Annotated in this window: 215 protein-coding genes (1 of these 215 running past the window's edge); 91 read left to right on the top strand and 124 right to left on the bottom strand. The window is 64.0% G+C overall.

Annotated features, from left to right (window positions below):
- The 5 genes in view from PQR08_RS04835 to rhaM are tightly spaced (at most 31 nt apart) and all read right to left on the bottom strand, a layout consistent with a single transcriptional unit that may run on beyond the window.
- Positions 1–909 carry the 5' portion of an ABC transporter permease gene (locus tag PQR08_RS04835; protein WP_250484553.1) on the bottom strand. 96 nt of this gene lie to the left of the window's left edge, so 909 of the gene's 1005 nt are visible here — the first part of the coding sequence; it begins with the start codon at positions 907–909; the stop codon falls past the left edge of the window.
- Positions 902–1942, bottom strand: a complete 1041-nt coding sequence (locus tag PQR08_RS04830) for an ABC transporter permease (RefSeq protein WP_187606634.1) — start codon at positions 1940–1942, stop codon at positions 902–904. Before PQR08_RS04830 ends, PQR08_RS04835 begins: the two co-directional genes overlap by 8 nt.
- A complete protein-coding gene (locus PQR08_RS04825) occupies positions 1942–3456 on the bottom strand; it encodes a sugar ABC transporter ATP-binding protein (protein WP_250484552.1) in 1515 nt (504 codons plus the stop codon). Before PQR08_RS04825 ends, PQR08_RS04830 begins: the two co-directional genes overlap by 1 nt.
- 11 nt (positions 3457–3467) lie before the next feature.
- Positions 3468–4352 (bottom strand): amidohydrolase family protein, encoded by an 885-nt coding sequence (locus tag PQR08_RS04820; RefSeq protein WP_250484551.1) that lies wholly within the window; start codon positions 4350–4352, stop codon positions 3468–3470.
- Positions 4353–4383: 31 nt separating this feature from the next.
- Positions 4384–4698 (bottom strand): L-rhamnose mutarotase, encoded by a 315-nt coding sequence (rhaM, locus tag PQR08_RS04815; protein ID WP_035507529.1) that lies wholly within the window; start codon positions 4696–4698, stop codon positions 4384–4386.
- A 163-nt stretch (positions 4699–4861) separates the two neighbouring features.
- Here rhaM and PQR08_RS04810 point away from each other — a divergent pair, with 163 nt between their 5' ends.
- Positions 4862–5818: a LysR family transcriptional regulator gene (locus tag PQR08_RS04810; RefSeq protein ID WP_222946567.1), complete on the top strand. Its 957-nt coding sequence runs from the start codon at positions 4862–4864 to the stop codon at positions 5816–5818.
- Here the strand turns inward: PQR08_RS04810 and lra1 are convergent.
- Genes lra1 through PQR08_RS04790 form a run of 4 tightly spaced genes read right to left on the bottom strand, consistent with a single transcriptional unit; the run spans position 5812 to position 9922 of the window.
- Positions 5812–6594: an L-rhamnose 1-dehydrogenase Lra1 gene (gene lra1, locus PQR08_RS04805; protein ID WP_250484550.1), complete on the bottom strand. Its 783-nt coding sequence runs from the start codon at positions 6592–6594 to the stop codon at positions 5812–5814. The two genes, PQR08_RS04810 and lra1, sit on opposite strands and share 7 nt — an antisense overlap.
- Positions 6595–6606: 12 nt before the next feature.
- The gene (rhmD, locus tag PQR08_RS04800; protein WP_187606432.1) at positions 6607–7785 is read right to left on the bottom strand and encodes an L-rhamnonate dehydratase; all 1179 of its coding nucleotides are present in this window, start codon (positions 7783–7785) and stop codon (positions 6607–6609) included.
- A 30-nt stretch (positions 7786–7815) separates the two neighbouring features.
- Positions 7816–9138, bottom strand: coding sequence for an MFS transporter (locus PQR08_RS04795; protein WP_250484549.1), 1323 nt, complete (start codon positions 9136–9138; stop codon positions 7816–7818).
- 22 nt (positions 9139–9160) lie between these two features.
- Positions 9161–9922 (bottom strand): SDR family oxidoreductase, encoded by a 762-nt coding sequence (locus PQR08_RS04790; RefSeq protein WP_250484548.1) that lies wholly within the window; start codon positions 9920–9922, stop codon positions 9161–9163.
- A 192-nt stretch (positions 9923–10114) separates the two neighbouring features.
- On the opposite strand from PQR08_RS04790, the gene PQR08_RS04785 reads away from it, so the two are divergent.
- The 3 genes from PQR08_RS04785 (at position 10115) to PQR08_RS04775 (ending at position 11741) form a co-directional block, all read left to right on the top strand.
- Positions 10115–10294 carry a hypothetical protein gene (locus PQR08_RS04785; RefSeq protein ID WP_250484547.1) on the top strand — a complete coding sequence of 60 codons (180 nt, stop codon included), beginning with the start codon at positions 10115–10117 and terminating at the stop codon, positions 10292–10294.
- A gap of 132 nt (positions 10295–10426) precedes the next feature.
- On the top strand, positions 10427–10696 hold the full coding sequence (locus PQR08_RS04780; protein ID WP_187606435.1) for a hypothetical protein: 270 nt from the start codon (positions 10427–10429) through the stop codon (positions 10694–10696).
- A gap of 190 nt (positions 10697–10886) precedes the next feature.
- Positions 10887–11741 carry a helix-turn-helix domain-containing protein gene (locus PQR08_RS04775; RefSeq protein WP_035507549.1) on the top strand — a complete coding sequence of 285 codons (855 nt, stop codon included), beginning with the start codon at positions 10887–10889 and terminating at the stop codon, positions 11739–11741.
- Between the two features lie 25 nt (positions 11742–11766).
- On the opposite strand, the gene PQR08_RS04770 is transcribed toward PQR08_RS04775, so the two are convergent.
- The 3 genes from PQR08_RS04770 to PQR08_RS04760 form a co-directional block, all read right to left on the bottom strand.
- Complete coding sequence (locus tag PQR08_RS04770; RefSeq protein WP_250484546.1) at positions 11767–13605, bottom strand: ATP-binding response regulator; 1839 nt, start codon at positions 13603–13605, stop codon at positions 11767–11769.
- 3 nt (positions 13606–13608) lie between these two features.
- Positions 13609–15246, bottom strand: coding sequence for an ATP-binding domain-containing protein (locus PQR08_RS04765; protein ID WP_250484545.1), 1638 nt, complete (start codon positions 15244–15246; stop codon positions 13609–13611).
- Between the two features lie 78 nt (positions 15247–15324).
- Positions 15325–15996, bottom strand: a complete 672-nt coding sequence (locus PQR08_RS04760; RefSeq protein WP_250484544.1) for a glutathione S-transferase family protein — start codon at positions 15994–15996, stop codon at positions 15325–15327.
- Positions 15997–16145: 149 nt separating this feature from the next.
- On the opposite strand from PQR08_RS04760, the gene PQR08_RS04755 reads away from it, so the two are divergent.
- A complete protein-coding gene (locus tag PQR08_RS04755; RefSeq protein WP_187606439.1) occupies positions 16146–16316 on the top strand; it encodes a hypothetical protein in 171 nt (56 codons plus the stop codon).
- Positions 16317–16360: 44 nt separating this feature from the next.
- Here the strand turns inward: PQR08_RS04755 and PQR08_RS04750 are convergent, their stop codons facing one another.
- The 6 genes from PQR08_RS04750 to PQR08_RS04725 form a co-directional block, all read right to left on the bottom strand.
- A complete protein-coding gene (locus PQR08_RS04750; RefSeq protein WP_238216800.1) occupies positions 16361–16771 on the bottom strand; it encodes a response regulator in 411 nt (136 codons plus the stop codon).
- A 340-nt stretch (positions 16772–17111) separates the two neighbouring features.
- Positions 17112–17939 carry an AraC family transcriptional regulator gene (locus PQR08_RS04745; RefSeq protein WP_408161071.1) on the bottom strand — a complete coding sequence of 276 codons (828 nt, stop codon included), beginning with the start codon at positions 17937–17939 and terminating at the stop codon, positions 17112–17114.
- A gap of 85 nt (positions 17940–18024) precedes the next feature.
- A complete protein-coding gene (locus PQR08_RS04740) occupies positions 18025–19296 on the bottom strand; it encodes an FAD-dependent oxidoreductase (RefSeq protein ID WP_408161070.1) in 1272 nt (423 codons plus the stop codon).
- The gene (locus tag PQR08_RS04735) at positions 19293–19541 is read right to left on the bottom strand and encodes a (2Fe-2S)-binding protein (protein ID WP_250484542.1); all 249 of its coding nucleotides are present in this window, start codon (positions 19539–19541) and stop codon (positions 19293–19295) included. The genes PQR08_RS04740 and PQR08_RS04735 overlap by 4 nt, the downstream gene beginning before the upstream one ends.
- Positions 19534–20673, bottom strand: coding sequence for an NAD(P)/FAD-dependent oxidoreductase (locus PQR08_RS04730; RefSeq protein ID WP_250484541.1), 1140 nt, complete (start codon positions 20671–20673; stop codon positions 19534–19536). The genes PQR08_RS04735 and PQR08_RS04730 overlap by 8 nt, the downstream gene beginning before the upstream one ends.
- Positions 20670–21614, bottom strand: coding sequence for a 4-hydroxyproline epimerase (locus tag PQR08_RS04725; protein WP_250484638.1), 945 nt, complete (start codon positions 21612–21614; stop codon positions 20670–20672). The genes PQR08_RS04730 and PQR08_RS04725 overlap by 4 nt, the downstream gene beginning before the upstream one ends.
- Before the next feature lie 215 nt (positions 21615–21829).
- On the opposite strand from PQR08_RS04725, the gene PQR08_RS04720 reads away from it, so the two are divergent.
- Positions 21830–22735, top strand: a complete 906-nt coding sequence (locus PQR08_RS04720) for a dihydrodipicolinate synthase family protein (RefSeq protein WP_250484540.1) — start codon at positions 21830–21832, stop codon at positions 22733–22735.
- A gap of 63 nt (positions 22736–22798) precedes the next feature.
- On the opposite strand, the gene PQR08_RS04715 is transcribed toward PQR08_RS04720, so the two are convergent.
- Positions 22799–23542, bottom strand: coding sequence for a response regulator transcription factor (locus PQR08_RS04715; RefSeq protein WP_187606444.1), 744 nt, complete (start codon positions 23540–23542; stop codon positions 22799–22801).
- Positions 23543–24033: 491 nt separating this feature from the next.
- Between PQR08_RS04715 and PQR08_RS04710 the strand changes: the two genes are divergently transcribed.
- The 3 genes from PQR08_RS04710 to PQR08_RS04700 all read left to right on the top strand — a co-directional run bounded on the left by PQR08_RS04710 (position 24034) and on the right by PQR08_RS04700 (position 27169).
- Positions 24034–25326 (top strand): MFS transporter, encoded by a 1293-nt coding sequence (locus tag PQR08_RS04710; protein ID WP_250484539.1) that lies wholly within the window; start codon positions 24034–24036, stop codon positions 25324–25326.
- Between the two features lie 122 nt (positions 25327–25448).
- Entirely contained in the window at positions 25449–26912 is a 1464-nt protein-coding gene (locus PQR08_RS04705; protein ID WP_250484538.1) for an MFS transporter, read from the top strand.
- 89 nt (positions 26913–27001) lie between these two features.
- Entirely contained in the window at positions 27002–27169 is a 168-nt protein-coding gene (locus PQR08_RS04700) for a hypothetical protein (protein WP_156903131.1), read from the top strand.
- A gap of 93 nt (positions 27170–27262) precedes the next feature.
- Here the strand turns inward: PQR08_RS04700 and PQR08_RS04695 are convergent, their stop codons facing one another.
- Together PQR08_RS04695 and PQR08_RS04690 are read right to left on the bottom strand one after the other, a co-directional pair.
- Positions 27263–27535, bottom strand: coding sequence for a hypothetical protein (locus PQR08_RS04695; protein WP_035509859.1), 273 nt, complete (start codon positions 27533–27535; stop codon positions 27263–27265).
- 130 nt (positions 27536–27665) lie between these two features.
- A complete protein-coding gene (locus PQR08_RS04690; RefSeq protein ID WP_250484537.1) occupies positions 27666–28484 on the bottom strand; it encodes a helix-turn-helix transcriptional regulator in 819 nt (272 codons plus the stop codon).
- A 261-nt stretch (positions 28485–28745) separates the two neighbouring features.
- On the opposite strand from PQR08_RS04690, the gene motA reads away from it, so the two are divergent.
- The 3 genes from motA (at position 28746) to PQR08_RS04675 (ending at position 31566) form a co-directional block, all read left to right on the top strand.
- On the top strand, positions 28746–29618 hold the full coding sequence (motA, locus tag PQR08_RS04685; RefSeq protein WP_187606448.1) for a flagellar motor stator protein MotA: 873 nt from the start codon (positions 28746–28748) through the stop codon (positions 29616–29618).
- An 18-nt stretch (positions 29619–29636) separates the two neighbouring features.
- Entirely contained in the window at positions 29637–30617 is a 981-nt protein-coding gene (motB, locus tag PQR08_RS04680; protein WP_187606449.1) for a flagellar motor protein MotB, read from the top strand.
- Positions 30618–30798: 181 nt separating this feature from the next.
- The gene (locus tag PQR08_RS04675) at positions 30799–31566 is read left to right on the top strand and encodes a hypothetical protein (protein WP_250484536.1); all 768 of its coding nucleotides are present in this window, start codon (positions 30799–30801) and stop codon (positions 31564–31566) included.
- Positions 31567–31616: 50 nt separating this feature from the next.
- Here the strand turns inward: PQR08_RS04675 and PQR08_RS04670 are convergent, their stop codons facing one another.
- Positions 31617–32948, bottom strand: coding sequence for an Nramp family divalent metal transporter (locus PQR08_RS04670; protein ID WP_238216784.1), 1332 nt, complete (start codon positions 32946–32948; stop codon positions 31617–31619).
- A gap of 264 nt (positions 32949–33212) precedes the next feature.
- On the opposite strand from PQR08_RS04670, the gene PQR08_RS04665 reads away from it, so the two are divergent.
- The 6 genes from PQR08_RS04665 to PQR08_RS04640 all read left to right on the top strand — a co-directional run bounded on the left by PQR08_RS04665 (position 33213) and on the right by PQR08_RS04640 (position 42049).
- On the top strand, positions 33213–33497 hold the full coding sequence (locus PQR08_RS04665; RefSeq protein WP_238291977.1) for a DUF4148 domain-containing protein: 285 nt from the start codon (positions 33213–33215) through the stop codon (positions 33495–33497).
- A 358-nt stretch (positions 33498–33855) separates the two neighbouring features.
- Positions 33856–37041 carry an efflux RND transporter permease subunit gene (locus PQR08_RS04660; protein ID WP_250484535.1) on the top strand — a complete coding sequence of 1062 codons (3186 nt, stop codon included), beginning with the start codon at positions 33856–33858 and terminating at the stop codon, positions 37039–37041.
- A 21-nt stretch (positions 37042–37062) separates the two neighbouring features.
- Entirely contained in the window at positions 37063–38304 is a 1242-nt protein-coding gene (locus PQR08_RS04655) for an efflux RND transporter periplasmic adaptor subunit (protein ID WP_250484534.1), read from the top strand.
- On the top strand, positions 38301–39767 hold the full coding sequence (locus PQR08_RS04650) for an efflux transporter outer membrane subunit (RefSeq protein ID WP_250484533.1): 1467 nt from the start codon (positions 38301–38303) through the stop codon (positions 39765–39767). Before PQR08_RS04655 ends, PQR08_RS04650 begins: the two co-directional genes overlap by 4 nt.
- A gap of 96 nt (positions 39768–39863) precedes the next feature.
- On the top strand, positions 39864–40577 hold the full coding sequence (locus PQR08_RS04645) for a heavy metal response regulator transcription factor (RefSeq protein ID WP_035509834.1): 714 nt from the start codon (positions 39864–39866) through the stop codon (positions 40575–40577).
- Entirely contained in the window at positions 40574–42049 is a 1476-nt protein-coding gene (locus PQR08_RS04640) for a heavy metal sensor histidine kinase (protein WP_250484532.1), read from the top strand. The genes PQR08_RS04645 and PQR08_RS04640 overlap by 4 nt, the downstream gene beginning before the upstream one ends.
- A 10-nt stretch (positions 42050–42059) precedes the next feature.
- On the opposite strand, the gene PQR08_RS04635 is transcribed toward PQR08_RS04640, so the two are convergent.
- The 10 genes from PQR08_RS04635 to PQR08_RS04590 all read right to left on the bottom strand — a co-directional run bounded on the left by PQR08_RS04635 (position 42060) and on the right by PQR08_RS04590 (position 54299).
- Positions 42060–42686 (bottom strand): hypothetical protein, encoded by a 627-nt coding sequence (locus tag PQR08_RS04635; RefSeq protein ID WP_250484531.1) that lies wholly within the window; start codon positions 42684–42686, stop codon positions 42060–42062.
- A gap of 143 nt (positions 42687–42829) precedes the next feature.
- On the bottom strand, positions 42830–43801 hold the full coding sequence (locus PQR08_RS04630; protein WP_187606457.1) for a hypothetical protein: 972 nt from the start codon (positions 43799–43801) through the stop codon (positions 42830–42832).
- 143 nt (positions 43802–43944) lie between these two features.
- On the bottom strand, positions 43945–44292 hold the full coding sequence (locus tag PQR08_RS04625; RefSeq protein ID WP_035509871.1) for a hypothetical protein: 348 nt from the start codon (positions 44290–44292) through the stop codon (positions 43945–43947).
- Between the two features lie 123 nt (positions 44293–44415).
- The gene (locus tag PQR08_RS04620; RefSeq protein ID WP_035509828.1) at positions 44416–44766 is read right to left on the bottom strand and encodes a hypothetical protein; all 351 of its coding nucleotides are present in this window, start codon (positions 44764–44766) and stop codon (positions 44416–44418) included.
- A 190-nt stretch (positions 44767–44956) separates the two neighbouring features.
- Entirely contained in the window at positions 44957–45118 is a 162-nt protein-coding gene (locus PQR08_RS04615; RefSeq protein ID WP_187606458.1) for a hypothetical protein, read from the bottom strand.
- A gap of 292 nt (positions 45119–45410) precedes the next feature.
- Positions 45411–48140: a nitrate reductase gene (locus PQR08_RS04610; protein ID WP_250484530.1), complete on the bottom strand. Its 2730-nt coding sequence runs from the start codon at positions 48138–48140 to the stop codon at positions 45411–45413.
- 659 nt (positions 48141–48799) lie between these two features.
- Positions 48800–50062 carry an NAD(P)/FAD-dependent oxidoreductase gene (locus PQR08_RS04605; protein ID WP_250484529.1) on the bottom strand — a complete coding sequence of 421 codons (1263 nt, stop codon included), beginning with the start codon at positions 50060–50062 and terminating at the stop codon, positions 48800–48802.
- Positions 50059–50403, bottom strand: a complete 345-nt coding sequence (gene nirD / locus PQR08_RS04600) for a nitrite reductase small subunit NirD (RefSeq protein WP_035509869.1) — start codon at positions 50401–50403, stop codon at positions 50059–50061. Before nirD ends, PQR08_RS04605 begins: the two co-directional genes overlap by 4 nt.
- A gap of 17 nt (positions 50404–50420) precedes the next feature.
- Positions 50421–52961 carry a nitrite reductase large subunit NirB gene (gene nirB, locus PQR08_RS04595; protein WP_250484528.1) on the bottom strand — a complete coding sequence of 847 codons (2541 nt, stop codon included), beginning with the start codon at positions 52959–52961 and terminating at the stop codon, positions 50421–50423.
- A 12-nt stretch (positions 52962–52973) separates the two neighbouring features.
- On the bottom strand, positions 52974–54299 hold the full coding sequence (locus PQR08_RS04590; RefSeq protein ID WP_187606462.1) for an MFS transporter: 1326 nt from the start codon (positions 54297–54299) through the stop codon (positions 52974–52976).
- A 602-nt stretch (positions 54300–54901) separates the two neighbouring features.
- On the opposite strand from PQR08_RS04590, the gene cobA reads away from it, so the two are divergent.
- From cobA to PQR08_RS04555, 7 genes are all read left to right on the top strand, one after another.
- Complete coding sequence (gene cobA / locus PQR08_RS04585; RefSeq protein WP_250484527.1) at positions 54902–55669, top strand: uroporphyrinogen-III C-methyltransferase; 768 nt, start codon at positions 54902–54904, stop codon at positions 55667–55669.
- Between the two features lie 93 nt (positions 55670–55762).
- Complete coding sequence (locus PQR08_RS04580; protein WP_035509819.1) at positions 55763–56335, top strand: ANTAR domain-containing response regulator; 573 nt, start codon at positions 55763–55765, stop codon at positions 56333–56335.
- Positions 56336–56348: 13 nt separating this feature from the next.
- Positions 56349–57479, top strand: coding sequence for a CmpA/NrtA family ABC transporter substrate-binding protein (locus tag PQR08_RS04575; protein WP_250484526.1), 1131 nt, complete (start codon positions 56349–56351; stop codon positions 57477–57479).
- A gap of 730 nt (positions 57480–58209) precedes the next feature.
- Positions 58210–58695, top strand: a complete 486-nt coding sequence (locus PQR08_RS04570; protein WP_250484525.1) for an adenosine-specific kinase — start codon at positions 58210–58212, stop codon at positions 58693–58695.
- A 303-nt stretch (positions 58696–58998) separates the two neighbouring features.
- Positions 58999–59574, top strand: a complete 576-nt coding sequence (locus tag PQR08_RS04565) for a DUF2760 domain-containing protein (protein WP_238292005.1) — start codon at positions 58999–59001, stop codon at positions 59572–59574.
- The gene (locus PQR08_RS04560; protein ID WP_250484524.1) at positions 59571–61457 is read left to right on the top strand and encodes an Hsp70 family protein; all 1887 of its coding nucleotides are present in this window, start codon (positions 59571–59573) and stop codon (positions 61455–61457) included. Before PQR08_RS04565 ends, PQR08_RS04560 begins: the two co-directional genes overlap by 4 nt.
- Positions 61458–64244 carry an Hsp70 family protein gene (locus PQR08_RS04555; RefSeq protein WP_250484523.1) on the top strand — a complete coding sequence of 929 codons (2787 nt, stop codon included), beginning with the start codon at positions 61458–61460 and terminating at the stop codon, positions 64242–64244.
- A 177-nt stretch (positions 64245–64421) separates the two neighbouring features.
- On the opposite strand, the gene PQR08_RS04550 is transcribed toward PQR08_RS04555, so the two are convergent.
- Positions 64422–64568, bottom strand: coding sequence for a hypothetical protein (locus PQR08_RS04550; RefSeq protein ID WP_187606469.1), 147 nt, complete (start codon positions 64566–64568; stop codon positions 64422–64424).
- A 259-nt stretch (positions 64569–64827) separates the two neighbouring features.
- Between PQR08_RS04550 and PQR08_RS04545 the strand changes: the two genes are divergently transcribed.
- Positions 64828–66837, top strand: a complete 2010-nt coding sequence (locus tag PQR08_RS04545) for a hybrid sensor histidine kinase/response regulator (protein ID WP_250484522.1) — start codon at positions 64828–64830, stop codon at positions 66835–66837.
- A 636-nt stretch (positions 66838–67473) separates the two neighbouring features.
- On the opposite strand, the gene PQR08_RS04540 is transcribed toward PQR08_RS04545, so the two are convergent.
- A complete protein-coding gene (locus PQR08_RS04540; protein ID WP_250484521.1) occupies positions 67474–68148 on the bottom strand; it encodes an alpha/beta hydrolase in 675 nt (224 codons plus the stop codon).
- Between the two features lie 18 nt (positions 68149–68166).
- Positions 68167–68556 (bottom strand): MAPEG family protein, encoded by a 390-nt coding sequence (locus PQR08_RS04535; RefSeq protein ID WP_035501595.1) that lies wholly within the window; start codon positions 68554–68556, stop codon positions 68167–68169.
- Between the two features lie 104 nt (positions 68557–68660).
- Between PQR08_RS04535 and PQR08_RS04530 the strand changes: the two genes are divergently transcribed.
- Positions 68661–69056, top strand: coding sequence for a PPC domain-containing DNA-binding protein (locus PQR08_RS04530; RefSeq protein ID WP_238217056.1), 396 nt, complete (start codon positions 68661–68663; stop codon positions 69054–69056).
- On the opposite strand, the gene PQR08_RS04525 is transcribed toward PQR08_RS04530, so the two are convergent.
- The 3 genes from PQR08_RS04525 to PQR08_RS04515 form a co-directional block, all read right to left on the bottom strand.
- Entirely contained in the window at positions 69040–69891 is an 852-nt protein-coding gene (locus PQR08_RS04525; protein WP_250484520.1) for a metallophosphoesterase family protein, read from the bottom strand. The genes PQR08_RS04530 and PQR08_RS04525 overlap by 17 nt on opposite strands.
- Entirely contained in the window at positions 69888–70874 is a 987-nt protein-coding gene (locus PQR08_RS04520; RefSeq protein WP_238292491.1) for a diacylglycerol/lipid kinase family protein, read from the bottom strand. The genes PQR08_RS04525 and PQR08_RS04520 overlap by 4 nt, the downstream gene beginning before the upstream one ends.
- A gap of 111 nt (positions 70875–70985) precedes the next feature.
- Positions 70986–71426 (bottom strand): CBS domain-containing protein, encoded by a 441-nt coding sequence (locus PQR08_RS04515; RefSeq protein WP_035501590.1) that lies wholly within the window; start codon positions 71424–71426, stop codon positions 70986–70988.
- Positions 71427–71695: 269 nt separating this feature from the next.
- Between PQR08_RS04515 and PQR08_RS04510 the strand changes: the two genes are divergently transcribed.
- Positions 71696–72655 (top strand): chemotaxis protein, encoded by a 960-nt coding sequence (locus tag PQR08_RS04510; RefSeq protein WP_187606476.1) that lies wholly within the window; start codon positions 71696–71698, stop codon positions 72653–72655.
- A 109-nt stretch (positions 72656–72764) separates the two neighbouring features.
- On the opposite strand, the gene PQR08_RS04505 is transcribed toward PQR08_RS04510, so the two are convergent.
- From PQR08_RS04505 to PQR08_RS04495, 3 genes are all read right to left on the bottom strand, one after another.
- Complete coding sequence (locus PQR08_RS04505; RefSeq protein ID WP_187606477.1) at positions 72765–73043, bottom strand: hypothetical protein; 279 nt, start codon at positions 73041–73043, stop codon at positions 72765–72767.
- A gap of 296 nt (positions 73044–73339) precedes the next feature.
- On the bottom strand, positions 73340–73771 hold the full coding sequence (locus PQR08_RS04500) for a response regulator (protein WP_238217062.1): 432 nt from the start codon (positions 73769–73771) through the stop codon (positions 73340–73342).
- A 62-nt stretch (positions 73772–73833) separates the two neighbouring features.
- A complete protein-coding gene (locus PQR08_RS04495) occupies positions 73834–74181 on the bottom strand; it encodes a hypothetical protein (protein WP_238217063.1) in 348 nt (115 codons plus the stop codon).
- 290 nt (positions 74182–74471) lie between these two features.
- Here PQR08_RS04495 and PQR08_RS04490 point away from each other — a divergent pair, with 290 nt between their 5' ends.
- Entirely contained in the window at positions 74472–75494 is a 1023-nt protein-coding gene (locus PQR08_RS04490; protein ID WP_250484519.1) for a transporter, read from the top strand.
- Positions 75495–75567: 73 nt separating this feature from the next.
- A complete protein-coding gene (locus PQR08_RS04485; protein WP_035501622.1) occupies positions 75568–75747 on the top strand; it encodes a CsbD family protein in 180 nt (59 codons plus the stop codon).
- A 24-nt stretch (positions 75748–75771) separates the two neighbouring features.
- Here PQR08_RS04485 and PQR08_RS04480 read toward each other — a convergent pair whose 3' ends face one another.
- Positions 75772–76239: a nuclear transport factor 2 family protein gene (locus PQR08_RS04480; protein WP_238292494.1), complete on the bottom strand. Its 468-nt coding sequence runs from the start codon at positions 76237–76239 to the stop codon at positions 75772–75774.
- Between the two features lie 97 nt (positions 76240–76336).
- On the opposite strand from PQR08_RS04480, the gene PQR08_RS04475 reads away from it, so the two are divergent.
- Positions 76337–76921 carry a TetR/AcrR family transcriptional regulator gene (locus PQR08_RS04475; protein WP_250484518.1) on the top strand — a complete coding sequence of 195 codons (585 nt, stop codon included), beginning with the start codon at positions 76337–76339 and terminating at the stop codon, positions 76919–76921.
- A gap of 8 nt (positions 76922–76929) precedes the next feature.
- Here the strand turns inward: PQR08_RS04475 and pdxR are convergent, their stop codons facing one another.
- Entirely contained in the window at positions 76930–78447 is a 1518-nt protein-coding gene (gene pdxR, locus PQR08_RS04470) for a MocR-like pyridoxine biosynthesis transcription factor PdxR (protein ID WP_250484517.1), read from the bottom strand.
- 181 nt (positions 78448–78628) lie between these two features.
- Here pdxR and PQR08_RS04465 point away from each other — a divergent pair, with 181 nt between their 5' ends.
- The 5 genes from PQR08_RS04465 (at position 78629) to PQR08_RS04445 (ending at position 83793) form a co-directional block, all read left to right on the top strand.
- Positions 78629–79726, top strand: a complete 1098-nt coding sequence (locus PQR08_RS04465; RefSeq protein WP_250484516.1) for an ABC transporter ATP-binding protein — start codon at positions 78629–78631, stop codon at positions 79724–79726.
- A gap of 72 nt (positions 79727–79798) precedes the next feature.
- Complete coding sequence (locus PQR08_RS04460) at positions 79799–80833, top strand: ABC transporter substrate-binding protein (protein ID WP_035501580.1); 1035 nt, start codon at positions 79799–79801, stop codon at positions 80831–80833.
- Between the two features lie 66 nt (positions 80834–80899).
- The gene (locus tag PQR08_RS04455) at positions 80900–82171 is read left to right on the top strand and encodes an ABC transporter permease (protein ID WP_250484515.1); all 1272 of its coding nucleotides are present in this window, start codon (positions 80900–80902) and stop codon (positions 82169–82171) included.
- A 6-nt stretch (positions 82172–82177) separates the two neighbouring features.
- Positions 82178–83014, top strand: coding sequence for an ABC transporter permease (locus tag PQR08_RS04450; RefSeq protein ID WP_035501577.1), 837 nt, complete (start codon positions 82178–82180; stop codon positions 83012–83014).
- Positions 83015–83325: 311 nt separating this feature from the next.
- The gene (locus PQR08_RS04445) at positions 83326–83793 is read left to right on the top strand and encodes a DUF3331 domain-containing protein (RefSeq protein WP_238217078.1); all 468 of its coding nucleotides are present in this window, start codon (positions 83326–83328) and stop codon (positions 83791–83793) included.
- Positions 83794–83853: 60 nt separating this feature from the next.
- On the opposite strand, the gene PQR08_RS04440 is transcribed toward PQR08_RS04445, so the two are convergent.
- Complete coding sequence (locus PQR08_RS04440) at positions 83854–84468, bottom strand: NAD(P)-dependent oxidoreductase (protein WP_250484514.1); 615 nt, start codon at positions 84466–84468, stop codon at positions 83854–83856.
- Positions 84469–84908: 440 nt separating this feature from the next.
- Here PQR08_RS04440 and PQR08_RS04435 point away from each other — a divergent pair, with 440 nt between their 5' ends.
- On the top strand, positions 84909–85106 hold the full coding sequence (locus tag PQR08_RS04435) for a hypothetical protein (RefSeq protein WP_035501573.1): 198 nt from the start codon (positions 84909–84911) through the stop codon (positions 85104–85106).
- Between the two features lie 4 nt (positions 85107–85110).
- Here the strand turns inward: PQR08_RS04435 and PQR08_RS04430 are convergent, their stop codons facing one another.
- Entirely contained in the window at positions 85111–85479 is a 369-nt protein-coding gene (locus tag PQR08_RS04430; RefSeq protein ID WP_250484513.1) for a hypothetical protein, read from the bottom strand.
- A 169-nt stretch (positions 85480–85648) separates the two neighbouring features.
- Here PQR08_RS04430 and bcsD point away from each other — a divergent pair, with 169 nt between their 5' ends.
- The 10 genes from bcsD to PQR08_RS04380 all read left to right on the top strand — a co-directional run bounded on the left by bcsD (position 85649) and on the right by PQR08_RS04380 (position 102716).
- Complete coding sequence (gene bcsD, locus PQR08_RS04425; protein ID WP_187606487.1) at positions 85649–86104, top strand: cellulose biosynthesis protein BcsD; 456 nt, start codon at positions 85649–85651, stop codon at positions 86102–86104.
- 122 nt (positions 86105–86226) lie between these two features.
- Entirely contained in the window at positions 86227–87003 is a 777-nt protein-coding gene (gene bcsP / locus PQR08_RS04420) for a cellulose biosynthesis protein BcsP (RefSeq protein WP_250484512.1), read from the top strand.
- On the top strand, positions 87000–87788 hold the full coding sequence (gene bcsQ / locus PQR08_RS04415) for a cellulose biosynthesis protein BcsQ (protein ID WP_035501571.1): 789 nt from the start codon (positions 87000–87002) through the stop codon (positions 87786–87788). The genes bcsP and bcsQ overlap by 4 nt, the downstream gene beginning before the upstream one ends.
- Positions 87785–90001 (top strand): UDP-forming cellulose synthase catalytic subunit, encoded by a 2217-nt coding sequence (bcsA, locus tag PQR08_RS04410; RefSeq protein ID WP_187606489.1) that lies wholly within the window; start codon positions 87785–87787, stop codon positions 89999–90001. The genes bcsQ and bcsA overlap by 4 nt, the downstream gene beginning before the upstream one ends.
- Complete coding sequence (gene bcsB / locus PQR08_RS04405) at positions 90001–92496, top strand: cellulose biosynthesis cyclic di-GMP-binding regulatory protein BcsB (protein WP_284509027.1); 2496 nt, start codon at positions 90001–90003, stop codon at positions 92494–92496. Before bcsA ends, bcsB begins: the two co-directional genes overlap by 1 nt.
- A gap of 1 nt (position 92497) precedes the next feature.
- On the top strand, positions 92498–93640 hold the full coding sequence (gene bcsZ / locus PQR08_RS04400; RefSeq protein ID WP_238217088.1) for a cellulose synthase complex periplasmic endoglucanase BcsZ: 1143 nt from the start codon (positions 92498–92500) through the stop codon (positions 93638–93640).
- Complete coding sequence (locus PQR08_RS04395; RefSeq protein ID WP_408161065.1) at positions 93634–98232, top strand: cellulose synthase subunit BcsC-related outer membrane protein; 4599 nt, start codon at positions 93634–93636, stop codon at positions 98230–98232. The genes bcsZ and PQR08_RS04395 overlap by 7 nt, the downstream gene beginning before the upstream one ends.
- A 78-nt stretch (positions 98233–98310) precedes the next feature.
- Positions 98311–99267 (top strand): LysR family transcriptional regulator, encoded by a 957-nt coding sequence (locus PQR08_RS04390; protein ID WP_250484509.1) that lies wholly within the window; start codon positions 98311–98313, stop codon positions 99265–99267.
- 457 nt (positions 99268–99724) lie between these two features.
- On the top strand, positions 99725–101977 hold the full coding sequence (locus tag PQR08_RS04385) for a TonB-dependent receptor (protein ID WP_250484637.1): 2253 nt from the start codon (positions 99725–99727) through the stop codon (positions 101975–101977).
- 55 nt (positions 101978–102032) lie between these two features.
- Positions 102033–102716, top strand: a complete 684-nt coding sequence (locus PQR08_RS04380) for a Fe2+-dependent dioxygenase (RefSeq protein ID WP_187606495.1) — start codon at positions 102033–102035, stop codon at positions 102714–102716.
- A gap of 1 nt (position 102717) precedes the next feature.
- Here PQR08_RS04380 and PQR08_RS04375 read toward each other — a convergent pair whose 3' ends face one another.
- Positions 102718–103677 carry a LysR family transcriptional regulator gene (locus PQR08_RS04375; RefSeq protein WP_187606496.1) on the bottom strand — a complete coding sequence of 320 codons (960 nt, stop codon included), beginning with the start codon at positions 103675–103677 and terminating at the stop codon, positions 102718–102720.
- A 160-nt stretch (positions 103678–103837) separates the two neighbouring features.
- Here PQR08_RS04375 and PQR08_RS04370 point away from each other — a divergent pair, with 160 nt between their 5' ends.
- From PQR08_RS04370 to PQR08_RS04360, 3 genes are all read left to right on the top strand, one after another.
- Positions 103838–105952 carry an FUSC family protein gene (locus PQR08_RS04370; RefSeq protein ID WP_408161064.1) on the top strand — a complete coding sequence of 705 codons (2115 nt, stop codon included), beginning with the start codon at positions 103838–103840 and terminating at the stop codon, positions 105950–105952.
- A gap of 220 nt (positions 105953–106172) precedes the next feature.
- Positions 106173–107669 carry a succinyl-CoA:acetate CoA-transferase ScpC gene (gene scpC, locus PQR08_RS04365; RefSeq protein ID WP_408161063.1) on the top strand — a complete coding sequence of 499 codons (1497 nt, stop codon included), beginning with the start codon at positions 106173–106175 and terminating at the stop codon, positions 107667–107669.
- A gap of 123 nt (positions 107670–107792) precedes the next feature.
- Positions 107793–108149: a host attachment protein gene (locus PQR08_RS04360; protein WP_250484506.1), complete on the top strand. Its 357-nt coding sequence runs from the start codon at positions 107793–107795 to the stop codon at positions 108147–108149.
- 51 nt (positions 108150–108200) lie between these two features.
- Here the strand turns inward: PQR08_RS04360 and PQR08_RS04355 are convergent, their stop codons facing one another.
- Entirely contained in the window at positions 108201–109589 is a 1389-nt protein-coding gene (locus PQR08_RS04355) for an FAD-binding oxidoreductase (RefSeq protein ID WP_250484505.1), read from the bottom strand.
- Positions 109590–110058: 469 nt separating this feature from the next.
- On the opposite strand from PQR08_RS04355, the gene PQR08_RS04350 reads away from it, so the two are divergent.
- A complete protein-coding gene (locus tag PQR08_RS04350; RefSeq protein ID WP_187606501.1) occupies positions 110059–110295 on the top strand; it encodes a hypothetical protein in 237 nt (78 codons plus the stop codon).
- 96 nt (positions 110296–110391) lie between these two features.
- On the opposite strand, the gene PQR08_RS04345 is transcribed toward PQR08_RS04350, so the two are convergent.
- On the bottom strand, positions 110392–115257 hold the full coding sequence (locus PQR08_RS04345) for an NAD-glutamate dehydrogenase (protein ID WP_250484504.1): 4866 nt from the start codon (positions 115255–115257) through the stop codon (positions 110392–110394).
- Between the two features lie 225 nt (positions 115258–115482).
- Here PQR08_RS04345 and PQR08_RS04340 point away from each other — a divergent pair, with 225 nt between their 5' ends.
- Entirely contained in the window at positions 115483–115908 is a 426-nt protein-coding gene (locus tag PQR08_RS04340) for a cupin domain-containing protein (protein ID WP_035501554.1), read from the top strand.
- Here PQR08_RS04340 and PQR08_RS04335 read toward each other — a convergent pair.
- Together PQR08_RS04335 and PQR08_RS04330 are read right to left on the bottom strand one after the other, a co-directional pair.
- The gene (locus PQR08_RS04335; protein WP_035501552.1) at positions 115905–116399 is read right to left on the bottom strand and encodes an LEA/WHy family protein; all 495 of its coding nucleotides are present in this window, start codon (positions 116397–116399) and stop codon (positions 115905–115907) included. The genes PQR08_RS04340 and PQR08_RS04335 overlap by 4 nt on opposite strands.
- A 27-nt stretch (positions 116400–116426) precedes the next feature.
- Entirely contained in the window at positions 116427–116942 is a 516-nt protein-coding gene (locus tag PQR08_RS04330; protein ID WP_238217110.1) for a metal-dependent hydrolase, read from the bottom strand.
- A gap of 258 nt (positions 116943–117200) precedes the next feature.
- On the opposite strand from PQR08_RS04330, the gene PQR08_RS04325 reads away from it, so the two are divergent.
- The gene (locus tag PQR08_RS04325; RefSeq protein ID WP_187606504.1) at positions 117201–117707 is read left to right on the top strand and encodes a M48 metallopeptidase family protein; all 507 of its coding nucleotides are present in this window, start codon (positions 117201–117203) and stop codon (positions 117705–117707) included.
- Positions 117708–117723: 16 nt separating this feature from the next.
- Here PQR08_RS04325 and PQR08_RS04320 read toward each other — a convergent pair whose 3' ends face one another.
- The 5 genes from PQR08_RS04320 to nthA are packed head-to-tail and all read right to left on the bottom strand — an operon-like array spanning position 117724 to position 120948.
- On the bottom strand, positions 117724–118425 hold the full coding sequence (locus PQR08_RS04320) for a 4'-phosphopantetheinyl transferase family protein (RefSeq protein WP_250484503.1): 702 nt from the start codon (positions 118423–118425) through the stop codon (positions 117724–117726).
- Entirely contained in the window at positions 118422–118808 is a 387-nt protein-coding gene (locus PQR08_RS04315; RefSeq protein ID WP_238217114.1) for a tautomerase family protein, read from the bottom strand. Before PQR08_RS04315 ends, PQR08_RS04320 begins: the two co-directional genes overlap by 4 nt.
- Positions 118809–118830: 22 nt before the next feature.
- Positions 118831–119628 carry a nitrile hydratase accessory protein gene (locus PQR08_RS04310; RefSeq protein WP_250484502.1) on the bottom strand — a complete coding sequence of 266 codons (798 nt, stop codon included), beginning with the start codon at positions 119626–119628 and terminating at the stop codon, positions 118831–118833.
- Position 119629: 1 nt separating this feature from the next.
- Positions 119630–120304 carry a nitrile hydratase subunit beta gene (nthB, locus tag PQR08_RS04305; protein WP_250484501.1) on the bottom strand — a complete coding sequence of 225 codons (675 nt, stop codon included), beginning with the start codon at positions 120302–120304 and terminating at the stop codon, positions 119630–119632.
- Positions 120301–120948, bottom strand: coding sequence for a nitrile hydratase subunit alpha (gene nthA, locus PQR08_RS04300; protein ID WP_250484500.1), 648 nt, complete (start codon positions 120946–120948; stop codon positions 120301–120303). The genes nthB and nthA overlap by 4 nt, the downstream gene beginning before the upstream one ends.
- Before the next feature lie 123 nt (positions 120949–121071).
- Here nthA and PQR08_RS04295 point away from each other — a divergent pair, with 123 nt between their 5' ends.
- The gene (locus tag PQR08_RS04295; RefSeq protein WP_035501542.1) at positions 121072–121266 is read left to right on the top strand and encodes a DUF1059 domain-containing protein; all 195 of its coding nucleotides are present in this window, start codon (positions 121072–121074) and stop codon (positions 121264–121266) included.
- 17 nt (positions 121267–121283) lie between these two features.
- On the opposite strand, the gene PQR08_RS04290 is transcribed toward PQR08_RS04295, so the two are convergent.
- The 5 genes from PQR08_RS04290 to PQR08_RS04270 all read right to left on the bottom strand — a co-directional run bounded on the left by PQR08_RS04290 (position 121284) and on the right by PQR08_RS04270 (position 125192).
- Positions 121284–122114, bottom strand: coding sequence for a GNAT family N-acetyltransferase (locus tag PQR08_RS04290; protein ID WP_408161079.1), 831 nt, complete (start codon positions 122112–122114; stop codon positions 121284–121286).
- 199 nt (positions 122115–122313) lie between these two features.
- The gene (locus PQR08_RS04285; protein WP_035501540.1) at positions 122314–122553 is read right to left on the bottom strand and encodes a hypothetical protein; all 240 of its coding nucleotides are present in this window, start codon (positions 122551–122553) and stop codon (positions 122314–122316) included.
- Between the two features lie 290 nt (positions 122554–122843).
- The gene (locus PQR08_RS04280) at positions 122844–123350 is read right to left on the bottom strand and encodes a cupin domain-containing protein (RefSeq protein WP_250484498.1); all 507 of its coding nucleotides are present in this window, start codon (positions 123348–123350) and stop codon (positions 122844–122846) included.
- Positions 123351–123369: 19 nt separating this feature from the next.
- Positions 123370–124164: an alpha/beta fold hydrolase gene (locus tag PQR08_RS04275; protein ID WP_250484497.1), complete on the bottom strand. Its 795-nt coding sequence runs from the start codon at positions 124162–124164 to the stop codon at positions 123370–123372.
- Positions 124161–125192 (bottom strand): M14 family zinc carboxypeptidase, encoded by a 1032-nt coding sequence (locus PQR08_RS04270; protein ID WP_250484496.1) that lies wholly within the window; start codon positions 125190–125192, stop codon positions 124161–124163. The genes PQR08_RS04275 and PQR08_RS04270 overlap by 4 nt, the downstream gene beginning before the upstream one ends.
- A gap of 238 nt (positions 125193–125430) precedes the next feature.
- Between PQR08_RS04270 and PQR08_RS04265 the strand changes: the two genes are divergently transcribed.
- On the top strand, positions 125431–125682 hold the full coding sequence (locus PQR08_RS04265) for a DUF4148 domain-containing protein (RefSeq protein WP_187606511.1): 252 nt from the start codon (positions 125431–125433) through the stop codon (positions 125680–125682).
- Between the two features lie 11 nt (positions 125683–125693).
- Here the strand turns inward: PQR08_RS04265 and PQR08_RS04260 are convergent, their stop codons facing one another.
- Both PQR08_RS04260 and PQR08_RS04255 read right to left on the bottom strand, forming a co-directional pair.
- Complete coding sequence (locus tag PQR08_RS04260; RefSeq protein ID WP_250484495.1) at positions 125694–126875, bottom strand: acyl-CoA dehydrogenase family protein; 1182 nt, start codon at positions 126873–126875, stop codon at positions 125694–125696.
- A gap of 82 nt (positions 126876–126957) precedes the next feature.
- Positions 126958–127338, bottom strand: a complete 381-nt coding sequence (locus tag PQR08_RS04255) for a nucleotide pyrophosphohydrolase (RefSeq protein ID WP_238217131.1) — start codon at positions 127336–127338, stop codon at positions 126958–126960.
- 289 nt (positions 127339–127627) lie between these two features.
- On the opposite strand from PQR08_RS04255, the gene PQR08_RS04250 reads away from it, so the two are divergent.
- A complete protein-coding gene (locus PQR08_RS04250) occupies positions 127628–128833 on the top strand; it encodes an NAD(P)/FAD-dependent oxidoreductase (protein ID WP_250484494.1) in 1206 nt (401 codons plus the stop codon).
- Between the two features lie 7 nt (positions 128834–128840).
- Here PQR08_RS04250 and PQR08_RS04245 read toward each other — a convergent pair whose 3' ends face one another.
- Positions 128841–129824, bottom strand: a complete 984-nt coding sequence (locus PQR08_RS04245) for a 2-dehydropantoate 2-reductase (RefSeq protein WP_250484493.1) — start codon at positions 129822–129824, stop codon at positions 128841–128843.
- 70 nt (positions 129825–129894) lie between these two features.
- Positions 129895–130083 carry a DUF2970 domain-containing protein gene (locus PQR08_RS04240; RefSeq protein ID WP_061116125.1) on the bottom strand — a complete coding sequence of 63 codons (189 nt, stop codon included), beginning with the start codon at positions 130081–130083 and terminating at the stop codon, positions 129895–129897.
- 213 nt (positions 130084–130296) lie between these two features.
- On the opposite strand from PQR08_RS04240, the gene PQR08_RS04235 reads away from it, so the two are divergent.
- The 9 genes from PQR08_RS04235 (at position 130297) to PQR08_RS04195 (ending at position 136769) form a co-directional block, all read left to right on the top strand.
- Positions 130297–132054, top strand: a complete 1758-nt coding sequence (locus tag PQR08_RS04235) for a nitrite/sulfite reductase (protein WP_250484492.1) — start codon at positions 130297–130299, stop codon at positions 132052–132054.
- The gene (locus PQR08_RS04230) at positions 132051–132428 is read left to right on the top strand and encodes a DUF934 domain-containing protein (RefSeq protein ID WP_250484491.1); all 378 of its coding nucleotides are present in this window, start codon (positions 132051–132053) and stop codon (positions 132426–132428) included. Before PQR08_RS04235 ends, PQR08_RS04230 begins: the two co-directional genes overlap by 4 nt.
- Before the next feature lie 204 nt (positions 132429–132632).
- Positions 132633–133067 (top strand): Hsp20/alpha crystallin family protein, encoded by a 435-nt coding sequence (locus tag PQR08_RS04225; RefSeq protein WP_238217142.1) that lies wholly within the window; start codon positions 132633–132635, stop codon positions 133065–133067.
- Positions 133068–133080: 13 nt separating this feature from the next.
- Complete coding sequence (locus tag PQR08_RS04220) at positions 133081–133485, top strand: Hsp20/alpha crystallin family protein (protein ID WP_238217144.1); 405 nt, start codon at positions 133081–133083, stop codon at positions 133483–133485.
- 148 nt (positions 133486–133633) lie between these two features.
- Complete coding sequence (locus PQR08_RS04215; RefSeq protein ID WP_035501518.1) at positions 133634–134413, top strand: ABC transporter substrate-binding protein; 780 nt, start codon at positions 133634–133636, stop codon at positions 134411–134413.
- 5 nt (positions 134414–134418) lie between these two features.
- Complete coding sequence (locus PQR08_RS04210; RefSeq protein WP_250484490.1) at positions 134419–135207, top strand: class I SAM-dependent methyltransferase; 789 nt, start codon at positions 134419–134421, stop codon at positions 135205–135207.
- 75 nt (positions 135208–135282) lie between these two features.
- Positions 135283–135921, top strand: coding sequence for an H-NS histone family protein (locus PQR08_RS04205; protein WP_250484489.1), 639 nt, complete (start codon positions 135283–135285; stop codon positions 135919–135921).
- 132 nt (positions 135922–136053) lie between these two features.
- Positions 136054–136341: a hypothetical protein gene (locus PQR08_RS04200; RefSeq protein WP_238217149.1), complete on the top strand. Its 288-nt coding sequence runs from the start codon at positions 136054–136056 to the stop codon at positions 136339–136341.
- Between the two features lie 167 nt (positions 136342–136508).
- Positions 136509–136769 carry a hypothetical protein gene (locus tag PQR08_RS04195; RefSeq protein ID WP_238217151.1) on the top strand — a complete coding sequence of 87 codons (261 nt, stop codon included), beginning with the start codon at positions 136509–136511 and terminating at the stop codon, positions 136767–136769.
- A 46-nt stretch (positions 136770–136815) separates the two neighbouring features.
- Here the strand turns inward: PQR08_RS04195 and PQR08_RS04190 are convergent, their stop codons facing one another.
- On the bottom strand, positions 136816–138231 hold the full coding sequence (locus tag PQR08_RS04190; protein WP_238217152.1) for an aminotransferase-like domain-containing protein: 1416 nt from the start codon (positions 138229–138231) through the stop codon (positions 136816–136818).
- A 155-nt stretch (positions 138232–138386) separates the two neighbouring features.
- Here PQR08_RS04190 and aptA point away from each other — a divergent pair, with 155 nt between their 5' ends.
- On the top strand, positions 138387–139715 hold the full coding sequence (gene aptA, locus PQR08_RS04185; protein WP_238217155.1) for an omega-aminotransferase AptA: 1329 nt from the start codon (positions 138387–138389) through the stop codon (positions 139713–139715).
- A gap of 58 nt (positions 139716–139773) precedes the next feature.
- On the opposite strand, the gene PQR08_RS04180 is transcribed toward aptA, so the two are convergent.
- From PQR08_RS04180 to PQR08_RS04160, 5 genes are all read right to left on the bottom strand, one after another.
- Complete coding sequence (locus tag PQR08_RS04180; protein WP_187606524.1) at positions 139774–140223, bottom strand: PaaI family thioesterase; 450 nt, start codon at positions 140221–140223, stop codon at positions 139774–139776.
- Complete coding sequence (locus PQR08_RS04175; protein ID WP_250484488.1) at positions 140220–141683, bottom strand: efflux transporter outer membrane subunit; 1464 nt, start codon at positions 141681–141683, stop codon at positions 140220–140222. The genes PQR08_RS04180 and PQR08_RS04175 overlap by 4 nt, the downstream gene beginning before the upstream one ends.
- A 16-nt stretch (positions 141684–141699) precedes the next feature.
- Complete coding sequence (locus PQR08_RS04170; RefSeq protein ID WP_187606526.1) at positions 141700–143274, bottom strand: DHA2 family efflux MFS transporter permease subunit; 1575 nt, start codon at positions 143272–143274, stop codon at positions 141700–141702.
- 11 nt (positions 143275–143285) lie between these two features.
- Positions 143286–144377 carry an HlyD family secretion protein gene (locus PQR08_RS04165; protein ID WP_238217161.1) on the bottom strand — a complete coding sequence of 364 codons (1092 nt, stop codon included), beginning with the start codon at positions 144375–144377 and terminating at the stop codon, positions 143286–143288.
- A gap of 157 nt (positions 144378–144534) precedes the next feature.
- Entirely contained in the window at positions 144535–145473 is a 939-nt protein-coding gene (locus PQR08_RS04160) for a LysR family transcriptional regulator (protein WP_250484487.1), read from the bottom strand.
- 176 nt (positions 145474–145649) lie between these two features.
- On the opposite strand from PQR08_RS04160, the gene PQR08_RS04155 reads away from it, so the two are divergent.
- A complete protein-coding gene (locus tag PQR08_RS04155; protein ID WP_238217165.1) occupies positions 145650–146186 on the top strand; it encodes a carboxymuconolactone decarboxylase family protein in 537 nt (178 codons plus the stop codon).
- Positions 146187–146876: 690 nt separating this feature from the next.
- On the opposite strand, the gene PQR08_RS04150 is transcribed toward PQR08_RS04155, so the two are convergent.
- From PQR08_RS04150 to PQR08_RS04140, 3 genes are all read right to left on the bottom strand, one after another.
- Positions 146877–147641, bottom strand: coding sequence for a slipin family protein (locus tag PQR08_RS04150; RefSeq protein ID WP_187605086.1), 765 nt, complete (start codon positions 147639–147641; stop codon positions 146877–146879).
- Positions 147642–147666: 25 nt separating this feature from the next.
- A complete protein-coding gene (locus PQR08_RS04145; protein ID WP_408161061.1) occupies positions 147667–149073 on the bottom strand; it encodes an NfeD family protein in 1407 nt (468 codons plus the stop codon).
- Positions 149074–149149: 76 nt separating this feature from the next.
- Positions 149150–149650, bottom strand: a complete 501-nt coding sequence (locus tag PQR08_RS04140) for a BON domain-containing protein (protein WP_250484484.1) — start codon at positions 149648–149650, stop codon at positions 149150–149152.
- 109 nt (positions 149651–149759) lie between these two features.
- On the opposite strand from PQR08_RS04140, the gene PQR08_RS04135 reads away from it, so the two are divergent.
- The 3 genes from PQR08_RS04135 to PQR08_RS04125 all read left to right on the top strand — a co-directional run bounded on the left by PQR08_RS04135 (position 149760) and on the right by PQR08_RS04125 (position 151929).
- A complete protein-coding gene (locus PQR08_RS04135; RefSeq protein ID WP_187605087.1) occupies positions 149760–150179 on the top strand; it encodes a secondary thiamine-phosphate synthase enzyme YjbQ in 420 nt (139 codons plus the stop codon).
- A 39-nt stretch (positions 150180–150218) separates the two neighbouring features.
- On the top strand, positions 150219–151502 hold the full coding sequence (locus PQR08_RS04130) for an aspartate carbamoyltransferase (protein ID WP_187605088.1): 1284 nt from the start codon (positions 150219–150221) through the stop codon (positions 151500–151502).
- 94 nt (positions 151503–151596) lie between these two features.
- Entirely contained in the window at positions 151597–151929 is a 333-nt protein-coding gene (locus PQR08_RS04125) for a hypothetical protein (RefSeq protein WP_187605089.1), read from the top strand.
- A gap of 4 nt (positions 151930–151933) precedes the next feature.
- On the opposite strand, the gene PQR08_RS04120 is transcribed toward PQR08_RS04125, so the two are convergent.
- From PQR08_RS04120 to PQR08_RS04085, 8 genes are all read right to left on the bottom strand, one after another.
- On the bottom strand, positions 151934–152116 hold the full coding sequence (locus tag PQR08_RS04120; protein ID WP_187605639.1) for a hypothetical protein: 183 nt from the start codon (positions 152114–152116) through the stop codon (positions 151934–151936).
- Complete coding sequence (locus PQR08_RS04115; protein ID WP_035501495.1) at positions 152100–152378, bottom strand: BrnT family toxin; 279 nt, start codon at positions 152376–152378, stop codon at positions 152100–152102. The genes PQR08_RS04120 and PQR08_RS04115 overlap by 17 nt, the downstream gene beginning before the upstream one ends.
- 111 nt (positions 152379–152489) lie before the next feature.
- Complete coding sequence (locus PQR08_RS04110) at positions 152490–153254, bottom strand: CDP-diacylglycerol diphosphatase (RefSeq protein ID WP_250484483.1); 765 nt, start codon at positions 153252–153254, stop codon at positions 152490–152492.
- 126 nt (positions 153255–153380) lie between these two features.
- A complete protein-coding gene (hydA, locus tag PQR08_RS04105) occupies positions 153381–154844 on the bottom strand; it encodes a dihydropyrimidinase (RefSeq protein WP_187605092.1) in 1464 nt (487 codons plus the stop codon).
- Positions 154845–155561: 717 nt separating this feature from the next.
- Positions 155562–157049, bottom strand: a complete 1488-nt coding sequence (locus tag PQR08_RS04100) for an NCS1 family nucleobase:cation symporter-1 (RefSeq protein WP_250484482.1) — start codon at positions 157047–157049, stop codon at positions 155562–155564.
- A 66-nt stretch (positions 157050–157115) separates the two neighbouring features.
- A complete protein-coding gene (gene preA, locus PQR08_RS04095; protein WP_238217441.1) occupies positions 157116–158402 on the bottom strand; it encodes an NAD-dependent dihydropyrimidine dehydrogenase subunit PreA in 1287 nt (428 codons plus the stop codon).
- A 23-nt stretch (positions 158403–158425) separates the two neighbouring features.
- A complete protein-coding gene (locus PQR08_RS04090; RefSeq protein WP_250484481.1) occupies positions 158426–159760 on the bottom strand; it encodes an NAD(P)-dependent oxidoreductase in 1335 nt (444 codons plus the stop codon).
- Positions 159761–159849: 89 nt separating this feature from the next.
- Positions 159850–161130 carry a Zn-dependent hydrolase gene (locus tag PQR08_RS04085; protein WP_035501489.1) on the bottom strand — a complete coding sequence of 427 codons (1281 nt, stop codon included), beginning with the start codon at positions 161128–161130 and terminating at the stop codon, positions 159850–159852.
- 376 nt (positions 161131–161506) lie between these two features.
- Here PQR08_RS04085 and PQR08_RS04080 point away from each other — a divergent pair, with 376 nt between their 5' ends.
- Entirely contained in the window at positions 161507–162214 is a 708-nt protein-coding gene (locus tag PQR08_RS04080) for a TetR/AcrR family transcriptional regulator (protein WP_250484480.1), read from the top strand.
- A gap of 192 nt (positions 162215–162406) precedes the next feature.
- On the opposite strand, the gene PQR08_RS04075 is transcribed toward PQR08_RS04080, so the two are convergent.
- The 17 genes from PQR08_RS04075 to PQR08_RS03995 form a co-directional block, all read right to left on the bottom strand.
- Positions 162407–162715 (bottom strand): DUF4148 domain-containing protein, encoded by a 309-nt coding sequence (locus PQR08_RS04075; RefSeq protein WP_250484485.1) that lies wholly within the window; start codon positions 162713–162715, stop codon positions 162407–162409.
- Between the two features lie 325 nt (positions 162716–163040).
- On the bottom strand, positions 163041–163844 hold the full coding sequence (gene hutG / locus PQR08_RS04070; RefSeq protein ID WP_250484479.1) for an N-formylglutamate deformylase: 804 nt from the start codon (positions 163842–163844) through the stop codon (positions 163041–163043).
- A gap of 8 nt (positions 163845–163852) precedes the next feature.
- The gene (locus tag PQR08_RS04065) at positions 163853–165232 is read right to left on the bottom strand and encodes a formimidoylglutamate deiminase (protein WP_250484478.1); all 1380 of its coding nucleotides are present in this window, start codon (positions 165230–165232) and stop codon (positions 163853–163855) included.
- A 36-nt stretch (positions 165233–165268) separates the two neighbouring features.
- Complete coding sequence (locus tag PQR08_RS04060; protein ID WP_250484477.1) at positions 165269–165838, bottom strand: HutD/Ves family protein; 570 nt, start codon at positions 165836–165838, stop codon at positions 165269–165271.
- Between the two features lie 5 nt (positions 165839–165843).
- Entirely contained in the window at positions 165844–166539 is a 696-nt protein-coding gene (gene hutC, locus PQR08_RS04055; protein ID WP_035501480.1) for a histidine utilization transcriptional repressor HutC, read from the bottom strand.
- Positions 166536–168065, bottom strand: a complete 1530-nt coding sequence (gene hutH / locus PQR08_RS04050) for a histidine ammonia-lyase (RefSeq protein ID WP_250484476.1) — start codon at positions 168063–168065, stop codon at positions 166536–166538. Before hutH ends, hutC begins: the two co-directional genes overlap by 4 nt.
- Positions 168066–168187: 122 nt before the next feature.
- A complete protein-coding gene (locus PQR08_RS04045) occupies positions 168188–168667 on the bottom strand; it encodes a GNAT family N-acetyltransferase (RefSeq protein WP_187605102.1) in 480 nt (159 codons plus the stop codon).
- A 168-nt stretch (positions 168668–168835) separates the two neighbouring features.
- Positions 168836–169213: a fluoride efflux transporter CrcB gene (gene crcB / locus PQR08_RS04040; RefSeq protein WP_035501472.1), complete on the bottom strand. Its 378-nt coding sequence runs from the start codon at positions 169211–169213 to the stop codon at positions 168836–168838.
- Between the two features lie 33 nt (positions 169214–169246).
- Entirely contained in the window at positions 169247–169465 is a 219-nt protein-coding gene (locus PQR08_RS04035; protein WP_250484475.1) for a hypothetical protein, read from the bottom strand.
- An 89-nt stretch (positions 169466–169554) separates the two neighbouring features.
- Entirely contained in the window at positions 169555–170379 is an 825-nt protein-coding gene (locus PQR08_RS04030) for a M55 family metallopeptidase (RefSeq protein WP_250484474.1), read from the bottom strand.
- On the bottom strand, positions 170376–171395 hold the full coding sequence (locus PQR08_RS04025) for a DmpA family aminopeptidase (protein ID WP_408161059.1): 1020 nt from the start codon (positions 171393–171395) through the stop codon (positions 170376–170378). Before PQR08_RS04025 ends, PQR08_RS04030 begins: the two co-directional genes overlap by 4 nt.
- On the bottom strand, positions 171392–172279 hold the full coding sequence (gsiD, locus tag PQR08_RS04020; RefSeq protein ID WP_250484472.1) for a glutathione ABC transporter permease GsiD: 888 nt from the start codon (positions 172277–172279) through the stop codon (positions 171392–171394). The genes PQR08_RS04025 and gsiD overlap by 4 nt, the downstream gene beginning before the upstream one ends.
- A 7-nt stretch (positions 172280–172286) precedes the next feature.
- Positions 172287–173207, bottom strand: a complete 921-nt coding sequence (gsiC, locus tag PQR08_RS04015; protein WP_238217417.1) for a glutathione ABC transporter permease GsiC — start codon at positions 173205–173207, stop codon at positions 172287–172289.
- 47 nt (positions 173208–173254) lie between these two features.
- Positions 173255–174802: a glutathione ABC transporter substrate-binding protein GsiB gene (gene gsiB, locus PQR08_RS04010; protein WP_187605108.1), complete on the bottom strand. Its 1548-nt coding sequence runs from the start codon at positions 174800–174802 to the stop codon at positions 173255–173257.
- A gap of 25 nt (positions 174803–174827) precedes the next feature.
- Positions 174828–176732 carry a dipeptide ABC transporter ATP-binding protein gene (locus PQR08_RS04005; RefSeq protein WP_250484471.1) on the bottom strand — a complete coding sequence of 635 codons (1905 nt, stop codon included), beginning with the start codon at positions 176730–176732 and terminating at the stop codon, positions 174828–174830.
- Complete coding sequence (locus tag PQR08_RS04000; RefSeq protein ID WP_187605110.1) at positions 176729–177694, bottom strand: isoaspartyl peptidase/L-asparaginase family protein; 966 nt, start codon at positions 177692–177694, stop codon at positions 176729–176731. The genes PQR08_RS04005 and PQR08_RS04000 overlap by 4 nt, the downstream gene beginning before the upstream one ends.
- Positions 177691–178665, bottom strand: a complete 975-nt coding sequence (locus PQR08_RS03995) for a MurR/RpiR family transcriptional regulator (RefSeq protein WP_250484470.1) — start codon at positions 178663–178665, stop codon at positions 177691–177693. Before PQR08_RS03995 ends, PQR08_RS04000 begins: the two co-directional genes overlap by 4 nt.
- Positions 178666–178884: 219 nt before the next feature.
- On the opposite strand from PQR08_RS03995, the gene PQR08_RS03990 reads away from it, so the two are divergent.
- Positions 178885–180150: a mechanosensitive ion channel family protein gene (locus tag PQR08_RS03990; RefSeq protein ID WP_035501458.1), complete on the top strand. Its 1266-nt coding sequence runs from the start codon at positions 178885–178887 to the stop codon at positions 180148–180150.
- A gap of 186 nt (positions 180151–180336) precedes the next feature.
- Positions 180337–181329 carry a LysR family transcriptional regulator gene (locus PQR08_RS03985; RefSeq protein ID WP_250484469.1) on the top strand — a complete coding sequence of 331 codons (993 nt, stop codon included), beginning with the start codon at positions 180337–180339 and terminating at the stop codon, positions 181327–181329.
- A 13-nt stretch (positions 181330–181342) separates the two neighbouring features.
- Here the strand turns inward: PQR08_RS03985 and PQR08_RS03980 are convergent, their stop codons facing one another.
- Positions 181343–181639 carry a YciI-like protein gene (locus PQR08_RS03980; RefSeq protein WP_250484468.1) on the bottom strand — a complete coding sequence of 99 codons (297 nt, stop codon included), beginning with the start codon at positions 181637–181639 and terminating at the stop codon, positions 181343–181345.
- A gap of 147 nt (positions 181640–181786) precedes the next feature.
- On the opposite strand from PQR08_RS03980, the gene PQR08_RS03975 reads away from it, so the two are divergent.
- Complete coding sequence (locus PQR08_RS03975; protein WP_187605115.1) at positions 181787–182023, top strand: hypothetical protein; 237 nt, start codon at positions 181787–181789, stop codon at positions 182021–182023.
- Between the two features lie 139 nt (positions 182024–182162).
- On the top strand, positions 182163–183980 hold the full coding sequence (locus PQR08_RS03970; RefSeq protein ID WP_250484467.1) for an OmpA family protein: 1818 nt from the start codon (positions 182163–182165) through the stop codon (positions 183978–183980).
- A gap of 99 nt (positions 183981–184079) precedes the next feature.
- On the opposite strand, the gene PQR08_RS03965 is transcribed toward PQR08_RS03970, so the two are convergent.
- A complete protein-coding gene (locus PQR08_RS03965) occupies positions 184080–184568 on the bottom strand; it encodes a hypothetical protein (RefSeq protein WP_187605117.1) in 489 nt (162 codons plus the stop codon).
- Between the two features lie 205 nt (positions 184569–184773).
- Between PQR08_RS03965 and PQR08_RS03960 the strand changes: the two genes are divergently transcribed.
- Positions 184774–185025: a GlsB/YeaQ/YmgE family stress response membrane protein gene (locus tag PQR08_RS03960; RefSeq protein WP_035501449.1), complete on the top strand. Its 252-nt coding sequence runs from the start codon at positions 184774–184776 to the stop codon at positions 185023–185025.
- A 65-nt stretch (positions 185026–185090) separates the two neighbouring features.
- On the opposite strand, the gene hutI is transcribed toward PQR08_RS03960, so the two are convergent.
- The 3 genes from hutI to PQR08_RS03945 form a co-directional block, all read right to left on the bottom strand.
- The gene (hutI, locus tag PQR08_RS03955) at positions 185091–186311 is read right to left on the bottom strand and encodes an imidazolonepropionase (RefSeq protein ID WP_250484466.1); all 1221 of its coding nucleotides are present in this window, start codon (positions 186309–186311) and stop codon (positions 185091–185093) included.
- Entirely contained in the window at positions 186311–187984 is a 1674-nt protein-coding gene (gene hutU, locus PQR08_RS03950) for a urocanate hydratase (protein ID WP_250484465.1), read from the bottom strand. The genes hutI and hutU overlap by 1 nt, the downstream gene beginning before the upstream one ends.
- Before the next feature lie 156 nt (positions 187985–188140).
- Positions 188141–188605 (bottom strand): Lrp/AsnC family transcriptional regulator, encoded by a 465-nt coding sequence (locus tag PQR08_RS03945; protein ID WP_250484464.1) that lies wholly within the window; start codon positions 188603–188605, stop codon positions 188141–188143.
- Between the two features lie 128 nt (positions 188606–188733).
- Here PQR08_RS03945 and PQR08_RS03940 point away from each other — a divergent pair, with 128 nt between their 5' ends.
- A complete protein-coding gene (locus PQR08_RS03940; protein ID WP_250484463.1) occupies positions 188734–189360 on the top strand; it encodes a LysE family translocator in 627 nt (208 codons plus the stop codon).
- Between the two features lie 2 nt (positions 189361–189362).
- Here the strand turns inward: PQR08_RS03940 and PQR08_RS03935 are convergent, their stop codons facing one another.
- Entirely contained in the window at positions 189363–190586 is a 1224-nt protein-coding gene (locus PQR08_RS03935) for an ROK family transcriptional regulator (RefSeq protein ID WP_408161057.1), read from the bottom strand.
- A 211-nt stretch (positions 190587–190797) separates the two neighbouring features.
- On the opposite strand from PQR08_RS03935, the gene PQR08_RS03930 reads away from it, so the two are divergent.
- On the top strand, positions 190798–191007 hold the full coding sequence (locus tag PQR08_RS03930; protein WP_035501443.1) for a hypothetical protein: 210 nt from the start codon (positions 190798–190800) through the stop codon (positions 191005–191007).
- 12 nt (positions 191008–191019) lie between these two features.
- On the opposite strand, the gene PQR08_RS03925 is transcribed toward PQR08_RS03930, so the two are convergent.
- From PQR08_RS03925 to PQR08_RS03915, 3 genes are all read right to left on the bottom strand, one after another.
- Positions 191020–193989, bottom strand: a complete 2970-nt coding sequence (locus tag PQR08_RS03925) for a putative bifunctional diguanylate cyclase/phosphodiesterase (protein ID WP_284509021.1) — start codon at positions 193987–193989, stop codon at positions 191020–191022.
- Between the two features lie 156 nt (positions 193990–194145).
- Positions 194146–194922, bottom strand: coding sequence for a hypothetical protein (locus PQR08_RS03920; protein ID WP_035501440.1), 777 nt, complete (start codon positions 194920–194922; stop codon positions 194146–194148).
- A gap of 550 nt (positions 194923–195472) precedes the next feature.
- The gene (locus PQR08_RS03915) at positions 195473–195895 is read right to left on the bottom strand and encodes a hypothetical protein (RefSeq protein WP_035501438.1); all 423 of its coding nucleotides are present in this window, start codon (positions 195893–195895) and stop codon (positions 195473–195475) included.
- 299 nt (positions 195896–196194) lie between these two features.
- On the opposite strand from PQR08_RS03915, the gene PQR08_RS03910 reads away from it, so the two are divergent.
- Positions 196195–197415 carry an EAL domain-containing protein gene (locus tag PQR08_RS03910; RefSeq protein WP_250484461.1) on the top strand — a complete coding sequence of 407 codons (1221 nt, stop codon included), beginning with the start codon at positions 196195–196197 and terminating at the stop codon, positions 197413–197415.
- A gap of 3 nt (positions 197416–197418) precedes the next feature.
- Here PQR08_RS03910 and pip read toward each other — a convergent pair whose 3' ends face one another.
- A complete protein-coding gene (pip, locus tag PQR08_RS03905; RefSeq protein ID WP_250484460.1) occupies positions 197419–198408 on the bottom strand; it encodes a prolyl aminopeptidase in 990 nt (329 codons plus the stop codon).
- Between the two features lie 159 nt (positions 198409–198567).
- Between pip and PQR08_RS03900 the strand changes: the two genes are divergently transcribed.
- Positions 198568–199281: a lysophospholipid acyltransferase family protein gene (locus PQR08_RS03900; protein ID WP_250484459.1), complete on the top strand. Its 714-nt coding sequence runs from the start codon at positions 198568–198570 to the stop codon at positions 199279–199281.
- 7 nt (positions 199282–199288) lie between these two features.
- Here the strand turns inward: PQR08_RS03900 and PQR08_RS03895 are convergent, their stop codons facing one another.
- Positions 199289–199657, bottom strand: a complete 369-nt coding sequence (locus tag PQR08_RS03895) for a response regulator (RefSeq protein ID WP_238217385.1) — start codon at positions 199655–199657, stop codon at positions 199289–199291.
- A gap of 201 nt (positions 199658–199858) precedes the next feature.
- Positions 199859–200797 (bottom strand): pca operon transcription factor PcaQ, encoded by a 939-nt coding sequence (pcaQ, locus tag PQR08_RS03890; protein WP_035501433.1) that lies wholly within the window; start codon positions 200795–200797, stop codon positions 199859–199861.
- Between the two features lie 113 nt (positions 200798–200910).
- Between pcaQ and pcaH the strand changes: the two genes are divergently transcribed.
- The 3 genes from pcaH (at position 200911) to PQR08_RS03875 (ending at position 202622) form a co-directional block, all read left to right on the top strand.
- A complete protein-coding gene (gene pcaH / locus PQR08_RS03885; RefSeq protein WP_187605129.1) occupies positions 200911–201612 on the top strand; it encodes a protocatechuate 3,4-dioxygenase subunit beta in 702 nt (233 codons plus the stop codon).
- 6 nt (positions 201613–201618) lie between these two features.
- Positions 201619–202227 (top strand): protocatechuate 3,4-dioxygenase subunit alpha, encoded by a 609-nt coding sequence (gene pcaG, locus PQR08_RS03880; protein ID WP_238217381.1) that lies wholly within the window; start codon positions 201619–201621, stop codon positions 202225–202227.
- Between the two features lie 89 nt (positions 202228–202316).
- On the top strand, positions 202317–202622 hold the full coding sequence (locus PQR08_RS03875) for a DUF2288 domain-containing protein (protein ID WP_250484457.1): 306 nt from the start codon (positions 202317–202319) through the stop codon (positions 202620–202622).
- A 19-nt stretch (positions 202623–202641) separates the two neighbouring features.
- Here PQR08_RS03875 and PQR08_RS03870 read toward each other — a convergent pair whose 3' ends face one another.
- The gene (locus PQR08_RS03870) at positions 202642–203730 is read right to left on the bottom strand and encodes an AI-2E family transporter (RefSeq protein WP_238292674.1); all 1089 of its coding nucleotides are present in this window, start codon (positions 203728–203730) and stop codon (positions 202642–202644) included.
- Positions 203731–203908: 178 nt separating this feature from the next.
- Between PQR08_RS03870 and PQR08_RS03865 the strand changes: the two genes are divergently transcribed.
- On the top strand, positions 203909–204436 hold the full coding sequence (locus PQR08_RS03865; RefSeq protein WP_250484456.1) for an OmpA family protein: 528 nt from the start codon (positions 203909–203911) through the stop codon (positions 204434–204436).
- On the opposite strand, the gene PQR08_RS03860 is transcribed toward PQR08_RS03865, so the two are convergent.
- From PQR08_RS03860 to PQR08_RS03850, 3 genes are read right to left on the bottom strand one after another with little or no spacing between them, the layout of a single operon-like run.
- A complete protein-coding gene (locus PQR08_RS03860) occupies positions 204426–206429 on the bottom strand; it encodes an acetyl/propionyl/methylcrotonyl-CoA carboxylase subunit alpha (protein ID WP_250484455.1) in 2004 nt (667 codons plus the stop codon). The genes PQR08_RS03865 and PQR08_RS03860 overlap by 11 nt on opposite strands.
- Before the next feature lie 4 nt (positions 206430–206433).
- A complete protein-coding gene (locus tag PQR08_RS03855; RefSeq protein WP_250484454.1) occupies positions 206434–208041 on the bottom strand; it encodes a carboxyl transferase domain-containing protein in 1608 nt (535 codons plus the stop codon).
- Positions 208042–208051: 10 nt separating this feature from the next.
- The gene (locus PQR08_RS03850) at positions 208052–209233 is read right to left on the bottom strand and encodes an isovaleryl-CoA dehydrogenase (protein ID WP_035501604.1); all 1182 of its coding nucleotides are present in this window, start codon (positions 209231–209233) and stop codon (positions 208052–208054) included.
- Positions 209234–209393: 160 nt separating this feature from the next.
- On the opposite strand from PQR08_RS03850, the gene PQR08_RS03845 reads away from it, so the two are divergent.
- Positions 209394–210125 carry a TetR/AcrR family transcriptional regulator gene (locus PQR08_RS03845; RefSeq protein ID WP_187605136.1) on the top strand — a complete coding sequence of 244 codons (732 nt, stop codon included), beginning with the start codon at positions 209394–209396 and terminating at the stop codon, positions 210123–210125.
- Here PQR08_RS03845 and PQR08_RS03840 read toward each other — a convergent pair.
- Together PQR08_RS03840 and PQR08_RS03835 are read right to left on the bottom strand one after the other, a co-directional pair.
- Positions 210115–211011 (bottom strand): aminomethyltransferase, encoded by an 897-nt coding sequence (locus PQR08_RS03840; protein WP_035501424.1) that lies wholly within the window; start codon positions 211009–211011, stop codon positions 210115–210117. The genes PQR08_RS03845 and PQR08_RS03840 overlap by 11 nt on opposite strands.
- Before the next feature lie 121 nt (positions 211012–211132).
- Positions 211133–211798, bottom strand: coding sequence for a TetR/AcrR family transcriptional regulator (locus tag PQR08_RS03835; protein ID WP_250484453.1), 666 nt, complete (start codon positions 211796–211798; stop codon positions 211133–211135).
- A 124-nt stretch (positions 211799–211922) separates the two neighbouring features.
- On the opposite strand from PQR08_RS03835, the gene PQR08_RS03830 reads away from it, so the two are divergent.
- The 3 genes from PQR08_RS03830 to PQR08_RS03820 all read left to right on the top strand — a co-directional run bounded on the left by PQR08_RS03830 (position 211923) and on the right by PQR08_RS03820 (position 215748).
- On the top strand, positions 211923–213449 hold the full coding sequence (locus PQR08_RS03830; RefSeq protein ID WP_250484452.1) for an MDR family MFS transporter: 1527 nt from the start codon (positions 211923–211925) through the stop codon (positions 213447–213449).
- A gap of 193 nt (positions 213450–213642) precedes the next feature.
- Complete coding sequence (locus PQR08_RS03825) at positions 213643–214437, top strand: ABC transporter substrate-binding protein (RefSeq protein ID WP_238217365.1); 795 nt, start codon at positions 213643–213645, stop codon at positions 214435–214437.
- A gap of 195 nt (positions 214438–214632) precedes the next feature.
- A complete protein-coding gene (locus PQR08_RS03820) occupies positions 214633–215748 on the top strand; it encodes a succinylglutamate desuccinylase/aspartoacylase family protein (RefSeq protein ID WP_238292693.1) in 1116 nt (371 codons plus the stop codon).
- Between the two features lie 9 nt (positions 215749–215757).
- Here PQR08_RS03820 and PQR08_RS03815 read toward each other — a convergent pair whose 3' ends face one another.
- Complete coding sequence (locus PQR08_RS03815) at positions 215758–216126, bottom strand: nuclear transport factor 2 family protein (RefSeq protein WP_250484451.1); 369 nt, start codon at positions 216124–216126, stop codon at positions 215758–215760.
- Between the two features lie 212 nt (positions 216127–216338).
- Here PQR08_RS03815 and PQR08_RS03810 point away from each other — a divergent pair, with 212 nt between their 5' ends.
- Positions 216339–217535: a porin gene (locus PQR08_RS03810; protein ID WP_187605143.1), complete on the top strand. Its 1197-nt coding sequence runs from the start codon at positions 216339–216341 to the stop codon at positions 217533–217535.
- A gap of 82 nt (positions 217536–217617) precedes the next feature.
- Here PQR08_RS03810 and PQR08_RS03805 read toward each other — a convergent pair whose 3' ends face one another.
- Both PQR08_RS03805 and PQR08_RS03800 read right to left on the bottom strand, forming a co-directional pair.
- Positions 217618–218679, bottom strand: coding sequence for an alkene reductase (locus tag PQR08_RS03805; protein WP_250484450.1), 1062 nt, complete (start codon positions 218677–218679; stop codon positions 217618–217620).
- A gap of 54 nt (positions 218680–218733) precedes the next feature.
- Positions 218734–219027: an ArsR/SmtB family transcription factor gene (locus PQR08_RS03800; protein ID WP_035501416.1), complete on the bottom strand. Its 294-nt coding sequence runs from the start codon at positions 219025–219027 to the stop codon at positions 218734–218736.
- A gap of 217 nt (positions 219028–219244) precedes the next feature.
- On the opposite strand from PQR08_RS03800, the gene PQR08_RS03795 reads away from it, so the two are divergent.
- Both PQR08_RS03795 and PQR08_RS03790 read left to right on the top strand, forming a co-directional pair.
- Positions 219245–219649, top strand: coding sequence for a DUF6232 family protein (locus PQR08_RS03795; RefSeq protein WP_187605145.1), 405 nt, complete (start codon positions 219245–219247; stop codon positions 219647–219649).
- Between the two features lie 110 nt (positions 219650–219759).
- The gene (locus tag PQR08_RS03790; protein WP_250484449.1) at positions 219760–220080 is read left to right on the top strand and encodes a hypothetical protein; all 321 of its coding nucleotides are present in this window, start codon (positions 219760–219762) and stop codon (positions 220078–220080) included.
- Positions 220081–220089: 9 nt separating this feature from the next.
- On the opposite strand, the gene PQR08_RS03785 is transcribed toward PQR08_RS03790, so the two are convergent.
- From PQR08_RS03785 to phnS, 5 genes are all read right to left on the bottom strand, one after another.
- Positions 220090–222543, bottom strand: a complete 2454-nt coding sequence (locus PQR08_RS03785; RefSeq protein WP_035501602.1) for a glycogen/starch/alpha-glucan phosphorylase — start codon at positions 222541–222543, stop codon at positions 220090–220092.
- 253 nt (positions 222544–222796) lie between these two features.
- Positions 222797–223609 carry a 2-aminoethylphosphonate ABC transport system, membrane component PhnV gene (gene phnV, locus PQR08_RS03780; protein ID WP_250484448.1) on the bottom strand — a complete coding sequence of 271 codons (813 nt, stop codon included), beginning with the start codon at positions 223607–223609 and terminating at the stop codon, positions 222797–222799.
- 1 nt (position 223610) lies between these two features.
- The gene (gene phnU, locus PQR08_RS03775; protein WP_238217354.1) at positions 223611–224540 is read right to left on the bottom strand and encodes a 2-aminoethylphosphonate ABC transporter permease subunit; all 930 of its coding nucleotides are present in this window, start codon (positions 224538–224540) and stop codon (positions 223611–223613) included.
- On the bottom strand, positions 224518–225579 hold the full coding sequence (gene phnT / locus PQR08_RS03770; RefSeq protein ID WP_250484447.1) for a 2-aminoethylphosphonate ABC transport system ATP-binding subunit PhnT: 1062 nt from the start codon (positions 225577–225579) through the stop codon (positions 224518–224520). The genes phnU and phnT overlap by 23 nt, the downstream gene beginning before the upstream one ends.
- Before the next feature lies 1 nt (position 225580).
- Positions 225581–226654 carry a 2-aminoethylphosphonate ABC transporter substrate-binding protein gene (phnS, locus tag PQR08_RS03765; protein ID WP_238292709.1) on the bottom strand — a complete coding sequence of 358 codons (1074 nt, stop codon included), beginning with the start codon at positions 226652–226654 and terminating at the stop codon, positions 225581–225583.
- Positions 226655–226793: the final 139 nt, after the last annotated feature.

Raw genomic sequence — 226793 nt, 5'->3', positions numbered from 1 at the left:
CACGATCGTGAGCGTTTCGCTCGATACATCCGCGAGCGTCAGCGCATTGCGCAACACGCCGATGATCACGAGCGACAGCAGCACGCCGATCATCGAGCCGCGTCCGCCGAAGATGCTCACGCCACCGAACAGCACCGCCGCGATCACGGAAAGCTCGAAGCCCTCGCCGTTGTCGCCGCGCGCGCTCGTAAAACGCAACGTATAGACGATGCCCGCGAGCGCCGCCATCGCGCCCGACATCATGGAGAGTTTCAGCTTCGTCTTCGCGACGTCGATGCCCGAGAACTGCGCGGCCGTCGGATTCGCGCCGATCGCAAAGAGGCTGCGGCCGAAGGGCGTCGCCTGCAACATGACCGTGAAGACGATCGCGCCTGCAATCACCAGAATGAACGGCATCGGCAGGAAGGTGTCGCCGACCGTATCGATACCGAAAGCCGTATACGACGCGGGAAAATCCGCGATTGCCTGATCGCCGAGCAGCACGTAGGCGAGACCGCGAAACAATGCGAGCGTGCCGATCGTCACGGCGAGCGACGGCAGCCCGAAGCGCACGATCACGAGGCCATTGAGCAGGCCCGCGAGCGTGCCGAACAGAAGCACGAGGACGATGACGAGCGGCATCGGCAAGCCCATGTGCCACAGCACGCCCATCAGCGCGCTGGATGCGCCGAGCACGGACGCCACCGACAGATCGATCTCCGCCGCAACGATGATGAGCGTCATCGGCAGCGCGATCAGCGCGATCTCGGTGAAGTCGGCGAGCATGTTCGAGACATTCGCCGCCGACAAGAAGAGCGGCGACAGCACGCGCCCCCCGACCAGCGACACGACGAGCACGATCGCGAGCATCGCTTCCCATTGCAGATGGCGGCGCCTGGTCGTGGAGAGAGCGGAATCGGGTTTAGCCATGATCGCGTTTCCTCATCATGCGGCGCGCGACCGAGCGCGCGAGCAACGTATCGAGCGCGATCGCCGCAACGATCAGCGCGCCTTGAATCGCCTGCTGCCAGAACGGCGACACGCGCAACACCACGAGCGCGATATTGATGACGCCGAGCACGAGCGCGCCGAGCGTCGCGCCCGCGATCGTCCCGACGCCGCCCGTGATCGCGACGCTGCCTACCACGGCCGCCGCGACCACCTGCAGCTCGATGCCCTTCGCCGTGCTGGCATCGACGGTGCCGAAGCGCGCGAGCCATAGCACGCCCGCAAGCCCCGCGATCGCGCCCGACAGCAGGAAGCCGATCATCACGCGCCGGTCCACGCGTATGCCCGCAAGCCGCGCGGCCTCGGGATTCGAGCCGATCGCATAGTGCTCGCGTCCGCCGCGATACTGCTTCAGATACACCGACAACACGATCAGCACGGCCAGCGCGATCAGCACCAGATTCGGCACGCCGAGAAGCGCGCCTGTCGCGATGGTCGCGAACGCATCGGGCAGGCTCGTCGCGTTGATCTGACCGCCGTGGACCCATGCGTAATCCGCGCCGCGCACGATATACAGCGTGGACAGCGTCGCGACGAGCGAAGGCACGCGTCCGAACGTGACCAGCGCGCCGTTGACCGCGCCGATCGCAAGCCCGATACCGATGCCCGCGAACATCGCGACGATCACCGGCATGTGCGGGAACATCACGAAGAGACTGCCGACCGCATATGCCGATACGCCGACCACCGACGCCACCGACAGATCGATATGCCGCATCAGCATCACGATCGTCATGCCTGCCGTCAGCAGGCCGATGATCGACACGTTGAGCAGCACGTCGCGCAGATTCTGCAGATTGAGAAAGTCGGGCTTGACCGCGGCCGTCGCGCCGATCAACACGAGCAGCACGATGAAAAGCGTCAATTCGCGGCTCTTCGCGATCGAGACCGCGAGGCTCGTGCGTTTGGTTTCGGATGGCGGCATCGCGGGTAGCGTGGGAGAGTGTCGTGTCATCATGCTGCGCGTCCCAGTGAGTTCGGCGTTGCGCCCAAAGCCGCGCTCATCACGCGTTCTTCGTTCGCATCGGCGCGAGCGATATCCGCGCTGATGCGGCCTTCGTGCATCACGAGCACGCGATCGGCCATGCCGAGCACTTCGGGCAGCTCGCTCGATATCATCAGCACGGCCATGCCCTCCTTCACGAGTTCCGCAAGCGTGCGATACACCTCCGCCTTCGCGCCCACGTCGATGCCGCGCGTCGGCTCGTCGATGATGAGCACCTTCGGATTCGTTGCGAGCCATTTGCCGAGCACGACCTTCTGCTGATTGCCGCCCGATAGCGTACCGACCGGCGCTTCGAGATCGCTCGCCTTGAGCCGAAGCCGCTTGCCCCAGTCCGACGCGAGCATCGATTCGCTTTTCGCGGTGATGAGTCCGTGGCGCACAAGGCGCCCGAGCACGGTCAACGACGCGTTGCGCGCGATGCTCAGTTCCAGCGCGAGCCCTTGCGCGCGACGATCCTCCGGCACGAGCGCGAGTCCCGCGCGCACGGCCGCCGCCGGATGTCCCAGCGCGAGCTTTTTGCCCGCGATCTTCACTTCGCCGCCATCGACCGGATCGATGCCGAAGATCGCGCGCGCGACCTCGCTGCGCCCCGCGCCGACGAGCCCCGCCAGCGCGACGATCTCGCCCGCGCGCACATCGAAGGACACGTTCTTGAACACGCCTTCGCGCGTGAGATTGCGCACCGAAAGACGCACGTCGCCGGGCACGACATCGGCTTTCGGATAGAACGTGTCGAGATCGCGGCCGACCATTCTGCTCACGATCGCATCGATGTTCATGTCCTGCGTGAGCGCGTCGTAGACCTTCATGCCGTCGCGCATGATCGTCATGCGTTGCGTCAGTGCGAACACTTCATCGAGACGATGCGTGATGAAGAGAATCGCCACGTCGCGCTCGCGCAATGCGCGCACGATCGCGAAGAGCCGCTCCACTTCGGGCAGCGAAAGCGCGGCGGTCGGCTCGTCCATGATGAGCACGTTCGCATCGAGCGACAAAGCCTTCGCGATCTCGACGACCTGCTGATCCGCGATCGACAGCCCGCGCACGAGCCGTTGCGCCCGCAGACTCACGCCGAGCGACGACAGCAGCGCATCGACTTCGCGATGCATCTCGTCGTAGCGAATCCGGCCGAAACGGTCACGCGGCTGTCGGCCCATATAGATGTTCTCGGCGATCGACAGGTCCGCGAAAAGCGTCGGCTCCTGATAGATCACGGCGATGCCCGCATCGCGCGCTTCGGCGGGATTGGCGAAGCGGCGCGCGACGCCTTCGACGAGCAGTTCGCCCGCATCGGGCTGATACACGCCCGCGAGCAGTTTCACCAGCGTCGATTTGCCCGCGCCGTTTTCGCCGAGCAGCGCGTGCACTTCGCCGGGGAAGAGTTGCAGGCTGCCATCGCCGAGCGCGCGCACGCGGCCGAACGATTTGCTTGCATGTCTCAATTCGAGACGTGGCGTCGTCATGTCGTTACCTCTCAGATGCGATAGATGCGTTCTGCGTTGCGCACGAAAAGCGCTTGTTTCTCGCTCTCGCTCGCATCGCCGACAATGTGCGCATACGCGTTCCACAACGCCGTGTACGTGCCGAACAGCCGATCCACCGGAAAGTTCGATGCGAACATCGCGCGGGCGATACCGAACGTGTCGATGGTTTCGTGCACATAAGGACGCAGGCTCTCGATGGTCCAGTCATGATCGAACATCGCGAAGCCGCTCACCTTCACGGCGACGTTCGGGCACGCAGCCAGCATGCGCATGCCTTCGCGCCACGCGCGATAGCCGTGCGTCGAGTTGCGGTCCACGAACATGCCCGCGTGATTGACGATGAATTGCGTGTCCGCATGCTCGCGAGCGAGTTGCGCGGCCTCTTCCATCTGCGATGGATAAAGCTGCAGATCGAACGACATGTCGAAGCGCTTGAGCAACGCGAAATGCTTGCGCCATTGCGGCTCGCGCATGTAATGACGCCCGACATAGTCGTACAGCTTGTTGTCATGCACGTTGAGAATCTGGCGGATGCCGCGCGTATTGGCGAACGCCGCATGTGCTTCGAGCACCTGTTCGGCGTTGTCCGCCGACAAGTCCGCGCCCGCGACGATGCCGTCCGGCATGCCGTCCTTATCCGCTATCGATTGCAGCCAGCGCGTTTCCTCGACGGGATCGGCGGGATCGTGATTCGCATCGACGTGCACGAGCTTCAACACGTCGATGTCCTGTGCATCGTTCAGCAGATCCGCGAGCAGATAGTCATGCTTCAAGTCGCGCGCGTCGCCGACGAACGATGTCTGCGGATTCGCGAGCCAGGGGTAATGATGCGTCTTGAGGTCCCACAGATGAATGTGCGGATCGACGACCTGCATGATGGCGTTCCTCGCGAAAGAGGCGAACGTTTCAGGGAAGATGAAAGACAGGCACGAGCGGCGTCACGACAGGCGAGTTATCCGCGTGTGTCTCCATCAACTCGGCCATGAAGTCCCACCACTTGCGCATGACGGGGAGCGCCGGCAACGAGTCTGTCGTATGCGTATCCGTGCGCTGATGGATGGCGAAGAGATGCCCGGTCGATTCGTCGAGAAAGATCCGGTATTCGCGGATGCCCGCGTCGCGCAACGCATCGGCCAGTTCCGGCCAGATCTCGCGATGGCGCTTTTCGTATTCCTCGCGCATGCCCGGCTTCAGGGTCATGCGAAATGCCACTGTCTCCATGGCGGCCCACCTTCTTTTGATTGGTGAATCCCTGTGTTCGGGACTCGTTGTGCTGCGACTATAATTCGCCGACCGATAACACGACAATCCGATTGCAGGATTGGCCGATCGCAAAAACGTATCGCTGCGCCGTATCATCGCGCGGTTCAAAGCGGACTGTCGAATGATTCAGAACGTGTCCCAAACTGTGTCGCCGAATGCGCTCGTCAATCGGCTGAAATTCAAGCACCTCGCGCTTCTGGTCGCGCTCGACGACGCGCGCAATCTGCATCAGGCCGCCGAGGCCATCAACGTGGCGCAGCCGAGCGCAAGCCGCATGCTCGCGGATATCGAGGAAGCATTTGGATTTCTGCTCTTCGAGCGTAATGCGCGCGGCATGCAGCCGACGTCGCTCGGCACGGCCGCGCTCGCGTACGCGCGCCGCTCGCTCGCGGACCTGACGCGCTTCGCCGACGATCTCGACGCCAAGCGCCGCGGCGGCCACGGTCAACTGACGGTCGGCGCGATCATGGGCGCCGCGCCCGACGTGCTCGCGATGGCCGTCACCGAACTGAAATCCGAGCGACCGCTTTTGAACGTGCGCATCCTCGGCGAGACGAGCGATCAGGTCGTGCAATTGCTGCATCGCCGCGAAGTGGATCTCGCGCTCGGCCGCTTGACGACGCCGCTGCAGCACAACGATTTCGACTTCGAGCCGCTCGCACGCGAGGCGATGCGGCTCGTCGTGCGCGCGGGGCATCCGCTTGCCGGAAAGACCGAACTCACGCTGGCCACGCTCGTCGGCTGGCCGTGGATTTTGCAGCCGATCACGAGTCCCGCGCGCGGCCTCTTCGAAGACGAACTCGCCCGCGCCGGGCTGACGACGCCCGCCGATATCGTCGAATGCGCGTCGATCTTCGCGACGCTGCAACTGCTGCAAAACAGCGAAGCCGTCGCGATGCTGCCGGAGTCCGTCGTGCGCGATTATCTGCGGGCGCAATTGCTTATCGAGCTGCCGATCGAGATCGGCAAGAGCCTGTCGGGTTTCGGGCTGCTGCGCCGCAAGTTCGAGACGCTGAGCGAGCCCGCCGAATACTTCATCGCGTTGTTGCGCAAGTACTCGGCGGGTTCGTCTCACTGAAGATTGACGAAGAGACCGCCATCGACGAGCAAAGATGCGCCCGTCACATAGCGCGCGCGGTCCGACGCGAGAAAGACGACGCACTGCGCGACATCGTCGGGTTCGCCCAGTCGCCCGAGCGGAATGCGCTTTTCCATATATGCGCGCTTGTCCTTGTCCGAGAGATCGTCGGCGTTCAGGTCCGTCGCGATGGTGCCGGGCATCACCGAGTTGCAGCGGATGCCATACGGCCCCAGCGCGATCGCGCAGGATTGCATCAGCGAGTGGACGCCCGCCTTCGTCGGCGTGTAGTGCGTTTGCATGCCGCCGCCGACGAGCGCGCTGATCGAACTCGTCGCAACGATCGCACCGCCCGTGCCCTGCGTCTTCATCTGGTTCGCGGCCGCCTGGGTCACGTAGAACGCGCCGTTCAGGTTCACTGCGACGGTCGTCTCATAGACGGAGGCAGGCATGTCGAGAAACGCATGAAACGGGCAGATGCCCGCGTTGCTCGACAGCACATCGACGTGGCCGAACGCATCGACCGTGCGCCGGATCAGCTCGATGCCCGTGTCGCGCTCGGCCACATTGCCTTCGACGGCGATCGCGCGCCGCCCGAGCGCCTCGATCTCACCGACGATCGATTCCACCGCCGATGCCTTGCCATAGGACCTGTCGTTGTCGCCCCAGTAGTTGATCGCGACATCGGCGCCTTCGCGCGCGCTCGCGAGCGCGATCGCACGGCCGATGCCGCGCGAACCGCCCGTCACCACGACGACTTTGTTCTCTAGCAACATGCGATGCCTCGTTCAGTGTGTATAGGGTCTTTCGAGCTTGCATTCAGGATTGAGCCGCACGCCGAAGCCCGGCGTCTCCGGCACCTTCATGCGGCCATTCACCGGCACGGGCTCGTCGAGCAGCAAGGGCGTGAACATCGGTACGACCTGATCGGCTTTGGGGGCCATCATCAGAAACTCGGCGAACGGCGAGTTGTGACGCGTCACGACGAAGTGATAGCTGTACACCGACGAACCGTGCGGCACGACGAGCACGTTGTGCGCATCCGCGAGCGCCGAAATCTTGATGAGCTCGGTGATGCCGCCGCACCAGCCGACATCCGGCTGCACGAGATCCGCGCAACCCATTTCGAACAGCATGCGAAAGCCCCAGCGCGTCGCTTCGTGCTCGCCGGTCGTGACCATCATGCCGGCCGGCACGGAACGGCGCAGTTCGGCATAGCCCCAGTAGTCGTCGGGCGGCAGCGCTTCCTCGATCCATTTCAGGCCATGCTCGCGCGCCGCGTTCGCGAGGCGCTTCGCGTAGTTGAGGTCGAGGCTCATCCAGCAATCGAACATCAGCCAGAAATCGTCGCCGACTTTCGCGCGCATGTCCGCGAGCTTCGCGATGTTCTTGTGCAGCCCTTCTTCGCCTTCGGCCGGGCCGTGCTGCAAGGGCATCTTGCCGCCGATGAAGCCCATCTCCTTCGCGAGATCGGGGCGCGCGCCCGTCGCGTAGAACTGGAGTTCGTCACGCACCGGACCGCCGAGCAAATGAAACACCGGCTCGCGGCGCACCTTCGCGAGCAGATCCCACAGCGCGAGATCGACGCCCGAAATCGCGTTGAGCACGATGCCCTTGCGCCCGTAGTAGAGCGTCGCGTTGTACATCTGATCCCACATCTTTTCGATGTCGGTCACGCGCTGCCCTTCGAGAAAGCGCGCCAGATGTTTCTCGACGATAAACGCGCCGATTTCGCCGCCCGTCGTCACCGCGAAGCCGACGGTGCCGTCGCTCGCCTCGATCTCGACGACGAGCGAGCCCAGCACGTTCAGCCCGAACGACTGTCGGCTCTTGCGGTATTCGGGATAGCGGGCCATCGGCGTGGCGATGTGATCGTCGATCCAGTGATCGGCGCCCTGGTCGTGATAATCGGCGCCGCCGCCGCGAACGGTGAAGGCGCGCACCTGGGCGATCGTGGGCATGGACATGATGTGGCTCCGTACGTGTGGTTTCGTTGTTCAGGACGCGTTCGCGGCGTCGGGTATGGGTGCGTGTTCGCTGCGCCCGGGCACGCGCACCAGTGCGACGATGACGAGCGCCGCGAGCACGCTCGCGCCCGCCAGCACCATGAGTCCGGCGCTCGTCGAATGGAACGCGGCTTCGGCGGCGGTGCGGGCCATCGGTGCGAAGAAACCGCCGAGGCCGCCGAGCGAATTGATGAGCGCGATGCCGGCCGCGGCGCCCGCGCCTGTCAGATAGCGCGTCGGAAAGGTCCAGAAGAGCGGCTGTGCGGCGATGAAGCCGCTCGCCGCGCAGCACAGCGCGATGATCGACACGACGGGCGACGCCGCCACACCCGACACGGCGATCGCGATGCCCGACATCGCGAGCAGCGCCACCGCGCACGGCCGATGCCTTCCGGTGCGATCGGCGTAGCGCGGCACGATCCACGTGACGATCACGGCGGCGATCCACGGAAGCGCCGTCACGAGCCCGACGCGAAAGCCCACTTTGGTGCCAAGCAGCGCCGACACCTGTTGCGGCAGATAAAAGACGACGCCATAGACCGCGGCCTGAATCAGGAAATAGACGCAACACAGCACGAGCACGCGCGGATCGACGAGCGACGCGAGCACGCTTCGCGGACCGTGCGACGACGCGGCGCGCGCATCTTCGTCGAGGCGGCCGACGAGCAGCGCGCGTTGGTCCGGCGTGAGCCATCGGGCTTTCGCGGGGTCGTCGTCGAGATACCAGAATGCCCATACGCCGACGATCGACGCAAGCAGCCCTTCGACCAGAAAGAGCCATTGCCAGCCCTTGAAACCGAACGCGCCGTGCAGATCGAGCAGCAAGCCGGAAAGCGGCGCGCCGAAGATGAACGCGAGCGGCGCGCCGAAGTAGAACACGCCGAGCGCGCGCGCCCGCGACGATTGCGGAAACCAGCGCGTCAGGTAATAGACGATGCCCGGAAAGAAGCCCGCCTCCGCCACGCCGAGCAGAAAGCGCAAGGTATAGAACGCAGTGGCGCTATGCGCGAAGGCCATCGCCGCCGAGACGAGACCCCACGTCACCATGATGCGGCACATCCACAGCTTCGCGCCGACGCGATGCAGCAGCAGATTGCTCGGCACCTCGAAGATCGCATAGCCGATGAAGAACACGCCCGCGCCGAACGCGAACGCGGCATTCGTCAAGCCGGTGTCCTGCTGCAGCGCCTTTTGCGCGAAGCCGATATTCGCGCGATCCAGAAACGCGAGCACGTACATGAGCAGCAGAAACGGCAGCAGCCTCTTCATCACGCGGGACGTGACGGCGCCTTCCGCTATGGCGGAGTGATTCATCGAGATTCTCCCGAAGCCGCAATCAGTACGTCGCGCGTCCGCCGGACAGATCGAACACCGCGCCGGTGCTGAACGCGCAGTCCTCGGACGAAAGCCACAGGATCAGCGACGCGGCTTCCTCCGGCATCAGGAAGCGGTTCATCGGGATTTTGGAGAGCATGTAGTCGATGTGCTGCTGCGACATCGAATCGAAGATTTCGGTCTTGGCGGCGGCGGGCGTCACGGCGTTCACGAGGATGTTCTTGCCCGCGAGTTCCTTGCCGAGCGATTTCGTGAGGCCGATCAGCCCGGCCTTCGACGCGCTGTAGTGCGAGGCGTTCGGGTTGCCTTCCTTGCCCGCGATCGACGCAATATTGACGATGCGCCCGTAGCCCGCCTTCAGCATGTAAGGCACGACGGCGCGGCACGTCAGATATGGGCCGATCAGATTGACGTCGATCACGCGACGCCACACGTCGGGCGCGAGTTCCCAGGTCGTGCCGTTGCCACCGGTGATGCCCGCGTTGTTCACGAGCACGTCGATCCTGCCGTGGGCGGCGAAGGTCTTTTTCGCGGCGGCATCGACGGACGATTCGTCGGTCAGTTCGACGACCGCGTCGCTGATCTTGCGCTCCTTGTACTTCGCCGAGAGTTCCGCGCTCGTGCGCGCGAGGCGCTCGCCGTCGACATCCCAGAGCGACACATCGGCGCCCGATTCCAGCGCGCGTTCCGCCACCGCGAGGCCGATGCCCCGCGCCCCGCCGGTGATGATCACGACGCGGCTGGCCAGGTCGATACGGTTCATGGGTTTGTCTCCTTTCGTTGTTGGTCGCTTTGGATTGTCATGCCGTGAGAGGCACTATAGTCCCGCGCTAATAGCGCAACAATTCGAAAGGGCGATCGTTCGATAGCAAAAGCGGATCGCGCTGCTTGCCTAGCGCGGCGGCTCGTCCGATGCGTGTTCTCGATCTGTTTCGTCCGACTCGACCGAAGAAAGTTGATCACGTTGCGTGGCGCGCGAGCCTTCGGCACGCTTTTTCGCGATCAGAGCCAGTACAAAAAGCGCCGCAACGCCTACTGGGAAAATCAAGAGAGCAGCAACGAACACAACAACCTCCGATTTAAAGAGGCGTCGAGTTTATCGTCGGTAATGACATCAATTGTCGCCAAAATCTGAAATATTCCATTCAACATTCGTGAACTTGCTTGATGGATCCCGGCGATCGACAATGCCGGACGCGCTCCGGGAACGCACGTTGCTATCGCAACCGGACCGTCAATTTTCGACGCTTAATCAACCTAAAAAAGCATGTTCACTTCGAAAGCCTGCACTACAACCTGCGTACTCGACGGCATCCCCGTCACCCTGACTTTCTTTCCCGACACCACCCTCCTTCGTATCACCGACGCCAACGGCCATTGCATGCGCGAAACCCGCTGGCCCGCGCCGTGGCGCACCTTGCTCGCGACATTGCGCGAATTCAGCGGACGCGACGCCCGCAACCAGCTCTCGACGCTGCTCGATTCGATTCCGGTGGCATCGAAGCCGAAACGCGACCGCGCGTCGGCGCTGGCGTGAAGTGCGCGCCAGCGAACGGCAACGGCGGGCATTTATCCAATAACACCAGTATGTTGCACGCGGTCCGCCAAGGTATTTTGAGTGCGCGGACCCGCGCCATTTACAATGTCGGACCGACTGCGAACGGGCCATGAGGCCCACGCCGAACCCCACCCCTCGCAGGCCCACTTTCACGCATCCGACTGGCTGTATGGTCACTGAAACGTCTTCTTCGGAATCCCTCGCCGTCGCGGAGCGCGTGCGCGAGTTGATGGCCCGTCATGGCATCGGGAAGCGGCAGCAAACCGCCGAGTTGTGCCGCATTCTCGACCTGAGCTTTTCGCAGGGCCATCGCAAGCTGCGTGGCAACAGTCCGTGGACGCTCGCGCAGATTCGCCGCGTCGCCGATGCCTTCGACGAGCCCGCGCTCAAGCTTTTCGATTCGATCAATACGCGCCCCGACGAAACCGAAGGCACCGCGCACGACGCCGTGTTCAAGCTCGGTTCGGTGGAAATTCCCTGCATGGCGTGGGTCGGCAACGCGCTGGACGCGGGCAGCCGTCCGGATTTCATCGCGCAAAAGATCAACAATCGCTGGGTCGTCACGAAGCATGAAGGCGTGCTGCTGCATGAAGCGTGCGACGTCCACAAGATCGAAATCCAGCCGCGCCGGCCCGACACCGACAAGCCGATCATCGCCGTCGTGGACGACGACCACGCTTCCGCGGACAACCTGCACGACTATCTGGAGGCCACCGGTTTCACGGCGATGGCCTTCTACGGCCTCGACGCATTCCTCGAAGCGCTGCAGACACAGGTGTTCGATGCGGTCGTGATGGACTGGCTGTTCGGCGTGCATACGTCGGCGGACGCGATTCGCGCGGTGCGCGCGTCGGACAATCCGGACGCGCCGGTCTTCGTGCTCACGGGCGAACTGACCACCGGCAAGGCGAGCGAATCGGAGATCAGCCAGGTTATCCGCGACTACGACGTCACGTGTTTCGAGAAGCCCGCGCGGCTCGGCATTCTCGTCGCCGATCTTTCCAAGCGGCTCATGCGCAGTTGAGGGCCAGGCTCACAGGCTCACAGGCTCACGCAACGCGCCGGCGCACCGTCACCGCGCGGTGAACGGCGCCCTTCAGCACCTCGTAGCGCACCGGCTTCAGCAGATAATCGAAGAACAGCACCGCCGCGCTCGGGTCCACCAGTTCGGGCGCGTATGCACTCACCGCGATGATCGGCACGCTTGCCCCCGGCGCACTGCGCGCACGATATTCGTTCGCGAACGAGTAGCCGTCCTTGCCGGGCATGTGCAGGTCCGCGAGGATCACGTCGGCGTCGTTGGCGCGCAGCCATGCGAGCGCGCTGTCGACGTCGGGCAAGGCGACCGCGTAATAGCCCAGATGCGTGAGCATCTCGATCAGCGAATCGCGGATCGACTCGTGGTCGTCGATCACGAGCACGCGCGATTTGCGCAACTCGGGCGCGTCGGCTTCCGGCTCGCCTCCGGGCAACCGCTCCGCCGAGACCGCCGGCACGCTCACGCGAAACGCAGCGCCCTGTCCGACTTCGCTCGACACCTCGATCTTCCCGCCGAGCAGATCGACGAGCCCGCGCACGACCGCGAGGCCCATTCCCGCGCCGTCGAAACGCCGCGTGCTCGATGAATCGAGCTGCGTGAACTCCTGAAAAATGAGCGGCAACTGCTCGCGGGAAATGCCCGGGCCCGTATCGATCACGGAAATGTCGAGGCGCTCTTCGGTGCGCGCGAAATGCACGTCGATGGAACCGGATTCGGTGTACTTGATCGCGTTGGTCACGAGATTCGTCACGATCTGCCGCACGCGATGCGGATCGGATTCGATCGGTTCGCGCTCGCCGGCATAGTCGCCGCGCAATTCCAGCCCCTTCGCGGTCGCGGCGGGCGTGTTCGCATCGACGATCGAATCGAGCAACTCTTCCGGATCGAAGACCGACATACGCAGTTCGAGCTTGCCCGCGCCGAGACGCGCGTAGTCGGTCAGATCGCGCATCTGCGCTTCGAGATGACGCGCCCCCGATTCCAGGCGCTGCATGATCTTGCGGTCGGCATCGCCGCGTGCATTGAGCCCGAGCAATTCGACCGACGAGACGATCGCGTGCAGCGGCGTGCGCAGTTCATGGCTGATCATGCCGAGGAAGGTGTCTTTCGCGACGCCCGCCTCGCGCGCCGCGCGCGTCGCCTGATGCTCGGCCGTGAGCGCCGCGCGCTGTTGTTCGATGAGGCGCGTGCGCCGATAGCCGTTCAGCAGCAGCAACACCGTCGCCGCCGCCGAGAGCAGACCGAGCAGGATGCCGCCGTAGATCAGATAGCGGCGCTTCGCGTCAAAGTCGCGCACGATCGCCTCGCGCTCGGCCACATCCATGAGCCGTCGTCCGCTCGCCAGTTCCGCGACGGCCGGCGCGTTCTGACGCAGCACGCCGATCACGCGCAGCGTGTGCTGGTGCTCGGCCTGAAGCCCTTCGACGTCCGCCTGGATGGAATCGAGCGCGGTCTGCAATTGCCGCTGGATTTCGCGCTGACGGTTCAGCAGCGCTTCGTGTCCGTCCGACAGTCCCGTCGATTCCGACACTTGTTTGAGCCGCGCGCGCAACAGCCGATAGCTCGCGCGCACGCCGTCCGCGTCTTCATCGATGCCGTTGCGGTAGAGCAATACCTGATTCTCAAAACGCTCATAGGCGAGCTGGAACTGCGCGGCGTCCCAGTACACGTCGTAGGGCACGACGAGTCTGTGCGTCTCGCGCGCGATCAAGCCGGAATACAGCATGTAGCCGACCGCGCCGATCGGCGGCGCGACCGCGAGCGCGATCAGCGCCGCATACCAGAGACGGCGAAACCACGGGCGCGCGGCGGGCGCGCGCACGGACGTTTCGGTACCGATGACGGCCATGCGCTACTGCAACGCGTCGATGGCCCGGGCCGCGCGTTCGGATGCGACCACGATCAGCTTCATCGTCGCCCGTGTCGCGCCGACGAAGATCTTGCGCGCGGCCTGCTCGTCGAGCGCTTCGAAATCGACTTCCGTCAGGATCACGCACGGCGCGGATTGCCCCTTGAAGCGATAGATCGATTCGAGCAGCACGTCGCCCTCGCGATACTCCGGGTTGCCGAACAGATCGTACGTGCCGGTGAAAGCGCGCAGCCGGTGCGGCCCGAGTTGATCGACGGCGGTGAGCGCCGAACCCTCGCGGCCCCGAAACGACAGCACCGCGATGTCCTGCTTGCGAAAGCCGAGCGAGAGCGCATGTGTGATCGCGCGCTTGGTCGCCTCGATGATTTCCTCGGGATGGCCATCCTCGTAGGTCGAGACGCTCACATCCGAGCCGTCGAAGGGGCTGCCCGCATCGAGCCGCACATCCGGCCCGACGATCTTGCGGATAAAGCCGAGCAGATCGCGCGGGCTGCGATAGTTCGTGGTCTCGCGCAGGATGGTCCAGCCCGGCAGCGGCACCGGCTCGCGCAGATAAAGGTTCTGCATCGGATCTTCGAGCCACCACCACGCGCCGTCCGGATTGAGCAAGCGTTCGAGCGCCTCGACCCACGCCGCCTGAAAGTCCTGGCCTTCATCGACGATCAGCACGTCCGTCTTCCACTGCTCCGGCACGGGCACGGCGGCGAAGCGCTCTTCGAGCGTCGCGAAGACGTTCGGCTGACTGAAATCGGGCGGGCTGCCGGCATCGCGCGCGACCGCCGCGCTCAACTGATGGTAGTTCGCGATCTTCGCCTCTTTCGGTGCGATCGCGCGGATATGATCGGCGAGCGGCCGGTTGAAGCATACGTAGAGCACGCTCTTGCCTTGCGCGAGCGCGTCGCGCATCACGCGCACGGCGAGCTGCGTCTTGCCCGCGCCGGCAGTCGCGATTACGCGCAGCCGGAACGGTGTGAATTCGAGCCGGCGCGCCCACGTCGCGAGGCCGCCCGAGAGCCGCGTGACGAGCGTGTTCGCCGCGCCGACGAGCGCGTTGGTGTCGGGCGTGAGCGAGAGTTCATCGGCGAGAAAGTGATGGATGCGCGCCGCCGATTCGAAGCGAGGTTCGTCGGGCGGGAGAATGTCCAGCACGACGCGCGCGAGCTGCGACTTGCGACTCGCATCGACGATCCGCGCGGGCGCGACGCCCGCGATCGCCGCGTTTTTCACGGTGTAGTCGGGGCAAAACAGCAGTTCCTCGATCCGGTACGTGCCCGCGCCGAACGCCGCGGTGAAGCGCCGGTGCAGGTTCTCCAGCGTGCGCGCGAGCTGAATGGCAACGTTGCGTTCCTTCTGCAGATAGACCTTCACGAGGCCCTGACCGGTTTCGCGCAGAAAGCCCGCCTTCTGCTCGATCATCAGCACGCGACCCGACGGCGCGACGACGACGAAATCCGCCTCGCCGAACACCGAAAAGCCTTCGTTGACGCGCGTCCAGTGGACGCCGTGATAGACCGTGTAGTCGTCGGGCAGCTTTTCTAGCAGCGCGAGCGTTTCGAGTTCGCGCGCCGCCGCGCCGGTCGCTTCGAGATTCTTCCAGTCGTCGGGAACGATTCGGGCCATGCGTCGCCTTTGGGCTGAGTGATTGCGTGCGACTCATTGTACGCAACGCGTCCGCCGTGCCGGCAGTCGGCCGAATGGCTAACCGGCGTAGTCGTATCGGCCGCCCCGTTCCAGCGCGTGCTGGTATGCCGGCCGCGCGTGGATACGCTCGAGAAACGCGCGGATATGCGGCATCGACTTCGCGCCGGCGCGCGCGCTCGCGGTTTCGAGCGGGAAGCTCATCTGCACGTCGGCGGCGGTGAACGTCTCGCCCACGAACCACGGCGACTTCGCGAGCTCGGCATCGATATAGCCGAAGTGCAGCCGCAATTGCGGATCGATGAAACTGCTTTGCATCGTCTGCGCGATGCGCCGCGCGATCGGCTTCGCGAAGAACGGCATCTTCGCGCTCTCCAGCCGCCGCGCGACGAGCTTGAGCAGGAGCGGCGGCATCGCCGAGCCTTCCGCGTAATGCATCCAGTAGTTGTACCGCAGGCGTTCCGGCGACGTTCCGGGCGGCGGCGAGAAGCGGCCTTCGCCATAACGGTCGACAAGATATTCGATGATCGCGCCCGATTCGGCGAGCGTCAGACCGTCGTCGGTGACGACCGGCGATTTGCCGAGCGGATGCACCGCGCGCAATTCGGGCGGCGCGAGCATCGTGCGCGGGTCGCGCTGATAGCGCTTCAGTTCGTATTCGACGCCGAGTTCTTCCAGCATCCACAGCACGCGCTGCGAGCGGGAATTATTGAGGTGGTGAACGGTCAGCATGCTCTCGCTCTTGTTCATGTTCGACGATGCCGCCCGCGGTACGCCCCTTGCATCCAGTGAACTTATGCGCGCCCGGGCGTCGAAAGGATAAGGCCCTTTCATGAAGGCCACGCAACGATTTCTAGCACACAACGAAAAAGGAGAAGTCGATGACGCTGATCATCTATCTTGCAGGCTGGCTGATTCTGATCGGAGGCGTATCGTGGGCGCTCGTCGCGATGCACGTCTCGCAGCATACGATCATGATCGTCGCCGTCATCATGCTGGGCATCGCCGTCATCACCGGCGCGACGCGAGCGCGCAACCGCGACCGGTCGTAAAAATCGGGGCCGCCGTTCAGCGGCGGCCCTGATCCGTCATCACATCACATCACCACGCGCGCCCCGACCGCGTCCTGGATCAACGCGACGAGTTCGTCCGGATGCACGGGCTTCGTCATGAAATGCTGAAAGCCTTCGCCGATGCTGCGTAATCGATACTCTTCGCCGCCGTGTCCCGTCAGCGCGATCGCCACGGAAGGCGGCAGGTTGCCGCGTATTTCGTGATCCCGCAAACGTTGTATGAGATAAAAACCGTCCATCTCGGGTAAATCGAGATCGCAGATCACCGCATCGGGAAGATGCTCGATCGCGGCTTGCGCGCCGTCTTCGGCGTCGGCTACCGCGATCACGTCCGCACCTTCTTCTTCCAGCAACATCTGCAGTGATGCCCTGCTCTCCGGATCATCCTCGATGAGGACGATCCGCATATGCCCCAGTCTTGCCACTTCGTTCATGATGTTCTTTTCTGCTGCCCAAAAAACGGAATTCTCGCGACGGGTCTCCACCTCGCCGCCGCGCGCGCTGTTGCGCGCATTGATTGACACGAAAACGCGGCGGGAATTCCGAACGCACCGTTATTTGTGTCGCGTGTGCGCCGGTGCGGAACGCCTCGCGGTTTTGCGCTGCGCCGATGCGAAGATTTGCCCGGTCGCCGCGAGCGTATCCGAGCAAAATCCGGACCGACCTGCATTCGATGGCGCGAAAGCCGCATCACGCGGTTCATTCGGCCGATGCACGCCGCCGCCCGAACGCACGACCGTGTAATTTCGGCGCGAAGCGTGCCCTGATTTCCCGTCAGACGTTTGCCTCGCGGCCGGAATCGGGGCGCGAGGCGCTCGACGGGCCCGCCTGCAACAGCGCGCGATACTCGCTCGGCGTGATGCCGACCGTCGCCTTGAACTGGCGCGTGAAAGCGCTGTGATCGGTGTAGCCGCACAGTGCGGCGACATCCGTGACCTTTTCGTTCGAGACGAGCAACGCGGTGGCCGCGTCGAGGCGAGTTTTCAGCAATACCTGACGCGGCGTCAGATGGAAGACCTTGTGAAAATACCGCTCCAGTTGCGCGATCGACATGTTCGCCATCTGCGCGAGTTGCCGCATGTTGAGCGGCTGCACGTAGTTTTCCTGGATGTGCTGCACGACCGCCGCAAGCCGGCTGTAGGCGGGATGCGTGCCTTCGGCGGCCTGCAAGTCGCGCGAGATCCCCGCGAGTCCGACGATCGTCCCCTGCGTGTCATGCAGCGGCTGCTTGCAGGTCATGCACCAGCCGGGCTCGCGTCCCGGATACAGATGCAGTTCGAGCTGGTCGATCAGCTGATGTCCCTGCGCGATGATCGCCTGATCCTGCGCCGTGTAGATGCGCCCGAAGCGCCGCGGGAACACGTCCTCCGCGGTCTTGCCGAGCAGCGCCGATTTGTCGTCCTTGTGGCCGCAGCGACGCGCGAGCGTGCGGTTGACCATCGCGTAGCGCGCCTCGCGATCTTTCACGAAGAACACGATGTCGGGCATCGCGTCGAACACCGGCGCGAGCAGCGCGAAATGCGCGAGCATGTCGGAGAGCGTCGACGCCGGAGGTTGCGCGATCGGCGCTGCGTTCATCGTGAGGCCTGTCGTGCTCGTCATGCGTGGGAAGGTCGGTTGCGTGCGGATCAGTCAGGCAACCGATTATAGGAGCGCGCACGCGCGGACGAAATTCGCGCTGCCCCCACTATGAAACGGGCGTTTCGGTGCTTTCGCGCGCGGCGATCAGCGTGTCGATGCGCACCGGCGTGAACGGCGGGCGCGCCGCCGTGCGCGGCCATCCGAAATAGATCGCTGCCGCCTCGCCGCAGATGCGGCCCTGACACGGTCCCATGCCGCAACGGGTCTGCAATTTCGCGTCGCGCCAGTTCGCGTGCGCGGCGACATCGGCGATCGACACGTCTTCGCAGCGACACAACACGGTATCCGGCGACGGCAGCGCGCGCGCATCGGGGCCGAGCTCGAACGCGTGCGCCACGCGCCAGGCGAATGCGCGCCAGCGATCGCGCTCGCGCACGAGACGCGCATCGGCGGCGGTGCCGAGCGCCGCATGCGCCGCGATCGCCCCTTCGACGCTCGCCAGTTCCATCCCGCCGATGCCCGTGCACTCGCCCGCCGCGAAGACGTGTTCCTGCGACGTGCGCTGCGAATCGTCGACGTGAATCGCGCCGTCGCGTTCGTCGATCGAGCAGCCGAGTGCGAGCGCCAGCGTCACGTTCGGCACGAGGCCGTATCCGCACGCGACGCGATCCGCTTCGAGCGTTGCTTCGCGCCCGCGCGCGCGGATCGTGACCGCCTCCACGCGCGCGTTTCCGTGCGCTCTCACGACGACGCTGCCCGTCCGATAGCACGCGATCCCGAGCCTGACAGCCTGAGCCAGCTTTCCAGTCGTCAGCGACAGCGACGCGACGAACCGCCCGACGCGCGCCAACGACGCCTGTTCGACCACCGCGACGACATGCGCACCGTGACGGCGCGCCGTATCGGCGGCGGCGAGCAGAAGCGGCCCGCTGCCCGCGACGACGATGCGCTCGCCGCGCACCGGCATCCCGCCCTTGACGAGCGCCTGCAAACCGCCCGCGCCCGTCACGCCGGGCAAGGTCCAGCCGTCGAAGGGCAGCAGCCGCTCGCGCGCGCCGGTTGCGAGGATGAGCTTCGAATACGCGAGCGTGAGCGGCGCGCCGTCGCGTTCGAGCAGGAGCCGATTGTGTTCCGGCGCGGCGGCGACTTTCGTCCCGTTCATGACGATGAGATTCGCATGCGCGCGCGTTTCATCGAGCCACTGATGAAGCTGCGCGGAGGGCGCGAGCGTCGGTCCTTGCCGCCAGATCTGACCGCCGGGGCGCGGATTGTCGTCGATGAGCGCGACACGCGCGCCCGCCCGCGCCGCAATCTGCGCCGCCTTCAGACCCGCCGGCCCCGCGCCGACGACCGCGATATCGACATGCTCGACGTTCATCGCATCGTCTCGATGGAAAGGCCGTCGCGACACAGCGTCTGACAGCCGAGCACATGCGCGCGGCCGTCGACCGTCACGCGGCATTCGTGACACACGCCCATTCCGCACAGCGCGGCGCGCGGCTCGCTGGTGACGGAGCGCCGCGTGCCGCCGACGCCGCGCATCGCGATGGCCGCCGCGACGGTCGTGAAAGCGGGCACGGCGAGCGGCTCGCCGTCGATGATGACGCGCACGCGCTCAGCCATCGGCGTGCTCCCGTGCGAATCGTTGCGGCGAGAAAGCGTGCGTGTCGGGTATGTCGAACGGAACCGGCTCGCCGAGCATCTGCGCGGCGATGAGCTTCGCGGTGCCGAGCGACGTCGTCACGCCGAGCCCTTCGTGACCCGCCGCGAGCCACAGCCGGTCGCCCGGAAAACGCGCGGGGCCGATCAGCGGCAGACCGTCGGGCGTGGCGGCGCGAAAGCCCGTCCATGCGCGGATCGCGTTCAGCGCGCCGATGCCCGGCAGATAGCGCGTCGCGCGGGCGAGCATCGCGGCGAGCACGTCGGTCTCGACAGCCGGATCGAGCGTTCCGAACTGGCGCGACGAGCCGATCAGCACCTGCCCGGTCGGACGCGGCTGCGCATTGAACGCGACCGACGTGCCGCGCGCGTGATGCGCGCTCTTGATGTAGCCGAGTTCCAGCACCTGATGGTGGATCGTGCCGGGATAGCGATCGGTGATGAGCAGATGCCCTTTCTTCGCTTCGAGCGGCACGTCGGCGATCAAGTCCGGCGCTGCGAGCCCATTGGCGATGACCACATGAGCGGCCGTGCGCCGATCGCCGTTCGCGAGCGTGACGCTGGCGTGCGTATCGTCGGCGTCGACGGCGCGAACCGCGCAGCCGGTCGATACACGGATGCGCGTCGAGCGCGTCAGAAGCCATTGCGCAGCGGCGGGCGCGTACACGATGGCGTCGTCGTCGATCAGGAGTCCGCCTTGCATCGCGTGGCTTATCGATGGCTCCGATTCGCGCAGCGCGGCGCGATCGAGCATATGAGCACGCACGCCGGCCGTCGCGAATGCATCGCGCATCGTGCGGGCGGCGTCGAGCTCTTCGTCGTCTTCGGCGATCCAGAGCGTGCCGCAACGCGAAAACGCGTCGCGTTCGCGCAGTTGAGGGCCAAGCGCGAGCCACAGTTCGCGCGAAGCATGTGCCAGTGCGAACTCGGCGGGCGAATCGTTCATCACGACGATGTGGCCCATGCCCGCCGCCGTCGCCCCGCCACCGATGCCGCGCGCTTCCAGCACCTCGACCGCGAGGCCGCGCAGCGCGAGTTCCGCCGCGCACGCCGCCCCAACGATTCCACCACCGACGACGATCACATCAGCTTTCATGCGATGCCGAGCATGAACGGATCGCGCTCGTCGAAAACGAGACGCCCTTCCCCCATGATGTGCGCGTAGCCGGTGATCGTGGGGACGAGCGTGTCGCCGTCGATCGCATAGCTGCCTTCGAACACGCTGCCGATGATGCTTTCCTGACGCCAGATCTCGCCCGGCGCGAGCGCGTCGTCCGCCGCGAGGCACGCGAGCTTGGCGCTGGTGCCGGTGCCGCACGGCGAGCGATCGTAGGCGCTGCCCGGACACAACACGAAATTGCGGCTGTCCACGCCCGCGACGGGCGAATCCGCGAACAGCTCGATATGGTCGATGTACGCGCCATCGGCGCCGGTGATGCCCTGCGCATGCAACGCATCGCGGATCGCCTCGGTGAACGCGGTCAGCCCGGCGATGCGCGCGGGCACGAGTTCGCACCCGTGCTCCGCAACGAGAAAGAACCAGTTGCCGCCCCACGCGACATCGCCTGAGAGCAGCCCGTGGCCGGGCACGTCGACCGTCACCGCGCGCCGATGCCGGTACGCCGGCACGTTGCGCACGCTGACGCTGCCGTTCGCGTTGAGCGTGGCATCGACGGGACCGACGGGCGTATCGATCCGGTGCCGTCCGACCGCGATTTTTCCCGCGTGCGCGAGCGACGCGACGAGACCGATCGTGCCGTGTCCGCACATGCCGAGATAGCCGACGTTGTTGAAGAAGATGACGCCCGCCGCGGCCGCCGGATCGTCGGGCTCGCACAGGAGCGCGCCGACCATCACGTCCGAGCCACGCGGTTCGGTGACGATGGCGCGGCGCCAGTCGTCGAAGCGCGTGCGAAACGTGTCGAGCCGTTGCGCGAGGGTGCCGTGGCCCAGATCCGGGCCGCCCGCGATCACGAGGCGCGTCGGTTCGCCGCCCGTATGCGAGTCGATGATGTCGATGGTTTTCATGCCGCCTATCCTAGAAACGCGCGCGATGGGCGTCTTGAAGCGGCTGGATCGTTTTGATGACGATATCGGCATAACGCGGGATCGGCTCGGCAAGCCCGCCGCACGGCGCTTTCACGGCCAAACGGCTATGCCGAAATCGGCACGCGGCGCGCGCGAAACACGCAAGACGCCCGATTTTTCGGTGCTTACACTGCGTACCGTTCAATCACTTTCGGAGCGCTGCCGTGACGCATATCTGGGAAGGCGTGATGCCCGCCGTGACCACCAAGTTCAACGCCGATTTCAGCATAGACCGCGCGTGGACCGCGAAGAATATCGACGCGCAGATCGAAGCCGGCGTGGATGGCATCATCGTGTGCGGATCGCTCGGCGAAGCATCGACGTTGTCGCTCGACGAAAAGCTCGACGTGCTCGACATCGCCGTGGATGCCTCGCGCGGCCGTGTGCCGGTGCTATTGACGATTGCGGAGAACAGCACGCTCGACGGCTGCCGCCAGGCCGAGCGCGCCGCGCGCCACGGCGCGGCCGGTTACATGGTGCTGCCGGGTTTGCGCTATCTGTCGGACCGGCGCGAGACGCTCAACCATTTCCGCATGGTCGCCGACGCGAGCCCGCTGCCGCTGATGGTCTACAACAATCCGCTCGCGTATGGCGTCGATGTCACGCCGAAAATGTTCGCCGAGCTCGCCGAGGACAAGAAATTCGCGGCGATCAAGGAATCGAGCGGCGACGTGCGCCGCATCACCGATCTCATCAACGAAACGGGCGATCGCTACGCCCTCTTTTGCGGCGTCGATAATCTGGCGATGGAAGCGATTCTGATGGGCGCGCACGGCTGGGTGGCGGGTCTCGTCTGCGCGTTCCCGCGCGAAACCGTGGCGATCTACAAGCTCATTCGCGCCGGACGTGTCGAGGAAGCGCGCGCGATCTATCGCTGGTTTGCGCCGCTGCTCGCGCTCGATGTGTCGCACAAGCTCGTGCAGAATATCAAGCTGGCCGAGGCGATCGTCGGATTGGGCACGGAGCCGGTGCGTCCGCCGCGTCTGCCGCTCGCGGGCGAGGAGCGCAAGGAAGTCGAGGCGTTGATTCGTCGCAGCATTGAGACGCGCCCGGCGCTGCCGGCGGTTTAATTAAGGCGAAACGCAAAAAAAATGCCGTCATCGCGACGGCATTTTTCTTTGTGGATCGCGGCTTCAGGCCGCGATTTGCGCAGGCGCGGGATCGGCGAGGTCATCGCCCGAATCTTCGCCTTCGTCATAGAGATGCAGCAGGCGATAGCCGCTCTTGTACACGGGCTGCAAGCGGAAGTTGTTCACCGGCTCGATTTCGAGCGCAAGGCGCAGACGCGAAACGTGGCTGTCGATCGTGCGCGTGGTTTCGCGGAATTCGCGTCCCCAGACCATCGCGAAAATATGATCGCGCGACAGCACCCGGCCGATGTTCGAGAAGAAAAGCTGCGCGAGTCGGAATTGCGTGCCGCTCAGTTGCACCGGTTTGCCGCGCACGGTCACGATTTGCTGGCGGGCGTCGAAACGGTATGGGTCGACTTCGAGACACGCACTTGACGTCGCCGGATACGCGCGGCGCAGCAGCGCCTCGACGCGCGCGCCGAACTCGCCCGGGCGAATGGGATACACGATGTAATCGTCCGCGCCCGCGGTCAGTGCGCAGACCACGTTGTGCTCGGCGCCGTCGGGCGTCGCGAACATGACCGGCACGCGTTCGCCGAAGCTCGAGCGCACGGATTTGAGCAGGTCGAGGCCGCACAGGCCCGTGGAATTCCAGTCGAGAATCAACAGATCGACGGTCGAGCGGGACAGCGCTTTCGATAGCACGAGGCCGTCGCCGAACGTCACGCAAGTGTGACCGAGTCGTTTGACGACATCGCTGATGAGATTTCGATAACTTGGGTCGGTTTGCAAAACGGCGACGCGCATGAGGTCTTACCTGATGAGTCCAAGGGACATTGGGGCGGGTGCCTTACTGCGGGCCACCGCCGGATGTCTCGTCGCGGGATGAGACGAGGCTGATCACGCTGCGCATTCTGGCCAGCGAGACGCCCCTTTCCCATCGGACTCATCTGAATTGTCAATGCATGTGACTGCGCATCCCTCCGGCCGCAATGCGTCTCATGCGCACAACCATCTCGAAAATAGAACGACTTTTCTCTTTTGCGCCAGTTTTCATCCTGTAACATCCCGCTTCTGGCTCAAAAGTTCCCGCTTCCGCCGTTTTATCGAGACGTCGCGTAGCAAGTTGCGCCGCGACTCTCCGTCGCATCGCGCAGCGCGGATGACGGGCGTCGGCTCTCGAATCCGCGCCCGCCTTCGCTTCGCGTCGACCCGGCGCGTGTCGTCACTCCCGCAGGGCAAGGCCTCGTCCTACCGCGCATCACGCGTGGCTTTTCCACTCACGGGTTCTTTTTTCGATGCAGGCAACACCTCTGTCCGACGCCCCCCGCGCGGCCGGCCGTGCGCTCACGCGCGGCGACTACAAGACGCTCACGCTCGCCGCGCTCGGCGGCGCGCTCGAGTTCTACGACTTCATCATCTTCGTGTTCTTCGCGCCGGTCATCGGCCAACTGTTCTTTCCGCCGACGATTCCTGACTGGCTGCGTCAATTGCAGACTTTCGGCATCTTCGCGGCCGGTTACCTCGCGCGTCCGCTCGGTGGAATCGTCATGGCGCACTTCGGCGATCTGCTTGGCCGCAAGCGCATGTTCACGCTCTCCGTGCTGCTGATGTCCGTGCCGACGCTCCTCATGGGCCTGTTGCCCACCTACGCGTCGATCGGCCTGATGGCGCCCGTGCTGCTGCTTCTGTTTCGCGTGATGCAGGGCGCGGCGGTCGGCGGCGAGGTGCCGGGCGCGTGGGTGTTCGTCTCGGAGCACGTGCCGGGCCGTCATGTCGGCTATGCGTGCGGCACGCTCACGGCCGGTCTGACGGCGGGCATCCTGCTCGGCTCGCTCATCGCCACGGCGATCAACAAGTCGTTCGCGCCCGCCGAAGTCGCCGATTTCGCATGGCGTCTGCCGTTCCTGCTCGGCGGTCTGTTCGGTCTGTGCTCGGTCTTCCTGCGCCGCTGGCTGCACGAAACGCCGGTGTTCGCCGAGTTGCAAAAGCGCAAGTCGCTCGCGGCGGAGATCCCGCTCAAGGCGGTGCTGCGCGACCACGGCCGCGCGGTGATCGTTTCGATGCTGCTCACGTGGATGCTGTCGGCGGCGATCGTCGTCGTGATTCTGATGACGCCGACCTTGCTCCAGAAGCAGTTCCACATCGCGCCGGCGACGGTGCTCGTCGCGAACTGCGCGGCGACGCTGTGCCTCACGATCGGCTGCGTGCTCGCGGGCGCGATCGCGGGCCGCATCGGCGCGGGCAAGACCATCTTCATCGGCGGCGTGGCGCTTGCCGTTTCGTACTGGCTGATGTTCCAGCAGGTCGCGCTCGATGCCTCCGTGCTGCTGCCGTGGTACGCGCTCGCGGGCTTTTTCGTCGGCGTGATCGGCGCGATTCCGTTCGTGATGGTGAAGGCGTTCCCGCCCGCCATCCGCTTCTCTGGCATCTCGTTTTCGTACAACGTCGCGTACGCGGTGTTCGGCGGACTCACGCCGATCGTCGTCTCGCTGATGATGAAATCGAGCCCGATGGCGCCCGCGGTCTATGTCGGCGCACTGTGCGCGGTCGGCGCGCTGACGACGTTCTTCATCAGGGAAGCACGCTGATTCAGCGTTGACGTCGTTGGGAAAATGGCGCGCCGCTCACCCGGCGCGCCATTTTTCATTCGACTTCCACGTTTCAGGCCATGCTGAAACATCGAACGCGCGACGCGCTTACGATTAAAGGCATGAACTCGAACCTTTCCTCATCCGAAACGCATTTGTCCGCCCGACAGATGCTCGTGGTCACGGCGACGAGCGTCGGCTTCGTCGTCTCTCAGCTCGATGTCTCGATCGTGAATGTCGCGCTCGCGAGCATCGGTCACGACCTGCAAGCGAGTGTCGCGAGCCTGCAATGGACCGTCGACAGTTACGCGCTCGCCTTCGCCGCGCTCATGCTCTCGGCGGGCTCGCTCGGCGATCGCTTCGGCGCGCGGCGCATGTTCCTCGGCGGCCTCGCGCTCTTCGCGCTGGCGTCGCTCGCGTGCGCCTTTTCGCGCGATGTGACCCAACTGATCGCCGCGCGCGCCCTGCAAGGCATCGGTGCGGCGGGCATGCTGCCGAATTCGCTCGCGCTCCTGAACGCGTCATGCGGCCACGACCGCCGCCTGCGCGCGCGTGCGGTCGGACTTTGGACCGCGGCGGGCGCGGTGTCGATCGCGGCGGGGCCGATCGTCGGCGGCGTGCTGATCGCGGCGTTCGGCTGGCGCAGCATCTTCTGGGTCAATCTGCCGATCTGCGCGGCAGGCATTGCGGCGACGCTCGTGTGGGTCGAGAAAACGCGCGCGAAAGACCACGAACATGCGGACGGCATCGACCTGCCCGGCCAGGCGCTCGCGATCGTCGCGCTCGCGGCGCTGGTCGGCGCGGTGATCGAGCTGCGTCCGCTCGGACCGGCGCATCCGCTCGTGATCGGCGGACTCGTGCTCGCGCTGGCGGCGGGCGGCGCGTTCATCGCGATCGAACGAAAAAGCCGCGCGCCGATGCTGCCGCTCTCGCTCTTCGCCGAGCGCACGTTCAGCGCGGCCGTCGTCTTCGGTATCGGCGTGAATCTCACCTATTATGGAATGGTCTTCGTTTTGAGCCTGTATTTGCAGCGTGTGCTCGGTCATACGCCCTTGCAGACCGGTCTCGCGTTCCTGCCGCTGACGGGCGGCTTCCTGATCTCGAACCTCGCGAGCGGCCCCGTCGTGGCGCGCTTCGGCTCGCGTGGCCCGATGATCGCCGGCGCGCTGCTCGATGCAGCGGGCTTGGCGGCGCTCGCCTTCGTCGATGCGACGACGCCCACGGCCGCCCTACTCGTGCCGTTCCTGCTGATTCCCTCCGGCATGGGCCTCGCGGTTCCGGCGATGACGACCGCGCTGCTCGGCACCGTCGGCCAGCAGCGCGCGGGCACGGCGTCGGCGGTGCTCAATACCGCGCGGCAGGCGGCGGGCGCGATCGGCGTCGCGGCATTCGGCGCGCTCGCGGCGCACGGCGACGGCGCGCCGAACGCGGAACATATCGTCGATGCGGTGCGCTGGTCGGCGGCGATTTCCGTCGCGCTTTTGCTGGCCGCCGCGCTGATCGCGCGCCACGTGCGCAATCCGGCGAGCGCGAAGACGGAAGCCACGAAACGCGCGTGCGGCGCGCTTTCCGACGAAGCCGAATGAAGACGGGCGGCAGCGGGAACGCACGTTGCAGTGTCAGGGCAAAGCACGCTGGAAGATCCATCCATTGACGGAAGATTCAGGAGATCACCATGTCGACGATGCCTCGCTCCCCCGAAGAGCCTCTCGAACCGGACCCGGACAAGCTGCTCGATCCGGACGCCCCGCCGAACCCCGACGATCCGGACATGCCCGACGGCCCGGATTCCGCCACGCCGATGGTGCCCGCCGATCCGAAGAACGGCGAGCCGCGCATGTGACCGGCTGAACGACTGGCGAGTTAATAAAGCAATGCCCGCGCGGCCGCATGCGCCGCGCGGGCATTCTTCCTGATGGACCGGCCTGAAACGCTGCTACAGGCTCGTCGTCTGCACGGTGCCGGTTTCCAGCGCGCGCTCGATCAACGCTTCCTGCTGCGCCTTGCGCACGGCATCGGCGACGAGCGTATCGGGCGCTTCGACTTCCGCCTTGATCGCACCGATGATGCCGTCCGCCTCGACGATCACGAGCGACTCCGCCGAATCCGCGCGGCTGATGATGACCCGCGCCGGTCCGCCACCTTCTGCAATGCTCGCGCAGAACTGCATGTTTTGCCCGCCGATTACCTGCTCGAATGTTTGAATCATCGCTGCCTTCCGCGTTGGTTGGACAAAAGCTGACACAGGCTGCGCACCGTCAGCACGCGGCCTGCCTTCTCATTGATTCGCACATGCGCACCAGGTTCAATTCTGTAAGCATGCGGGCGGCGACGCAAGCTCAACGTCTTGCATCGTCGAGTTGGCGCAGGACGGCGGCCGTGGCGTCGTCGGCGGGAAAGAATGCCTCGATCGCGAGTTCGGACAACGTGATATCGACCGGTGTGCCGAAGACCGTCGTCGTGCTGAAGAACGACAGCACGCCGTATTGCGTGCGCATGCGCAGCGGCACGACGACCGGATCGGTGTCCGCTCGCGTCGCATGCCCGGCATGGGCGGGCGCGGGATACGCTTCGAGTTCCGCGAAGAGCGCGGCGAGCGTCGCGTCGCCCGAGACGTCGATTTGCCGGCGCAGACGCGCGAGCAGATGCGCGCGCCACTCGTGCCAGTTGTCGATGACATCGGCGAGACCTTGCGGATGCATCGACAGGCGCAGCACGTTCACCGGCGGCGCGAGCAGTTCTTCATCCGCCGATGCGACGAGCGGCGCGAACGCCGCGTTGGCCGCGACCATCGTCCAGTGACGATCGACGGCGAGCGCGGGATAAGGCTCGTGCCCCTTCAACACGAGATCGACAGCGCGGCGCGCGGCGGCGAGTTGCGGATCGGCGAGCGCGCGCTCGCGATACAGCGGCGCATAACCAGCCGCGACGAGCAGCGTATTGCGCTCGCGCAGCGGCACGTCGAGTTGCTCGGCGAGGCGCAAGAGCATCTCGCGGCTCGGTAGCGAGCGTCCCGATTCGACGAAGCTCAGATGACGCGTGGAGACGTCCGCGACGCCGGCGAGATCGAGCTGGCTCAGGCGTCGCCGCTGACGCCATTCGCGCAACAGCGTGCCGACGCTCGATTGCATGGCGGAGTGTGCAAGGGTCGAGTTCATGCGACCGATGTTAGACGAGCCCGTGCGCACGATCCATTACCCGCGACGTAATCGCCTCGAACGGCATGAGACTGTATCGCGAACGAACGTAAGATTTACTCCGCAAACATTTGCGCAGAAAAAGTTGCGCGCGTCACCCTAAATGTCCGGTGATTAAAAGCCGATAAGCCCCACAACAAGCGAAACAATGCGTCGCGAGCCGTGCGCGCCTCAATCCCGAGCACGCACGGCTCGCGGCGCCCGGACATTTGCGGAGAAAACATGTTTGTCATCATCGGATGGGTCCTGGTTATCGGCTCGGTGATCGGAAGCTTCATCGGCGTCGGCGGCCACCTCGCCGCCCTCGTGCAACCGTTCGAGCTGCTGTGTATTTTCGGCGCGGCGATCGGCGCGTTCGTCGTATCGAATCCGACGGCCACGCTCAAGAAAACGCTGCAATCCATCCCGAAGGCCTTCAAGGGCGGCGGCTACTCGAAAGAGAAGTATCTCGCGCTGATCGCGCTGCTCTACGAACTGCTTCAGAAGGCGCGCAAGGAAGGGATGATGGCGCTCGAAGCCGATGTCGACGCGCCCGAGTCCAGCCCGGTCTTTCAGAAGTACGAGCACGTGATGGCCGATCATCATCTGCTCGATTTCATCGTCGACTATCTGCGCATGATGTCGGCGGGCAACGTCAACGCGCTCGAAATGCAGGATCTGATGGACGAGGAACTCGAGACGCATCACACCGAAAGCGCGGTCGCGGCCAATGCGATCCAGAAGATGGCGGACGGCCTGCCCGCGTTCGGTATCGTGGCGGCCGTGATGGGCGTCGTGCACACGATGGGCTCGGTGGGCGCAGCGCCCGCGGTGCTCGGCGAGATGATCGCGGGTGCGCTCGTCGGCACCTTCCTCGGCATTCTGCTGGCGTATGGCTTCATCGGCCCGCTCGCGGATCTGCTCAACGCCAAGGGCGCGGCCGAAGCAAAACCGTTCCAGTGCGTGAAGTCCGTGCTCCTCGCATCGATGAACGGCTATGCGCCGACGGTCGCCGTCGAGTTCGGCCGCAAGGTGCTCTTCACCGCCGACCGTCCGAGCTTCAAGGAACTCGATGACGCGGTGCGCGCAACCAAGATGCCGAAGTCGGCCTCCTAACTTCACGGCATAGACATCATGGCTGAGAAACCATCACGCGATCCGCTGCAATCGGTGCTCGCGCCTACCGTCGTCGTGAAGCGCAAGAAGAAGGCGCACGGCCACGGTCATCATGGCGGCGCGTGGAAGATCGCCTACGCCGACTTCGTCACCGCGATGATGGCGTTCTTTCTGCTGATGTGGCTGCTCGGCTCGACCTCGAAGTACGACAAGGAAGGCATCGAGCAGTACTTCAATACGCCGCTCTCCGCGCTCTTTGGCAACGATGGCGGCGCGTCGGCGCATACGAGCGTCATCACGGGCGGCGGCAAGGATTTGTCGAGCACGCGTCCGGGTGAAGGCAAGAAGAGTCAGGCGCAGCCCGTGCCGCAATCGATCGCGCGCGCGGCCGTCGCGATGGAAGACTTGCAGAAGCTGCAGCAGCTCAAGCAGAAGCTGATGGCGCTCATCGAGCAGATGCCCGCGTTGCGCGCGTTCAAGGATCAGATTCGCATCGCGATCACGAGCGAAGGATTGCGCATCGAGATCGTCGATTCGCTCAAGCGGCCGATGTTCGCCTCCGGCAGCTCGAAGATCGAAGGTTATGTAACGACGATCCTGACCAACATCGGCGCATCGCTGAACGATGTCGATAACCGCGTATCGATCGCGGGTCATACGGATGCGGTGGCCTATTCGGGCAGTCAGGCGGGCTATTCGAACTGGGAACTCTCGAGTGAGCGCGCCAATGCGGCAAGACGCGCGCTCGTCGCGGGCGGCATGAAGGAAAGCAAGGTGCTGCAGGTGCGCGGGCTGGCCGACGTGCTGCCGCTCAACAAGGATGTCGTCGATGAGCCTACGAATCGGCGGATCAGTATTCTCGTGCTGAACAAGGCGGCCGAGCAGGCGTTCTTCCGCGATGGCGGACGGACCACGGTGGATGAGACGCGGCCTGTCGATGCGGCGATTCCATCGGCAGTGGCGGCCAAATCGAATGCGCCGGTCGCGGTGGTGAAGTAGGGATTCGCCGGATCGGGTCAAAGCGCCATGCCTGCAAAGGCATGGCGCTTTTCTTTGCACTCGATATTCAGCAGCGTGGTCCGCGCATCTAAAGTTTTTCGCCGATGTTCCGTTAACCCCTTGTCGGTGCGCCGTAAAGAGAGCCGCAGTCCGTGCCTACTACAAAGACCCACAATACGCTATGAAACTCTTATCGAAGCTGATGCTGCTCGCCCTGCCCATACTCGCCGCCTGCGGAGGCGGGGGCGACGATCAGACCTGCAAGACCGACCTCGGCACGCTGACGAAGTCCTGCGTCCCCAATCCGTCCCACGCGTTGCCGGAAGGCATCTGGTACGGCTCGGTGAATTCGTCGCAGTCGGTTGCGGCACAGACCATCGTCCTCGAAACCGGCCAGTACTTCAGTATCTATACGCAGAACGGTTCGTTTGTCTGGCTGATCGAAGGCATCATGACGGCAACGGATGGCGCGTTCACCGATCCGGCGACTGTCGGCTTTCACACGCTTGGCGCGATTCGCGCCGGCACGCTGTCCGGCAACTTCACCGCGAAGAGCGCGCTCACGGCGACGACGAGCCTCTTCGTCAGCCCGGATACGACCGCCACGAGCTTCAACGGCAACTACAACGCGACATACGACACGCCGATCGCCATCGGCGACGTCGCGCGCGCGTGGACCAGCGGCGCGGGCGTCACGCCGGTCTCGACGATCACGGTCGCCGCCGACGGCACGGCCAAGGGCACACAGAATGCCTGCACGTTCACGGGCAGCTTCAAACCGCGCCCGACCGGCAAGCATCTGCTCGACGGCACGCTGAATTTCACGGGCTCGTTATGTGCTCTCAGCAACGTGTCGGTGTCCGTCGAAGCGACTGTCGTGAACGGGCAGCTCACGATCGTCGGCGTGACGCCGCAACGAGACCAGGCGTTCTATCTGTCGGCCCAGTAAAGGTGGGTGGCGCGCCATGTACGTGACCGGTGCATGGCGCTCATATTCGATCAGCCGATCCACTCCGTCGCCGTCTGCACGACGAGCCATATGTTCGCCGCGCTGATCACGACGAACAGCAGCCACGCGAAGAACTTCATGTGCGGCTTGTTCGCGAATGTCCCCATCAGGCTTCGATCGCTCGTCATCCTAATCAATGGATAAAGCGCGAACGGCAACTGCAAGCTCAGCACGACCTGACTCGCGACGAGCAGCTTCCCGACTGCGCCGTTCCCCATCACATACACGCCGATCAATGCCGGCACGAGCGCCAGCGCCCGCGTGATGAACCTTCGCTGATAGCAGGGAATCTTCAGGTTCAGGAACCCTTCCATGATCACCTGCCCCGCGATGGTTCCGGTGAACGTGGAGCTTTGTCCCGACGCGAATAGCGTCACCGCAAAAAGAACTGCGGCAAGCCCGGTGCCGACGATCGGTGCAAGCAGCTTGTACGCATCCTCGATTTCGGTGACTTGCGTATGCCCCGTCGCATGGAACGCCGATGCCGCGAGAATCAGGATCGCCGCATTGATGAGCAGCGCAAGAACCAGCGACACGATGGTGTCGAGCCGCGAGAAACGGATCGCCGACGCGAGGCTCTTCGCATCGCGATTCACGACACGCGTCTGCACGATCGACGAATGCAGATACAGGTTATGCGGCATCACGGTCGCGCCGAGAATGCCTATCGCGAGATAGAGCGGTTCGCGCTCGCTCAACGCGTGAATCGAAGGCACGAGCCCCGCGGCGATGGAAGGCCAATGCGGCTTGACGAGCACGAGTTCGACGACATAACCCACGCCGATCGTCGCAATCAGCCCGAGCATGATCGCTTCGAGATCGCGAAAGTTCTTGCCCTTCAATCCGAGCACGATGAGCGTATCGAATGCGGTGAGCACCACGCCCCATATCAGCGAAACACCGAACAGCAAGTGAAACGCGAGCGCTCCGCCCAGCACTTCCGCGAGATCGCACGCGATGATCGACAACTCCGCCAGCATCCATTGCACATTCGCGACGGGTTTTGCATAGCGCTCGCGCGATAGCTGCGCGAGATCCTTTCCCGTGACGATGCCGAGCCTCATGGAAAGGCATTGCAGCACCATCGCCGCGAGACTCGACAGCACGACCACGAAGAGCAGGTTATAGCCATAACGCGATCCGGCTTCGATGTCCGTCGCCCAGTTGCCGGGGTCCATATACCCGATGGAAATGAGCAAGCCCGGTCCCGCGAATTGCAAAAGCTTTTTCCAGAGCGGCGCGCCCGGTGAAACAGCCACCGAGCCCTTGACTTCCGATGGACAAAACGGCGCGGTGGCTGTGGTCGGCAGATTGAAAGGCAATTTATCGGTTCCTGATTTTAAGTGGCTTACAAACCGCTCTCGCGGGCGAGTCTATCATCGGCCACACGCGATTTCAGACAGCCCTTCGATGCTTCTTCCTCGTGTTCAGCGCGCGCTCCAATCTGACGATAACGCCATCTGATCGCCAGCATGTCGTCACGGTGCTACACATAGAATCCAGTGGTGGCTGTGGTAAGCGTGCCGACGCTGCAAATCGCACACCCGCACGCCGCGTTCATCCTTCACGCACATGAGGAGTACGCCATGAAACTGGTCACACGCATCGCCATGATCGCGCTCGCCGTCGCACCGCTGACCGCGCTCGCACAACAGTCCGACGGCCTGACGCGCGCACAGGTCAGACAGGACCTGCAACGCGTCGAGCAAGCCGGCTATAACCCGTCCGAGCGCGACGCCTTCTATCCCGCCGACATCCAGGCAGCGGAAGCGAAGGTCAGCACGCAAAGCGCATATGGCGCTTCAACGGATGGCAGCTCGTCTTCCGGACGCACGATGTCGACGACACCGCTCGGCCAGACGCCGCAATAGGCAAGCAGACATTCTCATCGAAGAGACACGCGCGGCTCCCATCGACCGCGAATGATCCCGCGCCGTCTCGCTGCACGCCAACACTGAGCGTTACCCGCGCATCAGCCGCGCTATTCCCCAAAGCTCTTCCCAAGCAATTCAAAAGAATGCACGCATTCCTACCGCGCGCTTTCGCAAGCTTGCTTTCAAATCGCCTTATCTGACAGTCGCGCCATATTCACGTCATATTGTCGTTGGCACCCGGCCACTACCATAGCGACACGGATGGCGAACCGCACGCCTCGTTCCGTCATTGCGTCTCGCGCGCCGCACTCGCCTCTTTCGCAGCGCCCTTCCCCAGCATCTTCCGAACGACTCAATGTGGATAGTCAACGTTGCGCTTAAGCGGCCCTACACGTTCATCGTGATGGCCATCATGATTCTGCTGGCGACGCCCTTCGTCCTTTTGACGACGCCGGTGGACGTGCTTCCGGAAATCGATATTCCCGTCGTCAGCATCATCTGGAACTACACGGGCCTGTCCTCGCAGGACATTGCCAATCGCATCACGTCGGTCAACGAACGCAGTCTCACGACGACCGTGAACAACATCGAGCACATCGAGTCGCAATCGCTGCCGGGCATCGCGATCATCAAGCTCTTTTTGCAGCCGACGGCGAACATCCAGACCGCGATCGCGCAGACCGTCGCCGTCGAGCAAGCGCAACTGAAGCAGATGCCGCCGGGCGCGACGCCGCCGCTCGTCATCAGCTATTCGGCGTCGAGCATTCCGGTGATCCAGCTGGGCCTTTCCAGCCCGAAGCAGTCCGAGCAGGACCTGAACGACACCGCGCTCAACTTCCTGCGCCCGCAACTCGTGACGATTCCCGGCGCGGCCGTGCCTTATCCCTATGGCGGCAAGACGCGCCTCATCTCCGTCGATCTCGACACGCGCGCGCTGCTCGCCAAGGGCCTCACGCCGACCGATGTCGTGCAGGCCGTCAATGCGCAGAACCTGATCCTGCCGACCGGCACCGCGAAGATCGGCCCGCGCGAATACACGATCAACATGAACGGTTCGCCCGCGACCGTCGCGGGTCTGAACGATATTCCCGTGCGCACCATCAACGGCGCGACGACTTATCTGCGCGAAGTCGCGCACGTGCGCGACGGCTTCTCGCCGCAGACCAATATCGTGCGGCAGGACGGGCATCGCGGCGTGCTGATATCGGTGCTGAAGAACGGCAACGCGTCGACGCTTTCCATCGTCAACACGCTGCAGGACCTCTTGCCGCAAGCGCGCGCGTCGCTGCCGCCCGATCTGAAGATCAGCGCGCTCTTCGATCAGTCCGTGTTCGTGAAGGCCGCCGTGCAGGGCGTGGTGCGCGAGGCGCTGATCGCAGCCGCCCTCACCGCCGCGATGATCCTGCTCTTTCTCGGCAACTGGCGCAGCACGTGCATCATCGCGATCTCGATTCCGCTCTCGATACTCTCGTCATTGATCGTGCTGCATGCGCTCGGGCAGACCATCAACATCATGACGCTGGGCGGCCTCGCGCTCGCAGTCGGCATTCTCGTCGACGATGCGACGGTGACGATCGAAAACATCGAACGGCATCTGCATCTGGGCACGAATCTGCATGACGCGATTCTTGAAGGCGCGGGTGAAATCGCGGTGCCCGCGCTCGTTTCCACGCTATGCATCTGCATCGTGTTCGTGCCGATGTTCTTTCTCACCGGCGTCGCCAAGTTCCTGTTCGTGCCGCTCGCGGAAGCCGTCGTGTTCGCGATGATCGCGTCGTACATTCTCTCGCGCACGCTCGTTCCGACGCTCGCGATGCTTCTGATGGGGCACGCCCACGCGCCCGATGCGAAAGCGAAGCCGAATGTCTTCATGCGTTTGCATCGTCGCTTCGATCGCGGCTTCGAGCGCATGCGCGGCGCGTATATCGTCATTTTGTCGACGCTGCTCGTGAAAAGGCGCCTGTTCGCCACGCTCTTTCTCGGCTTCTGTCTGCTCTCGACGGCGCTCGTGTTCGTGCTCGGCGAGGATTTCTTTCCGAGCGTCGATGCGGGCGATATCCGCATGCACATGCGCGCGCCGACCGGCACGCGCATCGAGGAAACCGCGCGTCTCGCGGATGAAGTCGAAAAGGTCGTGCGCCAGATCGTGCCGCAGGACGAACTCGCCACCATACTCGATAACCTCGGCCTGCCTTATAGCGGCATCAATCTCTCGTACAGCAACGCGGGAACGATCGGCACGCTCGACGGCGAAATCCAGGTCGCGCTCAATCCCGATCATGCGCCGACGCAAAAATACATCGACGAATTGCGTGCGCTGCTGCCGCGCCGCTTTCCTGGCGTCGAGTTCTTCTTTCAGCCCGCGGACATCGTCACGCAGATCCTCAACTTCGGCCTGCCCGCCGCCATCGACGTGCAGATTCAAGGGCAGAACGCGCAGGCGAATTTCGAAGTCGCGAGCAAGCTGATGAAGCAGGTCCGCATGATTCCCGGCAATGTCGATACGCACATCCAGCAGAAGCTCGATGAACCCGCGATCAACCTGCAGATGGATCGCACGCGCCTGCAGCAACTGAATCTCTCCGCGAGCAACGTCGCGCAGAACGTGCTCGTTTCGCTGTCGGGCAGTTCGCAAACCGCGCCGGGCTTCTGGTTCAATGCGCGCAATGGCGTCGAGTACAACCTCGCGGTGCAGACGCCGCAGTATCAGATCTCGTCGATCGACGAGCTGCTGCGCACGCCGGTGTCCGCATCGATCAACGGCCCGACGCAACTGCTCGGCAATCTCGTGCGCATCGCGCCCGAGAATCAGTTCGCGGTGGTCACGCACTACAACATCCGGCCCGTGATCGATCTCTTCGTGAGCGTCGAAGGGCGCGATCTCGGCGGCGTCGCGCGGCAGGTGAATCATCTCGTCGATGAAGCGCGCAAGACGCTTCCGCGCGGCAGCCAGATCGTCGTGCGCGGCCAGGTCGAAACGATGCGCACGTCGTTCTTCGGACTCGGTCTCGGCGTCGCGATGGCGATCGTGCTCGTGTATCTGCTGATCGTCGTGAACTTCCAGTCGTGGGTCGATCCGCTCATCATCGTAAGTGCGTTGCCCGCTGCGCTCGCCGGCATCATCTGGATGCTCTTTCTCACCGGCACGCACTTAAGCGTGCCCGCGCTCACCGGCGCGATCATGACGATGGGCGTCGCGACCGCGAACAGCATTCTGATGGTGTCGTTCGCGCGTCAGCGCCTGAACGCCGGCATGCCGCCGCTCACCGCCGCGCTCGAAGCGGGCGCGAGCCGCATACGCCCCGTCTTGATGACCGCGTTCGCGATGATCATCGGCATGATTCCGATGGCGCTCGGTCTCGGCGAAGGCGCGGAGCAGAACGCCCCGCTCGGCCGCGCCGTGATCGGCGGCCTGCTCTTCGCAACGGTTTCCACGCTCTTTTTCGTGCCGCTCGTCTTTGCGGGCATCCATGCGCGTCTCGCGCGCCGCGCCGCGCGCAAGGGCCCGGCGCAGCATGAAAACGGCAGCGGCCAACACTGACATCACAGCATCCCGACGAACATGACCGAAAAGAACCACGCATCGCTTGCGATTCCCGCTCGCGACCCGAACGAAGGGCCCGCGCTGCCGCCGCGCCAGGTCGAATGGAAGCGCGCGAAGATCGCGCTCGTCATCGTGCTCGCGTTGCTCGCGATCGGCGCTGCGCGCACCGTCGTCACCGACGTGCTGCATAGCCGCTCGATCGCCTCGCGCACGCAACAGAACGCGCAGCAGTATGTGAACGTCGTGTTGCCGACGCAAACCGATGGCGGCGGTGAAACGACCTTGCCGGGCACGCTGCGCGGCTTCGTCGAATCGCCGATCTATGCACGCGCAACGGGTTATCTGTTGCACTGGTATGTGGATATCGGCGCACGCGTGAAGCAAGGCCAGGTGCTCGCCGATCTCGATACGCCCGAGATCGATCAGGAACTCGCGCAGGCGGTCGCGCAACGCGATCAGACGGCATCGAGCCTCGGTCTCGCCAAGAGCTCGCTCGAACGCTGGCAGCGATTGCGTCAGCGCGATGCGGTGTCGCAACAGGAACTCGACGAACGGCAAAGCACCTACAACCAGGATGTCGCGAACCTCGCCGCAGCGGACGCCAACGTGAAGCGCCTGCGTCAGCTCGAATCGTTCAAGCGCATCGTCGCGCCGTTCGCGGGCGTCGTCACGCAGCGCAATGTCGATGTGGGCGATCTCATCGATGCGGGCAGCGGCACGAGCCGCGCGCTCTTCGCGCTCGCGCAGTCCGATCCGTTGCGCGTGTTCGTGCAATTGCCGCAGGCGTATGCGCAGAATGTTTCGCTCGAACAGGACGTGACGGTCTCGCAGGCGGAGCTGCCCGGCCAGCAGTTTCACGGCAAGATCACGCACATCTCCGGCGCGATCGACGTACCCACGCGCTCATTGCAGGTCGAAGTGACATTGCCGAATCCCGATGGCCGTCTGCGTCCCGGCGCGTACGTGCAGGTCGCGGTGCCCGCGACCGCGCATGCGCGCCTGCTGGTGCCGGGCAACGCGCTGCTGTTTCGTTCGGAAGGCCCGCGTCTCGCGGTCGTCGATGCCGACGGCCACGTGCGTCTGCACAAGATCGTGATCGCGCAGGATCTCGGGCAATCGCTCGAAATCGAGAGCGGCATCGACGCGACGGACAAGGTCATCATCAACCCGAGCGATTCGGTCGCGGATGGCGATCATGTCGTGATCGCGCCGCAGCAGAAGCAACAGCAGCCTGCTTCGGGTAACAAGGCCACATCATGAAAGCCGCGCTTTGCATCACGCTCGTTTCGATGCTCGCCGCGTGCACGGTCGGGCCTGACTATCGCCGGCCCGTGGCCGAAACGCCGCCAACATGGAAGACGGATTCGTACTGGCGCGTGGGCGAGCCTTCGCATGCGCCGCTCGCGCTCGGCTGGTGGCAGACATTCGACGACGACACGCTGACCGGCCTCGAAACGCAGGCGCTCGCGCAAAACCAGACGCTCGCCGCCGCGAGCGCGCACTACGCTCAGGCACGCGCGACGCTTGCGCAGACGTCCTCGCTCGCGCTGCCTGAAATCGATCTCGGCGCGAACGCGTCGCGCTCGCGCATTTCGCGCAACCGGCCTGTCAACAACTACGCGACGCCGAACAGCTCGACCGTGCAGAACGATCTGAAGCTCGCGCCGACCGTCGATTACGACGTCGATCTCTTCGGCCGCATTCGACGCGAGGTGGAAGGCGCGCGTGCGTCGGCGGACCAGTCGCGCGACGATCTCGCGAACGCGCGACTCGTGCTGACCACCGATCTCGCGAGCGACTACTTCTCGATGCGCGAGCTCGACGCCGAAATCGACGTGCTCAATCGCTCCGTCGATCTTCAGAACAAAGCGCTCGACTACGTGAAGGCGCAACACGATCTGGGCGCGGTATCCGGCCTCGACGTCTTGCAGCAACAGGCGCTGCTCGACCAGACGCGCGTGCAGGCGCAACTGCTTCTGAATACACGCGCGCAATTCGAGCACGCGATCGCCGCGCTCGTCGGCACGCCCGCGCCGGAGTTCTCGATTGCGCCCGCGCTGAACGAGCGCCCGCTTCCGCCGATTCCACTCGGCGTGCCGAGCGACGTGTTGCAGCGCAGGCCCGATGTCGCCTCCGCTGAGCGCGCGATGGCCGCCGCCAATGCGCAGATCGGTGTCGCGAAGGCGGCGTTCTTTCCGAGCCTCACGTTGAACGGCACGGTCGGCTGGGAGAGCACCGCGTTCTCGAGCCTCTTCTCCGCGCCGAGTCTTTTGTGGACCATCGGGACGATGGCAAGCCAGGTCGTCTTCGATGGCGGACGGCGCTCGGCCGCCGTCGACTTCGCGAATCAGGGCTATGTCGCGGCCGTCGCGAATTATCGGCAGACCGTGCTCGGCGCGTTTCAGCAAGTGCAGGACGGCATCGTCGGATTGTCGGTGCTCGACGGCGCGGCGAACCAGTCGCACGCGGCGGTCGAAGATGCGCGGCGCTTGCTGTCGCTTGCGAACGATCGCTATTCGGGCGGCCTCGTCGCCTATCTCGATGTGATCACCGCGCAACAGCAATTACTCGCGAGCGAGCGTCAGGACGTGCAGATTCACGGGCAGCAGCGCACCGTATCGGTGGCGCTCGTGAAGGCGCTGGGCGGCGGATGGAACGTGAATGACGCGGCGCACGATGGCGAAGAAATGGCGAATGCAGCCGACAAACCGCCCGCGCGCTGACCTCGATCGAAACGTAAGCAAGATGCCCGCGAGACTCGTATAGTAGGCATTTGAACAATACGGTAAATACACACTGAACGCGCACAGGTGCCAGGCATGAAAGTCCTGATAGTCGAAGACGAACACAAAGTGGTGGATTACCTGCGCTCGGGGCTGACCGAGCAAGGCTGGGTCGTCGACATCGCGATGGACGGCGAGGAAGGCACGCATCTCGCCATCGAATACGACTACGACGTAATCGTGCTCGACGTGATGCTGCCAAGACGCGACGGCTTCTCGGTACTGAAGGCGCTGCGCCTGCAAAAATCCACGCCGGTCATCATGCTCACCGCACGCGATCACATCAACGATCGTGTGCGCGGGCTGCGCGAAGGCGCGGACGACTATCTCACGAAGCCGTTCTCGTTTCTCGAACTCGTCGAGCGTCTGCATGCGCTCGCGCGCCGCACGCGCGCGCAGGAATCGACGCTCATTTCCGTCGGCGATCTGTATGTCGATCTGATCGGCCGCCGCGCGACACGCGATGGCGTACGGCTCGATCTCACCGCGAAGGAGTTCCAGTTGCTCTCCGTGCTCGCGCGCCGTCACGGCGACATTCTCTCGAAGACCGCGATCACCGAGCTCGTCTGGGAAGTCGATTTCGAAAGCCACACGAACGTCGTCGAAACGGCGATCAAGCGGCTGCGCGCGAAACTCGACGGACCGTTCCGCACGAAACTGCTGCATACCGTGCGCGGCATGGGCTACGTGCTCGAAGTGCGCGAAGCCCGCGACACGCGCGATGCAAGGGAAGACGCGAGACCATCATGAACATGCAGTGGGCATCCTCTTCGGACGAACCGCGCACGCAGCGCTCCATCTCGCGGCGCCTCGCCGTGATGTTCGCGCTCGTCGCCCTGTTCGTGTTTTCGCTCGTCGGCTCCGGGCTCTTTCTGGTGCTGCGCGTGCAACTGGAGCAGCATCTGCGCGACTCGCTCGACAATCGCGCAGAAGTCGCGCGGCTCATCGTCACGCATGTATCGAACCCGGACAAATGGAAGATCGCGAAGGAGAAGCTCGCCGACATCACACCGCGCGACGGTTCCACGCTCTTCGCCGTCTCCAGCAACGATCCGCGCTTCGAATACGGCTCGCCGCCCGCGGGCCACATCACCAAACGCGTGATGGGCGGCTATGTGCGCTTTCGTCCCGAAGGCCGCGCCTACGACATGCTGATGACCACGCTGACGATTCCGCCGAACGCGGACCGTCCGCCCTTGCAACTCTTCGTCGCGATCGATTGCTCGCCGAACGTCCATACGATGCGCGCATTCGGTCTCGCGCTGGCCGCGTTCATGGCGCTATCGACCGTCGCGGTGCTGCTGCTGAGTTATTCGGTCGCGCGTCTCGGCCTCGCACCGCTCGCGCGTCTCACACGCGATGCATCCAAGCTGAGCCCGAACAATCGCTCGCAGCGCCTGAACACGCGCGCGCTGCCGATGGAACTGGACGATCTCGCAAAGTCCTTCAACGGCGCGCTGGAACGGCTCGATCACGCATACGGCCGGCTCGAATCCTTCAACGCCGATGTCGCCCACGAGCTGCGCACGCCGGTCACGATCCTCATCGGTCAGACCGAAGTGGCGTTGACGCGCGACCGCTCGATCGATGAATTGCGGCATACGCTGCAATCGAATCTCGAAGAGTTCGAGCGCGTGCGCGCGATCATCAACGACATGCTGTTTCTGGCCCGCGCCGATCAGGGCGAGCGCGCGACCGGACTCGTCGAAGTGTCGCTCGCGGCGGAGGTCAACCGGACGCTCGAGTTTCTGGAAATTCCGCTGGAAGAAGCGCAGGTTCGCGCGGTCGCAAGCGGCGATGCACGCGCGTTCGTCAACACGTCGCTGTTCGGACGCGCGCTGTCCAATCTCGTGATGAACGCGATCCAGCATTGCGCGCCGGGCGCGACCATTTCCGTGTCGATCATGCGCGAGCATGGGCGCATCCGTATCGCGGTGGCCAATCCGGGCGAGCTGATCCAGCCGCACGTGAAGGAGCATCTCTTCGACCGCTTCTATCGCGCGGAGAGCTCACGTACGAACAGCCGCGAGAATCACGGCCTCGGGCTCGCCATCGTGAAGGCAGTGGCGGAGATGCATCGCGGCACGGTGTCGGCGACGAGCGAGCACGGCATCAACACGTTCTCGTTTTCGGTCGCGCGTTTCGGCAATGAACCCCGGACCGCGGAGGAAGTAGCCTTGCCCGTGCCGCCGGTCGTCGAAACGAAGTCCGCGACGACATGAAGCGTATGCGTCACTGACAGAAGTATTCGTCCGATGCAGCGACCGGCGCGTCGGCCGTCGCTGGCTTGAAATGGCTGTACTTGCGATACGTCTTGCCGTTCACCGTCACGGACTCGGCAGCTTCGGTCTCGCCCGAAGACGACGCGATCGCACTGCTATGCGCTTCGACGTTGCCGTTGCCCCAACTGCTCGCGCGCGCATACGATCCGCCCTTCGACGTATCGGTCTTGCCTTGTTCCGACATCGCGTTCGTGACGGGATTGCCGAAGCTCTTCGTATCGACCGATGATTTCGGCGGCGTATAACCCCACTTCGACGTGAGCGTGCTCATGTCGATTTCCTGCGGCTTCCAGCCGACGATTTTCGCGCCGTTCGTGAGCGGCGACAATTCCACCGCGACGATCTGCGTGCCGCGCCGCGCGACGAGCAGGCACTTGCCGCCCGAACTCTGCAAGGGCACGTAGCCGCTCGAAGGCAGGAGCGCGAGCGCCTGCGCACCGGGCATCGGCTGCACGCCTGCCGGGTTCGCGGCCCAGATCACGCCGGCGCTGGCATCGGCGTGCGCGCTCGACGGCATCATCGACACAGCCGCACTCGCCGCGAGCGCGATGGCCGCCATTTTCTTGTGACTCTTCATCGCATGCCTCAGCGGGAAAACGAGGGTTGACTCTCCGGGACCAGTCTTTCAGAGCCAACCCTTCAAAGGGAGAGACGGCCTGGCTACCCAGGCGCGTCTCTACAGTTCCACGGCACCACTTTGCCATCGAACCTGCTGCTTCCTCACTTCACCAGCGAGACTTCGATCTTCTCGCCGATGGGCGTGCTCGCGACTTCGACGCCGTTCGCACCATCGGAATGATCGTACACGCGCGCTGCGACCGGCGTCGGCTGCGCGACCTGCTTCGCGGGCGCCGGCTGAGCCTGCTTCGCGGCGTCCTGCGACTTGAGGTTGACTTCCGGATTGTTGGCGGCGGTCACCGGCAGGCCGAGGCGCTCGCGGATCAGCGGATCGCGATACTTTTCGTCGTCCGACAGCACTGCGTCAGCGCCCGACTTCGCGAGCGGCGTGGTCGTGCCCGGGCACAGATGGCCGGTCGCTTCGACTGCGCGGCGGTTCGCGTCGCTCTGGCACAGGAGTGCGAGCGCGACATCGGTCAGACCCATTGCGCGGAATTCGCGTGCATCGAGACGGCGTACGCAAGCCTGATCGACGAGCGTCGTGCCGCCGGTCGCGCCGAAGCCCGTGATCGACAGGCCGAAGCTCGCCGAGCCCATGCAGGTGTCGGAGAGCGTCGTCGTGAGCGCGGGGGCGGCGATCGACGGCGTCGTGCGCACCGAGTACGAGCTCTGGTTGTAGTCGACCGTCGTGCGCGTGTCGAAGGCGCTCGAACCGGGGCCCGTGGCTGCCTTGTTGGTCGCGTCGGTGCCGCTCGCATCCGTGCCCGAGTTCGTGAGCTGCGGCATCGACAGCGAGATATTGACGTTCGACGAACCGCCCTGTGCCGACGAACGCCCGCCGCTCGCCGTCGCGACGCCGAGACCGCCCACCGACGACGAATTGGAACTGGTGTTGGCCGTCGAGTTCGCCGACGTGCCGATGTTGTTCAGGCTCGAACCGCCGCCCTGGCCGATGCCCGTGGACGTCGAACCCGACACCGAGCCCGACGAGGAATTGGCCGTGGTATCGGCGTGGGCCAGTTGTGCGGCGCAAAACAGAACCGCGCATGCCAATTGCAAAGTGGTCTTGTTCATTAGGTGCTCCGGAAGAAAGGGGACCTCACAGCGCATGACGGTCCCGGACGACTTAGAGTTTTTTTATAGGGTTCGGCAAAGGCGGAGTTCCGCGAGCACGCGCTCGTCATGACGCCGCCTCTGCCTTGGGCTCTGAGGCCGGCTTAACGCCAGCCGCCGCCCAGCTTGCTCCATGCATTGGCCGCTGCGTCCGCGCCCGAGGTGCCGCCCGCTTGTGCGTTGCCGTGACCGAAGCCGCCCGCGTTCGACGTGTTGGTGTGGCTCGTCGTGGCGTTGGTGGCGTTGCCCGTCACGCCGAAAGCGTTGCCGGCGATCGATTGCGCGTTGCCGTTAGCCGTGCCGTAGTTGCTGGCGGTGAAATGGCCGAAACCCGAGACCGAAGCGGAGGTCGAGCCGCCCGAGGTCGAGGACGAGCTGGAGTTCGTGGTCGTGGCCATCGCGGCGACGGAGACGAACGAGAGCAGTGCAGCAGCGATCAGAGTGCGTTTCATGATTGGCATTCCTTATCGAATAAATAAGATTGGATTTCGTTATTTGTTGTTTGAACTACGGGCACGTCGGTTGCGGATCAGCGAACCCCGTTGCGGCGAAGTCCGCCCTCCGTCGCCGCGTGCTTAACGCCAGCCGCCGCCCAGCTTGCTCCAGGCGTTCGCAGCAGCGTCGGCGCCCGAGGTGCCCGTTGCCGTCGAGCCACCGAAGCCCTTGCCGCCAGCCGACGACGTGTTGATGTGGCCGGTCGTCGCGTTGGTCGCGTTGCCCGTCACGCCGAAGCCTTGACCAGCGAGTGCCGATGCATTGCCGTTGGCGATGCCGGCGTTCGTTGCGGTGAACGAACCGTAGCCGAACACGGCTGCTGCGGTGTTGCCGCCCGACGTCGAGCTCGAGCTGGAGTTCGTGCCCGTTGCGAAAGCAGCGGCGGAAACGAGGGAGAGGACGGCTGCTGCTGCGATCAGTTTGCGTTGCATGTTGAAGTCTCCAAGTGTAGGCGCACGGTCAATTCCAGCTACATCGACGCCGGTATGTAGCGGGCACAGCGAGTAATTCATTTAGTTAGTATTCCTATTTCAAACGCCTGCCTGAATTTCACTTCGGCGAACCAGCGTGAAAATCAGCGAGCGTTTGAAATGGGACGCGCCAGGGGCGCGGGCTAACCGGTCAGGAGCAGTGCGATGCGCGAACGTCGCGGACTTCCATCAGCGGAAGTCGTCGTTCGTGCAACAGGTCGATGTGTGCTTGTGACGGGCTTCTGGCTTCCGTCGAGCGGATCGTGGCGCGTTGGTCTTCCGCCTGGTCGATTTGATTTGCGTTCTTCTTCATCGCAATCCCCGTATCACTTCTTATGTTTTCTCAGGCTTTGGTCTTTCAATTGCCTGCGTTTGATGTGACTTTACGGAAGATGAAGCGGGCGCTGCGTGGGGCAACCAACATTACATTTCACGTCGTAACAATTCGTGAGAAATTTGGTGGTCCACCCCTCATTCGAGCCGGGTGACACCCGCAAACGCCCTGTTTCCGGGGGTTTTCAAGGGTTCACCCGTATAGTGGGAAGGCTTTAAAACGAAACAAACGGGCGAATTGCGCCCGCGCTTGTAAGGTAGACGCGCAAAGGTCAGACCGTACTCAGGCGCGCCATCTCCGTCTCGACGATGAGCTTCTTCAGTTCCGGCACGCAGGACCCGCAGTTGCCGCCCGCCTTTACGCACGACGTAATCTCCGCGGCGGTTTTCAGTCCCTTGTCCCGGATCGCATTGCAGATCGTATTGCGTCCGACGCCGAAGCAAGAGCACACGGTCGGTCCGGTGTCCTCGCCCTTGCCGATCGGCTGGCCGAGCAGAAGACTCGCGCGGTCCTCGTCGTCGAGCCGGTCCTTTTCGAAGAGCGTTGCGAGCCATGCGCGAGCGGGCAGATCGGGCCGCTCGGAGATGAACACGCAACTCTCGATGCGCTCATCCACCACATGCGCCGCGCGATACACGCCTGCGCTCTTGTCCTCGTATTCGATCCAGTCCGCGTGCCGATCGTCGATATGAAAGAGCGCACGCGCCCAGTCGTGATGATCGCCATGCGACGTATCGAAGCGATTGCGTCCCGCCATCTCGTAGCGCATGTGATGTGCGCCGTGCACACGCGTCCAGTGCGTGACCATGTCGAGATCGGGCGCGGCGCGCGACAGCGAAAAGCCGTGCCACGTGACGTGAAATTTCTCGATCGCGACTGGCGTGTGCTTGAACTCGGGCTCGCCCGAAACGGGATCGACGACGGGATTGACCACCGCACCGACGCGCGCATCCGAAGCGACCTGATCGTTCCAGTGAATCGGCACGAACACGCTGCCGCGCGGCATGCCGCCGCCGTGTTGCACGCGCGCGATCATGGAACCCCAGCGGCTCGACACGCGCGCCAGTTCGCCTTCGCGCACGCCGCATGCGAGCGCGTCTTGCGGATGCATGTCGATGAACGATTCGCTGATGTGTCCCGCGAGCTTCGCGGAGCGGCCGGTGCGTGTCATCGTGTGCCATTGATCGCGCACGCGGCCGGTGTTGAGCACGAGCGGATAGTCTTCGTCGGGCGCATTGACGGGATCGCGCGGCGCTGTCGGGACGAAGCGCGCGCGGCCGTCCGCGTAACTGAAGCGGCCCGTTTCGAAGAGCCTCGCAATGCTTCCTTCCTGCACGGAACGCAGCGGCCATTGCGTAGGCTGCAACGCATCGTATTGCGCGCGATCGAGGCCAGTGAGACCGCCGATGTCGAACGCGCGGTGCACGCCCGTCGACGCATCGTTGCGATACGCCGAGAGCCTCGCGTGCTCGTCGAAGATCTCATGCGGACCCGCGAAACCGAAGTCTTCGAAGCCCATGCGCGTTGCGACGTCGCAGATGATGCGCCAGTCCGCGCGCGCCTTGCCCGGCGCAGGAATGAACGCGCGTTGACGCGAGATGCGCCGCTCCGAGTTCGTCACGGTGCCGTCCTTCTCGCCCCAGCCGAGCGCGGGCAGCAGCACATCGGCGAATGCGTTGGTATCGGTCTTTTCGATGATGTCCGAGCTCACCACGAGCTCGCACTTTTCGAGCGCTCGCTTCACGCGATCGCCGTCGGGCAGGCTCACGACCGGATTGGTGCCCATCACCCACACCGCTTTCACGCGGCCGGATTCGATTGCATCGAACAGTTCGACGGCCTTCAATCCCGCGCGCTCTGCAATTGCGGGCGAATTCCAGAACGTCTGCACGATCTCGCCGTGCAGCGGATCGCCGAACTCGAGATGCGCGGCGAGCGTATTCGCGAGGCCGCCGACTTCGCGGCCGCCCATCGCGTTGGGCTGGCCGGTGAAGGAAAACGGCCCCATCCCCGGCCTGCCGATACGCCCCGTCGCCAGATGACAGTTGATGATGCCGTTGACCTTGTCGGTGCCCGCGCTCGACTGGTTCACGCCCTGCGAATAGACGGTCACGACGCGTTCCGTGCGTGCGAACAGGCGGTAGAACGCCATCAGGTCGTGCTGATCGAGCTTGCAGTCCTTCGCGGTTTGCGCGAGATCGGCGGGCCCTGCAGCGGCGAGCGCGGCATCGAAACCGCGAGTATGCGCATCGACGAAAGCGGCATCGGTCGCGCCATGTTCCGCGAGGAATGCGAGCAGACCGTTGAAGAGCCGAACGTCGCTGCCGGGCTTGAGCGGCAGATGCAGATCGGCCATTTCGCAGGTCGCGGTATAGCGTGGATCGACCACGACGATCTTCATTTCCGGCCGCTTCTCCTTCATCTTCACGATGCGCTGAAAGAGAATCGGATGACACCATGCCGTGTTCGAGCCGACCAGCACGACGAGATCGGCGAGTTCGAGGTCTTCGTAGTTCATGGGCACGAGGTCTTCGCCGAATGCGCGCTTGTGTCCCGCTACCGACGACGACATGCACAGCCGCGAATTCGTATCGATGTTCGCGCTGCCGATGTAGCCCTTCATCAGCTTGTTGGCGACGTAGTAGTCCTCGGTGAGCAACTGACCCGATACATAGAACGCGATCGCATCCGGACCATGCTCGGCGATGATGCGCGCGAAGCCGCTCGCGACTGTGGCGAGGGCATCGTTCCATGAGACGTCGGAGAGTGATCCGGTGTGTCTGTCGCGCAGTTTCGGTGTGAGCAGGCGGCCTTCGAGTCCCACAGTCTCGCCGAGGGCCGAGCCTTTCACGCACAGGCGGCCGAAGTTCGACGGATGCGATTCATCGCCTGCAATCGTTACTTCGGTCGCGTTCTTCGGCGACGCGTTCACGCCGCAGCCTACGCCGCAGTATGGACACGTCGTTTTGACAGACGCGGATTCTATCGGGATGATGGTCATGTTCTGCGTCTCTCTTGGTTGGCTATCCGGGGTTTTTTTGCCGGATCCCGTGTTCGTGTCGGTCTATTAGCACTGCCCCTATGCGGGGCGGCAGTCACTTTCTTTGCTGCTGCAAAGAAAGTAACCAAAGAAACAGCTATCCCCAGCCTAAGCACTTCACACCGGCCGCGGCACAGGCGATTGGCTGAATGGCCCGGCAGTAGCGAGTGCCCTCGTAGGTCTCGCGGGGCTTGGACCGCGCACGGTCTGACACATCGCACCACACAACGAACTGGTTCAGCACCAAATAGCTCCAGCCCGCTTCGCGGCCGATGGGTCAATCGGGTGCGCGCGGGCTTCTTCGATGGTTTCCCTCGCATACCCGACGGCAGCGCGTAGCGCTGTGCCGATGCTATTTGGTGCTGAACCAGCGCGCTGAAACGTCTTGGGCGGCAGACCGTGCGCGAGCCAAGCCCGACTGGGCCTTTGAGGGCGACACTTAGGCGAGTGCCATTGGCGGCTGGCAAGCATGGCCAAACTACGTGTGACCGCGGGCCTCAACGAGCTGCTTTCTTTGGTTACTTTCTTTGCAGCAGCAAAGAAAGTGACTGCCGCCCCGCACAGGGGCAGTGCTAATAGACCACCACGAATACGGGATCCGCCGACAAACCTGAATCGCTCTACTCCGCTTCACAAAGAACCTTGCCAAAAAGAAGCTTGCCCCGCAAATGCGACACATCCACGCGGTTCTGAATCAGATCGAAGTACCACCCACCGTCCTTCACATCGCCATACAGCACTGCTCCGATCAAACGCCCCGCCTGCAACACGAGACGCTTGTATACGCCCCGGCGCGGATCACGCAGCACAAGATCCTCGCTATCGCCACCACCGATGAAATCGCCTGCCGAATACAAATCGACGCCCGTCACCTTCAGCTTGGTCGCAGTCGCGCGCTGCACATACCGTCGATGCCCCGCACCCGCGAGATGCGCCCCCGCCACGCGCGCCTGATCCCAGATCGGCGCAACGAGACCGAAAGTCGCCGAGCGATGCTGCACGCATTCGCCCACCGCATAAACGCGCGGATCGAAAGTCTGCAATGTGTCATCGACGACGATCGCGCGCTCGCAATGCAAACCGGCCTCTTTCGCAAGCGCGATATTGGGCCGCACACCCGCCGTCATCACGACGAGGTCCGCGTCGATCTGCGTGCCGTCCGTGAAACGCACCGCGCGCACGCGCTCCTCGCCGACGATTTCAGTGGTCTGCGCGGCCATCGCGAAACGCAGGCCCTTCGCTTCGAGCGAACGTCTGAGCAACGCGGACGCGGTCGCATCGAGCTGACGATCCATCAGGCTTTCGCCCGCATGCACGACCGTCACCGACATGCCCTGCCGCTGCAATCCGTTGGCCGCTTCGAGCCCGAGCAGGCCACCGCCGATAATCACCGCTTGACGATGATCGCGCGCCGCTTCGAGCATCGTTTCGACATCCTGAATGTCGCGAAACGCGATCACGCCGGGAAGATCGCAGCCGGGCACCGGAATGATGAAAGGCTTCGAGCCGGTCGCGATCAGCAGGCGGTCGTAACGCACTTCGACGCCCTTCTGCGAACGCACGATGCGCCGCGCGCGATCGATCCCGACGACCGCATCGCCCGCATGCAGCGTGATGCCGTTCGCGTCGTACCATTCGCGCGTGTTGAGAATGATGTCGTCGACGGACTTCTCGCCCGCGAGCACCGGCGACAACAGAATGCGGTTGTAGTTGCCGTAAGGCTCGGCGCCGAACACGGTGATGTCGTACAGTCCGGGCGCGATTTTCAGCAGTTCCTCGACCGTACGCATCCCCGCCATGCCGTTGCCGATGACGACGAGCCGCTGGCGCGGCGCGGTATCGCGCAACGACGCCATGCCCGCAACCGCATATTCGGTCTTCATGCCGCGACCCACACCTTGCCGCCCGCGACCTTCACGCGATATGCGCTGACCGATAGCTCAGGCGTTTCGAGGCATTCGCCAGTGCGCAGATCGAAGTGCTGCTTGTAGATCGGCGATGCGACGACGATGCGCTCGCCCAGACTCCCGACGATGCCGCGCGAGAGCACCGCGGCTTGCGAATGCGGATCGTAGTTGTCGATCGCGTATAGCGTCGATTCTTCGCCCGCGAGATGAAACACCGCGACCTGCGTGCCCTTCACGAGCGCGCAGACGCCTGTATCGGGCACGATGTCGTCGAGTTCACAAACGGCGGTCCAGTCCTGTTCGATGCGGTCGTTCATGATCATTTCTCCAGGGTTCAGACGGTTTCGACTACGACGGGGATATCGTTCAACTTCGACCTGCGTTCTTCGACCGTCGCGGGACGGATCTGGCCGCGCTCTTCCACGAAGGTCACGTTCGCATCGCCCTGTTCGCTGTTGACGAAGTGACGGAAGCGCTTGCGCGTATGCGGGTCCGTGACGGCCTTCTTCCACTCGTCCTCGTAGGTATCGACGACGAGTTGCATCTCCGCTTCGAGTTCGTCTGCGATATCGAGCTTGTCGTTGATCACCACGTCGATCAGATAATCGAGGCCGCCTTCGAGGTTGTCGCGCCACACGCTCGTGCGTTGCAGGCGATCCGCCGTGCGCACGTAGAACATCAGGAAGCGGTCGATATAGCGCACGAGCGTGTCGTGATCGAGATCGGACGCGATGAGTTCGGCGTGCCGCGGCTTCATGCCGCCGTTGCCGCAGACATAGAGGTTCCAGCCCTTTTCCGTCGCGATCACGCCGACGTCCTTGCCTTGCGCCTCGGCGCATTCACGCGTGCAGCCCGACACGCCGAACTTGATCTTGTGCGGCGTGCGCAGGCCCTTGTAGCGGTTCTCCAGTTCGATCGCGAGACCGACAGAATCGCCGACGCCATAGCGGCACCACGTTGAGCCGACGCACGACTTCACCGTGCGCAACGCCTTGCCGTACGCATGACCCGATTCGAAACCCGCCGCGATGAGCTCTTCCCAGATGAACGGCAATTGCTCGACACGCGCGCCGAACATGTCGACACGCTGGCCGCCCGTGATCTTCGTATAGAGACCGTACTTCTTCGCGACCTGCCCGACCGCGATCAAACCATCGGGCGTCACTTCGCCGCCCGGCATGCGCGGCACGACGCTATACGTGCCGTCGCGTTGAATGTTCGCGAGGTAGTAATCGTTCGAATCCTGCAGACTCGCGTGCTCCTTCTTCAGCACGAACTCGTTCCAGCAGGAGGCGAGAATGCTCGCGACCGCCGGCTTGCAGATATCGCAGCCGCGCCCCTTGCCGTGCTTCGCGAGCAGCGAGCCGAACGTGCGATGCCCTTCCACGCGCGCGATGTGATACAGCTCCTGACGCGAGTACGGGAAGTGCTCGCAAAGATGATTGTTCACGGCGAGACCTTGCCGCTTCATCTCAGACTTCATCACCTGCGTGACGAGCGGCACGCAGCCGCCGCACGACGCGCCTGCCTTGCACGACGACTTGATCGCGCCGATGCTCGTCGCGCCCGCGCAGACGGCCGCGCAGATTTCCGCCTTGCTCACGTTGTTGCACGAACAGATCTGCGCGCAATCGGGCAATGCCTCGACGCCGAGCGCGGGCTTCGCCTTGCCATCGCTCGAAGGCAAGATCAGGAACTCGGGCGCTTCGGGCAGCTCGATCCTGTTGAGCATCATCTGCAGGAGCGTGCCGTATTCGGTTGCATCGCCGACCATCACGCCGCCCAGCAGAAACTTGCCGCAGTCGGACACGACGATCTTCTTGTAGACCTGCTTGCGTTCGTCGCTGTACTGATACGTGCGGCTGCCGGGCGTTTTGCCGTGCGCATCGCCGATGCTCGCGACATCGACACCCATCAGCTTGAGCTTCGTGCTCATGTCCGCGCCCGCGAACGCCGCTTCCTCGCCGATGATCTGTTTCGCGACGATGCGCGCCATGTCGTAACCGGGTGCGACGAGGCCGAACAACTGGCCTTGCCACAGCGCGCATTCGCCGATGGCGAAGATATCGGCATCGCTCGTGCGGCAGGCGTCGTCGATCACGATGCCGCCACGCGCGCCGATCGTGAGACCCGCGGCGCGTGCGATGTCGTCGCGCGGACGAATGCCCGCGGAGAACACGATCATGTCGGTGTCGAGATGCGTTTCATCGGCGAAATTCATGCGATTCGCGGCGCCCTCGCCCTCGACGATCGCGAGCGTGTTCTTGCCCGTATGAACCGTGACGCCGAGCTCTTCGATCTTCGCGCGCAAGACGCGGCCGCCGCCGTCATCGACCTGCACGGCCATCAAACGCGGCGCGAATTCGATCACATGCGTTTCGAGGCCCATGTCGCGCAGCGCCTTCGCCGCTTCGAGACCGAGCAGACCGCCGCCGACCACCGTGCCCGTCTTCGAGTGCTCACCGAACGACTGCATCGCTTCGAGATCTTCGATCGTGCGATACACGAAGCAGCCGTCGCGGTCCCGGCCCTCGACCGGCGGCACGAACGGGTATGAACCCGTCGCGAGCACGAGCTTGTCGTACGGCAGCACTTCGCCGGTCGAAGCCGTCACCGTGCGCGCCGTGCGATCGATGGCGACCGCGCGCGCGTTCAGCTTCAGCGCGTAGCCCGAGCGCTCGAAGAAGCCTGCTTCGACGAGCGAAAGATCATCCGCGCTCTTGCCCGTGAAGAACTCGGTCAGATGCACGCGGTCGTATGCGGCGCGCGGTTCTTCGCACAGCACCGTCACGTGCAGCGCTTCATTGCCGCTCTCGGCGAGACATTCGAGGAACTTGTGGCCGACCATGCCGTGGCCGATGACGACGATTTTCATGACGGGCATTCCTCAGTTTGCAATGACGTTGTTGGCTGCGAGCGCGCTTTCGCGCAACGCCGCTTCGCGTGCCTTGTGTTCGGGCGAGAATCGCACCGCGAGCGCGCACAGCGCCGTGCCCGCGACGACCACGCCGAGCATCGAGAGCGTCGCCTGGGCGTTGCCGAGCCCTTTCATCAGGAAGCCCGCCGCGACCGCGCCGACGTTGCCGCCCGCGCCGATCACGCCGGCCACGCCACCGAGCGCGCGGCGATCGATGAACGGCACGAGCGCGTAAGTCGCGCCGCACGCCATGTGCGTGAAGAGGCCGAAGACGAGCATCGAAACGATCGCGAGCACGACGCTCGGCGCATGCGCGAATGCATAGAGACCGAGGCCTTCGCCCGCGATCAGTGCGAACAGCAACGTCGCGCGGATATCGAGGCCTTTCTTCGCGGCGGCTTTGTCGGAGAGCCAGCCGCCGAGCGCGCGTGCGAACAGCGCGAGCAGGCCGAAGCTGCCTGCCGCCATGCCCGCCTGGCCGAGCGTGAGATCGAAATGATCGACGTAGTAGATCGCCGCCATGTTGTGAATGAACACTTCGACACCAAAGCACGCGCCATAGGTCACGAACAACATCCACACGCGATAGTTCGAGCATGCGGTGACGAAGCTCTGCCAGCCGCCCTTCTTGCCGCCGTCGATGGCGATGCCCGCGCGACGCAGCGTCGCGAAATCGCCTTGCGGGCAGTCCTGCGTATAACGCCAGTAGAAGAAGGCCATCACCGGCATCGCGATGCCCGGCACGATCAGCGCGACGCGCCATGCCGATGCTTCGCCCGTGCCGAGCGCGATCGCGGCCGCGACGAAGAGCGGAATGATCGCTTGCGCCGCGCCCGCGCCTGCATTGCCCCAGCCTGCCGTCGTCGCGTTCGCGGTGCCGACGACGTTCGGCGCGAACATCACCGACGTGTGGTACTGCGTGATGACGAAGCTCGCGCCGATCGCGCCGATCGCAAGACGGCACCACAGGAAGCTGTCGTAGCCCGTCGAGAACGCCGCGCCGAGCACGGGCACCGAACCCGCGAGCAGCAGCGCGCTATACACCTTGCGCGGCCCGAAGCGATCGCACATCGGACCGACGACGAGGCGCACCAGAATCGTCACGGCCACGGCCGCGATGTTGATATTGGCGACCTGATCGGCGGTGAGACCATACTCGCGCTTGATGAGCGGCATCAGCGGCGCGCATGCGAACCACGCGAAGAAGCACACGAAGAACGCCATCCATGTGAGATGGAAGGCGCGCATCGGCGCGCTGCGCATGCTGAAGAGATCGATCCGGGTGGCTTTGTCCATCGTCTTTCCGCAAAAAAAGAAAGGCGTCCCGCGCATTCGACCGGGAAGCCGATGCGGGGGACGCCGTTGTCCGAAGCCCGCACGTATTCACCTGCCGGGCGCTGTATTCAGGACGGATCGCCGTTGATCCGATGGCGAAACATAAGGCAAGGGCTATGCCATGCGCGCGGCATCGGCCTGAAAGCCTTGCTGCGTATGGCTTTGCAGGACTCATGCACTGCCAGGGCGCACGCGCTGCGCGACATGTTTCGATGCAGACGGGCACAGTGATGGTGCGACGCAGCACCGGTGACGTGCGAAGTCGTGCACGAATTTTTGTACCAACCGGTTCACTCGAACGAAGCACGCTCGCGCCGAAGCGGTGCCGCGTCTGGCGAAACGCGCACGAGCGCAGTGCGGCGCACGCGGACCGGTGCCTGTTTCACGCAATGGCCCGCTTATTGCATTGGGAAAGGCACTGCGGGCAACGGCGTTCGCGGCATCTCGAATCGGAAGAGCAAGGACAAAGGCGTCCCTTCGTGCAGCGACACGAGCGGACGCTATCGGCGTTTGCCGCGCCGATGCGCCTCATATACGCACGTTCGCCGAACAGGTAAGCAACGATGAGCACCATCAAAGGCAAAGTCACTTTGTTAAGCGCAGGCCCCGGCGATCTCGACCTGCTGACCCTGCGCGCCGCGAAAGCGCTCGCCGCCGCCGACATCCTGCTCGTCGACGACCTGGCCAACGCCGATATCGTCACGCTTGCGCCGCATGCGCGCGTGATTCGCGTCGGCAAGCGCGGCGGCTGCAAGTCGACCCCGCAAGCGTTCATTCAGCGCCTCATGCAGCGTTATGCGAAGAAGGGTCTGCATGTGGTGCGCGTGAAAGGCGGCGATGCACTGCTCTTTGGCCGCGCCGGCGAAGAGATCGCCGCATTGCGTGAAGCGCATATTCCGGTCGATATCGTCAACGGCGTGTCGTCGGGTTTCGCGGCGGCTGCGGGACTCGGCATCTCGCTCACGCATCGCGATCATTGCCAGGGCGTGACCTTCATCACCGCGCACATGCAGGATCACAGTCAGCCCGACTGGGCCGCGCTCGCCGCCACCGGCACCACGCTCGCGATCTATATGGGCATGAGCCGCATCGCGAGTCTCACGGCATCGTTGCTCGACGTGCTGAGCGCGAGCACGCCCGCCGCCGTCGTCCAGAACGCGGGATCGTCGCAAGAGAGGCGGCTCGTCACGACGCTCGACCGTCTCGCCGACGAAGCCACGGCCGCCGGTCTCGGCAGTCCGGCGGTGATTCTCATCGGCGGCGCGATTGGAGAAGCGGCTGAATTCACGGCGCAGGCTGCAAGCGCCAAAGGTTTCGCCCATGCCGCGTGAAGCAGGTTCTCAAACGGCAAGCGGCGCGCTAAAGTCGTTAAAGTCGTATCAGCCGCTGTTGCCGTTCTTCGCATGACCTCGTCCGCTGCCCGCATGCTTCGCGTTCTTCTCGTCACCGACACCGACAAGCCCATCGGCGATTTGCGCGAGCAACTCGCACGCATGGGCTATGACATGCTCGCCGAAGTCGCCGCGCCGTCGGCGTTGCACCGGGCCGTCGAGAGCCAGAAGCCTGATGTCGTCATCATCGATACCGAATCGCCCTCGCGCGATACGCTCGAACAGCTCGCCGTGATGAACAAGGCCGCGCCGCGTCCCGTGCTGATGTTCAGCAACGACGCGGATCAGCAATTCATCCGCGCGGCGGTCGGCGCGGGCGTCACCGCGTATTCCGTCGAAGGGCTCGCGCCCGAGCGGCTCGCACCGATCATCGAAGTCGCGCTCGCGCGCTTCGCGCATGAAGCGCAGTTGCGCCAGCGTCTCGCGAAAGTCGAGGATGAACTGGAGCAGCGCAAGGTCATCGACCGCGCGAAGCGTCTCCTGATGGACAAGCGCGGCATGTCCGAAAACGATGCCTACGCGGCACTCCGCAAGCGCGCGATGGATCAGGGCGTGAAGGTCGCGGAGATCGCGCGTCAACTGATTGCGCTGTCCGATCTGTTCTAGCGCCACGGAACCTATGAACTCCCCCGACACGACTTCTCCCGCGCCCGAGCGCACGCATCTGCGGCTCGGCTTCGTCGCCCTTTCCGATGCCGCGCCGCTCGCCGTCGCCGCATTGCGCGAACTCGGCGCACGCCACGGCATCACGATCGAGCTGTGCCGCCAGCCGTCGTGGGCCGCCGTGCGCGACAAGCTGCTTTCCGGCGAAATCGACGCCGCGCACGCGCTCTATGGGCTCGTGTATGGCGTGCAACTGGGCATCGGCGGGCCGCAGGCGGACATGGCGGTGCTGATGGTCCTCAATCGCAACGGTCAGGCGATCACGCTGTCGCGCCCGCTCGCCGACGCGATTGGCGGCGGCGCGAGCGTGAAGGAAGCGCTGGGATCGCTCGGGCGGCCGCCTGTCATCGCGCAGACGTTTCCGACTGGCACGCACGCGATGTGGCTCTACTACTGGCTCGCGGCGCACGGCGTGCATCCGTTGCGCGATGTTCAGAGCGTCGTGATTCCGCCGCCGCGCATGGCCGATGCGCTCGTCGAGGGCGCGCTCGACGGCTTCTGCGCGGGCGAGCCGTGGCATGCGGTGGCCGAGGCCGGCGGCGCGGGCAAAACGATCGCGTACACGAGCGAGGTCTGGCCGGATCATCCGGAGAAGGTGCTCGCGTGCCGGCGCGATTTTGCGGCGCTCTATCCGGCGACGGCGCGCGCGCTCGTGCGCACGATGCTCGACGCGTGCGCGTGGCTCGATGCGGGCGATCATCGTTTGGAGATCGCGGAGGCGCTGGCGTCGCCGGAATTGCTCGGCGTGCCGCGCGCGCTGATCGAGCCGCGCCTTGCCGCAGCGAACGGCGGCGATGCGCGCGCGCTGCCGGTGCGTTTCTTCGATGGCGGCGCGGTGAACTATCCGCGCGTGTCGGATGGCGTGTGGTTCATCACGCAGTATCGGCGCTGGGGCATGCTCGACGCCGATATCGACGATGGGGGCGTCGCGGCGAGCGTCAATCAGACCGCGCTTTATCGCGACGCGGCGCGGGGGGCGGGTATCGTGTTGCCCGACGAGCGGCGCTCGGCCACCCTTTGCGATGGTCGCGTGTGGGATGGCCGCGATGCGGCGGGATATCTTGCGGGGTTCGAAGTGCGGGTGTAGGGGGTGGTCGCGATTTTTTTTCGCCGGATCCCGGTTTCGCGTCGGTCTATTAGCACTGCCCCTGTGCGGGGCGGCAGTCACTTTCTTTGCTGCTGCAAAGAAAGTAACCAAAGAAACAGCTATCCCCAGCCTAAGCACTTCACACCGGCCGCGGCACAGGCGATTGGCCTAATGGCCCGGCTGTAGCGAGTGCCCCCACAAGCAGATAAGGGCTTGGACCGCGCACGGTCTGACGCTCCAAATGTTTTGCCTCACTGGTTCAGCACCAAAGAGCTCCGGCCCGCTTCGCGGCCGATGGGTCAATCGGGTGCGCGCGCGCTTCTTCTTCGATGGTTTCCCTCGCATACCCAACGGCAGCGCGTAGCGCTGTGCCGAAGCTCTTTGGTGCTGAACCAGCGCGCTGAAACCTCTCGGGCGGCAGACCGTGCGCGAGCCAAGCCCGATTGGGCCTTTGAGGGCGACACTTAGGCGAGGGCCACCGCGGGCTGGCAAGCATGGCCAAACTGCGTGTGACCGCGGGCCTGAGAGAGCTGCTTTCTTTGGTTACTTTCTTTGCAGCAGCAAAGAAAGTGACCCCCGCCCCGGGGAGGGGCAGTGCTAATAGACCGACACGAAAACGGGATCCGGCGAGAAAGCCATCCTTCGCCCTCATCCCGCCAAACCAGCGTTCCTTATCGAACGCCCCCAAAGCACCTACCATGGAATCTCCAGCTTGCACCGGAGACTCCCCATGGAACTGCTCGCCATCGCCATCGACAAGCCCGAGGACACCAACTTCATCCTCGGCCAGTCGCACTTCATCAAAACGGTCGAGGATCTGCACGAGGCGCTCGTCGGCGCGGTGCCGGGCATCCGCTTCGGGCTCGCGTTCTGCGAGGCCTCGGGCAAGCGGCTCGTGCGCACGTCGGGTACGGACGACAGTCTCGTCGAGATGGCCGCGCGCAACGCGCAGAACATCGGCGCGGGGCACAGTTTCATCATCGTGCTCGGCGATGGTTTCTTTCCCGTGAACGTGCTCAATACCGTCAAGACCGTGCCGGAGGTCTGCCGCATTTTCTGCGCGACCGCCAATCCGACGCAGGTGCTCGTCGCGCAGACGGATCAGGGACGCGGGATCGTCGGCGTGGTGGATGGCCTGCCGCCGCTCGGCGTCGAAACCGAAGAAGACGTGAAGTGGCGCCACGACCTCTTGCGCAAGATCGGCTACAAGGCCTGAAACGCGCCCGAAGGCCCGCCGCGCCTTGACTTGACAGCGCAAATCGCGAGAATGAGGCCCGCCGCCGCGCGCCTCGCCCGCGCTTTTTTCCGGCCGGGGCGCGACATCATGGAAAATACGGGGATACGGTATAAACGCCGTTAGCGCTTTTCATGCTTTTCCGCGCTTTCGCGAACGACGCGGCCCGATCGCCGCGCGCACCGGCAGCATCCCGGCATCACCCCCGCCTACACGGCACCGAACACCGGCCACCCGCGCCGCCCGAGGATAGGGTCGTCCTCGCGCGGCCAACAGGAGCATCACATGACCGACATGAATCCAGGCTTTTTCGGCAGGATAGGCATTGCCTTCGGCGTCTTCTTCGGCGTTCTGGGCAACGCAGCATTCGCAGGCCGCGTGCAGCGCCTGCGCGAAGCACCCGAAGCGCCCGATTTCACGGCAGAAGCGCCCAAGCCCGCCGCCGCACCCGTTCAACCCGCGCCGTCCGCGCTGAAAGAATCCAGTCCCGTCGCCGCGTTGCAACTGCTCGGCCTTCTGCAACGCGATGCGCGCTTCATCGATTTCGTCGAAGAGGACATCGCCAATTACAGCGACGGCGATATCGGCGCGGCCGCCCGTCTCGTGCACGACGGCTGCCGCACGGTGCTGCGCGAACATTTCACGATCAAGCCCGTGCGCACCGAAGCCGAAGGCAGCCGCGTCACGCTGCAGGAAGGTTTCGATGCGGCCGCCGTGCGTCTGACCGGCAATGTCGTCGGCAAGCCGCCCTTCAACGGCCAGATCAGCCATCGCGGCTGGAAGGTCGAAGACACGCGCCTGCCGAAGCTCGCGCCGTCCCATGATGCAAGCATCGTCGCGCCGGCGGAGGTGGAACTGTGAGCGATATCGACCGCAACGAAAATAAGGCGCGCTATTCGATCGGCATCGATCTCGGCACGACGCATTGCGCGCTCTCCTACGTCGATATGAGCGCGAGCGACGGCGAAAAGACCGCGCAGGGCGTGCTTTCGATCCCGCAACTGACCGCGCCCGGCGCCGCAGAAGAGCGCGATCTGCTGCCCTCTTTCCTCTATCTGCCGCACGAGAACGAGCTCGCGCCCGGCGATCTCACGCTGCCGTGGACGCAGGAGCGCAAGTTCATCGTCGGCGAGCTGGCGAGAAGCCGCGGCGCGGGCACGCCGATCCGCCTCGTCTCCAGCGCGAAAAGCTGGCTGTGCCATCCCGGCGTCGACCGGCGCGCGGCAATCCTGCCGTCCGATGCGCCCGAGGAAGTCGAGCGCGTGTCGCCGCTGGAAAGCTCGGTGCGCTATCTGACGCACTTGCGCGAGGCGTGGAATCACGCGCATCCCGAGGCACCGTTCGATCAGCAGGACGTCACCGTGACGATTCCCGCGTCGTTCGATCCCGCCGCGCGCGAGCTCACCGCCGAAGCCGCCAGCGCTGCCGGCTATTCGCGCATGACGCTGCTCGAAGAGCCGCAGGCCGCGCTCTATAGCTGGATTCAGAAGTCCACCGGCGGCTGGCGCAAGCAGGTCAAGGTGGGCGATGTGATTCTCGTCGTCGATGTCGGCGGCGGCACGACCGACCTCTCGCTGATCGCGGTCGTCGAGCGCGAAGGCAATCTCGAACTGCATCGCGTCGCGGTCGGCGAGCACATCCTGCTCGGCGGCGACAACATGGACCTCGCGCTCGCGCACACGGTCGCGCGCAAGCTCGCGTCGCAAGGCACGCAGCCCGATCCGTGGCAATTGCGCGCCCTCACCTACGCGTGCCGCGCAGCAAAGGAAACGCTGCTCTCCGATCCGACCGCCGAAGCCGTGCCGCTCGTCGTGCCGAGCCGCGGCTCGAAGCTGATCGGCGGGTCGCTGCGCACCGAACTCACGCGCGCCGAACTCACGCAGATCCTGCTCGAAGGCTTTTTCCCGCAAGTCGATGCATCGACGCGGCCCGTGTCGCGCGCGCGCGTCGGTCTCACACAGCTCGGTCTGCCCTACGCGCAGGACGCCGCCGTCACGCGCCATCTCGCCGCGTTCCTCGGCCGGCAGGTCAACGCACTCGCCGAAATCGAAGGCTTGCAGCATGAAACGCCGCAAGGCGCGACGCTGCTGCATCCGACCGTCGTGCTCTTCAACGGCGGCGTGTTCAAGTCGCCGCTGCTCGTCGAGCGCGTGATGTCGACGCTGAATTCATGGCTCGCCGCCGAAAACGCGCCCGCCGCGCGTCTGCTCGAAGGCGCGGACCTGGATCTCGCGGTCGCGCGCGGCGCGGCCTATTACGGCTACGTGCGGCATGGGCGTGGCGTGCGCATCCGTGGCGGCACGGCGCGCGCGTACTACGTCGCGGTCGAATCGGCGATGCCGGCCGTGCCCGGACTGGAGCCGCCCGTGCAGGCGCTGTGCGTCGCGCCGTTCGGCATGGAGGAAGGCACCGACGCCGAGTTGCCCGCGCAGGAATTCGGGCTCGTCGTCGGGGAGCCGGTGCATTTCCGCTTCTTCGGCTCGTCGGTGCGCAGGCAGGATCAGGTCGGCACGCTGCTCGAATACTGGCAGCCGGACGAGTTGCAGGAACTCGAAGAGATCGAGGCATCGCTGCCGCCCGAAGGCCGCACGCCGGGCGAGGTCGTGCCCGTCAAGCTGCATGCGCGCGTGACCGAGGCGGGCACGCTCGAACTCGAAGCGATTCCGCGCGGCTCGTCCGAGCGCTGGAAAGTCGAGTTCGACGTGCGTGGCGGCGTGAGCGCGGATCAGGGCATGGGACTGTAAGTGTCCGCGCGCAAGAAAAAGGTCTCGGGCGCGCGGTTTAGCGTCGGCATCGATCTGGGGACGAGCAATACGGTGGTCGCATATGCGCCGGCCGGATCGAACGATATCCGCGTGTTCGAGATCGAGCAGCTCGTTGGCGCCGGCGAAGTCGCGGCGCGGCCGCTCTTGCCTTCGCTGCGCTATCACTTCGCGCCCGGCGAACTCAAATCCGCTGATCTGCAACTGCCGTGGGGCGAGATGGAAGCGCCCGCCGTCATCGGCGCATTCGCGAGGAAGCTCGGCGCGCAGGTGCCCGGACGGCTCGTGTCGAGCGCGAAAAGCTGGTTGTCGCATGCGGCGGTCGATCGCCTCGCGCCCATTCTCCCGTGGGGCGCGGGCGACGACGTCGAAAAAATCTCGCCGGTGATCGCCAGCGCGAGCTATCTGGCGCACGTGCACGCGGCGTGGAACGAGCGCTTTCCCGACGCGCCGCTCGACGCGCAAGACGTGGTGCTGACCGTGCCCGCCTCGTTCGATGAAGGCGCGCGCGCCCTCACGCTCGAAGCGGCGCGCATGGCGGGACTTGAAACGCTGCGGCTGCTCGAAGAGCCGCAGGCCGCGTTCTACGACTGGCTGTTTCACCATCGCGAAACGCTCGCCGGCGAACTCGCCGATACGCGGCTCGTGATGATCGTCGATGTCGGCGGCGGCACGACCGACCTCACGCTCATTCAGGTCGCCATGGAAAACGGCGAGCCCGTGCTCACGCGCATCGGCGTGGGCAACCATCTGATGCTCGGCGGCGACAACATGGACCTCGCGCTCGCGCATCTCGTCGAGCGGCGGCTCGCGGGCGGCGATGCGCGCCTGTCCGCCGGGCGTCTTTCGCAACTGGTCGAGCGCTGCCGCGCCGCGAAGGAGCAGTTGCTCGGCGAGAATGCGCCCGATTCCACGTCGATCACGCTGCTCGGCGCGGGCGCGAAGCTCGTCGGCGGCGCGCGTTCGGCGGATGTCACGCGCGAGGAGATCGAGCAGATCATCGTCGAAGGCTTCTTTCCGATGGTGTCCGCGAGCGATCGCCCCAGTCGGGCACGCGGCGGCATCGTGGAATTCGGGCTGCCGTATGCGAGCGACCCGGCCATCACGCGGCATATCGCGGCCTTTCTCGGCCAGCATGCGGGCGAGGCGCGCAAGGCGCTCGGCGCGAGCGCCGACACGATCGCCATCCCGGACACCTTGCTGCTGAACGGCGGCGTGTTTCGCGCCGGGCCGCTCGCGCGCCGCATCGCCGACACGCTTTCCGGCTGGCGCGGCGAAGCGGTCAACGTGCTCGCGAACGGCGATCCCGATGTCGCGGTCGCGCGCGGCGCGGTCGCCTATGCGCTCGCGCGCGCGGGCCATGCGCCGAAGATCGGCGGCGGCTCGGCGCGCAGCTTCTTCCTGCTGCTCGAAGACGACGCCAACGCGATGCGCGGCGTCTGCGTCCTGCCGCGCGGCACGGAGGAAGGCCAGCCGATCCATCTCGCCGACCGGACCTTCGCGCTCACGCTCGGCGCGCCGGTGCGCTTTCACCTGGCGTCCTCGGTGGCTGAGACGGCTTACGAGGCGGGAGCACTCGCGGACCTCGCGGCCGCATCGGGCGATTTCGTGCGCCTGCCGCCGGTCGCGACGGTCATCGATCCGCGCGCCGCGGACCACGGCCGGGCGCGCGAGACGCCGGTCCAGTTGACGACATCGCTCACGGAAGTCGGCACGCTGGAGATGCATTGCACGGCCGTCGACGATCCCGCGAAACGCTGGCTCCTCGAATTCCAGTTGCGCCGCGAAGCGCCCCAAAGCGACGACGCCGCGAGCGAATCGCATCCGGCACTGCCCAAAGCCATCGAACTGATCGACCGCACCTTCGGCGCGAAGTCGCATGACATCGGCCCGAAGGAAGTCAAACGCCTGCGCGCGCAGCTCGAACAGACGCTCGGCGCGCGCGACACGTGGGACATCGCGCTCTTGCGCGAGCTCTTCGGCGCGTTGTTCGAGCGCGCGAAGAAGCGCCGCCGAAGCGCCGATCACGAGCGTCTGTGGCTCAATCTCACGGGCTACTGCATGCGGCCGGGCTTCGGGCATCCGCTCGACGAATGGCGCGTCGAGCAGTTGTGGACGCTCTTCGATCAGGGCATCCAGTACAGCAACGAAAGCCAGATCTGGTCCGAATGGTGGACGCTCTGGCGCCGCGCCGCCGGCGGACTTTCCGAAACGGCGCAGTTGCGGCTGCTCGACGACATGGCCTTCGTGCTTCAGCCGCCTGGGACCAGCCGCTATCGCCGTGCGGCTGGCGCGGCGCGCGCGGGCTATGAAGACATGGTGCGGCTCGCGGCGTCGCTGGAGCGCGTGCCGGTCGAGCGCAAGATCGAGGCCGGCGAGTGGCTGCTCACGCGCCTCAAAAAGCCTTCGGAGAACGTGCAGAGCTGGTGGGCGCTGGGCCGCATCGGCGCGCGTGCGCCCTTCTACGGCAGTGCGCACGGCGTCGTGCCGCCGGAGGTCGCCGTCGTCTGGCTCGATGCGATCCTCGCGCTCGACTGGAAGAAGATCGATCCCGCCGCGTTCGCCGCCGTGCAGATCGCGCGCATGACCGGCGACCGCTCGCGCGACCTGCCCGACGAGGCGCGAGCGGCCGTCGTGCAACGCCTCGAAGCGATGGGCGCGGCGCAGGCGTGGATCGCGATGGTCCGCGAGACCGTCGAACTCGATCGCGCGGACGAGGGCCGCGTCTTCGGCGAAACGTTGCCTGCGGGGCTGAAGTTGATCCGCTGAGCATCGGAAGCGCCGCGCATCGGCGTCGAAATACTTCGTCCTCAGAAGTTTTTTCGCCGATGTGTTGCGCGAGAAGCCCGCCTGCTCTTGAATACCGGCTGACCGCATCCTATGGTTATCAGTGTGTCGATATGGACACGCACTGAAGGAGGTCAGCATGCCATCCCCACGCAAGGCTCAAGCGAGCCAACCCGCCGAAACGGAAATGTCGAGCCGTAAAAAATCGGCCGGCAGCAAGGCATCGCCCGCGAAGGCAGCAGGCGCGAAGGAAATGCAGGTCACGAAGCGCACCACCAAGGCCAAACCGAAAAGCTGAGCGGCCATCCGAAGTTCCGCCCTCGTCATCGTGCGGGGGGCATTTGATGTGGCTGTCCTTCGAATCGGCGAGCGCAAATCAGACGCTCGCCGGTCGGCTCCCGAAGCCGACCCCTGCCGATCTCCTTCCTCCCTCCGCCTTGCTTCCCATCGCCCTCATAAAGACGCAATAATTTCCGGATATAACGGCTGATTGCTAAAAAAAGGCGTATTTGTATGACCGCATTGGCCTAAAGTAGATATCCCGATTCCGTAAGCGAGCACGAAGATGGCCGTACCGCAACGCGCCGCCGGCGTGCGCAATCCAGGAATTCTTCTCGCGGCAGCCCGTGAAGCCGGCGCGAGCCTGGTGCGCAATCTGTCGATACCGGCGCCGTTTTCCGATCCCGCGCTGGAGGCGCAGTTTCTCGAAGACCACAGCCAGCGCTTCTGCGCGTTCCGGCGCGCATCGACGCTGCTCGCGCTCGCCATCTGGACGTGCTTTCTCTGGTGGGACTTCAGCTTCGCGCGCGGCAACCAGGCGCTCGCCTCGCGCCTGCCCGATATCCTCGCGCTGCGCTTCGCGGGCATCGCGCTGCTGTTCTTCGTCGGCGTTCTGGTGCTGCGGCCGGCGTTCCGCTCGCACGCGAGCTCGCAGCGCATCATTCTCACGGGCATTTACGGGCTCCTGTGCCTGATCCTCGCGATGGTGGCGATCACGCCCGCGCCCTACAACTACACGCAGCACTTCATCGGCCTGTGTCTCGCGCTGTTCTTCCAGTTCAGCTTCTTCTATCTGCGCTCGCGCGTCGCGCTGACCGCCGGGATCATCACGCTGGCGTCGATCGTCGTCCTGCAGATCACCATTCATCTGCTCAACCCCGAGGATTTCTTCGCTGGGCTGTTCTATATGTTCAACGTCGTGGTTGTGGGGCACGGCGTCTGCACGCACGCCGAGCGCGTGTCGCGCGAGCGCTATAGCTCGGAGCGCGCGCTCGCATCGCTCAATGACGAATTGCGCGCCGCCAATGTTTCGCTCGGCCGCAAGAACCGCGAGCTCGAAGTGTCGAAGAAGGATCAGGAGAACAAGACGAACGCATTGCTCGCGCTGCGCGAACAGCAGATGATCGCCGCGCAGACGGCGAGCCGCGAGAAGTCCAACTTCCTCGCCGCCGCGACCCACGACCTGCGCCAGCCGATGCACGCGCTCAACCTGTTTCTGCAGGCGGCCGCCGAAGCCATCCGCAATGGCGAATTCGATCAGGCCGAGCGGCTCATCAACGAATGCGGGCGCTCCTCCGTGATCCTTGCGCGGCTGTTGAACGCTGTGCTGGATCTGTCGCGGCTGGAATCGGGCCGCGTCGTGCCGCGCTATCACGTGTTCGATGTGCGGCAGATCGTCGAGGAAGCCGCCGAGCAGTTGCGTCCGTTCGCGATGAGCCGGGGCGTCGAATTGCGCTTGCGGCTGCCGAAGGAAGACGTGGTTTGCGTACGCAGCGACGCGCACTGGCTCGGGCGGGCGGTCGCGAATCTCGTGTCGAACGGCATCAAGTATGCGGACCAGAACAAATCGTCGAAGCCGACGGTGATCGTCGGCGTGGTGCGCTCCGCGACGCGCGCGCGCATCGACGTGCTGGACAACGGCATCGGCATTCCGGCCGATTACTTCGACGCGATCTTCCAGCCGTTCTTTCAGGTCGACAATCCCGAGCAGGATCGCGACAAGGGGCTGGGGCTCGGGCTGTCGATCGTGAATGCGGTGATGTCGATGCTCGACCAGCATCGCATCGAACTGAAGTCCACCGAAGGGCGCGGCTCGCGCTTCTCGCTCGAAATGCCGCTGTGCGGGCCGTCGCCCGACAAGCCATCGGCGCGCGCGCCGGCGCGCTCCGAAGCGGCCGATATGGCGCAGCTCAAGGGGCGCTATGTGTTGCTCGTGGAAGACGACGGCCTCGTGCGGGCCTCCACGGAAGCGCTGCTTTCGCAATGGGGCGTGCTTTATGACTCCGCTGCGAGCTTCGAGGAGTTTCAGTCGATCTTGGGCGATATCGAGCGCTTTCCCGATCTCATCATCACGGATTTTCGGCTGCGCGATGCCAAGACCGCTCGCGAAGTGGCGATGCTCGGGGCGGCGCGGTTGGGGCGGCCTTGTCCGTGTCTTGTCGTGACCGGGGAGCCGGCGGCGAGTATCGTGCCGCTTGCCTGTGAGCAGGATGTGCTCTCTAAGCCGGTTAGCCCGGCGGAGCTGCGGCGCGGGATGCTTGCGTTGATTGCCGGGGAATGTGTTGTGGCTGTGTGATGAGGCTCGGTTTTTTTCGCCGGATCCCGTTATCGTGTCGGTCTATTAGCTCTGCCCCTCCCCGGGGCGGGGGTCACTTTCTTTGCTGCTGCAAAGAAAGTAACCAAAGAAACAGCTATCCCCAGCCTAAGCACTTCACACCGGCCGCGGCACAGACGATTGGCTGAATGGCCCGGCAGTAGCGAGTGACCTCGCAAGCAGAACAGGGCTTGGACCGCGCACGGTCTGCCGCACCAAACGTTTTGCCTCACTGGTTCAGCACTAAATAGCTCCAGCCCGCTTCGCGGCCGATGGGTCAATCGGGTTTGCGTGCGCGCTTCTTCGATGGTTTCCCTCGCATACCCAACGGCAGCGCGTAGCGCTGTGCCGGAACTCTTTCGTGCTGAACCAGCGCGCCAAAACATTTGGAGCGGCAGACCGTGCGCGAGCCAAGCCCGGTAAGTCCTTCGAGGGCGACACTTAGGCGAGTGCCACCGGCGGCTGGCAAGCATGGCCAACGTGCGTGTGACTGCGGGCGGTGAGAAGCTGCTTTCTTTGCCTACTTTCTTTGCAGCAGCAAAGAAAGTAGGTGCCGCCCCGCACAGGGGCAACGCTAATAGACCAACACGAATACGGGATCCGGCGAAAAGAAAAAACCTACCCCCCCAGCCTCGCCCCCAACCACCCCCGCAGCGCCTCAACCTCCTCCATACAAACCGAATGCGGCATCGGATACGCATGCCAATCCACATTACACCCCTGCGCCCGAGCAAATTCACAAGCCTGTTCGCCAAGGCTCACATTGAGCACATCATCGAAACTCCCATGCGCGGCGAAGATCGAAATCGAGCGATTCGCGTCGCTGAACGATTCATCGATGAGCCCTTCCGACGGGATATAGCCCGACAAAACGATCAGCCCCGCGAGCTTCTCGGGATGCGTCAAGCCCGCGTGATAGGTCATCGCGCCCCCTTGCGAAAAGCCCGCGATGAAAATGCGCTCGCTCGGAATGCCCCGCGCGTTCTGCTCCGCGACGAGCCCCCGCACGCGCTCCACCGACTTCACGATGCCCGCCTCATCCACGCGCCGGTTGATGCCCTCGAACGACAGGATGTCGTACCACGCGCGCATCACGTAACCGTTGTTGGCCGTAACGGCAATCTCCGGCGCGTTCGGAAACACGAAGCGGATGGCGGGCGCATCGGCGAGACGCAATTCGGGCACGAGCGGCACGAAGTCGTTGGCATCGGCGCCCAGGCCATGCATCAGAATGACGGCGAATTCGGGATTCGGCGCGGTTTCGATCTCGATGGTCGAAGGTTGATCGGTCATTGCCCTTCACTCCTCTCGTCAGATGATGGGAACGAGTATCTGCACGATGCCGACGACCGACACCAGCCACACCAGCGAGCGCACGAACGGCACGCCCGACACGTAGAGCGGAACATAAACCAGGCGCGCGACGAAATACGCGAGCGCACCGTAATGGGTGAGCGCATTCTCGCGCCCCGTCACGTGCACGATCAGCACCGCGATGGCGAAAATCGGCAACGTCTCGAACAGATTCGATTGCGCGCGCATCAGCCGGCCCGACAGCCGGCCGGGCGGCGGCGTGGCGGCATCGCGCGGGCCAGCCTGGTATCTGAGGCCGACTTCACGATTGCGCACCACAGCCGGGAGCAACACTTGCACCAGCGCGAGCACGAGCGTCCAGGCCAGCATCGTCAGTTCGAAACTCATGGCGTCTCCATGGAAAGATATAGCCACTTCGGGTCGCGCTCATGATGCCATCACGATCCGCGAGCGTGTAGTCTTGAGTGCGATCCGCCCGGAGCCTTTCATTCATGCATGCGATGACCCTTCGTCTGTCACCCGGCGATGACCTGCGCGCCGCGCTCGATCACGCATTCCGCACGCACGGGCTTTCAGCGGCCTTCGTGCTGCAGGGAATCGGCAGCCTGAGCGTCGCCCGGCTACGTCACGCGGGCCGCGATGAAGCGTCCGAGTTGCGCGGCGACCTCGAAATCCTCACGCTCGCCGGTACGTTGTCCGCGCAAGGTCCGCACCTGCACATGAGCGTGTCCGACGCCGACGGCCGCGTGTCCGGCGGCCACGTCACGCCGGGCTGCATCGTGCGCACGACGGCGGAAATCGTCGTCGCGAACCTGCCGGGCGAACGCTACACGCGCGAGCACGACGCCGCGACAGGCTTCGCGGAGCTCGTCATCCGGGCAACGTGAGCGCAGCCACCGGCTTCGCGCCGTCGAGCGCAAGTTCATGGCGCGCAATCATCTCGAACGCTTCGCCCGTCTCCGAGTAATCCCAGCGCTCGACCGTGGTCTGGCGCGCGCCGCCGTCGCACGCTTGCGCGTCGTGGCGAATCACGTTCACCGAATTGTCGATCGTGCCGCGCGTGCGCCGCGACAGCGCCGTGCCCGCCTGCACCGCCCACACGCGCCGCGACAGACCCGCGAAAGTATCGTGCAGCGGCAGCACGTAAGGCAGATGGATATGCCCGCCGAGAATCAGGTCCGCGCCCGCGCGCGCCCAGCGCTGCACCGCGCGCTCCCGTCCGTGCAGCAGATTCTTTTCGTCTTGCGCGCGCGTAACGGCCACCGGCTGATGCGTGACCACGACGCGCAACTGCGCCGCGCTCGCCGCCTCCAGGCGCGCGGCGACGCGTCTGATCTGCCGCATCGACACTTCGCCGTTCTTGTGACGGTAAGCGCGCGTCGTGTTCACGCCCAGCACGAGCAAGTCGGGCGATTCGAAACCCGGTTCGAGATCGGCGCCGAATACGCGCTGATGATTCGCGTACGGATAACACAGCCGCGCGAGCGGATTGAAAAGCGGAATGTCGTGATTGCCGGGGACGACGAGCGTCGGCGTCGCGCCGAGCGCATCAACGAACGCACGCGCCGCGGTGAACTGCTGCCTGCGTGCGCGCTGCGTGATATCGCCCGAGAGCACGACCAGATCGGGCGACAGCGCATCCGCAAGACGCAGCAGCGCCGCGACGACCTGGGGCCGCTCGGTGCCGAAATGCGTATCGGAAATCTGCAACAGCAAGGTCATGAGCGATTCGCTTCGGCCACCGCCGGTTCGGGCTTGAGCAGAAAGAGCGGCTTGTCGGACACGTGGAATTCCAGCGGCATGCGCAGCTTCGTGATCTCGCCATCCGTCGCGATCTTGATCGGTCTGCGCCGCTTCGAAGGATGCGTCACCGTGATCCGCTCGAACGTGAAGCTCACGACATGATCCGAATCCGACAGGCGCCCCGCCGCGCCATGCAGCGACAGCCACAGATGCATGAGCCGCCCCACCGGCCGCGGCGCAATCGCAACGAGCAAGCCCTGTTCCAGCGCGCGCGCTTCGTCCGGCATGCCGATCTGCTCCATCTGTAGCCGGTTGTTGCCGACGAAAAGCGTCGATGAGCGAATCTCCGTGGTGCTGCCTTCGTGATCGATATGCAAACGCAAATGCCGATGCGGCTTGAGCATCGTGAAAAGCGCCGACCACAGCGCGACCAGCCGGCTGCGGCCGAATTGCCGCTTGTAGATTTCGCGATCTTCGAGCAGCCGCGGATAGAGGCCGAGACTCGCGTTGACGAGAAACATGCGCCCGTTGACGAAGCCGACCTGCACCGGATAGGCGCGCGCATCGAGCAGGAGCTGGGTGGATTGCTCGAGGTCGGCGGGAATGCCGTGGTCGCGGCTGAAGTAGTTGAACGTGCCGCGCGGCAGCACCGCGAACGGGCAACCGGCGTCGTACGCCGCATGCGCGACCGTGCAGAGCGTGCCGTCGCCGCCCGCGCCGACGAGCACGCCCTCCTGCGCGCACGCCGCCGCCGCGGTTTCACGCGCGATGCTCGCGAGGCGACGCGGATCGTCGACGACGCGCAATTCGAAGCGCCGGCCCGCCGCGCCGAGTTCGCGCTCCAGCACGGTGCGCGTCGCGTCGGCCTGACGGCGGCCCGAGCCCGCGTTCATCACGATGAAGAACGGCGCGTCGGCGGCGAGCGTCTTCTCTCTTTCGGCGGATGCGGCTGTCGGGGTCATCGGCGGCGCTCCTTCGTTATCCGCGCGAGAAGCGCACGGCGAGCCTGACTCCGCACTCGCGCGCGGAGCCTGCCGATTATAACGAAATGCTTACAGCCGGACCGCGCACGCTTACGTGTGCTCGCCGCGAATGTAGTACTCGAGTTGCTGAATGGTGAACTGCTGCTCGGAGATGATGTTCTTCACCAGATCGCCGATGGAAATCATGCCGACGAGCTTGCCGTTGTCGATCACCGGCAGATGGCGCATGCGCTTGTCGGTCATGAGCGCCATGCAGTCGTCGGTGGTCTGGTCGGGGCGCACGTAGCGCACGTGCGACGTCATGATGTCGCGCACGGGCGTCTGCTTCGACGCGCGGTCCATCAGGACGACTTTGCGCGCATAGTCGCGCTCGGTCATGATGCCGACAATTTCATCGCCCTCCGTGACGATCACCGCGCCGATATGCTTGTCGGCCATCATCTTGATCGCATCGAAGACCGACGCCGTTGCGGCAATCGTATAGACCGTCTGTTCGGGTTTCGAATTCAGAACCTGTGCGACTGTTGCCATCGAGCGCCTCCGTTATGAGCGGGGAACGTTGTTGCGCCTGGGCGACGGGTTTGTCTTGCGCCTGTGTGGAGCGTAAAGCCTCGCGCGCCATTGCCTTCATAGGCATTAACCCGACCATTCAAAAAGTATAGCCGCGATTCGCGCCTCGTCGGACGCGCCATTCATTCTGCGCGCGTTCTGTTTCAGCTTCAGTTTCGTCGTCGGATGCCGCTAACAGGCACATACACGACGGCAACGCGGCGCGATGCACCGCTTAGAGGGAGAACGAGGTGAGCAGTTCACAACAGGATATCGAGCAGCGCGTGCGGCTCGCGGGCAGCAACATGTTCGAATTGCTTCTGTTCAGGCTCGGCGAGGCGCCGGGCTCGGAACAGCGGGAGCTTTACGGCATCAACGTATTCAAGGTGCGCGAGATTCTCGCGATGCCGACGATCACGGCCGTCGCCGGATCGAGCGAGGAGATTCTCGGCGTCGCGGATATTCGCGGACAGATCATTCCCGTGATCGATCTCGCGCGCATCACCGGCTGCCGGCCGAAGAACGGGCCGAAAATCCTGCTCGTCACCGAATTCGCTCGCACGACGCAAGGTTTCGCGGTCGAGGAAGTCGACGATATCGTGCGGCTCGAATGGAATCAGGTGTTGTCCGCGGAATCGCACTCGGGCGGCAAGACCGTGACGAGCTTCGCGCGGCTCGACGGCAACGTCGATGGCTCGCGGCTCGCGCAGGTGCTCGATGTCGAGCGCATCGTGCGTGACGTGCTGCCGTCACAGGAAACCGATATCACCGAGGCGAACACCGGGCGGCTCATTCTCAAGCCGGGCGCGCGCGTGCTCGCAGCGGACGATTCGGGTGTCGCGCGGGCGCTCATCGAACAGAGCCTCACCGCGATGGGCGTGCCCTTCGTGATGACCAAGACCGGCCAGGAAGCGTGGGACGTGCTGGAATCCGCGCTCAGGAAAGCGCAGAAGGAAGGCACCGAGGTCGCGGATCACATCGCGCTCGTGCTTACCGATCTGGAAATGCCGGAGATGGACGGCTTCACGCTCACGCGCCGCATCAAGGCGGAAACGGGGCTGATGCACATTCCGGTGGTGATTCACTCGTCGCTGTCGGGATCGGCGAACGAGCAGCATGTGCGCAAGGTCGGCGCGAATGCGTATGTGTCGAAGTTCGAGGCGTCGGAACTGGCCAATGTGATGCGCGGCGCGCTCGCGCACGCGGCCTGAAAAACGATCGGCGCCCGCTGAACACAAACCTTTTGAGTCTGTGTCAGCGGGCGCCGAAGCAGTCCTTCAGCCGATACGCCCGGCGGATGAGCCGGGCCAGCCGATTCGATTAGTGACCGAAGAAGACCGATTGCGGGTTGTTGCTCGATTGCGCCGAACGGTTGCCCGATTGAGCCAGCGTGTCACGCGAGCCGCCGAAAGCGGTCGTGTTCGTGCCGTTGGCATTTTCTTCAGCGGCGATCGCTTGTGCGCTCGGGCCTTGTTGCGACGTCGGCGCGCCAACTGCCGGACGGTAGAACGGAGCCGGGCCGTAGCCGCTTGCGAAAGCGGGTGCGGCGAGCGTGGCGGTAGCGGCGATCAGAAGGGTAGCGATGAGATTGCGTTTCATGGTGAGCTCCAAAGACGGTTGACGTTCAATCAGAAAGCGCCGCAGCGGTCTTGCGAGAAACTGTCTGCTACGTCGATGAAGCGCAGTGTATACCCCTACTATCGCTTTTTTATCTCCATAAATTTCAATTCAGTTTTCGCTGTGCGCCAACAATCGCTGGCTGCACGAGCGTACGGATTTCCCGTAAACGACCATCAGGCAAGGGATTGGGTGTGCTGCAGCGCAACTCGACGTCGCGCGTCTTTTGGCAGGGACGGAACAATTATTTGGAAAACGGCCGTTCGATACGCGCTCGTTCAGTGAACGAGTCGCCCGATCAGGCGAACGAGCGCGGCGGGCGGATTGCCCTTTTGACAATAACCGTCAAATCCGGAGTGCATGCCTTCGATGCGCACGGTTTCCTCGCCCAGCGCCGTAAACGCGATGATCACCGCGTCGCGCGTGCGGGCGATCCGGCGCAGCACGCGCGCGGTTGCGTAGCCGTCGTGCTCCGGCATCGTGATATCGAGAATGACGATGTGCGGCACCCAGCCGTCGACCGCGTGCAGCGCATCGACGCCGGACAGGGCGAAACGGGTGTCGAAACCGTCCGATTCGAGCGCGGCCGACAGCGCTTCGGCGCTGTAGGCGTTGTCGTCGACGACGAGGATGCGCCACGGATCGCGGTCGACGTCGACGCTACGGTCCGTCCAGAGGGAGCAATGAGGGGAATGCAGGGAGACGGGCATGGGCACTTACCTGAAGCACATACCGGCGTTGCAGCATTTCTTGCGCCCGCGCTCCACGAAACTCAGGCGTCGGCGTCCTTCTTGCCCTTGCGACGCTTTCCCGATGTCCCTTCGTCCTCGCGCAGCCGCGCGTTCGCTTCGACGAGCGATGCCGCGTCGCACTGGCGCAACGCGAGATCGACTTCGCCGAGGGCGCCGAAAAGCGCCGCCTGCTCCGCCTCGTCCAGCGGCGTTGCGCCGGGCCCCGTTACGCGCCGCGCTTCCTTGTCGAGCCGCTTCATGAGCTTCGCGCCGAAGCGGGTATCGATCACGCCCTCGCGCGCGAGCCCTGCGATCAACGACGCAAGACGGACGAGCCCGCCCGCCGTGGTTTGCGTCGTCGCCCCGTCCAGATCGTCACGGTCTTCCACTGCCTTCTCCCCAGGTTGGCACGCGACGCCGCGCGGGCGGCCGACTCGATGCGTGGCGCCGCGCGTGCGCCCGTCTTGCGTGGCGCGATGATACGCCGACAATATGACACTCATATTTGCACATACCGGCGCGCCGGTGGCGATCGTTTCACTTGTGTTTGCGCGTTACGATCGCGATTCGGGGCGCGACCGATGGCACACTAGCGCGTGGCGGCGTGCGTGCCTGAAACGTCGAGGTCCGCATCCCCGGCAGACGCGCCGACATCCCCAGAATGCTACCGAATGCCCGCATGAATCCCGCTACCCTGCAAAGACCGCCCTACGGTTCCGACTTTTCCGGCCTCGTCTGCGGCTTCCGATTTCATGTCGATCACCCCGGCGAGCCGATCGATGCCGAAGCCGCGAGCGAATGGCTCGCCCGCGACGACACGACCCGCGAATTCGTCTGGCTGCACTTCGATCTCGCGAACAGCGCCTGCGAGCGCTGGATGCGCGGACGTCTCGGCCTGCCCGACGCATTCTTCGAGACGCTCAACGAAGGTTCGCACTCGACGCGCATCGAGCATCAGGAAGGCGCGCTCTTCGCCGTCATCAACGATGTGATGTTCAACTTCGAGCTGACGCCCTCCGAGATCGCGACGCTGTGGGTCTACACGCATCAGAAGCTGCTCGTCACGGCGCGCCTCAAGCCCCTGCGTTCGGTCGATTCGCTGCGCGAGTCGGTCAGGCGCGGCGAAATCTTCCGCTCGCCCGCCGAACTGCTCGCCCACATGCTGCGCGATCAGGCGGATCTGCTCGTGCATATCGTGCGGCGCACGAGCGTCGAGGTCGACGGCATCGAGGATCGCTTTCTTTCGATGCGCGGCGCCGCGACCCGCACCGATCTCGGCGGCCTGCGGCGCGTCCTCGTGAGGCTGCAGCGTCTGCTCGCTCCCGAGCCCGGCTCCGTGTTCCGTCTGCTCGCGCGGCCGCCGCGCTGGCTTCATTCTCAGGACATTCAGGATCTGCGCGACGCGACCGAAGAGTTCTCGCTCGTGCTCAACGATCTCGCCGGACTCGTCGAAAGGATCAAGCTTCTGCAGGAAGAAGTCGCGACGCGCATGGGCGAGCAAAGCAACCGCACGCTCTTCACGCTGACGCTCGTCACGGTGCTCGCGCTGCCGATCAACATCGTCGCGGGGTTCTTTGGCATGAACGTGGGCGGCATTCCGCTCGCGGAAAATCATCACGGTTTCTGGCTGCTGGTCGTGATCGTCGCGACGTTTACCGTGCTCGCCGGATGGTGGGCCTTCCGCCGCCGCCGCGACATGTAGCGAATCCGGCCGGGCACGTTCGATGCGAAGTCTTCCGATGAGGCTCATGCCTCGCGAAACGTCGGAGGACATGATGGACAAGAACCGCATCGAAGGCACGGCTCGCCAGATGAAAGGCATCGTCCGCGAAGCCGTCGGCAAGGCCACAGGAAATCGCGGGACGCAAATGCGCGGCACCGCCGAAAAAATGGCGGGAAAGATGCAGGCCAAACTCGGCGCAGCGGCTGACGCCGTGCGCCGCATCAAGAAATAACCGCTGCGCTGCCTGCTGAAACTGTCAGAAGCCCAGGTCGCTCAGGCTCGGATGATCGTCGGGCCGGCGGCCTAGCGGCCAGTGATATTTGCGATCCGCTTCCTTGATCGGCAGATCGTTGATCGACGCGTGACGGTGCGTCATCAGACCTGCTTCGTTGAATTCCCAGTTCTCGTTGCCGAAACTGCGATACCAGTTGTTCGCATCGTCATGCCACTCGTAGGCGAAACGCACCGCGATGCGATTGTCCTTGTACGCCCATAGCTCCTTGATCAGCCGATAGTCGAGTTCGCGCGCCCACTTGCGCCGCAGGAACGCGACCACTTCCTCGCGCCCGTTCGCGAACTCCGCGCGATTGCGCCAGCGCGTATCCACGCTATAAGCAAGCGACACGCGCTCGGGCTCGCGCGTATTCCACGCATCTTCGGCGAGACGGACCTTGAGCTTGGCGGATTCTTCATCGAACGGCGGAAATGGCGGCTTGGATTCCATGGCGAGTCCTCGTTTATCAAGCGATGAGATGAGTAGACAGGTCTGTCTACTCGACGCACTCTAGCGCAGGTAGACGAACCTGTCTACAATCGATTGCATGAATACTTCTGCTGTCTCCATCGATATTTCCGAACTCGCGCCCGACGCGCGCATCCTGCATATCGCGCATGATCTCTTCTATCGCGACGGCATTCGCGCGACGGGCGTCGATCGGGTGATCGCCGAGTCGGGCGTCGCGAAAAAGACGTTTTATCGCTACTTTCCGAGCAAGGACGATCTGATCGTCGCGTTCCTGGATTTTCGCCACGATAACTGGATGACATGGTTCCGCGATGCGCTCGCGCGGCACGGCGGCACGCTCAGCGCGCTCGTGCCCGCGCTGGCCGAATGGTTCGGCAGCGAAGCTTATCGCGGTTGTGCGTTCATCAATTCGGTCGTCGAAGTCGGGGCGACATTGCCGCAGGCGGTCGATATCTCGCGGCGTCACAAGCGCGACATGACCGCGGCGATCCGCACGCTGATGCCGGGTTCGCGCACGTCGAAGGCGGATGCGCAAGCGCTCGCCCTGGCGGTGGACGGCGCGATCGTTGCTGCGCAATTCGCCGAATCGCCCGCGGATGCATTGAAGGCGCTGGCGCGCGTGGTGCGAGCGATCACGGCGGCGCAACGGAGCGCCCAATAGCCGGCGCGCTACTTGATCGATGCGCTTTCGACCGACGTGACAGCCCGCTTCGATGAACCCGGCGATATCGCCAGTTCAACCACATCCGCGAGCCGCGCGAAGTGAGGCGCGATCTGATCGTTCGGCACGCACGCGTAACCGAGCATCAAGCCCTTTCTCGCGGCGAGCCGGTTCAGGTAATAGTTGTCGAGCGGGCGCGTGACCACACCGGCGGACAGCGCGCGGGCGGCAATCATTCGGTCATCCGCCGAATCGGGCAGATCGAGCACGAAATGCAGGCCGGCTTCATCGCCCCGCACGGAGAGCGTTTCGCCGAAGCGCTCGCGGATCGCGTTGATCAGCAACTCGCGCCGCTCGCCGTACAGGCCGCGCATGCGGCGCACATGCGAGGTCAGATGGCCGTCGAGAATGAACTCGGTGAGCACGGCCTGCTGCATCAACTGACCCTCGCGATAGAGTTCGGCCACGCCGGTGCGAAAGGAATCGACAAGGTTGTCCGGCACGACCATATAGCCCATGCGCAAGCCTGGATAGAGCATCTTGCCGAGACTGCCGACATAGATCACCTGTCCCGCGTCGTCGAGCCCCTGCAGCGATGACAGCGGGCGGCTGCCATAGCGGAACTCGCTGTCGTAATCGTCCTCGATGATCCACACCTTGTGCTGACGCGCGAACTCCAGCAGCGCGCGGCGTCGCGCGAGACTCATCACCATGCCGAGCGGATATTGATGCGACGGCGTCACGAGCGCGATGCGCGGCGGGTCGGCCATGTCGCGCGCGGCGGGATTGAGCCCTTCCTCGTCGACGGGAATCGGCACGAGCGTCAGGCCCGATGACTGCAGCACGCTGCGCACGCCCCAGTAGCACGGTTCCTCGACCCACGCGCGATCGCCGAAATCGGTGAGCAGGCGCACGGCGAGATCGATGGACTGATGAATGCCCGTCGTGATGATGATCTGGTCCGGCTGACACTTCACCGAGCGCGCGACGCGCAAATAATCCGACAGCGCGCGCCGCAGCGGCCGATAGCCGCCGCCCGGCGCGTACGTGAGCAGTTCGGGACTCGCGCGCTTCCACAAACGCGCCTGCAAGCGGCTCCATGTGCGCGCCGGAAATTCTGCGACGTCGGGCACGCCGGGCATGAACGCGCCCCACTGCTTCGGCGACACGCCTGCCTGCGCGATCAGACGCTCGCCGCGACGCGAGATCGTGCACGGCGCCTCCGCCTGTCTCGCCTTGCCCGCGACGCCATCGCGCGGCGCGGTGTCGGCGACATAGGTGCCGCTACCGGTCGTCGACGTGACATAGCCTTCGGCCGTGAGCTGATCGTAGACTTGCAGCACGGTATTGCGCGCGATGCCGAGATCGATCGCGAGCGTGCGCGAACTCGGCAGCTTCGTGCCGGGTGCGAGCTGGCCCGTCAGGATGGCCTGCTGCATGAGTTCGAGCACTTGCCGGTACATCGGCTCAGCGGCGGACCGGTCGAGCCGCGCGCTCAGCCAGTCGGCCAGGATGATGGTATCCATGAAGTCGTCACCGCCTGGAACCACTTTCCCGACACGCTCAAGTGGCTCTATTTTGAATATTGAAATGGCTCCCCATTGTAGAACCGTAACGGGCTATAGTTATCGCAAGTAGTGGAAATAATTTCCGGGCGCCCAACGAGGCGGTCGGAAGTATCAGGGTTTTCCGAAGGAGACACGGAAGATGAAATCCGATCAGGTGATCGTCAGCTTTCGCGGCGTGCGAAAGACCTACGACGGTGAAACGCTCGTCGTCAAGTCGCTCGATCTCGATATCTATCAGGGCGAATTCCTCACGCTGCTCGGGCCGTCCGGCTCCGGCAAGACCACCTGCCTCATGATGCTCGCGGGCTTCGAGTTCCCCACCGGCGGCGAGATCTGGCTCGACGGCAAGCTGCTCAACAAGGTGCCGCCGCACAAGCGCGACATCGGCATGGTGTTTCAGAACTACGCGCTCTTTCCGCATCTGTCGGTGCAGCAGAACGTCGAATATCCGCTGACGGTGCGCAAGATGTCCGCCGAAGAGCGCGCGCATCGCGTGAACAACGCGCTCAAGATGGTGCGCATGGACAGCTTCGCGAAGCGTTACCCGGCGCAGCTTTCCGGTGGCCAGCAGCAGCGTATCGCGCTGGCGCGCGCGCTCGTGTTCGAGCCCAAGCTCGTGCTGATGGACGAGCCGCTCGGCGCGCTCGACAAGCAGTTGCGCGAGCACATGCAAATCGAACTCAAGGCGCTGCACGAGAAGCTCGGCGTCACCTTCGTCTACGTCACGCACGATCAGGGCGAGGCGCTCACGATGTCCGACCGCGTCGCGGTGTTCGACAAGGGCATCGTGCAGCAGCTCGACACCGTCGATCATCTGTATGAAGCGCCCTGCAACGAGTTCGTCGCGAACTTCATCGGCGACAGCAACCGGCTGCGCGGCACCATCGAAGAGATTCAGGGCGACTTCTGCGATCTCCGACTCGCCGACGGCACGCGTCTGTCCGGTCTCAATGTCGCGAATGCGAAACCGGGTGCGCCGGCCATCGCTTGTATCCGGCCCGAGCGCATGAAGCTCACGCAGGGCAACGGCCATGCGAACGGCAACATCAACGCGCTCGCGGGCGAAGCGAAGAGCCTCATCTATTTCGGCGATCACGTCCGCATGCGCTGCGGCGTGCGCGAGCAGGACGAATGCTTCGTCAAGGTGCCGCTCGGCACCGCGGCGCTCGACGGCTTCACGCCCGGCGCGCCCATCGCGCTCGAATTCGCGCCCGAGCATTTGCGTGTGTTCGCCTGAATCTCGATCGGGCGTCGCGCTTCCCACGTAGGTCTACTGACAAAACCAAGTCGAAGAAGAGAGGAAACCATCATGAAGAAGTTCGCACTGTGTTCCATGGCGGCTGCGCTCGCGTGCGTGTCGGCGGCGTCGGGGGCGGCGGAAATCACCGTCGTCAATTTCGGCGGCGCGAACGGCGACGCGCAGAAGGTCGCGTTCAATCAGCCGTTCGAGCAATCGTCCAAGAACAAGGTCACGGCCGTCGAATACAACGGCGAGCAGGCCAAGGTCAAGGCGATGGTCGAAGCGAAGCACGTGAACTGGGACGTGGTCGAAGTCGAATCGGGCGATCTCGGCCGCGGCTGCGACGAAGGTCTCTATGAAAAGCTCGACTGGTCGAAGATCGGCAAGAAGTCGGACCTCGTGCCCGAATCGCCGCAGACCTGCGGCGTCGGCTTCTTCGTGTGGTCGACGGCGCTCGCCTACAACGGCGACAAGCTGAAGTCCGCGCCGGCAGGCTGGGCGGACTTCTGGGACACGAAGAAATTCCCCGGCAAGCGCGGCATGCGCAAGGGCGCGCGCTACAACCTCGAATTCGCGCTGATGGCCGACGGCGTCGCGCCGAAGGACGTCTACAAGGTGCTCGGCACGAAGGCCGGCGCGGACCGCGCGTTCAAGAAGCTCGACGAACTCAAGCCGAACATTCAGTGGTGGGAGGCCGGCGCACAGCCGCCGCAGTTCCTCGTCGCGGGCGATGTCGTGATGTCCACCGCGTATAACGGCCGCATCGACGCGGCGCGCAAGGAAGGCAAGAACCTGAAGGTCGTGTGGAACGGCAGCATCTACGACCTCGACTACTGGGCGATTCCGAAGGGCTCGCCGAACAAGGACGTCGCGCAGCAGTTCATCGCGTATTCGGTGTCGCAGAAGCCGCAGGAAGTCTATGCGAAGAACATCGCGTACGGCCCGGTGAACAAGGCCGCGATCTCCGCGCTGGACGCGAAGACGAAGGCCGACATGCCGAATTCGCCGGATAACGCAAAGAACGCGGTGCTGCAGGACATGGCGTTCTGGACTGATCACGGCGACGAGCTCGAGCAGCGCTTCACCGCGTGGGCGTCGAAGTAAAAGCGTCATAGGCAGCGAGACGGTCGCGCTTTTCGAAAGCGCGACCGCAAAGAAGGAGACTCAAGCGTGAACACCATGACGATCCCCGCGGAAGAATCGCGCGAATCGAGCGCGCGTCTGAAGCGCGAACTGAAGATCGCCGATGCGAAGAAGCGCGCCATGGCGCTCATGCTCATCGCGCCGCTCGCCATTTTTCTGTTTTTGATTTTCGTGGTGCCGATCGGTGCGCTGCTCACACGCGCGATCGAAAATCCCGAAGTGGCGAACGCGCTGCCGCACACCGGCGCGGCGCTCGCGAAATGGGACCGCAAGGCGCCGCCATCGGATGAAGCCTATGCCGCGCTCGCGCAGGACCTCACGACGATCTCGGAAGGCGAATCGATGGGCGCCCTCGCGCGGCGTCTGAACACCGAAATTCCGGGTTATCGCTCGCTCGTTGCGAAAACCGCGCGCGCGATGCCGCTCAACGGCGACGACGGCAAGCCGCTGCCTGCCGCGCAGATCAAGGCGAAGATCCTCGAACTCGACGACCGCTGGAACGATCCCGTCTATTGGCAGGCGATCGCGAAGAACGCGGGCCGCTATTCGCCGTTTTATATCCTTGCGTCACTGGATCACAAGCAGGACGGCTTCGGCAATATCGTTCATGCGGACCCGGATCAGTCGATCTATCTCAACGTCTTCGGCCGCACCTTTGTAATCGGCGTGGGCGTGACGCTGTTCGCGCTGCTGCTCGGCTATCCGCTCGCCTACTGGATTTCGACGCTCCCCGAACGCCGCGCAAACCTCGTGATGGTGCTCGTGCTGATCCCGTTCTGGACGTCGGTGCTGGTGCGCGTCGCCGCGTGGATCGTGCTTCTGCAAAGCGAAGGGCTCGTGAACAAGGCGCTGCTCGGCAGCGGGCTGATCGGCTCGCCGCTCTCGCTGCTCTTCAATCGCGTGGGCGTCTATATCTCGATGACGCACATCCTGCTGCCTTTCATGATCCTGCCGCTCTATAGCGTGATGAAGTCCGTTCCGCCGACCTATCAGCGCGCGGCCGTTTCGCTCGGCAGTCATCCGTTCGCGGCGTTCTGGCGCGTCTACGTGCCGCAGACTTATCCGGGCATCGGCGCGGGCGTGCTGCTCGTGTTCATTCTCGCGATCGGTTACTACATCACGCCAGCGCTGCTCGGCGGGCCGAACGATCAGATGGTCAGCTATTACATCGCCTACTTCACCAACGTGACGATCAACTGGGGCATGGCATGCGCGCTCGGCGCACTGCTGCTCGCCGCGACACTGCTGCTCTACGTGGTCTATGGACGCTTCACGCGCTCCAACGTGAGCCTGGGGTAAAGAAAGATGAAACTCGCCAAACCGATGTTCGCGCCGCACACGTCCGCGATCGAACGCATCTGGTATTTCGCGTTGCGCATCATCTGCGTGCTGACGCTGCTTTATCTGATTTTGCCCGTGCTCGCTATCGTGCCGCTGTCGTTTTCGTCGAGCACGTTCCTGGTCTACCCGATTCCGGGCTGGTCGATGCGCTGGTATCACAACCTCGTCATGTCCGACGAGTGGCGCATGGCCGCAAAGAACAGCTTCATCGTTGCGCCGTCGGCAACGCTCGTCGCGACGATCCTCGGCACGCTCGCGGCGGTCGGGCTCACGAAGGCGAACTTCCTCGGCAAGAGCGTGCTCATGGCCGTGCTCATTTCGCCGATGATCGTGCCGGTGATCGTGGTTGGCGTCGGCATGTATCTGTTCTTCGCGCCGCTCGGCATCGCCAATACCTACTTCGGGCTGATTCTGGCGCACGCGGCGCTTGGCGTGCCATTCGTCGTGACGACCGTCGGCGCGACGCTGCAGAATTTCAACTACAACCTCGTGCGGGCGAGTCAGTCGCTTGGCGCGAGCCCGTTGAAAACCTTCTTTCGCGTGACGCTGCCGGTCATTGCGCCGGGCGTGATCTCGGGCGCGCTGTTCGCGTTCGCCACTTCTTTCGATGAAGTCGTCGTCACGCTGTTTCTCGCCGGCGCCGATCAGACGACGCTTCCGCGGCAGATGTTCACCGGCATTCGCGAAAACATCAGCCCGACGATCGCCGCGCTCGCGACGATCCTCATCGTGTTTTCGACGAGCCTGTTGCTTGCGCTCGAATGGTTGCGAGGTCGTGCGGCGGCGCGTGCGATCGCTTAGCGGAGCGGTCCGAAGAAGGCATCGCGGACCGGCGCGCCCCTCTGAGAGGCCGGCTTGCCCGACCATTCACGTCGATCTCGAACAAAACCATCGCGGCGCTGGGTGATTGCGGCTGAGAACGCCGTCCGTATCGGTCCGCGAGCGACCTTACGAACCGCTTGAACGCCCGCCAGTCAAGGCGCTGCGTGGGTTCTCGTTTCCGTTCGATCGATTATTCGCAGCAACGGGATAGTGTATTCACTGATGCAGTATTTATCGGAATGTGCTTAATGACGTACGTTCTAGGTCGAGTCAAAGCCTGGAACAATGCCATGACAGCTTTTTCGAAAAGAGCGGACCCGTGGTCACAGACGGTTCACCTGCTCGAAGCGATGCCGATGGACATCGCTCGCACAGCCCCATCCCAGAAATCCGCGCGCGCCGAAAACGCGTTCCTGGAGCGTCTGACGCGCGACTGGAACCGCACGCACCCGCATCAGGTGGACGATCGGCTGCCGTTTCCGCAAGCGATCGTGCGCGTGATCGAGCGTCCGAGCAGCGCGACGGCGCTCGTCTACTGGTCCGATCCCGGTACGTGCCACTACGGTTATCAGGGCTGGCGCGCCACGACCGCGACGGCGGAAGGCGTCTGCTCGCTATCGGGGATGCCGATTCATCGTGGCGATCAGGTCTATCGGCCGTCGCAGCGCGATCCGAAGCCGCAAAACGCGGCCGCGATGATCCTCGCCGACGCGATGCCGAAGAACGCCGAGGAAATGGAAGTCGACCTGCAAGGCTGACGAGCGGCGGGAAACTGGAGCGGCATCGTCAGTCGATGCCGCTTCTGCCGGCGCGCGCGTTCAATATCCGACCGTGATGCGTTGGCGGATATGCGCGCCGCTCTGGAATTCGTCGAGGAAGGCGATCGCGTAATCGTCGAACGAAATCCAGCTCCGTCCGCCGTTATCGACGAGCAATTCGTCCACGCCGAGCCGGAATTTTTGCGTGCGCGGTCCGGGCACGAACTCGGCCGACGGCGAAACGAAGGTCCAGTCCACATCGCGTTCGCGGCGTAGCGCATCCAGAAAAGCCGCGCCCGCCGTGGCTTCCGGCCTGTACGCGTCGGGGAAATCCGGCAGATCGAGCACGCGCTGACCGGGCGCCGCGTACAAGCTCCCCGCGCCGCCGACGACCAGAAGGCGCTGCACGCCGGCGCGCTTCACCGGTCCGACTATCGCGCTTTCCGACACGGTGGCGAAGCGCGTCGCGCTGAACACTGCGTCGTGTCCCGCGAGCACGGTGGCTAGCGAGTCCGCATTCAGCACGTTGACGTCGTGCGCGCTGACGCGGTCCCGCTTTTCAAGGCTGGACGTGTCGCGCGCGATCGCGCTGACGGTGTGTCCACGCCGCAACGCCTCCTCCATCAGCCGGCTGCCGACATTACCCGTCGCCCCGATGATCGCGATTTTGCTCATGCCACATTCTCCTTTCCTTTTACGGCGTTCGCACCGGCGCCGTCGAATCAGCCGGTTTATGTTGCAGGAAAATAAACCGTGGCCTGGCAAGCGCTTTTGATAGCGTTTGTTTCCACATCAGACGAAATCGGGGAATCAATTAGCGCACGGTCATTTGTAAAAGCATACGTAAGGACATATGGTCATGCAATTTCCGGGCCGATTCCAGCCCTTCAGCGCAATATCGACACACCGTTGTCATATTCAAATTGCGCTTTCGGAAACGCACGCCGCCGTTACACTAGAGGCCCCGCACTCTCTCGAAACGCAAGATAGCGGCGATTACCGGCGCGCCGCGTACAGCGGTTTCGGAGCGAGTTCCCAAATCGAAGTCGCCAAAATGTCATGACATTGGTTTATATTGCAGTTCCTCGCCGCTCCATTACCGGAAGGAGTAAATCGTGAAGAATCCGCAATTGCAGGGTGCCATCGAAGGACGCGACAATCCGGCAGGCGAAACCGCCTACGAGCCGATTCCGATTCGCGCAGTCTCAAAGGAGTCCGGTGATGAACCCGGATACTCCGATTCGCTGGACATCCCGCTCAATTACGGCATCGTGATGGACGCAGTCAGAGACGCGGTTCGCGCGAATCCCTGAACGTTCAAGTTTTCATGCGAAGCGCCCCACTCGGGGCGCTTTTTTTTCGCCCGCGCCCGCGCATTTCCGGCGGGCGCCGACCTTGCCAGATAGCAACAATCGCCGCTGTTTTAGTACGACCAATCAACCATTTCGCTGAGCCTATCGCTCGTGCGATTCCGCCATAAGTCAATCGGTGCGAATCAGAGCCGACACCTCGATCCAGTGCATTAACGAGATGGTACACTGCCGCCTCCGCCGCGCCGGGCGGGCCGCGCCCAAATTTCGAGACGGGCGTATAGATGTCTATATTTCGTCCATCCCCATCGGCGCCGAACGCCTGAATTGGGTCGTCTGTCGCGTCCTGTTCGCCCGATCCGACAAAGAAATCCACTGCTAGTCTTTCCACTGGCGAAAACAATCGCATTGAAGTAAGTTCAGACGTGTAATAGCGCCTGGACAAACGTCCGGATCAATGCTCGCGGGTTAAAGGGATGGCCGGCGAAGACGTTAACAAGACTGATCAACAACGCGCTGTGGCTCGCGCCCTGCCGAACCCAAACATGGCCGCTATTTTCAATTACCTGTTGGACAGTCAGATTTCCCGGCAATGGCGAGGCCTTCTGGCCGCCCTTGCGGACGAATTCGAAGCGCAGATCGGGCGCAACGAACTGCGTCAGTTGATGCATCGCGTGGGCAGCCGCTTCGCCGAAGCCCGGCCGCTGCCGCCCTGCGATTCGACAGCGGCGCTCGCCGACGCGCTCAACGCGTTGTGGCGCGACACCGACTGGGGCTTCGTCGAGCTTGCCGATGAACGCGACTATCTGAGCATCGTGCATTACTGCGCGCCGCTGCCCGCCTTCGGCGAAAGCGCGCTCGCGTGGACGCCCGCGTTTCTCGAAGGCGCGTACCAGCAGTGGCTCGCCGCGCTCGGCGCGCAAGGTCTCGCGATCCGGCAGGCGAGCGAGTTCGGCGACGACGCGGCCATCGAATTCAGGCTCGCGCGCGTCGCGGCCTGAAGCGTCTGCAGCGCAATCCGACCGCCGCCTCGATGCGGCGGCATCGAGCGCCCGCGAAGGGCGGCTCCAAACAAGCAGCATCGGCCAGGCAGCAAGAATAGGCACGACGAGGAAGCGGCATCATGAATACTTCGCGCGACATCGAGAAGCTGTTCGATCATTTCGGCGGCAATGCAGGCGATTATCAGGAAATCGGACGAGAGAACGAGGCCAAGACGGCGCGCACCCGCTGGCCGCTGCTCGCCACGCTCGACTTCGCACAGCCGGCGATTCCCGAGATCGCGCCGCGCCGGGACGTGCAGCTGAACGCCGCGCGGCCGCGTCCGGATGCAGCGTCCGGCGAGCCCGCCGAAAAGCCGACGCCGATTCATCGTGGCAAGCAGCCGCTCTTCACGCGGCCGCATCGCCGCACTATTCCGCCCGTCAATCCGCCGGCCGCGGAGTCGCTGAGCGCGTTGCGTTTCTCGGCGCCCGGCGAATCGGCGTCGAACGAAACCGGAACGATTGCGGATTCGGCTTCTACGGCCACCGCAAGCGTGCCGCCGGTCAAGGCGCCCGTCGCGCCGGTCGAATCGAAGCCCGTGGCGGCTGAAACCAGCCCCGCTGCGTCCGCCACCTTCGGCTCGAACTTTCTGGCGCGTCGCGCGCCCGCTCAGGTTGCGCCGGTGACGCCCGCCGCCCCGGCGCCGCGCGCGCCCGAACCGGCCTCCGCCACGCAGCAGTCGATCCTCGGCAAGCTCTTCAGGCAGCCGGCCCAGACCGTCCCGAGCGCGCCGGCAGGCTCGCTCGACGCCGTGTTCGAGCGCCTGCGCCACGCCCGTCCGCAAGGCGACGAATCCACGAACAAGCACGCAGGCGCCGGCCACGCCGGTCACGCAAGCCGCCTCTCACGCTCATGAAAGTCATCACGGTAGTTTCCGCGAAGGGCGGCGTCGGCAAGACGACGCTCGCCGCCAATCTCGCTTCGGTGCTCGCCGCGCGCAGCCGTCGCGTGATCGTGCTCGATCTCGATCCGCAGAACGCGCTGCGCCTGCATTTCGGCATTCCGCTCGACAGCATCGACGGCATTTCGCGCGCGACGCTCGCGGGCGACCCGTGGCAAACGGTGATGTTCGACGGCGTCGATGGCGTGACCGTGCTGCCCTACGGCGCCGTGATCGAGGACGATCGCCGCCGCTTCGAGGCGCTCGTCGACAACGATCCCGCGTGGCTCGCCCATTCGCTCCAGTCGCTCGCGCTCGACGCCAGCGACATCGTGATCGTCGACACGCCGCCGGGCTCGTCCGTCTACACGCGCACCGCGCTGACGGCGGCGAACTTCGCGCTGAACGTCGTGCTGGCCGATGCCGCGTCTTATGCCGCGATTCCCGGCATGGAGCGCATGGTCGATGCCTACGCCGCGCCGCGCCAGGATTTCGGCGGCCAGGGCTATGTCGTGAATCAGGTCGATCAGTCGCGCCAGTTGAGCAAGGACGTGCTGAAGGTGCTGCGCAACATGCTCGGCACGAAGCTGTTCCCGGGCGTGATCCATCAGGACGAAGGCGTGTCCGAGTCGCTCGCGTGCGACACGACGCTCATTCATTACGACCCGCTTTCGCAAGCCGCCGCCGATCTGCGCGCGTGCGGCGACTGGCTCCTCTCGGCCGTCGATGCGATGGCTGCCTCGTCGAGGAAGCTCGCATGAGTTCCACCAAGATCCCCTCGCCCGAAACCGAGGTCAGCGTCGCGACCTCGCGCCTCGAACGTTTCGTCGATGCGGGCATCTGGGGTAGCCGCGTCCTCGTGATACTGCTCACGATCTTCGCCGCGTTCGCGCTGTATTTCGTCGTCACGGTGCCGCTCGCGTTCGGTCAGCAGCTTGCCTTCGCGACAATCTGCTTCGTCTGCGCGCTCGGTTTTCGCCGGCTGCAAGGCCAGTACGCGACGCTCGTGATGATCATGCTGTCGATCGTCGCGTCGGGCCGCTACATGTTCTGGCGTCTCACCGAAACGACTTATTGGGAGCGTCCGCTCGACGCCGCGTGGGGTCTGTTGCTCGTCGCGGCCGAAGTCTACGCGTCGCTCGTGCTTCTGCTCGGCTACTTCCAGACCGCGTGGCCGTTGAAGAGAAAGCCGCTGCCGCTGCCCGCCGACCGCAGCCAGTGGCCGACCGTCGATGTCTTCATCCCGACCTACAACGAGCCGCTCTCGGTCGTGAAGCCGACGATCTACGCGGCGCTCGCGCTCGACTATCCGGCCGACAAGCTCGCCATCCACGTGCTCGACGACGGCCGCCGTCCCGAGTTCAAGACATTCTGCGAGGAAGTCGGCGTCAACTGGACGATCCGCACGCACAACCGTCACGCGAAGGCCGGCAACATCAACGAGGCGCTCAAGATCACGAAGGGCGAATTCCTCGCGATCTTCGACTGCGACCACATTCCGACGCGCTCCTTCCTGCAGATCTGCCTCGGCTGGTTCCTGCGCGACAAGCTGCTGTCGATGCTGCAGACGCCGCACCATTTCTTTTCGCCCGATCCGTTCGAGCGCAATCTCGGCACGTTCCGCAAGGTGCCGAACGAAGGCGAGCTGTTCTACGGCCTCGTCCAGGACGGCAACGATCTCTGGAACGCGACCTTCTTCTGCGGCTCGTGCGCGGTGCTGCGCCGTTCGATGGTGGAAGAGATCGGCGGCATCGCGGTCGAAACCGTGACGGAAGACGCGCATACCGCGCTCAAGCTGCATCGGCTCGGCTATACGACCGCGTATCTCGCGATTCCGCAGGCGGCGGGCCTCGCGACCGAGAGCCTCTCGGGGCATATCGGCCAGCGCATCCGCTGGGCGCGCGGCATGACGCAGATTTTCCGGATCGATAATCCGCTCACCGGCAAGGGCCTCAAGATCGGCCAGCGGCTTTGCTATCTGAACGGCATGCTGCACTTCTTTTACGGCGTGCCGCGCCTCGTGTTCCTCACCGCGCCGCTGTCGTATCTGTTCTTCGGCGCGCACGTGATCGAAGCGGCGGCGAGCACCATCGCGATCTTCGCGCTGCCGCACATGATGCACGCGAGCATCACCAATTCGCGCATGCAGCGCAGCTTCCGCCACTCGTTCTGGGCCGAAGTGTACGAGTCGGTGCTCGCGTCGTATATCACCGCGCCGACGCTGCTCGCGGTCATCAACCCGAAGCTCGGCAAGTTCAACGTGACGGCCAAGGGCGGGCAGATCGCGAAGGATTACTTCGACTGGTATATCTCGCGGCCGTATCTGTTCCTGCTGCTATTGAACCTGCTCGGCTTCGTCGCGGGCGTCGTGCATATCGTCATGTACTGGCATATCCGCAGCGAGGTGAACACGACCATCCTCAACCTCTGCTGGACGGTCTACAACATGCTGATTCTCGGTGCGTCGGTGGCGGCGGCGAGCGAGCGCAAGCAGGTGCGCGCGACGCATCGCGTGACGATGAAGATGCCCGTGATGCTCAAGTTCTCGACCGGCCGCACGCTCGCTTGCGAGACGATCGACTACTCGGAAGGCGGCGTCGGCGTCGCGCTGCCGAGCAAGCTCGAAGTGCCGATGCACGAGCGCGTGACCGTCTCCCTCTTTCGCGGCGACGAGGAATATGCGTTCCCGGCGACCGTCGGCTATACCGAGCCGGGCCGCGTCGGCCTGCGTTTCTCGCAACTCACGCGCGAGCAGGAATACGACTTCGTCAAGACCACTTTCGCGCGCGCGGATGCCTGGACCGGCTGGTCCGAGGGACGCCGCCCGGATACGCCGCTGCGCGGCCTGTCGCACGTGCTGCTGGTGGGCACGCGCGGCATTGCGGGATTGTTCGAGCATTTGTACAGCGACCTTCGTACCTGGATGAACAAGCGCCCAGTCGATGTGAAGAAGCTGAAAACCAAAGACCAATAATGGGCACGGGTATGTCGAAGTTGCGCGTTGAAAAACAAACGGGCGAGCGCGCGCCGCGTTTTTGCGAAAGACCGCTGGGCCGCGCGCTGGCCGTTTTGATGGCCTTGCAGACCGCATTCGCAGCGCCGATCGCTTCGGCGGCCGCCGCGGCGAGCGCTGCATCGGGAAGCGTCCCGCCGGCCGCGCAGCAGGCGACCGGCGTCGGCGCCGTGCCCGCGCCGAGTCCGGCCATGGTGTACAACCCCGCCGCGATCCAGCAACCGGTGCTCGCGATGCCCGTCCCCGCGTTCTCCGGCAAGCCCGACAAGCCGCTCACCTCGCGCATCCCGACGACCGCCGATCCCGGCACGCTCGTGCCCGGCGGACGCCGTCAGACACTGACCTTCGCCGATTACGGCGCGCTCGATCCGCTGCAACTGCGCGGCACCGATGGCCAGAACGGCATCGCGTTCTCGGTGCGCGGCGACGAAGTCGTGACCGGCGCGATCCTGCATCTGATCTATAGCTATTCGCCGTCGCTTCTTCCCTCGATCTCGCAACTGAAGGTGCTCATCAACGGCGAAGTGGCCGCGACGCTGCCGGTGCCGCGCGATCAGGCCGGCGTGCTGGTCGCGCGCGACGTGGCGATCGATCCGCGCTTCATCACCGAGTTCAATCACCTCAACGTTCAGCTGATCGGCCATTACACGCAGCAGTGCGAAGACCCGTCGAGCTCGACGCTCTGGGCGACCGTCAGCAACGCGAGTTCGCTCGATCTCACATATGCGTCGATCGCGAACAAGCCCGATCTCGCCGCCCTGCCGCAGCCGTTCTTCGACCGCCGCGACGTGCGCCGGCTCGAACTGCCGTTCGTGTTCGCGGGCAAGCCGAGTCTCGCCGCGCTGGAATCGGCGGGCATGGTCGCGTCGTACTTCGGCTCGCTCGCAGGTTATCGCGGCGCGATTTTCCCGGCACAGACCGACAACGTGCCGCTGTCGGGCAATGCCGTGGTGTTCGCCACCGGCGATGCCAAGATCGCGGGCGTCGATATTCCGCCGGTTTCCGGTCCGACCATCGCGCTCGTCGAACGCGACGCGAGCGCGCGTGGCCGCCTGCTCCTCGTGCTCGGGCGCGACGACAACGAGCTGAAGACCGCCGCGAAGGCGCTCGGCGTCGGCCAGAACACGCTGTCCGGCACGAGCGCGACGATCACGCAGTTCACCGACTTGCAGCCGCGCCGCCCGTACGACGCGCCGAACTGGCTGCCGACCGATCGCCCCGTGCGTTTCGGCGAACTCGCGGAAGCGCGCGATCTGACCGCCCACGGCTACGATGCCGACGCCGTGCGTGTGAACCTGCGCGTGCCGCCCGATCTCTTCATGTGGCAGACGAAGGGCGTGCCGGTCGACCTCGGCTATCGCTATACCGTGCGGCCGGCGCCGGACCGCTCGTCGCTCAATATCAGCGTGAACAACGGCTTCGTGCAGTCGCTGCGCATTCCGGCGGTGTCCACATCGACGTTCGATCTCGGCCAGTATTTCAGCCGCGTGCTGCCGGACAAGACCGTCGCCGCGCGCCGCGAAATCTATCTGCCGCCGCTCCTCATCACGCCGCGCGCGCAGTTGCGCCTGCACTTCTACTACGACATCCCGAAGACCGGCGAATGCCAGGGGCGCGTGCTGGATAACGTCGTCGGCGCGGTGGATCCGAATTCGACCATCGATCTTTCCGGTTTCCCGCACTACATGGCGCTGCCCGATCTTGCCGCGTTCGCGAACGGCGGCTTTCCGTTCACGCGCTTAGCCGATCTTTCGCAGACGGCGGTCGTGCTGCCGACCGAGCCGAATTCGGCCGACTACAGCCTGTATCTGCTGGAAATGGGCCGCATGGGCGCATCGACGGGCTATCCGGTGACGGGCGTCACCGTGACGAGCGCGAACGATGTCGACCGTTTCGCCGACAAGGATCTGCTGATCCTCGGTTCGCCGGGCCGTCAGCCGCTCCTGCAGCGCTGGTCCAAGCAGATGCCCTTCTCCGGCGACGGCGACGCGCGCACCTTCCAGCTCTCCGATGTCGCGTTCAAGCTCGTCGATTGGTGGCATGGCGAACAAGGCCCGGAACGCTCGCCCGCGCGGGCGGACCTTTCGCTCGTGAGTTCCAACGGCGACGCGCTCCTGACCGGCTTCGAATCGCCGCTGAAGAGCGGACGCAGCGCGGTGGCACTCATCAGCGCGGCCGGCCAGTCCGACGCCGATCTGTCCGCCGCCCTGCTCGACAACGATCTGCTGCCTTCCATCCAGGGCGCGATGGCCGTGATCCACGGCCGCACCGTGACGGTCACGTCGAATGGCGAGGCGTATTACGTCGGCCATCTGTCGCCGATGCATTACATGCGCTGGGCGCTGTCGTCGCATCCGCTTTTGCTGGTGCTCGGCGGCGTGCTCGCTGCGCTCATCATCGCCGCCCTGTTCTACCGTGCGCTGCGCTCGATCGCCGCACGGCGCCTGAGGGACTGATATGCGGGTATCCACCGCCAAGTTTTTCGCTGGTGCATTCATCGCCGCGTCCGCGGCAGGCACGCAGGCCGCGCAGCAATGCGACTGGCCCGCGTATCGCCTCTTCGTCGAGCGCGTCGTGCAGGCCGATGGCCGTGTGGTCGATCGCTCCACCGACGCGCAGCAGACCACGTCCGAAGGACAGTCCTATGCGATGTTCTTCGCGCTCGTCGCGAACGACCGCGCGACGTTCGACCGGCTGCTCGGCTGGACGCGCACGAATCTGTCCGCCAATCAGTTCGATGCGAGCAACCTGCGCCTGCCCGCGTGGCAATGGGGCAGAAGGCAGGACGGCTCGTTCGGTGTGATGGACCCGAACTCGGCCTCCGATTCGGACCTGTGGATCGCCTACGACCTCTTCCAGGCCGGCCGCCTGTGGAAGGAGCCGATGTACACGAAGCTCGCCTACGCGCTCGCGACGCAGATCGTGAAGCAGGAAATCGTCGATCTGCCGGGCCTGGGTCCGATGCTCCTGCCGGGGCCGCAAGGCTTTCGCGTGGGTGACATCACGCGCCTGAATCCGAGCTATCTGCCGCTGCCGGTCCTGCGCGGCCTCGCGCACGAGATGCCCGACGGCCCGTGGGCGAAGCTCGCGCAAAACGCCGCGAAGATGATCAGGGTGACGTCGCCGCGCGGCTACGCGCCGGACTGGGCCGCTTACCAAAACGGCCAGTTCGTCGTCGATCCGAAGAACGGCGATGTCGGCAGCTACGACGCGATCCGCGTGTATCTGTGGGCCGGCATGGCGTCGAGTAGCGACCCGCTCGCGCGTGCGTGGCTCGATGCGCTCGGCGGCATGCGCCAGAGCGTCGCGCAGACGGGCTTTCCGCCGGAGAAAGTATCGACCATCAGCGGCGCGGCGAGCGGCGAAGGTCCGCTGTCGTATTGGGGCGCGCTGGCGCCGTACTTCAAGGCGCTGAACGACGAACGCGGCCTCGGCCTCGCGCGCACCCATCTCGAAGCGCTGGTCGCGCCGCCGGGCGCGGGACGCGAGCCGGTCTACTACGACCGCGTGCTCGGTCTGTTCGGCGGCGGTTTCGTCGACGGGCGCTATCGGTTCGATGAAAACGGCCGTCTGGCGCCGAACTGGAGAAGCGCATGCTGATCCGGACTCGCAAACGCGTCATCGCGGCGCTGCTCTGCGCCGCACCGGCAATGGCCTTCGCTCAGGCCGCGACCGATCCGCTGAGCGTGCTCATCGATCAGGGCAAGTACTGGCAGGCGCACCGTCGCGGGGACCTCGCGGAGCAGGCGTGGCAGAAGGTGCTGCGCATCAATCCGAAACAGCCCGACGCGCTCTTCGGCATGGGCATGGTGCTCGCCGACCGCAAGGACGGCAGCGGCGCGCAGCAGTATCTCGCGCAGTTGCGTCAGGTCGCGCCGAACTACCCGAACATCGACGAACTCGGCCGGCGTCTGGGCGAAACCAGCTCGCGCGATCAGACCGTCAACGACGCGCGGCGTCTCGCGCAGAGCGGACAAAGCGCGTCGGCGGTGCAGGAATACAAGCGCGCGATCGAAGGCAAGCCCGCGACGCCCGAGCTTCAACTGGAGTATTACCAGGCGCTCGCCGCCACGCCGCAAGGCTGGGACGAAGCGCGGCGCGGCCTCGAACAACTGGCGCGCCAGAATCCCGACGACCCACGCTATCAGCTCGCCTATGCGCAGCATCTGACGTATCGCGATACGACGCGGCGCGACGGCATCGCACGGCTCGCGAAGCTGTCGGGCGACAGTTCCGTCGGCGCGGACGCGAAAAAGAGCTGGCGGCAGGCGCTGCTGTGGCTCGGCGCGCGCGCATCGGATGCGCCGCTCTATCAGGCGTATCTGCAAGTCTCGCCGGATGACGCCGCCGTGAAGGCACGCTTCGATTCGATGGTTCTGCAGGACAAGTCCGCCCGCGAACGCGCACAGGCCGGCGCCGCCGTCGATGCGCGCGGGCGCACCGTCGCGGAAGGCTTCACCGCGCTCGATCGCGGCGATCTCGTGACGGCGCGCGCACGTTTCTCGTCGGTGCTCGCGAGCGACCCGAACGACGCCGACGCGCTCGGCGGCATGGGCGTCGCGGCGCTCAAGCAGGAACGTTTCGCGGAAGCGCGCACGTATCTCGAACGCGCGTCGCGGGCCGGCAATCCGGCGCGCTGGAAAGACGCGCTCACGAGCGCGACATACTGGACCTATACGAGCGATGCGATCGGCGCGCGCAGCAACGGCCAGATCGCGCAGGCCAAGGCGCTCTTCGAGCGCGCGATCGCGACCAATCCATCCGATGTCACCGCGCAGGTGCTGCTCGGCGAAATGCTGCTCGCGAACGGCGATCCGCGCGGCGCGGAACAGGCGTATCGCATGGCGTTGCGCCGTCAGGCCGACAATCCCGATGCGATCCGCGGGCTCGTCGGCGCACTGGCGGCTCAAGGCCGCGGCGATGAGGCGCTCGAATTCGCCAATCGCCTGAACACGGAGCAGCAGGCGAAAGCGGGCGGCATCAACAAGCTGCGCGGCGAAGCGCAGGCCGCGCAGGCGCGCGCCGCCGAAGCGCGCGGCGATCTCGGCGCGGCGCGCAGTCTCTTCGAAGACGCGCTGCTCAATAATCCCGACGATCCGTGGCTGCGGCTCGACCTCGCGCGCATCTACGTGCGTCAGGGCGCGGTCGGCAATGCGCGCAGCATGATGGACGGCCTGCTCGCCACGCATCCCGACATGACCGACGCGCTCTACGCGAGCGCGCTGCTTTCCGCCGAAACGCAGGACTGGTCGGCGGGCCTTGCGCAACTCGACCGCATTCCCGCTGCGCAGCGCACGCCGGCGATGACCGCGTTGCAGCATCGTCTGTGGGTGCAGCAGCAAGCCGAACTCGCGACGCGCACCGCCGCGGCGGGCCAGCGTCAGCAGGCCTTCGCGATCCTGCGCCGCGCCGAGCCGGTGGCGGCGGGCAACGCGGAACTGATGGGCGCGGTGGCGTCGGCGTATGTCAAGGCGGGCGATCCGGCTCGGGCGCTTGCGCTCGTGCGCGGGGCGATCGCCAATGCGCCGAACGACACCGGCTTGTTGCTGCAATACGCGGGCATTCTGTCGGCGACGCAGCAGGACGCCGAGCTCGGCTCCGTGATGCGCCGGCTTCAGTCGATGCCGCTCACCACGCAGCAGCGCGCGGACTTCAACAATCTGAACGTGGGTATCGTCGTGGCGCGCGCGGATGTCGTGCGCAGGCAAGGCGATCTCGCCGCCGCCTACGACGTGATTTCGCCGTGGCTCGCCGCGATGCCCGACAACGCCGATCTGCAGGCGGCGCTCGGCCGCATGTACACGTCGGCGGGCGATGACCGCAACGCGCTTACCTGCTATCAGAAAGCGCTGTCGCGCCGTCCCGAGGATATCGGCCTGCAGACGGCGGCGATGTCCGCCGCGAGCGGCATGCGCGATTTCAAGCTGGCCGAGACCTACGCGAATCAGGCGTATGAGGCCGCGCCGAACGATCCCGGCGTGCTCGCCGCGATCGGCCGGATGTATCGCGCGCAAGGCAAGCTCGATCTCGCCGCGCAGTTCCTGCAGCGATCGCTCATCGCCGCCAATACGCCGGTGCAGGTTGCGTCCGCTCAGGGCCGCGGCAATGTTCCGCCGGGCTGGGAAAGCGCGATGAGCCGCATCGGCTCGAATCCGCTGCCCGGCACCAATCCGTTCGAAGGCAAGACGGCCGTCGATACGGCGTCGAATCCGGCGCTCGCATCGGGCGCGTCTTATCGTCAGGTCCTTCCTCAGAGTTATTCGCAGCCCGTGCCGAACTATCTGCCGCCTCCTCAGCCCGCGCCTTATACGACGCCTTATGTGGCGCCTTCCTCCGCTCCGGCGACGATGCCCAATGCCGTGCCGCGTCCGGCTCAGAGCGGTGGATATGGCCCGGACACGTACGGCTCGGGGCAATCGGGCGCGCCGTTGCAGCCCTATCCGGGACAGGATGCGGGTGCGTCGGGTGTGTATCCGGCGCAGGGGTATCAGCAGCAACCGCCGGTGTATCAACCGTATCCGCAGCAGCAGGGTTATCCGCAGCAGCAAGGTTATCCGCAGCAGCAGCCCTATCCGCAGCAGCAAGGTTATCCGCAGCAGCAGGCGCCGTACTCCGCCCAGGACCCGTACGCGGCGCCCTGGCCGATGTCGCCCGGCGCGCGCGATGCGCAGTCGAACGCCTGCGCGCCGCTGCCGGCGGCCAGCACGACGACGAAGAAGAAGCAGGCGTCATCGCGCAAGACGACGGCGCAGCGTCCCGCCGATCCCTACGCGTACGGCGCGCCGCCACAGCAGCAGCAATACCCGCAGGCGCCCTACGGTCAGCAGCCTTATTACGCGCCGCCGCAACAGTACGCGCAGCAGCCGTATATCCCGCAGCCGCCGGCGGGCTACGCACAGCCTTACTATCCGTCGCAGACGCAGCCCGCTCAGCGCGCCGCCGCGGCCGCGACGATGAGCGCGGGCGGCGCGCCCGTTCCGGTCGCGAATTCGCAGACCGCGGGCGTCGCGGAAGAACTCGCGCAGATCAATCGCGAGCAGGCGAGCACGGTCTCGGGCGGCCTCATCTTCCGCAGCCGCGATGGCGAGGACGGCCTCTCCAACCTGACTGATATCGAAGCGCCCATCGAAGGCCGCATCAAGGCGGGCAACGGCCACGTGATCGTGCGCGCGACGCCCGTCACGCTCGATGCCGGCACCGCGAGCAGCCAGCCGAACACCCTCGCGCGCTTCGGATCGGGTCGGGGCGCGATCGCCAATCCGCCGACCAACAATTACGGCTCGCAGACGGCGACGGGCGTCGGCCTCTCGGTCGGCTATGAGAATCGCAACTTCAAGGGCGATGTCGGCACGACGCCGCTCGGCTTTCGCGAGACCAACGTCGTCGGCGGATTGCAGTATCAGAACGCGATCAGCGACAAGGTGTCGTACTCGCTCGCCGTCGCCCGCCGCGCGGTGACAGACAGCCTGCTCTCCTACGCCGGCACGCGCGATCAGGGCGCGAACCTCGAATGGGGCGGCGTGACATCGACGGGCGCGCGCGCCGACCTCGGCTGGGACGACGGCACGAGCGGCGTCTACCTGAACGCGGCCTATCAGTTCCTGGACGGCAAGCAGGTTGCGACCAACAACGCGGTGAAGGGCGGCGGCGGCATCTATACGCGCCTGTTCAAGGACGCGGACCAGACGCTGACCGTCGGCGCGAACACCACGCTCATGCACTACGACAAGAACCTGTCGTACTTCACGTATGGGCAAGGCGGCTACTTCAGCCCGCAGCAGTACGTGATCCTGAACTTCCCGGTCGAATATGCGGGACGTACGGGGCTTTTCACCTACGACCTGAAGGGCTCGATCGGCGTGCAACATTATCGTCAGGATGCGTCGAATTATTTCCCGACGAACTCGACGTATCAGTCGATAGCCGCGAACTCCGGCACCACGCCGGACGCGGGCGCGGTCTATCCGAGCCAGAGCAAGACGGGCGTGTCGTATTCGCTCAGCGCGACGGGCGAGTATCAGCTCGCGCCGCAACTCGCGTTCGGCGCGACGGCATCGTTCGGCAACGCGTATCAGTATCGCGAGTGGCTCGCCGCCGTGTACGTGCGCTACAGCTTCACGCGTCAGAGCGGCGCGGTGCCGGTCTTCCCGCCTCAGGCGTTCAGCTCGCCGTATCTGTCGCTGTCGAACTGATGTTCTTGCGCGCGCGCTCCGCTTGCGGCTAGGCTTGAGCCCACTGCCGCAAGCGGGCGCAACCGCAAGATCAGCCGAATGAAAACCCAAAGCGCGCTCGTCGCGAACAACGACCAGTTCCTGCGCGACCTGCAGTTGTTCTGCATCGTCGCGCGGCGCTCCAGCTTCATCGCCGCGGCCACCGAGACCGGCATCTCGCCGGCGCACGTGAGCAAGCGCATCGCGATGCTGGAGACGAGCCTCGGCGTCAAGCTATTCATGCGCACGACGCGCCGCGTGTCGATCACGAGCGACGGCGAAGCGGCTTTTCAATGGGCGCAAAAGATTCTCGACGACGTGCAAGGCATGGCCGATGCCTTCGCCGGACTCGACGATCCGCGTGGGCTCTTGCGCATCGGCACGAGTCTGCGGCTCGGGCGCGAACATGTATCGCCCGCCCTCACCTTGCTCAGGCGGCGTCATCCGGGCCTCGAAATCTGGCTCGAACTGCTCGACCGGCGCGTCGATCTCCTCGGCGACAACTTCGATATCGACATTCGCGTCGGCGAGGTGCTGGAGCCGCATCTGATCGCGCACAAGATCGTCGAAAGCTTTCGCGTGCTGGCCGCCGCGCCCGCGTATCTCGAACGGCGCGGCGCGCCGAAGACGCTCGCCGAACTCGCGCACCACGACTGCCTGCTTTTTCGCGGACGCGATCAGCGCTTCGGCGTCTGGCGGCTCTCGGGCCCGAACGGCGAAGAAGAAAGCGTGAAGGTGACGGGGCCGATCGCATCGAACCACAGCGACATCGTGCGGCAATGGGCCGAGGAAGGCTTCGGCATCGTGATGGGCTCGATCTGGGATGTCGCCGCCAGCCTGCAGGACGGCAGGCTCGTGCCCGTCTTGCCCGCGTACCGGCAGCGCGCGGACGTGTGGGCGGTCACGTCGGCGCGCTCGTCGCATTCCGCGAAGATCCGCGTGTGCATCGACTTCCTCAGGCAGCAGTTGACGAGCGGGCCTTACGCGCTCGTGACATCCGGCGTCGCCGGGTTCTGACGCTGCGTCCGCGCGCGGTAAAAAAGTAATCCGCCACTTTTTGTCCGCAATCTTTGCGGATTGAGTCCGCCGCGGCGTCCGCCGGCGCGCATCTTCGCTCCATACCCGTCCCACGGGCCTCGACGGTCCATTGCGCGAAGCCCAGACCCCGCATCTTCACGCTTTTTTCCGTTGCGCCGACGTCACGGTAATCGGAAAAAAAGCCTGCTCGCGACAGGTCTTTCTTTCCAAATGTTTCTTGAAATGTAATGATACTGATTCGCATTTAACCGAATCGCAACGCCAGGCCGAAACAATGAGGCCCGTCGCGATCCACGGGCGCTTACAGGGCGCCGCCGCCGGTTCTTCTCGACGACGTCGCCCGCTCCGCTTTGATCTCGGTTCGATCAAACATCGGCACGCGAAAACCCGCTTCGCTGCCGATTGGGATTTCACTAACAAGCATCGGGGAAACGACATGTTGAGAAAGACGCCGCTCGCTGCGGCATTGGTTACTATTGCCGTGGCGCCCATGGCAGCGCCGCTTTACGCCCAGACCGCACCGCAGTCCGCTCAGGCCGCATCGCAGAACGCGCCTTCATCGCAAATCGCGCAGCAGGCGGCTCCCGCCCAAAACGACACCACCGCACCCGAAACAGCCGCCCTGCCCGCCGTCAAGGTAACGGGCCAAGCCGACGCGCCCGATTTCCAGCCGGACACGTCGAGCGTCGGGGCGAAGGTGCCGACCGCGCTGCGCGACATTCCGCAGGCTGTGGTCGTGGTGCCGAAGGCGGTGCTGAATTCGCAGGCGGTGAGCTCGTTCTCGGACGCGCTGCGCAACGTGCCGGGCGTCACGCTCGGCGCGGCCGAAGGCGGCCAGATCGGCAACAACATCAACCTGCGCGGCTTCTCGGCGCGTACGGACATCTATCTCGACGGTTTCCGCGATCGCGGCCAGTACTATCGCGACACCTTCAATCTCGAATCGATCGACGTGCTGTACGGGCCGTCGTCGCTGTACTTCGGGCGCGGCTCGACGGGCGGCGTGATCAACCAGGTCAGCAAGCAGCCGAACATGAAGCCGCGCGCCGATGTCTCGCTGCAAGCGGGCACGCATGACCGTTATCGCACGACGGTCGACATCAACCAGCCGATGACGGACACCTCGGCGTTCCGCGTCAACGCGTTCGGCCAGTCGCTCGGCTCGACGCGCGACGAGATGATCAACAAGGACTTCGGCATCGCGCCCGAAGTGAAGTTCGGTATCGGCACGCCGACGCAGGTGACGCTGTCCGCGCTGATCCAGCACAACCGCGATCAGCCCGACTACGGCATTCCGCCGCTGAACGGCCACCCCGCGCCCGTCGACACGAAGACGTTCTACGGCTTCACCGACGACCGCACGATCCAGGACGTGCAGACGGTGAACGCGCGCGTGGAGCATCGTTTCGACGACATGTTCACGCTGCGCAACCAGACGCAGTTCAGCCACTACAGCACCGAGGCGCGCGCGACCAACGCCGCGGCCGTGCTGACGGGACCGCTCGGCACTTCGCCTGCGCTCTCGAACGGCAACTACACGACGCTGCCGCTGTCGTCGCTGTTCGTGCGTCTGCAGGGCAAGGACCGGAACATCAACGATCACTCGGTCTACAACTCGACCGACGTGCAGGGCAAGTTCGCGACGGGCTTCCTGAAGCACGACATGCTCGCCGGCGTCGATCTGAGCCACGAAACGTACAGCAACCAGAGCTTCACCGCGACCACGCCGGGCCTGCCGTCGAACACGCTCGCGATCGTGCCGCTCGTCAATCCGCCCTACGTGCCGCGTCCCGCGAACTATCGCGAGGTGGCGACCAATCTCGCGGAATCGAGCGCGAACGGCATCGGCCTCTATTTGAACGACACGATCTCGATCGGCGAGCACTGGAAGTGGATCGGCGGCGTGCGCTGGGACCGCTACGAGGCGGCCATCAACAACTCGATCAACGCGCCGGGTTACGCGACGCAGACGAACTACTTCACGAGCGTGCGCACCGGCGTCGTGTGGCAGCCGACGGACTGGCAGTCGTACTACGTGTCGTACGGCACGTCGTTCGATCCGTCGCTGGAAGCGCTCACGCTCACGAGCGGCCAGCAGAACCTGCCGCCCGAGCACAACAAGTCCTATGAAGTCGGCTCGAAGTGGGATCTGCTGAACGGCGGCCTGTCGATCACGCAATCGCTCTTCAACATCGAGAAGACCAACGCGCGAACGCTCGCCTCGGACGGCAGCTACTCGCTCGACGGCAACGTCCGCGTGCGCGGCTATCAGCTCGGCGTGGCGGGTCACATCACGAAGCAGTTGCAGATGTTCGGCGGCTACACCTACATGGACGGCACGATCCTGCAGGCCTTCGACGGCACGCAGGGCAACCAGCTCGCCAACACGCCGCATCACATGCTCACGCTGTGGACCACGTATGACTTCACGCCGGTATGGCAGGTCGGCGGCGGGCCGTCGTATGTGTCGTCGCGCTATGCGGCGAACAACAATCTGGTCCAGGTGGGCGGCTACGTGCGCTGGGACGTGATGGCCGCGTATCATCAGAAGAGCTACGATATCCAGTTCAACGTGCAGAACATGTTCGACAAGAAGTACTACGACGCGCTGATTCCGTCCGACGGCGGACGCGCGGTGCCGGGTCTTGGCCGCACGTTCATCGCGACGTTGAATTACCGCTTCCGTTGATGTAAATGCGAGCGCGCCGTGTGCTACGCGGCGCGCGTTCGCGAAGGCAAGAAAAATGATCCTCTCGATACCGAACGTGCTGAGCCCCGAAGACGCCGCCGCGATGCGCGCGCGACTCGAAGCCAGCGACTCGTGGGTCGATGGCCGCGCGACCGCGGGCTATCAGGGCGCGCCGGTCAAGCGCAACATGCAGATCGCGGAAGGCTCGCCAATCGCGCTCGAAATGGGCGATGCGATCGTCGGCCTGCTCGAACGTCATCCGCTTTTCATCAGCGCGGTGCTGCCCAATCGCGTGTATCCGCCGCTCTTCAATCGCTATGAAGGCGGCATGCATTTCGGCAGTCATGTCGATGGCGCGATCCGCATCGTGCCCGGTCATGGCGCACGCGTGCGCACCGATGTATCCGTCACGCTGTTTCTCACGCCGCCCGAGGAGTACGACGGCGGCGAGCTCATCATCGAAGACACGTACGGTGTGCAGGAAGTGAAGCTGCCCGCGGGTCATGCGATCGTCTACCCCGCGACGAGTCTTCATCAGGTGCGGCCCGTCACGCGCGGCGCGCGCGTATCGAGCTTCTTCTGGGCGCAAAGCCTCGTGCGCGACGACGGCCAGCGCGCGCTGCTCTTCGATCTCGACAACTCCATCCAGCGCCTGAACGCGACCAACGGCGACGAAGCCGCGAAGCGTTCGCTCGTCGGCTGCTATCACAACCTGCTGCGCATGTGGAGCGAGACGTGAGTCACGCGACGCGCAAAACGTTCGAAGCCGTCTGCCCGACTTCCGCGAGCAAGGCTTCATCGCGCGCGATCACGTCGGGCAGATGCGCGCGCAGAAACTCCACCCACGTGCGCGTCTTCGCATCGACGAACTTGCGCGAAGCATAGAGCGCAAAGAGATTCGTGCGCTGCAACGTATGACGCGGCAACACGCGCACGAGCGAGCCATTGCGCAAGCCCTCGATCGCCGCATAGAGCGGCAACATGCCGATGCCCATGCCTTCGCGGATCGCGACCACGAGCGATTCCGCGATGTTCACCTGCACCGTTCCGCTGATCTGCAAGGTCTCGCGGCCCTCGGGCCCTTCGAGCGTCCATTCGCGCGCGGGAAACGCGGGCGTCTGCAAGGTGAGGCAATCGTGCTGCGCGAGATCGGCCGGTTCCTCGGGCGCGCCACGCGCGCGGATATATTCCGGCGATGCGCACAGAATGCTGAAGGTCGCGCCCAGCTTGTGCGAGATCACTTCCGAATCCGACAACGCGCTCGCCGACACGACAGCCACATCACTGCTGCCCTCGAATAGATCGGGCATGCGTTGCGACAGCGTGAGCTCGACTTTCACATCGGGATAGAGCGCGCGATACCGGGCGATGGCGGGCAGGATGTAATGCTGCCCGACGCTCGCGAAGCTGAACATGCGCAGCGTGCCCGACGGATGTTCATGCGCGCAGCTCGCTTCTTCTTCGGCGCCGTCGATGTCGGCGAGAATCTGCCGCACGCGCTTCAGATAGCGCTCGCCCGCCGACGTGAGCGCGAGACGCCGCGTCGAGCGGTTCATCAGGCGCGTGCGCAAATGGGCTTCGAGTTCGGAGACGGCGCGCGACATCGCGCCTGTGGTCGAGTTCATCGACTGTGCGGCAGCCGTGAAGGTGCCGGCTTCGATCACGCGGGCGAAGACCCGCATGTTCTGTAGGGTATCCATCAAACCGTAGCAATGACATCGGAGACGGTATTGTCCGCCTTTCCGTGCGATCGATTGTTGTTGAATCAAGAAAGAATGTTCCCGGATTCCCGCATTAATCCGGCAAGACGACTTGCCTACAATCGGCGCCTTCTTGAGCAGAGGCATATCGGCGGATCGCATGTCGTTCCTGGAAGCACGCTTGTCGACACGCGACTGGTTCGCCACCGACGGTCACGTGTGGCTGCATCTCGCGAAGACGCTGCTTGCCGCGTTCATCGCGATGGGCATCGCGATGCGCCTGGAATTGCCGCAGCCGCGCGTCGCGATGACGACCACGTTCGTGCTGATGCAGCCCTTCGCCGGCATGGTGCTCGCGAAGAGCGTCTATCGTTTCGCGGGCACGGCGCTCGGCATGCTCGCCGCGCTCGTGCTGGGCGCCGTGTTCGTGCAGCAGGCCGAACTCTACGCGCTCGCGCTGACGCTATGCGTCGCGGCCTGCACCGCGCTCGCGGTACGTTATCGCCAGTTCCGCTGGTATGGCTTCGTGCTCGCGGGCTATACGGCCGCGCTGATCGGCATTCCCGCCGTCACCGATCCGAACGGCCTCCTGATCGCGACGCTCACGCGCGGCGCGGAAGTGATGCTCGGCATCGTGTGTTCGAGCGTGGTGAGCGCGCTCGTTTTTCCGCGCCATGCCAGCGCGACGCTCATGCACTCGCTCGATACGCGTCGGGCGCAATTCGCCGCATTCGCCGCCGACGTGCTGCGCGGCCGTCTCTCGCGCCTCGCTCGCGAGCGCCGTTTCGCCGATTTCGTCGATGAGATCGTCGACTTCGAAGCGACGCGTGGCTTCGCCGCCTACGAGTCGCCGACGATGCGCCAGCACAACGGCAAGCTCGCGCAACTGAACAGCGCGTTCATGGACGCGTGCTCGCGCCTGCATGCACTCGATCAGTCGATGAAGCGTCTGCGCGCCAACGACTACACGCAATGCGCACACGATGCCCTCGTGCCTTTCCTCGAAGAACTCGCGCGCATCTTCGAACACGCGTCGCTGAACGTGCATCTGGAACGCTACAAGGCGATGCTTCCGAAGCGGCTGCGCGATGCGCAACGCAAGCTCGCCAACACCGACGAAACGACGCAACTCGACTTCACGACATCGGCGGAGCTTCTGTATCGCTTCATCGACGATACGATTCGCTATGCATCGATCGCAAACGGCGAGCGTCTGAAAGATCGCGCGTCCTCGCGATACGAAGCGAAGACCAACCGCTTCGTGCTTGCCGCGACGTTCATGCGCACCGGCATCGTGATCGCCGCGACCGCGTGGTTCTGGATCGTCACGGCGTGGCCGAGCGGCGGTTACGCGGTGATCGGCGCGACGCTGGCCTGCGCGTTGTCGTCGGCATCGGCGCGGCCGTCGAAGTTCATCGCGCAGATGGCCGCCGGCGCGGCGCTCGCGCTCTTCATGGGATACACGTACCTGTGTCACGTGTACCCCGCGATCGATGGCATCGCGCTCCTGTGCGCGATGCTCGCGCCGCCGCTCGCGGCCGGCGCATTCCTCGCGATGCGCGCCGACACCGCCGGATACGGCATCGGCTTTTGCGTGTTCTTCTGCCTGCTCGCCGCGCCCGACAACCGCATCGTCTACGATCCGGCGCTGCTGCTGAACAACGGCCTCGCGGTGCTCGTCGCGATGCTCGGCGCGGCCATCGCATGCGCGGTCATCGTGCCGCCGCGCACGCCGTGGCTGGTGGGCAAGACGCTCTCCGAACTGCGTGCTCAGGCCGCGCTCGCGTGTGAAGGCAAACTCGCGGGACTCGGCGAGCGCTTTCACTCGGGCACGCACGATCTGATGTCGCAGTTGCGCGGCCTGCTCACGCGGCGCTCGCGCGAACATCGTCATGCGCTGTCGTGGATGCTCGTCACGCTCGAAGTCGGACAGGCGATGATCGATCTGCGAAACGAATCACGCGCGCTCCATGCACAGCGCTTTCCCGATGCGCTGCGCATCGCGTGGAGCACGTCGCTCGCGCTCGTGTTGCGCGATATCGCGCTGCTGTTTCGCACGCCCGACAGCGCGACGCTGCGTCGTGCGATCGGTTCGGTCGTCGCGTCGATCCTGATCGCGCAGAGCATGCTCGAACTCGCGCGCGCCGATCGCAATGCGCGTCACGACATGCAACGCGTGCTCGCGTGCCTGCACTTCATTCGCACCGCGCTCGTCGATCCCGATGCGCCTTTCGTTCCTGCGCATGAAAAGGTGCCTTCCTGGCGTAGCGATTAATTCACGGCGCCGTGCGTCCTATAGTGGAGTCGATTCATCGTCGGCGCGCTTATTTGCCGCACTTCCACGACGGTTTCGGACGCTCGTATGTGCATCCGATTGGATCGAGCGCAAAGTGGTACGGCATTGGAACAATGTCTTTCAACCTTGCGATTTCGATGACAAAGCGCGCTCCCTATAATCGCCTTCGGTTAAACGAAGCTCTGGAAGATAGACGTCGATGTACGAAGACCGCATTCGCTGTGCCGCCTTGCGCGGGAAGATCACCTCGGCCGCCGAAGCGGCCCGACTCGTGCGCGACGGCATGATCGTCGGCGCAAGCGGCTTTACGCGCGCGGGCGACGCGAAGGCCGTGCCACTCGAAATAGCGCGCCGCGCCCGTGAGGAACACGAACCGTTGCGCATCACGCTCATGACGGGCGCGTCGCTCGGCCATGACACGGACCGCATCCTCACCGAAGCCGGCGTGCTCGCGCGCCGCCTGCCGTTTCAGGTCGATACGACCTTGCGCCACGCGATCAATCGTGGCGACGTGATGTTCGTCGACCAGCACCTGTCCGAAACCGTCGAGTTGCTGCGCGCGAATCGTCTCGGCAAGCTCGACCTCGCGATCATCGAAGCCGCCGCGATCACGGAGACGGGCGGCATCGTGCCGACGACTTCGGTCGGCAATTCCGCGAGCTTCGCGATACTGGCCGAACGCGTGATCGTCGAGATCAATCTGGCGCAGCCGGTCGCGCTCGAAGGCCTGCACGACATCTGGATTCCCGAGCGCCGCCCGCAACGCGAGCCGCTTCCGATCGTGCGCACGGATGACAGGATCGGCGTGGCGGCCATCGAGATTCCTCTCGACAAGATCGCCGCCATCGTCATCACAAACACGCCGGACAGCGCGTCCACCGTCTTGCCCGCCGATGAAGACACCGCGCTGATCGCCGGCCATCTGATCGAGTTCTTTCAGCATGAAGTCTCGCGCGGCCGTCTGCCGAAACGATTGCCGCCGCTGCAGGCCGGCATCGGCACGATTGCGAACGCGGTGCTGTCGGGATTCGCCGCGTCGCCGTTCGAAGCGCTGACGATCTATTCCGAAGTGCTGCAGGATTCGACCTTCGATCTGCTCGATTCCGGCAAGGCGACGTTCGCATCGGGCGCGTCGATCACGCTGTCGGCAGAGCGGCAGGAGCAAGTGTTCCGCGATATCGAACGCTATCGCGACCGGCTCGTGCTGCGGCCGCAGGAAGTGAGCAACCATCCCGAAGTCATCCGGCGTCTCGGCCTCATCGCGATCAACACGGCGCTCGAAGCCGACATCTACGGCAACGTGAACTCGACGCACGTCGGCGGCACGCACATGATGAACGGCATCGGCGGCTCGGGCGATTTCGCGCGCAATGCGGCCTACGCGGTCTTCGCGACGAAATCCGTCGCGAAGGACGGACGCATTTCGAGCATCGTGCCGATGGTGCCCCATTGCGATCACAACGAGCACGATGTCGATATCGTCGTGACCGAACGCGGGCTTGCCAATCTCACCGGCCTCGCGCCGCGCGAGCGCGCGATGAGCGTGATTCAGAACTGCGCGCATCCGCTTTACCGCGATCTGTTGCGCGACTATTACCGCGATGCAGCAGCGCTTGGCGGCCACACGCCTCATCGTCTCGATCAGGCATTTTCGTTTCACACGCGCTTCGCGGCGAGCGGTTCGATGCAGCCTTGAAGCGAAATCGCGCGCGTTATGCTGCGCCGCGAAAGCGAATGCCGCGCGAGAACGAAGCCGTTGCACGAAGATTAGGCGCACAATGGCGGGAGCCTGCTTGGGCTGGCGAACAGGAGGAGCATCATGACCGCCATCACCTGGGTGCTTGCCGCCGATGCCAGCCGCGCCCGGATCTTCGAGACGCAAGGACTGAAGCTGGACCTGCGGCAAGTCGAGGACATCAGGAACCCGGCTACGCGCGCGACGGAAACGGCGGAAAGAGACCGGGAAACATTCGCCAAGACCGTCGGCGAATATCTCGAACAAAGCCGCATGCATCAACGATTCGATCGCTTGCGCCTCGCAGTCGAACCTCGGTTTCTCGGCCTGTTACGAAATCATCTGAGCGGCGAAACGCTCAAGCTCGTCTACGAGGAAGCCAACGGCGACGTGTCGAACACGGACACGCGCGATATGCGCCGTCATCTCGACCGGCCCTGAACATCGCTTATAGCGCGCCGTTTCCCGCGACGAGAAACGGCGCGCCACACATCACGCCGCGGGCGTGATGTTCTGATTGCTGCGGAACACGTTGTCCGGATCGTAGCGCCGCTTCACTTCGGCGAGCCGCTCGTAGTTCGGACCATACGCCGCCTTCACGCGCTCGCCTTCTTCACCGGTCATGAAATTCACGTACACGCTGCCGATTGCGTGCGGCGTCATCGCGGCGAACATGTCGCGCGCCCACTTCGTGCACTTCTCGTCGTCGGCGGCATCGCTCCAGCGGCCGTGAATGTTGATGGTATAGATCGAATCGCGATTCGCGTAAGCCGTCGCATCGACGGGAACGCGGTTCGTCTGTCCACCCATCGCGCCTATGAACACCTCGCATTGCGTCGACGGTAGCGATTTCACCGCATTCGTCAGGATGTCGAACGTTTCGTCGTTCAGACTCGCGAAGTTGTGCGACTTCCAGTAATTGCGTTCGCCGGGTGTCAGCAGCGGATCGAACGCCTTCTGCCATGCGGCGAAAGGCATTGCCCCGAGATGCTCGCCGTAGGGCGTGCCGAAGCTGCGCACGGGCGCGAGCGCCCTTTCGCCGTTTTCGACCGGCCCGACATAGCAGCTCGCCATCACGACGACCGGCTTGCCGTGAACGCTTTCGGGCAGGAACGGCAACGGCGGCGCAAGACGCAGCACGGCCCATACGGTCAAATCGTCGGGGCTTTGTGCGACGAACTCGCGATACTTCGGCAGCACTTGGTCCGCCTGTTCGAGCGGATACACGACGAGGCCGCCATAAATCTGCGGACCCACTTCATGCAACCGGTATTCGAACAGCGTCACGACGCCGAAGTTGCCGCCGCCGCCGCGCACCGCCCAGAAGAGATCGGGATCGCTGTCCGCGCTCACGCGCCGCCATGTGCCGTCCGCCGTGACGATCTCCGCCGCGACGAGATTGTCGACCGTCACGCCGAACTTGCGGCTGATCCAGCCGAAGCCGCCGCCGAGCGTGAGACCCGCAACGCCCGTCGTCGAGTTGATGCCGAGCGGCGTCGCGAGACCGAATGCCTGTGCTTCGTGGTCGAAGTCGGAGAGCAGCGCGCCGGGTTCGACATACGCGCGTTTCGCTTGCGGATCGATGCGCACGGATTTCAGCGCGGAGAGATCGATCATCAAGGCGTCGTCGCTGACTGCGCTGCCCGCGATGTTGTGCGATCCGCCGCGAATCGAAACCAGAAGTCCGTTGTCGCGCGCGAACGCGAGTGCGGCGATCACGTCGGCGGTGCCCGCGCAACGCACGATGAGCGCGGGGCGCCTGTCGATCGTCGCGTTCCAGACCTTGCGTGCTTCGTCGTAGTCGGTTTCTGCCGGTGAGATGATCCTGCCTCTCACCGACGCCTTGAGGGTGTCGATCGCTTCGCCTGAGATATTGACCATTGTGAGACCTCGCTGCTGAATGAAGCGCTGCGACGTTTCCGACCCTGCCAGTTGGTACGCGAAAGCGCAAGGAACCCGCCATCGGATCGTGCGTGGCGTGTCGATCGGATGCACACCTGAGAGACCACGAGAACGGGGATGAATTGCGAAAAGCGGACGCTTGGGTCCGCTCGTAGATTTAATGCCTTGTCTTTCGGGATGTAAAGGCCTGCGCCAGTGATTTCGCGCACGCCATCTAGCATGAATCGGACAATCTGGATGCGCAGACGTCTCTTCGAATTCAGCGCTTACTTTGCGCGGGCGTCATTAAACACGTACTCCTTATCGACGAAAAGTACTCCGATGCGATTTGCGAAGAAATGTTGAATGTCCTTACAACGAAGCTTCAATGGTCAACGCCGCTGACACGCCGACGTTGTATCGGCTGAACGGAACATTCGTCCGTTCATTCATCCATGGAAACGGCCACATGAACAAGAAAATTCTCGCCGCTGCAGTCATCGCATGCCTGTCGACCGGCGCTTTCGCCAAGTCCCATCATCACGAGCATCACGAGCGTCATTGGAATCACGAGCAACAGCAGCGGCACGTGGACCGCGACGAGCGCCGGGACGAGCGCAATCGTCCCGACCAGCATGCGCGCGATAACGGCCGCGACGCGTACAACCAGTATCACAGCGATATCGACAAGAACCGGCCGTACTGAATCTGATCCGGCATGCCGCATGATCCCGCATGCCGTCGCGTACGGCACGCGGGATCAGCGTAGAGACAGCGACCGACAGGCGTGCAATGCGCCCGCCTACGCCCTTTCCAGCACCGCCATCTCCCGCACCACCACCAGCAACATCGACAGACTCGCCCCGCCGCTCGCCCGCAGTTCCGCCAAGAGCCGCGTATAACGATCCAGCGCGTCCTGCCGCTTCGCGCGCCAGCTTTCGACGATCACATCGGGCGCATCGATGCCGCGCGATTGTTCCAGCGCGCTCACGGTCAGCGCGCGCTTCAAACGCGCAAGCTCTTCCAGCGCCGCCGCGCGCGCGAGCAGATCCCAGTGCGTGACGATCGGCAGCGCCATCGCCCGTTCGGCGATACCGCGATAATCGAGCAGCGTGCCGATGCCGAAGTACACGCTCGCGACGAGTTCGAGACTGCGCTCCGAGCACGCCGCCACCTCCGCGCTGTCGAGCACGGCCGTCGCGATTTCGCCGCTCGCGACGCGCGCCGCAAGACTGCTCTCGACGCCCGCATCCTCCAGTTCGCGCCGGCGCGCATACCATGCGTCGAGCTGCGGCGCGGGCAGCAGCGCGGGCAGTTGCGGCGCGAGCCGGTGCGCCGCCTCGCGGCAGCGCGCAAGCACGCCGCGCGCTTCGTGTGCGGCAAACCCGTTGTGCTTCAAATGGCGCAGGAACCAGAGCGAAGTATCGTCGAGCAGACGCACGACATCGACGAACATGCGCGCCTGCACTTCATCCGCGACAATATTGTCGAGCCGGTCGATGCTGCCCCACAGATCGTCGAGATCGAAGACGTCGCGCACCATCAGCACCGCGCGCACGATATCGCTCGGGCATGCATCGGTCTCTTCCATCAGCCGATGCACGAACGTGCAGCCCACACGATTGACGAGCGCATTGGTCAGATGCGTCGCGAGGATTTCGCGCTTCAGCGGATGGCGCTGCATCGTCTCGCTATAGCGCTGCTGCAAGGGCTTCGGGAAATAGTCGGGCAGCATGTCCGCGACGAGCGCATCTTCGGGCACGTCCGAATCGAGCAGTTCGTCGTAGAGCCACATCTTGCCGTACGCGAGCAGCACCGCGCGCTCGGGCGACGTCAGTCCCGACTTCGCGGCCGCGCGCTCGGCGATCTCGTCGTCCGAAGGCAGGAACTCGATCCTGCGCTTTAAGCGCCCCGCGCGTTCGAGAAAGCGCATCATGCGCGCCTCGGCGTCGAGCGTCTCGGCTTCGTGACGCTTCGCGATCGACAGCGCCTGCGTCTGCGCGTAGTTGTCCTTCAGCACGAGCAGGCCGACTTCGTCGGTCATCTCGGCGAGCAGCGCGTTGCGTTGCTTCTCGGTCATCTCGCCATCCGCGACGACGAGCCCGAGCAGAATCTTGATGTTGACCTCGTGATCCGAGCAATCGACGCCAGCGGAATTGTCGATCGCATCCGTGTTCATGCGCCCGCCATGCTGCGCGAACTCGATGCGCCCCAGTTGCGTGAAGCCGAGATTGCCGCCTTCCGCGACGACCTTCACACGCAGTTCCGCGCCGTTCACGCGCACGGCGTCATTGGTGCGATCGCCGACTTGCAGATGCGTCTCCGCGCTCGACTTCACATACGTGCCCACGCCGCCGTTGTAGAGCAGATCGGCTTCGGCAAGCAGGATCGCGCGAATGAGTTCGTTCGGCGCGAGCACCGATGCGGTGATGCCGAGCGCCGCCTGCACTTGCGGCGAGATCGGAATCGACTTCGCCGTGCGCGGATAGACGCCGCCGCCCGTCGAGATCAGCGAAGCATCGTAGTCGGCCCAACTGGAACGCGGCAGCGCGAAAAGACGCGCGCGTTCCTCGAAGCTCGTCGCCGCATCCGGCACGGGATCGAGAAACACATGCCGATGATCGAACGCCGCGATCAGCCTGATATGGCGCGACAGCAGCATGCCGTTGCCGAACACGTCGCCGGACATGTCGCCGACGCCGACCACGGTGAAATCCGTCGTCTGCGTGTCGAAGTTCATCTCGCGGAAATGGCGCTTCACCGATTCCCATGCGCCGCGCGCGGTGATACCCATCTTCTTGTGGTCGTAACCGACCGAGCCGCCGGACGCGAATGCATCGTCGAGCCAGAAGCCGTATTCGTGCGCGATCGCGTTCGCGTAGTCGGAGAACGTCGCCGTGCCCTTGTCCGCCGCGACGACGAGATACGGGTCGTCCGGATCGTGACGCACCACATCCGGCGGCGGCACGATGCCGTCGGGCGTGCGGTTGTCGGTCACATCGAGCAGGCCGCGCAGGAACATCTGATAGCACGCGACGCCCTCGTTGAGAAACGCTTCGCGGTCCGTCGCCGGCGGCGGATTCTTCACGACGAAGCCGCCTTTCGATCCCACCGGCACGATCACCGTGTTCTTCACCATCTGCGCCTTCATGAGGCCGAGCACTTCGGTGCGGAAATCCTCGCGTCTGTCCGACCAGCGCAGCCCGCCACGCGCGACGCGTCCGCCGCGCAAATGCACGCCTTCCACGCGCGGCGCATAGACCCAGATCTCGAACATCGGCTTGGGCTCGGGCAGGCCCGGCACCTTCGACGGATCGAGCTTGAACGACACATACGGACGCGCCTGGCCATTCGCATCGCGATGGAAATGGTTGGTGCGCACCGTCGCCGTGATGACGCCGAGGAACTGGCGCAGGATGCGGTCTTCGTCGAGGTTCGGCACCTGATCGAGCGCCGCCTCGATATCGGCGAGCACGCGTTCCGCGGCCTTCTCGCGATCCTCGGCCGAACCGCCGCGCGCCGGATCGAAGCGCACCATGAAGAGTTGCAGCAGCTTCTTCGCGATCGGCGGATTGCCGATCAGCGCGCGCTCGATATACGCATCGCTGAACGTGGACCCGACCTGCCGCAGATACTTCGCATACGCGCGCATGAGCGTCACGTCGCGCGCGCCGAACTGCGCGCGCAACACGAGGCGGTTGTAGTCGTCGTTCTCGATTTCGCCCGACCACACGCTCGCGAACGCGTTCTCGAAGAGCGGCTTCACGCGATCGATATCGAACTCGACATCGTCCTGCAATTCGAGGCCGAAATCGTGGACCCATGCGTTGGGCGCGCCGGTCGGCTCGATCAGATACGGGCGCTCTTCATCGACGCGCACGCCGAGATGTTCGAGCATCGGCAGGCTATGCGACAGCGCGATCGGATCGCCTACACGATAAACCTTGAAGCGGAACGCGCGCCGCCCGGCTTCGATCGGACGATACAGGCTCATCGACAATCCGCCGGGGCTCGTGTGCGTCGCCTCGATCAGTTCGATGTCGCGCACCGCCGTGCGCGCCGGATAGTCTTCGCGATAACCGGCGGGGAACGAATCGGCGTAACGCTGTAGCAGACGATTGCCCGCCTCCTCGCCGTGACTGTCGATGAGCGCATCGGCGAGATCGTCCTGCCAGCGGCGCGCCACCTGCACGATGCGCGCTTCGAGTTCGCGTGTATCGACTTCGGGCATCGCGCCCCGGTCGGCACGCACGACGATATGAATCCGCGCGAGCGGCGATTCGGACAAAAGCGGCGTGAACTCGATGCTCTTGCCGTTGAACGCCTCCATCAGCACCTTGCTGATGCGCCGGCGCAGGTCGGTGTTGAACTTGTCGCGCGGCACGAAGACGAGGCACGACACGAAACGGTCGAAGCGGTCGCGCCGCACGAAGAGGCGCGTGCGCTGATGTTCCTGCAAACGCAGCACGCCGATCGCGATATCGAAGAGCACGTCTTCATCGGCCTGAAAAAGCTCGTCGCGCGGATACTGCTCCAGCACCGAGATGAGCGACTTCGCCAGATGCCCTTTTTCGAGGAAGCCCGCGCGCCGCACGATGTTCGCGCATTTGCGGCGCACGATCGGGATTTCGGAAGTCGGCACGAGATACGCGGTCGATGTATAGAGGCCGAGGAAGCGCCGCTCGCCCGTCACCTTGCCATCGGGCGACGTGCGCTTCACGCCGACATAGTCGAGATAGCCCGGCCGATGCACCGTCGCGCGCGAATTGGCCTTCGTGAGAAAGATCGGCGCCGCGCCTTCGATGATCGCGGCCGCGCCCGGCGGCAGCGGCGTCACGTCGCCCGCCGAGGGCGCGCGCAAGGTCTCGCGCAGAATGCCGAGGCCCGAGCCCGCGACGCCGCGCAGCGCGGGGCCGCCTTCGTGCTCGACGAGCTCGTAATCGCGGCAGCCGAGGAAGGTGAAATGATCCGCGACCATCCATTCGAGGAACGCGCGGGACTCGATGCCGTCGGGCGTCGTGTCGCTCGTCTTCAGTTCGCCGATCGCGACGCGCGCCGATTCGACCACCTTCGGCCAGTCCTCCACCGCCGCGCGCACGTCGCCCAGCACGCGCGCGATGTTGTCGCGCACTTCTTCGAGACGCTCGCCGTCGCCGCAGCGGTCCACTTCGAAATGAATGAACGATTCGAGCTCGGAGTTGCCGTCGCCCGCTTCGGCGTGCCCCTGACCGATCCGCTCGATCTCGCCCGCATGCGCGCCCTTGCCGGCGCGCCACACGCGAAACACCGGATGAATCGCCGAATGCAGCGCGAGGCCGAGGCGGTTGAGCTCCATCGTCACCGAATCGACGAGAAACGGCATGTCGTCGTTGACGATCTCGACGACCGTGTGATCCGAGTGCCAGCCGTGCTGCTCCAGATTCGGGTTGTAGACCCGCAGCACCTCGCGCCCCGGCACGAACTTCTGCGCCGTCTGCCAGTGCGCCATGGCGGCGCCGTAGAGATCGGCGACATCGCGGCTCGCGATATCCTCGACATCGACCTGCTCGTAGTAATAGCGAAGCAGCGGTTCGATGACCTTGAAGGTCGGTTCCGGCAATCGTCCCCGCGCGAAGTCCAGAAGATCGTTGATGAGTTGTTCGACCCGCGCTTCGTTCTTGACCAGCATGGTGTCCTCCCGAGTCTTTCGGTTGCGATGCGGTTGCGGCACACTCTTCAGTCAATCAACGAGATTATGCGCCGGCCCGCGCCTTTGGCCCCGGGTCGGGCATGTGCGGTTGCACAAACACGGTGCGCGCATTTCCGGTACCTTAGTCTCACCGCGTGACCTTTGCGCGACATCGGCTTTCGGCTATCGTCGAGAGCGGCGCATCGAACCGACGGAGGAGTACCCATGCAGGTCACCACGCAAGAGACAGCACAGCAAACGGTCGTCACGGTGCGGCCGCAGGAGAAACTCGCCACGGTTCAGCATCTGCCCTATTTCATCGGCTTGTCGGCGGCGACGGCCGGCACGCGCGGCCTCGCGATGCATCTGGTCGTCGTGCCGCCGGGCGGGCGTGGCGAACCGCATGTCCACGTGGGCTACGAGACGGGCATCTATATTCTGGAAGGACGCATCGAGACGCGCTATGGGCCGGGACTAGCGGAATCCGTCATCAACGAGCCGGGCGACTTCGTGTTCATTCCGCCCGGCGTGCCGCATCAGCCGGTCAATCTGAGCGCGACCGAGCCTGCGCGCGCCGTGATCGCGCGCAACGATGCCAACGAGGCGGATCGCGTCGTGCCGTACGATCCGCGGGAAGCGTCGGCGTCCTAGTCGCCGGCCGCGCCCATGCCCGGAAGATCGACGTAGCCGCTGTCGGCGAAGCGCGCGCCGCCGAACGCGCCGCCCGCGAGCTTGCCGCGCACCGCATACGAAACCTTGCTGACCGTACCGCCGTTCGCGAAGCCGAACGCCTGGCGCGCGACCGAGAATGCCGATACGGTCACCGGCACCGACACCACCGTCTCGCCGAAACGCGGCACTGTCCCGCGCTGGTCGCTCACGCCGCTCGCGAATGCGCGGCCGTTGAGGTCGAGATCGAGCGCGACGCCGTCGAAGTCGATCGGCGCATCGTTCGGGTTCTGCACGCGCAGCTTCACGGCGAAGCGCATTTCGAGCCCCTGGCCTTCGAGCGGCTCGATGCCCGCGACCGTCACGCGCATCGCGTCGCGGTTGAAGAAGCCCGCGCAGCCGTCGAGCGCGAGCATCGCGAGCAACGCGGCGAAGAAGAGAAGGAAGCGATTGCGCATCGGGTTCGGTTGCATGGAAACGTGACTCCTCGCGATGACGTGCTAGATATGCAGCGCATTGAGCAGCATGCGCCCATAGGCATGATGAAACCAGACATCGTCGACGACGAACAGCGCCGCGGCCCACGAAGCGGCGACGATGATCAGATCGCAATGCCCGCTCGTCCACAGTCTGAGCGAATGACGCCCGACGATCCACGGCACGCCGAGCGGATTCGGCCAGTCCGCGAAGAGATGCATGAGGCCGCCGCACGCGAAGCCGAACGCGACCGGCGCCGCCGGATGCCGCCCGAGAAAGTGATAGGAAAGCGCAAGGAGCGCAGCCCAGCCGATGCCCCAGTGCGTGAGCGTGCGATGCGTGATCCAGAGTCTGCGCGCGCGCGTCCACCATGCGACTTCGAGCCAGTCGGGCGCGGTGGCGCCGACGATGCCCGCCACCAGCGCCAGCACGCCCGACATCATGTCCGCGTCCGCGAACCGCGCCGGATGCATCACGACCGCCGCCGCGATGATGCCCGCCGCCCATCCGGTTGCATGATGCGCCTTGCTCGATGCCATGAAAAACCTGCCTTTGTCGCCCGTACCTGAAGAGCGCGCATGTTCGCACGGCGGGCCCATCCGGAGCCGGGCTGAAACATAAACTTACGGAATTGCGCGCATCGAAACACGCTTGTGATCACGACGGCGGCGAGGCGGCGCGGCGTTGTCTAAAATGGTTGCTAGATTGCTGCGCAATTCACGCTGCGGACGCTGCCGATGCGTCCCACGCCCGCCTGCGCATCAGGCATTGAACGTATCCATACCCATCCGGCCGTCATGCAACAGCTGAAATACCTGAGCGCCTACCCGAACACGCTACAGGACAAGGTGCGCCGACTGATCGCCCAGCAACAGCTGGGCGCTTATCTCGACGCGCGCTATCCGAGCAAGCATGCGGTTCAGTCCGACCGCGCGCTCTATCAGTATTGCTCGGACCTGAAGCAGGAATTCCTGCGGGTCGCGCCCGCAATCGACAAGGTCTTCTACGACAGCAAGCTCGACGTGCTGCGTCACGCGCTCGGCCTGCACACCGCGATCTCGCGCGTCCAGGGTGCGAAGCTCAAGGCGAAGAAGGAAATTCGCATCGCGTCGCTGTTCAGGGACACCGCGCCCGAGTTTCTTCGGATGATCGTCGTGCATGAACTCGCGCATCTGAAGGAAAGCGATCACAACAAGGCGTTCTATCGGCTGTGCGAGCTGATGCAGCCGGGCTACCATCAGATCGAATTCGACTTGCGGCTCTATCTCACGCAGCGCGATCTCGCGCGTACCAAGGCGGCGTGAGCGTCGCTGCGCTGCATCAATATGACCAGGAGAGCGCGGCTGCGTATCCGCAAGGCGCTTCCAGCGAAACGGCAACGAACGCGCCCGCTTCGCGCGTGAGCGCATAACGATCGCCTTTGCGCGGCAGCACTGAAAAGCTCGTCATCGTGATCGCCGCGCCGCCGATGCCGACGCCGTGCGCCTTCAGCACCGCCTCTTTCGCGGTCCAGCAGTCGAAGAACCTGGCGTTCTGCGCGGGCTCGTCGGAAAGTCCTTCGATCTCGCGACGATCCATGTCGGCCAGCACGGCGGGCGCCAGTTCGCGCCATTTGAACGTCGCGCGGGCTTCTTCGATATCGACGCCCACACGCCTTTCCCGCGATACCGCGATCAGACCGAACGCGCCCGAATGCGACACGTTGAAATCCGGCGCGTCCGGATGCGCGAGGAACGGCCTGCCGCGGTCGTCGGCGTCGAGGATGAGACTCGCGGCGTCTCGATCCGTATCGGCGGCGAGCACATGCCGCAGCGCGCAACGCAGCGTGGCAAAACGCGCGGCATCCGCGTGACGCAGGAAGCGCGCGGCGCGGGCGCGCTCGCTCGCGTTCATCACGGCGTAGGCGGCGCTGTCGAGCGGCGCGGAAAAGTCGATTTGAACCTGCCACACGCGCACGTCTATGGGCGCATCGGCGGGAAGGGGCATCGGTTGAATGTCGAAGGGAATCGTCGTCGCCGTCATTTGGGTGCGTACTGTGCCTCGCCATTGCCGAAAGACCAGTTCTCCTTCTTCACTTCGACGAGACTGATGAACACGTCCTCGCGCCGCAGTTTCAGGCGTTCGTGCAGGCCATCGGCGACGGCCTTGTAGAACGCGCTTTTCTTCACGACGTCGCGGCCTTCGTTGAGCGTGACCTGGATCACGACGCAATCGTCGGTGCGGCTGATGCCGAGATACGTGCGATCGACGATGAAATCCGACGCGCCATGCTCCGCGACGATCTGAAAGCGATCGTTCTCGGGCACGTCGAGCGTCGTGCGCATCGCGTCGTACACCACGTCGCCGATGGCCGTGCGATATGCGCTGTCCTTGCCTTTCTGCAGATCGATGCGAACGAGCGGCATGAGTCTCTCCTCGTGAATGGTTTCAGCGATAGTCCGGATGCAGCAGCAGTCGCGGCAAGCCCGCGCGATCGATATGCACGACCGCGTTCTGCCCGAAGCCGGTCATCAGCGCATCGGCGGTGGCGTGCGTCGCGCCGAGCACGAGAAGGCTCGCTTCGGCCAGCCAGATGTTCTTCGGATCGATGCCTTCGCCCGGCAGCGCGCGCAAGCCCATTTGCCCGACGCGCTCGATCAGCTTGCGCTGACGCGTCGCGTTCTCCTCGGGCGCGAGCTCCTGACCGAACGGATTGAACGCGGTGACGAACACGGCGCTCGCGACATCGTGTTGCGCAAGCAACGACGCCGCTTCGGCATTCGCGACGCCTATTTTCATAACGATGCCCGGCTGCGCATCGATTCGATAAATCGCCGCGTGGTACGCAGCGAGCGTCGCGGGCGGCAGTCCTTGCGTGCGCTTCAAAACGATCGGCTGGCCGTGCGGCGTGGCGCGCGCGGCCTCGTCCCATTCGACGCGCCGGCGCGCGAGCGTCTCCTCGCTCACGCAGCCCTTTTCGGCCGTCAGGCGTTCGAGCGCGCTCAGCCAGTGCGTGTAGTAAGTATCGCCGTGGTCGGGATCGCCCGCCTTCTGCGCGTCCCTGATCGCGACGCTCAACGCGTGCGCCCACTCCTTCCACGTGAACACGCCGCGCTCGTACAGCGCGAGCGTCATCGCGAAAGCCTGCGCTTCCCACGGCGCGCGAAACGCGGGTCCGGCCTCGTCGAAAGGCAGTTCGGGCAAGACGGCGCGCAACTCATGCAGCTTCGATTCGTTCGAGGTCATGTCACGCGCGCGCGGCATCGAGATAAGGTTCCCAGCAATCGACGCACACGGACGACGCGGTCGTGTCCGCTCCCCACAACGCTTGCGCATCGAAACGCACGGTATAGAGCCAGTGCGGATGTTCGCCGTTGCCGAGCGCGTTTTCATCGGGGAACACATGCGTGCCGCGCACCGCGACGATGCGCCCGGGCTTGCCCCGGCAATAGCGCGGCAGACGCGTATGCGTCGGCGGATTCATCAGCTTCGTGCGAACTTCATCGCCGACAGCGAAGCGCGCCGCCGATGTCGCCGGACGTTCGACCGGCGCGCCGCGCAACAGCGCCGCGCTCACGTCCGCCGCCTTCAGCACGCGCACGTTCGGCTTCGCGGCGGTTTGCGAGCGGCCGCTCGCGATTTCGTCCGCGCTCGCGAGTCCTTTCGCCATCAAGAGCTTCTTCAAACCCTCGAACCAGATTTCGTAGTAGCTGCTGCCGAGATACTGCGCGGGCGGCAGGCTTTCGCGCGCGGCACGCGACGTGTCGATGTTCCATTGGCCCGTTGCGCCCATCGCGAGCGTGACGGCCAGAACCCGCCGCTCCCACTCCGCATGAAACGGCGATGCGCCCGGCATGTCGCAGGCATCGATTTCGACAGGCCCGAACGCCTGCATGCCGCCCATGTCGTGCGCCGCGTTCACGCCGATGCTCCCGCTGCCTGCGATGGCGCGAGCGCGAGGCCCGTGCCGATCATCGAATCGCGCGTGACGAGGTCCGCCAGCGCGTCTTCGTCGAGATGATCCGTACCGGCGGGACGCATCGGCACGACGAGATAGCGCACTTCCGCGGTCGAATCCCACACGCGCAACTCGACGTGTTCAGGCAATGCGACGCCGAAGTCCTTCAGCACGCCGCGCGGATCGATCACCGCGCGCGAGCGATACGGCGCGGACTTGTACCACACGGGCGGCAGCCCGAGCACGGACCACGGATAGCACGAGCACAGCGTGCAGACCACCATGTTATGTACGTCCTCCGTGTTCTCGAGCGCGACCATGTGCTCGCCTTGCCGCCCGGTGTAGCCGAGCGACGCGATGGCGGCGCTGGCGTCGTCCAGCAGCCACGCGCGAAACGCCGGATCGCGCCACGCCTTCGCGACCACGCGCGCGCCGTTGCGCGGCCCGACCTTGTGTTCGTAAGTCTCGACGAAGACATCGAGCGCCTGCGGATCGATATAGCCCTTCTCGACCAGCAGCGATTCGAGCGCGCGCACGCGCAAATCCATCTCGGGCAGCGCGCTGCCTTCGTGTTCGTGATCGTGATGATGAGGATGATCGTGGCTCATGTGCGGACTCGCGAATGGCACAGACGTCACACGTTACCGGAGTGCGCGCGCGCGTGCAAACGTCGGCACGGCCGCCTGCACGCCGCCTATACTTTGATCAGCGTCTCATGCGAGGAGGATGCCATGACACGCAAGTACATCGATTGCCGCGAATGCCCGAGCGACGTGAAGTGCAGCGTCGCGCTTTCTGCCGACACCGAGGACGAACTGATGGAAGCCGCCGTGCAGCATGCGGTCGCGGTGCATCAGCATACCGATTCGCCCGAGTTGCGCTCACAGCTGAAGACCTTCTTCCACGAGGGCGCGCCGCCTGCGTGATCGCGGTTTGCCGGTCTTCAGCCGAGCTCGAAAGTCGTCACGCCGAACACGTTCGCAAGCGGCACGTCCGGGGCCGCCTGCGTGTACATGCGCGCCGTTTCGAAGACGCTCTTCATGTCGTGCTCGACGGCGAGCGCGAGCGCGGCGGGATTGCTTTCGGGCACGTCGAGAAACACGGTCTCGCCCGGCAGCACGGACACGAGCGCGCGATACAGCGCACGCGCGGTCGCGAGATCGTCGGCGAAGAGCGGACCGATCTTGTGACCCGTGCCGCAACGCCGGATCACGGCGAGGCCGCGCACCGCGTCGCCATCGAGCGCGGCAAGTGCGCGCGCGTGCTCTTGCGGCTGCGACAGCCACGCGCGCAGGAACGCGGCGCGCTCGCAGGCGAACATGCGCGTGTCGTAGCCGAGCAGGCGATCGAAGGCAACGGCTGACGCATCGACGATCGTCACGTCATCGACAGAATCATCATCCGCCGACGCGACGCCTTCATAGCGCACGTTGCGATACGCGAGCACGAAGCCCGATTTCCGATAGTTGGGCTGCTGCGCGAGCACGCCGTCGAGCCCGATGTTGCGCGCGCCGAGATAGCGCATGCCTTCGTTCCACAGGCGCATGCCGAAGCCCTTGCCGCGCCATTCCGGGCACACGATATACAGGCCGATGAAGCCGAATGCATCGCCATAGGCAACCGCGGAAATGCAGCCGACCGGCGCGCCGTCCCACGTGCCCACTAAGAAGCCATGCGAGTCGGCGGCGAAGAACGAGCGGGCGTCGTCGAGGCCCGGATTCCATCCTTCGGTCGCGGCCCAGTCGAGCGCGACATCGACATCGCGCGGCGTCATGCTGCGAATGGCGAAGCGGGGATCGTCGGGTGCGGCGTCAGATGGACAGGGAACGGACGGCATGTGAAACGCCTTGTCGAAATGCAGGTGCGTTCAGTGTCGCGCGTTTCTGATGCAGGGGAAAGATGCAGCGAGGGATGGGTACAACGGGGAGTGGCGGAACCGCGGAAGGATAACGAGGCGAACGTGTTCGCCCCGGTCAGGAGTACCCCTGGCGCCGCTCGCCGCGGCTGAAACTCTGGCGCGAGCGCCAGTCTTCCGAGCGCAGGACGTGCTCGCCGTCCTCGCGCGCTGCTTCTTCGGAATCGAAGCCTTCGTCGCTATACGCGACGACCTTCATTCCGCCTCCCGCCGCTCGCTCGACGGTGATGCCCCAATGCCACCCGCCTTCCTGATGGAAGATATGCAGAGTCGGTTTCGACGATGTGGTCTGTTCCATATGTGCGGCTCCTTCAAGCGGACGCCCGTAATGCTTACCGGCCCTGCCCGATGAAACGCTCTGTGCGTACCGGCGTTTGATTGTTCGTGTCGATGCTTCTCGATGCGTGAAGCGAGAGGCTCATGCCACCCGCCAGGAACAGCATACGCAATGCGATGCTGCGTTGCAACACGAGGTTTCCCTATGCGTGGCCATAACCGCACACGCTTTACAAGAATTAACAAGAATAAGCACGAAGGTCGCGATCGTTGCATGCAGTAAGCGTTCGAAAGGCCATGCCTGCGCAGGATTCACTCGCCGTCCCAGTAGCCGAGCGAATCGCTTGCGCGAAAGACGGCGCGCAGGCCTTTCACGCCGGGTTCATCGACGACCAGCACGGCCTGGCGGCCCGTATCCGGATACTCGACCACTTCGGGCGACTGCATCGTGCTGATCGCGAGATAGCGCAGCGTCTGCGTGCTCGTATTGACGATCTGATGCGCTGTTTCGGCATTGCCCGGCGGGCAGGCTATGACATCGCCCGCGCGAATCGGATGCGTTTGGCTGCCGAGCCGCACTTCGCCCTCGCCTTCGATGACGAAGAACATCTCCTCGTTCACGCGATGATGATGAAACGGAAACGCGCGCTTGCCCGGCTCGAGCACGATGAGGCTGTAGCCGAGCTTCTTCGCGCCGACCATGCCGCCGATACGCGCAATGCGCGGCGCGTAACGTTCTGCGGCTGCGCCCGTCGGCGCGAATTCGGGCGGCAGCGGTTGAGGATCGAGCGTATCGAGATTGACGATGGGCGTTTTCATGGTGTCTTGAGTATCGAAGTCATGCGCTTGTCGCGCGAATGTCACGCGTGCTTTCGTGCTCGCCTTGCCACGCGGCGATCGCGTTGCACGTCCACTCGGCATCGTCGTGCGGCAGATCGTGGCCGGCCCACGGATGCACCCTGTGCGGCGCGCGCCATTGCTTCGCGATGCGCGCCGAGCATACCGGATCGACGAGCCGGTCAGCCGCCGACGACAGCAGCAGCACCGGACAACGCGGCGCATCGCGGGCCGCGTGAAAGCGTGCCGCCGCCGCGAGCTGCCGCAGCGCGTTCGCCGCGCTCGCGCCATGCGTGCGCCGAAGCTGCGCCCAGTGCGCGATGTCCGCATCGCGCGAGTCCGCGCGGTTGCATGTGAGGTCGAATATCATCTCCTCGCATTGTTCGGGTTGTGTCCATGTCATTGCGATGCGGGCGAGCATCGGCCATGCCGTGGGACGCAGACGTTCGGGCAGGCGCGCGAACGGACGCATGCTGGTGTTGATCAGCACGAGCCGCTGGATCTCGCCCGCGTGACGTTCGGCCCACGCGGCCGCGACCATCGCGCCGAGCGACATCGCGAGCACGCGACATGGAAAGCGCAGCTTCAGCGACACGGCGCGCTCGCGCACGAAGTCCATCATCGCGACGACGGAATGCGGCGCCGCGTGCGCGTGTTCGACGCCATTGCCCGGCAAATCGATGCACACGACGCGCTCACCTTCTTCGACGAGCCCATGCGCGACGAGCGCCGCATCGAACGCGCCCCAGTGACGCGCTTCGCGTGTGAGACCGCGCAGGAGCACCCAGTCGCTCATGACGTGCGCTGCCAGTGCTCGCGCGCGCGCCGCAACACGTCCTCGCGGAAGTCGCCGCTCGGCAGCCAGCGCCGCGACGAAAACGCGGCGCGCGTAAGGAAATCGAAGAAGTTCGGATGACGCCGCAACACGCGTCGCGTGCGGTGCGCCTTGATCGGATTGAAGATGCCGAGACGCGAGAACATCTGCATCGGATTCTTGCGGATCCAGCGCCATGAACCGAGTTCGAGCGTCATCGGCAGGAAGATGTTGGGCGCGCGCGAGCGGTCGTACGCGAAGTCCCACAGATCGCCGTGCAACAGGTATTGATGGCTCTGCGGCTCGAATGCGTAGCCGTGATGCGGATACGATTCCTCGAACATCGTCTTCAGCAGAAACATTTCCGGCAGATGCGCCATTTGACGCTCGGTGCGCGCGTACGGAAACCAGATGCTGTCGTCCCAGCCGAATCCCGAATGACAATCGAGCGCGAAGCTGAGCGGCCGCGACATCAGTTGCTCCTCGACGACCGAAAGCAGCGCTGCGCTTTCCACTTCCATGCGGCCATCCACCGGCCCGCGATACCACGGCAGCCACGGCCCGATGCGCTGGCCGCCCGCCAGAAACGGCACGCGTCCCTCGGCGCTTTGCGGCGCGTTGCGCATCAGATCGACGCCATTCGGATTTGCGCGGGTGCGCGCGAACATGCCGCCGGGATTGACGATCGGCATGAAGATGAGACGGATCGCGCGCAATTGATGATGCAGCGTGTCGTCCCATTCGAGGCGGCGCAACAGCGCGCGCATGTATTCGAGCACGAGCTGCGTGCCGATGCATTCGAGCCCATGCACGCCGCCGAAAAAGCCGATCGCGGGCGCTTGCGGATCGTCCGAACCGATCGATGCGGTCAGGATCGGAAACGATTGATGGCGTGCGCGCACTTCGCCCATCGTGCGCCACGCGAAGCGCCCGCCACCCGCGATGCGGATCGCCTTCAGTTCGTCCATCTCCGGAAAACTGCTGGTGACGGCGACGCTCGAGGTGCTCATGACGGCGGCCTTTTTGTCGTGTATTCGTTGGCTCAGGCTATGGCTCGGTGTTGCGCGGCACTCCCCGCCCGAAAAAATCGAGTATAGGGCGCTTCACCGGTACACGACATATCGAATATCACGCCGCGCGCACGCAAAACGCAATCAATGTACGGTGCGCTACCAAAACGGGTTCTGCACGTTTTCGTTCTGTCACCTAGAATGAAATCGCCGTGTCATGCGGTGTGAGGGTTTCGTCATGTCATCCATTCCCCGTTTCATCGTCGGCGCGTTGGCATTGTGCTGCGCGGCCTCCGCGCTCGCGCAACCGCAGGCGCAAACCAGTGATCCGAACGCACCGAAAACCCGCGCGCAGGTCCGGCAGGAATTTCTGCTCTGGCGCTCGGTCGGCTACGATCCGAATGACTGGCTGAACTATCCCGAGAACGCAATGCGCGCGAGCCGCATCATCGCGCAACGCCAGGCTCGCGGCGAAACCTCGGTGCAGTGAGACGGCATTCGTCAGGCTGATTCGACGCGCGGCTTTTGCCCGCGCAGAATGCGCCGCGCGATGCTCCAGCGATGCACTTCCGACGGACCGTCGTAGATCCGGAAGGCGCGCATGTCCGCGAAGATCCGCGCGACGACGGTTTCATGCGTAACGCCCTGACCGCCGAGCACCTGCACCGCGCGGTCGACGACGCGCCACAGCGCCTCCGATGACACCACCTTCGCGATGCTCGACTCGTGCTTGCCGAGCACGCCCTGATCGAGCACCCACGCGCAGTGCCAGATGGCGAGGCGCGTCACGTGCAAATCCATTTCGTTGTCCGCGAGCATGAAGCCGACGCCTTCGTGCTCGCCCAGCGCGCGGCCGAACGCCTGACGTTCTCGCGCATATGCCGTCGCGACATCGTGCGCACGGCGCGCAGCGCCGAGCCAGCGCATGCAGTGCGTGAGACGCGCGGGCGAGAGCCGCACCTGCGCATATCGAAAGCCTTCGCCCGGCTCGCCCAATACGTTCTCTTTGGGCACGCGCAATCCCTCGAAGCGCACGACGCCGTGGCCGCCAGGAAAACACGTGTCGAGCGAATCCATCGCACGCTCGATGACGATGCCCGGGCTCGACATGTCGGCGAGAAACATCGTCGCGGGACCGTCGGCGAATTTCGCCATGATGATCGCGACCGCCGCGCCCTCCGCGCCGGTGATGAACCATTTGCGTCCGTCGATCACGTATTCGTCGCCGTCCTGCGCCGCGATGGTCTGCAACATCGAGGGATCGGCGCCCGCGCCCGGCGACGGCTCGGTCATGCAGAAACACGAGCGGATGTCGCCCGCCGCGAGCGGACGCAGCCAGCGCTCCTTTTGCTGCGGCGTGGCGATGGCTTCGAGCAGGTGCATGTTCCCTTCGTCGGGCGCGGCGATATTCAGCGCGACCGGACCGAGCGGCGAATAGCCCGCTTCTTCGAACAGGATGGCCTTCGCGACGTGATTCAGGCCGAGGCCACCGAATTCGGGCGATACGTGACTCGACAACAGCCCCGCCTTGCGCCCTTTCGCGACCAGTTCGGCGCGCAGCGCCTCGTTCGGGCCGTGCGGCGTGCAACGCGGATCGCGCTCGAAGGGAATGATTTCTTCGGCGATGAAAGCGCGCACGCGCGCCTGCAGATCGGTGAGTTCGGGCGAGAGGGAAAAGTCCATCGGCAATCCTCTAAGGGAACGGGCTGACTTGAAGCTTAACCGCGCGGGCGCACTGCGCGCCAGAGGCTTTGCCCGTACATGCTCACTCGTCGTATTCGGTGTATTTGCGCGCGTCGCCCTTCACCTTGTGCGCCGGATACTTCGACCGGTTCAGCGCCATTTTTTCGATCAGCGCGAGATGCAGATCGACGTCGAGCGAATCCGCGAGCATCACGAGATACGCGAGCACGTCGGCCATTTCGTGACGGATCGCGCGCAGTTTCGCTTCGTCGAGTTCGGCCTTTTCGCCGGTGGCGAGCCATGTGAACGGTTCGAGCAACTCGCTCGCCTCGACGGACAGCGCCGCCGCAAGATTCTTCGGCGAATGAAAGCGGCTCCAGTCCCGCTCGCGAACGAACTCGCGCAGCATGTCGCGCATCTGGACGAGCTCGCTCGCGCCTTCCTGCTGATTCTGCTGCTCCATGGTCTTCCTCTGACGTTTCATTGCGTGCCTTAGCTTAGCGCGACCGCGGAACGCCCTCGCCTTTTGCCGCTCTTTGCTTCCAAACTACGCCTCGACATATCCCAGATCCATGCGGCGATGTCGGAAACTCGCATACATCGGGTTCGAATCCGCGAATTCGAGACAATTTGACACGGGCAGGACAATCTTCTTGCGTCGATTAACTACGACTCATAGAATCGTAGTTAATCGATGACGACGAAAACCGTCCGTCGAGCGACCCCAATATCGAATTCCAAGGAGCATCGAAATGTCCAAGCGCATTCTGGTAGTCGGAGCCGGCTTCGCCGGCATGTGGAGCGCCCTGTCCGCCGCGCGTCTCATCGATCAGCACGGCCGGACGGATATCGAAGTCGTGCTGATCGCGCCGGAGCCGCATCTGCACGTGCGTCCGCGTCTGTATGAAGAGAATGCCGCGGGCATGAAGGCGCCGCTGCTGGACATCTTCGCGTCCACAGGCGTCAGGTTCATTCAGGGTACGGTGGAACGCATTCACGTCGAGCGCAATGAAGTCGACGTGCTCGGCGTGGACGGCACGCCGTCGTCGTTGAACTACGACCGTCTCGTTCTGGCGACCGGCAGCCGCCTGTTCCGCCCGCAGATTCCGGGGCTCGCGCAGCACGCGTTCAGCGTCGATCAGGTCGATGAGGCCGCCACGCTCGAAGCGCATATCAAGGCTCTCGCGACGCAGCCCGATACGCCCGCGCGCAATACGGTGGTCGTCGCCGGCGGCGGCTTCACGGGCATCGAAACGGCGGCGGAAATGCCGGCGCGCCTGCGCGCTGCGCTCGGCGCGGATGCGAAGGTGCGGGTCATCATCGTCGAACGCAACAAGGAAATCGGTCCAGACCTCGGCGCGGGTCCGCGTCCCGTCATCGTCGAGGCGCTCGAATCGCTCGGCGTGCAGTGGCGGCTCGGCGCGGCGGTGACGTCGGTCGATGCGAACGGCCTCAGCACGTCGGACGGCGAGCGCATCGAAGCGAGTACCGTGATCTGGACCGCCGGCGTGCGCGCGAGCGCGCTGACCGCGCAGATCCCCGCTGAACGCGATGCGCTCGGCCGCCTGCATGTGGATCGCAATCTGCGCGTGCTGGGTGTCGATACGGTCTACGCCACGGGCGATGTCGCCTACGCCGCCACCGACGACGAAGGCAATCACGCGATGATGTCCTGTCAGCACGCGATGAACCTCGGCCGCTCGGCGGGCCACAACGTCGCGGCGGAGTTGCTGGGCGATGCGCCGATTCCGTACAGCCAGCCGAAATACGTGACGTGTCTCGATCTGGGCCCGTGGGGCGCGGTCTATACGGAAGGCTGGGAGCGTGAGGTGAAGATGTCGGGCGCGCAGGCGAAGCAACTGAAAACGCGCATCAACACCGAGTGGATTTATCCGCCGAGCGCGGAACGGGCCGAGGCGTTCGCGGCCGCGGACCCGCTGCGAATTGTTGTAGCGTAAGGCTGGCTCACGCCGCCGGATAGAGCCCCAGCGTGCGCGCGTGCAGGCGTGCGAGCCCGAGCAGGGCATCGGTGAAAGGCGTCGGCACGCCAGTCATCGCGCCTAGCTCACGCACCGACGCGACGAGCGCATCAAGCTCGACCGCCTTGCCCGCCTCCACGTCCTGCAACATCGACGTTTTCATCGCGCCGAGCTTGAGCGTGACGGCGTGACGGTCTTCTGGCGCCTGTTCGATGGGAATGCCGAAGCGCGCGCCGATTTCCTTCGCTTCGAGCATGACGCTCGTCACGAAGCCGCGCACGAGATCGTCGCTCAGGATGCGGTCCGTGGTTGCGCCAGTGATCGCGCTGATGGGGTTCATCGTCATGTTGCCCCACAGCTTGAACCAGACATCGCGCTGAATCTGCGGGGAGAGCGTGGCGTCGAAGCCGGCCTTCGAAAAGAGCGATACGAGCGATTCGGTGCGTGCGGTCGGCGCGCCTGTCGCTTCCCCGAGAATCAGACCTTTGCCCTGTCGATGCCGGATGACGCCCGGTGCTTCGACGAAGCAGCTCGCATGCACGACGCAGCCGACCGTCTGCGCGCCCGGTATCGCGGCCGCGATCGCGCCGTGCGGATCGACCGACGACAGGCGCTTGCCCGTGAAAGGCTCGCCAAGGCCGTCGCAGAACCACCAGGGCACGCCGTTCATCGCGGTGAGCACGGTGGTGTCGCTCGAAAGCAGCGGCGCGATATGCGCGGCTACGGATTCCATCGCGGGCGCCTTCACCGCGACGATGACGAGATCCTGGGCGCCGAGATCCGCGGGCTCGGCGCTGGTCGCGACCTTCACGGTATGCGCCGCGTCGGTCTCGACGAGCCGCAGCCCTTCCTTCTTCAACGCTTCGAGCGTCGCGCCGCGTGCAACCACGCTGACATCGCAGCCCGCCTGCGCGAGCTTCACGCCGATCCATCCGCCGATGGCGCCCGCGCCATATACGCAAACTTTCATGGTCCGATCCTCGCTCGTGGCAATCATCCGATCGCCATTGTAAGAGCGGGACGCCCCGCGTGCCGCACGATCAGTGCGCGATACCGGTGGCGAGCTTCGCGACCGTGAGCAGCGTCAATCCGAACGCGCCCGCGAGCATCACGGCGATGACCGGCAACAGCGGCAGCTTCACATGCGCGAAATCGGCGTTGTGCGACGCGCGCTTGCGCACGCCGAAAAAGCTCCAAAACACGATGCGCATCATCTTCAAGAGTTCCATGAGCGGCTCCTTTTGCATGGGTCCGAATCGATCTTTCATGCATCGATGTTGCGCGCCGCGCCATGTTAAAAACAGAAGCAGTTGCGCTGTATTCGGCGGTAGCAGAATGACGCGCGATATCGGCTGCTACCGTCGAATCGATCGCAACTGCTGCTTTCGGAATGCCGCGGCGCGCTCTATCGTTGGCCCTCTCTTTGCCAATGCGCCGCATCCATGTACCAATACACCGAGTTCGACAAGTCCTTCGTAAAGAGCCGCGCCGCGCAGTTCCGCGATCAGCTCGAGCGCTGGCAGGACGGCCGCCTGAGCGAAGATGCGTTCCGCCCGCTGCGCCTGCAAAACGGATGGTATGTGCAGCGCCATGCGCCGATGCTGCGTGTGGCCGTGCCCTACGGCGAACTGTCGAGCGCGCAATTGCGGGTGCTCGCGCGCATCGCCCGCGAATACGACGATCCCGATCCCGAGGTCTATCGCGTCGCGAGCGAAGCGCAGGGCAAGCTCGGCACCGAACGCCTGCCGACGCATTGCGCGCACTTCACGACACGCACCAATGTTCAATTCAACTGGATCCCGCTCGACAAATCCGCGGACGTGATGGACCTGCTCGCCACCGTGAACATGCACGGTATCCAGACGAGCGGTAATTGCATCCGCAATATTTCCTGCGATGAACGCGCGGGTGTCGCGCCCGACGAAGTAGCCGATCCGCGTCCTTTCGCCGAGATCATGCGGCAATGGACGACGCTGCATCCCGAGTTCGCGTTCCTGCCGCGCAAGTTCAAGATTGCGATCACGGGCGCAAGCGAGGATCGCGCGGCGACCGCGTGGCATGACGTCGGCCTGCAACTCGTGCGTAACGAAAGCGGAGAGCTCGGCTTTCGCGTGAGCGCGGGCGGCGGCATGGGGCGCACGCCGGTGATCGCCACGCCGATGCGCGAGTTTCTGCCGTGGCGGCACATCATGAACTACATCGAGGCGATCGTGCGCGTGTACAACCGTTACGGCCGCCGCGACAACAAGTACAAGGCGCGCATCAAGATCCTGATGAAGGCGGAAGGCCAGCGCTATATCGATGACGTCGACGAAGAGTTCCGGCAGATCGTCGAGCATGACGGCGCGCCGCATCTCATCTCGCAAGCGGAACTCGACCGTGTGAGCGCGTCCTTCGTGCCGCCTGCGCTGAATGTCCCGCCTGCGGCCGTCGACGACATCGACCCGCACGGTCATCCGCTCTTCGCGCGCTGGCTGCAACGCAACGTGGCGCGGCATAAAGACCCCGCGCTGCGCATCGTGACGCTCTCGTTCAAGCGTCTGCTGCAATCGCCGGGCGATGCGAGCGCGGACCAGCTCGACATCGTCGCGAATCTCGCCGATCGCTTCTCGGCGGGCGAAGCGCGCGTGACGCATACGCAGAATGTCGTGCTGCCGTGGGTGCGCGCAAGCGAGCTCTTCGCGTTATGGCAAGCCGCGCGCGAAGCAGGCTTCGCGAGTGCGAACGTGCAGCTTCTCACCGACATGATCGCGTGTCCCGGCGGCGACTTCTGCGCGCTCGCGAATGCCCGTTCGCTGCCGATCGCGCAGGCCATCACGGAGCGCTATCAGGATCTCGACGAACTCGACGACATCGGTGAAGTCGATCTGCATATCAGCGGCTGCATCAATTCGTGCGGGCATCATCACAGCGGGCATATCGGCGTGCTGGGCGTCGACAAGGATGGACGCGAGTGGTATCAGATCACGCTCGGCGGATCGGACGGCAGCGCGGCGAGCGGCGCGGCGCAACCCGGCAAGGTGATCGGACCGTCGTTCAGCGCGGCTGAAGTGCCGGATGTGATCGAGGCGATTCTTTCGACCTATCGCGATACGCGCGAGCGCAATGAGCGCTTCATCGATACCGTGCGCCGCGTGGGCTCGGAACCCTTCAAGGCAGCCGCGCACGCAGCCCGCACGAACGATGAGGTGACGGCATGAACGGCACGCGACGTATGCGCATTCTCGCGCTCGAAGATCACGACGCGGATACACGCGATCGCGTCGCGATCCTCTCTAACGACGACGATCCTCAATCGCTGAAAGATCGATTGAAGGATATCGATCGCATCGATCTGCACTTTCCGCATTTCACCGATGGCCGTGCCTATAGCCAGGCTTATCTGCTGCGCAAACGTCTGGGCTTCGAAGGAGACTTGCGTGCAACGGGCGACGTGTTGATCGATCAACTCGTACAAATGGAACGAACGGGATTTTCGAGCGCGGTCCTCAGGGAAGGCGTGGATATCGCGGATGCCGAACGACAGTTCGCGCGTTTCGCGGGCTACTATCAGGGCGATCTGGCGTCGCTCTGAAGCGCGCATTCGAACGGATATAAGCGCGCTTCGACGCCTTTCAAGAGCCGCCACGCGAAAATAAAAAGCACTGGAAACATAGCGCTCCGGTATTGAAACGATAGCCTTCGCACCTACTTTGGATGCAAGGGCAGCGACACAGCGCGCTGTCGTTTCAACTTCCTGCTGCCGGCCTCGTCGGGCCGCACTATCGGAGACTGGACCATGAGTGACTTTTATTTTGGCGGCGACGTTTTCTCGGAGCTGGACCGCGTGCAACGGCAGGTGTCCTCGCTCTTCGGCAATCTACCTTCCAGCATTCGTTCGAGCCGCGCGGATGCTTTCCCTCGCCTGAATATCGGCAGCACCGATGATGCGATTCATATCGTCGCGTTCGCGCCGGGTGTCGAACCCGCATCGCTCGATGTGACCGTCGACAAGGGCACGCTCACCATCAGCGGCGAGCGCCGCGCACAAGCAACCGTGGAAGGCGCCCGCACCTATGCGAAAGAACGCTTTGCCGGCAGCTTCCGCCGCGTGATCGAGTTGCCGCAGAACGCGGACGCCGACAAGGTCGAAGCGCGCTATGAGAACGGCACGCTGTCCATCACCATCGGCAAGCGCGAAGCATCGAAGCCGCGCGCGATCACCATTCAGTAAGAGGGAAAACATCATGACCGAGAATACGCAAGTCGCTCCGCAAGGCACGAACGAAGTAGCACGCAAGAACGAAGACACTGTGCGCCGTGCAACGGTTACGCCTGCGGTCGATATCGTCGAGGATAGCCACGGCATCACGCTGTGGGCCGATCTGCCCGGCGTGTCGCGCGAGAAGCTCGACGTGAAGGTGCACGATGCCCGCCTCACCATCGAAGCCGAAGCGGAACTTCCCGTGCAAGGTGCGGTGCGTGTGCATCATGCCGAATTGCGCGCACCGCGTTTCGCGCGCGCCTTCACGGTGAGCGACGACTTCGACACCGCGAAGATCGACGCGAATCTCACCAACGGCGTGCTCAGGCTCACGATTCCGCGTCGCGAGGAAGCGCGTCCGCGCCGCGTCGAAGTGCGCGCGGGCTGAGCGCCGAAAACAACGCCCTAAGTTTTGATTCGAACGGCCGCGATCTTTTCGCGGCCGTTTTCTTTTTGCGCTGCATGCACGCCTCTATAATCGTCGGCGGCGGCTCGCGTCGCCTACACTCATAAACTCATGCAAAGAAGGGACTATCGTGAAGAGGCTGTTGACGGTGTTGTTGGGTTCGATGCTGACCGTATCGATCGGCGTGCACGCAAAGGAATGGTCGACTATCCGCTTCGGTGTCGATGCAAGTTATCCGCCTTTCGAATCGAAAGCACCCGACGGCACGCTGGTCGGCTTCGACATCGATGTCGGCAATGAACTCTGCCGGCGTCTCAATGCGAAATGCGTGTGGGTCGAGAATGCATTCGACGGCATGATTCCCGGCCTCAAGTCGCGCAAGTTCGACGGCGTGCTCTCCACGATGTCGATGACACCCGCGCGCGTCAAGCAGATCGCGTTCTCCAGCAAGCTCTTCCATGTACCCACGCGCCTCGTCGCCAAGCGCGATTCGAGCATCCAGCCGACCGCCGATTCGCTCGCGGGCAAGACGGTCGGCGTCGAGCAAGGCTCGATGCAGGAAACCTACGCGAAGGCGCACTGGGGCGCGAAGGGCGTGAAAGTCGTCTCTTACGCGGATCAGGATCAGGTGTATCAGGACTTGCTCGCCGGACGTCTCGACGCATCGCTGCAAAATGCCGTGCAGGCGGAACGCGGCTTTCTCGATACGCCGCGCGGCAAGCCCTACGGCTTCGCAGGCGGCGCGCTGGAAGACAGCGCGATCTTCGGGCCCGGCACTGCAATCGGCTTGCGCAAGGAAGACACCGACCTGAAGGAAAAGCTCGACGGCGCCATCGCCGCGATGATCAAGGACGGCACCTACAAGCGCATCGAGCAGAAGTACTTCGACTTTGATATCTACGGCGAGTAACCACGATGACCCAGCCCGCGAACGATCAACCCGGTGTGCATCGCGCAGCCGTGCAAGGCTATACGGCCAACGCGGATAGCTACGTGCGCGGGCGGCCCGACTATCCGCCGGAACTCGCGGGCTGGCTCACCGGGACGCTCGGGCTGAAACCCGGCGCGAGCGTCGTCGATCTCGGCGCGGGCACGGGCAAGTTCACGCCGCGTCTCGTGCAGACGGGCGCGCGCGTGATCGCGGTCGAGCCGGTCGATTCGATGCGTGCAAGGCTCGCGGCCACGCTACCCGATGTCGAGGCGCTCGCGGGCACCGCGCAATCGATACCGCTCGAAGATGCTTCGGTCGATGCCGTCGTGTGCGCGCAGTCGTTTCACTGGTTCGCGAGCCACGCCGCGCTCGACGAGATTCATCGCGTGTTGAAGCCGGGCGGCCGCCTCGGCCTCGTGTGGAATCTGCGCGATGCGCGCGTGCCGTGGGTTGCGAAGCTCGACGCCATCGTCAATAAATATGAAGGCGACGCGCCGCGCTATTACACTGGCGCGTGGCGTCACGCATTTCCGCATGAAGGCTTCGGTCCGCTCGTCGAAACGCTTTTTTCGCTCGGCCATACGGGTTCGCCCGAAGATGTGATCGTGCATCGCGTGCGCTCGACGAGTTTCATCGCGTCATTGCCGGAAGCGGCGCGCGTCGAGATCGATGATGAGGTGCGCAAGCTCATCGAGCGCGAACCCGAGCTGAGCGGCAAGCGTGAAGTCACTGTGCCTTATGAAACCGCGGCGTTCGTCGCGATCAGGCAGTAGCAATCAGCGCGCGTTGGCACGCAGTCGGGCAGCGCGCACGAGCCGACAATAGACAAGACAAAAGAGGAGACAGCGATGGCGACACTCAAGCAGATGCAGGCGAAGCTGAAGAAACTGCAGGCGCAGGCCGAGCAACTGATCGCGAAGCGCGCGCAAGCCGTTCTCGACGATATTCGCGCGATGATGGAAAGGCACGGCCTCACGACCGCGGATATCGACAAGCACGGAAAGAAGATCAAACGCGCTGCGAAGCCGAAGGTCGCGCTGCCCGCGCCGGCGGGTCGTCATAAAGCGATGACGAAACTCGCTAAAAAAGGCAAGCTGCCGGCGAAGTACCGCAATCCGAAGACGGGCGAAACCTGGAGCGGCTGGGCGCGCCCGCCTGCGTGGATCGCGAACGTGAAGGATCGCAGCAAGTTTCTGATCGATGCGGACAGCGCGGAAACAGCGGTCAAGCCGAAGGCGGCCGCCAAGAAAGTCGTGGCCAAGAAAGTCGTGGCCAAGAAAGCTGCGGCCAAGAAGACCGCGGCTAAAAAGACTGCGGTTAAAAAGACTGCGGCGAAGAAAGCAACTGCGGCCAAGCCTGCCGCGAAACGCAGCGCGCCGCGCAAACGCACCGCGAAAGAGGCGCCAACCGCCGCGACCGTGCCTGAGCAAAGCAATGCAGGCGCTCCGGCATCGACGACCACCGGCGACGCATCGGCATCGAATTAGCCTTTTTTCCAGGGAAGCACGGAAAAAATCGACATGGGTGCGCGGCCATTGCCGCGCGCCCGCAAGGATCTTTGGCTTCGGCATGATGCTTGCGTGAACGTAGATACCCATGCAGAGAATGTCGAGGACGCCATGCATCATTCGATCGAACCGCACGAACTGACGAAGATCGATATTGCGCGCTTTCACGTCGTACAAGTCTCCGACGGCACCTTCACCGTCGTCTTGTGGGAAGCGCCCGAATCCGACGCGGACGACCCGCCCGTGATGCACGCTGAGACATCGACACTCACGATTCGTCTGTGCGATCCGCTCAATGCCGTGCGTCGAAAAGATGTCTGCGAACACTTGCGGGCGCAGCTCGCTGCGTCGCGAGTCAGGCAAATGCATCGCGAAGCCGTCGCGTATCCCATTGTTTGAGATCGGCGAAAACTCAATTGGCTTTTCGTGCGATTAAAAAACGGTCAAGTCCTTCTACACTGCGTTCGCATGTCGGGTGCGTTTCGTAGCGAACGATTCGCTTCTCCGATTGCGGTTGTCACTGCCAGATAACTGCATCTCCTCATATTTTTTGTCGGAGCAATCTCGTGAACAAGCGACTCGTAGTGGGCTTTGCTATTGCATTGAGTTCTCTTTTCGCCGGTTCGGCATTTGCAAGCGGTTATGGGCCGGCGCCGCATTATCGTCCCGATGTCGGTGCGCCTGCTTCGCAGCATGGCGTCAGCGCGCAAACCTTCGCGGCGGAAGAAGCCGCGCAAGGCCGCGGTGATTTCGGCACTACGGAACGCACCGCGCAGGTTCAGCGCGGACAGGTTTCCGCATCCGCTTCTTCGCAAGTGGCGCAATAAGCTTTGATTAAAGCGGACACGACGATTCGATTCGTCGTGTCCGCTTTTAAAAGCCTTTGATCGTTTTTTCCAGAAACGTCCAGAGTGCATCGTCCACGGAATAAGGGACGTTGAATCTGAAGCAAGCGCTTTCTGCATCGTCGGGACGGAAGTAAGAGCCGGGCGCGAGCCAGATGCCGTGCTGCAACGCGCGCGTCGCGACGGCGCTGCCTTCTGCGGGATCGATCGGCAACGCACCCCACAAAAATAGACCCGCACGCGGACGACGAAACAACTCGACGCCCAGTGCATCCATGCGATCCTCCACAAGCGCATGCGCGTCTTTCAGCTTCTCCACGACGAATTCCACATGCCGCGCGTAGCGCCCTTCCGTCAGCACTTTCTCGACGATGCGCTCCGTCGCCTCCGATGACGTCAGTCCCACCGCCATCTTCGTGCGCGCCAGTTCGCGCAATACTTCGCGTTCAGCGACGACATAACCGCAACGCAGCGCCGGCGTAATCGTCTTCGCAAAGCCGCCGACGTATAGCACGCGGCTCAACCCTTCCATCGCCGCGAGCAAGGGCGCGCCGGGCGGCGCGAGCTCGCGGTTCACATCGTCCTCGACCACCCACAGGCCGTGACGCTCCGCGATCTGCATCAGACGAAACGCCGACGCCATGCCGAAGGTCGCGCCCGTCGGATTCTGCAGGGTCGTGTTGAGAAAGACCGCTTTCGGCCCATGCTCGATGACGATTCGCTCGAACACGTCCGTATCGATGCCCGCGGCGGTGCGCGGCACGCCATGCACATGAAGCCCGGAGAGCCGCAGAATCTGCAGCAGATTGCAGTAGCCCGGATCTTCGACGACGACCGCATCGCCCGGACGCAGCAACGTGCGCACGATGAGATCGAGCGCCTGCGTCGCGCCCGCGGTCAACAGCACGTTCGACGCGGCATCGACCGGCAGACCATGACGGTCCAGTTGCTCCGCGATCCGCTCGCGCAGCGGCGCGAAGCCATACGGATGCCCGTAATCCGCGATGCGCGCCGAAGGCACGCGACTCACCGCGCGCAACGCATGCTGAAGGCCGCTCTCGTTGACCCATTCGTTCGGCAGCCAGCCGCAGCCGGATTTGATCGGCACGGAATGATCGGCGAATACGTCGGACAGAAGCCACGTCGCGGTGAGGCTCGGCGGTTGCCATTCGACCGCCCGCACGCGTTCGCTGCGCCCGCGCGCGGCCACGCGATAGCCCGAGCCGCGCCGCGCGGTGACGAGTCCCATCGAAACCAGCCTGCCATAGGCTTCCGTCACCGTGAATGTGCTGAGACTTTCCGCCTCGGCGAGACGCCGCACCGATGGCAGGAGCGCGCCCGCGCGCAGCGTCTGCTCCTCGATCGCCGAAGAAAACGCGCGCACCAGTTGTTCGACGAGCGTCGGCGCCTGACGCGTGCCGCGCTCCAGCTTGAGTTCGATCATGGATTCGAGGATAGCGCGGTCATCGCGGATCGGCCAATACAGTTTGCAGCATTTTGCCAGCACAGTTGGCAGCGCAGTGATCGAACTGTCTATGCCGTGCAATTTTGCCGAGGAATACAGTGCACAGACCGTTCTTTCCAAGGAGGAGACCCGCCATGAATGCTCGCCCCGTCATCGACGACCTTTCGTCGTTCTGGATGCCGTTCACCGCCAATCGCCAGTTCAAGGCCGCGCCGCGCCTGCTCGAAAGCGCGAAGGGCATGTACTACCGCTCGACCGACGGCCGCGAAGTGCTCGACGGCACCGCCGGTCTCTGGTGCGTGAACGCGGGCCATTGCCGGGACGAGATCGTGGACGCGGTGCAGAAGGCGCTTTCGACGCTCGACTTCGCGCCGACCTTCCAGATGGGCCATCCGCTCGCCTTCGAAGCCGCGACCAAGGTCGCCAACCTGATGCCCGAAGGACTCGACCGCATCTTCTTCACGAACTCGGGCTCGGAGTCGGTCGATACGGCGCTGAAGATCGCGCTCGCCTATCACCGCGCACGCGGCGAAGGCCAGCGCACGCGGCTGATCGGCCGCGAGCGCGGCTATCACGGCGTCGGTTTCGGCGGCATTTCGGTCGGCGGCATCGCACCGAATCGCAAGACGTTCTCGGGCGCGCTGTTGCCGTCGGTCGATCATCTGCCGCATACGCACGATCTCGCGCGCAACGCGTTCACGAAGGGCCAGCCCGCATGGGGCGATCATCTCGCGGACGATCTGGAACGCATCGTCACGCTGCACGATCCGTCGACGATCGCCGCCGTGATCGTCGAGCCGCTCGCCGGCTCCACGGGCGTGCTCGTGCCGCCGCAAGGCTATCTGCAAAAGCTGCGCGACATCTGCACGAAGTACGGCATTCTCCTGATTTTCGATGAAGTCATCACCGGCTTCGGGCGTCTGGGCAAGGCGACGGCGAGCGAGTACTTCGGCGTGACGCCCGACCTCATCACGATGGCGAAAGCGATCAACAACGCGACCATTCCGCTGGGCGCCGTCGCCGCGCATCGCAATGTGCACGACACGGTCGTCAACGCGGGCGCCGCCAATGCCATCGAGCTGTTCCACGGCTATACGTATTCGGCGCACCCGGTCGCGACCGCCGCGGCCATCGCGACCCTCGATCTGTATCAGCGCGACAAGCTGTTCGAGCGCGCGGCGTCGAAGGCCGAGAAGTTCGAAAGCGCCGCCCACGCGCTGCGCGATGCGCCGTTCGTGAAGGACATCCGCAACCTGGGACTCGTCGCGGGCATCGAGCTCGAATCGCGCGAAGGCGCGCCGGGCGCGCGTGCGTATGAAGTATTCGTCAAGTGCTTCGAAGCGGGCGTGCTCGTGCGCTATACCGGCGATATCCTCGCGTTCTCGCCGCCGCTCATCATCGAAGACGATCAGATCGATCAGATCTTCGGCACGGTGAGAAAGGCGCTGGAAAGCGTGAAGTAAGCGGTTTTCTCGCGGCAGACAGCCCGGTTCCTCGCGATGAGGAACCGGGCTTTTTCTTTCACCGCTCCATGACGAGCAAGGTTGATGTCGCCGAGGCGAACAATCTGCCGCGCGCATCCTTGAGCGTCGCTTCGGCGAACGCGGCGCGGCGTCCGATCGACAGCACGCGTCCTTCCGCGCGCAGCACACCGGAATCGCGAGTGACCGCCTTGTGGTACGCCACTTTCAGTTCGAGCGTCGTATACGCCTGCGTCGCGGTCAGGCATGAATGCACCGAGCAACCGCACGCGGAATCGAGCAGCGTCGCCGCATAGCCGCCGTGCACGGTGCCGATCGGGTTATACGCGTGATCGCCGGGTACGCCCACGAACACGGCCCTGCCCGCTTCCACTTCGATGAATTCGAAATCCAGCGACTCCAGAATGCCCGGCTTGCGTCCGCTCGCGATCAGCTTGCGTAGTTGCGCGAGACCATCGAGGCCGGCGGCGGTTTCTTCGATCAGGCTCATTTCGTCGTCTCCGTTTTATCGCTGGCGGTCTTGATCACGTCGTCATCGCCGGTCACGCTCCAGCCGCCGCCGAGCGAACGATAGAGCGCCACCGCCGCGAGCGCATGTTCGCGCTTCGATTGATTCAGCGCATCGGCGTCGCGCAGATACGATTGCTGGGCGTCGAGCACATCGAGAAAGCTGGCCGCGCCGCCCTTGTACAACTGCGTCGACAGCGTGAGCGACTGGCCGGATGCGGAAAGCGCATCGGTCAGGCGTGCGGTCGATTCGGTCGTGCTGACGAGATCGCTGCGCGTGTCCTCGACATCCTTCAGCGCCTCCAGCATCGTCTGACGCAAACGCAGTTCCGATTCGCGCATCTTGCTCTGGTTTTGCTCGATGTCCGCCGTGATGCGTCCCGCGTTGAAGATCGGGCTCGTCGCGTTGAGCGCGGCCGAGAAGAGGTTGTCGGTCAGCGTCGGCAAACCGAGATATGACGATGCGAGCAAGCCATCCGACAAACGCAGCGAAAACTTCGGATAGCGTTCCGCACGCGCGACGCCGACTTCCGCCGCGCGCTGCTGCACGCTCGCGTACGCGACGAGCACATCGGGGCGGCGCAACAATGCTTCGGACGGCAGCATCTGCGGCGCACCGCTCGCTGGCACGGGAATGACGGGCGCGGTCCCCGGATTCGCGAGCATCAGCTTGTCGATGGATTCCGGCGTGCGGCCCGAATACACCGCGATCAGGCTCAACTGATGCTGAATCGTCGCCTGCGTGCGCGGCACGCGCGATTGCAGATCGCTAAGCTGATTCTGCGCGCGCGCGACATCGAGCTTCGTCGACAGACCGTATTGCAGGCGACGTTGCGTGAGCTTCAACGCGCGTTCGCGAATCTCCAGGTTGTCTTGCAGGATCTTCAGTTCGGCTTGCGCCCAGCGCAGATCGACATACGCGGCGGCCGTATCGGCGGCGAGCGCGAGCCTGACCTGATCCGCGGCATGTTCACGGCCGACGAGCTGCGCCTGCGACGCGAGCAGTTCCAGACGCTCGCCGCCGAATACATCGGGCGTCCAGCTCAGCGTCAGGCCGAAGCCCGCCTGCTTCACATAGCCGAGCGGCGGCGGCGTGTTCTGGCGCGAGTACGATCCGCCCGCGCCCGCGTCCAGTTGCGGCAGCAAGGCCGCGCGACGTTGCGTCGTGATCGCCTCTGCCTGCTTCACGCGCTCGACCGCCGCCTGGACGTCGAGGTTGTCGTTCAACACCGACGCGACGAGCTCGTGCATGACCGGATCGTTGAACTGGTTCCACCATGCAGTGGGATCGACAGCCTGTTTAGGTACATCGACGTTCCAGTCGGCGGGCGCGGTCGCGTTTACGGTCGCGGGGAGATCGGCGTGCGTTTCGGGCTGCACCGCGCACGCGGCGAGCGTCAGAGCCGTCACGCCCGCAAGTATTTCGACGAATAGTTTCTTCATGATCGAAGCATCCGGTTCAGTGCGCATCGGAGGAAGGCGGCGCGCTCGTGATCGGCTTCGCGAACATCACCGTCATCAAGCCGAAGAGAAAGCACAGTGCGAGCACGTAGAAGCAATCGGCGAAGGTCAGCACGAGCGCTTCGCGCATCACGAGCGCATGCAGCGATGCAAGTCCCGCCTGCGACGCATTCAGCGCATCGCCCGCGACGGACGACAAATGCGCGGAGCTGCGCGAGAGCAGATCGTCGATGACGGGCCGGCCGATCGTCACGTTCTCGCTCAGGCGCAGGTAATGCAGATTGAGGCGATCGTTGAGCATCGTCGCGCTCACCGCGATGCCGATCGCGCCGCCGAGATTGCGCATCAGATTGAAGAGTCCGCTCGCCGATTTGAGCCGCGACTGCGGCAGCGAACCGAGCGCCATCGTGACGATCGGCGGAACCGCGAATTGCTGGCCGATACCGCGCAGCGCCTGCGGCAGGAGGAGCTGTTGCCAGCCCCAGTCGTGCGTCAGCGGCGTATAGAAGTAACAGCCCGCGCCGAAGCAGATCAGCCCGAATGCGAGCAGCACGCGCATGTCGATGAAGCGCGACGCGAAGCCGTATACGCCGATCGAAAGCAACTGGAAGCAGCCGACGGACAGCAGCGCGAGACCCGTATCGAGCGAATCGAAGCCGCGCACGCGAGCGAGAAACACCGGCGTCAGGAACACCGACACGAAGATGCCGATGCCCGTCACGAACGACAGCACACTGCCGATCGCGAAGTTGCGCACGGCGAGCGCACGCAGATCGACGATCGGGTCTTTCGCCGTGAACGCGTGCACGAGAAACAGGAAACCGCAGATCGCCGAAATCCACGTACATACGATGATCACGTCGTCGCCGAACCAGTTCTTGCGCGGCCCTTCCTCGAGCACATATTCCAGACAGCCGAGAAAGCCCGACATCAGCACGATGCCGAGATAGTCGCCCTTCTTCAGCAGCGAAAGATTGGGCTCGTCGATATGCACGTACTTCGGCACGAGCAGCGCGACCACGAGACCCGGCACGACGTTCAGATAGAAGAGCCAGTGCCACGACCATTGATCGGTGATCCATCCGCCGATCACGGGTCCGATAGCGGGCGCGAGCGACGCCAGCGCGCCGATGGTCGTCGATGCAATCAGCCGCTGCTTGCCGGGGAAAATCACGAAGGCGGTCGTGAACACGGTCGGGATCATCGCGGCGCCGAGCGCGCCTTGCAGGCCGCGAAAGAGGATCATCGAGTTGATGTCCCACGCCATTCCGCACAGCATGCTCGTGATCGTGAAGCCGACCGCCGATGCAACGAAAAGCCAGCGCGTGGAGAACACTTTCGACAGCCAGCCCGACATCGGAATGACGAGAATCTCCGCGATCAGATAGGACGTCTGCACCCAGGACAACTCATCCTGGCTCGCGGACAATCCGCCGCCGATATCCTTCAGCGACGAAGCCACGATCTGGATATCGAGCGTCGCCATGAAGAAGCCGAGGCACATCAGCGCGAACGCGAGCACGCGCTGTCTTATCGGCTGGTTCGCGGGATCGAAGGGAACGGTGTGGGTCATCGCCGCGCTCCTCAGCCGTTCGACTGCTTGGCGAGATGAACCTTCACGGTCGCCGAAAGACCCGGACGCAGCACCGATTCCATGCCCTTCGGCACATCGAGACGGATGCGCACCGGCACGCGCTGCACGATCTTCGTGAAGTTGCCGGTTGCGTTCTCCGCCGGCAGCACGCTGAAAGTTGCGCCGGTCGCGGGCGCGAGACTTTCGACGTGGCCGGTCAGCGGCACGCTGGATGCATCGAGTTCGACATCCGCTTCATCGCCCGCGCGCATCTTCTTCAACTGGTCTTCCTTGAAGTTCGCATCGACCCAAAGTCCCGTCGACGGCACGATGGTCAGGAGCGACGTGCCGACGTTCGCGAGCACACCCACGCGCGCCGTGCGATTGCCGACATAGCCATCGACGGGCGAGCGGATCGTCGTGTACTCGACATTCAGCTCCGCGACGCGGCGCGCCGCTTCGGCCGTGGCGACGCGCGCCTGCGCATCCGCGATCTGCGCTTCGATCACGCTCAACTGGCGCTTCGCCGCCACCAGCGACGCGCCGCTTCGATCCACCGATGCCTGTGCCTTCGTGTAGTCCGCATCCGCGCGTTCGACGATCTGGTTCGACACGGCATCGTCCTTCACCAGCTCGCGATAGCGCACCCGATCCTGCCCGCTGCGCGTGAGCTCAGCCGACGAAGCGCGCACTTCCGCCTGCTGCTGATTGATGACGGCGGCCTGCAACGCATCCTTCGCCTGTAGTTCGACCACCGCCGCGCGCGCGCCCGACAATTCGGCGTCGGCTTGCGCTAAGCGTGCGTCGTAGTCGCGCGCATCGAGGCGGATCAGCACCTGGCCCGCCTTCACGCGCTGGTTGTCCTGCACGAGCACATCGGTGACGAAGCCGTTGACCTTCGGCGCGAGCACCGTGACATCGCCGCCGACGTAGGCATCGTCGGTCGTCTGCACGAAGCGCAGCACGAGCGCCCACCAGGCCACCGCGGCGATCAGCGCGATCCCGACCAGTCCGAGCGCGAGCAGCATCCAGGGGATCTTGCGCGCCGGCCGCGCGAGGGCCGGCGCCGCGACCGATGGAATATTTGTCGTAGGTGTCGTCATTTGTCGTTATAGTGCATATGCACAATTTGAAGTAAGGAAAGGGCGAATCCGCTGCCCGTCATAGCCCGGAAGACTAGATGTGCATATGCACCAAGTCAACCGTCACGGCGCGCACGAGTGAATAACGCTGACGGAAAGAATCGCGGAAAGCCTTGCGTCACAAGGCCTGAAGGCCGATTTTCGAGCGCCCGGACAGCATGCCTTCGTCGGCGCAAAAGCGCACCGCATGTTCGACGAAGGTGCGCACCTTGGCCGGCAGGAGCGCGCGCGTGCTGTAGGCGATCCGGATTTCGATGTGGGCATCGACGCGCTCGTACGCGTCGAGCAACGTGACGAGCCGCCCCGCCGCCACTTCCTGCGCGACGAGCGCCGTCGGCAAAACGCCGATGCCGAATCCCTGCAACACCATCTCGCGATTGAACACCGCGCTGTTCGATGAAATGTCGTGATCGAGCGGCACGCGCAATTCCTCGCCGCCGATGCGAAACGTGAGCGCGGGCTTGCGGATCGATGGCGACATCGGCACGAACACGTGATCGACGAGTTCGGACGGATGGCGCGGCGCGGGACGCTGCGCAAGATACGCGGGGCTCGCGACGAGCACGAGCGGAATGGTTTCGAGCAGACGCGTGACGGCGGTATCGGTGGAGAGCATGAAGGGCAGCACGATCGCGAGATCGTAACCTTCGCCGACGAGATCGATGGGCCGCTCGGTCAGCGTCACGTCGAGGCGCACGTGCGGATGCGCGCGCCGGAAACTCGCGACGACGGGCGCGTAGCGGCTCATCATCACCGTCGTGTGCGCGACGAGCCGCAAGAGGCCAGTCGCTTCGCTCGCGCGGTTGGAGGCGCGCTCTTCCATCGCCTGAAGTTCGTCGAGCAGGCGCGAGCAGTCGGAGAAGAAGCGTTCCGCGGTCTCGGTCAGCGAGATCTGCCGCGTCGTGCGATTGAAAAGCCGGCTGCCGAGCCGCTCTTCGAGACCCGCGATCGCGCGCGACACGACGGGCGGCGACAGGCCGAGTATGTCGGCCGCACGCGCGAAGCTCTTCGCTTCGACCACCGTGCAAAACACCTTCAGGCTCGTCAGATAGTCCATGTGCGTGATCGTGACGCGTGCAGAGAGCCTCGATCATGGCATGAAGCCGCCGCACTCGCACGATGAGACGATCGCGCGGTTTAACGAGCCGGACGAGCATTCACGCGAAAGACCCATGCGCCTAAAGTTCAACCCATGCCATCGCGATGGCCAACCACTGAACGAAGGAGCACACCATGTCACGTCTTTCCCAGGTCAACGTCAACGAAGCCACCGGCGCCGCCGCCGATCTGTTCGCCGCCATCAAGAAGGCCGTCGGCCGCGTGCCGAACGCCTACGCGACCATCGGCACGCACAGCCCCGCCGCGCTACGCGCCACGCTCGACGGCGATGCGATTCTCGCGAAGAGCAGCCTCGACAAGGCGGACGTCGAAGCGATCAAGCTCGCCGTCAGCGAACTCGTGGGCTGTGATTACTGTGCTGCGGCGCATACCGTTGTCGGCAAGATGGTCGGGCTCTCGCAGAAGGAAACGCAGCAGATCCGCGCCGGTGAAGCGACCGGCAATGTGAAGCGCGACGCGCTCGTGAGGTTCGTGCGGCATGTCGCGGGGTCCAGCGGGACCGTCGATGCGGCGCGTCTGAGCGAAGTGCGCGAAGCGGGCTACTCGGAAGCGCAGGTCATCGATACGCTGTTCGCGATGAGTGTCATCAACTTCACGAATCTCGTGAATCGCGTGAACGACACTACGATTGATTTTCCGGCGCTTGTCTGAGGGTCCGCCTGGTTTGGCGGTCGGGACTCTTGTTTTCGCTGGGTCCCGTTTTCGTGTCGGTCTATTAGCTCTGCCCCTCCCCGGGGCGGGGGTCACTTTCTTTGCTGCTGCAAAGAAAGTAACCAAAGAAAGCAGCTTCTCATCGCCCGCGGTCACACGCACGTTAGCCATGCTTGCCAGCCGCCAATGGCACTCGCCTAAGTGTCGCCCTCGAAGGACTCACCGGGCTTGGCTCGCGCACGGTCTGACAAGCTAGTTGTTTCAGGGCGCTGGTTCAGCACCAAATAGCTTCGGCACAGCGCTACGCGCTGCCGTTGGGTATGCGAGGGAAACCATCGAAGAAGAAGCGCGCGCGCACCCGATTGACCCATCGGCCGCGAAGCGGGCCGGAGCTCTTTGGTGCTGAACCAGCGAGGCGAGTGGTGCGATGTGTCAGACCGTGCGCGGTCCAAGCCCTTGTCTGCTTGTGGGGGCACTCGCTACTGCCGGGCCATCCAGCCAATCGCCTGTGCCGCGGCCGGTGTGAAGTGCTTAGGCTGGGGATAGCTGTTTCTTTGGTTACTTTCTTTGCAGCAGCAAAGAAAGTGACCCCCGCCCCGGGGAGGGGCAACGCCAATAGACCGACACGATAACGAGATCCAAAGTCAACAAAGGTCGATATCTGTCCATGCCGAAAGCACCCCAACGCCCCTAACTCCCCCTGCCAAGCCGATCCATGATCGAACTAACAAGATCGACCGGCACCGGAAAGACGATCGTCGAATTCTTGTCGCCGGCGATCGACGTCAGGGTCTGCAGATAGCGCAATTGCATTGCCTGCGGCGCCTGCGCGAGCATCTGCGCCGCCTGCAAAAGCTTCTCAGAGGCCTGCAACTCCCCTTCCGCATGAATGATCTTCGCGCGCCGCTCGCGCTCCGCCTCGGCCTGACGGGCGATCGCGCGGATCATCGTCTCGTTGATATCGACATCCTTGATCTCGACGTTCGATACCTTGATGCCCCACGCGTCGGTCTGCGAATCGAGCACGCGCTGGATGTCGGCGTTGAGGCGTTCGCGCTCGGACAGCAGTTCATCGAGCTCGTGCTTGCCAAGGATCGCGCGCAGCGTGGTCTGGGCGAGCTGGCTCGTCGCATCGAGAAAGCGGGCGACCTGGATCACGGCCTTCTCCGGATCGACGACACGAAAGTACACGACCGCATTCACCTTCACCGAAACGTTGTCGCGCGTGATGACATCCTGCGGCGGCACGTCGAACACGACGGTTCGCAAATCCATGCGCACGACCTGCTGCACGACCGGAATGATCAGCACGAGCCCCGGTCCCTTCACTTTCCAGAAACGCCCGAGCATGAACACGACGCCGCGCTCGTATTCGCGGAAGATGCGCACCGCCGATGCCACGATGAAAATGACGAACGCAATCAGGATGCCGCTGAAACCGAAAGTAAGCCCCATTTTTCAAGCCTCGTTGTAGATGTGTTCAGGAATGACCAGCCTCGCGTTCGCCGTCGATCGGCTCGACGGTCAGCGTCAGGCCATGACGCGAGATCACGCGCACGCGCGCGCCTTCGTGCGGCAACGCTCGCGACGCGGCCGGCTGCACGCGCCAGCGTTCGCCCTGCACGCGCGCCCAGCCGCTTTCGGACTCGTGCGCCAGCATCACGCCGATGGTGCCGAGCATCGCTTCGGCGCCGCTCACCACGGGCCGCTTGCGCGCTTTCAACGCAACGCCCGACACCGTGAAAACGAACAGCGCCGTGAAGAGCGCGAGCCCGACGACGACGCCGATCGGAATGCCGAAGCCCGGCACGTCGGTGTCGATCAGCATGAGCGCGCCGATCGCGAACGCGATGATCCCGCCGATGCCGAGCGAACCGAACGTCGGCAGAAACATTTCCGCGACCAGAAAGCCCATGCCGAGCACGATCAGCCCCAGTCCGACGAAACTGATCGGCAATAGTTGCAAAGCAAACAATCCGACGAGCAGGCAGATCGCGCCCGCGACGCCCGGCAGCACCATGCCGGGATTCGCGAACTCGAAGAAGAGTCCGTACATGCCGATCATCATCAGAATTAACGCGACGCTCGGGTCCGTGATCGTCGCGAGAAAACGGCTGCGCCAATCGGGCTGGAGCACGACGAGCGGCGCGTGTTTCGTCGCGAGAACGCGATCGCCGCTCGCGGTTTTGACATGGCGGCCATCGAGTTTCGTGAGCAGGTCGGGAACATCGCTGGCGGTGAGGTCGATCACGTTCTGCTCCAGCGCTTCCGTCGCCGATAGCGCCACCGCCTCGCGCACCGCGCGTTCCGCCCACTGCACGTTGCGTCCGCGCAGTTGCGCGAGGCCGCGTATGTAGGCGGCGGCGTCCTGCATCTGCTTGCGGGTTTCGGTCGATTGCTCCGAGGCTTCGGCGCGCGCGCCCGATGCGGCCTTGCCCGTGCCCGCCGGCTCGCGCTCAGCTCCGCCCATGCCGAGCTGCACCGGCGATGCCGCGCCGAGGTTCGTGCCCGGCGCCATCGCCGCGATGTGGCTCGCGTAGGTGATATACGTGCCCGCGCTCGCCGCACGCGCACCGCTCGGCGCGATGAACGCGGCCACCGGCACCGGAGAAGCGAGTATCGCCTGGATGATCGAACGCATCGAGAGATCGAGTCCGCCGGGCGTGTCGAGTTCGAGCACGGCGAGTTGCGCGCGCTCGTCCGCTGCCCGGGCAAGCGAGCGCACGACGAAATCCGCGCTCGCCGGGCCGATCGCGCCCTTCAGCGGGATCACGACGACGGGCGCGGTCGCGGCGGCGGCTGCGCTCATCGGCGTGAGTGCAAACCCCATCAGCAATAGCGCGCAGCGTGCGCAAATCCACAGCCAGTCGGCGAGGGTCGTTCTCATCGGCGAAAACCGGACGCGCGCGTGCGCGACGGTTCCTCGTGTTTGGTCTCTCTTTTAGCTTAGGTCAATTGCGAAATCACGGCCGCCGCGTCGTGCGGTCGATGACCTTTTCGACATCGGCGGTCTCGCCGAGTGCCGACACGAAACGCGCCGTGTCGAAATCACGCGACACGCAGCCGTCGAGATAGATGAAGCGGCGTTGCAGCGTGAGCCACAGGCTCGTCTTCTCGCGCCATTGCAGCGACGCGTTCAGCGAATTCAGGCGGCGCGTCACGCTTTCGGCGATCTCCTTGTCGTAGAGATAGCTGTTCGACAGACGGCAGCGGCCCGCGATCCAGCAGCTATTGCCGCGTTCGATGCGGTAATGCGCTTCGTCGAGCCATTCCTGTGCGGTTTCGGACGGGCCGCGCGGCGCGGCGCAATCGGCGATGGCGCTCGATACGTGAAGGAAAGGATCGTTGCCGCGATTCTCGCGTTCGTCGTCGGCGCCGAGCGTAAGCGATGACACCGCCAGCACGGCGATGAACGCGAGCAACTTGCCTATTGAAAGCCTTCTGACCATCGTGCGCGCCTGCATCGAAGCATCGTCCAGACAGCATAGTTCATCGCATCGGAACGAACCGGCGCGCGGGAAGCCGGTAAACTCCAGATGTGGCGCACCGCCCATTCCTCGCATCGAGGCCGACATGAAACAGGCACTCCATCATCTGACGGTCGCGACAGGCTCGCGCGGCCTGCACGAAGTCACCCGCGAAATCGATCGCTGGATCGATCTTCAGGACATTCGCACCGGTTTGTTGACGCTGTTTTGCCGGCATACGTCGGCATCGCTGCTGATTCAGGAGAACGCCGATCCCGACGTGCGCGCGGACCTCGAGCGATATTTCGAGGCGGTGGCGCCGGAAGCGCCCGGCCGCTACGTCCACGACACCGAAGGCCCCGACGACATGCCCGCGCACCTGCGCACCGCGCTCACCACCGTGCAGCTTTCGATTCCCGTCGAAGCGGGTCGCATGGTGCTCGGCACGTGGCAAGGCATTTACGTTTTCGAACATCGGACCGCCCAGCATCAGCGCGAACTCGTCTTGCATCTGATCGGCGAGTGACATAATATACGCACCGCGTATATTTCAGGAGCGGTGACGATGACTCAGGAACTTCAGCAGCAGACGATTCTTCGCGACGCCATGCGGCGCCTGAACATGACCCGCGACGCCTTCGCTGCGCGCATCGGCGTGACCCGGCGCGCACTCGATACCTGGCTGCTGCCGGACGAATCGCCGGAATCGCGCGCGATGCCGGAAATCGCCGCACGCTACGTCGGCGAGATTCTGGGCGGTATGCCGGAAGCGGGTGCATATACGCAAAGCGCATATCAAGCGATCGAATTCGAAGGCCGTCCGCAGTTGCTCTCGATCGACCAGTTCTCGCGCGAATCCGCCGAAGCGCTGTTTCGCACGGCCGACATGATGCAGCCCATCGCGCGCCGCAAGAAGATCACCCGCGTGCTCGAAGGCGCGGTGCTCGCCAATCTGTTCTTCGAGGCGAGCACGCGCACCCGCGTGAGTTTCGGCGCGGCGTTCGCGCGCCTTGGCGGCTCGGTGTGCGACACGACCGGCTTCACGTTCTCGTCGATGGCGAAGGGCGAGTCGATCTACGATACGAGCCGTGTCATCAGCGGCTACGCGGATGCGATCGTCGTGCGGCATCCCGAGCAAGGCTCGGTCGCGGAATTCGCGCGCGCGACGAACATTCCCGTCATCAATGCCGGCGACGGTCCGGGCGAACATCCGAGCCAGGCGCTGCTCGATCTCTATACGATCCAGCGCGAGTTTTCGCGACTCGGGAAGATAGTCGATGGCGCGCATATCGCGATGGTCGGCGACCTGAAGTACGGGCGCACCGTGCATTCGCTCGCCAAGCTGCTCTCGCTTTACAAAGGGCTGAAGTTCACGCTCGTGTCGCCGCGCTCGCTGGAGATGCCGGCGCATATCGTCGAGCGGCTCGCGCGTGGCGAACATGTGATCGAACAAACGAGCGACCTGCGCGCGGGACTCGCGGGCGCGGACGTCGTGTATGCGACGCGCATTCAGAAAGAGCGTTTCGCCGACGAGTCCATCGAAGGCTATACGCCGGATTTCCAGATCAATCAGGCGCTCGTCGACGATGTGTGCGGACGCGATACGCTCATCATGCATCCGCTGCCGCGCGACAGCCGCCCCGGCGCGAACGATCTCGCCACCGATCTGAATCACGATTCGCGCCTCGCGATTTTCCGCCAGACCGACAACGGCATTGCGGTGCGCATGGCGATCTTCGCGGTGCTGCTGGGCGTCGAGCATCAGGTGCGCCATTCGATGCGCGATGCGGCGTGGAAATCGCCTGCTTCCATCGGCCCGGACGATGCCGTGTTCCAGGGCTTCGATTGACACGTTTTTTATACGCTGCCGCTATCTCTTAGCGTGACGTTGACGAAAGCCGGCCTATGCTTCTACACAAGGAAAACGTGATGGAGCAACGGTCATGGATATGTCGCTTGCGTGGGTTGCCAGCCGCAAAACATTACACGACGAAGGGTTCGGCGCATGTCAGCGTGTGCGCATTCTGGCGCTGGCGCATTTCGCGGATAGCGAGGCGTCGCGGGAACGGATACGCGCGCTGTTTCATTCACCGCTTGGCATCTATGTGAGTCAGGCGCAACGCGAGGGCTGCGAGTTGCGGCTCGAATTCGATACCGCTAGCGAAGATCTCGCCTTTACGTTGCGCACGCTGAAACGCGTGCTGCCGGAAGCGCGTGTCGAGGGAATCGCACCGCGCGTGTTTGCGCATCGGGTGAATACGCGCGGCGCGAGTTGACAACTCATGCTTTCGATCGCTCGACCAGATCCGGATGATGCTCACGCATAAATTCGGCGTAGGGTTTCATCCGCTTGAAGTCTTCCTCGGTGAGTTCGAAGGTGTCCGGATCCAACGCGATACCCCGGTTGATTTCCGCGTCCTCCTCGTCTGTGGGAAGAATAAAACCTTTATACGTCCGTTCCATTTTGCTTCATCTCTCTTTTGTTTGCGCGGCGCAGGCTGATGATGCGCCGCGCTTCGTTTCTCCACGTGAGTACCACGCAGAACATACGGCCGCGGATAGGCGCATAGCCCACCTCACGAACCTCTCCATAATCGCGACGATCGTCCACTTCCAGCACGACATCGTCCCACGCGATCTCTCTCGCAAGACCGAGCGATACGCCGTGCTGAATTCGATTGATCGCGTCCTTCAACGGGTCAAAAGTAATGTCGTCGAAGAGCATTCATTGTGGTTCCCAAAAGTAGAAGTGACAAGGCACGAAAGTTCTGATTTGCGGACCGTCATTTAATCCGAACTCCGAAGCATTCGCGTCACTTCATTCTTTCGCAAAACCTCAAGGCTTTTCTATAGACCGATTGGCCAGCGCGCACGAGTGATCCTGCAGCTCTTCCGACGATGCCCAGTCGCCCGGCTGAACGTGATCGTTGAGCAGAAAGAACACCGGTGCGCCATCGCTGCGCACGGCGCCCGCGAGCAGCAGTGTCTGTTCGCCCATCGTCTGGCCGCGACTGGCGGCATAGGGCGCGAGCAGCTTGAAGGGATCGATGTGGGTCAAATCGGCATCGTCGATGCGTATCGCGCTGTAGACATGACCTCGCAGTCTCACCGGCAGCGGCTTCCACTCCGTGCCAATGCCCGGTCCCACTTCTCGCAGCGTCTGCGCGACATCGGACGCTAGGCAATCGATATGAATGTGCAACTGATTCTGCGTGCGCCCGCTCGCGGAATTGATCGCAAGCGAAACTTCATCGCGTGGCAAGGTTCTGCGCAACGCGCGATCCACATAAACGCGCGCATTCCACGCGTCGCGAAAATAATTCGGCGCATCGGGTTCGAGCAGCTCGGGACTTTCGATGCCGCTCACGCGCGCAGTCGGAATCAGCAGATACTGCGCGATGCCGACGAGATCCTTCAGCACCGCATAGCCGCCCGTGAGATTCACGTCCGCGCATTTCTGCTGAACGTGCGCGCCCTCGGCGGCCGGCTCGCAATAATCGTGGACGATCTCCCACAGCGCATTCGGATTGGCCGCGCACGCGAGCGGCAGACAGAGTGCGCACAGCGCGGCAAGACGACGGAGTTTGAATGTGGTTTTCATCGGCATGATTCGGCGGCGCAAAAAATAGACAGGCTGCCGGATTATGCTTGCAAGCGCGTGAACGCGTCTCCGAATGCGACAAAGCCCCGTGTCGCAAGAACGCGGGGCTTTGTCGTCGGGCGCGCGTCAGGCCGTCTCGGCCCGATTCACCGGATGCGGTTCCTTCAGTTTGTTCGCGACGCGCGCCGCCTCGAAGTACGAAGCGTTCGGCGGACGCTTCAGATATTGCCCCGCGCCACGCTCCGCACGCAGATCGCCGTTCGCCCACGCGAGCGCACCGCGCGTGAGCGTGTGCGTCGCGACGCCTTGCACCGTCATGCCTTCGAAGACGTTGAAGTCCACCTTCTGATGATGCGTCTTCACCGAGATCGTGCGTGTCGCCTGCGGATCCCAGACGACCAGGTCCGCGTCCGCGCCCACTTGCACCGCGCCTTTTCGCGGATAGAGATTGAAGATTTGCGCGGCATTGGTCGACGTCACGCGCACGAACTCGTTCGGCGTCAGACGCCCCATGTTCACACCGTGATGCCACAGCACCGACATGCGATCCTCCACGCCGCCGCAGCCGTTGGGGATGCGCGTGAAGTCCTCGCGGCCCATCGCCTTCTGTGATGCGCAGAACACGCAATGATCGGTCGCCGTCGTGTGCAATTGCCCGGACTGCAGGCCGCGCCACAACGCCTCGCGATGCTCGCTCGTGCGAAACGGCGGGCTCATCACGTGCGCGGCGGCGCGCGTCCAGTCGGGATCGCGATACACCGATTCGTCGATCACGAGATGGCCCGGAAGCACTTCGCCGAACACACGCAGCCCGTCGTTGCGCGCCTTGGCGATCACATCGACTGCATCCTTCGCCGAAACGTGGACGATATAGAGCGGCACGCCGAGCACCTGCGCGATGCGGATCGCGCGATTCGCGGCCTCGCCCTCCACTTCGGGTGGACGCGACAACGGGTGCGCTTCAGGTCCCCTGAAGCCCTTGGCCAGCAGTTGCTTCTGCAACTGGAACACGAGCTCGCCGTTTTCCGCGTGCACGGTCGGCAGGGCGCCGAGTTCGAGCGAGCGTGTGAAGCTGTTCACGAGCACTTCATCGTCGGCCATGATCGCGTTCTTGTACGCCATGAAGTGCTTGAAGCTCGACACGCCGTGTTCGTGCACGAGGAGCCCCATGTCGCGGTGCACGGACTCGTCCCACCATGTCACCGCGACGTGAAAGCCGTAATCCGCCGACGCCTTCTCGGCCCAGCCGCGCCATTCCTTGAATGCGTCCATGAGGGGCTGCTTCGGGCTCGGGATCACGAAGTCGATGATGCTCGTTGTGCCGCCTGAGAGTCCCGCGGCGGTTCCTGTGTAGAAGTCGTCGCTCGCGGTCGTGCCCATGAAGGGCAGTTCCATATGCGTATGCGGATCGATGCCTCCGGGCATTACGTATTGGCCGCCGGCGTCGACGGTTTGTGTGTCGGCGGGGACGTCGAGATCGGTGCCGATGGCGAGGATCGTTCCGCCAGATTGGGGGTCTGCGCAGAGCACGTCGGCGCGGTAGGTGCGGTCTGCATCGATGATCGTGCCGCCGCGAATTAATGTTGGCATTGTCGTGTCCTCCTTGGCTTTGTTTCGTTCGCTTCGCTTTTCACTTTCGCTTTCGCTTTCGTGGAATCCTGAGTTCGTGTCGGTCTATTGGCTCTGCCCCTCCCCGGGGGGGGGGGTCACTTTCTTTGCTGCTGCAAAGAAAGTAACCAAAGAAACAGCTATCCCCAGCCTAAGCACTTCACACCGGCCGCGGCACAGGCGATTGGCCTAATGGCCCGGCGGTAGCGAGTGCCCTCGTAGGTCTCGCGCGGCTTGGATCGCGCACGGTCCGACTCATCGCACCACACAACACACTGGTTCAGCACCAAATAGCTCCAGCCCGCTTCGCGGCCGACCGGTCAATCGGGTTTGCGTGTGCTTCTTTGCTGATGCCTCCAACTCAATGCACCGCACATGTATTCCGTTGGTTTCCCTTGTAGACCCAGCGGCAGCGCGTAGCGCTGTGCCGAAGCTATTTGGTGCTGAACCAGCGCCTTAAAACAACTAGCTTGTCAGACCGTGCGCGAGCCAAGCCCGAGTGGGCCTTTGGGGGCGACACTTAGGCGAGTGCCATCGGCGGCTGGCAAGCATGGCCAAACTGCGTGTGACCGCGGGCTTAAACGAGCTGCTTTCTTTGGTTACTTTCTTTGCAGCAGCAAAGAAAGTGACTGCCGCCCCGGGGAGGGGCAGTGCTAATAGACCACCGCGAAAACGGGATCCGGCGAAATAAAAAAGACATCAAGCACTCAAAACCCCCGCCCGAGGGCTCCCCCGCAACTTCATCCAAGATCCATAGACGACAGCCGCAAGCACGAGCCCCACAAACCACGCATACGTATAGAGCGTATTAAAGAACGCAGGCACTCCCGGAAAAGAAGCCGGAAACGCCGTATGCAAAAACCCCGGCAGATTCGGCAACACGCCGACGAGCAACGCCACCACCGCCGCCACGTTCCACCCGTTGCTATACGAATACTCACCGTCCTCGTCGAAGAGCTCTCGCTGATCGAGCCGCGTGCCGCGTATGAAGAAGTAATCCACCATCAGAATCCCCGCAACCGGCCCGAGCAGCGCCGAATACCCCACGAGCCACGTGAAGATATAGCCCTGCGTGGTAGCGAGAATCTTCCACGGCATCATGACGATGGCGATCGTCGCCGTAATCATGCCGCCCGCGCGATACGAAATGCCCTTCGGCCACAGGCTCGAAAAGTCGTAAGCCGGTCCGACGAGATTGGCCGCGAGATTGCAGCACATCGTATCGAGCGTGAGGATGATGAGCGCAATGCCCACGCCGATGCCCGTCATGCGGCTCGTGAGATCGATCGGGTCCCAGATCGCCTTGCCGTAAATCACGACCGTCGCCGACGTGACGACCACCGAGATCACCGAGAGCAGCGCCATCGGTACAGGCAGGCCGATCGTCTGCCCGATCATCTGATCGCGCTGCGTGCGGGCGAAGCGCGTGAAGTCGGGGATATTGAGCGCGAGCGTCGCCCAGAAGCCGACCATCGCGGTGAGGCCCGGCCAGAACGTCGCCCAGAAAAGCCCTTCTTTCTTGCCGCCCGCGACGAACTGCGACGGCGCCGAGAGCATCGAACCGAGGCCGCCCGCCTTGCTCGTCGCCCACCACACGAGCGCAATGCACATCACGACCTTGATCGGCGCGGACCAGCTTTCGAGCCAGCGGATCGAATCCGTGCCATGCCAGATGAAGTAGAGCTGCAACGCCCAGAACACGAGAAAACACGCGAGCTGCCCCACCGAGATGTCGATGAGCGGCAGCGCCGCGCCATGCAAGGCATTGCCCGTGAGAATGTTCGCGAGCGTATAGATCGCGCTGCCGCCCAGCCACGTTTGAATGCCGTACCATCCACACGCGACGATCGCGCGCAGCAACGCGGGCAGCTTCGCGCCCTGCGTGCCGAACGACGAACGCACGAGCACCGCATACGGAATGCCGTGCTTCGCGCCCGCATGTCCGATCAGCAACATCGGCACGAGCACGATCAGGTTGCCGAGCAGGACCGTCAACACGGCCTGCCACGGCGACATGCCCTGATCGGTGAGGCCCGCAGCCAACATGTATGACGCGATATTCATCACCATGCCGACCCACAGCGCCGCGAAGTGATACCACTTCCAAGTACGTTGCGCCGGGCCGGTCGGCGCGAGGTCCTCGTTATACAAACTGCTCGTCTCGACGTTATGCGCTGTCTGATTCATCGGATGCACTCCGTTTGAGTGTGCGGTTGATCATGGGGTTTCAACGGCGACGAGCGCTACGTCATGTCATGCCGCTTTCGCGGGCTCTTCCGCATCGACGCGAGCGGGATTGTTCGGATGCGTGGTCCAGTTCGCGTACTCGCCCGCATCGACGCGTTCCATCGTGATGCACTGCTCGACCGGGCACACGTGCATGCACAGATTGCAGCCGACGCATTCCGAATCCACCACTTCGAAATGCCGCTTGCCGTCCTTCTCCTTCAGGATCGCCTGATGCGATGTATCCTCGCACGCGATATGGCACAGCCCGCACTGGATGCACTTGTCCTGATCGATGCGCGCCTTGATGTCGTACTTGAGATTGAGGTACTTCCAGTCCGTGACGTTGGGCACGGCGCGGCCGCGAATGTCGTCGAGCGTCGCGTAGCCTTTCTCGTCCATCCAGTTCGACAGGCCATCGGCGAGATCGGACACGATGCGAAAGCCGTAGTGCATGGCCGCCGTGCATACCTGCACGCTGCCCGCGCCGAGCACCATGAACTCCGCTGCGTCGCGCCACGACGAAATGCCGCCGATGCCCGAGATCGGCAGATTCGGCGTCTCCGGATCGCGCGCGATTTCCGCGACCATGTTGAGCGCGATCGGCTTCACGGCGGGACCGCAGTAACCGCCGTGCGTGCCTTTGCCATCGACGGTCGGCATCGGCGCCATCTCGTCGAGATCGACGGCGACGATCGAGTTGATCGTGTTGATCAGCGACACGCCGTCCGCGCCGCCCTTGAACGCGGCGCGCGAACCCATGCGGATATCGCTGATGTTCGGCGTGAGCTTCACGAGACAGGGCAGCTTCGTACCTTCCTTCACCCAGCGCGTGACCATCTCGACGTACTCGGGCACCTGCCCCACCGCCGCGCCCATGCCGCGCTCGCTCATGCCATGCGGGCAACCGAAGTTCAGTTCGACCGCATCCGCGCCCGTGTCCTCCACTTGCGTGAGGATCCACTTCCAGTCCTTTTCGTTGCACGGGACCATCAGCGAGACGATCAGCGCGCGATCCGGCCAGTCACGCTTCACTTGTTCTATCTCGCGCAGGTTCACGTCGAGCGGACGGTCGGTGATCAGTTCGATGTTGTTCAATCCCGCGATGCGCTGCCCGTTCCATTGCACCGCGCCATAACGCGAGCTCACATTGACGACGTGCGGATCGAGCCCGAGCGTCTTCCACACGACGCCGCCCCAGCCCGCTTCGAACGCGCGATTGACGTTATAAGCCTTATCGGTCGGCGGCGCGGACGCGAGCCAGAAAGGATTCGGCGACGTGATGCCGGCGATGTTGCAAGTCAGATCGGCCATGTTTATGCGGCTCCTTATATTGGTCAGGCGGCTTTGATCGCAGTCAGCTCGAACGACGCGTCGATGGACGCCGCCGCGAGTTTGCCGTCCTGCACGGCCTGCACGGTGAGATCGAGTCCTTCATGGGTCGCGCAATCGCCGCCGGCCCATACTTTCGCGAGCGTCGTCTGACGGTTCTCGTCGGTAACGATGCGTCCGCCGTCCAGCGTCAGCAACGCGCGATCGATGCCGATGGGCACGAGCGTCTGACCGATCGCCTTCAGCACCATGTCCGCATCGATGACGAAGCGCTCCGTGCCGCGCTCGAATTCGACGCCGGTCACGCGCCCGTCGTCGCCGATCAGACGCACCGGCTTCGCGTGCGTGACGATGCTCACGCCGTTGGTCTGCGCGAACTCGCGCTCGGCCCACGTCGCGCTCATGTTCTCGACGCCGCGCCGATACACCATCGTCACGTTCGTCGCGCCGAGCTTCCGGCTTTGCACGCAGGCATCGACCGCGGTATTGCCGCCGCCGATCACCACGACGCGCCGCCCGACAGGCACCGTCGCGAGATCGTCCGCCTGGCGCACCTGCTCGATGAAATCCACCGCGTTCATCACGCCGTCCAATGCTTCGCCTTCGAGCGCCAGTTCGCGCACGCCCGCAAGACCGAAGCCGATGAACACCGCGTCGTACTGCTTGCGCAATTCGTCGAGCGTGAAGTCGCGGCCGAGCGCATGACCCGCCTTGATCTCGATACCGCCGATCGAATACAGCCATTCGATCTCGCGCTGCGCGTAATCCTCGACCGTCTTGTACGCGGCGATGCCGTATTCGTTCAGGCCGCCCGGCTTCTCGCGCGCATCGAAAATCACCGCTTGATGTCCGGCCAGCGCGAGCCGATATGCACATGCAAGCCCCGCCGGTCCCGCGCCGACGATCGCCACGCGCCGGCCCGTCTCCGGCGCGCGTTTGAAAAGCGGCTCGCCTTTGGCCATCGCCCAGTCCGTAGCGTGACGCTGCAGCGCGCCGATTTTCACGGGCTCGTCGCCCGGATGATTGCGCACGCAACTCCCTTCGCAAAGAATCTCGGTCGGGCACACGCGCGCACACATGCCGCCGAGCGGATTGGCCGAGAGGATATCGACGGCCGCGCCCTTCAGGTTGCCGTTGCCGATCTTGCGGATAAAGCTCGGAATATCGATGCTCGTCGGGCATGCCTGCACGCACGGCGCGTCGTAGCAATAGTGGCAGCGGCTCGCGGCGGCAGCCGCGGCGGTGGCGTCGAGCAACGGCGCGACGTCCGAGAATTCACATGCGAGCTGTTCCTGCGTGAGGCGATGGCTCGCGATATCGCCGGTGATTTTTATGGTCATGCGCGTTCCTTGTGGGGACGAACGAGTGCCCGTCATCCGCGCGCAATGGCGCGGACGACGTTGAACGTGAGACGAAAAAGAGCGCTGCTTTACGAAGCGGGTTCCGAAGCGCGCTCGAGCATCGCGTGCAGGAGCACGTTCGCGCCCGCCTCGATCCACTCCTGACTCGCGTCTTCGATTTCGTTATGGCTGATGCCGTCGACGCACGGCACGAACACCATCGACGTCGGCGCGACCTGCGAGAGGTAGCACGCGTCGTGGCCCGCGCCCGACACCATGTCGCGATGCGAATAGCCGAAGCGCTGCGCCGCCGCGCGCACGGACGCGACGCACGCGGCGTCGAATCTGACGGGCTCGTAGTAGAAGATCTGTTCGAGTTCGGTCTGCAAGCCGATCTCGCCGGCGATGCGCGCGACACCTTCGCGCAGCGCTGCGTCCATGCGTGCGAGCACGGCATCGTCGGGATGACGGAAATCGACGGTGAAGAACACGCGGCCCGGAATCACGTTGCGCGAATTCGGATGCACCTGCATCATGCCGACCGTCGCGCAGGCGAGCGGCGCATTGTCGAGGCCGATGCGGTTCACGAGATCCACCACGCGCGATGCGCCGAGCAGCGCATCCTTGCGGCGCGGCATCGGCGTGGGGCCCGCGTGCGCTTCCTGGCCCGTCAGCGTGATCTCGTACCAGCGCTGGCCTTGCGCATCGGTGACAACGCCGATCGTCTTGTCCTCGGCCTCGAGAATCGGGCCTTGCTCGATGTGCAACTCGAACGCTGCATGCAGCTTGCGGCCGCCGCACGGCAGATCGCCCGCGTAACCGATGCGCTTCAGTTCCTCGCCGATCGTCTTGCCGTCGACGTCCTTGCGCGAGAGGCCGTAATCGAGCGAGAACACGCCCGCGAATACGCCCGATGCGACCATCGCGGGCGCGAAGCGCGAACCTTCCTCGTTGGTCCAGATGACGACTTCGATCGGATGCTCGGTTTCGATGCCGCGATCGTTGAGCGAGCGGATCACTTCGAGTCCGCCGAGCACGCCGTAGATGCCGTCGAAGCGGCCGCCCGTGGGCTGCGAATCCGCATGAGAGCCGGTCATGACCGGCAGCGCATCGGGGTTGCGCCCGGCGCGGCGCATGAACACGTTGCCCATCTGATCGATGCTCACCGTGCAGCCAGCCTCCTTCGCCCAACTGACGATGAGATCGCGCCCTTCCCTGTCGAGATCGGTCAGCGCGAGACGGCAGACGCCGCCTTTGGGTGTTGCGCCGATTTTGGCCATCGTCATCAGGCTATCCCACAGACGTTGACCATTTACCTTGATGGACGTATCGAGACCAGCCTCTCTGATTGCATCCGTTACGACGTTCATTCGCCTCGCTCCTTACGATCGACTTCGTATGTGAGTGACTTCGTTTCGTGCATGCCTGACGTTTGCGGTGCGATGCTGCACGCGCCCGGTGCACGCTTTCTGTTACGCGATGAATGATGCAAACCACGCGCTTCTTCAGTACTTCGAGCGCTCTTCAAATCCTGTCCACTTGGACAGGTTGTAGCCGATTAAAATAAGCAAATCAACGTCTTTCGTGTGCGGACAAACACGGAGCAAACCTAAGCGATAAGCGTGCCATTGCAATGCAGCATCGACAGGCACTGGCCGCGGCGGCATTTTCGACGCGATGCAGCGCCGCGTGCATGAACGGCGCGAATGAGGCACGATGCGGCACACACGGCAGAAAAATTCGACGATGAGACACGACGACGCGACCGACGGCATCACCGAACGCGAGCACGCTGCGCCACCTTTGCGGCGACGCAAGGCGCAGATTCGCGAGAGCAACGAAGCGCAACTTCTGGCGTGCGCCGAAGAGGTTTTCGCGGAGAAGGGACTGGAAGGCGCGAGCACGGCGATGATCGCCGAGCGTGCCGGATTGCCGAAGGCCAACCTGCATTACTACTTCCCGACGAAGCTCGCGCTCTATCGACGCGTCTTGGAAGATTTGTTCGAGGACTGGCATCGCGCGGCGGACACTTTCGAATGCAGCGACGATCCGGTCGAAGCGATCGGCGGCTACGTGCGCGCGAAGATGGAGTTGTCGAGGCGCAGGCCGCTCGGCTCGAAGGTGTGGGCGAGCGAGATCATCCACGGCGCGCATCACATGCAGGACATCCTCAACGAGCGCGTGAAGCCGTGGCTCGATACGCGCGTCATCGTGATCGAAAGCTGGATCGCGCGTGGCCTGCTCGCGCCCGTCGAGCCGGACACGTTCATGTTCATGATCTGGGCGATCACGCAGCACTACGCCGATTTCGATGCGCAGATCCGCGCGTTGAAGGGCAAGCGCGCACTCACGCGCAAGGCCTTCGATGAGCAGACGGAGGAAGTCGTGCGCCTCGTGCTTCGCGCATGCGGCGCGGTGTCGCCGCGCGTCGAAGCGGACCGGAACGCGCAATAAAAAACGCCGGTCGCTCGATAGCGGCCGGCGTTCGACTTGCTGCTTGCTTCTCTACTGCTTCACTGCGTTGCTGCCTTACTGCGGTAAAGCTACTGCTTTTCTCGCAAGATACTGCCCTACTGCCAACGCTTGCTGCTGCACCATCTACCGCTACAACTACTCACTGCTGCTGCCACTGCTACTACGTTTCGATCAGTTGCCGAAGTAGACCGAGTTACGGCCCGACATCGGTGCGTTCACGCGGGCGCCGGAATTCGACGTGCCGGCGGCCGAAGGACCGTAAGCCGATCCACCGTTCTCAGCGTGCACACGAGCTTCTGCGGCCTGAATGTTTTGCGGATAGTCCACGCGATCGGTCGACGGGTTGTAGCCGGCCTTTTCAAGCTGGACCAGTTCCGCGCGCACTTGAGCGCGGGTCACCGGGCCGTTGCTTTGCGCGAACGCGAAAGTCGGAGCGGCCAGAGCGGTGGCGATGACGAGTGCGGGAACGAATGCCTTGATCATGATGAACCTCCAATAGTCTTGTTTTGAAATCGAAACTGAATCGGAAGTTTTTAAGTGGTTTCTGATTTCGTTTCGCTTGAAGACAAGTGTAGGAGGCAGTCGACCTAGGGGAAACCCCAATTTGCACGAAACATAATTGTCGGGATCGCAACAATGAGTTTCGCTGGGCGAACCGCGTTAGACTTTTCACCCAATTAACTTAAGCCGTTGTTTTTATTGCGTTAATCGCCTCAACTCCTGACTCCGAAGGCTGCGTGTAATCGTTTGCACGATGGCTCGTCATTACAGCATCGCCAGCCAATCGCCATGCACGCGCCAGTTTCTACGCGCTCGTTGCGGAGGTCATCGCGGTCGTGAGGAGTTCGCGCAGCAATGGCTGGATAATTTTCGCCTTGGCCTCGTCGTAAGCGAACGGCGACGATTCTTCCATGTAGCTGATCTGCGTCAGCTCAAGCTGAATCGCATGAACGCCCTTCTCGGGCTGGCCGTAGCGCCGCGTGATGTAGCCGCCCTTGAAGCGGCCGTTGGCCACCGTCGAAAAACGGCCGTCGCGCTCGACGATCCGCGCGAGATGCTCGGCCAGCCCGGGCGCCGCCGACGCACCGTCCGCCGTGCCGAAGTTGAAATCGGTCAGACGTCCGTCGAAGAAACGCGGCACGACCGAGCGAATCGAGTGCGCTTCCCATAGCAGCACGCTTCCGTGCGACTTCCGCAGCGCGTCGAGTTCGCTCGCGAGCGCATCGTGATAAGGCTGCCAGTACATCGCGCGGCGCGCATCGATCTGCTCGCGCGACGGCTCGTGGCCTGGCTTGTAGAGCGGCGCCTTGTCGAAGGTATCGACCGGACACAGCCCCGTCGTGTCGCGGCCGGGATAAAGATTCGCGTCGTCGGGCGGACGGTTCAGATCGACGACATATCGCGCGTATTCCGGCGTCAGGATCGATGCGCCCAACTCGCGCGCGAACGCGTATAGCCGTTCGAGATGCCAGTCGCAATCCTCGGTGAGTTTCGCGACGGGCGTCATCTCCTCGGCAAGCGCGCAGGGAATGCTCGTGCCCCGGTGCGGAATCGAAATCAGCAGCGGCGCGTTGCCGCGTTCCAGCGTGAAAATCGAAGACTCGTTCATGGATGACCTCAATCGAGCAAGCCGCGCAACGCGGCGCGATAGCGCAACAGCGCTTCGTCTTCCTGCGCGTGCCGGCGCGCGTCGATCACCTTGCGGCCGGAGACGAACACATCGCGGATCGGCGTATCGCCATGTTCGCAGAAGACGGCGCTCGAAAGCCAGGTCTCGGGCGCATGCTCGCCGATGCCCGGATGCGTTTCGTCGAGCACGAGCCAGTCGGCGCGCAAGCCCTGCGCGAGCGCGCCGACGGGTCGTCCGGTCGCGTGCGCGCCGCCGTCGAGCGCGGCATCGAAGAGACGATCGGCGGGACGGCTCTGCGTCGGCGACGCGAGCACGTTGCGCTGCTGACGCCACAAACGCTGGCCGTATTCGAGCAGACGCAGTTCGGAGCGCCAGTCCACGCCGACATGACTATCCGAGCCGACGCCGATGCGTCCGCCCGCATCGAGATAATCGCGCGACGGAAAGACGCCATCGCCGAGATTCGCTTCGGTCGTGAGACACAGGCCCGCGACCGCGCCGCTTTGCGCGAGACGCGCGCATTCGTCGGCGTCGACATGCGTCGCATGCACGAGGCACCAGCGCTCGTCGACGTTAAAGCGTTCGAGCAGCCATTGCACCGGGCGCTGCCCCGTCGCCGCGAGGCACGCCTCCACTTCGGCGGTCTGCTCCGCAATGTGGATATGCACCGGCGCATGGTGAAAGCGCGCATCGAGCCCTTCGATCACCGCCGCGAGCGATTCGCCCGACACCGCGCGCAGCGAATGCGGCGCGACGCCATAACGGCGCATGCCATCTTCGGGCCGAGCGCGGGCGAGTTCGTCGATAAGCGCGAGCAGCGTATCGGGCGTGTTGAGAAAGCGCCGCTGATCGTCGCGCGGTGCGCTCTTGTTGAAACCGCTGTGCTCGTACAGCACCGGCAACATCGTGATGCCGATGCCCGCGCGCCCGGCCGCATCGACGACGCGCTCGGCGAGTTCCGCGCGATTCGCATAAGGCGCGCCGCCGGGCGCGTGATGCACGTAATGAAACTCGCACACCGACGTGTAGCCCGCTTTCAGCATCTCGATGTACAGCCAGTGCGCAATGTCCGCGAGCGATTCCGGGCCGATCCGCGCGGCGAAGCGATACATCAGGTCGCGCCAGCTCCAGAAGGTGTCGGCGACGCTCGCCCGATATTCGGTGAGGCCCGCCATTGCGCGCTGGAACGCGTGCGAGTGCAGGTTCGGCATGCCGGGCACGACCGGCCCTTTCGCCCGCTCGACGCCCGCGGGCGCCACGCTGTCGGGCGCTACGCGCACCAATGTGCCGTCGTCGTTCCATTCGAGCAGCACGTTGCGCCGCCAGCCGTCGGCGAGGCGCGCGTGGTCCGCGAAGAATGCGCTCATGTTCCCGTCTCCCTTTTTATGTCGATGCGCGGCTGCTCACAAATCGTCGATGCCGATGTGCAGCCAGGTCGTGACGTCCGACGCCTCGCATCGCAAGGCGGCCGCACGATCGAGACGCAGCGTGTCGCCTGTTTCAAGCTTATGGCGCGTGTCGCCATCGGCTTTGATATCGATGCTTCCGCGCACGCAGAAGATGAACGTCAGATCGTGACGCGCGTCGGGCGAACACGAGCCGCGCCGGACATGCACCGTCGCGCGGGCGCGATCGCGGCGCACCATCACGTTGAAATCGCGCGTCGGGCCTTCGATCAGCGTCGCGTGAATCGGCGTTTCGCCGGCGAAGCGCGCGCTCGCGAGCGGCGCATCGAGCGTATGCACGCGGCCGTCCGCCTCGGTAAGACGCATGCCCGCGCCGTCGAGCAGCACGAGCACGCGATCGACGCCCGCGAAGCACGAGAACGCGCCATCGGAGGCCACGTCCGCCAGCGACAGACGCCACGCGAACGCATCGAGCGACGTGCCTCGCGGCCCCGCCGCTATCTCGCGCGTCACGCCGCCGCCGTTCTTCCAGGGCTTGGGCGTGAGCGAATCGGCACGAATGATCATGGCGTTCAGAAGTGCCCCGTGAATTGATAACGGTCGCCCGGATGCCAGAGATTCGCGACCGATGCGACCGCGTCGCGCGACCACGTGCGCCGATGCAGCAACAGACACGGCTCGTGCTCCGCCATCGCGAGCGAGAGCCGGATCTCGGTCGACGGCACCGACGCCTCAATCCGGTATTCGACGCGCTGCAGCGGCGCGGCCGTCATCAGGTACTGGTTCGGCGTGATCGTCGTGAAATCCTGGCGCGCGTATTCCGGCGCGAGCTTGGGATTCACGTAACGCTCTTCCATCTGCACCGGCTCGTCGTTCTCGAAGTGCAGCACGCGCGAATGAAACACCGGGCTGCCCAGCGTGAGATGCATTTCGGCGGCGAGCGCCTCGTCGACGATCGATGCGCCCAGATGCAGCACATGCGCGCTATACACGTGGCCGCGCGCGACGATTTCATCGGAGATGCTGCGAATCTCGACGAGCGTCGACGCGTATTTCGGCTGCGCAACGAACGTGCCCGCGCCCTGCACGCGCGTGAGCACCTGCTCGGCGGTCAACTCGCGCACCGCGCGGTTCACCGTCATGCGGGCGACCTTGAACTCGCGTGCGAGCTCGTTCTCGGAGGGCACCTGATCGCCCTCCTTCCATTCGCCGATATGAATGCGCTGGAGAATGTAGTCCTTGATCTCCTGATACGCAGGCGTGTTCATACAGGTTGTTCCGACGCGAACGCGAGCGGGCTGTGCTGCGCGACGACGCCTTCCTGCACGAGCGTCGCGATCGCGGCGATGTCCGGCGCGAAGTAGTGATCGAGGTCGTAATGCGCCACGTGCGCGCGCAGCGTCTTCATCACTTCGAGCAAAGGCGCGCTCGTCTGATGCGGCGCGCGCAGATCGACGCCTTGCGCCGCCGCGAGCAGTTCGATCGCGAGAATGTTCGCCGTGTTGCTCGCGATGTCGCCGAGCTTGCGCGCGGCGAATGTCGCCATCGAGACGTGGTCTTCCTGATTCGCGGAAGTCGGCAGCGAATCGACCGATGCAGGATGCGCGAGCGTCTTGTTCTCCGATGCGAGCGCGGCGGCCGTCACGTGCGCGATCATGAAGCCGGAGTTGACGCCGCCATCGCGTACGAGGAACGGCGGCAGGCCCGAGAGCGTCGCGTCGATCAGCAACGCGATGCGGCGTTCCGCGAGCGCGCCGATTTCGGCGGCGGCGAGCGCGAGGTTGTCGGCGGCGAACGCCACCGGCTCCGCGTGGAAATTGCCGCCCGACAGGACTTCGCCGGTATCGGGGAAGATCAGCGGGTTATCGGAGACGGCATTCGATTCGATCAGGAGGATGTCGGCGGCGTGGCGCATCTGGTCGAGGCACGCGCCCATCACCTGCGGCTGGCAGCGCAGGCTGTACGGGTCCTGCACCTTCTCGCAATCGGCGTGCGACAGGTTGATGCCCGAGCCCTTCAGCAGCGTGCGGTACGCGGCCGCCGCTTCCATCTGCCCGCGATGGCCGCGCAGCTCGTGGATGCGCGCATCGAACGGCACGACCGAGCCCGCCGCCGCATCGACGGACAGCGCGCCCGCGACGAGTCCGGTGCGGAACAGATCCTCGATCGCGAAGAGGTTGTAGAGCGCGAGCGCCGCCGACGCCTGCGTGCCGTTCAGCAACGCGAGACCTTCCTTCGCCTGCAGCGTGAGCGGCTTGAGACCCGCGACCGCGAGACCGTCGAGCGCACTCGCGCGCTCGCCGCGAATGGTGACTTCGCCGATGCCGAGCAGCACCGTCGACATATGCGCGAGCGGCGCGAGATCGCCCGATGCGCCGACCGAGCCCTTGATCGGGATGATCGGCAGCACGTCGGCGTTGAAAAGCGTGATGAGTGCGTCGATGACCTCGCGGCGGATGCCCGAATGACCGCGCCCGAGGCTCGACAGCTTGAGCGCCATCAGGAGGCGCACGACCGGCCGCGACATCGGCTCGCCGACGCCCACCGCATGCGACAGCACAAGATTCTTCTGCAGCAGTTCCAGCTGATCGGCCGGAATGTGCGTATTGGCGAGCCGCCCGAAGCCCGTATTGATGCCGTAAGCCGGATCGCCTTTCGCGGCAATCGCGGCGACGGCGCGCGCGCTCGCGTCGATGGCGTCGAAGCTGGCGGGATCGAGTTGCAGCGGGTCCGAACCACGCGCGATGCGGCGCAGTTGCGGGAGAGTCAGTTTTCCGGGCGTAAGCGTGATCATGGTTCGTCCTGTCTATACAAGTTAGACTCAAGTCTAAACGGGCTCGAAGGACGAAACAAGGGGATATCCGGGATATCACTAGGATCTTCCCGGAAGAAAGATGCGTCTTGTCTATACAGATTTCACGGTTCGAGCACCTTTTCCATCACGAACTGGACGAAACGTTGCTCGCGCACGATGATCGCCCGCGCCAGGAGCATCGTGAAACCGCAATATTCGAAGAACGGCCGCCCGGTGACGCTCGAATAAGTGTGCAGTGTGTTCAGGCCCATTTCGTCGGCTTCGGCTTCGATGCGCGCGAGCAGCGACGTCGCCACGCTTTTGCGCTGATGCAGCGGATCGACGAACATCATGTCGATGAGGCCGTTCTTTTCGAGATCGGCGAAGCCCGCGAGTTCGCCGTCGACGAGCCCGACCCACGTCGGACGGTTCAAGCGTGCGAGTTCCCACTCGTCCCGGTCGGCTTGCGCCCACGCCGCGATCTGTGCTTCGTTGTAGTCGGCCGATGCCGTTTCGCGAACGGCGCGTTGAAACAAATCGATCACACCGTCGAGATCGCTCGGATGATACGGTCTGACTTCGATGAGCGGAAACCGTGGCATTTCATCACCTTCGTTACTGTCAAAATAAAAAAAACCGCTGCCGAGGCAGCGAGGGTCAAGCGTTGAAAACGCGGGAAAAAAACTTGTACGGGAATGAGTCGGATCGGGCGGGCGCAAACGTTCAAATCGCCAAAATCGATTGGCCGGATTGCGCTGCAGGAACGTCCTTCAGGAAGCCACGACCACCGTCGCGATACCGAGCGCGGTCATCAGCAACGATGCGCATACGTGGATCGCGATTTCAGCGAGCGCCCAGCCGAGCCGCCCTTGCTGCAAATGCGCGACCACTTCGGCCGAGAAGGTAGAAAACGTGGAGAGCCCGCCCATCAGCCCGGTGATGATGAACAACCGCCATTCCACCGAGATATCGGGAAAGCGCGCGAAAAAAGCAACGGCCACGCCGATGATGTAGCCCGCGATGACGTTCGCTGCGAACGTGCCGAGCGGAAGATTCGGAAAAATCGCATTCAGGCGCAGGCCGAGGACCCATCTGAGCAGCGATCCCAGGCCGCCGCCGAGTCCCACGGCGATGATCGACAGATACATGAATTATGTGAAATCGATTTGAAATTAACTGCGTTATGCCTCGCGCGCGAGCCGGTCGATCAGCGCGCCGCGACTCGCCTCGACGATCCAGCCGTCCTTGTGCCGGACATGCGCCGCCCACGTGCCGTCGCGCCGTTCTTCCCAGCATCCGGCATCGTGGCCGTCGATGAAGAGCGAGCCGCGCACCACGAGTTGCGGATCGGCGGGGTCGAGCACCTCGTCGTCATTGTGTTCGAGCTTCACCGTGTGCATGAGCATCGTCTGCAAAAAGACGTCAAAACCAGAGCCAGTTACGCGAACGGCTCCATTCTAACGATACTCGCAGCCGTTGGTCCAAACGCTCACCGTATCATGAAGGACATTGCCGAAAGGCAATTGAGTATCCGCACGACATGTTCGACGGAGGGCGCATCGAAAGCGAGCGTCACGGCATCGATACGTTCGAGCGTCGGCCACTGGCAGAAGAGATCGGCGAATGCGGTCGTCTGTGCGCGCAGTTCGCAGCGATGTTCGGTGACCGGCGATCGCTTCGCATGGGCCGACGACGCGGCCGCTTCGATCGTCTCGCGCGCGGCGAGCCGGATCGCGTCGCATGATGCTGCGGGCGTTTCGGTCACGCCGCTCGAATAACCGTGCGCGGTCTTCACGCATAGAAAACGCGCGCCGGGAAATGCGGGCAGCGTCTCGGCGCCGAAGACGTCGTCGCCTGTGAGCAACGCGATGCGTGCGCCGTGTTCCTCCGCGAGCCTGCCGTATAGCCCGGCCTCGCCGACTTCATCGCCGTCGAGCGTGACGCGCGCGAACGCGGCGCTGTTGATCGTATGCGCGAGGATGCCGCGGCTTTGCGCGCGCGCGTGATAGCCGACCATGAAGACCACTTCCGGCGATGCTTCCAGCCCCGCCATCATGCCGAGCGTGCGCGGCTTGCCGAGCACGAGACGCGCGCGCGGATCGAGCAGGTCGGGTATCAGGTTGCGAAAGCCGCCGTGCGAATCGTTGATCCACACTTGCGATGCGCCGCCATCGAACGCGCCTTGCGCAGCCGCATTCGCTTCGCGCGTCATCCAGCGGCGCGCCTGTTCGTATTCGGCGTTGCCCGCGCGCGTCTGCTCCGGATGGAACACGCCCGCGATGCCTTCGATATCCACCGAGATCAACACTTTCATGGTCGTGTTCTCAATGCGTCCCTGAGCGATATGCGCCGATGGCCATCGCGTCCGGTGACCGTTTCCGCGCTGAAGAGCGCATCGAGGATCGCTTGCTCGATGCTGTCGGCGGCGGCCTGAAAAAGAGGATCGAGCCGCGCGTCGCTGATGAGCGGCGGCACTGTGATGAAGCCCGCATCGTGCGGCACGGTGTAAGCGGTCGTGAAAGCCAGCGCGATGTCGCCGCTGCCGTGACCGTACACCGAACCTATGCGCGCGAGGCCGGCGGCGGAACGCATCGCGAGGCGGCGCAACTGACGCGCGTCGAGCGGCGCATCGGTTGCGATCAGCATGATGATCGAGCCTTGCTCGGGCGTCACGTTCGCTTCTTTCGTCGATGCCAGCAGCGTCTTTCCGAGCGCATCGCCGGCAATCGTGAGTTGCGGCAGACGGCCGAAATTCGCGAGCACGAGCGCGCCAATCGTGTACGCGTGCTCGTCGATCCGCACGATGCGCGATGCCGAACCGATACCGCCTTTCAGCTCGAAGCACGACATGCCGCGCCCCGCTCCCACCGCGCCGCGTTCGAAATCGACGCTGCATGCATCGAGCGCGCTCATGTAATGCGCTTCGTGAATCGCGAGCGCCTGCATGTCGTTGAGGTAGCCATCGCTGCACTCGAACACGAGCGGATTCACGCTCGGATCTTCGCGCCCGATAAGCGGATTCGCGGCGATCGCCGCGCGAATCTGGGCATTCGCGATCGTGCCGACGCCGAAGGTATTGGTCAGCGCGACCGGCGTTTCGAGCACGCCGAGCTCTTCCACTTGCACGAGCCCGACGCTCTTGCCGAAGCCGTTGATCACGCACGCGGCCGCCGGCACCTTGTCGCGATAGACATCGCCATCGTGTGGACGAATCACCGTGACGCCCGTTTGCACCGCGCCCTGCGCGAGCGTGCAATGACCGACCGTCACGCCCTCGACATCGGCGATCGTGCCGCGCGGCCCCGCGTCGAGCGAACCGATGTGCATCATGGCCGGTCGAGCTTCGGATCGAGCGCGTCGCGCAGACCGTCGCCGAGCAGATTGAACGCGAGCACGGTGAAGAAGATCGCGAGGCTCGGGAAGATCGCGACGTGCGGCGCCATCGCCATGTCGGCGCGCGCTTCGTTGAGCATCGCGCCCCACTCGGGCGTCGGCGGCTGCGCGCCGAGTCCGAGGAACGAGAGACTCGCCGCCGTGATGATCGACGTGCCGATGCGCATCGTGAAGTACACGACCACCGACGAAATCGTGCCGGGAAGGATATGCCGCGCGAGTATTGTCCAGTCCGACGCGCCGATGCTCTTCGCCGCTTCGATATACGTGAGATGCTTGAGCGCCAGCGTATTGCCGCGCACGAGCCGCGCGAATGCGGGAATGCTGAAGATCGCGACCGCGCACACCACGTTCACCATGCCGTTGCCGAGAATCGCGACGACGCCGATCGCGAGTAAGATGCCGGGAAACGCGAACAGCACGTCCGCGATGCGCATCACGATGCGGTCCCACCATCCTTCGTAATAGCCCGCGAGCAAACCGAAGAACGTGCCGATCACCGCGCCGAGCACGACCGAGAGCAGACCCGCAGACAACGAGATGCGGCTGCCCACCAGGATGCGGCTGAGAATGTCGCGCCCCAGGGAATCGACACCGAACCAGTGCGCGGCCGATGGACCGGCGTTGAGCGCGTCGTAGTCGAAGTAGTTCTCGGGATCGTAAGGCGCGATATACGGCGAGATGATCGCGATCACGATCAGCAGCAACACGAACACGGCCGCGATCATCGCGATGTGCTGCTGCCTGAACTTGCGCCAGAACTCCGTCCAAGGCGTGCGTATTTCCTGCGCATGCACCGCGCTTTCGACTGTCACGCTCATCGCGTCCTCACTTGAAACGAATGGTCGGATTGATGATCGCGTAGAGCACGTCCACGATCAGATTGATCACGATGAACTCCAGCGAGAACAGCAGCACTTCCGCCTGGATTACCGGGTAGTCGCGCATCTCGACCGCATCGACGAGCAGGCGCCCGAGGCCCGGCCAGTTGAACACCTTCTCCACGACGATCGAGCCGCCGAGCAGGAAGCCGAACTGCAGGCCCATCATCGTGACGACGGGGATCATCGCGTTGCGCAGGCAGTGCTTCACGATGACCATCGGTTCGTGCACGCCCTTAGCGCGAGCCGTGCGCACGAAGTCCTCGCCGAGCACTTCGACGAAGGACGCGCGCGTGAAGCGGGCCATCACGGCGGCCACGGCAGCGCCGAGCGTGATCGACGGAAGCACGTAGCCCTTCCATGTGCCGTCATCGACGATCGGCAGCCAGCCGAGCTTCACCGAGAAAATTTCCATCAGCAGCATGCCGAGCGCGAAGGCGGGAAACGAGATGCCCGATACCGCGAGCGTCATCCCCAGCCGGTCCGGCCAGCGATTGCGCCACACCGCCGACACGATGCCGATCGTCATGCCGAAGATCACCGCCCAGACCATGCTCGCGAGCGTGAGCCACAAAGTAGGCATGAAGCGCTCGGCGATTTCCGTCGACACGGGCCGCTTGCTGCGGGTCGACATGCCGAAGTCGAAATGCACGACCTTGCCGAAGAAGCCCACGAGTTGCTGCGGCAGCGGCTTGTCGAGGCCGAGGTCCGCGCGCACGAGCGCGACCGTGGCTTCGTCGGCTTCCGCGCCCGCCGCGAGTCGCGCGGGATCGCCCGGCAGCATGTGCACGAAGAAGAACACCAGCACCGCGACGATGAAAAGCGTCGGCAGCAAACCTAGCAATCGTTTGGCGATGAAGTTGAGCATCGGTTTTTGTCGGATGCGGCCGGGCAATCACGCCCGGCCGAAAGCGATTACTTGATCGCGATCTCGTCGAAGCTGAACGAGCCGTCGGGCATCACATACGCGCCGGAAAGACGCTTGCTGCGCGCATACACGACCTTTTCCGTGACGAGGAAAATCCACGGCGCATCGGCCCAGATGCGTTTTTGCGCATCGGCGTAGAGCTTGGCCTTCTCGCCGCGATCCGTCGTGGCGAGCGCCTTCGAAAGATCGTCATCGACCTGATCGTTCTTGTAGTACGCGGTGTTGAAGAGCTTCGGCGGGAACGACGTGCCGCCGAGCAGCGGAGAAAGCGCCCAGTCCGCTTCGCCCGTCGAAGACGACCAGCCGATGTAGAGCATGCGCACGGGCGCCGTCTTCGGATCGGGCGCGCTCTCGATGCGCTGCACGCGCTGGCCCGCTTCGAGCGCTTCGACCGTCGTCTTCACACCGACCTGCGCGAGTTGCTGCTGCACGAACTGGATGATCTTCTGCGCGGTCGTGTGGTTATAGCCGGACCACAGCACGGTTTCGAAGCCGTTCGGATAGCCCGCTTCCTTCAGCAGCTCGCGTGCTTTCGCGGGATCGTATTTCCACGGCCCGAGCTTCGCCGCGTAGTCGACGCCCGGCGGCACGACGCCTTCGGCCGGCACGGCATAACCCGCGAACGCGACCTTGACGAGCGCTTCCTTGTTGATCGCGTAGTTCATCGCCTCGCGCACCTTCGGATTGTCGAAGGGCTTTTGCAGCACGTTCATGCTGACATAGCGCTGAATGATCGAAGGCGCCGCGATCAGATCGACCTTCGGGCTCGCCTTGAGCGTCGCGGCCTGTTCGAACGGAATCGAGAACGCGAAGTCCGCTTCGCCCGTCTGCATGAGCGCGGCGCGCGTGTTGTTATCGACCACGGGCTTCCAGTCGATCATGTCGATCTTCGGCAAGCCCTTCTGCCAGTAGCCCGCGAACTTCTTCACCTTCAGGTCGTCGGTCTGCTTCCATTCGACGAACTCGAACGGACCCGTGCCGACCGGATGAAACGCGATGTCCTTGCCGTATTTCTTGAGCGCGGTCGGCGAGATCATCACCGCCGACGGATGCGCGAGCACGTTGATGAACGCCGAGAAAGGAATCTTCAGCGTGATCTTCACCGTGTACGGATCGACGACTTCGGTCTTGTCGATCTTGTTGAAGAGGTTATAGCGCTTGAGCTTGTTGTCCGGATTCGTCACGCGGTCGAACACGGCCTTCACCGCGTCCGCGTTGAAATCGGTGCCGTCCTGGAACTTCACGTCCTTGCGCAGATGAATCGTGTAGACCTTCGCGTCGGGGCTCGCCTCGTAGCTCGTCGCGAGCACGTTGCGGATCTTCATGTCCTTGTCGAAACCGAAGAGGCCCTCGTAGAACGACTTCGCCACCGCCTGCGAGAGCGTGTCGTTGGCGTCGTACGGATCCATCGTCGTGAAGGTCGAAGCGACCGCCATCACGGCGGTGCTTTGCGCATGCGCCGCGACGGGCGCGAGTGCGGTCAGCGTGGCGAACGCGCTTGCTGCGAGCATCGCGCGCAATTGAAAGGACGGCATCGTTGGACTCCTTTTTGAAGTGCTTCTAGTAAGCGCCGCCAACGTGATGCTCGGCGACAAAATGATCTGGTCCGACTGCAACCAGTTTTGCGACGATCGGCTCATCGCCGAGCTTGCGGATCGGGCTTGGAATCTCGTCGGCGGCGAGCATGCGTTTCGCGTGTCTGCGCGACGGGTCGGCGACTGGCACCGCGCTCATCAGCTTGCGCGTGTATGGATGACGCGGCGCTTCGAACACGGCGGCGCGCGGTCCGATCTCGACGATCTGCCCGAGGTACATCACCGCGACGCGATGGCTCACGCGCTCCACGACAGCCATGTCGTGCGAGATGAAGAGATACGCGACGCCCAGTTCGCGCTGCAGATCGAGCATCAGATTGACGATCTGCGCGCGCACGGAGACATCGAGCGCGGAGACGGATTCATCGGCGATCACGACTTTCGGGTTCAACGCGAGCGCGCGTGCAATCGCGATGCGCTGTCTTTGACCGCCCGAGAATTCATGCGGATACCGCTGTGCCGCTTCGGGCGGCAAGCCGACCTTTTCGAGCAGCCAGTCGACCCGCGCCTGCGCTTCCTTGCCGCTCGCGACGCCGTGCACGAGCAACGGTTCCATCACGGAGAAGCCGACCGTCAGACGCGGATTGAGCGATGCGAACGGGTCCTGGAAGATGAACTGGATATTGCGCCGCAGTGTCTGCAGCGCATGGCCTTCGAGCTTGCTGATGTCGCGTCCGTCGAATTCGATGGAACCGCTCTGGCTTTCGACGAGCCGTAGCAGCGAACGTCCCGTCGTCGATTTGCCGCAGCCCGATTCGCCGACGAGCGCGAGCGTTTCGCCCGGACGGAGGTCGAAGCTCACGCGCTCGACCGCATGCACCGACGCCGTCATGCGGCCGAACAAACCGCTCTTCACCGGAAAGCGCGTGACCAGATCGCGCACGCGCAGAATCGGTCTGATGGTCTCATCGACGGCAGGCTGCCTTTCCTTCTCGACCGCTTCCGATGGCCGCAACGCGCTCGCATCGTCGGGCGCGACATCCACCGGCTCCACTTCGAGGATCGGGAATTTAGCGGGACGATCGGTGCCGCGCATTGCGCCGAGGGTCGGCACGGCGGCGAGCAGCGCCTTCGTGTAGGCATGTTTCGGCGCATGAAACAGCGTGTCCGAATGCGCCTCCTCCACCTTCTCGCCGCGATACATCACGAGCACGCGATCGGCGACTTCCGCGACCACGCCCATGTCGTGCGTGATGAAGATCACGCCCATGTTCATTTCGTCCTGCAGGCCGCGCACGAGTTGCAGGATCTGCGCCTGAATCGTGACGTCGAGCGCGGTGGTCGGCTCGTCGGCGATCAGGAGCGCGGGCTTGCACGAGAGCGCCATCGCGATCATCACGCGCTGGCGCATGCCGCCCGACAACTGATGCGGATAGCGCGCGAACACGCGCTTCGATTCGGGAATGCGCACGAGATCGAGCAGACGCAGCGCTTCGGCGCGCGCCTCCGAATGACTCTTGCCCTGATGCAGCGCGATGGCTTCCGCAATCTGGTCGCCGACCGTGAACACCGGATTGAGCGATGTCATCGGCTCCTGGAAGATCATCGCGATGTCCGCGCCGCGCACGCTGCGCACCGCCGCGGACGACGCTTTCGCAAGATCCAGCACTTGCCCATTGCGCCGCCTGAACGCGATGCTGCCCGAGACGATCCGCCCGCCGCCATGTTCGACGAGACGCATCAGCGCGAGCGACGTGACCGACTTCCCCGAGCCCGATTCGCCGACGATCGCGAGCGTCTCGCCGCGATCCACGGTGAACGAGATATTGCGCACGGCTTCGATGGTGCGCGAGCGCGAGCGAAACGAGACCGACAGATCGCGCACGTCGATCACGCGATTTTCGGGCAAGGGCGAGGTCGCGTTCATCATCGATAGATCGCGGTGACGGGCGCTTCGCCGACGCGTGCAAAGCCGCGATACATGCCTTCCGTGTTGAACGGCAGCGCGACGTTGCCCTTCGCGTCGACGGCGACGAGCCCTCCGCGTCCTGCGATGCGCGGCAGCTTCGTCATCACGACATCGCTTGCCGCGTCTTCCAGCGACAGGCCGCGATACTCCATTTGCGCCGATACGTCATACGCCGCGAGCATGCGGATGAACATCTCGCCCGTGCCGGTGGTCGAGACGGCGCAGGTCGCGTCGTTCGCATAGCAGCCCGCGCCGATCAGCGGCGCATCGCCGACGCGCCCCGCCTGCTTGTTGGTGATGCCGCCCGTCGATGTCGCCGCCGCGAGATGACCGTGTGCATCGAGCGCAACGGCGCCGACCGTGCCGAACTTCTTGTCCGGATCGATGGGATCGTTGTCGAACGCGAACTTCGTCATCGCATCGTGATCGAGCATCGTGCCCGATGTGCCGCGCGCCTTGAGCCATTGCTGATGGCGCGCCTCCGTGAAGAAATACGAAGGATCGACGAGGTCGAGCCCTTGCGCCGCCGCGAACGCTTCCGCGCCCTCTGCCGTGAACATCACGTGGTCGCTCACGTCGAGCACGCGGCGCGCGGCGAGCACGGGATTCTTCACGCGCGTCACGCAACTGATCGCGCCGGCTTCGAGCGTCGCGCCGTCCATCACGGAGGCGTCGAGTTCGTGCGTGCCGGCCGCCGTGAACACCGCGCCGTGGCCCGCGTTGAAGAGCGGACAGTCTTCGAGAAGACGGACGGCTTCGGTGACGGCGTCGAGCGCGCTGCCGCCAGCGGCGAGAATGCGCTCGCCCGCGCTCAGGATGTCGGAAAGCGCCGTGTGATAGCCCCCTTCCGTTTCGGCGTTCATCGCGTGGCGCAGGAGCGTGCCCGCGCCGCCGTGAATGGCAATGACTGGTGTGGCGTTCATGTTTCGCGCGGTTCCGTGTGAGTGTGTCGTTTCGCGGCCGTGCGGCGCGTTGCATGGACCGCCTGCGCTCCCTTGGCGATCGACGGCGCGACGAGCCACGGCAAAACGAATTCGGTCAATCCGGATGCCGCCTCGACCGAGCGTTTCGCCCGATGCGCGACCGCATCGCAGAGTGCTTCGATGACGGCGAGCACCGCCGTGTCGCAATTCGCCGCCAGCCTGCGCTCGGCGTGAATCGCGAGCAGCAGGTCGGCGACCTGCGCGAGCGGCGACGCGGCGCTGTCGGTGAGCGCGACGACGCGCAAGCCGTGATCGCGGGCGAGCCGCGCCAGCGTGATGGTGTCGTCGACATAGCGCGGGAACGCGATCGCGATCAGCACGTCGCCGGGCGCCGCCGTGAAGAGCTTGCGCGCCGCGTGCGACGGTCCGCCCGTCAGCGCGAGCGACTGAACGTTCGCGCAATACGGCGTGAGTCCGTGCTCCATCAATCCCGCGAGAAACGCGCTCGCGCCATAGCCGATCACGAAGATGCGCGGCGCGGCGAGGATCGCGTCGACGATCGCTGCGGCCTTCGCGCCATCGACGGATGTTTGGGCAAGATGCAGATTCGCGGCCGCCTGTGCGAGCGATGCATCGAAGACCTCGGCGCCGCTCGCCGGCGATTCGAGCGCGGTGCGCAGGCGCTCGACCGGCGCGATGGTCGCCTCGAAGCCGCGCACGAGCGCCTCGCGAAACGCCGGATAACCCGAGAAGCCGAGCGCCCGCGCGAACCGGTTCGCCGTCGCCACCGATGCGCCCACGGCGCCCGCCAGTTCATCGATGCGCATCGTCGCGGAACGGAACAGGTTCGCCAGCACGAACGCCCCCATGCGCCGGTGAATGGGCGTGAGCGTCGGCATGGCCGCGGCGATGCGCGCGGAGATCAGATCGTCGGCGCTCGCCGGCGCACGAACCGATAGTGAACGGGACATGGAATGCGCTGCGCTCTCATGGCGATGAAACGCGATGAAAGTATATTTACTCGAAAAGCCGGGCAAAAAAAATTCATTTTCATCGAACTCGGGTTTTCGATAAGAAGGTGAGGCGCGCCGCTTCCGATGCATCGAACGTGCACCATCATGCACAATACGGGGCGCACCGCGTCGCACAGGCCCATCATGCGCACGCGTTTCCAGTCCTGACCGAACGGTATGAATTTCGACTTCCTTCCCGATCCGCTGCCGCACCTGCTCGCCGCTCATCCGTGGGCGCAACTGCTCGCGGGTCTCGTCGCACTCGCGCTGATCGCGCTGTTCCTGCAATGGGTGGTGGCGCGCATCGTGCTGTATGTCGCGCATCGGCTGCTCGTGCTCGCCGGCCATCAGAAGTGGGACGCCGCGTTCATCAAGCATCGCGCCTATCATCGCCTCTGGTACGCGGTGCCGTTCGCGACGATCGCGCTCGGTATCGACGACGTGCCGCGCATCGGGCACTGGGCGACGGTCATCGGCCGCGTAGCGCACGCCGGCGCGTGGGTCTGCATCTTTTTCGCCGCGGGCAGCGCGCTTTCCGCGTGGCAGGACGTCTATGCGGAAAGCAAGGAAGCACAGACGCGTTCCATCAAGGGCTATATCCAGATCGGCAAGCTGGGGCTCGCGCTCGTGTGCGGCGTGCTCGTGCTGTCGATTCTCATCGACCGCTCGCCGCTCTGGATGCTCTCCGGTCTCGGTGCGCTGTCCGCCGTGCTGCTGCTCGTGTTCAAGGACACGCTGCTGTCGCTCGTCGCGAGCACGCAACTCACATCGAACGACATGCTGCGGATCGGCGACTGGATCGAGATGCCGCAAGCCGCCGCCGATGGCTTCGTGAAGGACATCGCGCTGCATACGGTCAAGGTGCAGAACTGGGACAACACCGTGACCACCGTGCCGACCTACAAGCTCTTTTCGGAGAGCTATCGCAACTATCGGCACATGTTCGAATCGGGCGGGCGGCGCATCAAGCGAACCTTGCGCATCGACGCGCAATGCGTGCGCTTTCTCACCGACGAAGAGACCGCGCGCCTGAAGCGCTTTCGCCTACTGCACGATTATCTGGAACAGAAGCAGACCGAAGTCGAGCAGGCGAACCGCAATCTCGGCGAACTCGCGAACGAACCCGCGAACCGGCGTCGGCTCACGAATATCGGCACGTTTCGCGCGTATGGGCTCGCCTATTTGCAGCGCCATCCGGAAATCCGTCAGGATATGGCGATCATGGTCCGCATGATGGAACCGCAATCGCAGGGCATCCCGGTCGAGGTCTACTGTTTCACCGCGACGACCGCGTGGACGCAATACGAGCGCATTCAGGGCGACGTATTCGATCATCTGCTGTCGATCCTTCCGGAGATGGGCCTGCGCCTTTATCAGGCGCCATCCGGCGCGGACATGACGGGTTTCACGGGCCGTCTGCGCGGCGAAATGCCGGCTCTCTGATTCGCGGCATTCGCTCCGTCAAAAAGGATCAGGCAACAATCCTCCACTTTTGTGTATTCACGTTGACGCTTCCGGTCATTACGATCTAACCATCGCCGATGCGCCTTTTTTCCGCAGCTTCATAGCCGCGGTGGGATCGTTTTTTCCGCGCATCGCCATTCAATCGTCATAAAAGGAAAACTCAACGTGATCGATCGCGTCCATGCCATGCGTGTCTTCACGCGTGTCGTCGATACGAACAGTTTCACGCGTGCAGCCGAGTCGCTCGGCATGCCCCGCGCGAGTGTTTCGACGACCGTGCAACAACTCGAAGCGCTAGTCGGCGTGCAATTGCTCGCACGCACGACGCGGCGCCTGAATCTCACCGTCGATGGCGCCGCTTATTACGAGCGTTGCGCGCAAATCCTCGCCGATATCGACGAGCTCGAATCCGGCTTCGGCGCGGGCGAGGAACGTCTGCGCGGACGGCTGCGCGTCGAGATGCCGGATACCGTCGCGACGTCGATCGTCGTGCCCGCGCTGCCGGAGTTTCACGCGCGCTTTCCGCAGATCGAGCTATCGATCGGCATCGGCAACCGCAATGTGGATCTCGTCGGCGAAGGCGTCGATTGCAGCGTGCAGCTCGGCGAACTGCCCAATTCCGGTCTGATCGCGCGCCGGCTCGGCATGCTCGAACAGGTGACGTGCGCGAGTCCGGCGTATCTGGACAAGCACGGCATGCCGGAAACGCTCGATGATCTCGCGCAGCACGTTGCGGTCAATTGCATCTCGGAGAAAAGCGGCCGCCCCGCCGATTTCGATTTCGATGTCGACGGCGAGCCCGTCACCATGAAGATGCGCGGCTTCGTGCAGGTCGCCGACGAGCACGCGTACATCGCATGCGGCATCGAAGGCCTCGGGCTGATCCAGCCGTTGCGCATCGCGGCGCAGCCCTATCTGCGCTCGGGCCAGTTGCGCGAGTTGCTGCCGCAATGGAAATCGCCGCCGCTCAAGGTGTCGGTGGCGTTTCTGAAGAGCCGTCAGGCGAGCCCGCGCGTGTCGGTATTCGTCGACTGGCTCGCGGCGCTCTTCGAACGTACGCAGCAGATCGACGACACGCTGACGAGCCTTTATCGTTCGGCGCAACGTCGCGGCCCGACGCGCCGGGATCGTCCCGAGGAAGAAACCGCCGACGCCTGATTCCTGCGTTGCGCTATCGCACGGGCGTGGCTGCGTTCGCGCCCACGACCGTGTTCCACTTGCGCACTTCCCAGCGCTCGACCAGCCCGTTCGTCACGTACGGATCGTTTTTCGCGAAATCTTCCGCGGCGGCGGGCGAATTACTGTGAAACAACAGCATCGCGCGATCGGCGGGTGCATCGAGCGCGCCGGCGAGCACGATGTCGCCACGCTCGACCGCCGCCCACGCAAGGGCGAGATGCCCGTCGCGAAATTGCGCGCGGCGCTCCAGATAGTCTGAACAGAGTTCGTAAATCAACAAATAGTGCATCGCCGTCTCCTTAGTGGGACAGTGCCGGGTTCATCGAACTAGTTTGTCCTATTTTCGAGATCGAAACCAAGAGTTCTATCGGAAGGGTCTGATCGCTTAACGATAGCGTATCGCAGATCATATGCGGATACCCAGAGGATTCCGCCAATGAACCGCAACCAGCCTCCTTGCAACGCGTGCCCGAAGCACGATTGCCGCAACTGCGAGTGGACGTCGCCGCTCGATGCGTCCTACCGCACGCTCATCCACTCCCATTCCATGCTGTCGATCGTTGCGCTCTCCGTGAAGGATGCGGAACGCGTACTCGCCGAGCCGTCGTGGCTCGGCATCGCCTGCAAGCGCATTCTCAAGTTCTTCTCAGAATTGAGCCTGCGCGCACGTTAAAAAAACGCCACTGGAGTGGCATTGCAGCACCGTTTTCGTAAAGAAGGTTGCACGATTTTTTTTAGGATAACTGTGCATATAGAATCCACTGCACTTTTGCGCTTGCGTCAAGCGTTCATGTAGAAAGGAATTTCAGTCGATGAGCATCAATCTGGTCCAGGCGGTCAATGCCGCGATCCCGGAACACATCGCGGAGCAGCTGTCGCAACAATTCGGCATTCCCGGTCAGATCGTCCGGCAGCTCGCACTACGCATCGCGCCCGGCCTGGTCGCATCGCTGATGGACCGGGCGACGCTCGTGCCCGGCTCGCAGTCGGTGTACTCCGTCATCATGCAGCCGGAGACCAACGCCCACATCGCGGATCAACTCTCCAAGCTGATCACGACCACCGGCGGCCTCAAGCAGCTCGAAGCCAACGGTCATTCGCTCGCCGCGCTCGCGACGGGCCGGCGTCTCGATGCACTGAGCGACGCCGTTTCGGCCGAAACAGGCGTTCCCACGCAAGCTACGTCGGCGCTCGCGGGCATCGTCGCCGCTGTGCTGTTCGGCAGCATGAAGCGCCACTTCCTGCTCGCGCAATGGGGATTGCCACAGGTGCCCAAGCTGCTGCGCGATCAGGTCGGCGAAATCAATACGTCGATGTCGAACGCAGTTGCGACGGCCATCGGCGTCGGCAACACCGAAGGCTTCACCAGTTGCATCACGCCGCGGCTCGACACGGTCGCATCGAGCCTCGAATCGCGTGCTGATAGCGATGTCGCTGTAGCAGCGGCAGTCGCACCGGCGCCTGTCGTGACGCCCGCTCCCGCCGCGCAAAGCGCGCCGGTTTCCAAGGCCACGCCGCCCGCGCCGCCGCCGATGCGTGCGCCGGTGCGCAAGCCCGCGCCGAAACGTTCGAACAAGTGGGTCTGGCTGCTCTTCGCCGTTTTGGCCGCCGTTCTGGCGTTGGTCTATTACCGCGGCTTCACACAAAGCAGCAGCGTCGATCTGAGCGCGGCACCGGCCACGCAGCAAGTCTCGGAAATGTCGACGCCGGCTTCGTCCGCAACGCTAACGACCACGCCTGCCATCGATACTGCCCCTCTGGCGACGTCCGTGAACACGCCTGTCACAACCGCGTCGGCACCGCAAACGGCCTCCGCACCGGCGGTCGTGCCCGCTTCATGGAAAGACGCGCAGTTGCTGTTCAGCGTCAACGAAGCAGGCGCCCCGGCGATCGAGGCAACAGTGGGCACGGAAGCAGAGAAGAAGCATCTGATCGACACGTTGACCGCCCGCTTTGGAAAGGCCTACACGGCGGACGTTTCCGTCGTTCCCGAAACCCGCCCGGCAACCTGGCTTTCTCGCCTGAACGATTTCTTCCCGCTCATGACCGTGCCCGGTGCGGAAGCCAAGATCAGCGGCTCGAAAGTGGAGTTGAGCGGCACCGCAGCGAACGGAAAACTCGGCTGGACCGATCGTCTGAAAGGCACGCTCGGCGGCATGTTCCAGGTCGCGGCGTTCGACGTCGACGGCGCGGTCGCCACCGCGACGCAATCCTTTCGCAGCGCGATGAAGAGCCTGCTCGCCACTGACACGCCCTGCTCCGGAGACAAGCTGACGCGGGTGCTCGACCTCCAGGTCGTCAACTTCGCTCGCTCGAGTGCGCAGGTGCCGGAAAGCGCGGTCGGCACGCTCGGCGAGACGGCGCAATTGCTCAAGAGTTGCGCCGCCAAGGGTTCGATCGTGAATCTCGAAGTCGCAGGCTATTCGGATGCACAGGGTGCGGCATCGGCGAAGCTCGAAGTATCGAAGGAACGCGCCGAGGCTGTCCGTGGCTACCTGGTGCGAAACGGTGTGCCGCCGCAATCGCTCACGGCCACGGGTTATGGCGACGCCAATCCGATCGCCGACAACGATATCGAGAGCGGACGTTTCGCCAATCGCCGGATCGAGTTCGTCGTCAGGAAACGCTGAGCGCCGACCCGACTCGCGCAATCTTTTTCACGACGCCGTCGCACGAAAGTGTGACGGCGTTTTACTTTGAGCGCGCGCTGCGGCCGCCATGCAGCCGATTCAGCTCGGCTTCGCGAAATCGTTCTCTGCCCAGCGCTCGGCGCTCGCCTTGCTGAGCTTGAATGCCGGCGACACACGCACGTGCGCGAGTTGCGCACCGTACGCATCGAAGGCCTTGAGATTGGCGTAGGGATCGTCCTCATCGGGAACGATCTCCAGCGTGACGGTAATATCCTCGCCCTGCACATCGACGGTGACATTCTTGTTCAGCATCGCGTGGCGCTGCTGTTCGTGCCGGCGCAAGACTTCCGACGCCGTCTTGACCAACGTACGAAACGCGTTTGCATCGAGAGGTTTCGGGTTTTTCTTGTCACGGCCCATCGTCCACGGACCAACGAGCGCGGGCTCCGCTTCGCCCGTCTGAATCATTTCGACGGCCCAGCCGTCGTCGTCCTCGTTCTTGATCACGCGCGCGGTCCAGCCGTCGTCGCGCCAGAGGCGATCTTCATGGATCGCGTCGTCGGCGGAGGGAAATTCGGAATCGGTCATATCGTAGCAAGGCAAGCAATGAGGCAATGCGACGAATTTTACCTTGGACGATGCACGGAGCATCGTTCGTGCTCAAAGCATTGGCCAGACGGCCAGTGTCATACCCAAACGCATTGCGCCGTGCTACTTTGAATGTACCGGGACCGTCCGGAATCCATCGGCAACGCAATTAAGAAGCCGTAAAACTCTTTCAAGGAGCAACCGCATGTTTGCATTCATCGGTACGTTGATCGTCGGACTCGTCGTCGGACTCATCGCGCGCGCGCTCAAACCGGGCGACGATAATATGGGCTGGATCATGACCATCGTCCTCGGGATCGCCGGCTCGCTCATCGCGGGGTACGTCGGCCGTGCGCTCGGCTGGTATCAGCCAGGGCAGCCCGCGGGATGGATCGCCTCGGTGATCGGCGCGATCATTCTGCTCGTCGTCTGGGGAATGATCCGCAAGCGCACGTAACGCCACGCTTCACCATTTCTTTTTTTGACGCAACGCCTCGTCCTAACCCGGACGAGGCTTTTTGTTTATCGTGCGATGCGCTCGAAATCGATCGCCGCTCCGCCACGCACCACGCGATTCGGCAGCGAGCCGCCGAGCCAGTACGAAAGCTCGGCAGGCCTGCCGATTCGCCAGGCAACGAAATCCGCAGCCTTTCCTGCTTCGAGCGATCCGTGCGTCGATTGCAATCCGAGCGCGCTCGCCGCATGGATCGTCACGCCGGCGAGTGCCTCTTCCGGCGTCATGCGAAACAGCGTGCATCCCATGTTGAGCATCATGCGCAACGAAAGCGCCGGCGACGTGCCGGGGTTCAGATCGCTCGCGAGCGCGATCGGCACGCGATGCCGCCGCAGCGCATCGATGGGCGGCAACTGCGTTTCGCGCAACATGTAGAACGCGCCCGGCAAGAGCACGGCGACGGTGCCGGACCGCGCCATCGCGATGGCATCGTCCTCGGTCATGTATTCGAGATGATCCGCCGACAGCGCCCGATAGCGCGCCGCAAGCGACGATCCATGCAAGGACGACAACTGCTCGGCGTGCAGCTTCACGGGCACGCCGAGATCGCGCGCGCATCGGAACACACGCTCGACTTGCTGCGTCGAAAACGCGATGTGCTCGCAGAATGCATCGACGGCATCGACGAGACCGTCTTCGACGAGCGCCGGCAGCATCTCATCGCAGATATAGGCGATGTAGTCATCCGCGCGATTCGCGTACTCGGGCGGCAACGCATGCGCGGCGAGGCAGGTCGCGCGCACGGTGAGCGGCAGCGCATCGCCGAGACGTCGCGCCACGGCGAGCATCTTGCGTTCGTTGGCGAGATCGAGCCCGTAGCCGGATTTCACTTCGAGCGCGGTCACGCCCTCGCGCATCATGCCGAGCGCGCGTTCTTTCGCGGCTTCGAACAACGTCTCTTCGCCGGCTTCGCGCGTCGCGCGCACGGTGCTCGCGATGCCGCCGCCGCGCGCCGCGATCTCCGCGTAACTCACGCCTTCGAGCCGCTCTTCGAACTCGCCGCTCCGATCGCCACCGAAAACGAGATGCGTGTGGCAGTCGATCAGGCCCGGCGTCACCCACGCGCCTTCGAGATCGACACGCTCGCCGTCGCCGATCTCCGGCGCCGCCGAGCGCGGCCCGATCCATTCGATGCGCGCGCCGTCGGTCAGGATCGCCGCGTCTTCGATGATCGAATACTTGCCTCCGATCATCGTTGCGGCGTGGCAGTTTTGCCAGAGCTTTTTCATCACTTGGTGATCATCGGCAGATCGAGACCTTGTTCGCGCGCGCATTCGATCGCGATGTCGTAACCCGCATCGGCGTGACGCATGACGCCCGTCGCCGGATCGTTGTTCAGCACGCGCGCGATGCGTGCATCGGCTTCGTGGCTGCCGTCGCACACGATCACGACGCCCGAATGCTGCGAGAAGCCCATGCCGACGCCGCCGCCGTGGTGAATCGATACCCACGTCGCGCCGCTCGCCGTGTTCAGGAGCGCGTTCAGGAGCGGCCAGTCGGAGACGGCGTCCGAGCCGTCCTGCATCGCTTCGGTTTCGCGGTTCGGACTCGCGACCGAGCCGGAATCGAGATGGTCGCGGCCGATCACGACCGGCGCCGACAACTCGCCGTTGCGCACCATCTCGTTGAACGCGAGACCGAGCTTCGCGCGCAGGCCGAGCCCCACCCAGCAGATGCGCGCCGGCAGGCCCTGAAAGCTGATGCGCTCGCGCGCCATGTCGAGCCACCGATGCAGATGCTCGTCGTCGGCGATGAGCTCCTTCACTTTTGCGTCGGTCTTGTAGATATCTTCCGGATCGCCCGAGAGCGCGGCCCAGCGGAACGGCCCGACGCCGCGGCAAAAGAGCGGACGAATGTAGGCCGGCACGAAGCCCGGAAAGTCGAACGCGTTTTCGACGCCCTCTTCCTTGGCCATCTGGCGGATATTGTTGCCGTAGTCGAACGTCGGCACGCCCTGTTCGCGAAACGCGAGCATCGCGCGAACGTGCTCGGCCATCGATTGTTTCGCGGCCTTCACCGTGCCCGCCGGATCGCTTTGCGCGCGGTCGCGATATTGCGCCCAGGTCCAGCCTTTCGGCAGATAGCCGTTGAGCGGATCGTGCGCGCTCGTCTGATCGGTGACCATGTCGGGACGCACGCCGCGGCGCACGAGTTCCGGCAGCACGTCCGCCGCGTTCGCGCACAACGCGATGGAAATCGCGCGGCCTTCCGACGTGTAGCGCTGGATGCGCGCGAGGGCGTCGTCGAGATCGGTCACCTGTTCGTCGACGTAACGCGTCTTCAGCCGGAAATCGATACGGCTCTGCTGACATTCGATATTCAGCGAGCACGCGCCCGCGAGCGTCGCCGCAAGCGGCTGCGCGCCGCCCATGCCGCCGAGACCGGCGGTGAGCACCCAGCGGCCCTTGAGCTCGCCGCCGTAATGCTGGCGTCCGGCTTCGACGAAGGTCTCATACGTGCCCTGCACGATGCCCTGGCTGCCGATGTAGATCCAGCTACCGGCGGTCATCTGCCCGTACATCGCGAGGCCCTTCGCGTCGAGCTCGTTGAAGTGCTCCCAGTTCGCCCAGTGCGGCACGAGATTCGAATTCGCGATGAGGACACGCGGCGCGTTTTCATGCGTCTTGAACACGCCGACCGGCTTGCCCGACTGGACGAGCAGCGTCTCGTCGGCTTCGAGGCGTTTCAGCGTCTCGACGATCTTGTCGTAGCACGCCCAGTCGCGCGCCGCCCGGCCGATGCCGCCGTACACGACCAGTTCCTTCGGATTCTCGGCCACTTCGGGGTCGAGATTGTTCATCAGCATGCGCAGCGGCGCTTCGGTCAGCCAGCTCTTGGCGTTGAGTTGCGTGCCGCGCGGCGCGCGGATCTCGGTGTCGCGAAAACGGGAAGATGAAGTCACGAATGCTCCTGCGCATCAAGAAAAGAGAGAGTCGAAGGACACGAGCGACGGCTCGCATCGAATGGCTCTCATGTTCTTGTATATACAACTTAGGGTGTATTAGGGGAATCCCGGAGCCGTCGCGTCGTCTTTGTGTCAATCTTGTATAGACAATCGTCAAGGTACGGGCAAACCGCCGTCGCGTTTGAGTTCCCGCAACGAGAGCATCGATTCGACGGCCGTCACGCCCGGCAAGGTGCGCAGGACGTCGCGCATGAAGACGCCGTATTCGTCGAGATCGCGCGCGACGATCTGAAGCAAATAATCCGCCGTGCCCGATATGTTGTGACACGACACGATGCGTGGAATGCCCTGAATTTCGCGTTCGAAGCGATCCGACAGCGCGCGATCGTGGACGCTGAAACGCACCTGCGCAAAGGCGACGACGCCCAGTTCCAGCGCCTTGCGCGACAGCACCGCGCGATAGCCGTCGATATATCCCTCGCTTTCGAGACGCTTGAGCCGGCGTGCGCACGGCGTCTCGCTCAGGCCGACGCGCTCGGCGAGTTTCGCGACGGACATGCGTCCGTCTTGCTGTAGCGCGGCAAGCATCGCGCGGTCGATTCGGTCGATTTCGGTCATGGAGCTTTCCTCTTGATTTATGAATAATTCTAGGGGAAAGTCACAACTCATAAAATGAAACTGATGAAAAAGGCCAGAAAACGCTCCATCCGAAATGGCACGATGTAGCCATCAAACAGGAGCGAATCATGGTCTCGGCACACTTACTTTGGGTTTTCATCGGCGCACTCGCACTCGTATACGCGCTGCCGGGACCGGACATGGCGCTCGTGCTTCAGACGGGCGGCTCGCGCGGTTTCCGACACGGTCTCGCGGTGGCCGCCGGGCTCGCCACCGCGCGGGCGACGCATGTGACGCTGTCGGCGCTCGGCGTCGCCGCGCTCTTGCGCAGCGCGCCGTGGCTCTACGACGGCGTGCGCATCGCGGGCGGCCTGTATCTCTCTTATGTGGCGATCCAGATTTTCCGCTCGCCCGCATTCGGCCTCGACGCGACGCCCGGTCAGGCCGCCGCCTCCACGCTACGTTCGGCTTACGCCAAAGGCATTCTGAGCAGCATTCTCAATCCGAAGGCGCTGCTGTTCTGCTCCGTGCTGCTGCCGCAATTCGTGCGGCCGGAGTCCGGTCCGGTCTGGTCGCAAGTGCTGGAACTGGGCGTCGTGCTGGTCGCGGTCGGCGTCATGTTCGACCTCACGCTGGCGGCGGGCGCGGTGCGGATTTCCGGCTGGCTGCGCCGTCATCCGAAAGCGCAGACCGTGCAGCGCTGGACGTTTTCCGCCGCGCTGCTCGCGTTCGCCGCGCGGCTCTCGCTGGACTGAACTCAGGTTTCGAGCGGCTTGAGAAAAAGCTCGTGCTTCGGCGCGAAATGCGCATAAAGCGGCAGGATCGCGCCGCCCATCGCGCGAGCGTCGGGGCCGATCTGCCCTTCGACGAGACGCGGGCGCGTCATGCCTTGCCAGTCGAACGCGGCGAGCGCGTCATCGGTGCGGGCGATGACCTCGCGCAGCAAGGTCCGGTCGATCTCGCCGTCGATCACCACGGCTTCGAGATCGAGCAGCGCGGCCGACGCTGCGATGCCCGTCGCGATCGCGGGACAGCTCTCACGCATCCACGCGTCCGATAGTTCGCGCAACGCCGGCGAGCACGCGTGCTCGTCGTGCGCGGCGGCGGCCGGCGCGCCCGCGGCGACGAACGCCTTCTCCAGCACATACACCGACGCCGTGTCCAGCAATTGCCCCGCGCGTTGCCCCTTGCCGCGTTTCATCAGCGGCAATGAGCCGATGGCGCCCGCGTTGCCGCCCGGCCCCGCGTGCAGGCGGCCGTCGATCACGAGCCCGCCGCCGATGAACGTGCCGATGAACACATACAGGAAGTTGCGCAGCCCGCGTCCCTGACCCATCACGAGCTCGGCGGCGCACGCGGCCGTCGTGTCCTTCGCGAATTCCACCGGCAGCGCGGTCATCGCTTCGATGCGTTCGCGGATGTCGATGTCGTCCCACGCCGCAAGCGCATCGGGCGGCGTGTCGAAGAAGTCGCGCCAGCCGCCGAGCCACAACGGCGCCGCGACGCCGACTCCCGCAATCTTCCGCGCGCCGTCCCCGAGCGCGCCGACCACGCGCGCGAGCCGCTCTTCCAGCGCGGGAAAAAGCGTATGCGGATCGGGATATGGATATTCGAGCGTCTCGCGCGTGCGCACGTTGCCGGCGAAGTCCATCGACAGCACATCGAGACTGCGCCGCCCCACTTTCACGCCGATGGAAAACGCGCCGTCCGCGCGCAGCGAGATCGGCACCGACGGCTGACCGATGCGTCCGCGAACGCGCGAGCGCGGCTCCTTCGCGAGCAGTCCGTCCTCGATCAGATGATCGACGATCAGCGAAACCGTCTGCATCGACAGGCGCGTCATGCGCGCGATATCGGCCTTGGGCAACGCGCCGTGAAGCCGGATCGCCTGCAGCACGATGCGTTCGTTGAACTGGCGCATGCCGAGCTGATTCGAACCGACGGAATGCGCCGAGGCTTTGCGCGCGGGCCGCTCAGACATCGTCGCGGGCCTCTCGGGACGCTCGGGCGCGCCGTACATCGATCATGTGTTCGTCCCCGTTCGATTAAATCCAGTGTTTTTATTTAGTAAAGACATCCGGGACGATTTTAGCAAGCGCCTTTCCTTGCACTGCGCGGCGATGCAGGTCGATTTTTGTCGCGATTTTTAGTCGGTTATGTTCGACGGGAACCGTCATCACCGACAAACACACATGAGCACACTCGAAGCCCTCCACGCGATCGTCAAGGACGAGAACGCGCCGCAGATCATTCGCGACCACATCGTCGATTCGCTGCAGTTCGCGCTGCGCAATCACGCCGGCTATTTCACGCGCAAGGAGATTCAGTGGCTCGCGCAATGGGACGACACGCGCATCCCGATTGCGGCGGCGAAGGTGTTGAGCGAGATGAAGACGGTCTGAGCCGCACCATGCTCAGTGCGTGCCCGAGGCGCGCGCGTGCCATTCGTAGTCGAACACGGTCGCCTGAACCGGCTCCGACAGGCCTTCGACGAAACTGATCACTTCCGGATCCTTCACGAAGCTCGCGGCCGAACTCGCCGCGAGAATTGCCGAGCTGTCCTGCGGCCGCGCGACCAGGAAGCCCTGCACGTAGTCCACGCCGATCTCCTGCAACGCGCGCAAGGTATCGACGTCCTCGACCCATTCCGCGACGCTGCGCATGCCGAGATTGCGCGCGAGCGCGACGATCGCCTCGACGATCGCGATATCCGCCGGATGCGCGCACATCGAGCGCACGAACTCGCCGTCGATCTTCAGCGCATCGGCGGATAGCGCCTTCAGATATTTGAACGACGTGTAGCCCGCGCCGAAGTCGTCGAGCGCGATCTTGCCGCCCATGTCGTGCACGCGCGCGATGAAGCGCTGCGTGTTCTCCAGATCGTGCAGCGCGACGCTCTCCGTGATCTCCAGACACAGGTAATGCACGATCGACTGATGAGCCGCGAAGAGCGCGAAGATGTCCTCCATGAACTGCTCGTCGTTCAGCGAGCCGCCCGAAAGATTCACGCAGATGAACTGCGTGTTGCCGAGCTGCTGCTGATGCACCTCGATCCAGTCGAGCAGCGTCGAAATGACCCAGCGATCGATCGCCGCGATATTGCCCGATTCCTCCGCCGCGACGATCACCTTGCCCGCGGGCAGCGTCGCGCCGTCGGGTGCGCGCATACGCAGCAGGACTTCGAAGTTGAGCGATTCGGTCGGCGCGGACAGCGACATGATCGGCTGCATCACGAGGAAAAGACCCGGCGGCAGGCGATTGCGCCCGAGCGTTTCGACGAGCTTCAGTTCCTCCGCGCGCTCCTCGAACGCCGCCGCGCCCTTGCGATACGTGACGAGATGCGTATGCGCGACCTTCTTCGCTTCGCGGCACGCGCGATCCGCGTGGGATAGCGCGTCCTGCACGCGCACGCCCTGCGAGCATTCGACGAGACCGATCGACGCCTTCACCTGGAACGCGCGATTGCCGACCTGATACGGCGCGTCGGACAGAATGGAAATGAGTTCGCGGCATTGCGCGATGGCGTCTTCGATCGACGTGTCGTGCATCACGCAGACGAACTCGTCGCCGCCGATACGCCCGACCGGATAGCTGCGCGCGAAGTGCGCCCGCGTGCGCGCCGCGACCTGGCGCAGCACTTCGTCGCCGCTGCGATGGCCGAAAAGATCGTTGACGAGCTTGAAGCGGTCGAGATCGACATAGGCCAGCGCCCACGGCAGCGTCTCTTCGCTCTGCGCGGAGATCGCCTTCTCGACGCCGCGGCGATTCAGCGAGCCGGTCAGCGAATCGTGCTCCGCGAGAAAGCGCAGCCGCTCGACGGCCTTCGAGCGCTCCGTCGTGTCCTGCAGCGAGCCTTCGATCCATCCGTTCGAGCGGATCGCCTTCAGCAGATAGCGCCGCTCGCCGGTGCCGCGCTCGGGCGAGCCGCCCATTTCGAGTTCGCCGTCGCTGCCCTTCGACGCCAGCGCCTGCAACGCGCCCCACGCGCCCGCCTCGAAGTAATCGTTCCAGTGCCGCACCTTGTAGTCGGTCTTTTGCAGATCGAGCATCGCGCGCAACGCGGGATTGGCGCGCACGAAGTGACCGTCGGCGTCGAGCGTGAAGAGGCCGATCGGCGTGACTTCGTAGGTATTGCGCAATTCCATCTGCGCCTGGCGGCGGAAATCTCGTTCGGCGCGCATCTGCTCGGCGATCGCGAAAGCCGCCATCATGCTCGACGACAACGCGGCCATCACCGTATTCACGCCGCCGACGAGCACCTTCAGCCCGAAGGCCGCGCCGAGCACTTCGGAGAATGTCGAGAACAGCACCACGCCAAGCGATGCGACATACCAGAGCACGGTGCGCGAGCGCGCCATCCACACGAGCCGCGCGAGGAAAAACAGCAGCACGCAGATGCCGAAGCCCGCGATGATCCACAGTGTCGGAATGAACAGCGCATATGGCAGCGCGAACGCGGCCGCGAGCAGCACGATGCCGACATACTGGATCACGCGCAGCAGCCAGCGATAACCGACCACGCGCAACTCGCGCCGGAAAAGCTGCTGGAAGAGCGCGGCCGTCAGCAGGTAATAGGCGGCAAAGGTGAATTGCCGCAACGGCTGCATGAAGTCGGCCGGCAGCACGCGGCCGAGCCATTGCATGTCCCAGCCCATCGCGTTCGCGCACAGGCGCAGATTGCCGACGAGCCACACGGCGAAAATCACGTAGGTCCATTCGTGATTGATGAGCGCCGTGACGAAAACGAACACCGCGAGCGTCAGCAAACCACCGGCGATTAGCCCCGAACTTTCCTGAAAGTCGAGCGCCGAATTGCGCAGTCCCTGCCATTCCCACGCGTAGGCGTTGATTTGCGCGGGACCGGAAAAGGTGCCGCGGCACAGAACGTTTTCGGCCTGTTTGATTCGGCCGACCTGAATGGAGAAGCCCGCCTTTACCACGCGCATTTCGCCAGTCACGCCTTCGCGATCCGCCTGGCCAAGCGGCGCGAGCGTTTTCGCGTTCCAGCAGGCAAGCGTTTGCGCATGACGGGACGGCAATTCGACGACCGTCGACGAATCCGCGCTCATGCTCGGCGTCGTGAAACTGAACCAGACCGGCTTTTCGGAGAGACGTGTGCTGTATCGGGAAACGGGCGCCGCGCCTTGAAGCGCTTCAAGCGCATCGGCGGGCGTCATGTTGGCGCTTTTATCGGCGACTACGTGAAGTGCAAGCGGAACCGCGCCGCGCGTTTCATATTGGCGCGGCAGGAAATAGAGCGTCGCGATCGTACCGAGCAAAATCAGAATCGGCACGGCGTAAACGGCGACTGCATACAGCGCGTCGTCGATCCACGAGCCCGTGCGTCTGAATCTCGATAAGGAAGCTGGAATAACCGACGCCATACCTGGAAAAACCCCCGTTTGCGCCCAGCGCGAAATACGCCGGCGCAGACAGCGGCGGAGCCCGAAGAACCCCGTGCGCCGCCGCTTTTTGGCCTACCGGACCGCTTTGCGATCCGGTTATTCGCTTTTACCTTCCTGAATACGATCGTGCCTTTTTCACCTGCCGTAAGCCATCAACGGGGCTTCCGGGCATCGTACCGGTTCCCAGTCAAAAGATAAATCTACAGAATGCAAATCGATATCCGGATGATGCGTGTGCACCATGTAATTGAAAAGCGGATGACGGGCTTCTTCCCAGCGCTGACGTGCCGCGGCGACGTCTTTCGCGAGCACGCGATGCGGCAAGCCGCCCACATGCGACATCGGCAGAAATTCATTAACGCCGAAGACATCCTTGAAGAGCATCGCCTCATACTCCCGATCCAGCGGCGTACGCGCCGTAATCACCATGTAATCAATCCCGTGCAATTCGCAGAACATCCACAGTGCCTTGCACAACGCCACCTTGACTACGCGGCCCACCATCCCGCCCGCGACGCCGAGTCGCGTCGCTTCCGCGAGGCGGCTCGTCGCCAGATGGTCGGGCAGACGCACCGACTGCTCGACGGCGAGCGGACCGTACGCATTGGTCTGAATGCGCATGGTGCCGAGCGGCGCGCCGTCCAGCTTCGATTCCGCCAAAAGGACAGCCGTGCCGCGATCCCAGTCCGAAGGCTCGATCGTCATCTTGTCGGCGAATTCGGGCAGATGCCGCCCATAGGCCGAACGTCTGATGCTCACGGCTTTTTGCAATCCAGCATCGTCTTTGACGATACGGATAGTAAACGGCATACGCTCGCTTTTCTGAAGTGCGGGTACGACCGTGAGAGTTGGGCGAACCGCCGATTCGGTTTGGTTAGCGGCGGCATTGGTGGCAAGGTTCAGACGTTCCATTTGTAAACCCCATTTTTTCTTGGCGATTGGAAAGGTGCCGCGTGTCGAGGAGGTTTTGTAGTGGTTCCTTACACGGGCGAAACGAGCCTCTCACGAAGTCAAATAACGGGGTGCGCGCTTGCCACTGTTTCTCAGCAAATTTCAGGCTAAAGGAGTGGAAGAAAGCTTCTAAACGGCGAAAACCAGTCGCCGGCAGCCGCCGAAACCACATATCCATATGCCGTACAGGAATATGCGAGCCCGATCAAAAGTGAAAGAACGAGGGCGAGCAGCCACCAAGCGACGCGAGAGACAATCAGGAGAATAGCGTTCGCAGAACGCTCGTGGAGCATCGCGTAAACGCTGGAAAATACGTTAGAAAGAGTAACTGGTAACGTTTGCTTACACTTTTTCTTCGCAGAAAGTGCGAAACGCCGAACACGCGGGGATGGGGAATTAAAGCCGCTGAAAAAGCCGAAACAAAAAGGCGGGCGCTCTTTCGAAAAAACGCCCGCGCTATCACAACATAATCATGTCGACTGTGTGGAATCCGTCAAAACGGATTAAAAAATCAGTCGTCCTCGTCGAGCCAGGGAATATCCACGTCGGTAATGAAAGCGACCATCGCGAGCGGACGGCCTTCTTGTCGTCCGATATTGCCGTCGGCGCGTTGCCATTCGCAGCGGAAAATCGTCGCGGGGGTATCGGCGAGCAGCGTGATCGTGCGAATCTCGTCCGGATCGTTGTCTTCGACCGGACCATCGAGCGACACGAGCAATTGCTGCGGCCACACGCCGTCGGCGGGATCGTAAATCTTGTCGCCATCGTGAATGACGACGTGCGCCTCGACGCCGATCGTCGCCGAGGCCTCCACGATCATCTTGCCGAGCGCGCGCAGCACGGCGGTGGCGCGGCCCGAGTTGGCCTGGCGGATCGCGAGATCGCCACGCGTCAGCGCCTGCTCGAGTTTGGGATTGGTTTTCTGTTGCGCCATATCTCTCTCTAGGGGTTCGTTGCAGCTTTCGACGGGCGCGGCCCGGCTTAAGTTGCAGGCGGATCGTAGCATCGCACCAACAAAGATAGGTCGCGCGGGCCTTTGCAGCAAACCGTAGACGGCCGAAGCGTTCCTGACCTGCGAACGTCTTCGATGCTCAAGTTTGCGCACGACCGGCCGATATTGCGCACATCCCCACCGAAACGCGTGACTGCCGTGCCGTTAATCGACCTGACTGCTCCCTTGCGCATTCGTCCGCCGGCGCTCGCTTCCCGCACGCCGTCCACCCGCGCCTGAACGTGCAGACCCGACACACGGAGGTCGTCGACGGCATCGCGCTGCGCACGCATCTGCAACCGATCTACAGCCTGCCGCATCAACGCGAGGTGGGCTACGAGGCGCTGTTGCGCGGCGATGCGGGCGGCGGCGCGCTCGTCGGACCGTTCGATCTTTTCGGGCGAGCGATCGTCGCGGGCACGCTGACCGAGCTCGATCGCATGAGTCACCTCACGCATCTGCGCAACGCGGCGCCCCTGCTGCCTGCCGCGCAGTGGCTCTTCCTCAACATCAATCCGGCGACCTTCACCGATCCGGGCTATGCCGCGCGGCTCGCCTCCGCAACGCGCGAAGCGGGACTCGCGCCCGAGCGGCTGGTGATCGAAGTGCTGGAGTCGGGCGGCACGGATGTCGAGGACATCTCGCGCGCCACGCACGCGTTTCGGGCACAGGGCTTTCTCGTCGCTGTCGATGACTTCGGCGCTGGGCATTCCAACATCGACCGGCTGATCACGCTGCGGCCGGACATCGTCAAGCTCGATCGCAGTCTCGTGCGGACCAAGAGCGCCCATATGCGCGACGCGCTGATGCCGAAGCTCGTCGATCTGCTGCACGAGTCGGGCATGTTCGTGGTCGCGGAAGGCATCGAGACGAGCGAGGACCTGATGCTCGCCGCGCGCTCGAACGTCGATTTCGTGCAGGGCTATCTGTTCGGCATGCCATCGGCGGAACTCGCCGAACGCGGCGTGGCGACGCCGCTCTTCGAAGACGTGTTCGACGCGCTCGCCCAGACGCGGCGCACCGAGCGGCTCGCGGGCGACCTGCTTCTGCTGCCCTATCGCGCGGCGCTCACGCAGGCCGCGCGGCGCTTCGCGTCGGGCGCGACGACCGAATCCGCCTGCGCCGATCTGCTCGCGCTGCCGTGCACGCTCAGTTGCTTCTTCCTCGATCGGGGCGGCCGCGAGTTCATGCCCGGCCTCGCGGGCGCCGCAGCGATTGCGCCGAGCGAGCGCTTCGCGCCGATCGCGGATCCATCGACCGGGCGCTGGGACAATCGCCCGTATTTCGTCGATGCGCACGCGAAGCCGCAGCAGGTGATCACGAGCGCGCCTTATCTTTCCGTGACGGGCACGTCGCTTTGCGTGACGCTCACGATCGCGACGCAGCACGCTGCAAAGCCGGTCGTGATCGGCGCGGACCTCGACTGGCGCAAGCTGACCGAAGCGGCGCCCGCGATCTTCTGAGCGTCAGGCGGTAGCGCTTTTCGCTTGCGCGATTGCACTGGCGAGCGCCGCCGCGCCCGCGCGCAGCGCCGCGAGATTGCCCGGCTCGAAGGTCCAGTGCCCCGCCGCATTCACGACGGCCAGTTCCGCGCCGGGCCAGCGCGCGGCGAGGTCCAATGCCTGATCGGCGGGACACACCATGTCGAAGCGTCCATGCACGATCCGGCAAGGCAGATGCGCGATACGCGCGACGAGCGGCAATAGCGGCACCGGCGGCAGTTCGTTCGCCATGTAATGCCGCTCGAGGAGCGCCATCGAGATCGCGGCCGAGTTGGCTTCCGCGCTCGGGCGCTTCTCTTCCTCGGCCGGTTCCTTTTCCGGCTTGTTGACGACGGAGAGCGTGGTCTCGTAGTGCGTCCACGCGCGCGCGAGCCGCGTACCCGCCTCGTCGAAACGCGCGAGCGGCGCTTCGGTCATCCGCAGGATTTCCTGCGCATTCGTGGGCCGCTTGCCGCACGCCGCCTCGATCGCATCGAGAAACGCGCGATGCGCTTCGGGAAAGACGCGTCGAACGTCCCACAGGAACCAGTCGATATCCTCGCGCCGCGCGAGAAAAATGCCACGCAGCAGGAAACCCGTGCAGCGCTCCGGATGCGCGACGCCGTATGCGAGACCGAGCGTCGTGCCCCACGAGCCGCCGAAGATCGCCCATTGCTCGATCTTCAACGCGACGCGCAGCGTTTCCATGTCGCTGACGAGCGCGTCGATGCCGTTCGCCTCCAGCTTGCCGAACGGCGTGGACTTGCCGCAGCCGCGCTGATCGAAGAACACGACGCGCCATTTGTCCTGTTCGAGCACCTCGGCCCATTTCACGTTCATCGCGCCGCCGGGGCCGCCGTGCACGACGAGCATCACGGGCGCCTCGCGCGGGCCTTGCGCGCGCCAGTAGATCGAGTGACCGTCGCCCACGTCGAGCATGCCTTCGTCGAACTGCACCGGCGATTGATTGTCCATTGCGTCTCTTCCTTGCTGAATAGGCTTCGTCGGGCTCCATTGTTGCATCGCTTCGATGACATCGCATGGCGCGAAATGATCCTCCGGCGCGTTTCGCTCGATACGCTATGCTTGCGGATTCCGGATGTTCGTCATCCACCTGTCATCTCACGAATTTCGATGCGACGCACCTTCGTCAAGTGGCTCTTTGCAACCTATCTGCTCGGCAGCGGCATCGTCTGGTCGATCCTGATCCTGCCGCTTTTTCCGTTCGTCGGCCGCAACGGGCGTTACCGGCTCGCGACGCTCTGGTGCCGCGCGGTGGTCGTGATGATGCGCGTCATCACCGGCGTCACGTGCTCGATCGAAGGGCTGGAGCATCTGCCCGACGGGCCGTGCATCATTCTGTCGCGACACGAATCGACCTGGGAGACGCTCTCGTTCATGGCGCTCTTTCCCCGGCGCATCAGTTTCGTGTTCAAGCACGAGCTCATGAACATTCCGTTCTTCGGCTGGGTGCTGCGCGGCCTCGACATGGTGAGCCTCGATCGCGGCTCGATCCGTCAGGCGCACGCTGCCGTGACCCGCGAGTGCGCGGCGCGGCTCGAGAAAGGCGATTCGGTGGTGATCTTTCCGGAAGGCACGCGCGTCGCGCACGATGCGCCGCTCAAGCTCGCGTCGGGCGGCGTGCGCCTCGCGTGCGCGACGAAGGTGCCGGTCGTGCCCGTCGTGCATGACGCGGGCAAGGTCTGGCCCGCGAAGGGATGGCCGGATCGCGGCGGGCATATCCGCGTGATCGTCACGCCCTGCCTGCCGCTCGATTGCCAGATTCCACAGGAGTTGAACCGCCTCGCGCAGTCGCAGATGGACGATGCGCTGGCGGAACTGCGCTAGTTGCCGCTCAATACAATGGCCGCTTCTTCGCGGCGCACAAACGATTGACCGCGGAAATCAGCGTCTCCATGTCGACGGGCTTGCGCAAATATCCGTCGTAGCTGACGAAAGCCGGCGGATTCGGATGCCCTGAAATCATCAGGAAAGGAATGTGCGCGAGCGCCGTGTCGTTCTTCATCGTCTGGCAGAGCAGCGCGCCGCCGAGGCCGGGCATCATCCAGTCGGACACGACGATATCCACCCGCTGTTCCCCGAGTATCGATAACGCTCCGTTGCCGTCGAACGCGCACAAGACGGTGCAGTCCTCGCCTTGCATGCAGAGGGTCCAGGCTTCGATGGTGGCGGGGTCGTCGTCGACGAGCAGTACGGTCTTCATCTTGCGAACATGTTCGAGTGCGGCGCGTGTGTGGGGCGGGACGTCACGACGGAGGCGGCGGACAACCTCGGATGTGACCGCTGCCGACGCCGTTTGTTGCAGTCACTTCGTACCCGCCGCTTTTGTCATAGTATTTCTTTCGCGCAAAACCTGCGCGGTAAATGCTGCTTCAGCAACTTGCGCGCCGCCCGTCGTCTGCGGTCATTTGCTCCTGGCGCGTGAACGGCCGGCTTCGCGCAACGCATCGACGAGCGTCTCTTCCACCGGCGTGCGCGCGGCGTCGTTGCGGCGAATCAGGCCGATAGGCTCGTCGGTGCCGGCGAAGGGCATCGGCAGCGCGGCGAGCAGCCCGAGCGCGATGTCCTGCTCGACCGCGCCGGCAGGCACGAACCACACGGCGTCGTTGTTCATCGCGAGCGAGCGCCCGAGCGACACCGACAAGGTTTCGACGAGCGCCGTCAACGCATGCGCGCCGAACGCCGTCAGCACGCTTTCAGCCGATTGACGGATCAACGTGCCGAACGGCGGCACCACGATCACGAAGCGCGCGAGCAAGGCGGGCGTGAGCGGCGTTTCGAGCGTCAGCGGGTGCTCGCGGCGCACGACCACCGCGAGCGGCTCGCGATAGATCTGCTCGAAGGACAGCCCGTGCATCGCTTCCGGCTCCGACAGCCGCCCGACCACGAGATCGACGTCGCCCGCCTTCAGCTTCTCCAGCAGAAGCGCGTTGGAATCGGTCCAGACGGACAGCGACACCGCCGGCCATTGCTGCCGGAACGACATCAGCGCGGGCGACAGCAGCACCGGCGCGACCGTCGGCAAAATGCCGATCGCGATGGTCCCGGGCATGTCGCCGCGTTCGCGCAGAAGCATGTCGACGCCCTCGCGCAAGGACGCGACGCATGCGCTCGCGTGCGGCGCGAAAAGCCGTCCCTCGCGCGTGGGCACCGCGCCGCGCCGCCCACGCTCGAACAGCCGCACGCCTAGAATGGATTCGAGCTCGCCGATGGTTTTGGACACCGCGGGCTGCGTGATCGACAGGCTATCCGCGGCGCGCTGCACGCTGCCGAGTTGCGTGACGGCAAGAAAACATTGCAGATGCCTGAACTTGACGCGGGTGTTGGTGAAGTCGGTATCCATGACGATCCGTTATGCAAGATGGCACGAAACATCATTTTCCATAACTTGCGCCGTTCTATAAAGTAGCCGTCAGAAACATCCTATTCAACTTCCAAATACAGGAGACAGTCGACATGACCTCCCCCATCCTCACACCGCGCGATTGGGAATCCCATCCCGCGTATCTGTCGCCGGGTTACAAGTCGTCGATCCTGCGCAGCCCGGGCTTGCCGCTCATTCCGCTGAAGGAAAATCTGCGCAACCGACGCGTGCCTGTCTACGGTGCTGACGATCTGGGCGTGCTCGACAACGACCTCACCCGCAACGCCGCGAAAAACGGCGAACCGCTCGGCGAGCGCATCATCGTGACGGGGCGCGTGCTCGACGAAGGCGGCCGTCCGGTGCGCAACACGCTCGTGGAAGTGTGGCAGGCGAACGCCGCGGGCCGCTATGTCCACAAGGCCGACCAGCACGACGCGCCGCTCGACCCGAACTTCCTCGGCGCGGGCCGCTGCCTGACCGACGACGAAGGCCGCTATCGCTTCATGACGATCAAGCCGGGCGCGTATCCGTGGGGCAATCACCCGAACGCGTGGCGTCCGCAGCACATCCATTTCTCGCTCTTCGGCGAATATTTCGGCTCGCGTCTCGTCACGCAGATGTACTTCCCCGGCGATCCGCTGCTCGACCTCGATCCGATCTATCAGGGCATTCCCGAGCAGGCACGCAAGCGTCTCGTGTCGTCCTTCTCGATCGACACGACGCAGGAAAACTACGCGCTCGGCTACGAATTCGATATCGTGCTGCGCGGCCCGGACCAAACGCCGACGGAGTAATCGAACATGACCACGCTGAAACAGACCCCATCGCAGACCGTCGGACCGTACTTCGCTTACGGCCTGGTTCCCGAGCAATACAACTTCGATCTGAAGAGCCTCTTCACCGCATCGGCGGCGGATCGTGAAGTGCCGGGCGAGCATATCGCCGTCGTCGGCAACGTGTTCGACGCCGAAGGCAAGCCCGTCAACGACGCGCTGATCGAAGTCGCGCAGGCCGACGCAAATGGCCGCTATGTGCAAAGCGCGCAGGAAGCGCGCGAATCGGGCTTCCGCGGCTTCGCCCGCGTGGGCACGGGCACGGATCCGAAGCTGCGCTTCATCGTCGATACGGTGAAGCCGGGCGCAACCGCCGACGATTCCGCGCCGCACCTCGACGTCATCGTGCTGATGCGCGGCATGCTGCTGCACACGTACACGCGCATCTACTTCGAGGACGAAACCGAAGCCAATGCGAAGGACGCCGTGCTGCAGAGCGTGCCGGCCGAGCGCCGTCATACGCTGATCGCGAAGCGCGAAGCGGGGGCATCGGCCAAGCCGGGTTCGTCGGGTACGATCTATCGCTTCGACATCCATCTGCGCGGCCCGAACGAGACGGTGTTCTTCGACCTGTAAAGCTTTCTCGCGGCAGTTGTTTGAAACGAAAGGCGTCCGGCACTGCGTTATAGTGTCGGTCGCCTTTTGTCTTTTCTGCGCTTTCTCCCATGTCCGACGCTCCCACGCCCAGCCCGCTCTACGTCAAGCTCCTCGGTGAAACCGCCCAGATCGGCTGGTCCGAACTGGAGCGCTTCTTCGCGCAGGGCAAGCTCATCTGGGTGAAGCGCGATCTCGATCTCGTGAGCGTCGCGGAAGCCGTCGCCACCGACGATACGCAACAGGTAACGCAATGGCTCGCAGGCGGGCTGGTCGAGCGCATGCAGGCCGAAACGGCCGCCGATCTCGCCGCGCGCGATCCGCAATTGTGGGCGGTTGTCACCTCGCCCTGGGTATGCGTGCAGGAACGCGGCTGATTCACGAGGCTGAATCGCACTAGCGCCGGTCGAGGACATAGTCCGTCCACAGCACGACGAGAATCGTCATCAGCGCCGGGCCGATGAACAGCCCGATCAGCCCGAACGTTTCCGCGCCGCCGAGAATGCCGAACAGCACGAGCAGAAACGGCAGCCGCGCCGATCCGCCGATCAGCACCGGCCGCACGAAGTGCTCGGCGACGAACACGACGATCATCCCGAACACGGCGACGCATATCGCCGCGACCATCGAGCCCTGCGCGAGCAGCCACAATGCCGAACCTAGAAACACGATCGGCGCGCAGAACGGCAGCATCGCCGCGACGGCCGTCAGCATGCCGAGCAAGGTAGCGTGCGGCACGCCCGTGACCGCATAGGCGATTCCGAGCAGCGCGCCCTCGCCCAGTCCCACGACGACGAGCCCCACCACCGTGCTGCGCACCGATTCGGCCATGCGCCGCACGAGTGCGGCGCCATCCGGACCGAACGCGCGGCGCGAGCCCGCGAGCAGTTGTTCGCCGAGCTTCGAGCCCGCCAGAAACACGAAGAAGAGCGTCATCAGCATGAAGCCGAAGATGACGACGCCGTGGACCACGCGCCCGCCGAAGTGCCGCGTCATCGCGACGACTGTCGCACTGTGCAGATTCTTCACCGCCGGCGACGCTTCGAGCGGTGTCGCCAGATTCTCCTGCCACCAGCGCCCGACCTGTTGCGAGCCCATCGGCAGATGCTCGATGAACGCGGGCATCGGAATGCCGGTGCGCAACACTTCATGGAACCAGTGGATCATGTCGCGCGCCTCGTTCACCGTCTGCGCCGCGACGATGAAGAACGGCACGACGAACAGCAGGCCGATCGCCGCCGTCAGCAGGACCGCGAGCAGATTGTGATGCCGCTTGAACAGCGGACGACGTTCGAGCCAGCCGAACGCGGGCCATAGCGCGATCGCGATCACGCTCGCCCACACGACGGCCGGAATGAATGTGCGCGCCGTATAGAGCGCGACCAGCACGAGCACCGCGTAAAGCACCGCGGACGCCGTGCGCTGCATCTTGCGGGTGCGCTCGGATGAGTCCGGTGTCGAGTCGTTGCGCGGTTGGATCGGCATGAGTGAATGGTCCTTCTTCGTGATGTTCGATTGGTGGCGAAACATGAATCGTTCGCCAGAATTGTAATCACGCACGAATCATTCCACTCGATGCGCGCAGTCATGCAACTTTATTTACAAAAGGCACGTTTCGCGCTCCCTATAATCGAGACTCGGCATCGAACGATGGATCTTGCAAATGAAGGAAAAAACCTGGCGCGCAATGGCTGGTGCATGCCTGTCGCTGATATGGCTCGCCGGATGTTCGACTGGCCTCAACCGGTCGAATGAAGATCGGTTGAACGCGCAAAGCGGCATCACGATGCTGCCCGTCAAAGGCGGCGTGGAGATGCGGCTGCCCGAAGCGCCGCTTTTCGATACCGACGAATCGAGCATCCGCGCGGGCTATTCGCCCATGCTCGATCGCGCCGCTCAGGTATTGAAGCGCAGCATGCGGCCGATTCTGATCGAAGGTCACACCGACAACCAGGGCACGCTGGCTTATAACCACACGCTTTCCGATGCGCGCGCCCAGGCGGTCGGGCGGGCGCTGATCGCGCGCGGCGTGCCCGCCGAGCGTATTGCGACGAAAGGCATGGCGTGGCTGCGGCCGATCGCCAGCAACGACACGGCGCAAGGCCGCGCATTGAACCGCCGCGTGGAGATTCTGGTGCGCACCGAGAGCGAAGAGACGCTGCTCGGCACGCCCGCCAAGGTCAAGCGCTAGCCGCCTGCTCGACCTCCAGCACGAGCAACTGCGAGCCGTCGGCGACCTGATCGCCGACTTCGAACAGAATCTCGCCGATCTTGCCCGACGAAGGCGCCACGATCGTGTGCTCCATCTTCATCGCTTCCATCACCATCAGCGGCGCGCCCTTCTCGACCGTCGCGCCCGTCTCCACGAGCACCGCGATCACCTTGCCCGGCATCGGCGCGCTCAGACGGCCTTCGTGCTCGGCATCGCCCGCGTGGGCCATCAGGTTCTGCCACTCGAACTGGAACGCAGCGCCTTCATGGAAGACGTGGAAGATGTCGCCATCGGTGAAGACGTGGCCTTTGATCAGCGCATCGTCGAGCTGGACCGCGAATGACGTCGCGCCGCTGTGCGACCAGTCGAAGCGCGCGCTTTTATCGTTCAGCGTGAGACGCTTTTCGCCGTTCTTCGTGAAGACGACCTTCAGCGTTTCGTCGGTGTCGAGCGCGCGCCAGTTCAAATCCTGGCTATAGCCGCCCGCCATGCGCCAGTGCGACAGCGCATCCCACGGCGACTGGCCATGCGCCTCGCCGCCCTCGCGCGTGAGCAGCGCCGCGCACGCGAGCGCAAGCCCCTTGTTGCGCGAAACGTGAGTGGGCGCGAAGAGCGCATCGTGATGACGCTCGATCAGGCCCGTGTCGAGATCGCCCGCGCTGAACGGCTCGCTCTTCACGATACGCTGCAGGAACTCGACGTTCGTCGACAACCCGACGATCTCGCATTCCGCCAGCGCGCGCGCCATGCGCGCCAATGCATCGCGGCGATCGCGGCCATGCACGATCAGCTTCGCGATCATCGGATCGTAGAACGGCGTGATCGAATCGCCCTGACGCACGCCGCTGTCCACGCGCACGTCGCCGTCGATCGAAAACTCCACCGCGTGCGGCATGCGCACGTGCTTGAGCGTGCCCGTCGACGGCAGGAAGCCACGCGACGGATTTTCCGCGTAGATGCGCGCCTCGATCGCGTGGCCGTGTACCTTCAGCTCGTTCTGCTTCAGCGGCAAAGGCTCGCCCGCCGCCACGCGCAGTTGCCATTCGACGAGGTCGAGCCCGGTCACCATCTCCGTCACCGGATGCTCGACCTGGAGACGCGTGTTCATCTCCATGAAGTAGAACTGGCCGTCCTGCGTCATGATGAATTCGACCGTGCCCGCGCCGACATAATCCACCGCGCGCGCTGCGGCAACCGCGGCTTCGCCCATCGCGCGGCGGGTTTCATCGTTCAGACCCGGCGCGGGCGCTTCTTCCAGCACCTTTTGATGGCGACGCTGCACCGAACAGTCGCGATCGAACAGATAGACCGCGTTGCCATGCTTGTCGGCGAACACCTGCACTTCGACGTGACGCGGGCGCAGCAGATACTTTTCGATCAGCACGCGATCGTTGCCGAAGCTCGACGCCGCCTCGCGCTTGCACGATGCGAGCGCCGCCGCGAAGTCCTCGCTCTTCTCGACGACACGCATGCCCTTGCCGCCGCCGCCCGCGCTCGCTTTCAGCAGCACCGGATAGCCGATGCGGTCCGCTTCGCGCTGAAGCAGCGAAGGGTCCTGGTCGTCGCCGTGATAACCCGGCACGAGCGGCACGGACGCCGATTGCATCAGCGCTTTCGCGGCCGCCTTGGAACCCATCGCGCGAATCGCATCGACGGGCGGTCCGATGAAGACGAGACCCGCCTTCTCGCACGCATTGGCGAAGTCCTCGTTCTCCGACAGAAAGCCGTAGCCCGGATGAATCGCCTGCGCGCCGGTCTTCTTCGCGGCATCGACGATGCGCTCGATGCGCAGATAACTCTCCGATGCAGCCGATCCGCCGACATGCACCGCTTCATCGCAGACATCGACGTGCTTGGCTTTCGCGTCCGCATCGGAATAGACGGCGACGCTGCCGACGTTCAGGCGCTTCGCCGTCGCCGCGACACGGCAGGCGATCTCGCCGCGATTCGCAATCAGTATTTTGTTGAACATGGCATTACATCCGGAATACGCCGAAGCGCGTGTCTTCGATGGGAGCGTTCATCGTCGCGGCAAGGCCGAGACCCAGCACGTCGCGCGTTTGCGCGGGATCGATCACGCCGTCGTCCCACAGACGCGCGCTCGCGTAGTACGGATGCCCCTGCGCCTCGTACTGATCGCGGATCGGCGCCTTGAACGCCTCTTCTTCTTCCTTCGACCACGCGCCGCCCTTCTTCTCGATGCCGTCGCGCCGCACGGTCGCGAGCACCGACGCGGCCTGTTCGCCGCCCATCACCGAGATGCGCGCATTCGGCCACATCCACAGGAAGCGCGGCGAATACGCGCGGCCGCACATGCCGTAGTTGCCCGCGCCGAACGAGCCGCCGATGATCACCGTGAATTTCGGCACCTTCGCCGTGGCCACCGCCGTCACCATCTTCGCGCCGTTGCGCGCGATGCCTTCGTTCTCGTACTTCCGGCCGACCATGAAGCCCGTGATGTTCTGCAGGAACACGAGCGGAATCTTGCGTTGCGCGCACAACTCGATGAAATGTGCGCCCTTCAACGCGGATTCGCTGAAGAGAATGCCGTTGTTCGCGACGATGCCGACCGGATGCCCCCAGATATGCGCGAAGCCGCACACGAGCGTCGTGCCGTAGCGCGCCTTGAACTCGTCGAAAGCGGAGTCGTCGACGATGCGCGCGATCACTTCGCGCACGTCGAAGGGCTTGCGCGTATCGACGGGAATCACGCCGTAGACGCTCTGCGGGTCGAAGCGCGGCGGCAGCGGCTCTTTCAATGCGAGCGTCGGCGTCTTCACTCGATTCAGATTGCCGACGATGCTGCGCGCGATGCCGAGCGCATGCGCATCGTTCTGCGCGAGATGATCGACGACGCCCGACAGACGCGTATGCACGTCGCCGCCGCCGAGATCTTCGGCGCTGACTTCTTCGCCCGTCGCGGCCTTGACGAGCGGCGGGCCGCCCAGAAAGATCGTGCCTTGATTCTTGACGATGATCGATTCGTCGCTCATCGCGGGCACATACGCGCCGCCCGCCGTGCACGAACCCATCACCACGGCGATCTGCGCGATTCCTTGCGCCGACATGTTCGCCTGGTTGTAGAAGATGCGGCCGAAGTGATCGCGGTCGGGGAACACGTCGTCCTGATTCGGCAGGTTCGCGCCGCCCGAATCGACGAGATACACGCACGGCAGACGGTTCTGCTCTGCGATTTCCTGCGCGCGCAGATGCTTCTTCACGGTCACGGGATAGTACGTGCCGCCTTTCACGGTCGCGTCGTTGCACACGACGACGCATTCCTGTCCCGCGATGCGCCCGATGCCTGTGATGATGCCCGCGCCCGGCGCGTCGTCGTCATACATGCCGTACGCCGCAAGTTGCGACAGTTCCAGAAACGGCGTGCCCGGATCGAGCAGTTGCGCGATGCGATCGCGCGGCAGCAGCTTGTTGCGCGACACATGCCGATCGCGCGAGGCCTGTCCGCCGCCCTCCGCGATCTTCGCGACCTTCTCTTTGAGGTCCGCGACGAGCGCTTCGAGCGCAGCCGCGTTCGTGCGGAATTCCTCGCCGCGCGGATTCAGTTTCGATTCGATGATCGTCATGTCGCGCGCCTCACATCGTCTCGGCGAACAGTTCGCGGCCGATCAGCATGCGGCGGATCTCGCTCGTGCCCGCGCCGATTTCATAGAGCTTCGCGTCGCGCCACAGCCTACCGACCGGATACTCGTTGATATAGCCGTTGCCGCCGAGAACCTGAATCGCTTCGCCGGCCATCCACGTGGCCTTTTCCGCGGTGTAGAGGATGACGCCCGCGCAGTCCTTGCGCACCTGGCGCACGTGGCCCGAGCCGAGCGTGTCGAGCTGGCGGCCGACCGCGTAGAGATACGCGCGGCATGCTTGCAGCGTCGAGTACATGTCCGCGACCTTGCCCTGGATGAGCTGGAACTCGCCGATCGCCTGGCCGAACTGCTTGCGATCGTGGATATACGGCACGACCGCGTCCATGCACGCGAGCATGATGCCGGTCGGGCCGCCCGCGAGCACGGCGCGCTCGTAGTCGAGGCCGCTCATCAGCACCTTCGTGCCGCCATTCAGTTGACCGAGGATGTTCTCTTTCGGCACTTCGACGTTCTCGAACACGAGTTCACCGGTATGCGAGCCGCGCATGCCGAGCTTGTCGAGCTTCTGGGCGACGGAAAAGCCCTTCATGCCCTTCTCGACGATGAACGCCGTGATGCCGCGCGGACCGGCTTCGATGTCCGTCTTCGCGTACACGACGAGCGTGTCGCAGTCCGGGCCGTTGGTGATCCACATCTTCGTGCCGTTGAGCACGTAGTGATCGCCCTTTTCTTCGGCGCGCAGCTTCATGCTGACGACGTCCGAGCCTGCGTTCGGCTCGCTCATCGCGAGCGCGCCGATATGCTCACCCGACACCAGCTTCGGCAGATACTTCTGCTTTTGCGCTTCCGTGCCATTGCGATGAATCTGGTTCACGCACAGATTCGAATGCGCGCCATAGGACAGCCCGACCGACGCCGACGCGCGCGAAATTTCTTCCATCGCGACCATGTGCGCGGTGTAGCCCATGTTCGCGCCGCCGTATTCCTCGGAGACGGTCATGCCGAGCACGCCGAGATCGCCGAATTTTTTCCAGAGATCCATAGGAAACTGGTCGCTATGGTCAATTTCGCCCGCGCGCGGTGCGATTTCCTTCGCAGCGAAATTGGCGAGCGAATCGCGCAGCATGTCGATGTCTTCGCCCAGCGCGAAATTCAGTCCGGGTACGTTGCTCATGAATGTCTCCTCCAGATGCGATGTTTTCGGTGCGCCCTGAAATTTGAGTTTCACTCACACAGGGCAACAATCCACGGGATGGGGCAATTTCACGCTCAAATCGCCTAGCCGTCAATAGATTTTTGAGCTACGCTCACATTTATTTCGCACGCTTGCCATCATGTCCACGCATACCACTACCAGCCGCCGCACGCCCACGGGCGTCAAATCGCAGCAGCGCGTGAAAGACATCCTGCAAGCGGGCCGCGACGTCTTCGCCGAGAAAGGTTACGACGCGGCGACGAGCGCCGAGATCGCGCAACGCGCGGGCATTTCGGAAGCGACCGTGTTCAGCTATTTCAGCGGCAAGCGCGAACTGTGCGCGCGCGTGATCGCCGATTGGTACGACGAAATCATCGATGCCTTCGAGACCGGCCTGCCGCGCGACGGCTCGGTGCGCCAGCAGTTCGCGTTCATCGTCAGGACGCATATGCGGCTGATGCTGATGAACGGCACGGGACTGTGCGCGCTGGTGCTGTCGGAAGGCCGCAGCAAACAGCACGATCTGTCGGATACATTGACGGAACTGCAACGCCGCTACACCGCGCCGCTGATGGACGTGCTCGCGCGCGGCCAGACGCTCGGCCATGTGCGCAACGACATGCCGTTGCGCCTGTTGCGCTCGCTCGTGTTCGGCCCGATGGAACACGTGCTGTGGGACGCGACCCTTGCGAAGCGTCGTCTGAGTCAGACTCAGATCGAAACGACGGCGAACGAACTGGTGGAAGTATTGTGGACGGCGCTGCAGCCGCCGAATGCGCAACTGGCCGCGCTCGCGCAGTTCCGGCAAGACGTGGAGGAAGCGTCGCGGCGCTTCGAAACGAGCGCCGCGCGCGAAAAGCCTATTTCCTGATGAAGCGCAGCGCGAAGCGCGCGAGTTTCGGCACGGTGACCGGACGCAAGAGCCGCGCGTCGTAGCCGCCCATGCGGCGGTCGTTTTCGGTGAGACACAGTTCGATCAACGAGCGAGCGGATACATCGCCCGCCACCGAATCGCCTACATTCGCCGGAAAATTCATGTCCTGCGCCGCACCGCTCTTGTCGAAACCGCGCGCAAGCGAAATGCGGTCGCGGATCAGCGAGAACCAGACTCCCGCGATCTTCGCCAGAAACCACGGCTTTCGATACCACGGCAGGCTGCGCCGATACCACGCGACCCAGTTCGCGAAGAACAGAATGTGCCGCGCCTCTTCCTGAATGACCGGCTCGAAGGTCTCGACGAGTTCTTCGGGGAAATAGCCCGATTGCCGCGCCGCCTCGAACAGCCCGAACGCGAAGAAACTGTCGATGCACTCGCTGTAGCCGGTGAGCATCCAGGCGCGCAGCGGATCGGCGGGCGCGGGATACGCCGGCTCCGGCGCGAGCGTGATGCCGTACGCCTCGACCAGCTTCGACAGCACGAGCTTGTGCCGCGCCTCCTCGCCGCCGTTCATGCGCAAGGCTTCCCGCAATTGCGGATCCGCGACGGTGCCCGCGTAGGTCGCGACGCGAATCGACGCGCGCCCTTCGGTCTGCACGGCGATATCCCAGATAGGCAGCGAGGTCACGCGCTTCAGCGCCGCAGGATCGAGCTTCGGCCAGTCGATGACGGCGGGCTTGTACGGATTGTGCGTCGTCAGCAACATCTCGCAGAACATCCGCTTGTGCAGGTCCGAACCGATCGGAATCTGCCCCGTCGACCGGTACGTCCAGTTGCGCATCGCATGATCTGCTTCGACTGTGTTGAGCGTATCGGACATATTCGAATATTGGCCGCCGATTGGGTACGTCCTGCGGATTTTGGCATACAGGATGTCAACTTGCAGCGTTACACGCCTTTTTTCGTCGGGTGCGTGGCGCCCAGCACGACGAACGGCACGCTCAATACGGCTGAATCCCGTTCATCAACAGCGCGACGACGTGCCGCGCGAGCTGCTCCGCGCTGACAGTCCGATTTCCTTCCCCGCGCCAGCGCGACGTCGCGAGCGGAAACACGGTCAGTCCAAACAGCGACGCGAACACGAGCGACGGTTCCAGCGACGGATTGAGCTTCCCTTCCTTCTGCCAGCCGGCGATGCGCTCGATCCCGCGATCCTTGTGCGTGTCGCCGAAGCGCTCGGCCATGCGCTGACGCAGAAGTCCGCCGTCGCTGATCATCTCGCGCACCCAAAGCGCCGCGAACCACGGATATTTGTCGACGGTCGCGACAAGCGTTTCCACGAAAGCGCGCAAGGTATCGACGGGCTCCGAATCCGGATCGTTGAACACGCGCGCGAGTTCGACGCGCAACGGCACGAAACGCTCGTCGATCAGCATGTCGAGCAACTGGTCGCGTGTCTTGAAGTAGTAGTGAACCATCGCCGGCGTGACGCCCGCCTCGCGCGCGATCGCGCCGAGCGTCGTTTCACCGATGCCCTGCCGCGCGAACAGCGCAAGCGCGATATCCAGCAACTGCTCGCGGGCCTGCTCCCCGTGCGCGCCGCTCGGGCGCCCGGGTTTTTTGCGCGGCGACGGGCTCGCGGACGCGCCCGCGCCAGTGTTCAACACATCGTTTGCCATATAAGAATTTGACGAGATTCTTTCCGTCGTCTATATTAACTTTCACGTTAATTAATTGCAATCGATCCGATCTGCCGGGCGACACGTCCGGCGGCGGATCCGCTCAGTCGACATGACATCTTTGCACCAAACCGCCGTCGCGGGCGCGAAAGCGTCCGACGAAACCGGCATCGCATCGAAACCGCCTGTCGGGCTGCTGTTCACGGCGCTCATGCTCGTGATGCTGCTCGGCGCGCTCGACCAGACCATCGTATCGACCGCGCTGCCGACCATCGTCGGCGATCTCGGCGGGCTCGAAAACCTCTCGTGGGTCGTCACGTCCTATTTGCTCAGCTCGACGATCGTCGTGCCGCTCTACGGCAAGTTCGGCGACCAGTTCGGCCGCAAGATCGTGCTTCAGGCGTCGATCCTGATCTTTCTCGCCGGATCCATTCTCTGCGGCGTCGCGCAGAACATGACGCAGCTGATCGCGCTGCGCGCGCTGCAAGGACTCGGCGGCGGCGGGCTCATGGTCATCACGATGGCCGCCATCGCCGACGTCATCCCGCCCGCCGAGCGCGGCCGCTTCCAGGGCCTGTTCGGTGGCGTGTACGGCGTCGCGACCGTCGTCGGCCCGCTGCTCGGCGGCTTTCTCGTCGAGCATCTTTCGTGGCGCTGGATCTTCTACATCAATCTGCCGCTCGGCCTGATCGCGCTCGCCGTGATCCAGCTCGTGTTCAAGCCGCATACCGCGCATGTGAATCATCGCGTCGACTATATGGGCGCGGGTTTTCTCGCCGCGGCGCTGACCTGCATCATCCTGTTCACGAGCGAAGGCGGCACGCTCTTGCCGTGGACCTCGCCGCAACTCTGGGGCACGCTGTTGCTCGGGCTCGTGTGCATCGGCGGCTTCATCTACGAGGAACGCCTCGCCGCCGAGCCGATCATGCCGCTCTCGCTCTTCAAGGAACGCACCTTCGTGCTGGCGGGGCTGATCGGCTTTATCGTCGGTTGCGCGCTGTTCGGCGCGGTCACGTTCCTGCCGCTCTATCTGCAGGTCGTGAAGGGCTCGACGCCATCGCAGGCCGGACTGCAAATCACGCCGATGATGGGCGGCGTGCTGCTGTCGTCGATCGTGAGCGGGCGCATCATCAGCAAGATCGGCAAGTATCGATTCTTCCCGATCATGGGCACGGCGCTCGTCTCCGCCGCGATGCTGCTGCTCTCGACGCTCAACCTAGACACGCCGCTCGCGCTCATGAACGTCTATATGGCGCTGCTCGGCCTCGGGCTCGGCATGGTGATGCAGGTGCTCGTGCTCGCGGTGCAGAACGTCGTCGAATTCCGGCTGATGGGCGTGGCGACCTCCAGCGCGACGCTCTTTCGCTCGATCGGCGGCTCGGTCGGCGTGGCGGCGTTCGGCGCGATCTTTTCAAATAGCCTGCGCTCGCGTCTCGAAACGCTGATGCCGCCCGGCACCGAGTTGCCGCAATCGCTCGGACCGCAGGCGGTCGCGCATCTGCCGCCGGCGTTGCACGACGACTACCTGCACGCGTTCGCGGGCTCGATGCACACGGTCTACCTCGTCGCCGCGTGCGTCGCGCTCATCGCGTTCGCGCTCTCGTGGTTCCTGAAAGACCATCCACTCAGGAAGCGCTGACACGAGGGAAGTCTCTAAAGCCGCGGCTATCGGGGCTTTTACTAGCCCCCGAACTATTTTGGCTTGGTAATCTTCTGCCGATTCTGAGCGGACGCGGTCCGCGGAATAACCATGCTCCGGCGTTCATCGACACGCCGGACGCCCGGATACGAGACCTTCCGGGCTGAACTGACCACCCTTTGGAGTTAAAACAGTGAAGAAACTGCTCGCGGCACTGACGATGTCCCTCCTCGCCGCCACGTCGCTCACGGCCGTCACGCCTGCGCTTGCGAAGGACTATTCGACGATCCGTTTCGGCGTCGACGCAAGCTATCCTCCGTTCGAATCGAAGGGTTCCGACGGCAAGCTGGTCGGGTTCGACATCGATCTCGGCAATGAAATCTGCTCGCGTCTGAAAGCGAAATGCGTGTGGGTCGAAAACGATTTCGACGGCATGATCCCCGCGCTCAAGGCGAAGAAGTTCGACGGCGTGCTCTCGTCGATGTCGATGACGCCGCAACGCGCCGAGCAGATCGCTTTCTCGAGCAAGCTCTTCAACACGCCGACTCGCCTCGTCGCGAAGAAAGGCAGCAACATCCTGCCGACGGCTGAAAGCCTGAAGGGCAAGAACGTCGGCGTCGAGCAAGGCACGATTCAGGAAACCTACGCCAAGACCTACTGGGCGCCGAAGGGCGTGACGGTTACGCCGTACCAGAACCAGGACCAGGTCTATGCCGACCTGACCTCGGGCCGCCTCGACGCAGCGCTGCAAGACGCCGTGCAGGCGGAAATCGGCTTTCTGAAGACGCCGCGCGGCGCGGGCTTCGACTTCGCCGGCAAGAACATCGACGATCCGAAGACGCTCGGCAACGGCGCGGGCATCGGTCTGCGCAAGGAAGACACCGACCTGAAGGCGAAGATCGACAAGGCGATCGCCGACATCATCAAGGACGGCACGTACAAGAAGATCGAGAAGAAGTACTTCGACTTCGACGTGTACGGCGGCTAAGCCTCACATTCAAGCCCGACCGGCTGACGAACGGGCTTCGCGCTCAAGGGCGCGGAGCCCGTTTTCCTTTTGGGCGCCCGGCGCGCCGATTTCGGCTAAGATCGAACGTCCTGTAGGACGCCGACGGACGGAGACACTGCGGCGCCCGGCAATTCCCAGAGGCAAGACCTGCGCATTCGCGTGCGCGCGACCAACATGCAAACCAGAACTCACCCCCTGATCTCGCCGACGCTCGGCACTTCCCGCAACATCACGAGTTTTCACTACGGCCCCGGCGGCGGCCAGAAGATCTATATCCAGTCCTCGCTGCACGCGGACGAACTGCCCGGCATGCTGGTCGCGTGGCGTCTGCGCCGCCAGCTCGCGGAATTCGAGGCGGCGGGCAAGCTGCGTGGCGAAGTGGTGATCGTGCCGGTGCCGAACCCGATCGGCCTCTCGCAGCATCTGCACGGCACGCTGATGGGCCGCTTCGAGTCCAACAGCGGCCACAATTTCAATCGAAATTTCTACGATCTCGCCGCGCTGATCGCGCCGCGCATCGAAGCGCGCCTCGGCAAGGACGCTGGCGCCAACACGCTCGCTGTGCGCGCCGCGATGAAGGAAGCCCTCGACGAGCAGACGCCGCACACGGAGCTCGAATCGCAACGCCTCGCGCTGCAGAAGCTGTCCTTCGACGCCGATGTCGTGCTCGACTTGCACTGCGATCTCGACGCCGCAATGCATCTCTACACCAACCCGGACATCTGGGACGAAGTGGAGCCGCTCGCGCGCTATCTCGATGCGAAGGCCTCGCTGCTCGCGCTGAATTCGGTCGGCAATCCGTTCGACGAAATCCACAGCTTTTGCTGGTCGGATCTGCGCCAGCGTTACGGCGAGCGTTTCCCGATCACGAACGGTGGCATCTCGGTGACGGTCGAGCTGCGCAGCGGGCACGATGTCTCGTACGCGTTCGCCGACAAGGACGCGCAGGCGATCGTCAACTACCTGATCCATCGCGGCGTGATCGACGCGCCCGTGCCGGAACTGCCGCCGCTCGAGCATCCCGCAACGCCGCTCGCGGGCGCCGAGCCGATCGTGGCGCCCGCGTCGGGCGTGCTTGTGTTCCGCGCGGACGTGGGCGCGTTCATCGAAGCGGGCCAGCCGATCGCCGATATCGTCGATCCGCTCACCGACACCGTCACCACGCTCAAATGCACGACCTCGGGCGTGATGTACGCACGGCATATCACGCGCTTCGCGACGGCCGGTCTCGAAGTGGCGCGCATCGCGGGCGCGAAGGCGTATCGCACGGGGTCGCTGCTCTCGGCGTAAGCGATCGCGTCAGAACGGCGCGAGACAGCATTGCGCGGCGACGATCTTCCACGCGCCGCCAATGTCTCCCCAGGTTCGCGTGTAGCGCAGGCTGCCCGCGAACGGCGCGCCCGCGAACGTTCCGGACAGCGCCACCCGCGTCACCGTGACGGCGAAGCCGCCGTACACGCGCACGCTCTGCTCTTCCACATCCAGCTTCTCGATGCGCTGCATGCCGTAGCGATGACCGTTGAGATCGTCGGCCTTGGTCCACACCTTGCCGGTCGCATCGACGAAGCTCAGGTCGTCGGCCAATAGCGCATCGAGCGCGTCCACGTCCGACGTCAACATCGCCTTCTTGAGGCGCTCCTCCAGTTCGCGGATTCCTTGCTCGTCCATGATTTCGCTCGCGTGTCATCGAACCGCAAGCATACCGTGCTCGTTCAGCGGTGTTGTACGCGCGACACACGGCAAGCCGTTTGAAAGCACTGTCATATTTCTTTCTTCGGCGATCGCTACATTTGCGCCCGTCGCAGCCACGCGCCATCAGAGCGCGACGCACCGCAGACACTGTCAGCAACCACACCGCGAACCATCTCTCGGAGCTTGTTTTGAAGAAGAATCTTTTGGCGACCGCCGCGCTCGCCGCATTTGCCGCCCTCGCCGCCACGTCCGCCCACGCGCAAAGCAGCGTGACCTTGTACGGCATCATCGACGCCGGCATCAGCTATGTGAACAACAGCTCCACCAGCCCGACGCGCGCCGGTGATTCCCTCGTGAAGTACGACGACGGCGTCGCGCAAGGCAGCCGTTGGGGCCTGAGAGGCGCCGAGGATCTCGGCGGCGGCCTGAAGGCGATCTTCACGTTGGAGAATGGCTTCAACAGCGGCACGGGCGTGCTCGGTCAGGGCGGCGCGGAATTCGGTCGTCAGGCCTACGTCGGTCTCGCGCAGAACAACGTCGGCTCGCTGACCCTGGGCCGTCAGTACAGCTTCAGCACCGACTACCTCGGCTCGAACTATTCGATCGGCGGCCAGACCGTCGCGGGCAACTACGCGTACCACATGAACGACTTCGACCAGCTGACGTCGAGCCGTATCAACAACGCGGTCAAGTTCTCGAGCGCGAACTTCTACGGCTTCACGTTCGGCGCGATGTACGGCTTCTCGAACACGGCCGGCGCGTTCGCGGGCACGCCCAACACGACGGTCGGCACCACGACGACCCAGGGTTCGTCGCGCGCCTACAGCTTCGGCCTGAACTACAAGGCCGGTCCGTTCGGCATCGGCGCGGCATACACGGACATCCGCTATCCGACGGCTTCGACGCCTGCATTCAGCTCGACGATCGCCAACATCAACACGACCGGCACGACCAACAACGCGAAGGACCTGCGCACGTTCGGCATCGGCGCGAACTACGCGTTCGGCGCGGCGACGGTCTTCGGCCTGTGGACGAACACGCGCTTCGAGCCGATCGTCGGTTCGAGCTCGCGTCTGAACGCGTTCGACATCGGCGGCAAGTACGCCTTCACGTCCGCGATGACGGCAGGCCTCGGCTACACCTACATGGACCTGTACGACAACTTCAAGGGCCACTGGCACCAGATCGACGCGAGCTTCGACTACGCGTTGAGCAAGCGCACCGACGTGTACGCGCTCGCGGTCTATCAGAAGGCGTCGGGCTCGAACAACGGCGTGGAGAATCAGGCGTCGATCGGCTCTTCGTCGTCGAGCTACTTCGGCACGTCGGGTCTGGGCGAGAACAACCAGCTCGCGTTCCGCGTCGGCATCCGCCACAAGTTCTAAGCTTCGGCTGCCGAGTCGTCGAGCAAGCAAAACAGCGGCCGAGGCCGCTGTTTTCACATCGAGACGCAGACTGCGTAGCGTCTTATTCCGTCGTTTCGAGCAACGGATAATCGGTATAGCCTTCCGCGCCGGGCGCGTAGAACGTCGACGAATTCCACTCGTTGAGACCGGCGTCGAGCTCGAAGCGGCGCACGAGATCCGCATTCGCGATGAACGGCTTGCCCCACGCGACCGCGTCCGCATCGCCGCGCGCGATGATCGCTTCGGCGCTTGACTTCGAGAAGCCTTCGTTGGCGATATACACGCCGCCGAATGCCTTCTTCAGTTGCGGCCCGAGGCTGTCCGCCGCTTCATGCTCGCGCGCCGCGATGAACGCGATCTTGCGGCGGCCGAGCTCACGCGCGACATGACCGAACGTGGCCGCGCGATCGCTGTCGCCCATCGTGTGCGAATCGGCGCGCGGCGCGAGATGCACGCCGACACGATCCGCGCCCCAGACATCGATACATTGATCGACGACTTCGAGCAGCAGACGAGCGCGATTCTCGATCGAACCGCCGTAAGCATCGGTGCGCTGGTTGGTGCTGTCCTGCAGGAACTGGTCGAGCAGATAGCCGTTCGCGCCGTGCACTTCGACGCCGTCGAAGCCCGCGCGCTTCGCATTTTCCGCGCCCTTGCGGAACGCCGCGACGACACCCGGGATTTCATCGAGTTCGAGCGCGCGCGGCGTCACGAACGGACGCTGCGGACGCACGAGGCTCACATGGCCGCCTGCCGCGATCGCGCTGGGCGCGACCGGCAGCTCGCCATTCAGGAACACGGGGTCGGAGACGCGGCCAACGTGCCACAGTTGCAGGAAGATCTTGCCGCCCGCGTCGTGTACGGCTTTCGTTACGAGCTTCCAGCCTTCGACCTGTTCGTCGGACCAGATGCCGGGCGTATCCGCATAGCCGACGCCTTGCGGCGTGACCGAAGTCGCCTCGCTCAGAATCAGACCGGCGGATGCGCGGTCGGCGTAGTACTGCGCCATCAGCGCGTTGGGCACGCGCTCGACGCCCGCGCGCTGACGCGTAAGCGGCGCCATGATGATGCGGTTCTTGAGCGTGAGTGCGCCAAGCTTGAGCGGATCGAAGAGTGTCGACATGAATTGGTGTCCTAATGAAATTGAAAGCAGACGTTCACCGTACGGCAAGCAGACTCAGAGATTCCCGATGGAATCGCGGAACGCCTGAATGACCGCTTCGTCGCGCTTGAAAAACACCCACTGTCCAACGCGCTTCGTGGTGACGAGTCCGGCTTTGTGCAAAGTCGCGAGATGCGCCGAAACGGTGGACTGCGACATACCGCAGCGCCCATCGATCTGGCCCGCGCAGACGCCGTGCGACAGCGGCAGTTCCTGTGCAGGAAAATGCCGCTCCGGCTCCTTCAGCCACTCGAGAATCTCACGGCGAAGGGGGTTGGCGAGGGCCTTGTGAATTGCGTCGATGTCCATTTCGTTGCTCGTGCGTCTGACGAATGGCAAGCACAGGCTTTCCGAATCGTCTTGTTGCGAAGTATATATCGTAATTTTCCGATATGCAAATCGCTGAGCATCTGCCAGTGCCAAAGATTGTCCAAAGTCGCCCGTCGCGCTTTCAGCAATCTGCCGCCGATACACCCGGTCTGGTACGCTCCCCGGTTCCATCGGCTGCAAAAAACACGAAATACTTATGGATACTCCTTTCAACGAACGTGGCGTCACGCTCTCGCGCGCCGGCCTGTCGGCGTCGGGGCAGATGATTCCGCTGCGCGATCTGCGCACGGCGCGCGTCGTGAAGATCCCGCGTCAGAAGCCGCTGCCCGTCATCATCGCGGTGATTGGGCTCGTCGCGCTCGTCGCGGGTATCGTCACCGGCTCTGGCCCGGCGCTCGTGCTCGGCGTGATGACCATCGTGGTGGGTTATCTCACGTGGATCACGCAGGACGTGATCTTTCAGCTGATGGTCGCGACGCCCGACGGCGAGCGCGAAGTGCTCATCACGAAGGATCAGGAATTCGCGGACAAAGTGGCGACGCTCGTCGGCGAAGCTGTCGCGAAACATGCGGCGAGCGCGGCCGCCAAACCGCAAGCGTGAATTTGATGCGGCGTTTATACGGCGGCGCGTTTCTTTAGCCCGGTCTTTAGGCACGCGGCGCTAGAGTTCAAGCGTTGCCACTACGAGCCGTCGCCGGACGGCTTACATCGATGGACCTCCGCACCTCCTCCGATTCGACCACCCTTGCCCATACGCTCAGCGGCGGCTCGCCGCGCCGCCGTGAAACGCGACACTGCGTCGCGTTCGATCTGACCGTTCCGGGCCTCGACTCGTCACCCGCGCGCGAAGTGCTCGCGTATGCGTTCGGCGCGCTCGCGCAGGCGTACGTCGTCGAGACGAGCCGCCTCCACGACTGCACGACGCTCTATGTCGAGACCGACAGCGAAGACATCAACGACGTCATCGGCACCCTCACCGCGCATTTCCCCAACGCGACGCTCGGCCGCGTGATCCGTGTCACGCGGCACTGAACGCGTTCGTCAGGTCACCTGTAGCGGCTCGACGTGCCAGATATCGCGCGCATACTCCGCGATCGTGCGATCCGACGAGAAGATGCCCATGCCCGCGACATTCTCGATCGCGCTCTTCGTCCAGGCGTCCTTGTCGCGGAACTTGAGATCGACTTCGGTCTGCGTCTTGTCGAAGCTGTCGAAGTCGGCGAGCACCATGTAGTGATCGCCCCAGTCCACGAGCGTGTGGAAGATATCGTAGAAGCGATGTGGCTCTTCCGGCGAGAAATGCCCGAGGCGGATCTGGTCGAGCGCGAGTTTCAGTTCCGCGTTCTCCTCGTAAATTTGCCGCGGCCGATAACCCGCCGCGCGCAAAGACTCGATCTCATCGGTCGTGTTGCCGAAGATGAAGATGTTCTCGCGCCCGACCGCATCGCAGATTTCGATGTTCGCGCCATCGAGCGTGCCGATGGTCAGCGCGCCGTTCAACGCGAGCTTCATGTTACCGGTACCTGAAGCCTCGGTGCCGGCCATCGAAATCTGCTCGGACAGATCGGCCGCCGGAATGATGAGCTCGGCCACGCTCACGCCGTAGTTCGGAATGAAGCCGACCTTCAGCCGGTCGCCGATGAGCGGGTCCGCGTTGATCCGCTTCGCGACATCGTTGATGAGCTTGATGATGTTCTTCGCCATCTTGTACGCGGAAGCCGCCTTGCCCGCGAACATCACGACGCGCGGCGTCCAGTCCTGCTCCGGATTCTCGCGGATGCGGTTGTAGCGCACGATCACGTACAGGATGTTGAGCAGTTGCCGCTTGTACTCGTGGATGCGCTTCACCTGCAGGTCGAACAACGCTTCCGGATTGATGATCGCGTTGGCGTCGCGTTTGGCGCGTTCCACCAGACGCAGCTTGCTCGCGAACTTCGCGTCGTGAAAGGCCTTGCAGAACTCGGGATCGTCGCGCCATTCGCGCAGACGGCCGAGCTCGAAGAGATCGGTGCGCCAGCGCGGTCCGAGCCGCTTGTCGATGAGCGCGGACAGCGACGGACTCGCCTGCGCGAGCCAGCGTCGCGGCGTGACGCCGTTGGTCACGTTGGTGAAGCGCTCGGGATACATGCGCGCGAAATCGGAGAAGATGTTCTGCACCATCAGTTGCGAGTGCAGCTTCGATACGCCGTTCACCTTGTGGCTCGCGACGATCGCGAGATGCGCCATGCGCACGCGCCGCTGACCGTATTCGTCGACGAGCGAGATACGGCGGATCAGTTCGACATCGCGCCCGAACTTTTCGGTGACCTGCTTGAGGAACTGCGCGTTGATCTCGAAGATGATCTCCAGATGCCGCGGCAACAGACGCGCGAGCATCTCGACGTCCCACGTTTCGAGCGCTTCGGGCATCAGCGTGTGGTTCGTGTAGGAGAACATCTGCTGGATGAGCTTCCACGCCTTGTCCCACGGCAGATGATGCCTGTCGACGAGAAGACGCATCAGTTCCGGAATCGCGAGCACCGGGTGCGTGTCGTTCAGATGCACCGCGACCTTTTCCGCGAGCCGCCCGAAATGCGTGTGCGTGCGCTGATAGCGGCGAATCAGATCCTGCATCGTCGCGGAGACGAAGAAGTATTCCTGACGCAGACGCAGTTCGCGGCCGGCCTGCGTCGAGTCGTCCGGATACAGCAGCCGCGACACGTGCTCGGACGTGTTCTTCGCCTCCACCGCGCGGCGATAGTCGCCCTGATTGAACGCGGACAGGTCGAACTCGTCGGTCGCGCGGGCGGACCACAGACGCAGCGTATTCGTTGCCGTCGTCGCGAAGCCGGGGATGACCGTGTCGTAGGCCATCGCGTTGACGTGCTCGGTGTCGATCCAGTCGGTGCGATCTTCGTGCTGCACGGTGCGGCCGCCGAAATGCACGGTGTACACGACCTCGGGCCGCGGAAACTCCCACGGATTGCCCGCGCGCAGCCAGTAATCGGGCATCTCGACCTGATTGCCGTCGACGATCGTCTGCCGGAACATCCCGTATTCGTAACGGATGCCGTAGCCGAAGCCGGGCACGCCGACGGTCGCCATCGAATCGAGGAAGCAGGCCGCGAGGCGACCGAGGCCGCCATTGCCGAGCGCGGCGTCCGGCTCCAGGTCTTCGAGCGTCGCGAGATCGACGCCGAGACCGGCCAGCGCGTCGCGCACCTCGTCATAGATGCCGAGCGCGAGCAGCGCATTGCTGAAAGTTCTGCCGATGAGAAACTCCATCGACAGGTAGTAGACGCGTTTCACGTCCTGCTCGTACTGCAGCCGCGTGGTGCGCATCCAGCGTGCGACGAGACGATCGCGCACCGCCAGTTCGGCGGCATGGAGCCAGTCGCGCGGCTGCGCGGTGACTGCATCTTTGCCGACGCCGTACATCAGGCGGTTCGAGATGGAGCGCCTGAGCGCATCGACAGTGCTGTTGAGCTGGTCGAATTCCAGGTCGACGGATGTCATCGGAACCTCCGGTTTTTGCGACATATGCAACGACCGCGAAAGCATGACGGGAGTTCACACCGGTTGCCCCATATTGGCGCGCTGATCCGGTCAAGCGGGTGCGGACGTGCCTGAACGTGCAGGTTACGCCAGTTTTATTTATTTTGGTATGACACGCCGAAACCGGGACGAGGCCCGCGGATTGCTTCCGGCAACCGCACGGGCCTGTCGAGAGGACGAAATTTGATTCGGATTCCGTATGATATGGATCCGGTCAGCGGCGCGGCGCGCGGGCCGCGATCAGCAGAAGCGCCGCGAGCGAGACCGCCAGCAGAATCAGCGAGAGCGCCGACGCCGGCAGATAGTAGCCGCGATTGACCTGCCCCACGACGACGATCGGCACCGTCGCGAAACCGGGCGGATAGACGGTCAGCGTCGCGCCCAGCTCGCCGAGCGAAAGCGCGAAGCCGAGCGCGAGGCTCGCGCGGATCGCGGGCACGAGTTGCGGCAATACCACGCGCACGAGCACCATCCGCGGCGGCGCGCCGAGACTCGCGGCGGCTTCGCGGAGGACCGTGAGCTCGGGACGCAGCGCGGCGGCAGCGCAGCGATAGCAGAACGGCAGCACGAGCGCGAGCTGCACCAGCACGACGATCGCGGCCGATCCGGACAGATCGAGCGGACGCTTGTGATACGCGATCAACACGGCGAGCCCGAGCACGACGCTCGGCACGCCGCTGCCCATCATCGCGACGGCATCGACGAGCGCGCCGAGACCGCGCCGGTCGCGCCCTTCCAGCGCGAGCGCGAGCCACAAACCGAGCGCCGTACCGATGAACGCGACGCCGAGACCGACTTCGAGGCTCGTGGTCACCGCATCGAGATCGCTCGATGAAAGCCGCGCGAACCAGCGCGTGCTGAAGCCATCCGGCAGGATCGTTCCCGACCAGTGCGAGGCGACGCTCGACAAGGCGACGACGACCACCGGCAGCACGAACAGCCAGAAGCACAAGAGCGCGACGAAGCCCGTGAACGCGAAGCGCAGGAACGCGCCGGGCGTGAATCGCGGCGAAACCGAAAGCTGCATGTCAGCGGACTCCCGCGCGTCGGTTGACGCGCCTGTATAGCGCATAGAGCGACAGCGACATCAGCAGCATCACGACCGAGCCGGCGGCCGCGGTGGGCAGATCGAGATCGACGGTCGCTGCGCTATAGATCGCGATCGGCAAGGTGATCAGATGCGCGCTGCCGAGCACGAGCAGGATGCCGAATTCGTTTAGCGTGAGCAGGAAGCAGAGGATCGTGCCCGCGGCGATGCCCGGCCACGCGAGCGGCAGCACGACCTTCGTCGCGACCATCCAGCCATCGGCGCCGAGACTTTTCGCTGCTTCGACGAGCCGCATGTCGAGCGTCGCATACGATGCAAGCGTCGGCCGGACGACGAACGGCGCATAGAACACGACTTCCGCGAGAATCACGCCGCCGATGCCGAAGAGGAAATCGAGCGGCGTCGCGTCGAGCGAAAAGATCCGCTGCAAGCCGATGCTGACGGACCCTTGCGAGCCGTAGAGAAAGATCAGCGTGAACGCGACCAGAAACGACGGAAACGCGACGAACAATTCAAGAAAACGCGTGAGCAGACGCGCGCCCGCGAACGGCCTGAAGAACAACATCGACGCGATGGCGACGCCGAGCAACGAAGCGATGCTCGCGCTCGCGACGAGAATGCCGAGCGTCGTGCCGATCATGCCGCGCGTTTCCGGATTGCCGAAGAACGCGGTGTACGCATGCAGCGTGAAACCGTTCGCGCCGGTCACGCTGAGCATCACGAGCCGCGCGAGCGGATAGACGACGAGCGGCCCGAGCACGAACACGAGTATGAAGAGCAGATGCCATTGCCCTTTGCGCTCGCGGCGCTTCGCTTCTTCGGCATGGGCGGCGAATTGCGCGGAGAGATCCGCGTCGCTGATGCCGCCTTCGTTGCGCGCGACGCTGTCAGGAACGAACAAGGACGACATCGTCAGCCTCGAAGCGAAGGGACACGCGCGTGCCCTTATCGGGCATGCGCGAATGGCCGCGTTGCGTCGTCACGAGCACGGGCTCGTCGGGCGACGCATCGAGCGCGACGGTAATGGAAAGCGCCGCGCCATACCATTCGACGGACGCGATGGTGCCGTGCAACGGACCTTCGCCCAGCGGCACGATCGTGAAGCGCTCGGGACGGATGCACGCGAGACGTTCGCGCTCTTCATGCCGCGCATCGCCGACGGGATACACCACGCGCGGCGGCAACAGATTCGCCGCGCCGAGATAGCGCGCGACGAAGGCATCGTTGGGCGCGTCGTACAACTCGCGCGGCGCGCCGAGTTGCGCGATGCGGCCATCGCGCATCAGGAGCGTGCGATCGGAGAGCACGAGCGCATCGTCCTGATCGTGCGTCACGCAGACGATCGTCAGATTTGGCAAGCGCTCATGCAACGCCTTCAACTCGCTGCGCACCGACGCGCGCAGGTTCGCATCGAGTGCGGAGAGCGGTTCGTCGAGCAGCAGCACATCCGGTTCGATGACGAGCGCACGCGCCAGCGCGACGCGCTGCTGCATGCCGCCGGAAAGCTGCGCGGGCATGACATGACCGGCATCGGAAAGCTGCACGAGCTTGAGCGCATCGGCGACGCGCCTCGCGACCTCGCCCGCCTTCAGCTTGCGCGCGCGCAGCCCGAACGCGACGTTGTCGAACACGGACAGATGCGGAAAGAGCGCATAGCTCTGGAACAGCAGCCCGAGATTGCGCTGATGCGGTAGCACGTGCGTGAGATCGCGGCCCGCTACGGTGAGCGTGCCCGCGAGCGCATCGGCCTTCACGAAGCCCGCGATGAAGCGCAGCAGCGTGGTCTTGCCGCAGCCGCTTCGGCCGAGCACGGTGAGAAATTCGCCGCGACCGATGCGAAGCGAGAGATCGTCGAGCACGGTGCGCGTACCGAAGCGCACCGTCAGACGATCGATATGCACGCCCGGCGTCGAGTGGACGCCGTGCGCTTCTTTGGGAAGGGCGCTCACGTTACGACTTCGGCTTGACGACGTCGGTCTGCTTGCCCGTGTTGCCGATGACTTCGGTCTTCCAGCGCTCGGTCCAGCCCGCCTTCTTCTGCATGACTTCGTTCCAGTCGACGGGAATCAGCTTCACGCCGGAGATCGCCTGCTTGACGGCTTCGCCGTTCTTGCCGGCCAGCGGCACATCGGTGCGGCCCGGAATGCCGTAGATATCGGGCACTTTCGACTGCACGTCCGACGACATCAGATAGTCGATCAGTTTCTTGCCCGCAGCCTGATTCGGACCGCTCTTGATGAGGCCGATCGCATAGGGCAACTGGAACGTGGTCGGCGCTTCGCCTGCCTTGTGCGACAGGAAGAGCGGCTTGATCGAGAGACCGCCGTTCGCGGCATCGTCGAGGTCCATTTGCAGATCGCCGTTGGCGAACGCGATCTCGTTACGCGAGAGCAGCACGTCGAGATAGCCGGTGCCCTTCGTATGGAACTTGGCGCTTTGTTCGAGCGACTTGAGGTAGTCGAACGCCTTGTCCTCGCCCATCAGCGCCGAGGTCAGGATGATGACGGCCATGCCGTCGCCCGCCGTCGCCGGATTCGAATACGCGATCTTGCCGGAGTAGTTCGGATGCAACAGATCGGCGAAGGTCTTCGGCGCGGTCTTCGTGACTTCCGGATTGATCGCGAACGAGAAGTAGTTGTTGACGAACGTGGCCCATGCGCCGTCCTGCGCCTTGGCGATGGCGGGCACGTTCTTGTAGTTCACGCTCTGATAGGGTTGCAGCAGGCCGCCTTGCTGCGCCTGCTGGATGAACGGCGGCAGCGTGACGAGCACGTCGGCCTTGGGCGAATCCTTCTCGACGGTCGCGCGATTCACCACTTCACCGCTGCCCGCCGTGACGATGTTGACCTTCACGCCTTCCTTCTTTTCGAATGCGGGAAGCACGTCCTTGTAGAGATTCTCGAGGCCGTCGGCGGTGTACAGGACGACAGCGTCGGCGGCGTGGACGGGCATCGCGGCAAACAGGGTGAAGGCGGCGGCGAACGCCGGCAGCACGGTGCGCGCGAAGCGGAAATCGCGGGTCATTTTTGGGTGTCTCTTGTAGAGGTGATGGATGGGCGGGGTGACCTTCAACCCCCAAGCATTGCAGAGGTCTGTGACATCGATGTGAAGGGGCTTTTTTTGCTGGGCTTTCGGGGAATCCTGTTTTCGTGGTGGTTTATTG

The organism is Caballeronia jiangsuensis, assembly GCF_046030135.1.
Lineage (GTDB): Bacteria > Pseudomonadota > Gammaproteobacteria > Burkholderiales > Burkholderiaceae > Caballeronia > Caballeronia jiangsuensis.
This window is presented reverse-complemented; position numbering and strand designations above follow the sequence as displayed.

Excerpts from the sequence above, each read along its gene's own strand:
- PQR08_RS04830 (WP_187606634.1), bottom strand. The coding sequence starts at position 1,942 with ATGACACGACACTCTCCCACGCTACCCGCGATGCCGCCATCCGAAACC.
- PQR08_RS04825 (WP_250484552.1), bottom strand. The coding sequence starts at position 3,456 with ATGACGACGCCACGTCTCGAATTGAGACATGCAAGCAAATCGTTCGGC.
- PQR08_RS04820 (WP_250484551.1), bottom strand. The coding sequence starts at position 4,352 with ATGCAGGTCGTCGATCCGCACATTCATCTGTGGGACCTCAAGACGCAT.
- rhaM (WP_035507529.1), bottom strand. The coding sequence starts at position 4,698 with ATGGAGACAGTGGCATTTCGCATGACCCTGAAGCCGGGCATGCGCGAG.
- PQR08_RS04810 (WP_222946567.1), top strand. The coding sequence starts at position 4,862 with ATGATTCAGAACGTGTCCCAAACTGTGTCGCCGAATGCGCTCGTCAAT.
- lra1 (WP_250484550.1), bottom strand. The coding sequence starts at position 6,594 with ATGTTGCTAGAGAACAAAGTCGTCGTGGTGACGGGCGGTTCGCGCGGC.
- rhmD (WP_187606432.1), bottom strand. The coding sequence starts at position 7,785 with ATGTCCATGCCCACGATCGCCCAGGTGCGCGCCTTCACCGTTCGCGGC.
- PQR08_RS04795 (WP_250484549.1), bottom strand. The coding sequence starts at position 9,138 with ATGAATCACTCCGCCATAGCGGAAGGCGCCGTCACGTCCCGCGTGATG.
- PQR08_RS04790 (WP_250484548.1), bottom strand. The coding sequence starts at position 9,922 with ATGAACCGTATCGACCTGGCCAGCCGCGTCGTGATCATCACCGGCGGG.
- PQR08_RS04780 (WP_187606435.1), top strand. The coding sequence starts at position 10,427 with ATGTTCACTTCGAAAGCCTGCACTACAACCTGCGTACTCGACGGCATC.
- PQR08_RS04775 (WP_035507549.1), top strand. The coding sequence starts at position 10,887 with ATGGTCACTGAAACGTCTTCTTCGGAATCCCTCGCCGTCGCGGAGCGC.
- PQR08_RS04770 (WP_250484546.1), bottom strand. The coding sequence starts at position 13,605 with ATGGCCGTCATCGGTACCGAAACGTCCGTGCGCGCGCCCGCCGCGCGC.
- PQR08_RS04765 (WP_250484545.1), bottom strand. The coding sequence starts at position 15,246 with ATGGCCCGAATCGTTCCCGACGACTGGAAGAATCTCGAAGCGACCGGC.
- PQR08_RS04760 (WP_250484544.1), bottom strand. The coding sequence starts at position 15,996 with ATGCTGACCGTTCACCACCTCAATAATTCCCGCTCGCAGCGCGTGCTG.
- PQR08_RS04755 (WP_187606439.1), top strand. The coding sequence starts at position 16,146 with ATGACGCTGATCATCTATCTTGCAGGCTGGCTGATTCTGATCGGAGGC.
- PQR08_RS04750 (WP_238216800.1), bottom strand. The coding sequence starts at position 16,771 with ATGAACGAAGTGGCAAGACTGGGGCATATGCGGATCGTCCTCATCGAG.
- PQR08_RS04745 (WP_408161071.1), bottom strand. The coding sequence starts at position 17,939 with ATGACGAGCACGACAGGCCTCACGATGAACGCAGCGCCGATCGCGCAA.
- PQR08_RS04740 (WP_408161070.1), bottom strand. The coding sequence starts at position 19,296 with ATGAACGTCGAGCATGTCGATATCGCGGTCGTCGGCGCGGGGCCGGCG.
- PQR08_RS04735 (WP_250484542.1), bottom strand. The coding sequence starts at position 19,541 with ATGGCTGAGCGCGTGCGCGTCATCATCGACGGCGAGCCGCTCGCCGTG.
- PQR08_RS04730 (WP_250484541.1), bottom strand. The coding sequence starts at position 20,673 with ATGAAAGCTGATGTGATCGTCGTCGGTGGTGGAATCGTTGGGGCGGCG.
- PQR08_RS04715 (WP_187606444.1), bottom strand. The coding sequence starts at position 23,542 with ATGCGCGTCGCCGTTTTGCAAACCGACCCAAGTTATCGAAATCTCATC.
- PQR08_RS04710 (WP_250484539.1), top strand. The coding sequence starts at position 24,034 with ATGCAGGCAACACCTCTGTCCGACGCCCCCCGCGCGGCCGGCCGTGCG.
- PQR08_RS04705 (WP_250484538.1), top strand. The coding sequence starts at position 25,449 with ATGAACTCGAACCTTTCCTCATCCGAAACGCATTTGTCCGCCCGACAG.
- PQR08_RS04700 (WP_156903131.1), top strand. The coding sequence starts at position 27,002 with ATGTCGACGATGCCTCGCTCCCCCGAAGAGCCTCTCGAACCGGACCCG.
- PQR08_RS04695 (WP_035509859.1), bottom strand. The coding sequence starts at position 27,535 with ATGATTCAAACATTCGAGCAGGTAATCGGCGGGCAAAACATGCAGTTC.
- PQR08_RS04690 (WP_250484537.1), bottom strand. The coding sequence starts at position 28,484 with ATGAACTCGACCCTTGCACACTCCGCCATGCAATCGAGCGTCGGCACG.
- motA (WP_187606448.1), top strand. The coding sequence starts at position 28,746 with ATGTTTGTCATCATCGGATGGGTCCTGGTTATCGGCTCGGTGATCGGA.
- motB (WP_187606449.1), top strand. The coding sequence starts at position 29,637 with ATGGCTGAGAAACCATCACGCGATCCGCTGCAATCGGTGCTCGCGCCT.
- PQR08_RS04675 (WP_250484536.1), top strand. The coding sequence starts at position 30,799 with ATGAAACTCTTATCGAAGCTGATGCTGCTCGCCCTGCCCATACTCGCC.
- PQR08_RS04665 (WP_238291977.1), top strand. The coding sequence starts at position 33,213 with ATGAAACTGGTCACACGCATCGCCATGATCGCGCTCGCCGTCGCACCG.
- PQR08_RS04660 (WP_250484535.1), top strand. The coding sequence starts at position 33,856 with ATGTGGATAGTCAACGTTGCGCTTAAGCGGCCCTACACGTTCATCGTG.
- PQR08_RS04655 (WP_250484534.1), top strand. The coding sequence starts at position 37,063 with ATGACCGAAAAGAACCACGCATCGCTTGCGATTCCCGCTCGCGACCCG.
- PQR08_RS04650 (WP_250484533.1), top strand. The coding sequence starts at position 38,301 with ATGAAAGCCGCGCTTTGCATCACGCTCGTTTCGATGCTCGCCGCGTGC.
- PQR08_RS04645 (WP_035509834.1), top strand. The coding sequence starts at position 39,864 with ATGAAAGTCCTGATAGTCGAAGACGAACACAAAGTGGTGGATTACCTG.
- PQR08_RS04640 (WP_250484532.1), top strand. The coding sequence starts at position 40,574 with ATGAACATGCAGTGGGCATCCTCTTCGGACGAACCGCGCACGCAGCGC.
- PQR08_RS04635 (WP_250484531.1), bottom strand. The coding sequence starts at position 42,686 with ATGAAGAGTCACAAGAAAATGGCGGCCATCGCGCTCGCGGCGAGTGCG.
- PQR08_RS04630 (WP_187606457.1), bottom strand. The coding sequence starts at position 43,801 with ATGAACAAGACCACTTTGCAATTGGCATGCGCGGTTCTGTTTTGCGCC.
- PQR08_RS04625 (WP_035509871.1), bottom strand. The coding sequence starts at position 44,292 with ATGAAACGCACTCTGATCGCTGCTGCACTGCTCTCGTTCGTCTCCGTC.
- PQR08_RS04620 (WP_035509828.1), bottom strand. The coding sequence starts at position 44,766 with ATGCAACGCAAACTGATCGCAGCAGCAGCCGTCCTCTCCCTCGTTTCC.
- PQR08_RS04615 (WP_187606458.1), bottom strand. The coding sequence starts at position 45,118 with ATGAAGAAGAACGCAAATCAAATCGACCAGGCGGAAGACCAACGCGCC.
- PQR08_RS04610 (WP_250484530.1), bottom strand. The coding sequence starts at position 48,140 with ATGACCATCATCCCGATAGAATCCGCGTCTGTCAAAACGACGTGTCCA.
- PQR08_RS04605 (WP_250484529.1), bottom strand. The coding sequence starts at position 50,062 with ATGAAGACCGAATATGCGGTTGCGGGCATGGCGTCGTTGCGCGATACC.
- nirD (WP_035509869.1), bottom strand. The coding sequence starts at position 50,403 with ATGAACGACCGCATCGAACAGGACTGGACCGCCGTTTGTGAACTCGAC.
- nirB (WP_250484528.1), bottom strand. The coding sequence starts at position 52,961 with ATGAAAATCGTCGTCATCGGCCACGGCATGGTCGGCCACAAGTTCCTC.
- PQR08_RS04590 (WP_187606462.1), bottom strand. The coding sequence starts at position 54,299 with ATGGACAAAGCCACCCGGATCGATCTCTTCAGCATGCGCAGCGCGCCG.
- cobA (WP_250484527.1), top strand. The coding sequence starts at position 54,902 with ATGAGCACCATCAAAGGCAAAGTCACTTTGTTAAGCGCAGGCCCCGGC.
- PQR08_RS04580 (WP_035509819.1), top strand. The coding sequence starts at position 55,763 with ATGCTTCGCGTTCTTCTCGTCACCGACACCGACAAGCCCATCGGCGAT.
- PQR08_RS04575 (WP_250484526.1), top strand. The coding sequence starts at position 56,349 with ATGAACTCCCCCGACACGACTTCTCCCGCGCCCGAGCGCACGCATCTG.
- PQR08_RS04570 (WP_250484525.1), top strand. The coding sequence starts at position 58,210 with ATGGAACTGCTCGCCATCGCCATCGACAAGCCCGAGGACACCAACTTC.
- PQR08_RS04565 (WP_238292005.1), top strand. The coding sequence starts at position 58,999 with ATGACCGACATGAATCCAGGCTTTTTCGGCAGGATAGGCATTGCCTTC.
- PQR08_RS04550 (WP_187606469.1), bottom strand. The coding sequence starts at position 64,568 with ATGGCCGCTCAGCTTTTCGGTTTGGCCTTGGTGGTGCGCTTCGTGACC.
- PQR08_RS04545 (WP_250484522.1), top strand. The coding sequence starts at position 64,828 with ATGGCCGTACCGCAACGCGCCGCCGGCGTGCGCAATCCAGGAATTCTT.
- PQR08_RS04540 (WP_250484521.1), bottom strand. The coding sequence starts at position 68,148 with ATGACCGATCAACCTTCGACCATCGAGATCGAAACCGCGCCGAATCCC.
- PQR08_RS04535 (WP_035501595.1), bottom strand. The coding sequence starts at position 68,556 with ATGAGTTTCGAACTGACGATGCTGGCCTGGACGCTCGTGCTCGCGCTG.
- PQR08_RS04530 (WP_238217056.1), top strand. The coding sequence starts at position 68,661 with ATGCATGCGATGACCCTTCGTCTGTCACCCGGCGATGACCTGCGCGCC.
- PQR08_RS04525 (WP_250484520.1), bottom strand. The coding sequence starts at position 69,891 with ATGACCTTGCTGTTGCAGATTTCCGATACGCATTTCGGCACCGAGCGG.
- PQR08_RS04520 (WP_238292491.1), bottom strand. The coding sequence starts at position 70,874 with ATGACCCCGACAGCCGCATCCGCCGAAAGAGAGAAGACGCTCGCCGCC.
- PQR08_RS04515 (WP_035501590.1), bottom strand. The coding sequence starts at position 71,426 with ATGGCAACAGTCGCACAGGTTCTGAATTCGAAACCCGAACAGACGGTC.
- PQR08_RS04505 (WP_187606477.1), bottom strand. The coding sequence starts at position 73,043 with ATGAAACGCAATCTCATCGCTACCCTTCTGATCGCCGCTACCGCCACG.
- PQR08_RS04500 (WP_238217062.1), bottom strand. The coding sequence starts at position 73,771 with ATGCCCGTCTCCCTGCATTCCCCTCATTGCTCCCTCTGGACGGACCGT.
- PQR08_RS04490 (WP_250484519.1), top strand. The coding sequence starts at position 74,472 with ATGAATCCCGCTACCCTGCAAAGACCGCCCTACGGTTCCGACTTTTCC.
- PQR08_RS04485 (WP_035501622.1), top strand. The coding sequence starts at position 75,568 with ATGGACAAGAACCGCATCGAAGGCACGGCTCGCCAGATGAAAGGCATC.
- PQR08_RS04480 (WP_238292494.1), bottom strand. The coding sequence starts at position 76,239 with ATGGAATCCAAGCCGCCATTTCCGCCGTTCGATGAAGAATCCGCCAAG.
- PQR08_RS04475 (WP_250484518.1), top strand. The coding sequence starts at position 76,337 with ATGAATACTTCTGCTGTCTCCATCGATATTTCCGAACTCGCGCCCGAC.
- pdxR (WP_250484517.1), bottom strand. The coding sequence starts at position 78,447 with ATGGATACCATCATCCTGGCCGACTGGCTGAGCGCGCGGCTCGACCGG.
- PQR08_RS04465 (WP_250484516.1), top strand. The coding sequence starts at position 78,629 with ATGAAATCCGATCAGGTGATCGTCAGCTTTCGCGGCGTGCGAAAGACC.
- PQR08_RS04460 (WP_035501580.1), top strand. The coding sequence starts at position 79,799 with ATGAAGAAGTTCGCACTGTGTTCCATGGCGGCTGCGCTCGCGTGCGTG.
- PQR08_RS04450 (WP_035501577.1), top strand. The coding sequence starts at position 82,178 with ATGAAACTCGCCAAACCGATGTTCGCGCCGCACACGTCCGCGATCGAA.
- PQR08_RS04445 (WP_238217078.1), top strand. The coding sequence starts at position 83,326 with ATGACAGCTTTTTCGAAAAGAGCGGACCCGTGGTCACAGACGGTTCAC.
- PQR08_RS04440 (WP_250484514.1), bottom strand. The coding sequence starts at position 84,468 with ATGAGCAAAATCGCGATCATCGGGGCGACGGGTAATGTCGGCAGCCGG.
- bcsD (WP_187606487.1), top strand. The coding sequence starts at position 85,649 with ATGGCCGCTATTTTCAATTACCTGTTGGACAGTCAGATTTCCCGGCAA.
- bcsP (WP_250484512.1), top strand. The coding sequence starts at position 86,227 with ATGAATACTTCGCGCGACATCGAGAAGCTGTTCGATCATTTCGGCGGC.
- bcsQ (WP_035501571.1), top strand. The coding sequence starts at position 87,000 with ATGAAAGTCATCACGGTAGTTTCCGCGAAGGGCGGCGTCGGCAAGACG.
- bcsA (WP_187606489.1), top strand. The coding sequence starts at position 87,785 with ATGAGTTCCACCAAGATCCCCTCGCCCGAAACCGAGGTCAGCGTCGCG.
- bcsB (WP_284509027.1), top strand. The coding sequence starts at position 90,001 with ATGGGCACGGGTATGTCGAAGTTGCGCGTTGAAAAACAAACGGGCGAG.
- bcsZ (WP_238217088.1), top strand. The coding sequence starts at position 92,498 with ATGCGGGTATCCACCGCCAAGTTTTTCGCTGGTGCATTCATCGCCGCG.
- PQR08_RS04395 (WP_408161065.1), top strand. The coding sequence starts at position 93,634 with ATGCTGATCCGGACTCGCAAACGCGTCATCGCGGCGCTGCTCTGCGCC.
- PQR08_RS04390 (WP_250484509.1), top strand. The coding sequence starts at position 98,311 with ATGAAAACCCAAAGCGCGCTCGTCGCGAACAACGACCAGTTCCTGCGC.
- PQR08_RS04385 (WP_250484637.1), top strand. The coding sequence starts at position 99,725 with ATGTTGAGAAAGACGCCGCTCGCTGCGGCATTGGTTACTATTGCCGTG.
- PQR08_RS04380 (WP_187606495.1), top strand. The coding sequence starts at position 102,033 with ATGATCCTCTCGATACCGAACGTGCTGAGCCCCGAAGACGCCGCCGCG.
- PQR08_RS04375 (WP_187606496.1), bottom strand. The coding sequence starts at position 103,677 with ATGGATACCCTACAGAACATGCGGGTCTTCGCCCGCGTGATCGAAGCC.
- PQR08_RS04370 (WP_408161064.1), top strand. The coding sequence starts at position 103,838 with ATGTCGTTCCTGGAAGCACGCTTGTCGACACGCGACTGGTTCGCCACC.
- scpC (WP_408161063.1), top strand. The coding sequence starts at position 106,173 with ATGTACGAAGACCGCATTCGCTGTGCCGCCTTGCGCGGGAAGATCACC.
- PQR08_RS04360 (WP_250484506.1), top strand. The coding sequence starts at position 107,793 with ATGACCGCCATCACCTGGGTGCTTGCCGCCGATGCCAGCCGCGCCCGG.
- PQR08_RS04355 (WP_250484505.1), bottom strand. The coding sequence starts at position 109,589 with ATGGTCAATATCTCAGGCGAAGCGATCGACACCCTCAAGGCGTCGGTG.
- PQR08_RS04350 (WP_187606501.1), top strand. The coding sequence starts at position 110,059 with ATGAACAAGAAAATTCTCGCCGCTGCAGTCATCGCATGCCTGTCGACC.
- PQR08_RS04345 (WP_250484504.1), bottom strand. The coding sequence starts at position 115,257 with ATGCTGGTCAAGAACGAAGCGCGGGTCGAACAACTCATCAACGATCTT.
- PQR08_RS04340 (WP_035501554.1), top strand. The coding sequence starts at position 115,483 with ATGCAGGTCACCACGCAAGAGACAGCACAGCAAACGGTCGTCACGGTG.
- PQR08_RS04335 (WP_035501552.1), bottom strand. The coding sequence starts at position 116,399 with ATGCAACCGAACCCGATGCGCAATCGCTTCCTTCTCTTCTTCGCCGCG.
- PQR08_RS04330 (WP_238217110.1), bottom strand. The coding sequence starts at position 116,942 with ATGGCATCGAGCAAGGCGCATCATGCAACCGGATGGGCGGCGGGCATC.
- PQR08_RS04325 (WP_187606504.1), top strand. The coding sequence starts at position 117,201 with ATGCAACAGCTGAAATACCTGAGCGCCTACCCGAACACGCTACAGGAC.
- PQR08_RS04320 (WP_250484503.1), bottom strand. The coding sequence starts at position 118,425 with ATGACGGCGACGACGATTCCCTTCGACATTCAACCGATGCCCCTTCCC.
- PQR08_RS04315 (WP_238217114.1), bottom strand. The coding sequence starts at position 118,808 with ATGCCGCTCGTTCGCATCGATCTGCAGAAAGGCAAGGACAGCGCATAT.
- PQR08_RS04310 (WP_250484502.1), bottom strand. The coding sequence starts at position 119,628 with ATGACCTCGAACGAATCGAAGCTGCATGAGTTGCGCGCCGTCTTGCCC.
- nthA (WP_250484500.1), bottom strand. The coding sequence starts at position 120,948 with ATGAGCCACGATCATCCTCATCATCACGATCACGAACACGAAGGCAGC.
- PQR08_RS04295 (WP_035501542.1), top strand. The coding sequence starts at position 121,072 with ATGACACGCAAGTACATCGATTGCCGCGAATGCCCGAGCGACGTGAAG.
- PQR08_RS04290 (WP_408161079.1), bottom strand. The coding sequence starts at position 122,114 with ATGACGCCGCGCGATGTCGATGTCGCGCTCGACTGGGCCGCGACCGAA.
- PQR08_RS04285 (WP_035501540.1), bottom strand. The coding sequence starts at position 122,553 with ATGGAACAGACCACATCGTCGAAACCGACTCTGCATATCTTCCATCAG.
- PQR08_RS04280 (WP_250484498.1), bottom strand. The coding sequence starts at position 123,350 with ATGAAAACGCCCATCGTCAATCTCGATACGCTCGATCCTCAACCGCTG.
- PQR08_RS04275 (WP_250484497.1), bottom strand. The coding sequence starts at position 124,164 with ATGAGCGACTGGGTGCTCCTGCGCGGTCTCACACGCGAAGCGCGTCAC.
- PQR08_RS04270 (WP_250484496.1), bottom strand. The coding sequence starts at position 125,192 with ATGAGCACCTCGAGCGTCGCCGTCACCAGCAGTTTTCCGGAGATGGAC.
- PQR08_RS04265 (WP_187606511.1), top strand. The coding sequence starts at position 125,431 with ATGTCATCCATTCCCCGTTTCATCGTCGGCGCGTTGGCATTGTGCTGC.
- PQR08_RS04260 (WP_250484495.1), bottom strand. The coding sequence starts at position 126,875 with ATGGACTTTTCCCTCTCGCCCGAACTCACCGATCTGCAGGCGCGCGTG.
- PQR08_RS04255 (WP_238217131.1), bottom strand. The coding sequence starts at position 127,338 with ATGGAGCAGCAGAATCAGCAGGAAGGCGCGAGCGAGCTCGTCCAGATG.
- PQR08_RS04250 (WP_250484494.1), top strand. The coding sequence starts at position 127,628 with ATGTCCAAGCGCATTCTGGTAGTCGGAGCCGGCTTCGCCGGCATGTGG.
- PQR08_RS04245 (WP_250484493.1), bottom strand. The coding sequence starts at position 129,824 with ATGAAAGTTTGCGTATATGGCGCGGGCGCCATCGGCGGATGGATCGGC.
- PQR08_RS04240 (WP_061116125.1), bottom strand. The coding sequence starts at position 130,083 with ATGGAACTCTTGAAGATGATGCGCATCGTGTTTTGGAGCTTTTTCGGC.
- PQR08_RS04235 (WP_250484492.1), top strand. The coding sequence starts at position 130,297 with ATGTACCAATACACCGAGTTCGACAAGTCCTTCGTAAAGAGCCGCGCC.
- PQR08_RS04230 (WP_250484491.1), top strand. The coding sequence starts at position 132,051 with ATGAACGGCACGCGACGTATGCGCATTCTCGCGCTCGAAGATCACGAC.
- PQR08_RS04225 (WP_238217142.1), top strand. The coding sequence starts at position 132,633 with ATGAGTGACTTTTATTTTGGCGGCGACGTTTTCTCGGAGCTGGACCGC.
- PQR08_RS04220 (WP_238217144.1), top strand. The coding sequence starts at position 133,081 with ATGACCGAGAATACGCAAGTCGCTCCGCAAGGCACGAACGAAGTAGCA.
- PQR08_RS04210 (WP_250484490.1), top strand. The coding sequence starts at position 134,419 with ATGACCCAGCCCGCGAACGATCAACCCGGTGTGCATCGCGCAGCCGTG.
- PQR08_RS04205 (WP_250484489.1), top strand. The coding sequence starts at position 135,283 with ATGGCGACACTCAAGCAGATGCAGGCGAAGCTGAAGAAACTGCAGGCG.
- PQR08_RS04200 (WP_238217149.1), top strand. The coding sequence starts at position 136,054 with ATGCATCATTCGATCGAACCGCACGAACTGACGAAGATCGATATTGCG.
- PQR08_RS04190 (WP_238217152.1), bottom strand. The coding sequence starts at position 138,231 with ATGATCGAACTCAAGCTGGAGCGCGGCACGCGTCAGGCGCCGACGCTC.
- aptA (WP_238217155.1), top strand. The coding sequence starts at position 138,387 with ATGAATGCTCGCCCCGTCATCGACGACCTTTCGTCGTTCTGGATGCCG.
- PQR08_RS04180 (WP_187606524.1), bottom strand. The coding sequence starts at position 140,223 with ATGAGCCTGATCGAAGAAACCGCCGCCGGCCTCGATGGTCTCGCGCAA.
- PQR08_RS04175 (WP_250484488.1), bottom strand. The coding sequence starts at position 141,683 with ATGAAGAAACTATTCGTCGAAATACTTGCGGGCGTGACGGCTCTGACG.
- PQR08_RS04170 (WP_187606526.1), bottom strand. The coding sequence starts at position 143,274 with ATGACCCACACCGTTCCCTTCGATCCCGCGAACCAGCCGATAAGACAG.
- PQR08_RS04165 (WP_238217161.1), bottom strand. The coding sequence starts at position 144,377 with ATGACGACACCTACGACAAATATTCCATCGGTCGCGGCGCCGGCCCTC.
- PQR08_RS04160 (WP_250484487.1), bottom strand. The coding sequence starts at position 145,473 with ATGGACTATCTGACGAGCCTGAAGGTGTTTTGCACGGTGGTCGAAGCG.
- PQR08_RS04155 (WP_238217165.1), top strand. The coding sequence starts at position 145,650 with ATGTCACGTCTTTCCCAGGTCAACGTCAACGAAGCCACCGGCGCCGCC.
- PQR08_RS04150 (WP_187605086.1), bottom strand. The coding sequence starts at position 147,641 with ATGGGGCTTACTTTCGGTTTCAGCGGCATCCTGATTGCGTTCGTCATT.
- PQR08_RS04145 (WP_408161061.1), bottom strand. The coding sequence starts at position 149,073 with ATGAGAACGACCCTCGCCGACTGGCTGTGGATTTGCGCACGCTGCGCG.
- PQR08_RS04140 (WP_250484484.1), bottom strand. The coding sequence starts at position 149,650 with ATGCAGGCGCGCACGATGGTCAGAAGGCTTTCAATAGGCAAGTTGCTC.
- PQR08_RS04135 (WP_187605087.1), top strand. The coding sequence starts at position 149,760 with ATGAAACAGGCACTCCATCATCTGACGGTCGCGACAGGCTCGCGCGGC.
- PQR08_RS04130 (WP_187605088.1), top strand. The coding sequence starts at position 150,219 with ATGACTCAGGAACTTCAGCAGCAGACGATTCTTCGCGACGCCATGCGG.
- PQR08_RS04125 (WP_187605089.1), top strand. The coding sequence starts at position 151,597 with ATGGATATGTCGCTTGCGTGGGTTGCCAGCCGCAAAACATTACACGAC.
- PQR08_RS04120 (WP_187605639.1), bottom strand. The coding sequence starts at position 152,116 with ATGGAACGGACGTATAAAGGTTTTATTCTTCCCACAGACGAGGAGGAC.
- PQR08_RS04115 (WP_035501495.1), bottom strand. The coding sequence starts at position 152,378 with ATGCTCTTCGACGACATTACTTTTGACCCGTTGAAGGACGCGATCAAT.
- PQR08_RS04110 (WP_250484483.1), bottom strand. The coding sequence starts at position 153,254 with ATGAAAACCACATTCAAACTCCGTCGTCTTGCCGCGCTGTGCGCACTC.
- hydA (WP_187605092.1), bottom strand. The coding sequence starts at position 154,844 with ATGCCAACATTAATTCGCGGCGGCACGATCATCGATGCAGACCGCACC.
- PQR08_RS04100 (WP_250484482.1), bottom strand. The coding sequence starts at position 157,049 with ATGAATCAGACAGCGCATAACGTCGAGACGAGCAGTTTGTATAACGAG.
- preA (WP_238217441.1), bottom strand. The coding sequence starts at position 158,402 with ATGGCCGATCTGACTTGCAACATCGCCGGCATCACGTCGCCGAATCCT.
- PQR08_RS04090 (WP_250484481.1), bottom strand. The coding sequence starts at position 159,760 with ATGACCATAAAAATCACCGGCGATATCGCGAGCCATCGCCTCACGCAG.
- PQR08_RS04085 (WP_035501489.1), bottom strand. The coding sequence starts at position 161,130 with ATGAACGTCGTAACGGATGCAATCAGAGAGGCTGGTCTCGATACGTCC.
- PQR08_RS04080 (WP_250484480.1), top strand. The coding sequence starts at position 161,507 with ATGAGACACGACGACGCGACCGACGGCATCACCGAACGCGAGCACGCT.
- hutG (WP_250484479.1), bottom strand. The coding sequence starts at position 163,844 with ATGAACGAGTCTTCGATTTTCACGCTGGAACGCGGCAACGCGCCGCTG.
- PQR08_RS04065 (WP_250484478.1), bottom strand. The coding sequence starts at position 165,232 with ATGAGCGCATTCTTCGCGGACCACGCGCGCCTCGCCGACGGCTGGCGG.
- PQR08_RS04060 (WP_250484477.1), bottom strand. The coding sequence starts at position 165,838 with ATGATCATTCGTGCCGATTCGCTCACGCCCAAGCCCTGGAAGAACGGC.
- hutC (WP_035501480.1), bottom strand. The coding sequence starts at position 166,539 with ATGAACACGCCTGCGTATCAGGAGATCAAGGACTACATTCTCCAGCGC.
- hutH (WP_250484476.1), bottom strand. The coding sequence starts at position 168,065 with ATGATCACGCTTACGCCCGGAAAACTGACTCTCCCGCAACTGCGCCGC.
- PQR08_RS04045 (WP_187605102.1), bottom strand. The coding sequence starts at position 168,667 with ATGCCACGGTTTCCGCTCATCGAAGTCAGACCGTATCATCCGAGCGAT.
- crcB (WP_035501472.1), bottom strand. The coding sequence starts at position 169,213 with ATGTATCTGTCGATCATCGCCGTGGGACTCGGCGGCGGCCTGGGATCG.
- PQR08_RS04035 (WP_250484475.1), bottom strand. The coding sequence starts at position 169,465 with ATGCACACGGTGAAGCTCGAACACAATGACGACGAGGTGCTCGACCCC.
- PQR08_RS04030 (WP_250484474.1), bottom strand. The coding sequence starts at position 170,379 with ATGAAAGTGTTGATCTCGGTGGATATCGAAGGCATCGCGGGCGTGTTC.
- PQR08_RS04025 (WP_408161059.1), bottom strand. The coding sequence starts at position 171,395 with ATGATGCACATCGGTTCGCTCGACGCGGGGCCGCGCGGCACGATCGCC.
- gsiD (WP_250484472.1), bottom strand. The coding sequence starts at position 172,279 with ATGAGCGTGACAGTCGAAAGCGCGGTGCATGCGCAGGAAATACGCACG.
- gsiC (WP_238217417.1), bottom strand. The coding sequence starts at position 173,207 with ATGCTCAACTTCATCGCCAAACGATTGCTAGGTTTGCTGCCGACGCTT.
- gsiB (WP_187605108.1), bottom strand. The coding sequence starts at position 174,802 with ATGCCGTCCTTTCAATTGCGCGCGATGCTCGCAGCAAGCGCGTTCGCC.
- PQR08_RS04005 (WP_250484471.1), bottom strand. The coding sequence starts at position 176,732 with ATGATGAACGCGACCTCGCCCTTGCCCGAAAATCGCGTGATCGACGTG.
- PQR08_RS04000 (WP_187605110.1), bottom strand. The coding sequence starts at position 177,694 with ATGAACGCCACACCAGTCATTGCCATTCACGGCGGCGCGGGCACGCTC.
- PQR08_RS03995 (WP_250484470.1), bottom strand. The coding sequence starts at position 178,665 with ATGTCCCGTTCACTATCGGTTCGTGCGCCGGCGAGCGCCGACGATCTG.
- PQR08_RS03990 (WP_035501458.1), top strand. The coding sequence starts at position 178,885 with ATGAATTTCGACTTCCTTCCCGATCCGCTGCCGCACCTGCTCGCCGCT.
- PQR08_RS03980 (WP_250484468.1), bottom strand. The coding sequence starts at position 181,639 with ATGCACTATTTGTTGATTTACGAACTCTGTTCAGACTATCTGGAGCGC.
- PQR08_RS03975 (WP_187605115.1), top strand. The coding sequence starts at position 181,787 with ATGAACCGCAACCAGCCTCCTTGCAACGCGTGCCCGAAGCACGATTGC.
- PQR08_RS03970 (WP_250484467.1), top strand. The coding sequence starts at position 182,163 with ATGAGCATCAATCTGGTCCAGGCGGTCAATGCCGCGATCCCGGAACAC.
- PQR08_RS03965 (WP_187605117.1), bottom strand. The coding sequence starts at position 184,568 with ATGACCGATTCCGAATTTCCCTCCGCCGACGACGCGATCCATGAAGAT.
- PQR08_RS03960 (WP_035501449.1), top strand. The coding sequence starts at position 184,774 with ATGTTTGCATTCATCGGTACGTTGATCGTCGGACTCGTCGTCGGACTC.
- hutI (WP_250484466.1), bottom strand. The coding sequence starts at position 186,311 with ATGAAAAAGCTCTGGCAAAACTGCCACGCCGCAACGATGATCGGAGGC.
- PQR08_RS03945 (WP_250484464.1), bottom strand. The coding sequence starts at position 188,605 with ATGACCGAAATCGACCGAATCGACCGCGCGATGCTTGCCGCGCTACAG.
- PQR08_RS03940 (WP_250484463.1), top strand. The coding sequence starts at position 188,734 with ATGGTCTCGGCACACTTACTTTGGGTTTTCATCGGCGCACTCGCACTC.
- PQR08_RS03935 (WP_408161057.1), bottom strand. The coding sequence starts at position 190,586 with ATGTCTGAGCGGCCCGCGCGCAAAGCCTCGGCGCATTCCGTCGGTTCG.
- PQR08_RS03930 (WP_035501443.1), top strand. The coding sequence starts at position 190,798 with ATGAGCACACTCGAAGCCCTCCACGCGATCGTCAAGGACGAGAACGCG.
- PQR08_RS03925 (WP_284509021.1), bottom strand. The coding sequence starts at position 193,989 with ATGGCGTCGGTTATTCCAGCTTCCTTATCGAGATTCAGACGCACGGGC.
- PQR08_RS03920 (WP_035501440.1), bottom strand. The coding sequence starts at position 194,922 with ATGGAACGTCTGAACCTTGCCACCAATGCCGCCGCTAACCAAACCGAA.
- PQR08_RS03915 (WP_035501438.1), bottom strand. The coding sequence starts at position 195,895 with ATGGCGCAACAGAAAACCAATCCCAAACTCGAGCAGGCGCTGACGCGT.
- pip (WP_250484460.1), bottom strand. The coding sequence starts at position 198,408 with ATGGACAATCAATCGCCGGTGCAGTTCGACGAAGGCATGCTCGACGTG.
- PQR08_RS03900 (WP_250484459.1), top strand. The coding sequence starts at position 198,568 with ATGCGACGCACCTTCGTCAAGTGGCTCTTTGCAACCTATCTGCTCGGC.
- PQR08_RS03895 (WP_238217385.1), bottom strand. The coding sequence starts at position 199,657 with ATGAAGACCGTACTGCTCGTCGACGACGACCCCGCCACCATCGAAGCC.
- pcaQ (WP_035501433.1), bottom strand. The coding sequence starts at position 200,797 with ATGGATACCGACTTCACCAACACCCGCGTCAAGTTCAGGCATCTGCAA.
- pcaH (WP_187605129.1), top strand. The coding sequence starts at position 200,911 with ATGACCTCCCCCATCCTCACACCGCGCGATTGGGAATCCCATCCCGCG.
- pcaG (WP_238217381.1), top strand. The coding sequence starts at position 201,619 with ATGACCACGCTGAAACAGACCCCATCGCAGACCGTCGGACCGTACTTC.
- PQR08_RS03875 (WP_250484457.1), top strand. The coding sequence starts at position 202,317 with ATGTCCGACGCTCCCACGCCCAGCCCGCTCTACGTCAAGCTCCTCGGT.
- PQR08_RS03870 (WP_238292674.1), bottom strand. The coding sequence starts at position 203,730 with ATGCCGATCCAACCGCGCAACGACTCGACACCGGACTCATCCGAGCGC.
- PQR08_RS03865 (WP_250484456.1), top strand. The coding sequence starts at position 203,909 with ATGAAGGAAAAAACCTGGCGCGCAATGGCTGGTGCATGCCTGTCGCTG.
- PQR08_RS03860 (WP_250484455.1), bottom strand. The coding sequence starts at position 206,429 with ATGTTCAACAAAATACTGATTGCGAATCGCGGCGAGATCGCCTGCCGT.
- PQR08_RS03855 (WP_250484454.1), bottom strand. The coding sequence starts at position 208,041 with ATGACGATCATCGAATCGAAACTGAATCCGCGCGGCGAGGAATTCCGC.
- PQR08_RS03850 (WP_035501604.1), bottom strand. The coding sequence starts at position 209,233 with ATGAGCAACGTACCCGGACTGAATTTCGCGCTGGGCGAAGACATCGAC.
- PQR08_RS03845 (WP_187605136.1), top strand. The coding sequence starts at position 209,394 with ATGTCCACGCATACCACTACCAGCCGCCGCACGCCCACGGGCGTCAAA.
- PQR08_RS03840 (WP_035501424.1), bottom strand. The coding sequence starts at position 211,011 with ATGTCCGATACGCTCAACACAGTCGAAGCAGATCATGCGATGCGCAAC.
- PQR08_RS03830 (WP_250484452.1), top strand. The coding sequence starts at position 211,923 with ATGACATCTTTGCACCAAACCGCCGTCGCGGGCGCGAAAGCGTCCGAC.
- PQR08_RS03820 (WP_238292693.1), top strand. The coding sequence starts at position 214,633 with ATGCAAACCAGAACTCACCCCCTGATCTCGCCGACGCTCGGCACTTCC.
- PQR08_RS03815 (WP_250484451.1), bottom strand. The coding sequence starts at position 216,126 with ATGGACGAGCAAGGAATCCGCGAACTGGAGGAGCGCCTCAAGAAGGCG.
- PQR08_RS03805 (WP_250484450.1), bottom strand. The coding sequence starts at position 218,679 with ATGTCGACACTCTTCGATCCGCTCAAGCTTGGCGCACTCACGCTCAAG.
- PQR08_RS03800 (WP_035501416.1), bottom strand. The coding sequence starts at position 219,027 with ATGGACATCGACGCAATTCACAAGGCCCTCGCCAACCCCCTTCGCCGT.
- PQR08_RS03795 (WP_187605145.1), top strand. The coding sequence starts at position 219,245 with ATGGATACTCCTTTCAACGAACGTGGCGTCACGCTCTCGCGCGCCGGC.
- PQR08_RS03790 (WP_250484449.1), top strand. The coding sequence starts at position 219,760 with ATGGACCTCCGCACCTCCTCCGATTCGACCACCCTTGCCCATACGCTC.
- PQR08_RS03785 (WP_035501602.1), bottom strand. The coding sequence starts at position 222,543 with ATGACATCCGTCGACCTGGAATTCGACCAGCTCAACAGCACTGTCGAT.
- phnV (WP_250484448.1), bottom strand. The coding sequence starts at position 223,609 with ATGCAGCTTTCGGTTTCGCCGCGATTCACGCCCGGCGCGTTCCTGCGC.
- phnU (WP_238217354.1), bottom strand. The coding sequence starts at position 224,540 with ATGTCGTCCTTGTTCGTTCCTGACAGCGTCGCGCGCAACGAAGGCGGC.
- phnS (WP_238292709.1), bottom strand. The coding sequence starts at position 226,654 with ATGACCCGCGATTTCCGCTTCGCGCGCACCGTGCTGCCGGCGTTCGCC.